Genomic DNA, 225352 nt, shown 5'->3' on the forward strand with positions numbered 1-225352 from the left:
GGAGCGTCTGCAGACAGTTTCGGCAGTAGGTGTAGCAGTGGTCGTTCGTCGTTCCACAGGCGCGGCACCTGACCGGTTGATCGATCCGCATGGAGGAACTCATCATTTCCGTTCCGGTTTCGAGGCCAATACCGGCCGCGCTGACGATTGCAAGCAGGCGGGGAACGACGGACTCGAGACTCCGATCGTCCGCCGGGTTTTCGACAGGTCTGATTCACAGCATGCGAGGGTATGCCCATCGGGAGCGTAGTTCTCGGAGAGGCGACCCCAATGTCACTCGTATCCCACCCATCCGAACCCCGATCGACCCCGAGTTCTACCGCCGATGCGGCGGAAAGCCGGTGGATGCTCCGCAAGGGACTCGGCCTCGCCGTCTCTTCGATCTTCGCCCTGCTCCTGTTGACGGTCGGCCTCGAGGTCCTGTCGGGTCTCGTCGTCGTTCCCTCGGACGCCGGGGCGCTCGCGCTCGGTTTCTGGGCCGTTGCGCTGGCGCTCGTGGCGATCCTGCTGGCGCTGCCGTCCGAGGACGACGAGCAGCGCGAAACGCAGCGATCGAACTGACGGCTTTTTCGAACCCGAACGCGACCTGAACCCGTCGCATTCGCCTTCGATGAGGGTACCGACGAGCAGCGGGCGACGACCGAGACGTGATACCGTGACAAAAGACCTATCGGCGTCCCAAACCATCCCTCGTCTATGGACGACGACGTTGCGGTCGACTTCGGCGAGGACGGACTCGTTCCCGCCGTCGCACAGGACGCCGAATCGGGCGAGGTGCTGATGCTGGCCTACGTCTCCCCGGAGGCGCTCGAGCGCACGCGCGAGACGGGCCGGGCCCACTACTACTCTCGGAGCCGGGAGGAACTCTGGGAGAAGGGAAAGACGAGCGGCCACACGCAGGCCGTCGAGGCGGTCCGCGTCGACTGCGACGCCGACACGCTCCTCTATCTCGTCGACCAAGAGGGCGGTGCCTGCCACACCGGCCATCGGTCGTGTTTCTACCGCACGATCGAGGGTGAGAACGTCGGCGAACGAGTGTTTGACCCCGACGCCGTCTACGACGACTGATCGCCCATGAGCGAACGCGTCCACCATTCCGGCACGGATGCGAGCCTCGACGAACAGACGCCGCTCGAGGCGCTCGAAGCGGCCCGCGACCGCTTTTCTCGGGCCGAGGAGCGAATCGAAGACCACGGCGGCGAGGCCGTCACCGACGCGGCCGAGGCGTATCGGGACGCGACGGACCTCCTCGAGGACTACGTCGACCGAGCGACCGGCACCGGTCGGGAGAACTTCCAGGCGTACATCGAACTCGAGGGGAAGTTCGATTCGCTGGTGACGAGTCTCCCCGACGATCTGAAGGGACGCGAGGCGTTCGAGGCGGCCCTCGACGCGATCGACAAGCGGCGACTCAGCGAGTCGGACTTCGAGCGCGCACACGAGGCCTTAGAGCCGGCGGCGCAGTACGCCGAACTGCTCGAGGAGCGCGAGACCGCCCGCGAGGCGATCGACGACGCGCGGACGGCGGCGGCCAAGCGCTACCGGGAACTCGACGACGAGATCGCGGACCACGAGCGACTGCTCGAACTCGCGAACGCGGATCTCGAGGCCCCCGTCGAGGAGCTTCGCGAGCCGATCGAGGCGTACAACGAGGCGATCGACGCGGCGTTTCAGGAGTTCCGACTCGAGGCGTCAGCTAGGGAGGTGTTCGCCCTGCTCGACCGGAGTCGCTGGTACCCCTTCGTCGACTACCAGCAGCCGCCGGACGATCTGGCGGCCTACGTCCGAGACGATCCGGCCGGCGAGTACACGATTCCCGAACTGCTCGAGTACGCGAACTACTCGCGCTCGAAACTCGACCACTACGTCGCGAGCGCGGACGAACTCAAGCGGCGGGTCGCGACCCAGCAGACGTTCCTCGACGGGATCGACGCCGAGCCGTTGACGATCGAGTGGCCGCCGGACGAGGCGGGGACTCTCCGACGACGAACGCGCGAAATGCGGCCGTTCGTCGCCCGCGTCGCGGACGAGGAGTGCGTCGCGGCTCTGCGCTCGATCCGTCGACTCGCGACCGACCCCGAATTCGACTACGACCGACTGCAGACGGCGGCGCAGGCGGTCGCCCAGCTCACCCCCGCCGAACGCGAGCGGCTGGCCGACGGCCGAGTCGCGGACGAACTCGAGGCGCTGCGTACCGAACGGGAACGACTCGAAGCGGCGCTCGAGATCGACGATCCCGTCTAGGGACTCACTCGAGACGATCATCGCGAAGCTGTTTGGGACGTTCCGGACCGCAGTAGCGATGGCGAGCGAGGCTTTTTCTTTCCTTGTCGTCTGTACTATACATGACCGAACGTCGGGATCAGCAACTCCAGGAGAGCGACCAGCAGTTCCGCTCGCTCGTCAATGCCGTCGAGGAGTATGCGATTTTCATGCTCGATCCCGAGGGCTACGTCGTCACGTGGAACGAGGGGGCCAGACAGATCAAGGGCTACGAGCGCGAGGAAATTTTGGGCGAACACTTCTCGCGGTTTTACACCGACGCGGATCGGAATGCGGGAGTTCCGGCGCGGAACCTCGAGACCGCCACCGAATCGGAGTCGGTCGAGGACGAGGGGTGGCGCGTCAGAAAGGACGGGACGGAGTTCTGGGCGAACGTCCGGATCACCACCGTCAGAGACGACGACGGATCGCTCCAGGGCTACGCGAAGGTCACGCGGGATATGACCGACCGTCGCGAACGCGAACGACAACTCCAGCGCGAACGCAATCTAACGGATCGAATCCTCGAGACCAGTCCCGTCGGCATTCAGGTGCTCGACACCGACGGCGAGGTTACCCGGATGAACGAACGGCTCAGAGATATTCTCGACGTTTCGAAGGAGGCGGCTGCCACGTACGAGCCGTCGGATAGCGTCGTCTACGACGAAGCCGGCAATCGACTCTCGGTCGACGACTACCCGTTCGCACACACGCTGGCGACGGGCGAACCGGTCTCCGACCGCGTGCTTCGAATCGAACGGTCCGACGGCGACGACCGGTGGCTCTCGACGAACACGGCGCCGTTGCGCTCCGAAGACGGCGAGATCGACCGCGTCGTTACCTCCGCGGAGGACGTTACCCATCTCAAAGAGCGCGAACGGCGACTCGAGCGCCGAACTGACGAGCTCTCGGCCGAGTTGAGCGAAGTGCACGGTCGGATCACGGACGGTCTCATCGCGCTCGACGAGGACTGGGTATTCACCCACGTCAACGAGCGAGCCGAGGAGATCCTCGAGACCGGGCGCGAAGACCTCCTCGGCGAGACGCTCTGGGAGACGTTCCCCGACCTGGCCGGGACGTCGTTCGAAACGTGCTACCGAGAGGCGATGGAGAGCCAGGAGTCGACCGCCATTACGGGGTACTACCCGGCGCTCGACACCTGGTTCAAAGACTACGTCTACCCGTCCGAAACGGGGCTCTCGATCTACTTTCGCGACGTCTCCGAGCAGAAGGCACGCGAGCGAGAGCGCGACCGCTACGAGACGCTCGTCGAGACGATCGACGACGGGGTGTACGCGCTCGACGCGGACCGGCGGTTCACATTGGTCAACGACGGCTTCCTCGCGATGACCGGCTTCGCTCGAGAGGAACTGCTCGGCGCGCACGCGTCCGCCGTCTTCGGCGACGAGTTCGACGCGATCGAAACGGAACGGTCGAGCGTCGACGAGGCCGACGCGAACCCGACCTTCGAGGAGTCGATCCGAACGGCGACGGGCGAGGAACTCACGATCGAGAGTCGATTCGCCGTCCTCGAGGACGAAGACGTCCGCGTCGGCGTCACCCGCGACATCACCGAGCGCAAGGAGCGCGAGCGGATCCTCGAGGAGTCCGAACAGCGCTACCGGACGCTGGTCGACTCCTTCCCCAACGGTCTCGTGACCCTGTTCGACCACGACCGCCGGTACACGCTGGCGGCGGGGCAGGGGTTCGATCGCATCCCCGTCGAACCCGACGATATCGAGGGAGAAACCGTCGTAGACGCCTGGCCCGACGACACGGCCGACGCGCTCGAGCCGATCTTTCGGGCCGCCCTCGAGGGCGAGGAAGCCGCGGCCGAAATGACGTACGCGGACCGCGAGTGGCGCGTGCGGGCGATCCCGATCACGGACGAGCGGGGCGACGTCTTCGCCGGGATGACGATGTCGCAGGATATCACGGAGCAGAAAGGCTACGAGCGGTATCTCGAGGACGCGAAAGCCCAGCTCGAGGCGGCGACCGAAGCCGGTGCGGTCGGCACCTGGGAGTGGCAGATCCAGGCGGACCGATTCGTCACCGGCGCGTCGTTCGCTCGGACCTTCGGCATCGATCCCGAGGCCGCTCGCGAGGGGGTCCCACTCGACCGGATCACGTCGTCGGTCCACGAGGCGGATCGCGAGCGCGTCGAAGCGGCGATCACCGACGCCGTCACGTCCTGCGGTGAGTACGAGGAGGAGTACCGCGTCTGGAACGCAGACGGGGAGTTGCGGTGGGTCGTCGCTCGCGGCTACGTCGAAACCGACGAGACGGGGATTCCCGAGACGTTCCCCGGTGCGATCACGGACATCACGGATCGAAAGCGCGCCGAAATCGCCCTCGAGAAGAGTCAGAAACAGCTCCAGACGCTGTTCGAACTCCTGCCCGTCGGCGTCGTGGTCGCGAACGCCGACGGCCAACTCGTCGAGGCCAACGACGCCGCCGAGGATATTTGGGGCGGAGACGTCTTCGACGCGGACTCGGTCGACGACTACGAGCGGTACTCCGCACGCTGGGCCGACACGGGTGAACCGGTCGAACCCGAGGAGTGGACGATGGCTCGCGTCCTCGGGGGGGAGGTCGTCACGGATCCGGACATCTTCGCGATCGACGCCGCCGACGGCGAGGAACGGATCGTCATGATCCACGGGATGCCGGTCCGCGACGCGAACGGCGAGATCAGTCGCGGCGTCGTCACCCAGACGGAGATCACCGAACGTCGGGAGTACCAGCGGAAACTCGAGGAGACGATTTCGAAACTCGAGACGTCGAACGAGCGCCTCGAGCACTTCGCCTACGCCGCCTCCCACGACTTACAGGAGCCGCTGCGGATGGTCTCGAGCTATCTCCAGCTCATCGACCGTCGGTACGCGGACGACCTCGACGCGGACGCGGAGGAGTTCCTCGCGTTCGCGATCGACGGCGCCGACCGCATGCGCGACATGATCGACGGACTGCTCGCCTACTCCCGGGTCGACACGCAGGGCGACCCGCTCGAGCCGACTGACCTCGAGACCGTCGTCGCGGACGCGCTCGAGGACCTCCAGTTCCGGATTAGCGAGGAACGGGCCGAGGTCACGGTCGAGTCGCTGCCGCGGGTTCGTGGCGACGCCAACCAGCTTCGGCAGGTGTTTCAGAACCTCCTCTCGAACGCACTCGAGTACAGCGGCGACGAGCCGCGAGTCCGCATCGAGAGCGAACGCGACGGCGGAATGTGGACCGTCTCGGTCACCGACGAGGGTATCGGCATCGATCCCGCTGAGATTCACCGCATCTTCGAGGTGTTCCAGCGCCTGCACAGCCGCGACGAACACCCGGGAACGGGAATCGGGCTCGCGCTCTGTCAGCGGATCCTCGAACGCCACGGCGGGGAGATCCGAGTCGACTCGACGCCCGGCGAGGGCTCGACGTTCTCCGTGTCGCTGCCGGCGGTGGATCGCCGGCTCGAGGACTGAGACGCCGGCTCGAGGACGCGAATCGGTCGCTCTCCCTCATCGGTCGGCATAACTGACTGTCCGAAAGATATTACTAAATTGACACCAATTTGTTCATATGCGTCGATATCCTATCGAGTGGCGATGAGTTACTGGAACCGCCTCCTCACCGTACTGGGCGTTCTTTTGCTTGCCAGTGCGGCCGGATCGATGCTGTACACGCTGATCGGTAACGGGGATCGTCCGGAGGTGGTTCTGGTGGAAGTGGTTATCGACGCCGTGCTGATCGGGTTCCCGGGTGCCGTAATGGTGTACACCGGCCTGTGGCTACCGACCACGACGATTCCCGCCGAACTCTACTCGCGGATCGTCACGTGGACCGGCGGCGGGATCGCCGTGATGGGGGTTGTCGTGGGCTTGCGCAGTCTGCATCCCGGTATCGAAGTCGATCTCACCGGCGGAACGCAGCTGGTCTTGCTGTCGATCGGATCGGTCACCGGACTGCTGGCCGGCGTCCAGAACGCACGCACCCTCACGCAGGCGAGAGCGCTCGAGCGGAAAAACGCCGAACTGGAACAAAAGCACGAACTCGAGCGACAGAACGAGCGGCTGCGGCGGACGGAACGGCGCCTCGAGGAGGCGGTTTCGGAGCTGGAATCCTCGAACGAGCGCTTAGAGGAGTTCGCGTACGCCGCCTCCCACGACTTACAGGAGCCGCTGCGGATGGTGACGAGCTACCTCGAACTCCTCGAGCGCCGGTACGGCAACGACCTCGATTCGGACGCCGAGGAGTTCATCGCGTACGCCGTCGACGGTGCCGATCGAATGCGCGCGATGATCGACGGACTCCTCGAGTACTCCCGGGTCGAAACGGAGGGGGGATCGTTCGACGCCGTCGATCTGGACGCCGTCCTCGACGACGTCTGCACCGACTTACAGCTCAAAATCGAGGAGACCGACGCCGAACTCACCCGCGACCCGTTACCTACCGTCGACGGCGACGAGAATCAGTTGCGACAGGTGTTCCAGAACCTCCTCTCGAACGCGATCGACTACAGCGGCGACGAACCGCCGCGAATTCACGTTTCGGCCGACCCGCCGCAAGACGACGGTGCAGCCCCAGCGCAGGGGCAATCCGAGTGGACGATCGCCGTCCGTGACGAGGGGATCGGTATCGATCCCGACGACCGCGACCGCATCTTCAACATCTTTCAGCGACTGCACTCGATCGACGAACGGAGCGGCTCGGGCATCGGGCTGGCGGTGTGCAAGCGGATCGTCGAGCGCCACGGCGTCCGGGCGAACGGCGCGAGACCGGGCTCGACGGACGAGCGAAGTGAGTCTGTCGGCGGCGAGATCTGGGTGGAGTCCGAGCCGGGCGTGGGGTCGACGTTTCGCTTCACGCTGCCCGAGCAGACTCGGGAACCAAAGAGTCGACAGTCGGGCGGAGGGCCGATCGGTAGTCTCCCCCGCGACGACTGATCCGACCGAGAGGCGTACTCGATAGTCATCAGTTAGAACAGCCGGGACGATGACTGAAGGCGACGGCCGTCCTACGGCCGGTATGACCAGACACCTGCTCGTTCCGATGGACGACTCCGAACCGGCTCGAGCGGCCCTCGAACACGCCGTCTCGCTCTTTCCGGACGACGAGGTGAGGGTGCTCCACGTGGTCGACGATCTCGAGGCGGGCTACGGAGGCGGTCGGCCGCCGGTGACGACCGGGGGCGAGAAGCGCGCGGACGATGACGAACCCGACTTTTTTGAGGACGTACGCTCGATCGCGGCCACACACGACCGGACGGTCGAGACGACCGTCATCGAGGGAACGTCGGCCGACGCGATCCTCGAGTACGCCCGCGAGCACGACGTCGATCAGATCGTGATGGGCAGCCAGGGTCGATCGGGCGTCTCGCGAATACTGCTCGGCAGCATCGCGGAGGCCGTGACGCGGAAGTCGTCGGTGCCAGTGACGATCGTTCCGTAGCCGTCGGTCCGAATAGCACGGTCATCCAGATGCGATCCAAACCCGGCTCGAGAAGTTGACAACCGTCGAATCATCGGGGTTTTTCGTATGAGGAACGTAGGGACGGCTATGGACGATCGGCTGGGAACGACGCTGCACACCGGTCTCCTCATCTCGACGACGGCCGCGATGGCGTGGCTATCCGGTCTCCCGCTGCTCTTTCCGAGTCTCGGCCCGTCCGCGTTCGTGCTCGCGCTGTTTCAGGACAGCGACGCGACCGCCCCGCGACGGGTGATCGGCGGCCACGCGATCGGCGTCGCGGCCGGTCTCTTTGCCTACCACCTGCTCGGGGCCAGCGTGTCGATGACGACCGTGGCCGATCCCGGGACGTTCGAGGGGCTTCGACTCGCTGCGAGTAGCGTGCTGGCGACAATGCTGACCGTGGCCGGCATGCTCTTCACCGATACGCGTCATCCACCGGCGTGTGCGACGACGCTGATCGTCTCGCTCGGGCTGCTGTCGACGCTCCTCGAGGGGACGTTGATCGTCGTTACCGTCGTGGTGCTCGTCGCCGCCCACCAACTCCTGCTCGCGACGGAGCGAGCGGGAGCGCGGTACGAACGGAAGTTTCGGTCGTAGCGACTCGAGTCGGGCTGTTTCTACCGGGCTACGAGCGCCCTCGTCGGTCGGGCTCGACCAGCAGTTTCGGCGGGAAAAACATGCGTCGCGATCAGTCGAAATCGAGCGCGATCAGGCGTTGGCTTTCGCGTCGGCGAGCGTTTCGTACATCTCCTCGGCCAGTTCGTTCGCGCGGTCGCCGTCGCGGGCTTCGGCGTAGATTCGGACGAGCGGTTCGGTGCCCGAGGGCCGTGCGAGCACCCACGCGTCGCCGTGATCCAGTCGGTAGCCGTCGCGCGTGTTGAGTTCGGCGTCGGAGGCCTGGGCGTGGTTCGCCGCGGCGTCGATCATCGCGTCGCGTTCGGCCGTCGACTCGTACTCGATGTTGTAGCGCACGTTCGCGTAGTCGTCGTAGGGCGCGACGATCTCGCTGACGGATCGCTCGGCGACGAGTTCGAGGAACCGGGCCGCGGTGAACGCGCCGTCGCGCGAGAGCCGGAAGGCGGGGAAGAAGATCCCGCCGTTGCCCTCGCCCGCGATCGGGACGCGTTTCCCCTTCTCCTCGAGTTCCTCGATTCGAGTGATGATGTTCGTCGAGCCGATTGGCGTCAGTTCGAGGTTCGCGCCGACGTCGCTGACGACGTCGACCAGTCGCTGGGAGACGTTGACGGCGGAGACGGTCGTATCGCCGGCCTCGAGTTCGGCCGCCGCGAGCGCGGCGAGCGTGGCGTCGCCCGAAACGTACTCGCCGTTCTCGTCGAAGAAGATGGCGCGGTCGGCGTCGCCGTCGTGGGCGATGCCGATGTCGGCGTCGGTGGCCCGGACGAGTTGGCCGAGGTCCGCTAAGTTGTCGGGCACTGGCTCGGGATCTCGGCCGGGAAAGTGGCCGTCCGGCTGGCCGTTGACGGTGACGACGCGGCAGCCGAGTTCGCGGAAGAACTCGGGGCTCGTGAGGGTCCCGGAGCCGTGGCCGGGATCGAGCGCGACCGTCAGCTCCGCGTCGGCGATGGTCTCCCGGTCGGAGGCGGCGAGCAGTTCCTCGACGTACTCTCGAGTGATCCCTTCGATCTCCCGAACGCGGCCGGTCTCGTCCCAGGGCGCGACGGTGGCCGACTCGGCGAGTAACACCTGTTCGATGTCCTCCAGATCCGAGACCGCGAGTTCGATCCCGTCGCGGCCGACGAGTTTGACACCGTTGTACTGCGGCGGGTTGTGCGAGGCCGTGATCACGATGACGGGGACCCCCTCCCGCTCGGCGTAAAACTGTGCGCCCGGCGTCGGCAGCACCCCGAGTCGATCGACGTCCGTTCCCGTGCTGGCGAGTCCGCTCGCGGCCGCGTCGGCCAGCATCCGCCCGGTGTAGCGCGTGTCCCGCGCGATAGCAACCCGCTCGGCTCCCCAGGCCGTCCCCGCCGCTTTCGCGACGCGGAGAACGAACGCGGGCGTCAGCTCCTCGTTGGCGACGCCGCGTGTCCCGCTCGATCCGAATACTTGCATGGGTCCTAGTCGGGGCGGACTCCCCAAAGGGATTCCGAAGCAGACAGAACGCTTTCGGCGCGCGACCACGACTGTCCACGTATGGATGCTATCGAGGAGAAGCGCGTCTACGGCGGCCGCGAGGGGGCCCTCGAGGTCTACGTCGCGAGTTCGATCGGCGTCGTGCGCGTCCGCGTCGCCGGCGACACCGTCGGCGAGTTCGGGCTCTGTGACCGCACTCCCGCTCGCGACATCGCCGCGACCGGCGAGACCGTTGCTATCGCGACCGACGAGGACGTACAGGTGCTCGGGCTCGAGCGCGGGGATCGGGAGGCCCGCGCGGCGGAAGTCGATTCGAATGAGTCCGACGAAACGTTCGTCGACACCGGCTTCGGTCCCGCTGTCGCCGTCGGCACCCACGGCTCGGATCTGATCGCCGCCAGTCCCGATGGCGATGTCGCTCGACTACCGGCCGAAGCGGATACCGATTCGGAACCCCGCGAGTGGGAGTTTCTCGAGCACAACGGCGTCGCGACGGTTCGTGCGATCGCCGGCGGTCTCGTCGGCACCGACAGCGGCGTCTACCGCGTCCACGACGGTGAACTCGATCACGCCGGCCTCTCGGACGTTCGAGACGTCTCCGCGGCCGGCGTTCCGCTCGCTGCGACCGCCGACGGGCTCTACAAGCTCGGCAACGGCTGGATGGAGGCCCTCGAGGGATCGTTTGAGATCGTCGCGGCGGACCCACAAACCGATCCGGGTCGTCTCGAGCGCGCTCACGCCGTCTCGGGAGAAGCCATCTACGCTTACAGCGCCGACGCGGAGACGTGGCGGGAGTACGACCGCTCGACGGAGTCGATTGCCGGGATTGGCTACGGGGAGACGGTCTACGCCGTTACGGAGCGTGGATCATTTCTCTCGGCGACGCCCGACGATAGTAGCGGCCCGTGGCGATCACAGACGATCGGTGTCGGGGACGTGACGGGACTCGCCGTTCCCCGAGACGAGTAACGACCCGCCGCCGGCTTCGGGATGGTCTCGTTCCCAACCCTCGTTCTCGACGAACGGATCGTCTGACGGAGATTTAACTATCTTCGATACTTTCCTCTTCCAATATGAGTGGGATATCACGCCGCCGATTACTGGGCGCGACCGGGGTTGGTCTCGCCGGCGCCATCGCGGGCTGCTCAGGCAGCGCCGACGACGAGAACGGGGACGACGACAGTACTGAAGACGAGGAGACGCCCGAGGAGGAAGAGACCGACAGCTCGACCGGCTCTTCGGGATCGGTCTCCGGGGCGATCATCGTCGATAACCTATCCGCTACCGACCAGCAGATCGACCTGCTGGTCCAGCTCGACGACGGAATCGCCGTCTGGGAGACGGAGACGATCGAGGCCGGCCGGACCGCCTCGATCGAGCGCGACTGGGCGGCCGACGCCGGCCAGTTCCGCGTCACGGCCCGGCTCAACGAGGGCGAACCGGTCGACATCACGCCGTCGAACTGGAACGCCGCCGACTGCCTCAGCATCTTCGTCCGGATCACGGGCGACGACAACATGACGTACTCGAGCAACGCCACCGACGGCAACTGCGGCGGAGCCGCGGATCGCGAGGACGACGGCGACGACGGCGATACGTAGCACCGCTTCGAACCTCGCTCGACCGCGTGATCGGCCGCATCGGTTCCGCCGAGCCGTCTTCCGTTTTCAGTCGCGGTGGGAACGCCGCCGAGTTCGAACGCTCGTGCCGCGGGAGAACGAAAACGGGTTTAGCCCCCGTCCTGTCCACTCGAGTATGACCACGATCGTCAGCGGATCCGCGTCGCAGACGCTGGCCGCTGCCCTCGCACGCGAACTCGAGGAACCGCTCGCTCCCGTCGAGTACGACCGCTTTCCGGACGGCGAACTGCTCGCTGGCGTCCCCGACTTCGACGACGACCGCGCTATCGTCGTCGCCTCGACGGTCTCGAGCGACGCCCACCTCGAACTCCTCCAGTTGCAAGACGCCGTTCGGGAGGCTGGCGTCGAGGAGGTCGTCACCGTCCTGCCGTACATGGGCTACGGCCGGCAGGACGCGGCCTTCGAGGCGGGCCACCCCGTCTCCGCTCGGGCGGTCGCCCGCGCCGTCTCGACCGGTGCCGATCGCGTGCTCACGGTCAACCCGCACGAAAAAGCGGTCTGTGAGTTCTTCGAGCCCACGGCGACGCCCATCGACGCGGCCGGCCGACTGTCCGACCCCCTCCCCGCGGACCTCGAGGACCCGGTCTTTCTCTCCCCCGACGCGGGCGCGATCGACCTCGCCGAGACGGTCCGGGACGCCTACGGCGACGGCGAGACGGACTACTTCGAGAAGACTCGCCACTCCGGGACGGAGGTCGAGATCACGCCCAGCGACGTCGACGTGGCCGGCCGCGACGTCGTCGTCACCGACGATATCATCGCGACGGGATCGACCATGAGCGAGGCCGTCGGCGTCCTCCGAAACCGCGGCGTCGGCCGCGTGTTCGTCACCTGCGTCCACCCGCTGCTCGCGCGCAACGCGGTGACGAAGCTCTCTCGAGCGGGGGTCGAAGCGATCTACGGCACCGACACGATCGAGCGCGGGGCGAGTGCGGTCTCGGTCGCACCGGCGCTCGCGGCGGAGCTGTAACGATTCGCGTTCGGCTCGGTCGTCGGTCACAAACCGATTCTCCGGCGGCTACCTGTTCGCATCGCTGAGTAAGGGTTAACTCGCATTATCGCACACGTTCGCGTAGCGATAGCTGGGGAAGACGACACCCAACGGGCAGCGGCGGTGTGCGATAACTGCGGAACTGCCCACGCGGTCCGTCTCGGTCCCGACGGGGAGATTCGCCCCATCGGAACCGGACAGGGGCCCGGCTGTACGTGCGGGGACGGCGAACTCCGCATTATGAGCGACGATACGGCCGTACTGGAAGACGTGGAGATGGAGGAATCGTAGTCCGACGCGAAGACGGACGAACCGCCGTCGATGTGGTGTGCAGAGTCTCCCACCTGCGACCGTACTATAACTGTTAAGTAGATACCATCCCGTGACTTAGCTAGTCGGAATTCGTACAGGTCGCGGGCGGTTCGCCCTCGACCGCGAGCCACCGAGTCACCACCCACCTCAGATGCACGGAATCGTTCACAAGACGCTCAAGGAGTACGTCGTCGACCGAACCGACGAGGAGACCTGGGAGACGATCCTCGACCGCGCCGACCTCGAGCCGGCGCTGTACCTCCCCGTCTCGACCTACGACGATCACGAGATCGACGCCATCCTTTCGACGCTGGCGTCGATGGCGACCCAGAACAGACGCCAGATCGAACGCGACTTCGGCCGGACGCTCGCGCCCGAACTCCTGTCGACGTTCAACGCGCACGTGCGCGAGAACGACCTATTCGCCCTCCTCGAGCGCCTCGAGACGATCGTCGATAACGTCGACGCGGCGACCGACGACACCGCGCTCCCGTCGGTCTCGGGCACCCGCGACGGGGACGACAGCGTGCGCGTGACGTATCGAACCCACCGGGAGCCGACCTACTGCGGACTAGCTCACGGGATTCTCGAGGGGATCGCGCGGACCTTCGACGCGGACGCGACCGTCGCGGAACGGACCTGTGTCGACGACGGCGAGGAGGCGTGCGTGTTTCTGGTGGAACAAGCGTGAAACGGTTCTTCTGCCGATAGCCTCGATGGGGGACGGCGTCACCGCCGCCGACCGAGCACCCCGATCGCGAGCACGACGGCCAGCGCGACGACCCCGGCGACGCCGCCGAAGCCAGCTATCGAATCGACGGCCGAGACGGCCCTCGAGAGACCGCCGCCGACGGTAACCGTCGTCGACTGCTCGCCGGCCGTCACCTCGTAGCGTCCGTCGTCGTCGAACGTCAGGTCGACCGTCGTGGTTCCCGTCTCACCGGGCGCAAGCGCGACCGGACCGGCAGTTACGACTCCGTTCGCGCTCTGGAACGGCAGCGTCCCCGCGGCGGGAAGTGTGCCACCCGCGGTGACCGTCGCGGTCGCCGTCACCGTCTCGCCGGGATCGACGCTGTCCGGCTCGACCCGCAGGTCGGTGACGGTCAGGCTCGGACTCGAGCGAACGAACACCGTCAGCCGATCGTCGCCGGCGCGGAGGTCGTAGATGCCGGGTTCCGCCGGCGTCCACGCGAGGCGCGTCGTCGCTCGCTCGCCGGGCCCGAGGTGGCGCTGCTCGATCGCGACGAGATCGCCGTTCGCCTCGAGGGTCGCGTCGGCGGGGCCGGCTCGGTTGTCCACGTTCGCCATCGTGACCGGAACGGTGACGGTCGTTCCAGCGGGGACGGCCATCACGTCTCCGCCGTCCGTGACGGCGTCGCTTTCGGTCTCGACGCCGTCCAGTTCGCTCGAGTCCCAGCGCTCCCAGGACTGGCCCGCGACCTCGATCGGCTCCGAGCCGAGTCCGTACTCGACGGTCGTCGAGGGCTGGTCGAACGCGTCCTCGTGTTCCCAGCGGGTCCACATCTCGGGCGTTTCGTCGGTCTGCGTGTACCGCTCGGCGACCGTTCGGAGCTCGCTCCCGCCGGCGTCCTCGAGCGCCGTCAGGAAGTCCGCCTCGCTCACCGCACCGTCTTGGGCGTTCAACTGTCGGAAGACGTCCTCGAGCGTCCGGTCGCCGTCGGTCGCCAGTCGAAGCTGTCGATCGATTTCGCCGTAGACGAGCGGCCCCTTCACGTAGTCGGTGTCGCTATCCGCCCAGGTCGAGGGGTCGTTGAGCGAACCGTCCGCGTACGGCGAGCGCTCGCCCCGTTCCAGGTGGTCGCCGAACTCGCCGAAGCGGATCGATCCCTCCTCGTAGCCCAGCAAGGCGGCGTAGTACTCCGCCTGAGCTTCGACGAGCCATCTGGCGTCGGTCGTCGTCTCGCCGTTGGCGAATCCCTGTCGGACGTGGATGTACTCGTGGAGCCAGATGTTCCCGGCAACCTCGAGTTCGATGTCGGCGGCGACCCACGCGTCCGCGTCGCCGTACTGGATACCCCGCGATCCCCAGTCGACGTCCGCCGGAACCGCGATGACGAACACCTCGTCGTTGCTCGAGCCGACGTCGAGTCGCTCGCTGCCAGCCGCGATCGACTCGAGGATATCGTCGGGCCTCTCCGCTAGGTCAGCCGCCTCGGGGACGACCAGCCTGATCGTCTCGCCGTCGACGGTTCGCTCGTACTCTTCGACCGGGCCAAAGAAGGCGATATTGTCGCCGGCCGCACCCTCGCCGTCGACGGTGACCGTCTCCTCGATACCCAGTGTGACGGATCGGGGCGTTCGAAGGGAGAGTCCGACGGAAGGGACCTGAACGACGCCCCACTCGCCGGTGTCGACGAACGTGTAGCCGTCTCGATCATCGTGGTCGTGGCGGACGTCACTCGTTCGGTCGCTCGGCATCTCGTATCGGATCGACGGCGCTGCGGTCGCCTCGTCCCAGCGGTACGTTCCGTCGCCGGTCGTCTCGAAGCCCTCGAGGGCTTCGACGGCCGCGTCGTCGTGGAGCGTGATCTCGAGTCCGCGCAGCGGTTCCGGCGGCTCGAAGGTCGTCTCGACCTCGAACTCGCCCGGCCGATCGGACAGGTGGCGAAGCTCGGTTCGCTGGTGGAGCACGTCGTTTTCGCCGGCTATCGAACTCGACGAGCCGACGTTCGGGCCGTTCACGATCGCTGGCTCGGACGCTCCCGACGTCTCGGGTGCGGACGAAAACCCCCCAGCGCCAGCGATGCCGGCCGGGAGGCTGCCGAGCAGGAGGAACACGACGACACAGACGGCGAACCGAGAGTTCACTAGCCCTCTCTGTCGAGTCTGCGACTAAGACTTTTGTGGCACGAATACTGTCGTCATATCGAGAATTACTGCAGAACGAGGACTCGAGGAGAATGCCTCGAATCGCTCAGTCGCACTCAGTCCGACGCCTCAGCGGCCGCCAGCGGTTCGGATCCCACCTTTTTCTCGTCGGGTTCGCTATCGCTCACCACTCCTCGAAAAATCTGGACCAAAAACGCCTCGCTCCGCTCGGCGGTGTTAATCCGACGCCTCAGCGGCCGCCAGCGGCTCGATCGCGATTTCCATCGTCACGCCTTCGACCTCCCACTCCTTTCGGTTGCCGTTGTCGACCTCGAGGTCGCCGATCTCGTCGGCGCGAACCTCCTCGCGGATGAGGTCCGTGCGCTCGTCGACCAGCGAGGCGACGCGGTCGTCGTCGATCTCGAGTTCGAGTGCGATCCGTTCTTCGACGTCGAGTTCGAGATCCTTTCGCATCTCCTGGACGCGGCGGATGACCTCGCGGGCGTAGCCCTCGCTCTCGATGTCGTCGGTCAGCGAGGCGTCGACGTAGGCGACGCCGCGGTCGTCGCCGTCGAGGGAGAAGGCGGTGCCGGCGACGCCGTCGGGCGTCTGGGTGACGAACGAGACCATCTCCTCGGTGATCTCCTCGTCCTCCTCGAGCACGTCCGCGACAGCTGCTTCGATCGCCTCGAGTCCCGGTTCCTCGATCCGGGCTTCGTTGAGCGCGTTCATGACCCGGCCGGCGCGATCGCCGAAGGCCGGCCCGAGCTCGCTCATGTCCGCCTCGGCGCTGTAGTTCAGTTCGCCCCAGCGGTCGTCGGGCGAGACGAGTTCGATATCGCGGGCGTTGAGTCGATCCTCGAGCAGTTCGGTGTGGCGCTCGACGGCCTCGACGACGCGTCCGTCGTCGGCCGCGACGACGACCCGCGGGACGGGCCAGCGGAGCTTGCGACCGGCCTGCTGGCGCGCGTTCGCGCCGGCTTCCTCGATCGCGCGCAGGATGGCGACGTCGTCCTCGAGCTGTTCGTCGGCCCAGTACTCCTCGACGGCGGGCCAGTCTTCCATGTGGACGGTGTCGTGGCCGGCGTCGCCGGTGAGCGTGCCGTAGATCTCCTCGCTGACGAACGGCGCGTAGGGGGCGAGCAGCGCGACGCTCTCGCGGAGGATGCGGTAGATCGTCGCGTACGCTGCGTCCTTGGACCCGCTGTCCGTCTCGTCCCACATCCGCTCGCGGACGGCCTGAATGTAGAACCGCGAGACGTCCTCGACGACGAACTCGATGAGCGCCTCGAGCGCGCGGTCCTGGCGGAACGCCTCGAGATGTTCGGTCATCTCGGCTTTCGTGGACTGCAGGCGGGCGAGGATCCACTCGTCGATCAGCTCGAGGTCCGAATCGACATCGTCCAGGGTCACTCCGGCGGTTTCACCGCCTCCGTCTCGTTGCGACTCCGTCGCAACGCCCGGCTCGAAGTCGTCCAGTCGCATGTACGGCAGCGGGAACCGGAAGACGTTCCACAGCGTCCGGAGGTGGTTTTCCATCGTTCCCATCTCGTCCCACGAGAAGCGCATGTCGTCGCCCTGCGGATTCGCCGAGAGCAGGAACATCCGCATCGCGTCGGAGCCGTGGCGCTCGATGGCCTCGTCGGGTTCGACGACGTTGCCGACCGATTTGGACATCTTGCGGCCGTCCTCGTCCAGCGCGTGGCCGTGCATCAGCACCGTGTCGTAGGGCACCTCGCCCATCGCGGCGGTCCCCATCCCCAGTTGGGACCAGAACCAGCCTCGGGTCTGGTCGTGGGCCTCGAGGATGAAGTCCGCGGGCCAGAGTTCGTCGAACCGGCTGTCGTCCGAGGGGAAGTCGAGGGTCCCCCACGAGGCGACGGAGGAGTCGAGCCAGACGTCGAAGACGTCGGGCACGCGCGTGTACGTCGTCCCGTCCTCGGTGATGGTGAGGTCGTCGACGGTGTCCTTGTGGAGGTCGACGTCTTCGGGGTCGACGTTCTGATCGACGCGCTCGGCGAGTTCCTCGCGGTCGCTGATGACGATCCGATCCTCGTCGTCGTCGCGATCCTCGGGGGTCCAGACGGGAAGCGGGATCCCCCAGTAGCGCTGTCGGGAGACGTTCCAGTCCGGGGCCTCCTCGACGAAGTCGCGGAAGCGGTTGTCGCGAGCCCAGCCGGGGTACCACTCGCTGTCCTCGATGTTGTCGAGCAACTCGTCTTTGACGTCCGTGATCGTAATGAACCACTGGTCGGTCACGATCTGGAGGATGCCGGTGTCACAGCGCCAACAGTGGCCGTAGCTGTGGTGGACGGTGCCCGACGCGAGGAGTGCGCCGTTGTCCTCGAGATCAGCCGTGATCTCCGGGTCGGCCTCCTTGACGAACTGGCCTTCGTATTTTCCGGCCTCGGCGGTGTAGACGCCGTCGCCGCCGACGGGACAGAAGATGGGGAAGCCGAGTTCGCGGCCGCGCTCGAAGTCGACCTCACCGTGGCCGGGCGCGGAGTGGACGAGACCGGTGCCGTCGCCGTGGGTGTCGACGTAGTCCGCGGCGTAGACCTCGAACGCGCCGTCGGCGTCGACGTGGTTCGGGACCTCGTCGGCGAGCGGGTGGTCGTACGACCAGCCGATCAGCTCCTCGCCGGTCAGTTCCTCGACGACCTCGTAGTCCTCGTAGCGCCCCTCTTTGAGGACTTCTTCGTGTTTCGCGTCGGCGAGGTACAGCAACTCTTCCTCGCCGTCTTTCGTCGCGCGCACGCCGACATAGTCGCCTTCCTCGTCGACGGCGGTGAACGTGTTCGCGGGGATCGTCCACGGCGTGGTCGTCCAGACGACGATCGAGCCCTCGCGGTCGGTAAGGTCGAATTTGACGTAGACCGAGGGGTCCTCGACGTCCTCGTACTCGACCTCGTTGTTCGCGATGGCGGTCTCACAGCGCGGACACTGCGAGATGGATCGGTGCCCTTTCTCGACGAGTCCGCGTTCGGCGGCCTTCGAAAAGCCCCACCAGGCGGCCTCCATATACTCGGGACTCACAGTTCGATAGGGGTTGTCCCAGTCCATCCAGACCCCGAAGGATTTGAAGTCATTCTGGAGCCCCTCGAGTTGCTCGTCGGCGTAGTCCTTACACTCCTGAATGAAGTTCTCCTCGCCGAACTCCTCGATGTCCTTCTTGTTCTCGAAGCCGAGTTTCTCCTCGACTTTCGTCTCGATGGGGAGCCCGTGCATGTCGTAGCCCGGGCGGTCGGTCACGTCGTACCCCTGCATTCGCATGAACCGGATGTAGACGTCCTTTAGGGACTTGTTCCAGGTGGTTCCCATGTGCGCCGACCCCGACGTGTACGGCGGGCCGTCGACGAAGAAGAACGATTCGCCGTCCTTGCGGTGCTCGACCGTCTGCTGGTAGGCGTCGACGTCGTCCCAGTAGTCGAACACCCGTTGCTCGAGGGCGTGGGGATCGTACTGGTCGTCGACCTCGCCGAACCTGCTCATGTGGGTCCAATCTCACTCCGAGAGTAAAGGGGAATCGGTATTGCGGACGCGAGCGTCGGCGTGCGGTGGGCCGGAGGACGACTGCGAGACGTGTTACTGACTGGCGACGAGCAGTCGCGCGAGCAGTTTCTTGTATGCGATGCCGTAGACGCCTGCATAGAGCATGACGCAGCCGATCGCGGCCAGCCACGCTGCGACCATCATCTCGCCCGAGCCGAGGTGTTGGATGCTCGCGTATTCGACGGCGAGACCGCCTGCGGTCAACACGCCGGCGAGGACGGTGTAGGCGACCAGCGGGAGCAGTTCTGCGAGGAGTTCCGGGGTTGCCGATCCCATTAGCAGTGGAAAACCACTCGACGAACGTAAACCTATCCCTCCCATCGGCTCGTGTCCGAGCGATCTAACTCCTTCGAGACCGACGTACGGCCGTGTCTCCGTCCCCCTCCGATTCCGGTTCGAGTCCGGCGACCGGCGACAGTTCCGACGCCGTAGTCGATTCGGATTCCGACACCGGTACCGACTCGACGCCGCCTCGAGACCCGGCCTCCCCGTCCACGCGAAACGTCGTCGAACCCGATTGCGAGCGCTGTCCGGCCCTCGTCGAGCACTGCGAGTGCATCTCGTGGGGCACTGGCCCACTGGACGCCTCGATCGTCGTCGTCGGCGAAGCCCCCGGTTACGGGAACCCCGACGCCGACCGCTGGCAGGGCGGCAACTGGACCGGGATGGCCTACACCTCGCGACACTCGGGACGACGGATCCGTCGGATGCTCGCGGAAATTGGCTACGGCGACGAAACGTACTACACAAATGCCGTCAAATGCTTTCCGGCGAGCGAGGAGCCACGCTCCTCGTAAGCGAGTAGCGCGGAACGAAGTTCCGCGGACAGTCGAGCGGCGAAGCCGCGAGATGACGGTGAAACCGCGAGCAGCGATCCGCAGAACCCGACGAGCAACCGCGAGCCGACGTCCGACGAGCGTGCGAACTGTCGCGGCCACCTCGTCACCGAGGTCGAGACGGTCGATCCCAACGTCGTTCTCGCGACCGGGAAACACGCGACGAAGTCGGTGCTCGCGGCGGAGGACCGCGAGATCGACGGGTTCATCGATACCGTCTTGACGCCCGTTCGGTGTGACCGCCTCGAGACGCGGCTCGTCCCGATCCTCCACCCGTCGTATCAGGACGTCTGGATCGGTCGGCTGGGCTACGAACCGGCGGAGTACCTCGAGGCGATTCGCGAGACGCTCGACGACTGCTGTTAGACTGCCGGTGCGTAACCGTTCGTCGCTGCCGGTACATCGGCGCCGGTGCGTAGCCGTCCGTCGCTGAGTGTCGTCTCCTGGCTGTCCGGTCGCGTCGACGATTTCGGCCTCGAGCGACCTACAGAACCGACGAAACGATGGTATAAACCGCTGAAAAGACCAGAAACCAGAAGACCGATCTCACAAGGAGTTTGCTGTGGCTCTCCTTGATCGGCGCCGTCTCGTGGAGTCGCCCCTCGGCGCGCAACAGTGCGCGGACGAGTCCGCCGTCGGGTCCTGAATCACTCATCGCTTCAATGGGGCTACTCAGTGACCCGTGTTAACCGTCTCGGCTCCGCGCCGGTCGCCTGGTCGCGACGTGACTCGAGTGAGCGTGCCGATGCTCGACGCTACTCGTCGGTTGAAACCCACCACCGACAGAAAATCGACGGTGGTGGAAATGGTGGTTGGTCAGGATACGTGACGTTGTGGTTCCGATACAGGTGCGATACGACACCGCGCCCAGGTGGGCAGTCGACTCGAGGCCGGCGTCGCTATTGAAGGGTCGTGACCGTCTCCCCCACTTATCCTGACTTTATCCCAGTTTAATCTGTGTCTCACGCGTGACGATCGCCAATTCGATACTGTTCTGATATTCCGTACCTTCGCCGTCCCGTTCCGCTCGAGCGGGTAAGCTTCTTACAGTGGGCCGACACACACTCGCGTATGAGTACGATCTTCAGCCAGATCGTGGAGGGAGAGATCCCGGCACGAGTCGTGTACGAAGACGAGACGACGATGGCCTTCCTGGACGCCAACCCGCTCGCCCCGGGCCACACGCTGGTCATCCCGAAAGACGAGTACGAACGGCTGAACGATATCCCCGACGACGTTGCAACGGATCTCTACGCGACGATCCACCGGCTGATTCCCGCCGTCGAGGAGAGCGTCGACGCCGACGCGACCACCGTCGCGTTCAACAACGGCGAAGAGGCCGGCCAGGAGGTCCCTCACGTCCACTGCCACATCGTCCCTCGCTTCGAGGGCGACGGCGGCGGCCCGATCCACGCCATCGCCGGCGACCGGCCGGAGCTCGGAGACGACGAACTTGACGACATCGCGGCCGATATCGAATCTCGAGCCTGAGTACTCTCGACCCCGTAGCCCGAGGTTTCGAGGTCGACCGACGATACGCCGTGACACTTTTCTCGCTCGCGCGTGAGCCTCGGGTATGCTCGCCGGTCTCGCCGCCCAGTTCCGGGCTCACCCGGTCGCCACGGTCCTCGAACTCGGCAGCGTCGTCGTCTGTCTCCTGCTGTTCGTCGGGACGCTCGCGCTGCTCTCGAGCGGGCCGCCGACCGGCCGGGGCGACCCGTGGCTCGTCCTCGTCGGAATCGGGGCCGCGTTCGTCGTGTTCTGGACGGCGCTGGTGCCGTTGTACGAACGATTTCTGTACACGTAGCGGACTGCATCGCTCGAGTCGGTTGCGAAATCAGCACGGAAGCGTACTCATTTGTGAGTCCGCTTCGAACTCAGGTTGTGAAGGTAACGATCATCGACTACGGGGTCGGAAACCTCCGGAGTCTCCGACGCGGACTCGAACGGGCGGACGCCACGGTGGAGATCTCGGACGACCCGGCGCAGATCGCCGACGCTGAGGCGCTCGTCCTCCCCGGCGTGGGCGCGTTCGGGGAGTGCGTTCGCAACTCCAGACCGTTCCACGACGTTCTCGTCGAGGCGGCCGAGGACACGCCGATTCTCGGCATCTGCGTGGGGCTTCAACTCATGTTCACCGAGAGCACCGAAGGCGTCCCGGACGGCGAAACGATCGACGGACTCGATCTCATTCCGGGGCGGGTCGAACGCCTCCCGACCACCGCGGTCAAAGTGCCGCACATGGGCTGGAATCAGCTCACGATCGAGCGGGAGCATCCGATCGTCGCGGGCATCGACGGCGCTGCGTCGGAGACGCGCCGAGCAGATAGATCGGTCGACGACGGCGCGTACGTGTACTTCGTCCACTCCTACGCGTCGGTCGTCGATAGTCACACCGTCGCGTCCTGTGACTACGGATTCGACTTCGCCGCTATCGCGACGAACGAGGCGGGCAACGTGATGGGAACGCAGTTCCACCCCGAAAAGAGCGGCCCGATCGGCCTCCAGCTCCTCGAGAACTTCGTCGCGTACGCCGAGGCGTATCACGGCGACCGAGTCTCCGTCCCCTAACGCGATCCGGCGACGAGACCGAACCGCGATTTTTCGAACTCCGTCTCAGACGAACGTTCCGACGAGCAGATCGCCGTAGATCAGCGCGATCGCCAGTCCGAGGAACACCGGCACGAGAAACGGCGTCCCCGGCGAGATCCAGACCGTCTCCTTCGAAGCGAGCACCTCGAGCCCCTCCCGTAACTCCTCGGGCGAGGTGCCGTAGGCCGTGCCGTCGATGTCCGCGAGGAACGCCTCCGCTCCCCATGGGTCGTCGTACTCGGGAACGGCGTCGGCTTCGGGTGTCGCTTCTGCATCGGTCTCGAGGCCGTCGTCGCCGTCGGCGTCGTCCTCAAGCGTCGTCCCGCCGTCGCTCCGAACCGCCGCCGTCACCGCGCCGTCGGTCGGCGGGTTCGGCTCCTCGGGGAGCGTCGCCGGATCGCGATACCGGTCGGGAGCGTCGCGAACGTCTGCCAGCGTGAGCCCCCGCCAGCGAAGGTACATCCGCAGGGCGTCAAGATCGAGACCGCCGCGGGAGCGCCCCTCGGGGGTCTCGAGGAGTCGGCCGTGCGTGTCGGGGATCCGGTTCCACGAGACGGGCCAGCCGATGACCATCACGCCGTTGATCCGGCCGGCGGCGGCGTTGCGAAGCGCGAGGACGACCGGGATGGCGACGCCGATGATGACGGCGTTCGTCAGGATCGTAAACGAGAACGTTCCGATCGGCGTGGTCGTCAGGGGAAACGTCGACGAGCCCACGGCGTACTGCGGGAAAGTCGGGAACAACAGCGCCAACACGAGCAGCGCCTTCGCGTCGGCGCCGCCGAAGCCGCCGAACCACCAGAACAGGTACGCGATGGGGACGACGAAGCCGATACTCACCGCCGCCGGGAGCAGGAACTCGTGGGTCCAGGCGTAGCCGTCGGCGTTCCAGGCGAGCCAGCCGTCCCAGACCAGCAGGACGGCACCGAGGAGAGAAAGGGGGATCCAGACGGTACTCGAGACGCGTCTGGTCTTGATGTCGCGAATCGCGACCCAGGCGAAGACGGGAACGGCGACGAGCCGCAGGAGGTCCGGGGTCGTCGCGACGGCACCAGCGAGTGTCACAGGGTTCCGTGCGAAGCGGGGGAGTGTTATCCTTTCGGCTCAGTTCGGATCGGTTGCTATCCGTCAGGCCCCGCGGTAGCGCTCGAGCGAGCGGTCGATTTCGATCGCCCTCGCGGATCGACCCGTTGTCGTATGCGGTATCGGTGGTGGCTCTCGACCCGGGTCAGCCGGCAGCGACGGTGCCGTGGCTCCGTTTCGGAGCGGAGGCTCTCCGTCGCTCTCGCGGCGACTGATGAAAATGCGGCCCCGAATTGGGGTGCATCCGTCGAACTGTGCGCTGTTGTTTAAATGACGCGGTTCTGCAGGTAGTCGAGGTGCTTTGCGTTGTAGACGATCTGCACCTCGTCGGTCTCCGCGGAGCCGATGCAGGTCAGACGGACGTTCTTGTCCTCGACTTCCTCGTCCGAGAGGATCTGCTGCATGTCCATCTCGATCTCGCCCTCGTAGACGATGGCCGCACAGTTCGCACAGGCGCCTGCACGGCAGGAGAAGGGCCAGTCGTAGCCCTGGGCCTCGGCGGCCTCGAGGATGTACTCGCCTTCGGCAACGTCGAGGGAGCCGTAATCCTCCTCGTCGAGACCGGCGTCGGCAGCCTGGTCGAAGAGGTCGTCGTCGTCCATCTCCCATCCCTGGTCGTCCAGCACTTCGTAGTTGAGGTATTCTACCGTGGGCATCGTATCACGGTTCACGTCCCGCACTGGTATAGCTTGCTGTTCAGTCCTAAATTGTCTTTCAATCGGAATTGACCAGTTCGAAGCAAAGAATATCGTCATCCGTCGAATAACGAATCGGAAAAGCGGGGTGAAAACGAACCATCGCAACCCTATCGTGGCCGACGGCGGGTGTCGAATTCTTGACCGTCTCGAGGACGGAGTATGCGTACGTGTCGATCGAATCCAGGCGCTGCGTTCGACGTCTCGGATCGGGGTCTCGAGCGCTCAGCGGTCGGTCGATCCGGAACTCGAGTCGGTCCCCGAAGTACCGTTCAGAAGCCGAAGATCGGGACGAACCGGAACGTGAGAAAGGCGCCGACCGTCGAGATCATGGGGACGACGTTCTGCATGAGGATGACTCGAGCCGTCGTGGAGGGGTTGAACAGGTCCGACGCCTTCGGGATGTCGCCGGGTTCCTCTTCGCCGATTTTTGGCGGGCGTTCGCCTTCCTCCTCGGCGGTCAGCGCGCCGACGGAAACGCGGGTTTCCTCCTCGCCGCGGGCAGCGTCCGAGAGTTTGGTCGTTCGGGTGGCTCGTCCCCAGCCGAGGCCGACGATGCTCATCGTCGCGATGACGACGAAGCTGGCGGGGATTCCGATCCACGAGAGCCCGATAACGATCCCCGAACTGATGACGGCGACGACGATGGCGGCCGTCAGCGGCAGGTTCGTGATGTCATTGCCGAGCGTGTCGAGGGTTCGGCGGGCGATCGTGAAACAGCCGATCGTGACGGCGGCCGAGCCGATCAGGATCAGCGGAATCATGTCAACATCGCCGGTACCGTAGATCGGGGCGATGGCGTTCGCGATATTACTCGTCCCCGAGGAGAAGGCCATGAGACAGCCGATAGCGACGACGACCAGCGCGCCGGTGATCTCCCGCCGATCGGCGTTCTCACCGAACTGGAGCCGCGGAATGAGTCCCGAACGATTCACCGATACCATCGGTTGGTCGCTGCTGCTCTCCTCGATGGCGACCCATGCGTTGATCTGTGGATAAAAGTATCGACCGACGACTCCAGCGACCCAAAAGCCGATGATCGGTGCGACGATCCACCAGACGACGATCTCACCGAGGACTGCAAAATTGAGTTCGCCGGTTGCGAAGCCGAGCGCGGCGATCGCCCCGACGGCGGTCATCGACGTCGAGGCGGGGACCCCGGCGTAGTTCCCGACGAACAGCGCGCCACCGATAAAGAAGAGGACGGCGACGTTCGATCGCATGGTGAAGACTCCGGGGTCGTGAACCAACTCTGTCCCCAGCGTGTCGACGACCTGCGGACCGATCGTGATCGCGCCGACGAAGAAGAAAATCGACATCAACGCGGCGGCCATGAGTTTCGTGATGACGTTCGCACCGACGGCCGGGCCGAACGCGGGACCGGTCGTCGCTCCACCGATGTTGTACCCGACGAACATTGCGACCAAGAGTCCCACGATAAGCAGTACTTCCGTCACAGGTAGTACTCACACGGGCGAGTCGTAAAAGCGCGTGTGTTTCGGTTCACGCGGGATACCTCGACGATCGGACGACGCCACTCGGCGATTGTGGTCCGGTTGCGTAATGAGTGGCTGTTTCGGCGGCATTCGTCTAGAGCCAAATGCCAAAGAACTTCGCCCGCCGGTCTCTATAATAGGCTAGCATGTCGATACGCACGTCCTCGAGTCGATGGAAGTACCGTCTCTGGAACGCCGGTGGGTTGTCGCAGCGTTCGCTAACCGACGTAGAGACCGCCTTCGACCACCGATGAGACCGGCTCGTGTCGACGCGATCACTGACTTCGCGTACGGAGCGTTGATCTTCATTTCGATCGGCTTGATTATGGTGCTTAACAGTCGGATCGGACTGGCCTTCGGGCTGGGAGTCTTTGCCTCGTACGTCGTCCACGTGGTCTGGAAGATGGCTCGGTTCGATCCCGACTGGATGACCAGGGCCGTCGAGGAGTCCGTCGAGAAGTCCGTCGAGAAGTCCGTCGAGGAGTCCGTCGAGAAGACGGTCGACGAGACGGTCGAGAAAACTGTTGGTGAGACGGTCGAGAAAACTGTCGGTGAGACGGTTGGCGAGACTGTCGAACAAACCGTGAGCGAAACGGTCGACGAGACGGTTGGTGAGACTGTCGAACAAACAGTCGAAGAGACGGTGAGTGAGACGGTCGATGAAACGGTAGGCGAAACGGTGGAGAAAACGGTCGAAGAGACGGTGGGTGAAACCGTCGACGAGACGGTAGGCGAAACGGTGGAGAAAACGGTCGAAGAGACGGTGGGCGAAACGGTCGAGGAGACAGTGAGCGAAACCGTCGACGAGACGGTCGAAGAAACGGTGAGCGAAACCGTCGAAGAGACCATCAGCGAGCAACTCGCCGAGATCCAAGAACAGGTCGAATCCGTCGAAGAGCGCGTCGACCGCCGGCCTCGAGAGGACGAAGTCGAGGAACTGGTCGAAAAATCGACCGCCGAGACGGAGACGGACGAGGCTGAGGACTGAGACGGGTTGCCGTAGCGATTCCTCGGTGCAACCGTCGGATGGTCAGGGTTGCATCGTAACTGACGGACGACGGTTCTATGAGCCGACCCGATCACCGAACGACAGTCACCGGAACCGGCGACCGACGGACGACCTTTTCGGCGACGTTTCCGACGAAGAGCCGTTCCGCCATCGTTCCGCCGTGGCTGCCGATCACGACCGTCTCGTAATCGTTAGCCCGGTTGATGATCGCTCGGACCGGGTGTCCCAACTGGACGTCGGTCTCGAGCGTCGCGTTGCCGTCGGCCGCGTCGACGATCTCGCGTGCGCGCTCGAACACGGGTTCCGCGTGTTCCGCCGCGTCGACCTCGAGATCGTCGGCGAGCGAGAGGGCCGTGGCTTCCCCCCACATCGGCGACGGACCGCCGACGACGTGTAACACGGTTATTTCGGCGTCTGGGTGGGCGTGAAGGGCGTACTCGAGTGCGTGTTCGCTCATCTCGGAGCCGTCCATCGGGACGAGGACGCGGGAAATCATACGCAAACTACGATAGCGACGTGAATAAACGCAGTGGACTGGCTCAGTTGACGAACGGAACGAGCGTGAAGAAGCCGTAGGCCAGCAGGGTCGACATCGACGGGCCGATGATCCACATCGAGACGTACTTCATGACCGCTCGCGGATTGAACAGATCGCTCGCCTGCAACGCCTCCTCGGACTCTTCTTCACCGATCTGCGAGACCGGATCTTCCGGCTCCGCCTTGAGTGCGCCCATCGAAATCTCCGTGTCAGTGTCTCCACGTATGGCTTCTCGAGCCGTGACGGGACGGGTCGCACGGCCCCACCCGAGACCGACGATCGTCATCACGGAGGCCATCACGAGGCTGATCGGAATGCCGATCCACGAGAGGGCAGTCGTAATCGTCGAGGCGGTAAGCATGACGATGAGGGCCGCGAGCAGCGGAATATCGCTGAGTTCGCTGCCGACCGATTCCATCGTTCGGCGAGCGATGGTGAAACCGCCAAGCCCGATCGCGACCGTTGCGATGATGATGGCGGGGTCGCGACCGAGCTCGCCACTGCTTACGAGCGGGGCGACGGCGTTAGGGACGTTGCTCGCACCGGCACTGAAAGCCATGTAACAGCCGATGGTGAGCACGACGACCGTCCCGACGAGTTCCTGGGAGGTCGTGTTCGGCCCGAGAGCCGGCTTCGGAACCGAACCGCTGCGATCGAGGGCGAGTAACGATCCCTCGGACGATTTGATCTCGAACCGACGGTTGAGTTCCGGATAGACGTATCGGCCGATCGTCGCACCGATCCAAAAGCCGATAATCGGCGTGACGACCCACCACGAGACGATCCAGCCGATCGTCTCGAAGTTGGTCGTTCCGGTCGCCAGCCCGAGTCCGACGATCGCACCGACCGTCGTCATCGACGTCGGGACGGGAACGCCGAATATATTCGCAATGAGGATTCCCAGACCGATGAAAAAGAGCACGGCGACACCGGCCGCGAGGGAGATCTCGATCGTGATGATATCGCCCGAGAGCGTATCCATTACGTTCCGGCCGACGGTCCACCCCCCGAGAAAGACGAATATCGTCATCAGCGCGGCTGCCGTGACTTTTCGGATGATTCCTGCCCCCACGGCGGGACCCCACGCGATCCCGGTCGACGAGCCGCCGATGTTGAAGCCGACGAAGATCGAGGCGGCGATCCCGACCAACAGCACTGTTTCGACCATCGACAGATGGTACCGGCGTTTTCGTGAAATAAGTATTGGGAGCAGGTCGTACCGTCCGCGAATTACGAGTCAACCTCATGATAAAAACACCGCGAAAACCGCTCGTTGTCGCTCGGTCCGAGTCGTGTCGTCATCGACCGGCTCCTCACACACCCCAGAAAAACGCGATCCCGAGCACGGTGGCGACCGACAGAATCAGCTGCAGCGGCGCGCCGACGCGGAAGTAGTCGCTGAACTTGTACCCGCCGGGGCCGTAGACGAACAGGTTGGTCTGGTAGCCGATCGGACCCAGAAACGCGGTGCTCGCCGCGAACATCACCGCGAAGACGAACGCGAGCGGGTTCGCACCGATCCCGGCTGCCGCGGCCGCGGCGACCGGGATCATGAGGACGACGCTGGCGTTGTTACTGATGACCTCCGTAATCAATCCCGTGACGATGTAGAACAGCCAGAGGACGACGAGCGTCGGCAAGAACCCGGCCGACTGGACGACCAGGAATGCGATGTACGCGGCCCCGCCGGATTGCTCGAGGGCGATTCCCAGCGGGATCACTCCCGCCAGCAGGAAGATGATGTCCCACTCGACGGCGTCGTACAGTTCGTTCGAGTCGAGCACGCCCGTGACGACCATCGCGACGACGCCGGCGAGCGCGGAGACGAGGATCGGGTAGACCTCGAGGGCCGCGACCGCGACGACGCCGATCATGATCGCGACGGCGATGGGGGCCTTGTCCGCCCGGTACTCGGGTCGGGGCGGTTCGCGCGCGACGATCACGTCGTTGCGCCGGGAGAGCCGATCGAGGGCGTCCGGCGGCGCCTGGACCAGGAGCGTGTCGCCGACGTCGAGTCGTCTCCCGACGAGTCGCTCGCCGACGAGCGTGCCGTGTCGCCGAAGCCCGAGGACGGCCGCGCCGAACTCCTCGCGGAAGGATTCGGGCTCGAGGCGTTCCCCCACCAGCCGTGAGTCGAGCGAGACGATCAGCTCTGTGACGATCCCCTCGCCGTCCTCGTTCGTTATCTCCGCGGTGGACTGGGGGTTGCCGACGAGTTCGACTCCCTCGACGTCCTCGAGCAGCGTGATCGCGTCCCGATCGGTGCGAACGACGAGGACGTCGCCCTCCCGCAGGCGGGTGTCTCGCCGGGGCGCAATCGACCGCTCTCTCCCGCGGACGACCTGCACGACGTCGATTTCGGGGCCGAACCCTTCGGTGGCGTCGTCGACCGTCGCCCCCGCGAGCGGCGAGTCGGGAACCACGGCGACGTCGACGACGTAATCGCCCACGTCGTACTCCTCTATGTAGTCCGCTCGCGGCGGGACCCGTTCGGGAATGAGGTAATGGCCGACGAAGATGAGGTACAGCGCGCCGACCACGACGACGATAGCCCCCAACTGCGTGAACTCGAACATCGAGAACGCGTGGAGTTCGGGGTAGTCGTCGCCGAGGCGAGCGCTGATGTCGCTCGCGAGGATGTTCGTCGAGGTGCCGATGAGAGTGAGCATCCCGCCGACCTGCGAGGCGTACGACAGCGGGATGAGCAGCTTCGACGGCGACGTGTTCCCCCGGTTTGCGACGTCGGTGACGATCGGGACCAACAGCGCGACGACGGGCGTGTTGTTCAGAAAGCCGGAGACGGGGCTGGTCGCGAGCACCGTCGCGAACAGCTGTTTTCGGAGACTGTCGCCCGCGAACGCCGCCATCCGCCGACCGATTTCTTGGACGAGCCCCGTGCGGGCGATGCCGCCGCTCAGGATGAGCATCGCGAGCACCGTGATCGTCGCGTCGTTCGCGAAGCCGGAAATGCCCGTACTCGGGTCGATCCCCGTCCACGGCTCTAAGACCACGAGCACCACGATCAGCAGGATCGCGGTCACGTCGATCGGCAGCCGTTCGGTGACGAACAGCACGAGTGCTAGCCCGACGACCCCGAAGACGACGAGCATGTCCGTCGTTAGTTCGGGTCGGGTGACGGGCTCCTGTGCGAGCGCGACGAGTGCCGACATTCGGATATCACGACCCACACCGGCTCGACCCGTAACGTCTCCCCACAGCAATCGAACTGTAACGAGTTCGAACCCGTTTCCAGCGCCGTTTCAGTGGAGCGGAACGTTCGACGACGCGCCTCGAGCGGACGAGCCGACTCGAATCCAACGCCGAAGTCGGTGGCTTTAGGCGCGCGCCCCGCCTGCGACCCGCTATGAGCGCCTTTCCCACGTTCGAAGTGATCCCAGCGGTCGATCTCCAGGACGGCGAAGTCGTCCAGCTCGTCCAGGGCGAGCGCGGCACCGAGAAGACCTACGGTGACCCCGTCGAGGCCGCCCAGCGCTGGATCGACGCCGGCGCGGAGTCGTTACACCTCGTCGACTTGGACGGCGCATTCGAGGGCGAGCGCAAGAACGGCGACGCGATCGACGCGGTGCTCGAGACCGTCGACGTTCCCACGCAACTGGGCGGCGGGATTCGGACCGCCGAGGACGCGATCGAACTGCTCGAGCGCGGCGTCGACCGCGTCATCCTCGGGACGGCGGCGGTCGAGAACCCCGAAATCGTCGCCGAAATCAGCGACGAACACCCCGATAGCGTGGTCGTCAGCCTCGACGCGAAAGACGGCGAGGTCGTCGTCGAGGGCTGGACTGAAGGGGCCGGCATCTCGCCGGTCGAGGCCGCCGAGCGGTACGCGGAACTGGGGGCTGCGGCGATTCTGTTTACGAACGTCGACGTGGAGGGGCGACTCGATGGCGTCGCAACTGAACCGGTTCGAGAACTGGTTGAGGCGACCGATATTCCGGTTGTGGCGAGTGGTGGGGTCGCGACCCTCGAAGACATACGGGACCTCGAGGCGGCCGGGGCCGCGGCTGTCGTGGTTGGGAGCGCGCTGTACGAGGGGAACTTCTCGCTCGAGGAGGCGCAGAACGCGGTCGGCGGAAGTTGAGCCACGTTGGTCTCGCTCTACGAACGCGGTAGGACTCGGTTTCGAGGGGTGTACCAATGGCTCGAGCTTGCTGCTCGTTCTGCCGACGGCGGTTTTTCACGTCAGCTCGGTCGATTCGCTCGTCACGTTCGTATTCCTCTCACTCTCAACCGATCAAAATACAATTATCTTCGGAGCGAGACGTGTCGAACGATGACCCGTGTGCGGGAGCTCACACCGGACGATGCCCGAAAGCTGACCGCTCTCTACGAGGACTACGAGTGGTGGGCCGATAGCGAAGTCGACGACGTACGGCGCGCACTCGGCGAGACGGAAGTCGCCATCGGTATCGAAGAAGATGGAAATCTCGTCGCCGCTGCGCGGGTTCTGACGGACTACACGTACTACGCGAACGTCTTCGATGTGATTGTCGCCGCTGATCGTCGCGGCGAAGGATTCGGTGAAACACTCATGCAGGCGGTGGTCGACCACCCAGATCTACAGGACGTAGCCGGCCTCTCGTTGCTCTGCCGTCGTGGCTTGATCCCCTACTACGAGACGGTCGGCTTCGAACTGTTCGACCCCGAGATAGAGATTCCTGAAGGCGGGACGGAAGAACTGGTCCGAATGACGTACGAGCAGAACGAATAACCCCTGAGTAGTCGCAGTGGCCGGGAGCGGGCTCCGAGCAACGCGAGGAGTCCGGGACTCGGGGGAGGGCAGGCAACTATTCGATACCGACCGCGAGCGACCGACGGGAGCGAGCGGGCCGACGACTGATGTGAAGTGAGCAACGCGAACAGAACGGAGGGAGGAGTGCTTTTGATCGAAATTTTATCGAGGGACATCGCGGTCGCGGCGCTTCGCGACCGCGATAGACCGCAGAATAAAATTTCGTTCCTTACGACTTCCAGAACGCCGGCGTCAGCAACACGAGCACCGGAATGATCTCGATACGGCCGATCCACATCATGACGACCATGACGGCGCGGGTAGTGGTTGGAAAGCCGGCGTAGTTGTCCATCGGGCCGAACTGACCGAACGCGGGACCGATGTTGAGGAAGATCGAGGCCGAGGCGGTGAGCGCTTCGAATTCGGTGACGTGCGGATCGGTGAAGCGGGCTGAGTCGACGACGACGACGACCGTCAGCAGGAAGAAGATGACGATGGCCAGGAGGACGTAGGCGTAGATGTCGCGGATCGTCTCCTCGTCGACGACGGTACTTCCGAGTCGGAGCGGACGCACCGCTTCCGGGTGAATCGACGTAAAGAGGTTGCGTCGGAACGCCTTGAGCGTCACTAACCAGCGCAGGGATTTGATCGAACAGGTCGTCGAGCCGGCCATTCCGCCGATGAACATGCACAGAAAGAGCATGTGCGCCGCACCGGCAGACCACTGGCCGAAGTCGGTTGAGGCGAAACCCGTCGTCGTCACCAGCGAGATCACGTTGAACAGTCCGTGTCTGATCGTTTCCTCGACGTTCTTGTCGATCGCGGGATCCATCCAGAGGATTGCAGCCACGATCGCGCTGAATCCTACCAGTACGCCGACGTAGAACCGGAACTCCTCGGACTCGAGGGGCTGGCGAACGTCGCCTTGCGTGACGTAGTAGAGCAGGACGAAGTTGGTCGCCCCGAGGATCATAAAGGGCATGATGGCCCACTGAACGACGGGTTCGAACGCGCCGACGCTCTCGGCCTCCGGGGAGAATCCGGCCGTCGCGACGCTGGTCAGCGCGTGGGAGACGGCGTTAAAGAGGTCCATGTTCGGTGCCATCCCGAGCAGGTGGAGCGCGTAGAGCGCCACGACGGCGAGCGCGGTCAAGCCGACGTACAGCCCCCAGATGAGTCGTGCGGTCTCGTCGATGTGCGGGCGGAGTTTCCGGACGTTTCTCGTCTGCGTTTCGGTCTCCATCAGCTGTGCGCCACCGACCATCAGGTTCGAGAGCAGGCCGATGGCGACGATCAGGATCCCGAGCCCGCCGAGCCACTGAATGAGCTGTCGCCAGAGGAGGATCGCGCGGGACTGGTTCTCGAAGTCCCAGCCGCTCATCACCGTCGCGCCGGTGGTGGTGAGGCCGCTCGTCCCCTCGAAGACGGCGTTGACGAGACCGTCCACCGATGGTGAAAACGCAGATTCCGCGGGCGCGCCGAGACCGACGAGCGCGAACGGGATCGAGCCGATCGCGCCGACGCTGAACCAGGTTAGCGCGACCATCAGGAACGCCTCGCGCTGTTCCAGATTCCGGTCGTCGCTCAACCGCTCGAGTGCGACGCCGACGACGATCGTCGCGAGGATTGCAGCGACGAACGCCAGCGAGTCGTCGCCGTCGAACACCGCCAGTACGAGTGGGACGGCGAGCGGAACGGCGAGCCACTTCAGCACCGTTCCGGTGAGACTACAACTTGACCGCCAGTCGACACGAATCCCCATCGAGTACTCGTCTCTGCGAACGGGAGGGCATTAATCAGTTCGGAACTGAACAACGCGTCGTCACCGCTCGCGCGAACCGACGGCGACTCGGGCGGAGAGAGGGTGCTCGAAGAAGCGATCGACGTACGGAATCGGAAGACAGTGATGTAGCCGCGGACTGTGCCACGGGATCACTGCTTGTAGCCGTGGCCGACGTAGAGCGCGAACACGTTGACGGCGAGTAGCGCAAGGAACGTGAGGGTAACCTGCGGATTGCCGAGTCCCTGTGCGACGAGGGGCAGGTGAATGAAGGGGAGGGCGATCGCGACCCAGAACGAGAGGAACTGGGCCGGTCCTTTGATCGATCGGAGGGACGTTCGGTCGGGCTGATCGTGTGATCGGTCCGGATCAGGGCTGGAGGGACCGAGCGATTCGTTCGACAGCGGGGAGTGGTTAGACATCGGTTCGAGTCACCGTCCTGTACGAACGACATTCAGCCAACACGTCATATAATGGGTCGAACCTTGCCGTCGTTTCGGTCCGTTTCAGGTCCGTTACTGTGTCCCAAATGACGTTTCGAAACGCCTCGAGAGAGGATTAGACGTTTTATAATCCACTCTGAAGCGGTAGTGGCGTTCTGGCTGGTCGGGGTGGTAGCAATCGCCGAATCGACGAGCGCGCTCGAGTGAGTTCGCTCGCACCGGCGGGTGCCGAGCGCAATTTCCTTGTACCGGCGGGGTCATCCCAACGGTATGAGCGAGCGAACGGCGACCGTCACGCGCGAGACCGCCGAGACGTCGATCGAGTGTACGCTGTCGATCGACGGCAGCGGCGACGCCGATGTGGACACCGGAGTCGGCTTTTTCGACCACATGCTGACGTCGTTCGCTAAACACGGGTTGTTCGACCTCGAGATCGACTGCGACGGCGACCTCGAGATCGACGATCACCACACGGTCGAGGACGTGGCGATCGTCCTCGGGGAGGCGTTCGACGAGGCGCTGGGCGATCGGTCGGGCATCGTCCGCTACGCGGATCGGAAGGTCCCGCTGGACGAGGCCGTCGCCGGCGCGGTCGTCGACGTGAGCGGTCGGCCGCGATTTTACTTCGACGGGACGTTCTCGCAGGCGCAGATCGGCGATTTCACGAGCGACATGGCTCGCCACTTCGGGGAGTCGTTGGCGATGAACGCCGGTCTCACCGTTCACTGCGAGGTTACCGGCGAGAACGCCCACCACGAGGTCGAGGCGCTGTTCAAGGCGCTTACGCGAGCGCTCGACGACGCGACGCGGGTCGACGAGCGACGGACGGGAACGCCGAGTACGAAGGGAACGCTTTAGGGTCGCTCGAGCAGATCACGGCTCTCGACGAACTCGCCTTCCTCGAGCGCGTGGTCGACGACCGCCTTGACCTCGTGTGACTCGAGGTCGTAGGCGCCAGCGGCCAGGTTCTCGACGGCGGCTCGTGGCATGGGGAACTCCCGATTTTGCAGCAGCCGGACGACCTTACCGTAGGCCTTCGGCGGTCGATTCGCGGACTGCTGGCTCGGTGATCCGTCAACCGTAGCGCTGCCCGCGTCGGGTTCGGTACCGCTCGCTGTGTCGGCCGTCGTCTCTTCATCAGTTGCGTCGCTCGACTCCGCCGGCGTGTCGCTTCGTTCGAAGGTGATCCCGCCCTCGAGCGTCGACTCGGTCGTCGACTCGTCCGCGTCGGCGTCGTTCGTCTCGCCCGTCTCATCCGTCCCATCCGTGTCGTTCGTCTCGTCTGTTTCGTTCGTCTCGTCCGTGTCAGATCCCGAAACGGTCGCGTTCGGACTCGAGGAACGCCCCCGTTTCTGCGTCGACTCGTTCGCCGAGTCGACGACGGTTCCGCCGTCGCCGTCGTCGTCGCCGTTCGAACCCGCGTTTGCCGCCGTCTCGTCCGCGTCGCCCGTCGGGCTCGCTTCGCTGCCGCCGGCACGGGCGAGCAACGGCTCGAGGAGGTCCTCGAGCTGCTCTCGACAGCCGGTACAGAGCACGATACGCCGCTGTTCGGTCTCAGTCGGCTCGAGTTCGGGCGGGAGGACCTCGAAGGTTCCGACGGCCTCGCCGTCACAGAAGTCACAGCTTCGGAGTGCGCGCATGGGGGTGGCTACTGGTTAGACCCTCAAAAATCGCCCGTCAGACGCCGTGTTCGGGCGCCCGTCGAGTCGGAATCGCCGCTCGAGCGGCCCGTTCACAACCGGACCGACGACACCGGCTGCGGTTCGCCGTCGATCGAGTCGCTCCAGCAGTCGATCACCGGACATTATACCCCAGCACGCATAGATACGCGAACGAATGTTCGACGAGATTATGGAGAAGTTCGAGGGATCCCCGAGCCAGCAGGCGGTTATTCGGCTCCTACTCGAGCGCGGGTTCTCCGTCAACGACGACGGTCGCGTCGTTTCGGGCGGCATCGAGATTCCGAACACGGGTATCGCCCGCGAGATCGGCGTCGATCGCCGCGTCGTCGACTCGACGACCGACGTTATCCTCGCCGATCCCGAACTGCGCCGCATCTTTCAAAACATTTCGCAGGTGCCGAGCCTGATGGATCTCGCGCCGGTGCTCGATCTGACGGTGTTGACGATCACGCCCGACGACGCCGACCAGAAGGGGATCGTCGCGGGGGTCACGGGGACCCTCGCCGAACACGGCATCTCGATCCGCCAGACGATCAGCGAGGATCCCGAGTTCACCGACGAGCCCCAACTCTATCTGATCACCGACCAGGAGCTCTCCGGCGAGGTCTTCACCGCGATTCGCGAACTCGAGTTCGTCCGGAAGATGGAGATCCAGTAGTCGAGGGCGTTCGGAAGCCGGTCTCACGCCGGTCGGTCACTCGCTCTCGGTCACTCGCTCTCGGTGTCGACGCCGTCGGTAAACTCCTCGAGGACCGACTCGAGCGCGCTCGTGAGCTCTTCGAACCGGTCCATCGACATGGAGTCGGTCGTCACCCAGACGCCGTGGGGACCGCGAATCACCCGCGAGAGGTAGCCGTTCTCGAACATCCGAATCGTCGCCTCGTACTCGCCGAGTTGCGTGTTTCGGTACGCCGACTGGGAGCGAAAGCCGAGTCGCTCGTGGTCCGCGAAGCCGACGAGGTCGGCCGTTTGATCGAGATCCGAGCGGAGATAGAGCTGTTCGACGTCGTCTTCGGTGAAGTAGGTAATACTCCGCAGTTCGTCGCCGACCGTCGTGCGACAGACGCTCTTGAGTTCGTCGGCGAAGGTGGGGTCGATGGTAGCATCGCTCATGCGTGTACACACCACGGTATGCGTTAAGAACGTAGGGTTTCAGGCAGCTAACTCGAGTTCGATGCCGTGACAGTACGCCGGAACAGGGGATCGAATACGGCCCCGCCGCATCCGGAACGGGACCGATGTGCTCTTTTCTTGGGCCGGTGTAGTGGCGCTATGGTCGAGCGGCAGCGGCGGACGCGTCGACGGTGGTGGGATCGTCAGTTGCGACGCGTGGGGGGTGATGGGCTGTGGGCCACACGTACCTGACGGTTGCCGAGCCTGCGACCGCCGAGTTCGTTGTCCAGGGATCGGAGTTCATCGGTCACGTTCGCCCCGCCGACTCCGTCGACGCCGCCGAGGCGTTCGTCGACGCCATCGGCGAGGAGTACGCCGACGCCACCCACAACGTGCCCGCGTATCGGGTGCGAGTCGGCGGTACCGGTTCGGGTGCGGGGACAGATACAGGGGCAGGAGCGGAGATGGATGACGTAGATGTGAGCGCCGACAGCGGTTTTCTCCGCGAGTACTCGAGCGACGACGGCGAGCCCTCCGGCTCCGCGGGAAAGCCGGCGCTGAACGTCCTCACCCAGCAGGAACTCGAGAACTGTGCGGTCGTCGTCACGCGCTACTACGGCGGGACCAATCTCGGTGTCGGCGGTCTCGTCCGCGCCTACTCTCGAGCGGTCAAAGAGGCCGTCGAGGAAGCCGGGATCGTCGAAGAGCGGCCCCACGAGACGGTTTCGATCGGCGTCGAGTACGACGATTCGGGGACGGTTCGGGGGATTCTCGAAAGCGAGGGCTACGAGTTCGAGGCCGACTACCAGGCGTCGGTCTCCTTCGAGGTTCGGGTGCCGCTCGCGGAGACCGACGCGTTTCGGGACCGGTTGCGGAGCGCGACGAGCGGGCGAGTGGATCTCGAGTGAGGTGCGTCACGCTGTATGACGTGGGTATGCAGAAGTACCTTTTTCCGCTTTGGGTTCGCTCGCTGCGCTCGGACCCACTCGGCGCAAAAATCTACGCTAAAAAGGCCGCTCGCTCCTGTTAGTCGCTCGCGGGTGCTGCGCTCGTGGCTCGACCGCAGCGGCAACGCCTCCGCCTGTACTGAACGGCAACTCCATGCGCGAACTGAGCGGTTGTCTTGCATCGATTACCTTTCAGTCATAATTATGTTACTCTACTGTAACCGTGTGATATGTCACGTTCGTCGTGGTGGTACGGAATCCTTCTGTTCCCCGTCGTGATTCTGACGTCGCTGACCTCTTATTTCGCGTCCCGTGCGTTCTTTGCCACGGCTCACTCTCCCGACGCAACTCTCGGTATGGACGTTGCATGGTTCATACTCCAGATGGTCACATTCTGGACGGGAATTCTCGTGGCAGTGGTCGTCCTCGTTTGTTTACTTGCGGATCTTCGGACGCTCAGTGGGGATAAAACGTGGTCACCGAGTATTTTGTGGGGACTTACAGGTGTCGTTCACCTCGGTGGTGCCGTATTCACAGAACTGCTGTTCATCTCGGTTCCAACGCTCTCCTATTATCTGTACCGACGCCGTGCTGACCGGTAACCGTCACCGCTACTTGCCGGACTTTCCACACCCGAAATGGTACCACGAAAATGGGGCCCGCTACTGGTATCGTGAGCCAGTCTCCGACAGCCGCCGATCGACCGCCTCGAGGACGGCCTCTGAATCCTCGAGTTCGTCGCGGTCGAATCGCACGTCGCGCAGGCCGTAATCGAGGACGAGTTCGTCGCCGCGTAGGCGGGTATGGTTGATATCGTCCCACGCGACGAACGACTTCGTGTAGGGTCGTCGTTTGACGAGCCCGTTTTCGTAGATCTGGATCTCGCAGCGATCCCGTCCCGGCCCGAACGTCCACCGTCCCTCCGCGAAACAGCTGCCGATCCAGACGACACCGAGGGCCAGCCACAGCGACGCTCCCTGCCAGTTTCCGTTGACGGCGTTGCCGACGCCGAGGAAGACGTACAGCGCGAAGAGCGCGATATCGAGTGGAACGGAACCGGGCGGATCCCACTGCCAGGTCTCTTCGGGATCGCCGGGCGTCACGCTGTCGACGTATCGATTTCCGGCCAGTTGCGAGAGGACGTAGCCCGTCACGAAGACGGCGATCACCGACCAGACGGCGACGATGTCGACGGCGGCCTCGAGCGGAGCGAGCCACAGGAGGGCGAAGAGGACGGCCGGAGAGACGAGCGTCAGTCGCCGAGCGAGCGACCGGCCGAGCCGCGTCGGGAGGTGGCGGTCCGTCCTCGCGAGGACGAGACCGCCGACGCAGCCGACCGCGAAGCCGGCCGCGTACGCGGTGGCGAGAGCGGCCGACGAGGCGGTAGCCATCGCACCGGCCGTCGCCGCGAGGCCCGCGAAGAGCACACCGGCGTACACGCTAATCGCAACCTGAAACGGTACATCCGACGCATCGGGGCCGCTCGTGCCGGCGGTACCGGTAGCGCTTCTGGCAGTCACTGACTGTGTCTATACGCTTCGTGTTGAAAACGTAACTGGATCGGACGGTTCGATCAGGCGTCTCCTGGCGCCGACGCTGCGACGTCGCTGCCCGTTTCCGGACCCTGTCCGAGCGATCGGTTCCGGTAGGACAGGCTGACGAGGAGGACCAGCCCGACGAACCGGAGCGAACCGGTGAGCGTGAAGATCGTCAGCGCGGCCGGGATCCCGAACAGTCCGAGTATCACCTCGACGAAGATCAGCGGAACCTCGGGAACCATCAACAGCATCGACGCGATCGCATATCCGGACCGCTCGACGCTCGACACCTTCGAGTACTGGTATCCGATGATCGTGACGCCCATGGCGTAGACGCCGAGGAACATCCCGACCACCGGAATCGCGACGTACGGGACGAAGAACCCGACGTCGGTGACGTCGGCGAGTCCGATGAGTTCCTCGCCGCGGTGAAGCAAGATTCCGGGCGAGAAGACGAACGCGAGCGGGACGAGGATCTTGTTTAACGAGAGCAAGAAGGCCGTCACCGCGGTCTTCAGTTCCTCGGCCTTGGCGACCCCGGCGGCGGCGAACGCGGCGACGGCGACCGGCGGAGTCACGTCGGCCATCAGGCCGAAGTAGAGGATGTAGAGCTGGGAGGCGATGAGCAGGATGCCGGCGTCGTCCATCGGACTGGTGAGCATCGCGGCCAGGATGATGTACATGGCGGTCGTCGGCATCCCCATCCCGAAGATGATCGCCGCGACGCCCGTCAGGACCAGCAGGAGCAACGTCGAGTCGCCGCTGACCGTGTTGATGAACGCGGCGAGATTCGGACCGAGCCCGGAGACGCTGATGACTCCCGGAACGATGCCGGCGGCGGCGACGGCGACGACGACCGTCGTGGCCGTTCGCGCGCCCGCGTCCATCGACTTCACGATGAACGATCCGAATCGGTAAGCGTTGTTCTGCGAGAGGCCCGACCGGCCGATCGCTTCCGCGCTTCGTTCGGCGGTTCCGTCGACTGAGTCGTGGAGGTCGAGCAACGGCGCATCTCTGTCCGGACGAACGAGTAAGAACGCCAGACTGACGAGGATCGCAATGGTTCCGAGGTCCGATACTGCCGCGAGCGTGGCCGCCCCGAGCGAGTACGGATCACCGGTCGCACCGAGTCCGACGGCGGCCCGCGCCGCGTCGACGATCCCGCCGCCGGCAGTCGCGTACGCGGTCGCCTGAAGGGCGAAGAGCGCGGCGATGCTTCCGAGCAGCGGGACGCGCGTCGCCTCGTTGTAGGCGGCGATAACGGCGATCAGGGCGACGATGGAGACGAGGGTGAACCAGCCGGCGCGGTTGATCGAGAAGCGAGCGATCACGAGGAAGTACAACAAGAGGACGATCGGGATCAGGTAGAACCAGCCGGTTCGAAGCGTCGAGCGGGGATTCGGAAGCTCCGCTCGCGGAAGTCCGCCGATGCCGCCCCGAATCGCCTCGAAGTGGACCATCACCCACATGCCGAAGAAGAATGCGATCGCGGGGAGGGTAGCGGCGGCGATGACGGTCGTGTACGGGATTCCCCACAGTTCGACGATGAGGAACGCCGCGGCTCCCATCACCGGCGGGAGCATCTGTCCGCCCGAGGAGGTCGACGACTCGACCGCGCCGGCGAACTCGGGGGTGTAGCCGGATCGCTTCATCAGCGGGATGGTGAACGCGCCCGTCGTCACGGTGTTCGCGACCGACGATCCCGAGATCATTCCCATGAAGCCGCTCGAGACGACGCTCGCCTTTGCGGGACCGCCCTTTTTCGTTCCGGTCAGCGAGTACGCCAGATCGATGAACCACTTGCCGGCGCCGCTCATCTCGAGGAACGCCCCGAAGAGGATGAAGATGTAGATGAAGCGAACGCTCGCGGAGACGGGAGCGCTCATGATTCCCGCCTGCGTGGTGTACCAGAGGTTGTAGACGATGTTCCCCCAGGTGTCGGGCTGAATCGCGAGCGTCCCGAGCATCGAATCGCGGGGAACGAGATAGCCCCAGCGCGCGTAGACGATGAACGACCCGACCAGCGACATCAGCAGGAATCCGAGCGCTCGTCGCGTCGCCTCAAGTACCAGCAAAATGCCGAGAACGCCCATCAGGTAGGCGTAGGAGACCTCGTCTATCGGAACGCCGAGCGCCGCGATGCCCATCACGAGCGGCTCGAGTACCGGGTACATCTCGTGTATCGGCCGGACGCCGTGTGCGCCGCGAAGCGCCATTCGCCGGAGTTCGTCCCACTGCGTGGCGGTGTAGTACGCGGGGAGGAGCGCGAGAAAGACGAGGACGACGTCGACCGGAGTGACCCGTCGCAGCGACGGATCGACGACCGCCCAGCGGACGCCGTCGCCGAGCCGTTCGACGGTCCGCGTCAGCGAACTGTCGGGACCGAACCGGCGGCGGACCGCGGGTTCGATCTTCGCGACCCGTCGCGCGATGAACCCGTCGCCCTTCGTCGCTGGAAACAGCAGAAACGCGAGGACCAGCGCGAACGTCACGTGTATCGTATTGACCTGGAGCGGCTGGAACGAGATGAGGTCGATCTCGCCGACGAGCGGAAGCGTTCCGCGGAAGGCGTTCCCGCGGGCGGCGATCCACATCTGAAACGCCGAGAACGCGATCGCGATCAGCGCGACGACGAGGGCCGCCGCCCCGCGGTGGGACCGACGGCGTTCGACTTCGTCCAACAGTTCTTCCTGTTCTTCTCCCGAAAGTTCGTCCGTGTCGCGTGTGTCTACGCTCATTTCGAATAATATCGTCTCGCGTCTGTTGACTACCGGTTCCGATCCCCAACCGAGCCGAAAATACCGTCGACGAGACCCCGATCCTCGATCGAGATGACGACCGATCTGTCCGCGGGTTCGACGAGGTCGTACCGCTCGTCGCCCACGACGAGTTCGTGTCCGGCGATCGAGCCCGGAGAGACGCGGAGTTCCTCGTACGTATCGTCGAGGTAGAGGACGAACCCCTCGTCGGTCTTCTCGATGTCCGCGTCCGACGGCAGTCCGGCCCCGTGTGAGTGGAAGATCATCCGATCCATCCGCAACTCGGCGTCGCCGACGACGTAGATGTCCTGAATGGGCGTCTTCTCGACGCTGTGCGTATACGAAAGCGTCACCTCGTCCCCTTCGTCGACCGGGATCTCGAGCAGTCGGTCGCCCGAGTTGGCGTCTTCGACGACGAGCGTCTTGTCGGGCGACGCGGCCGCGCCCGCGACGAGGAGCGCCGCGGCTACCAGCGCTGCCAGTAACACCACGACGAAGCGTCGGCGAGTAGCTCGATTCACGATAAGTTAGAGAGTAGCGCCGGGCTACTGCTCGTCGAAGTAGGCGGCTGCTCCCGGGTGCAGATCGATCGGCATGCCGTCCTGTGCCGACTCGACGTCGATGAAGTCCGACTTCTGGTTGATGCTGTCGGTGTTGTCGAAGATCGCGGTCGTGATCTCTTCGACGATCTCTTCGGAGACGCCGTCGTGCGTGGCGATCATCGCCTGTACGGACACCGTCTCGACGTCGTCGTCGTTGCCCTCGTAGGTACCGCCCGGAATCGTGTCTTCGGCGAACCACTCGGCGCTGTCCATGGCCGCTTCGCGAACGTCTCCGGACACTTCGACCAGCGAGATATCGGAAGTCGTCGCGAGTTCTTCGACGGAGCCGACGGGCCACCCGCCCACCACGAACGCCGCGTCGATGTCGCCGTCGCGGATCTGGTCGGTCGCCGTATCGAAGTCGCCGGTCTGGACGTCGAAGTCGTCCTCGCCGATGCCGGCGGCCTCGAGGATCTGCATGGCGTTGACTTCGGTCCCGCTGCCAGCGTCGCCGACGTTGACCGTCTGTCCCTCGAGGTCCTCGACGCTCTCGATGCCCGAGTCCGCTTGCGTGACGACGTGGATCGTCTCCGGGTACAGCGAGGCGACGCCGCGGATGTTCTCCATCGGCTCGCCCTCGAGGTCGTCGATCCCGGTGCCGTTGTACGCGAAGTAGGCGATGTCGTTCTGGATCAGCGCGAACTCCGAGTCCTCTCGGTGGAGCCTGCCGACGTTCTCGAGGCTCGCACCGGTCGACTGCACCTGCAGCCCGTGCGGGGTGTGTTCCTCCACGATGCTCTTGAAGTCACCCGACAGCGGGTAGTAGGTCCCACCCGTGCCGCCGGCGTCCCACGAGAGGATTTCGCCGCCTTCGTCCGGATCGGCGTCACCGAGATCCTCCTCGTCGTCGCCGTTTTCTTCGTCGTCTTCGACGGCGTCTTCCCCGATACAACCGGCGACGCTTACGATTCCAGCAGCACCACTGATGGTAATAAATTTTCGTCGGTTAATATGCCGCACCATACCAGAATTTCACTGCGGGATCTATTAATAGTTCTTCGATATTTGCCGGAAGCGAATATGTGATGTTGATAATTAAGAGTGTAATCTCGCAGATCATTTGTACTGTGTTGACCACTCTCGTTGAGCGGCTAACTGGACGACCACGACTCCTTTCGGATCGGGTTCGCCGTTCGACTCGAGCGGCGAACGATACCGCCGCACGATAGGACAACGGCCCAACAAAACTCATTTCACAGACTGTCGGGAATCTCTGGTCATGAATTCGATCGAAGCGGCCGACTACTACGACATCGTCCACGCCGACGATCCGCAGCTCTCACTCGACGACGAGCGCATCGCCTTCGTCCGTCGAACGCCCGATGACGACGAATCGTACACCGCGACGATCTACGTCGTTCCCATCGGCGGCGACGAACCGACGCAGTTCACCGCCAGCGACGGCGTCGACAGCCAGCCCCGATTCGGTCCGGATAGCGACTGGCTCGCGTTCGCCAGCACCCGCGGCGAGACCGACCGCCAACAGCTGTGGCTCGTCCCGACCGACGGCGGTGAAGCGCGGCGGCTGACGTCGGTCGTCGGCGGCATCGGCGACCTCGAGTGGAGTCCCGACGGCTCTCGACTACTCTTCACCCAGCAGGTCACCGCCGACGACCGCGACGCGGACCGCGACCTCGCGGTCGATCCGGACTACGAACCCGAGGAGCCGGATCCGCGCGTCATCGACCGGCTGGTCTACCGCGCCGGCACCGAGTACCTCGACGGCCGGCGGAGCCACGTCTACGCGCTCGACGTCGCGGCCGCACTCGAGTCCTCCGAAACCGACGACCGCGAGGGTGACGAGATCACGCGGCTCACCGGGACGGGCGACCAGCCCGTCGACCGGGACTACGTCGCGCCGGCGTGGGGCGACGGCAAGACGGTCTACTACGCCGCCAAGACCGGCGAGGTGCCGGACGACTCGCTCGTGTACGAGCTGTACGAACGAGATCTCGCCTCGGGAGCCGTCGACTCGTTCACGCGGACGACGGGGTGGGTCTCGTCGCTCGAGGCGACCGAAGACGGCCGGATCGCCTTCGAGTACACGCCCGAGGAGAACGCCTCGATGCGCCAGACCGAGATCCGGGTCCACGACCGCGAGACCGGCGAGGAACGAACGCCGACGGAGTCGCTGGATCGAACCGTCGGCCACAACTGTGGCTTCGAGTGGGCGCCCGACGGCGAGACGCTGTACCTCTCGACGCCCGACGAGGGGTCGCGGGTGCTGTGGTCGGTGCCTGGCGACGCGAACGAGGAGCCCGAGAAGGTGTACGGCGACGGCAGCGATATCTCCGCGTTCTCCGTCGGCGAGAACGCCGTCGCGTACGCGCTCAGCGAGTGGGATCACCCCGGCGACATCTTCGTCACCACGCGCGGGGGCAACGAGGTACACCGGCTGACGCGGGTCAACGCCGACTACCTCGCTGACAAGCCGGTCCGACAGCCCGAGGAGGTGTGGTTCGCGGTCGACGAGGAATCGAGTGGGAGCGAGGGGAGTCGGCGGATTCAGGGCTGGCTGCTCACGCCACCCGAGTTCGACGCCGACGCCACCGACGAACAGTATCCGCTCGTCGTTGATATTCACGGCGGCCCGCACGCCCAGTGGACGACCGCGGGGACGATGTGGCACGAGTTCCAGACGCTCGCGGCGCGGGGCTACGTCGTCTTCTGGTGTAATCCGCGGGGGTCGACGGGCTACGGCGAAGAGCACGCGACGGCCATCGAGCGCGACTGGGGCGAGGTCACCCTGACCGACGTACTCGCCGGGGTCGACGCGGTCTGCGAGCGCGAGTTCGTCGACGAAGACGAGCAGTTCGTCACCGGCGGGAGCTTCGGCGGCTTCATGACCGCGTGGGCGGTCACCCAGACCGACCGCTTCGAGGCGGCGGTCTCCCAGCGCGGCGTCTACGACCTGACGAGTTTCTACGGCTCGACGGACGCGTTCAAGCTGATCGAGGGTGACTTCGGGACGACGCCGTGGGAGGAGTCCGCGTTCCTCTGGGAGCAGTCGCCCGTCGCCCACGTTGGCGCGGTCGACACCCCGACGCTCGTGATGCATTCCGACCGCGACTACCGCACGCCCGCGAACACGGCCGAACTGTTCTACCTCGGCCTGCAAAAACACGGGGTCGACACGCGGCTGGTTCGCTACCCGCGAGAGGGTCACGAACTCTCCCGATCCGGCGAACCGGCTCACGTCGTCGACCGACTCGAGCGTATCGCCCGCTGGTTCGACGGCTACGCCGACTCGCAGGAAGCCGCGCCGGCGTTCGAGCGCGAGCGAACGGACGGGCTCTCGAGCGGGGACGAGGAGTCGGCGTCCAAGGAGTAACGGAACCGCGAATCGCGCGGGAATTCCGGATGACCGTTTCGCCTCGACCGACAGCCGTCGTACCCCGTCCGAACGGCTCCTGCGGTCGGTTCGACCGGAAACGAAGGGGTTGCGGGGAGACGCGAGGGTGTCACACCGTTTGCAAGGAAACCCCTACGGGCATTGCACTCGTTCCACCGCGTATGGATCGAAACGTCGGCGGATTCGATCGCATCTGGCGCATCGTGTTCGGCATCGTACTACTGGTGGTCGGCTACCGTAACCGGAATCGAACGGTCGGCACGCTCGCGTTCGTCGCTGGGAGCGACATTTTCGCGACCGCGATCATCCAGCGCTGTCCGATGAACGCGTTGCTTGGGATCGACACCTGTGGAACCGACGGGTAGCCACCTGCCGGATCCTCGAGAACGGTGCACGATCGCGACAGCTTCGGTTCTCGTCGCGGGTTCAGAACGGCCGTCGTCGAACCACAACCGGCCGGGAGGGCCGGTGGTAGACCGACGGTGAAACGGCACGCATTAGTATAACTGTTTGAGTACGTCCGTATGGCCGTCCCATTCGGAATACTGAACGCGTTCTTCCTGCTCGGGATCCTTGCGGCGGTACTCGCGGCGATCTACTTCGTCTTCCGCCGACTGCAGGACGATCACGCGACCGGCGAATACCACTTCACGTGGGCCGTTGGTATCGTCGTCTTGTTTTTGCTGGGGCTTGCGCCCGGATTCGTCGGCCTCGGGCTGTATCTGACGATCGAGAGGGAGTATCCGCTCTACTGGCTGGTTCTCTGTCTCCTCCTCGTGTTCGTGATACTAATCTTCGCCGGGTTCGGCCTCTACACCGGGACGGAAGTGGTCGTTACCGACGGCGAGGTCCCGCTCTCAGTTGCTCACGACTAACGCCGTGGGCTTTGCGTGCTACTCCTCGGGATCGTACGCGACGGCATCGCCGCTGACCGGCGGCGCACCGATCGCGAAGACCTCGATCGCTGCCTCGGCGTCCGCGGGGTTGTACGCTCGCTGTGGCGCTTCCGGCTGGACCGCGAACACCGATCCCGCCGGGACCTCGAACTCGCCGTCGGGCGTCTCGACGTGAAGCGTCCCCGAACGGACGATAAACGCCTCCTCCTGTTGCTCGTGGTAGTGGTAGGCCAGGGGCAACTGCTCGCCCGGTTCCGCTCGAAATCGGTTGATGGCGACGTTCTCGAGGCCGGCGGCCTCGCTCACCCGGCGGAGATCGCAGTCTCGGTCTTCGGTCGGCTCGAGTTCGTCCGGATCGACGACGCTGTAGTCCATGTCTTCGACTCACAGCCGATCCGCAAAAAGGCGATGGCAGCGCGAGTGACAGCTTAGGTCGGCGCGAGTGACAGCTTAGGTCGGCGCGAGTGACAGCTTAGGTCGGCGCGAGTGACGGCTCAGGTCGTGCGGAACGCACGGTCGCCGGCGTCACCCAGACCGGGGACGATGAAGCCGTCGTCGTCGAGGTAGTCGTCGATCGACACCGTCAGCAGGTCCGCCTGCGGACACTCCTCGTCGACGCGGAGCAGTCCTTCGGGGGCGGAGACCGCCGAGAGGACGATCAGGTTCTCCGGCTCCGGCGAGTTCTCGATGACGTGTTCGAGGACGGTACACATCGTACTCCCCGTCGCGAGCATCGGATCCGCGACGATCACGGTGTCATCCTCGGTGATCTCTGGCAGTTTCACGTAGTCGACCGAGATGGGGAACGCGCCGTCCTCGTCGCGGCCGGCTTCCTCGTCACGGCTCGCGCTGATAACTCCCTGTCGCGCGCGGGGGAACGCCTTCAGCAGCCCCTCCACGAACGGCGTCGCCGCGCGCAGGACGTTGATGATCACGACGTCGTCGAGCCCCCGGACCCGCTCGCCCATCGTGGGCTCGAGCGGGGTTTCGATCTCGACGTACTCGGTCTCCATCCGGCCGTCGATGATCTCGTAGCCGCAGATGCGCCCGAGTTTCACCAGCCCTTTCCGAAAGCTGACCTGCTCGGTTTCGACGTCGCGAAGCCGTGAGAGCGTGTCTTTCGCCAGTGCGTGAGTGATGAGATACGCGTTGTCCCGGTCTTCGATCGGCATATCTCTACAGGCTGTCGCCGGGTAGTTCATGGTATCGGTCCGCCGCGGACGCCGGGAGGGCGCGCCACGGTGATCGTTCTCACAGCCCGACCGTTTTCGATCGACCGCTGCCGTCGATGCGGTCGCGTGTCCCGATCCGGAATTACCGCCCCGAGTCGGTCGAAGCGACGGCGAGTCTCGAGCGACGAACGGTCCGAAAAGGCGGATTAGCGAGTGGAGACGATCGAAACGGTACGGCCGAGTTACTCGATGATTAGTTGGTGCTTCGACGGAATTAGCAACAGCATCCCCCCATCGCCGAGACGGCAGATGGAGGGGATTCGCGAACGGGACCGACACGGGCGGGGAATGAGCGGCCAGCCGACGGACGGCTCGGGGCTGACGGATCGACGGTACTGACGCCGGCGCTCGCCGGCACCATTTGCTCGCAGCAAGGAAGTTTATAGCGGTCCATCTCCTACCACCCGGCCAGCCGAATGGAAGAGAGTATCTCGGGATTCAAAGTCCGCGGTGACTGGGGCGACGTCGTCGAGCACGGCGAGCGCATCACACGCGCGCTTCGAGACGCCGGCGTCCACGACCCTGATGCAGACTACCACGCGAATTTCGCGCGCGCGTTCGAGGAGTGGGACGAGTGGCGCCCCAAGGCTCACGAGACCCTCGATACCGACGTCAGCGAGAAGACCTCCGAGCAGGCCAGTATCGAAGAGGGAAAAGGGGAGAAGGCCGGCAAGAACCCCGACGAGGACATCAAGACCGCCGGCGAGAAGCTCTCGGAATCGTACGAGCGACTCGAGGAGGACGACGCGGAAGCTGCGGTCGGCAACTGGAAGGAGTCGATCGACTACGTCGCGCGGGCGGCCGACTCCGCCAGCCGCAAGGCCTTCCGCCGGGTCGAGGATACGGTCTACCAGAACGTGATGACCCAACTCGCGCCGTACTACTTCGACAACGAACTCGTCAGCGCCAACATCCAGCAGTCGACGCGCAACGGCGGCAACGGCGAGCAGTTCGTCTTCGAGGTCAACGTCAACGACGACGCCCTCAAAGACGACGTCTCCGATCGCCTCGCCGAGTTCGACGAGGAGATCGACCGCTGGCACGTCGAAGTCGAGAAGGATACCGACGCCGCGGAAGCGATCGAGGGCGCTGAACCGCCGCCGGAGCCGGATGACAACTCGCGGTCGACGACGAACTGACCGGGCGACGGACCGACGAGACGGTCGACGACCGCTACGCGCTTTTCTTCGCCGTGTCTTCGCCTGCACCCTGCTGTCGACCCTCAGCCTGCCCCAGGCCGGGGACCGCGACGCGGCGTTCGACGTAGCTCATGACGTTCGTCGCCGAGAGGACGAGCCCGAGGTAGACCAGCCCGAGCAGGACGTAGATCGGCGTGTACTCGAACGTCGAGGAGGCGATCGAACTGGCACGGTAGTACAGCTCCGGCACCGTGATGAAGCCGGCCAGCGAGGAGTACTTGATCAGGTAGACGAGTTCGTTCGTCCACGCCGGAATCCCGTACCGCAGCGTCTGGGGTAAGACGACGTAGCGGATGCCCTCGAGTTTCGAGAGCCCGATCGCCCGCGCGGCCGTCAGTTGGCCCTCGTCGACGCTCTCGAGCGCCCCGCGGATGTACTCGGCCTGGTAGGCCGAGCCGTTGATCGTGAAGCCGACGATGGCGATCCAGAACGCGTACTCGGGGACGAATCCCCGGCCGACGAGGTCGACATCGCTGAGCGGGACCGCCAGGTAGGGCGTGTAGTAGAGCACGAACAGCTGCGCCAGCAGCGGCGTCCCCCGGATCAGTTCGGTGTAGGCGAGCGCGAGCCACCGTAACGGGCCGCCGTAGACGCGCAACACGGCGACCGGGACGGCGATGACGAGCCCAAGCGCGATGCTGACGGCCGTCAGAACGATCGTGTACCACGCGCCCGCCGCTAACGCGGGCGCGATATCGATCCCCAGCGCGGCGCCGTTCAAGAGGCTCGCGAGCCAGTCCATCGGGACGGCGATCCGGCCGAACTCCACCGACGTCCACGGAACGCTGAACGGACCGATCGCCGCCACTGTGTTCTCGAACGGCGCCGCCGCCGACTCGAGGGGCGCTGATGAGACGAACTGCTCCCCGGCGCCGGGGCCGACGCCCAGTCGGCTGATAACCCAGTCGTAGAGCCAGCGCGTGAGCAGCCAGCCCCAGAAGCAGACGCCGACGGCGATTGCGAGCCCACTCTCGAGGCCGTCGACCGAGCCGCGGAGCCGCTCGAACCCGGACGGCTTCGACGTGCTCATCGTACGATCGCCTCCGCTCGCGCCCGCGTTCGATGTCGAGCAGGCGGTGTCGCGCCCTCAGTCATGACGGATGCTTTCGAAGAACTCTGCGGTTCGATCGTGCGTCGGGTTCTCGAAGAGGACCTCGGGCGGGCCGCGCTCGACGAGTGTGCCGTCGGCGAGAAACGAGATGTCGGTCGCGCCGCCGCGGGCGAAGCGCATCTCGTGGGTGACGACGACCATCGTCATCCCCTCGCCGACGAGTTCGTGCATGACCTCGAGCACCTCGTTGCTCAGTTCGGGGTCGAGCGCGCTCGTCGGTTCGTCGAACAGCATGACTTCTGGATCCATCGCAAGCGCGCGAGCGATGCCGACGCGCTGTTTCTGTCCGCCCGAAAGCTGTGCCGGGTAGGAGTCGGCCTGATCGGACAGTCCCACCCGCGCCAGCTCGTCGTCGGCCCGCTCTCGAGCTTCCGCTTTAGTAAAATCCCGCACCTTGCGGAGTCCGAGCGTAATGTTTTTGCGCGCGGTGAGGTGGGCGAACAGGTTGATGTCTTGAAACACCATCCCGATCTGCTGGCGAACGGTGTCGGGGTTGGTGTCCGGCGCGGTCACCTCGAGATCGTCGAGATATATCTGACCGCTGTCGACATCGGTCAGGCGGTTGAGACACCGCAGCAGCGTCGACTTTCCGCTCCCGCTTGGGCCGACCAACACCTCGACGTCGCCGTGATCGATCTCGAGGTCGATTCCCTTGAGGACCTCCTCGTCGCCGTAGGATTTCCAGAGGTCTTCGATGCGAAGCAGCGGGCGGTCGGCCGTCTGCGTCGTTGCGTGGTCGATGCTGCTGCCAGCGCCGTCCGTTCGGTGGTCGGTCACGAGGATTCACCTGGGATTGCAAAGCGGTTGTTCACGTAATCGAGCGTCCGGTTCGTCGTGAAGGTCAACACGAAGTAGATGAGACTGATGAAGATGATGAGCTCGAGGATCGCCGTGGTCTGTTGTTGAAACAGGTCATTGCTTCGCTTGAGCAGTTCGCCGAGGCCGATCGCAAAGGCGATCGAGGTGTCCTTGAGAACGATCGTGAACTCGTTCTGAAAGCCCGGCACGCTCCGGCGCAGCGCCTGCGGGAGCATCACGTGTCGGATCGCCTCGAGTCGGCTCATCCCGATCGAGCGGGCGGCCTCCATCTGCCCCTCGTCGATGCTTCCGAGCGCGCCCCGGAAGATCTGTGACTGGTAGGCCGCGCTGCGAAAGCCCAGCGCGATCGTCGCCGCGACGAACGCGCCGGGAACGTCGACCGCCGCGGTGAACGGCGTCGGCCCGAGGACGAAGTCGAGCGTACCGAACACCCCTTCGACCGCGCCGTGGACGATTCCGTAGGGCAGGACGAAGAACGTGATGAGCATGATGACGAGAATCGGCGTCCCCCGCAACAGGACGCCGAACTTCCGGACGAACGCCCGCGAGTAGCCGCTCCCGTAGGTTTCGATCGCGCCGGCCGGAAAGCCCGCCAGAAAGCCGAGCACGATGCTGGTGAGCGTCAGGAGGACCGTGACGACCGCCCCCCACAGCAGGTAATCGCTGTTCTGGTAGACGAACTCCACATCCTCCACGAACTCCGCGACCGCCTCCTCGCTGATCACCAGGAGTTGTTCGGCCGGTAGCGTCGCCGCGGCGTCCGCCGCCTGTACTGCGAGATCCATTGCCGATCAGCTTACTCGTCGAACCACTCGCGCGTGATCTCTTCGTACTCGCCCGACTCCTCGACGGCCGCGATACCCTCGTTGAGCGCCTCCCGGAGGTCGTCGTCGTCCTGTCGAACGCCGAGGCCGTACTCCTCGCCGGTCTCGAACGTGAACGCGATTTCGACGTCGCGGTCGGACTCGAACGACTCGGCGACGGGCTGGTCGATGACGATGGCCTCGATCGTCCCTCGCTCTAACTCTTCGACGGCGTAGACGTAGTTATCGAACGAGCGGTAGTTCGGATCGTCGACTTCGTCCTCGATGATCCCCTCACCTGTCGTCCCCGACTGCGCGCCGAGGTCTCGCCCCGAGAGGTCGTCGAGCTCGGATGGCTGGAAGTCGCCGCCGGTCTGGACGAGCACCGACTGGTCGGCGCTGTAGTACGGATCGGTGAACGCGATCTGTTCTTCGCGTTCGTCGTTGATCGTCATCGCCGCCGCGATCACGTCGATCTCGCCGCTGTTGAGCGCCTGAATCAGCGTGTCGAACTCGAACTGCTCCCAGCCGGATAGTTCGTAGTCGGTCTCGTCGACGACCGCCTCGAGGTGGTCGACGTCGAAGCCGACCAGTTCGCCGTCTTCGACCATCTCGAACGGTCGGAACCCGGGCGCCGTGCCGGCGACGATTTCGGAGTCGGCTTCGCCGCCATTCTCGTCGCTGCTCCCGTTCTCGTCGTCGTCGCCGTTTCCGCTGTCCTCGAGACAGCCGGCGAGTCCGGTCATCGCGATTCCAGCGACCCCGGAAAGTTTCAGGTAGTCGCGTCTGTCAACCGCCTTGCCATTTTCCACCATTGCTGTTCGTAATACGCCGCTGAATCGGTTTAGGTGTTAAGGTTTTATTTCCCGTTTCTATCGATATTCGATTTCAATATACGAACGCGATTGCCAGTTGTAAACACGACTGTCCGTCCGAGAACGATCGGTCGAAGGTCGGCACACACTTGTAGGGCTAGCTGGTAAGCCGGGGTAGATGGTCGAGATCGTGACGATCGCGACGTTTCTGGTCGCCGCACTTGCCAGTCTTTTCATGGCCTGGGCGATCGGTGCCGGCTCGAGCGGGTCGACACCGTTCGCCCCGGCGGTCGGCGCGAACGCGATTTCGGTGATGCGAGCGGGGTTTCTCGTCGGTATTCTCGGTTTCGCCGGCGCCGTTTTGCAGGGCGCGAACGTCTCCGAGGCGGTCGGTGCCGATCTGATCGGGGGCGTGACGCTGTCGCCGATGGCGGCGACCGTCGCCCTGATTATCGCGGCCGGGCTGGTCGCGATCGGCGTCTTCGCGGGGTATCCGATAGCGACCGCGTTTACGGTGACCGGCGCAGTCGTCGGTGTCGGGCTCGCGATGGGGGGTGATCCCGCGTGGGCGAAGTACACCGAAATCGCCACGTTGTGGATCCTGACGCCCTTCGTCGGCGGCGGCCTCGCCTACGCGATCGCTCGAGTCCTGCGAAGCGAACCGATCGCCGAGGAGTCTCTGATAATCGGCCTGTCGGCGCTGGTCGGCGTCATCGTCGCCAACATCGAGTTTGCGATCCTCGGCTCGGGGGATGCCGGGGGCGAATCGATCGCACAGGCCTCGAGCGGCTGGGTTCCGGGACCGGAGCTCGTCGGTATCGTCGCCGCGACGGCCGTGATGGCGGCGCTCTGGGCGGGTGCGATCGCGATCGATCTTCGGAGCGATATCGAACAGGGCGAGCGCCACTTCCTGTTGATCCTCGGCGGACTGGTCGCGTTCTCCGCCGGCGGCAGTCAGGTCGGGCTGGCGGTCGGGCCGCTGATTCCGCTGTCGGGTGACGTCGGCCTGCCGCTGATCGCCCTGCTCGTCGGCGGCGGGTTCGGGCTCTTACTCGGGTCGTGGACCGGCGCGCCGCGGATGATCAAGGCGATCTCGCAGGACTACTCCTCGCTCGGTCCGCGACGGTCGATCGCCGCACTCATCCCGTCGTTCATTATCGCCCAGGTCGCCGTCCTCTACGGCATTCCCGTCTCGTTCAACGAGATCATCGTCAGCGCGATCATCGGGAGCGGCTACGCCGCGGCCGGCGCCGGCGGCGGCGTCAGTGCACGCAAGATGGGATTCACCGTTCTCGCGTGGATCGGTTCGCTGGCCGGTTCGATCATCATCTCTTATGTCGGCTTCGTCGTGATCGACGCGCTGCTGTTCTGACGGTCGCCCATACGGGCTGACCGACATCGAACAGGCTTTACAGGACGGGTTGTGAGTGCTGGTATGGACGAGGACGCTGCGGATCCGAACGATACCGAGACGATTCAGTGGCGACGCGACGCCTCGACGTCTCGAACCGTTCGCCTGCTGTGGTCGCTGGGCGTCGGGACGTTCTTCGCGGCGATCACTATCATCGTCTTCTGGCGACTGTACGATCTCGCCGCCCAGGGCGGCGCCGGCGCGATTATCATCGCGATGTTCGCTGCCATCATCGTGACGATCCTCGCGTTCGCCGTCACCAGCAACACCGAACGTCGGCTCGAGGCCCTGGCCAGCCGGCTTCCGATTACGACGCCGTCCGGGGCGGCCCTCGAGCGAGCGATGGACGCCGCGCTCGGAACGATCGCGATGATGGGCGTCATGGGCTCGCTGATGGCCGTCGGTCGGTACGTCTCCCAGCGAGAACTGCTGGAAGTCGGTGCCGGCCCGTTCACCGGGATGGCCGCGCTGTTGCTCCCGCTCGCGCTCGTCGCGCTCGTGCTCGCGTCGTTCCTACGCTCGATCGGCACGCTCGACCGCGAGAAGCGGACGATCTACCTCTACGATCCTGATCAGGCGATCGATCTCGAGCTCATTCGGGGCGTCTCGACGCGCCGACTCGGCGACGCGGCGATTCTGAAACTCGAGTACGCGGAACCCGACGGCCAGTACGTCGCGGGGCCGCGACGGATCGTCGTCCCGCCGGAGGTCGCCAGCGAACTGCAGGGACTCGTCGACGGACGAGCGGCGTAGCACGGGTCTCGAGCGTGCGATAGCTATTGACAGTTGATTGTTGGCGCGCTGGATCGCGGTGAGTCGACGACGAACCGCGAGACGATTCGCGAGGGATGAGCGAGCGACTGGAAGAAGCGAGTGAATCGGTTGGGGAGGACGTGGCAACCACTGTTGCCACGTATGCAGCAGTTTCGAGGTGGCTACCCGTCCAAGTCGGTTATCTGACAGTCCGCGCTTTCGATCGCACCTCACCGTCACTCGAGCGGCCCGTAGATCCAACCGAAATCATGCAGAACGCTCGAGAATCAGCACGTACCGCGTCAACGATCGATGCACGCGGCGTTCGAACGCGGCCTCGAGCTCCCAGCCCGCCGCCCGGGCCTCGCCGGCCCACGATCGATCCGCGACCACGACGGCCCGCGGGGCGACCCGGCAGGCTTCCGACAGCGCACCCGACACGAGGTCCTCGAGTCGGTGCGTCTCAATCTTCGACTGTCGGCCGTAAGGGGCGTCGAACACCACGCCGTCGACGGCGTCGTCCGGCAGCGGCAGCCGGGTCGCATCGCCGCGACCGACGTGCCACTTGCCTCGCTCCACCCCTACGGGCGACGGTTCGTCCGAATCGAGAAAGTGGCCCAGATTCTCCCGCGCACCCGCGACCATCTTCGCCTGGGCGTCCGTCCCAACGACGTCGGCACCGACCAGTCCGGCCTCGACGAGCACGCCGCCGGTGCCACACATCGGGTCCAGCACCGTCGCGCCGGGCCGGGCCCCCGCGACGTTCGCGACGGCGCGGGCGAGTAACGGATCCATGCTCCCGGGCTGGAAGAACGGTTTGTCCGTGGGCGCACGTGAGCCGAAATCGCGCACGCTCTCGGCGGCGAGCCAGCCGAGCGCACAGACCGAAACCGGCCCGTTGAGCGCTTCGATGTCCGGTTCGGACGCGAACAGGTCGCCGGTCGCCTCGTCAGCCTCGAGTCCCCCGCCGGCCTCGAGTGCCCCCTCCGAAAACGTCGCCCGGAGCACGTGGTCGGGATCGTCGAGGTCCACCGTAAACCCACGATCGACCAGGATTTGGCCGAGTTCACGTTCGACCCGCCCGGTATCGACGCCGCTCGAGCCGTGGACGTCGGTCGCACGAACTGCAACCGTTCCTTCGCGGTCGATCGACGCCGTCTCGAGCAGCGCGCGGGCGCTCGCCGGGTCGGCGTCGGTCCGGCCGAGCAGTTCGCTCGCACGGTGGGTGTATGCCAGCCCGCGGATTCGCTCGGGAGCGACGGCGTTCGCGACGGCGAGTCCGGGGGCGATACGACGGACGTCGGCGGCCCCGCTGGCCGCTTCGCGGGCCGCAAAAGCGTCGTCCTCGCCGCCGAGCTCGAGTAGATACACGCGTAGTCGTCGCCGCGGGGGAGCCATGAGCCTACCGTTTTTCGTGACGGTTCGCTCGAGATACGATCGAGCTAGGACCGTTTGTCAGACACTACTCGCCGTGAAATCGAGCGGTATTCGATCGACGCGGGCGCCCTATATACCGGACATATCAGGTGGCGGTACTAACCTTTATAAACCTTAAATACGTCTTTTTAAGCGACTTATGACGGATCCCAAGGACACCATCAACATCGAAAACGTGGTGGCGTCGACCGGTATCGGACAGGAGCTCGACCTGCAGAGCGTGGCCATGGACCTCGAGGGGGCCGACTACGACCCCGAACAGTTCCCCGGCCTCGTCTACCGCACGCAGAATCCCAAGTCCGCCGCACTGATCTTCCGCTCGGGGAAGATCGTTTGCACCGGCGCGAAATCGACCGACGACGTTCACGAGAGCCTGCGTATCGTCTTCGACAAGCTCCGTGAACTGCAGATTCAGGTCAACGAGGACCCCGAGATCGTCGTCCAGAATATCGTCACCAGCGCTGACCTGGGCCGCAACCTCAACCTGAACGCGATCGCGATCGGTCTCGGCCTCGAGAACATCGAGTACGAACCCGAACAGTTCCCCGGCCTGGTCTACCGCCTCGACGACCCCGAAGTGGTGGCTCTGCTCTTTGGCTCCGGGAAACTCGTCATCACCGGCGGAAAGAAGCCCGTCGACGCCGAACACGCCGTCGACAAGATCGTCTCCCGGCTCGAGGACCTCGGCCTGCTCGAGTAACGCCGCTCGGTTTCGGTTTTCGCAGTGATCGCCGACTCCCAGCGGCGCTTGCGCCGAATTGAGTCACGGAAACCGACAGTATCGATCGGTCGCGACTCTCGAACCACTCTCGACGACGGTCTCTCCCGCTCTCTCCCAGTTCTTCTGAAACCGTTCACCGGGATCGATCAGTCTCTTCGGCCGAATTAGTGACCGTTTACCACCCGTGAACGATCCATAGTGGAGTGAATCGTCTCTCATCGAGTGGAACGACCAGCGGCGTTTATTCGATCTTCCGCTGAGTTTCAGCTATCGATGACGATCCATCCAGACCGACTGGCGACCGCGCAGGATAGCCCCGCTCCCGGCAATGTTGGGCGATTTCAGGGAGCCCTCCCGCGTGCGGCAGTCCGTCGCGTGCTGGGCAACGACCGTCGACGCGAGGTGCTCCGCTGTCTCCTCGCCGAGGACGGCTCCCTCTCGGTGTCCACGCTCGTCGCACGGATCGCGGACGCCGAACACGACGCGACGGCCGTCACGTCGCTCCTCGAACTCCGCCAGCGCGTCCACGTCTCGCTCTGTCGGACCCACCTCCCGCTGCTCGAGGATCACCGCGCCCTCGCGTACGACCAGGTGCAGGGACTCGTCTCCCCCGGCGCGACGCTCCCGGCGTTCGAGCCGTTGCTCGACGGAGAGTCGCTCGAGGGACCGATCGACTCTCGACTGGAGCCGCGGTCGGAGTAGTCGGCAGCAAAGGGCGTCGACTCACCGTCGAGTAGCGGATCGATTCGCTCGAGCGGCGATTACTCGATCAACCGCTCGATCTCGGTCACCAGAATATCGCTCGCGCCGGCCTTTTTGACCTCCGTAATCGTCTCGAACACGTCCTGCTCGTCGACGACGACGTGGACGGCCACCTTCCCGTCGCCGTTCTCGTCCGCTCCGGCGATGTCCATCACCGTTGGCCCGCCCATCCCGGGGATGACGTCCCGGACGTCGTCCAGTTTCGTCGTCGGGACGTTCATCATCAGGTAGCGCTTGCCCTCGGCCTGCTTGACCGAGGAGAGCGCCGTTCGGACCTCTTCGACTTTCGGCTCGGAGAGGACATCCTCGCGGCCGAACAGCCGGACCGAACTCGAGAGCACCTCGTCGACGACGGCCAGGCGGTTCATCTTGAGCGTCGTCCCCGTGCTCGTGATGTCGACGATGGCGTCGGCCATCTCGACGTGGGGCGTCAGCTCCGTCGCCCCCGTCACCTCGACGATATCGGGCTCGACGCCGGTGTCCGCGAAGAAGTCGCGGGTGATGTTGGGGAACTCGGTGGCGACGGTCTTGCCCGCCAGATCGTCGACGGTCTCGATGTCGCCGTCCTCTGGCGCCGCCAGCACGAGTCGACAGCGGCCGAACTCGAGGTCGAGCAGCTCCGAGACGTCGTCGACGCGGGCCTCGTGGACCTGATCGAGTCCCGTGATCCCGAGGTCCGCCGCGCCGTCGGAGACGTACTCCGGGATGTCCGCCGCGCGGGCGAAGAGGACGGAGACGTCCGGATCGACGGTGTCAGCGTACAGTTTTCGGTCGGCACCGTTCTCGAGGTGGAGTCCGGCCCGCTCTAGGAGGTCGATCGTCGGCTCGTGCAGGCGGCCCTTGTTGGGAACGGCGATTCGCATTAGCTCCGTATTGGTGGCCGCGGGGGAATTGTCTTTTCATCCGGGCGAATCACGGTGTCCGTTCTTGGGATGCCATGCGGCGTTTACCGTGTGGCGTACACCAACAGGCTCATCGATGTGCCCGTACAACGACAGTACGTGTCGCGAAACCGTGGCGATTCCGGCCGATTCACCGACACTACCACGCTGGCCGACGTGCTCGACGTCTTCGATGCGGTGGCGGGTCCGGTCGTCACGTCGGGCGACGTCGCCGAGTCGCTCGACTGTTCCCGGGAAACCGCACGCCGGAAACTCCGGACGCTCGAGGACGGCGGACACGTCGAGAGCCGGAAGATTGCGGGGCGGGTCGTGTGGTGGCGCACGGATCCGACGGCGACTGCCCGCCAGTTCGAGGAGTACGACGATCAGAAGATATCGTTCGTAGACCACGCGACGAGCGACCTCGCCGACGAACGGGACGTCGACCACGTGTTCACCTTCGATAGCGACTTTCGGACGCTCGGGTTCACGCTCGTCCCCGAGGACACGGGGAAGCTGTAAGCGTCACCTCGAACTGAATTCCCAGTAGCGGCCCGGGATTAGCAACCGGATTCTCGTCGACGAAGCGCTATAGTATGACGTTCAGTGACTACTATCGAGGTGGAGTTACGTTCGCTAACATGGGAACTATTACTTACATGTCAGTACAGTCTCTAATATGGATCTCACACGTCTCTACTACGCGTCGACCATTCTCTGTGGCGTCGTCGTCGGAGCGATGGGACTCTCGAGTGTCGCCGCCGGAAACACCGGTCTCGCAGCCCTACTGATGGCGATCGGCGGCGTCGGAACGGTCTGCAGTGCGGTTTATGTACTGGGGTTCTCGGAGAACCCGTCTGCGTCCGTGCCAGCGGATCGGTGGGTCTGGATGATGACTCTCGGGGCGGTCCTTGTGCTTCTCGGAGGGGGAGGGCAGCTATTACTGTAGAACCGTTCTTGGGAACTCCCTCACACCGATAGATCCGCCCGCCGGAGCAACTGCGCGTTGATCGCGACGATCACCGTACTCGCGGACATGAGCACCGCGCCGACGGCCGGCGAGAGCAGGATGCCGATCGGTGCGAGGATTCCAGCGGCGAGCGGCAGGGCGAACACGTTGTAGCCGGCCGCCCAGGCGATGTTCTCCTGCATCTTCCGGTAGCTCTTCGCGCTCAGTCGAACGAGGCTGGCGACATCCCGCGGATCGTTCTCGACGAGCACCACGTCGGCGGACTCGACGGCCACATCGGTACCCGAGCCGATGGCGATTCCCACGTCGGCGCGGGTGAGCGCGGGCGCGTCGTTGACGCCATCGCCGACCATCGCGACGAGGTGGCCCCGATCCTGTAGCTCGAGGATCTTCTCGTCCTTGTCTTCGGGCAACACCTCCGCGAAGACGGTGTCGATGCCGAGTTCGTCGGCGACGCTGTGGGCCACGTCCGCGTCGTCGCCGGTCAGCATCGCCACCTCAACGCCCATCTCGTGGAGCGCGTCGATGGCCTCGACGCTCTCCTCGCGGATCACGTCTGCCAGCGCGACCGCGCCGACGATCTCCTCGTCGTGTAACACGTAGACGACGCCCTCGCCCCGAGCGCCGGCCTCGTCCGCGAAGCGCTCGAGGTCGGTGGACGGTTCGACCTCGAGATATCGGAGTAAGTTGGGACCGCCGACGGAGACGGTGTGACCGTCTTGGCCGCCGGAATCGGTTCCCTCCTCGGAATGACCCACACCGGGTGCAACGGCCGGCATCGCATCGCGTTCGATCGTCGCGCGAACGCCACGTCCCTCGAGCGCCTCGAACCCGCGGGCGTCGGGCACCGGGAGTTCACGCTCACCGGCCTCGTCACGAACGGCCTGGGCGATCATGTGCTCCGAATCACCCTCGGCGGCGGCCGCGAGCGTCAGGATGTCGTCCTCGCTCCAGTCCCCGACGGTCGCGATTTCGACGATCCCCTGTTCCCCCGCCGTCAGCGTCCCGGTCTTGTCGAAGACGACGGTGTCGAGGTTCCGTGCCTGCTCCATGGCGATCCGGTCGCGGACGAGCATCCCGTGCTGGGCGGCCATCGAGGTGTTGATCGCGACCACGAGCGGGACCGCGAGTCCGAGCGCGTGCGGACAGGCGATGACGAGGACGGTAACGACGCGTTCGACGACCGGGAGCCCGAAGCCGACGGCGACGGTCCAGGCGACGGCGGTGACCGCCGCGACGCCGAGTGCTGCATAAAAGAGCCAGCCCGCGGCCCGGTCGGCGAGGACTTGCGTCCGAGACCGGCTCTCCTGGGCCTCTTCCACTAGGCGCACGATGCCCGACAGCGTCGTCTCCTCTCCCGTCGCGGCGACGTGAACGCGCAGGCTGCCGTCGCGGTTGGTCGTCCCGCCGATGACCTCGTCGCCGGGTCCCTTCTTCACCGGCTTCGACTCGCCCGTGATCATCGCCTCGGTGACGTTCGACTCGCCCTCCTCGACGACGCCGTCGGCCGGCACGTTCGATCCGGGCCGGACGAGCACGAGGTCGTCCGCCTCGAGGTCGTCGATCGGCACCGTCTCGGTCTCCCCATCGGCAGTCACGCGCTCGGCCGTCTCGGGCAGCAATTCGGCGAGCTCGTCGAGCGCGCCCGAGGCGCGCCTGACGGAGCGCATCTCGATCCAGTGGCCCAGCAGGAAGATGACGATCAGCGTGACGAGTTCCCAGAAGAACGGTTCGCCGATGTCGAAGACGGCCGCGGCGACGCTGTAGACGAAGGCGACGGTGATCGCGAGCGAAATCAGCAACATCATGCCAGGCTCGCGGTTGCGCGCTTCGACCGCGCCCATTCGGAGGAACGGAATCCCACCGTAGGCGAAGACCGCGACGCCGAGGACGGGCCCGACGAACTCGCTGCCCGGGAACGTCACCGCGGTGAAGCCGAACCAGTCCTGGAGCATCGGACTGTAGTACAACACTGGCAGGGAGAGCACGAGGGAGACGAAAAACCGCTTTCGGAACAGGTCCTCGTGGTCCGAATGGTCGACGTGCGCGCCGTGGTCGTCGTGTCCGTCGCCACCGTGATCGTGACTGTCGTGTCTGTCATCACCGCGCTCGTCGCGTTTGCCTTTTCCGTCGTGTTCGTCGTGCTCGCCGCGTCGCTCGCCCGGTTTCTCGACGGTACCCGGCGCGTCCCGATAGCAGTTACAGACCCGACAACACGAACAGTAGCTATCGGTGGGTTTCTCTCCTCGAGCGGAGGGTTTCGCCGATTCGTGGGCCGAATCGCCGTGGTCCCGGCTCGAATCAGCCATCAGCGCCGCTCACCTCGTTCGAGTCGTCCCTGCAGTCCTGCATCCGTCGAGATCCGGATCGTCCGTCCGAAAGCGGTGGGCGACATCGGCGGCTAGTTCGAGATCGAACACCGTAGTTCTCACACCGTGCTCGGTCGGACAGCGAGCGGCCGCGGTTTACTTTCGAAACTCTATCACTGATACATTCTCACTTTCCAAGGCACAACCCGCTTGAACGTCTATCCCGTACAGCTATACATGAACACCAGGCGAGCGCACCTCGAGATCACCGGCATGTCCTGTTCGACCTGCTCGGGGACCGTCGAGGACGCGGTGGGCGACCTCGAGGGCGTCGAGTCGGCGAGTGCGAACTACGCGACCGACGAGGGGACGGTCGCGTACGTTCCCGAGGTCGTCTCGCTGGCCGAGATCTACGACGCCATCGACGACGCGGGTTACGAGGCCGCCTCGGAGACGGAGATCATCACGGTCATGGGGATGTCGTGTTCGACGTGTTCCGGCTCCGTCGCGGACGCGGTCACGGAACTACCGGGTGTGATTCGAGCGGACGTGAACTTCGCGTCCGACGAGGCCCGCGTCGAGTACAACCCGAACGACGTCTCGCTGGGCGAGATTTTCGCGGCTATCGAGGAGGCCGGCTACGAACCCGTCCGCGACGAGCGCGACGACGCCGAGGGGACGCAGGGCTCGAGCCAGCGCGAGCGCGCCGTCGAGAAGGAGCTTCGGCGCCAGCGCCGACTGGTGATCGGCGGGGGTATCCTCACGCTCCCGTTCGTGCCGATCATGCTCGCGATGCTCGGGCTCGTCGAGTTGCCCCACCTGGGCGATATCGGACTCGGCGTCGCGACCGTCTCCGTCATGGGGGTGCTCGAGTTCGCCCTCGCAACCGCGCTGATGGCCACGCTCGGGATGGAGTTCCTTCGCGGCGCTTGGCGGGCGTTCTCGCACAATCGGCGGGCCAATATGGACACGCTGGTAGCGATGGGGTCGTCGGCGGGCTACGTCTACAGTACGGCGGTCCTCTTCGGCGCTATCGCCGGTGCGGGCCTCTACTTCGAGGCCGTCGCCTTCATCCTCTGGTTCATCACGCTGGGCAACTGGCTCGAGGTCCGATCGAAGGCTCGGGCCGGCAACGCACTGCGCGAACTCCTGCAGATGGAGGCCGAGGAGGCAACCGTCGTAGAAGATGGCGACGAGCGGCAGGTTCCCCTCGAGAACGTCGCGGTCGGCAACGTGATGAAGGTCCGGCCGGGCGAGCGGATTCCGACGGACGGCGTGGTCGTCGACGGCCAGAGTGCCGTCGACGAGTCGATGCTCACCGGCGAGTCCGTCCCGGTCGAGAAAGGCGAGGGCGACGAAGTGGTCGGCTCGACGATCAACGAGAACGGCGTGCTCCTCGTGGAGGCGACGAAGGTCGGCTCAGAGACGGCGATCCAGCAGATCGTCGACCGGGTCAAGGAAGCCCAGTCGCGTCAGCCGGAGATCCAGCGGCTGGTCGACACCGTGAGCGCCTACTTCGTCCCAGCGGTGATCCTCAACGCGATTCTCTGGGCGACGCTCTGGTTCCTCTTTCCCGACGCGCTGTACGGCGTCTCGTCGGCGCTCGGGGGCTGGATTCCGATCCTCGAGCCCGTCGGCGGCGGCCCCGTCGTCGGCGGCGTGCCGGTCCTCGAGTTCTCGGTCGTCGTCCTCGCCTCGGCGCTGCTGATCGCCTGTCCCTGCGCGCTGGGGCTGGCGACGCCGGCCGCGACGATGGTCGGCTCCACTCTCTCCGCCACGAACGGCGTGCTGTTCAAGGGCGGCGACGTGCTCGAGCAGGTTCGGGGCATCGACACCGTCGTCTTCGACAAGACGGGGACCTTGACCCACGGCGAGATGGTGTTGACGGACGTCGAACTCATGGGCGAGCGAGTCGCCACCGACGGCGGCGATACTGCGGCGGACGGCGGACTTCTGACCGACCGCGAGGAGGACCTCGAGTCGCTCGTTCTCGGTGCCGCGGCGACAGCCGAATCCGGCTCCGAACACCCGATCGCCCGCGCGATCGTCGAGGGCTGTGAGGATCGAGGCATCGTAGTCGGCGAGGTCAGCGAGTTCGAGAACGTCCCCGGCCACGGTATCCGCGCCGAGACCGACCGCGGCAGCGTGCTGATCGGTCGCCGGAAACTGCTCGAGGACGCGGGAATCGACACCGAACCCGCCGAGGAGACGCTGACGCGGCTCGAGCGGGAGGGGAAGACGGCGATGCCGGTTGCGATTGATGGCGAACTGTTGGGCGTGCTCGCCGTCGCGGACGAGGTCCGCGAGAGCGCAAAAGAGACCGTCGCGGCCCTGCACGAACGGGGTACTGAGGTCGTGATGCTCACCGGCGACAACGAACGGACGGCCCGTGCGGTGGCCGAACAGGTCGGAATCGATCCCGACAACGTGCGTGCGGCGGTCCTTCCGGAGGACAAGGCGGACCACATCGAAGACCTACAGGAAGGTGGCGCGCGAGTCATGATGGTCGGCGACGGGGTCAACGACGCGCCCGCGCTCACGACCGCACAGGTCGGCGTCGCCATCGGCTCGGGCACCGACGTCGCCATCGAGTCAGCTGATGTGACGCTGATGCGCGACGACCCGGCGGACGTGCTCAAGGCCGTCAGAATCTCCGAGGCGACCATCTCGAAGGTGCGCCAGAACCTGTTCTGGGCCTTCGCCTACAACACGACGCTGATTCCCATCGCCTCGCTTGGTCTGCTGAACCCGGCGCTGGCCGGGCTGGCGATGGCCGCCTCGAGCGTGAGCGTGATGGCCAACAGCCTCTCGTTCGCGAAGTACGATCCCCACGAGGACTACCGGCCGGCGGTGTTGAAACCGCTCGAGTGGCTCCGTCGGTAGTCAGGCTCGAGTCAATCCTGTTCAATTCGCGCGTATTCCGGCTTTCCGTAGTGAGCGTAGTGAGTGAGGTTTGGACGGAGCGTGCTTCCCGCCCTGAACTGCCACTCGGGCCGCTATCCGGTCGCTTGTGGGAACAGCGCGTCCGCGATGAGAAACGTCACGTAGGCTTCGACTCACTCGAGCAGCCGTCGTAACTGCGTCCGGAGCTGTCGTCGACCGCGGGGCCCGCCAGAGCCGGCCCGCGTAGACGTAGAATACACCGGACCCGACGTAGTCGTTCGCCCGAATCTCGTCCCTCGAATCGGCGTAGGGACCGCATATACAATCGGATCCGTCTCGAGAGCACCGAGTGGATGGCGATGCCGGATCCGGTGTCTCTCGCGAACCGGACGCTTCGGGCCGCTCGTAGCGTCGGCTACCGGGGGTACTACCGGCTCGCCGCGGCGAACTACGACCGCGAACTCCTCGCGCGCCGCAATCGGACGCCGGCGGGGACGTTTCGCTGTTACGAGCCGCTCAACCGTCACGGGAACGACGCGATGCTCGCGGAACTGGCCGCCTGCTGTGGGCCGTCGGATGTCGTCTACGATATCGGCGCGAACGTGGGGATCTACGCGCTCGCGCTGACGAGCGGCGCGACCGACCGACACGTCGTCGCGTTCGAACCGTCGCCGGCCGCCGTCAAGCGATTGTGGCGGAACGTTCGCGCGAACGACCTCGAGCGCCGGATCGACGTATTGGCTTGCGGTATCGGCGACGACTCCGGCGAGCGCCCCTTCTACGTCTCGACGTACCCCGAACTGTCGGCGTTCGACCGCGCGAGCGCGACCCGCTGGGCGGCCGTCGTTGCCGACGTTCGGTCGGTTCCGATCCGTCGGCTGGACGATATCGTGCTCGAGGACGATCTCTTCCCGCCCGATCACCTCAAAATTGACGTCGAGGGCGCGGCTCCCGCCGTCCTCCGCGGTGCCCGAACGACGCTCGAGCGACACCGACCGATCGTTTTCGTCGAATCGCACGACGAGGGCCTCGCGGGGGACGTGCCGGGGGAAACGAGGGCGATACTCGAAGCCCTCGACTACGAAATTCACGAGCGCGAGCGCTACTGGCGATGCGAACCACGCTGACGCTTTTTCGACAGTATAAGGCCCTCGTGGGAGAAACCCAGAGCCATGACGACACTGGCGATCACCGGCGGGCAGGTGCTGTTGCCCGATATCACGGTCACGCGCACGGACGTACTGGTCGATCAGGACGGCGGCGAGATTCTCGAGGTCGGCGACGACCTCGCGGGCGAGGCCGACGAGACGCTCGACGCGACGGGCTCGCTGGTCACGCCCGGCTTCGTCAACGGCCACTGCCACGTCGCGATGACGCTCATGCGCGGCTACGCCGACGACAAGTCACTCGACGCGTGGCTCCAGGAAGATATCTGGCCGACCGAAGCCGAACTGACGCCCGACGACGTCTACCACGGCACGCGACTCGGCGCGCTCGAGATGATCACATCCGGGACGACCGCCTTCGCGGACATGTACTTCATGGTCCCGAACATCGCCGACGCGGTCGAGGAGGCCGGGCTCCGCGCCCGTCTCGGTCACGGGGTCGTCACCGTCGCGTCGAACGACGAGGAGGCCCGCGAGGACGCCCGAGAGGGGCTCGAAGTGGCCGAAGCACTCGACGGCCGCGCGGACGGCCGGATCTCGACGGCCTTTATGCCCCACTCGCTGACAACGATCGGGAGCGAGTATCTCGAGGAGTTCGTCCCGCAGGCTCGCGAGCTCGGCGTGCCGATCCACTACCACGCGAACGAGACGACGAACGAGGTGACGCCGATCGTCGAGGAACACGGCGTCCGACCGATGGCCTACGCCGCAGAGCACGGGATGGTCCAGGAGGGCGACTTCATCGCCCACGGCGTCCACCTCGACGAGAGCGAGATCGGCCTGCTCGCCGAAGCCGGGACGGGCGTGGTCCACTGTCCGGCCTCGAACATGAAACTGGCGAGCGGAATGGCTCCCGTCCAGCGCATGCTCGACGCGGGCGTGACGGTGGGAATCGGCACCGACGGCGCGGCCTCGAACAACGACCTCTCGATGTTAGACGAGGCCCGCGACGCCGCCATGATCGGCAAACTCGAGACCGGCGACGCGAGCGCGGTGCCCGCCGAGTCGGTGGTCGAGATGATGACCCAGGGCAGCGCCGAGGCTATCGGTCTCGATGTCGGTCGGCTCGAGGAAGGGGCGCCCGCCGACCTCGCCGTGATCGACCTCGAGTCCGCTCACTTGACCCCGCGTCACGACCTCGTGAGTCACCTCGCGTACGCCGCGGCGGCGTCCGACGTCCGCCACACGATCTGTGACGGACAAGTGCTCATGCGCGACCGCGACGTGCTGACGCTCGACGAGGAGGCGGTTCGAACGCAGGCCAGCGAGGCCGCCGAAGCGCTGGTCGATCGCGCCGAAAACTGACCGGAAGGTTCGGTTAGTAGACAGGGTCAGTGAACCGAACTGAACGTTCAGAATTAGTTATAAACTCTCAAACGTCCTCTACGGCCCTCATATCGTCCCGGAACCGTCGAGAACTGCCAAGGGGGTTTATTCACGATTCTCTGAATGTCGCGACCGATGAGTACTCGAAAACTATTCGCGGTGGCGTTGGCCGCCGTCATGTTGCTGTCCGTGTTCGCACTGCCAGGCGTCGCAGCCGCGAGCGCGACCGCAGAGGAACCGAACGCCTCGATATCGGACGAAGACATCGAGGAGCCCGAGGATGAGGAGCCCGAAGACGATGCTGACAACTCTACCGACGAGGAATCCGACGAAGCGGAGTCCGAAGATGACGAGGCTGACGGAAACGCCTCGATCGACGTAACCCAGGACGGTGCCGACGTGACCGCGACGCTCACCGCAGACGGTGACGGCGTCGCGAACACCAGCGTTACGGTCTCGACCGTCGACGAGAACGCCTCGTACGCGGATACGGGAACGCACGCGACGGACGAGAACGGAACGGTCGCCCTCGAGGCACCGACGGGTAACGAGAGCGTCGAGATCTCGCTCGAGGCGACCGTCGACGACGAATCGGTCGAGACGACGACGACACTCGAGCCAGTCGAGGAGGGGCCGGAGAACTTCGGGCAACTCCTCAACGACTTCAAGACTAACAATCTGACCGACGACGAGCCGCGGGGACTCCAGATCGCTTCCTTCGTCGTCGAGAACAACCCGGGTAACGCACCGGATCACGCGGGCCCGCCGAGCCACGCCGGCCCGCCGAGTGAGGACGACGAGGACCGACAGGGACCACCAGCACACGCCGGTGGTCCATCGGATGATGCCGACGATGGCGAGTCCAACGGTAACAATGGCCAGGGCGGCGGGCCGCCCGAGCATGCTGGCGGGTCGTCTGATTGATAACTGTTGAGGAGTTTGACGACTTCTGGCTCTTCAGGTGGCTGACGGGCCAAAAGCGGATGTCAGAGGACGGCTTTCCGATCGGGTTGTCAGAGGCACGATCCCGTCACTGACGTTCGAATCATCGCTCATATGGATTAGGTATAAATACGGCTGCAGAATAAGTGGGAATATGTCTGCAAGACAACAACAGAGTCGCCATATCCTACCGATGATGGCTGTGAAATCTGTACCAAAGTATTCACAATGAGGATCAGTAGTTAACTAATGAGTGTCTCCGTGAGGCTTCGTTCTCTTTCGAGTCTGTTGATCCGAGACCTCGCACTCGGACTGTTTCTCCTGGGAGGAACTCACCTGTTTGTCGTTGATGTCCGATCATTCGTATCAATCGGCGTGGTGCCGTCGATCGTGGTAGGCATCGTTGCTGGAGCGGTCGGTTCAGCCGTGCTCGACCACGTCGAACGTTCGAAGGCTGCAACGGCAGTTGTCGTTCTCGTTGCGGGTCTTGGATTTGCGATCAGCTGGAGTACCGCGGCCGTAGTTGTTGGATCGGATTCTGCGTCCGCTCGTATTCCAGCGTTCGCGCTCGCACTGCTCTGTGGGCATATCTGCATCCGACTCGCCGATAGCCTCAATCACCCAAACTGAGGTGAGCCTTCCGTGACTTCGGTAGCGTTTTCCCCGCCGTTCCCTTCGATTGAGGTATGACCGATACTGCGTATCCGCCGATCAGCGAGCAACTGGCGGATCTCGAGGCCGCACAGGAGGAAGGCCGCCGAAAGATGGACTGGGCGACCCAGCACATGCCCATCTTAGAGCACGTCCGCGAGGAGTTCGTCGCCAATCAGCCCTTCGAGGGCGAACGCATCGCGATGGCGATGCACGTCGAGGCGAAGACGGCGATCCTCGTCGAGACGCTCGCGGAGGGCGGCGCGGAAGTCGCCGTCACGGGCTGCAACCCGCTGTCGACTCACGACGACGTGAGCGCGGCGCTCGACACCCACGAGAACATCACGAGCTACGCCAAACGCGGCGTCGACGACGAGGAGTACTACGCCGCGATCGAGGCCGTCATCGCCCACGAACCGACAGTGACGGTGGACGACGGGATGGACCTCGTCGCCGCGATCCACGAGGACTACCCCGAACTGATCGACGGCATCGTCGGCGGGGCCGAGGAGACCACGACGGGTGTCCACCGCCTGCGCGCGATGGACGAAGACGGCGCGCTCGAGTACCCCGTCTTCGCGGTCAACGACACCCCGATGAAGCGCCTCTTCGACAACGTCCACGGCACCGGCGAGTCTTCCCTTGCATCTATCGCCATGACCACGAACCTCTCGTGGGCCGGCAAGAACGTCGTCGTCGCCGGCTTCGGCTACTGCGGCAAGGGCGTCGCTCGGAAGGCCTCTGGCCAGAACGCGAACGTCATCGTCACCGAAGTCGAGCCGCGCCGTGCGCTCGAGGCCCACATGGAAGGCTACGACGTCATGCCGATGGCCGACGCGGCCGAAGTGGGCGACGTCTTCCTGACGACGACGGGCAATCGGGACATCATCGTCGGGGAGCACTTCGAGTCGATGAACGACGGCGTCTTACTCGCCAACGCGGGCCACTTCGACATCGAGATCGATCTCGAGGCGCTCGACGACCTCGCGGTCGATCGCTACGAGGCCCGCGACGGCGTCGAAGCATACGAACTCGCGGACGGCCGCCGACTCAACGTCATCGCCGAGGGGCGACTCGTGAACCTCGCGGCGCCCATCTCGCTGGGCCACCCCGTCGAAGTGATGGACCAGAGCTTCGGCGTACAGGCCGTCTGCGTGCGCGAGATGCTCGAGAACAGCGACGAGTACGAGGCCGGCGTCCACGACGTTCCCGACGAACTCGACAAGGAGATCGCCGAGATCAAACTCGCGGCCGAAGGCGTCGACTTCGACTCGCTGACGGACACCCAGCGCGACTACATGGGGTCGTGGGACCACGGAACATAGGCAATTTCATCCGGAACAGTTCGGACGTAGCGACGACGAACGTCTCGACCCCGCTCGTGCTATTTTGCTGCGGTGGCGCGCACTGTCGACGACGCGCTCTCACGGCGTTCGAGCGCGTCGCCAGTGCGCGAGGGATGAGCGAGCGCCTCTGGCGTGAGCGAATCGGTTGGGGAGGACGTGGAAATCGTTGCCGCCAGCATGAGCAGAACGCTTGTCTGTACCAGCGGTCGCTACGAGAATAGCCTCGGTATCTCTCCTCTTAGTAACAACTGAAACGATTTACACACCGATCGCACAGCTCCCGGCTCGTCTCTCCCCGCTCGCTTTGCCGCGGTTCTTGCTCACTTCGTTCGCTCCGAACCGCGTACGCTCCGAACCGCGTACGCTCCGAACCGCGTACGCTCCGAACCGCGTACGCTCCGAACCGCGTACGCTCCGAACCGCGTACGCTCCGAACCGCGCTTCCCTCCTGCGATCGGGTGTACATTGACTTTCAGTGGCTACTATGGTAACTTCACAACTCGAGCACCGCGTCCGGTTACACGGCCTCGTTCTCACCACCGTCACGAGCCGGCGTGTCCACCCCGAACACGAGGCTCCCGTCCTCGAGTCCCCCGAGCCGAACCCTGACCTCGAACGGCTCGTCCGATCCACGCCGACCGGTACAGCTCCCGGTCCAGCGCCAGCCGTCCGTGACGGTCGGGATCGCGGTGGTCTCGAGGCGCTCGACGCTGTCGTCGGTGAATAGTGCCCGCCAGGCCGTCCCGCAGAGTGCGTCGCGGTCGGCGCCGAACTGCATCGCGAACGATCGGTTGACGAACTCGAGATCGCCGCCGGGTGCGGCGATCGCAATCGCGTCCTGAGCGAGTTCGACGCTGGCGAGCGATCGGTGGGAGAGCGCGGCGAGTCGGCGGTGTTCGACCAGCGTTTCGACGCGGTGGCGCAGTCGGTCGGGAAGCGTCGCTGTGTCGGGCTGGACGATGCAGTCGGCCCATCGGTGGCCGTGAATCGCGTCGACAGCGACCGACGACTCGTCGGTGCCGTTCACGAGGAAGACGATCGGCAGTGCGGGCGCTCGGTCAGTCACTCGGTCGAGCAGGTCGAGGCCGTCACCGTCCGCCAGCGCGTACTCGCTGACGAGACAGTCGACGTCCTCGAGTCGTGCTATCGCGTCCGTGATCGACTCGGCCGTCCGGATCGTGAACTTGTCCCCGGTGGTCGCCTCGAGGTGGTCTCCGTACCGGTGATCGTTGGCGACGACGAGCGCGGTGATCGAATCGGAAACCGGCGGACAGTCGCCGTCGCTCGTCGCGATCGACGGAATCATCTCCAGTGGGCCTCCGCTCGAGCGACCGACTCGAGCCCCGCGCTATCGATCGTCGGTAGCGAGCGTGTCGAACGGGTTGGCAGTAGCCACCGCTTACGCACGAACATGGACCGTTCCATCGATCAGGATGGTCCCGTCGCTTCGGACTTCGACGGCGTGATCGCCGTACGAGAACTGTACTCGGCCGTTGACCGTCGCGTTCCCCGTAAATAGCTGGTCGAGCGCTTCGGGATCGACGACGTGGTAGAGGGGCTCGAGTTCGGTCGGATCGGTTTCGGTCGCGTCGGCGAGGGCGTCGATGACGGTGAGGCTGATCGAATCGTTGTGGTAGTCGAGCGTCGCTTCGGGCATTATATCTGTCCGGACGCGAACGACGGCTATTCTCCTGTCCATTATACACGTAATCTCGGCGCGACTGAGACACTACGTGTATAGAAGGCGGGTCGAAACTGCCCGACTCCGTCCGGGTACTCCGACCGAACTCGTCGCGCTCTGAGTCACCCGTCCGTCCGCTTCTCGTCGAATACTTTTCACAATATTCGAGAAGATTAAATATATGGTCTTCAGGGAAGCACGAAACCACGAACGTCATCTGCGGGCGTTGCGTACGCGCTGTATGGCTATCCCTTCGTCTTGCAGGGGATCGTTCGTCTGTCTCACCGATCGAGAGACACGAGTGCTCGCTCTCGGCCTCCTCTCGCTCGCGTTCGGCGCGTGGATCGGGCTGCTGGTTGTCGCATCGAGCTCCGTCGGACCGACGGCATCGATGGATCCGCGTCCAATGGCGGAGCCGACGTCGGGCATTCCGGTCGTCCTGCCGCTGCTGTTCGGACTCGCCGCATCCGGCGATCCAGACCGAGACACCGCCCTCGAGCGACTCGCGACCGATCTCGAGTCGTTCGTCGCCGAGTTTGCAGCCGGCGGGTCGCTGCCGGCCTCGAGCCGGGACGAAGCCGGCCGGAACGGGAGGGCGGGAGACGGAACGAATCGGAACGGAGCCGCTGCAGACGCGACGGAACGGACCGAGACGGACCCAGCTGCACCGGTACCGGACGAACCAACCGCGAAGGCACCGGCCCCGAACGACCGAGCCGCGGACGCATCGTCGCGGGTCGACGCGAGCCGGGTCCGAGAGGCGGAGTCGACGTTCGACCTCGAGCGCGACGACGAACTGGGCCGGCTGTCCGCGGCTATCGAAACGCTCGCGACGACGGTTCGAGAACGCGACCGACAGTTCGAAGCGGTTTTCGACGATCCGAAGGCGCTCGCCGCCCTGCTCGATCCGGACGGGACGGTACGCCGAATCAACGAGACGGCCCTCGAGTACGTCGACAGCGATCGGGAGGAAGCGATCGGCGAGTCGTTCCCGGCGATGCCCTGGTGGTCGGAGACGCCGACGGCGGACGTACAAGCGTGGATCGATCGCGCCGAATCCGGCGCGTACGTCGAGTACGAAGCGCAGCTGAACGATTCGGACGGGAATCGGCGGTGGGTGAGCGGCACGTTTCGGCCGGTGACGAACGAGGCGGGGGATGTCGTCTCGATCGTCGTCTCCGGTCAGGACGACACGGCGCGGAAGGAACGCGAGCAGCGGCTAGAAACGACGGGCGCGCGACTCGAGACGCTGTTCGAGAGGGCGCCCGACATGATCGACGTTCTCGACGCCGACGGACGGATCGTCGACGCGAACCGACGGCTCCGTACCGAACTGGGGTACGAGGAGGACGAACTGGTCGGGACGGGAATCTGGACGTACGACCAACTGGTCGACGAAGCGGATGTCAAGTCGGTGCTCGAAGAGCTGTCGGTCGGTGACCGACGGACCTTCGAAGGGCGCTATCAGCGCCGTGACGGCTCGGTGTTCCCCGTCGAGATACAGCTGTTGCACCTCGATCTCCCGAACGCGAACCGGTTCGTGGCTATCAGTCGTGACATCACCGAGCAGAAGACCCGCGAACGGGAGCTACAGCGGTACACGGCATACACTGATGAGTTGCTCGACGCCGTCGACGACGTCTTCTACGTTATCGACGGGAACGGCGAGATTCAGCGGTGGAACGAGACGCTCTCGTCGGTGACCGGCTTCTCGACGGCCGAGATCGAGTCGATGAACGCCGCCGAGTTCTTTTCGCCCGCGGATCAACGATTGGTCGCCGGGGCGATCGACGAGGCGCTCGAGACGGGTTCCGCGCGAGTGGAGGTGTCGCTGCTCACCGCCGACGGCGAGTCGATTCCCTACGAGTTCGTCGGCTCCAGACTTGAGGATCTCGACGGGAACACCGTCGTCACGGGGATCGGTCGCGACATCTCCGAACGCAAAGAGCGCGAACGCCAGCTCTCGACGTTGATGAGCAACGTTCCGGGTATGGTGTACCGCTGTCGAAACGAGCCGGATTGGCCGTTCGACTTCGTCAGCGAGGGCTGTTTCGAACTCACCGGTTACGACCCCGACACGCTGGTGAACGGCGACGTAAGCTGGGCTTCGGATCTTATTCTCGACCGACACGACGAGCTGTGGGAGACGGTTCAGGAAGCCGTCGCGAATCGGGAACCGTTTCAGGTAACCTTCCCGATCGAGACGGCCGACGGCGACCGCCGTTGGGTCCGCGAACGCGGACGCGGCGTCTTCGACGAGAACGGCGACCTCGAGTCGCTGGAGGGCGTCATCACCGACGTCACCGCACAGCTCGAAAACGAACGACGGCTCGAACGGACGATGCGGCTTCTCGAGCAGTCCCAACGGCTGGCCAACATCGGGGCCTGGGAACTCGACGTGCAAGACGAGCCCTACGATCTCGAGTGGACCGACGAGGTCTCCCGGATTCACGGGCTATCGCGGAGCGAGGGAATCGACCTGGAACGGTCACTCGAATTCTATCATCCGGCGGATCAGACTGAGATCCGGACGGCAGTCGAGCGCGCCATCGAGGCGGGCGAACCGTACGATCTGGAACTCCGCCTGGTTACGAACGACGGCGACCAACGGTGGGTACGCACGATCGGTGAACCGGTCCGCGAAAACGGGACCGTCGTCAAGATTCAGGGCTCGATCCAGGACATCACCGACCGCAAACGACGCGAACGCGAACTCGAGCGCTACGAGACGATCATCCAGGCGGTCGGTGACCCGGTCTATACGCTCGACGAGTCGGGCGAGTTCCTGTTCGTCAACGACGCCATGGAGTCGCTCACGGGGTACGATCCCGAGCGGATTCTCGAGTGGGACGTCGCGGACGTCATGACGAGCGGCGACCTCGAGAGGGCCAGGGAGTTGGTGCGTGACCTGCTCCGCGAGGGCGAACCGTACCGGACCTTCGAAATGGGTCTCGAGACCGCGGACGGCGACGTGATCGAAGCGGAGAATCACGTCGCGTTGCTACCCATGGACGACGGCGAGTTCGCCGGCACGGCGGGCGTGATCCGCGACATCACCGAGCGCAAGGAGCGCGAACGCGAACTCGAGCGTACGACCGACCTGCTAGAGCGCGTCCAGCGCATCGCGAAAGTCGGTGGCTGGGAACTGGACGTCGACGCCGAGCCGCCGGAAGCGACCTGGACCGAAGAGTGCTATCACTTGCACGGCCTCTCTCGCGAGGTTACCCCGACGCTCGAGACGACCCTCGAGTGCTACCATCCGGACGATCGCCCGTCCGTTCGCATCCGACTCAGAAACGCGATGGACGCCGAACGGGGGTACGATTTCGAAGCTCGACTCCAACCCGACGAGGACGAGAGCAGGTGGGTACGAGCGACCGGCGAACCGATCTTCGACGCCGACGGCGACCTCCGCGCGTACCGCGGGTCGATCAAGGACATCTCCGAGCAGAAGGGGCGCGAACTCGCACTCGAGTCGCTTCACGAAACCGCACGCGACCTGCTCAACGCCGAGACGGAGACGGCGGTCGCGGAACTGGTCGTCGAGACGGCCGCGGACATCCTCGAATCTGGGAACGCGGGAGTCTACCTGTTGGATTCGACAACGAACCGGTTCGAGCCGACCGCGCTCACGGACGAGTTCGCCGATCGGACCGACGGCGCGCCGTCGATCGCGGTCGGTGACGCCGACTCCGTGCTCTGGAACACCTATCTGGCCGGCTCGCAGACGGTCGTCGACGACGCTGCGACCGGGGACCACTCGCCGCTGTTCGGCGGCGACGTTCCGGGCGGGTTGCTGGTCCCGATCGGCGACCACGGGGTGTTCGTCCTGATCGCTCCGCCCGCCACGATCGACGACGAGGCGCGACGACTGGTCGAGACCCTCGTCGCGACGACCGAAGCCGCGTTCGACCGCCTCGAGAGCGAGGCGAGCCTCCGGGAACGCGATGCGGAGCTCGAGGCCCAGAACCGGCGGCTCCGACGCCAGATTCAGATCACCGAGATCATCAGGGGGATCGACCGATCGCTCATCGGCACGAACAGCCGCGAGGAGATCGAACGAACCGTGCCGGAACAGCTCGTCGAAGGCGACACCGTCGCGTTCGCCTGGATCGGCGACGTCGACGCCGCCGGAACGACGCTCGAGCCGCGGAGCTGGGCGGGCGCCGAACCGGAGTATCTGGATGCGGTGTCGTTCGAACTCGATGCCGATACGGACGAGCCGGCCGTTCGGACCGTCCGATCGGGGGCGCCCTCGGTCGTCGAAAACGTCGTCGAGGGGCTCAAAGACGAGCCGTGGCGGACCAGTGCGCTCGACGCGGGCTTCCAGTCGGTGCTCTCCGTGCCGCTGTCGTTCGAGGAGTACAGCTACGGCGTGCTCACGGTGTACGCCGACGAGCCGGACGCCTTTACCGACCTCGAGCGGACGGTGTTCGCGGAACTCGGCGAGGGAATTGCGAACGCGACGAACGCAGCGAAGACCCAGGAGGCGCTCCACGCGGAGACGCTCGTCGAACTCACGCTCGCGCTCGAGGGCAGCGACGACGCGCTGTCCCAAATCGCGAGGAAGACCGGCGCGACCGTCGAGTACGAGGGCCTCGGCGTCGACTCCGGCTCGGAAACGGTGCTGTTCTTCGAGACGAACGGCGTCCCACCGGTCGCTGTCCGTACCGTCCTCGACGATCTCGTCTCCGTAACGGACGCCCGACTCGTCACCGAGTCGGACGAGCAGTGTCTGTTCGAGGCGACCGTCACGGGCGACGTCGTCGCTTCCCGACTGGTTCGTCACGGCGCCAGCCCGCGGTCGATCATCGCAGACGGCGACCGGACGACGATTACCGTCGACGTTCCCACGACCACGGACGTCAGGGAGTTCGTCGAGATGCTCGCCGAACAGTACGACAGCGTCGACCTCCAGTCGCGTCGCCACGTCAGGCGAACCTCCAACACGAGGCAGCTGACGTCGCTGTTCGACGAGCTGACCGATCGCCAACTCGAGGTGCTGCGGACGGCGTATCTGGCCGGCTTCTTCGAGTGGCCCCGCGAGAGCACCGGCGAGGAGATCGCCGAGATGCTCGAAGTGACCCAGCCGACAGTCAACCGGCATCTCCGGATCGGTCAGCAGCGACTGTTGGACCAGCTGTTCGAGAACGGCGCGCTCTCGTTCGGCGACGAGACGTAAGCCGGTCGTTCGACCGGTCGCTTCCGGTACTGTCTCGAGAAAGGAACACCCAAGGAGGCCGACGCCGTAGTCGTCCGCATGGAAACGCCCTCGCACTCGGAACAGCGTGACGGTGCGCCGCTCCGATCGACGTTCGTCGCGATCGGATTGACGGTCTTCGGTCTCCTCATGGCGGAGTTCGCGACGCTTCCCGCCTTCCTGGTCGATCCCTCCCTGCTCGATGCCGTCATGGGTGGCTCGCTGGGCGATGCCTCGATGGGCGGTCGGACGCTGCTCTTGATGTTGAACTTCATCGGGATGGCGCTGGCCGGCGTGATCTACCTGTTCGCCACCGGTCGCGGACTGTCGTGGATCGATCTCCGCGTCCCGACTCGAAACGACTGGAAGTACCTGATCGCCGGCAGCGTCGGCGTCATCGCGTTCCTCTATGCGGTGAGTATCCTCTTTATGCTGCTCGACGTCCCCGCCGCGGAGAGCCAGGTAATGGATATCATCGGCGAGAACCAGACGATGATCCTGATCATGATCTTCATCGTCTTCTTCTTCAACGCTCCCGCCGAGGAGTTCCTCTTCCGGAACGTCATCCAGAAACGCCTCTACGAGGGGTTCTCTCGGACGAACGCGATCTTGGTGACGAGTCTGATCTTCGCGGCCGTCCACCTTCCGATGTACCTCCTCGCTGAAACGCTCGTCGCGACGCTCGCGTCGCTCACGATCATGTTCGGCGGATCGCTGATCTTCGGCTACCTCTACGCGAAAACCGACAACCTGCTGGTGCCGACGATCGCCCACGCCGTGCTTAACGCCTTTCAGTTCACGATGCTCTACCTCGCGATCGAGTTCGGCCTCGACGAGGCCGGGACCGCGCCGTCGCTGGTACTCGAGGCGCTCGCGATGATTCCGCTGTAGTCGCCCGATCAGTTTCGACGCGTTCTCCCTCCCTTTATTAGGGACGGCGGGTGAGAGCGTGTATGTCTCAGGCGAAGGGTGACAGACGCGAACGGGAACTCGTCAACGCGCTCGACGAGGCCGGGTTCGCGGTCATGCGCGCACCCGCGAGCGGTTCCGCGACGGAACGCGAACTGCCGGACGTCCTCGCGGGCGACGGCGAGCAGTTCTACGCGATCGAAGCGAAGTCGAGTTCGGGTGACCCCATCTATCTCACCGGCGAGGAAGTGGAGGCGCTGATTTATTTCTCCCAAAACTTCGGCGCGAAACCCCGCATCGGCGTCCGATTCGACCGCGAGGACTGGTACTTCTTCCACCCCGGCGACCTCTACGTCACCGACGGCGGCAACTACCGCGTCAAGAAGGAGACGGCCATCGCCGACGGCACCGACTTCGCCGAGTTCGTCGGCGAGAGCGAGAAGGTGACGCTCGCGGAGGTCGGCGACGATGCCGACGACGGGCCGGACGAAGACGTCCTCCGCGTGCTCAACGCCGTCGAGCAGGGCGTGATGGGCGTCGAAGAGGCCGCCGAACTGCTCGAGTGAACGGACCGGTCGAGTCGGGCTACTCCGGTCGACTGCGCCGTCCGTAACCGACCGACTGCAGGTGGGCGAACCTATTTGACTGTGTGTGTCGTTCACACACCCGTATCGACGCCGGACGAACGACACCGTTCGAGGTCCCGACCTCGAGATGCGACGGAGGCGTACGAGATGACACTCCCACCAGCCGAGCCGATGTTGGCGTTCGCAGCGGGGGCTTCGGCACTCTACCTGGCGGTCTGGTGGTTCTGGTGGAACGTGCTCGTCGATAACGGAGTCGAACTGCAGTACACGGAGGACGGCTCCGAACTCGATTGACGATACCTCGATCAGCGGCGGGGACGCTCAGTCGTCCGCCGCCATCTGCTCCGAGAGCGTTTCCGGGTCGACCGGCGCGCCCCTGACGATCGGTTCGAACGCCTCGAGCGCAGATCGGTCGCCGCTCACGATCCCTCTCGCGTCGGGGGTCTCGAGTTCGTTCGCGACGAACCGCTGGGCCACGAGCGCCATCCTCCCGTTTCCGTCGTCGAGTTCCGTCTGGGCCTCCTCGAGCAGGAGCGCGCTGGTGAAGACGTCGAAGACGTAGTGAGCGAGCCGTTTGGCCGAGAGCTGTGCGTACTCGCCGTCCGCGCCGGCCAGCGTCGCGAGCGCCCCCGCGAGGTCGTGGTACTCCGCTTCGACCGTCTCGGCGGCGTCCGCAAGCGCGGGATGGGTAACGGTCTCGAGTCGACCCTCGATCGCTTCGAATAGCGGCTCGTGAGCGTCCTCGCGCTCGAGCGCCCGCAGCACGTCCAGCGAGAGGATGTTCTCGGTGCCCTCCCAGATCGGCAGCACCTGCGCGTCACGGAGCAGCCGGTTGGTGACGAAGTCGTTCACGTAGCCGTTGCCGCCGTGGATCTCCATCCCGTAGGAAGCGGTGTCGACGGCCATCCGTGCCGTTCGGGCCTTGGCGATCGGCACCAGGAGTCTCATTAGGCGGTAGGTGTCCTCGGCGTCTGTGGCGCTCTCCGCCGATTTTGCGCCGCGTTCGGCCCGCTCCCGTTCCGACAACAGCCGTGCCGCCTCGAACGTGTACGCCATCGCCGCCTCGTGGTCGACGGCCATGTCGACCAGATCCGCTTGCATCAGCGGGTACTGGTCGATCGTCTCGCCGAACGCCTCGCGGTTCGCGGCGTAGATCTTGCTCTCGAGCAGCACGCGGCCGATGATTCCACAGGAGGCGGCGGCGTTCGAGAGCCGCTCGAGATTGAGCATCTCGGTCATCTGTTTGAACCCGTTCTCTTCCTCGCCGACCAGATACGCTTTCGCGCCGGTGAACTCGACCTCGCCGGTCGGGACGGCGATCGTCCCGAGCTTGTTCTTCAGCCGCCGGTAGAGCTGGTCGTTCACCTCGTCGGGCGAGAGCGGACCGTTCTCGAGTCGGTCGCCCTTCGTGTAGGGACCGTCACCGGCCTCGTCGGGGTCGGCGTGGGGGACGAGAAACATCGAGAGGCCCTGCGTGCCTTCGGGTGCGTCTTCCGTGCGGGCGAGCGCGAGGGTTCCCTCGGCGTCGATATTGGAGCAAAACCACTTCTCGCCGTAGAGACGCCAACACTCCGCCTCTTTGTCGTATTCGGCGCGGGTCTCGTTTGCCCCGACGTCGCTGCCGCCCTGTTTCTCGGTGAGGAACATCGCGCCCTCGATCAGGTCCTCGTAGGTTCGGCTGGTCAGCCCCTCGTAGTACGCCCCGAGGTCGCCGTCGTCGAACTTCTCGAGGACGAGCGCCGCGCCCGCAGTCATCGCCACCGGGCAGTCGAATCCGGGGTCGGCGTAACACAGCAGGTACTGCATCGCGAGGGTGTGCGAGAGCGGCATCGGCTCCTCGCGGCCTAGCGGGGCTTCGAACGAGTCGGCGACGATCCCCATCTCGTAGGCCAGCCGCTCGTTCTCGAGCTGTTCGGCGGGGTAGCGAACGCGGTTCTGGATCTCGCCGTGTTTGTCGTAGGGCTCGAGTTCCGGGCCGTGATCGTCGATGTAGTCGGCGTTGTCCGCGATGGTGTGGCCGACGATCTCGCCGAACTCGGAGAGCCGGGACTCGGCCCACTCGAACTCCGAATCGGTGTAGATTCGGCGCAGTTCACGCTCGAGGGCGCGATCGAGCTTCCAGTAGTTGACATGGCGTCCCTCCGCGAACTGGCCGTAGTCGATCCCGTCGCTCATAGCCTGATAGTTGTTGGCGCGTGTCAATAAAACGGCCGTGAGTCAACGGCCGATTCGTTTCCGATCGTTTACCGAGATGAGTGTCGCGTCTCGTCGCGGGTATCCGTCTGACGGGTTCGAAACGGCGATCTACTGCTCGGCTGATGATCCATCCCACATATCGTGACGGGGAGACATCTTCGATGAGTGTGGCAAGGGGTAACGTTTTTGTCTCGGTCGAGACTGCCCGAGAACTGCGTGTCGATCGTGGTGTGCATGGCTCACGTAGCGTGGTTGCCGGAAGGGCCTCCTTTGTAACGGGAGTTAGTTACGATTTTATACGAGCTTAGTTAGATTTAATATATGATAAAGCAAGTATTCACGTAGCATGCGACGACGAAAATATCTCTCAGTGACTGGACTTGTGGCCGTACTTCCGGGCTGTATTTCCGATAGTAGTACTGTTGAATTCAAACTACATCGAATATTGGTTATGAACCGTTTAGCGGAGGATATCGGCGTTACCGTGACAATAGAAGAAGATGAAGCGGTTGTCTATGAAAAAGAGCATCAAATCGAAGCGGCTGATGGCTCTTCTACGTCATCAGTTGAGATCAAAGAGGAGACGATGACCAAAGTAGGAGATTACACCGTCACTATCCATGTCGGTGATAGCGATAGTGGAGGTAGTGCCACGTTCAGTAGTGATGGAATCGAGGACATAGACGGTAACAAAATAGAATTAATTAGCACTGTAGATAATTTCGATGACGTACGTTTGTACGTTCAAACTACGGGAAATTAGCATATTCCGGATTTGTCTATCAACGGTCTACCGGTATCCCAGATGAAACATACACGTTCGGCGACTGTCCGACTGAGCGTACGACATCGACCTGAAACTGCTGAAGCGAACGCTACGCCGCCTTCTCGAGTCGCGTTCGCGGGAAGACGTAGACCTTCAGCGAGCCGGGGATAACGCCGTTCGTCGCGACGGTCGCGTGGGGGTAGACGGCGCCGACGACGGGGACGTCGGGCTCGTAGTTCTCGTTCGTCGCGTAGTCGGCGACGGAGCAGTCGGCCGCACCGATCTGAACCGCGTCGGCCCGCAGATCGGAGACGTCGACGACGGTGAGTCGGTCGCCCGTCTCGCGGTCGCGGACCGCGCTGCCCGGCCAGATCGCGTGTTCGTCGCAGTAGGCGGGCGCGTCCGCCACGTCCTCGTCGACGAAGACGGCGGTTCCGCAGTCGTGGCAGGGGACTGCAACCTCGCCCGGCGGCGGCGTTCTGCCGTCGGTGATCTCGATGGCGACCCGGCGGATGTGCTTGCAGCGAGCCTCCCGGAAGATGTGGTCCGGACAGGTGCAGCGTCCGCCCTCGAGGTCGACAAGGTAGGTGTGGTCGCTGGCGGATTCGACCTCGTAGAGGCCGTCGCCCAGCGAGAGGACGGACATCGCTTCGGTGCGAGCGCGGCGCGCCCGCGCCTCGAGGCGGTTGCTCGGCGGTACTGGCAGTGGTGTTTTCGGTGACGCTGTTGTGTTCATAGGTGCGTCGGAGCGATGCGATCAAGACGTGCTGATCGGCTTTGTTGTAGTCGGCTGGCTATTCGGAGATTCTAGGTGTTCGAGCGATATAACACGTTTGCCGGCAATTGCTGGCAGCTGCTTTATACGGGGTTCGACGGTCAACCCCTTCAGTTCGAGTGGAGAGTGGCTACTGAACTTCAACTATTCAGCGGGTACTTCGTCGTGAAACACATGCTCGTTATACGTGCAGAAGTACCTTTTTCCGCTTTGGGTTCGCTCGCTGCGCTCGGACCCACTCAGCGCAAAAATCTACGCTAAAAAGGCCGCTCGCTCCTGTTGACCGCTCGGCGGACCGGTGGGTCTCCGGTCGCCGTCCGAACTGCGCCGGCGCGCCCTTCGAAGCGCTTTTGCCCGGTCCGCCGAAACCAATCCGGTAATGCTCGAGCGTGAGCGAATCATCGAAATCGTCATTGCCGTCATCGCCGTCCTCCTGATGCTCGGCGCCATGATCGGTATCGGCTCCGAATACGGTTCCAACGGCCAAACCATGTCGGCCGACGGCGGGGAGATGCTCGTGATGGCCATCGTCGGCTTCATCCTCCTGTTGACGGCCGTCGGCATCACCCTCGCGTTCCTGTTGAACGACCCCGAGGACGGCCTCGAGGCGGACGACGACCCGGACGCCCAGAACGCAGCCTGAGTTGGCCGTCCACGCTGACCGATGGGCTGAGTCGCTGAATCTTCGGCATCTTTTTCACACTCTCCGAAATGACAGTACATATGAAAACTCCTGACACCAGTTCGGAGTCGCGAGCGGGGTCGGGGCGTCGTCTTCGGCGTCTCGCCATCGTTGCCGTCTTTGTGCTTCTCGGCTCGTCGCTGCTCGTACGGATGACCTCCGTCGTCGACCCGGTGCTCGCCGGCGGCGTGCTGGCTGTTCTGGCCGTGCTCGGCGTCGTCGTGGTGCTGTCGTCGGTCGGATCGAGCGCAGAGACGCACGGCGGTGACGAGAGCGGGGACGCCGACGACGGCGAGTCCGACGTCTGGGACGCGATACCCTCCTGGCAGTACGGGGGCCGACACGTCGAATCGGGTGGTCTCGCTCGTGGCGAACAGGAGCAGGCGTTACGGGACATTCAGCAACAGGCCGACGACCTGTCCGAGGAGCCCGAAAAATAGTCGCGCGCTCGGTAGCGTCGGTTCGTCCCGACTAATCTCCGCTCGCTTCCTGCCCCTCGTCGCCCTCGTCACGCCAGTCTTCGACCTCGTCGTCGTCGGCGTCGTCGATCCGTTCCTCGTAGTAGGCCATCGGATGCGGAATTCGTTCGCAGAGATCGTCCTTGTTCACGCAGTCGCCGTAGGACTGCATCGTCGCACAGGAGGGCGCGGAGTACTCCGTCGGCGAGGAGTCGCCGCGGATGTGGTCGGTCTGGTAGCGAGTCATCTCCTCGCCGAACGACGAGTTGACGCGGTAGAGGTCGACGATCTCGTCGGTCGACATCCCGATGTTCGCTAGGAAGGCGGTGATCGCGAAGCGAGAGTGGTGTGGGAGGTGTTCGCCCTTCTGAATCTGATCGAGCAGGGCCTTCATACACGGCGGGAACAGGTCCGGAACGACGGTGTCGATCTCCCGCGTGAGTTCGAGGTCGGCGAGCACTTCCCGAATCTCGGCTTCCTCGTCCTCGAGCGCCGTCGCGATGACCTCGGGAACGTCGAAGGGAAGCCCGTCCTCGATCCGACTCCGGATGGCCTCCTGAAGCAAGACGAGGAGTTCGGCCTCCGAGACCGGCACCTCGCCGTCGGCCAGTGCGCGGTTGACGAGTCGCCACTCGTCGTCCCAGCAGTCCTCCGCCAGCGGCAGGTAGGTTCCGACATCGATTCGGTAGCCGTCGGACGTCTCCCGGACGTCGTCGTGGAGGTCGAACTCCGAGAGGAGCGTCTCGAGGTCGAGCCCCGTCGATTCGACGCTTTTGAGTTCGGTCGTCTCCTCGAGGTCGGCCGTAAAGCGGTCGTAGGCCGTCGCGGCCTCGGCGCGGGCGTACTTGCGCACGAGGATGTTTTCCTCGACCATCGAGACGAGCACGCGCGCGACCGGGTAGGAGAGCAACTCGACGCGGGCCTCCCGCCGCGGTTGGCCGGTTTCGCCGTCCTCGAGGGCCGCCACGACGCGCTCCCGAGCGCGGTCGACGACCGCCTCGTCCTGCTCGACGACGGTGGCCAGATCGACGGCCTCCGTCGCCACCGCGTCGCGGGCGGCCTCGAGGAACGGGTACCGGGCGTGCAGTCGCTGCATCGGTAATGGGATGTTACTGCGCGGGGTTAAACCCGCTGATTGTTCGTCGGATCGCGGGGGGTGGTAACCGGCGATTGGATCGCTCGATCGCCGGCCACTCCCGGTGCTGACGGCGCAAACGAGGGTCGATTTCAAGGGGATCCGATACGTCACTCCGAGTATGCCACGGGCGCTACGCGACGGTGTGTCGATCTACTACGAGCGCGAGGAGAGCGAGGACGGCGGGACGCCCGTCGTCTTCGTGCAGGGACTGGGGTACGGCCGGTGGATGTGGCGGTGGCAGCGCGAGGCCGTCCGCGACAGCTACGACATGATCGCGCCGGACAACCGCGGGACGGGCCAGTCCGACACCGGGCTGCCGCCGATCCTCCCGCGGCTCCCCCGCAAACTCCGCGCGCCGCTCATCTTCAAACTGGCCGGCTACTCTATCGGCGGGCTCGCGGCCGACCTCGAAGCCGTCCTCGAGGACGCGGGCATTCGGGAAGCCCACATCGTCGGGGCGAGCATGGGCGGGATGATCGCTCAGCGCTACGCGATCGAGTACACTCGCGCGAAGACGCTCACGCTCTGTTGTACGAGTCACGGCGGTCCGGACGCGGTCCCGGTTCCCGAGGAAACGCAGGAGTTCATCTTCGACGTGCCGAAGGGGGCCACCGAGCGGGAGAAACTCCGTCATCGCATGCGTCCCGCGTTCAACGAGCGATTCACGAACCGAAACCCGCACCTGATGGACCGGATTCTCGAGTGGCGACTCGAGCAGGACGCCGCGGACCCGGCTCGCGAGGCCCAGGCCGCCGCCGTCCTGAAATTCGACGTCAGCGACCGCCTCGACAGCATTCGGGTGCCGACGCTGGTTCTCCACGGGACCGACGATCAGGTCGTCCCCGCGGCGAACGGAACGCTGCTCGAGGAGGCGATTCCGAACGCCCGACTCGAGCGGTTCGAGGGCGGTTCGCACCTGTTTTTCATCGAGGACGCCGCGGACGTAAACGAGGAACTGCTGGCGTTTCTCGACGAGCACGAGTAACTGCGCTCTCGCGGGAGTTCCGTTCGGCTACTTGAGGTCGGTCACCTGGGTTCCACCGAGTCGAGGGCCGGCTACCTGCGCCCCATCGGCTCGAGGGTCGGTGACTCGAGTTACGGCTCGGCCGCGACGGGACCCCGTCGGATTCGAATCTCGCCGTTGCTCTGTACGCCGATGTCGAACCCCTCGTAGGTGAACCACAGCTGGTGGACGCCAGCGTCGTCGCTTCGGCGGGCGTGCCGGACGAGCGAGTCGAGCGAGTCGGGTTCGACGGCCTCGTAGAGCGGGCTGAGCTCTACTGTCGCGTCGCCGGTGAGCGCGGCGACGGCCGTCACGATGGCTTCACTCGCCCGCTCGCCGGCGTCGGGATCGAACGTCGCGACGTATCGGAGTTCGGCTGCCTCTGAGGCGTCCGTCGGATCGTCTGCGGAGGGCATACGACGTCTACTCTGGAGAGACTGGTAGGTCGTATCCTTACTATGTAGTATCATTAAATAACGGTGCGTACACATCAGTTTGATACGATAGTTACAACTGGTGTACTTTCCACACCGTTTGCGGTTCTCGCTCACTCCGTTCGCTCACGGGTCGCTTGTGCTCCCCGTTCGCTATCCGCGGTTCTCGCTCACTCCGTTCGCTCACGGGTCGCTTGTGCTCCCCGTTCGCTATCCGCGGTTCTCGCTCACTCCGTTCGCTCCGAACCGCGTACGCTCCGAACCGCGTACGCTCCGAACCGCGTACGCTCCGAACCGCGCTCCTATTCCGCGTTCGGGCGTCCATCGACGTCCAGGGCTCCTATTAGAGTCTGGGGCGCGGTGACTACTCGGCCGAAAACGACGTTTGGCGTCGAGCCACCTGTTCGTCGATTCCGAACAGACGGGCGAGCAGGTTCCGGTGCCCGCGACGGAGCCGTCCCGCGAGCGACTGTCGGGTGATTCCCAGCTCGGTCGCGAGGTCGTCGAGCGTCGCCCGTCTGGGATCGTCGAAGTAGCCCCGTTCGAACGCCAACTCGAGCGCCTCGAGCTGTGCCAGCGTCAGTTCGGTGTTCGTCTTGCGGGACTCGAGCGGCTGGAGTCGGCGAACGGAGAGCCGAACATCGTTCGTCCGACACCGGGTCTGGAACCGTTTGATCGCGTCGTGGTCGTCCGCTCGGAGTTTGAACCGCCACTGGCTCCGTTTGCCGACCGCCGAGAGGAGTGTGATGTCCGAGTCGACGATCGCGTTGACGATGCCGTTGCCCGTCGGATCCCACGCGGCTCGAACGAGGAACGTCCCGTCGTCCAGTTCATCGACCAGCGTGAACGTCTCCGCGGGCGGCGACGCCTCGAGTGCGGCCGTGACGTCGTGTCGGTCCGCGCCGCCGATCCAGAGATAGGGAAACACTGCCCCGTTCGTCGGAACGATTCGCTCGAGTTCGACCGCCGCCTCCGGAACCGCCGAGAACAGCGAGCCGAGCGGAAACTCGTCGGCGGAGACGGTGAACTCGACGAGGATTGCCATTGAGCCACGCTGACGTGACGGCGCTCAATAAATCCGGTGATACAAGTAACGAATAGAAACACTCCCGTCGTAAGAACGATTTTCCTGCAAAACGGTGCGCGATCAGTCGCTCTGAATGCGCGGTGCGAGCATGTACGTGACTTGTCCCTGTCCCTCCGCAAAGCCGAAGTAGATTTTGACGGGGAACTCCTCGCCGAGATGGAGGGTGACCTCGGTATCGGACGGAATCGCCTTGTTCATGTCCTTGAGGTAGTCGAGCGAGAACAGCGAGTGGGCTGGCCCGACCTGCAGATCGATCAGGTCCTCCTGGGTGAGTTCGAGGTGGACGTCGTCGGTGTCGCCCTCCGCGTCGACGTAGAAGTATTCGTCCGCCTCCTTGACGCCGAGTGCGATGTGGTCGCTCACCATGTCAGCGGCTTTCACCGAGCGGTTGACGTCTTTCCCCTCCAGGATGACCTCCGCGGGCAGGTCGAGGTCCGGAATGTCCGGCTCCTGTCGGATGGAGTCGGGGTCGATGAGCGCGAGGGTGTACTCGAGCCCGTCGATCTGGATGTGGAGTTTGCGCGTCTCTTCGTCGAGTTCGAGCTGGACGAGCTGGCCGGATTCGGCCATGCCTGCGATGTCCTCGAGTCGCGAGAGGTCGACACCGATCAGCCCGCCGTCGGCTTCGTAGGATTCGAACGCCGCCGCATCGAGCGAGAGGTCGACCATCCCGACGTTAGCGGGGTCGACGGCTCGAATTTCGAGACCGTCTTCCTCGAGGTGGATCTTACACTCGTCGACCAGCACGCTCACCGAATCGAGCGCGCTGGTGAGCGTTGCCGCGCTCACGATGGCCTTGAACATATAGCTCGGGGTACGGACGGTTGCCATAAAAAGCCACCCTTTACGCGCGAGCGCGACACGGGCAAAGCGGCGAGTACCGCCGCATTGAAACCTCGAGTTTGTCGCTGAAACGGAGGCTGGCGTTGGGGGTCGTTTCGGAGCGATCCCCCGCTGGGTCCGGTACGTCGATCGTTATCGTGTCGTAAGGTGACACAAACGAAATACTGGGATATCTCCCGTTCGGTATGAGTTTTCCTTCTGCGGTCGTCCTCGCGGCGGGTGAGGGGACCCGGCTCAGGCCGTTGACTCGGAATCGACCCAAACCGATGCTCCCGGCGGGAACGAGGCCCATCCTCGAGCACGTCTTCGATCAGTTGATCGAGGCTGGAATCGACTCGATCACGGTCGTCGTCGGCTACCGTGGCGACCGAATTCGGTCCTACTTCGGCTCGAGCTATCGGGAGGCCGAACTCACATACGTTCGGCAGGATCGACAGCTCGGAACCGGCCACGCCCTCCGCACCGTGTCGTCGGTCGTCGACGGGACGACCCTCGTCGTCAATGGCGACCAGCTCGTGGACAGCCGACTTATCGACGACGTTATCGCTACGCACGACGGCGACGCCGCCGCAACGATCGGTCTCGTCAGGCGACAGGAGATCGGCGAGTACGGCGGCGCGATCCTCGAGGACGACGACACCGTCTCGGAGCTGGTCGAAAAGCCACAGGACAAGCGGGCGTACAAACTCAACGCCGGTGTCTACGCCGTCGAGCCGTCGATCTTCGACGCGATCCGTCGAACGGAGCCGACCGACGGCGAATCGTCGCTGGTCGACGCGGTCACGACGCTGATCGAAGACGGCGAGACGGTTCGCGGCACCGTCTCGGACAGCTACTGGCTCGACGCGACCTACCCGTGGGATCTGCTCGATCTCTCGAATGTGCTGTTCGACACCGGCGTGATCGGTGACGAGGTCGCCCCGTCCGCGACCGTCCACGACTCGGCGACGATCCGCTCGCCGGTGGTGATCGACCGCGACTGCGAGGTCGGTCCCGGGGCGGTCGTCGGCCCACACACCTGCCTCGGCGAGAACGCGACCGTCGGCTCGAACGCCGTCGTCGAGCGGAGCGTGATCGACGCCGACAGCCGTCTCGGCGACAACGCGACGGTCGTCGACTGCGTGACCGGCATCGGTGTCAACGTCGGCCACGCGTCCGTCGTTCCGGGCGGTCCTGGGGACGTTCGCGTCGGCGACCGGTTCTTCGAGGACGTGCCGATCGGGGTCTTACTCGCCGATCGGGTCACCGACCGCGGCGGCGTGACGTACGTCCCGGGGACCATCGTCGGGGCCACCGCGACGATCGCCGCCGGTACGACGGTCCGTGGTCGGATCGAGGACGAAACCGAGGTGCGTTCCTGATGTGCGGAATCATCGGCTACGCCGGCGGTGAGTCGGACGACACCGTCCTCGAGCGACTCCTTCACGGCTTATCGAACCTCGAGTACCGCGGCTACGACTCGGCCGGCATCGCGGTGGCGAACGCGCCGCTCGCGGTCGAAAAACGCCAGGGTGAGCTCTCGGAACTCGAGCGGGCGCTCGTCGACGACGATACGGGGTCCGACGAGAGCGCGGGTTCGGAGAGCTGGATCGGGAGCAACGCCGTCGACGCCGTCGACGGCTTCGACGGCCCGACCGGAATCGGCCACACGCGCTGGAGCACGCACGGTCCGCCGTCGGACGTCAACGCCCACCCGCACACGAGTCCCAACGGTTCGGTCGCCGTCGTTCACAACGGGATCATCGAGAACTACCGCGAACTCCGCGAGGAGCTGTCGGCGGTCGGCTACGAGTTCCGGAGCGATACCGACACCGAGGTCGTTCCCCACCTCATCGATCGAGAGCGCTCAGAGGGAGCCGACCGGTTTGCGGCGTTTCGCGCGGCGATCGCCCAACTCGAGGGAAGCTACGCGATCGCGGCGGTGTTTCCCGGCTGCGAGACGATCTTCGTCGCCCGACACGAGTCGCCGCTCGTTCTGGGGCTCGGCGAAGACGGCAACTTCCTCGCGAGCGACGTTCCCGCGTTCATCGAGTACACGAACAAGGTCCTCTACCTCGAGGACGGCGAGTTCGCCGCGGTCTCGCCCTCGTCGGTGACGGTTTCCGACGCGTCGGGCACCGTCGTCGAGAAGTCGATCGAGACGATCGACTGGGATCCGGAGGATGCCGGCAAGAGCGGCTACAACCACTACATGCGAAAGGAGATCACCGAACAGCCCCGAGCCATCCGGGACTGCCTGCGCGGTCGCATCGAAGAGCTGGGCGCTACCGTCTCGTTGCCCGAACTCGAGGGGACCGAGACGCCCTCTGCGGTCCAGTTCGTCGCCTGTGGAACGTCCTACCACGCGGGACTGTTCGGCGAGCGCTTGCTCCAGCGTCGCGGAATTCCCGCCCAGACGTTCGTCGCGAGCGAGTACGACGCCGCCGAGCTGCCCGTCGGCGAGGAGACGCTCGTCGTCGGCGTCACCCAGAGCGGCGAGACGGCCGACACGATGCGCGCGCTCCGCGGCGCGAACCGCGCCGGTGCCACGACGCTCGCGCTGACCAACGTCGTCGCCAGCTCCGCGGCGCGGGAGTGCGACCACGTGCTCTACATCCGCGCGGGCCCGGAGATCAGCGTCGCCGCGACGAAGTCGTTCGCCTCCCAGCAGGTCACCCTCTCGCTGCTCGCGACCGCGCTGGCCGAGACCGCCGATCCCTCCATTTCCGCGTCGCGAGAACACCTTCGCGAACTCCGTCGGCTCCCCGATCACATTCAGTCCGTACTCGACGATTCGAACGCCCAATCCGTCGCCGAGGAATTCCTCGAGTCCGACGCCTACTTCTTCATCGGTCGGGGGTACAACGCACCGGTCGCGCTCGAGGGGGCGTTGAAGCTCAAAGAGATCACGTACCGACACGCCGAGGGGTTCCCGGCTGGCGAGTTGAAACACGGGCCGCTGGCGCTGGTTACGGAGGCGACGCCGGTGTTCGCGATCGTCTCGGGCCGGGAGAAGACGGCGGCGACGATCGGAAACGTGACGGAGGTACAGGCCCGCGGGGCGCCGGTCGTCGCGGTGACCGATTCGCCGGAGACGGTCGGCAGCCACGCCGACTACGTCCTCGAGGTTCCCGAGACGCATCCGGCGGTGATGCCGATCGTCGCGAACGTTCAGCTCCAACTGGTCGCCTACTGGCTGGCCGACGCGCTGGATCGACCGATCGACAAGCCGCGGAACTTGGCAAAGAGCGTCACCGTCCTGTGATCGTACCGGTCGTGATCCGCGGCGATACCGATCGGACGGAGCGCTGTTCGTCAGTTCCGGCACAGTCGGAGGGCGGTCACGTTGTACCGGTACATCGGTACAGCAGACCGTCTCAGTCGGACTCGACGCCGGTGATCTCGAACCGGGCACCGCCCGTCGATCCCTCGCCGATCGAGACGTCCCAGCCGTGGGCGTCGACGATATCCTTGACGATTCGCAAGCCGAGACCGGTTCCCTCGCCGGTCGTATACCCCGGCTCGAAGATCACGTCCCGGTCCGTCGCCGGAACCCCGGAACCGTCGTCTTCGACGAAGAACCCGTCCTCGAGCGTCCCGACGGTCACGGTTACCGTCGGTTTCTCACCGTCGCGCCCCCCGGTCGTTCCGTGAACGAGCGAGTTCCCGAAGAGGTTCTCGAGCAGTTGGACGAGACGGGTTTCGTCGGCGCGGAGCGTCGTCCGCTCGTCGACCTCGATCTCGAGGGTTGAATCGACGTGTGAACTCGTGTTCCAGGCGGTGTCGGCGATCGCAGCCAGCGAGACGGATGCAGTTTCGGTGGCGACGGTCCCCGCTCGGGCCAGCGACAGCATGTCGTCGATCAACGTCCCCATCCGCTCGTGGGCCGCTTGGACGTCATCGAGATACGGAACGTCGTCGTCGATCTGTTCCCGGACTAGCTCGAGGTAGCCGGTCGCAATGACGAGCGGTCCGCGGAGATCGTGAGAGACGGTGCTCGCGAACTCGTTAAGCAGATCGTTCTGCCGATTGAGTCGCTCTTCGGCAAGCTTTCGACGCGTCACGTCCGTCTGGAAGCCGACGAAGTGCAGGCCTGACTCCCCGTTGCCACCGATCGGTGCGATCGTCACCTCGTTCCAGAACATCGTCCCGTCGCGCCGGTAGTTCCGGACGTCGACGGAAACCGGTTTCCGGGCGTCGATCGCCGCCCGCATCTCGTCGACGGGTTCCTGTCGCGTCCGCTCTCCCTGCAGAAACCGACAGTTGCGGCCGATGATAGCCGACTGCGTGTACCCGGTTAACTCGGTGAACGTTCGGTTCGCGTAGACGATCGGATTGTCCGCCTTCGAGGGATCGGTGATCGTGATTCCGACCGGGGCCTCGTCCATCGCCGAGTTCTTGCACTCGAGTTCCCGGTGGTTCCGGTACCCCGAGACGGCGTTCGTGATCTGGTTCGCGAGGAGTTCGTACTGGTTCGTTCCGCCCCCCTTCCTGAGGTAGTCGGTTACGCCCGCCGTAATTGCCTCGCTCGCGACCGCCTCGGAGCCGGAGCCGGTAAACAGGATCACCGGGAGGTTTTCGTCGAGTTCGCGGACGGCCTCTAACAGTTCGATGCCGTTCATCGTCGGCATCTCGTAGTCCGTCACGATACAGTCGTACCGCTGATCGTGAATCCGCTCGAGGGCGCTTTCGGGCACCTCCTCGGTGTCGACGACTAGTGAGTCAGTCGTCTTCTCGAGAACCGCGGCCGTAAGCCCGAGCAAGGCGGCGTCGTCGTCCACGCAGAGGACGCGGATCGGGCGGCCGGTCGGTACTGCCATACGATTCGTACGGTGCCAGCACGCTTGAACGTATGGTGCGAAAGCGGAATCGAATCGGTGGAGAGTCGTCGGCGGACGACGACCGATCGAGTGTCCGTTCGGCCCTGAGACGGAGACCGCGCGTTATCGTCCCCGTTTCGGGGTGGTGATTTATACGATCGGGCGGTGTTACTATGGCCATCTGTGACTTCCGAACCGACCGACGCCGAGGCGGCGTTTCAGTACGAACTCCGCCGCAGACTGGCCGTGGTTCACGCGACCGCTGAAACCATGCTCGAAGACCCCGAGGACTCGTTGACAGCCGACCAGCGTGAGTCCGTCGAGACGATCCTCGCCGCGTCGAACGAACTCTCGTCGCTCGTCGCCCACGATCCGGAGACCGTCGAACCGACGCTGGAGCCCGACGCGGACGGCGACGTGGCTGCACCCACGCCGAGCGTCGATGACCCCGACCGATCGGCGTCGATCGACCTCGTCCTCGAGTCGGGCTCGTTCGCCGACGTCCTCGTCGACCAACTCGAGCAGTCGGGATATGTTCCGACGGTCGTCTCGAGCGTCGACGACGTTCGATCGTCGGCCGACGGGGCCGACGCTGCCCGACACGTCGTCCTCGACTGGCACGCCTTACCGGAGCCGTCGATCGAGAGCCTCGCAGCCCTGTTCGACCGACTCGAGGCAGAGACGTCGATCGCGTTGCTCTCGGTCGTCGACGACGAGTCGATTCCGGCGCCGGTTCTCGGCGTCTCGGGACTGCTCTCGCCGCGGGCGTCGACGGAGACGGTCGCCGACGTCCTCGCGTCGATCCACCTTGATCCGGACGACGAGCCTCGGGTCGTCGTCGCGACGGTGGACGACGACGCGGCCGAGCGCCGTTCGATGGCGGAGACGCTCGAGGCGGTCGGCTGTACGGTCGACACCGTGTCGGTCTCGGAACTCCGGTCGTACGCCGATCGGGACGGGATCGATTGTGTCTTCCTCTCCGCCGACGGCGTCGACGCGATCGACGACGCGACGCTGCGTTCGTTGCGGACGCCCGAGACGTCGCTTCCGCTCCCCGTCGTCGTCGGTCCGACGCCGAAGGCCGACGATTGGCTGCCGGTCTGTGGCTCCCAGCGCTTCGTTCGTCGGCCGATCACCGCCCTCGAACTGGCCGGCGAGCTCCTCCTCGCGATCGATCCGGAGGCCGAATCATGAGCGGACACGTACTCGTCGTCGAGGACGACGAACAGATCTCGGAGATCCTCTCCTACCGGCTCGAAATCGCGGAATACGGGGTCACCGTGATCGACGACGGCGACGACTGTTGGTCGTATCTCGAGGAGACCGACGAGCTTCCGGACGCGATGTTGCTCGACGTCATGCTCCCCGGCACCGACGGGTTCGGCGTGCTCCGTCGACTCCAACGAGCGGAGCGGTACGACGGGCTGCCGGTGATCCTCATCACTGGCCGAGGGCTCGAGGACGACGTCATCCAGGGGTTCGAACTCGGGGCCGACGACTACATCGTGAAACCGTTCAGCCCCTCGGAAGTGGTCGCCAGACTCAACCGACTCCTCTGATGGTGTCGCCACTGCTCGTCGCGGCCGCCGCCGTCGCCGCCATCTGTCTCTTCGTCGCCGCGGTCACCCTTTTCCTCTCGGTGATCCGCTTCTGGCTCGACCAGCGCCGCGAGGCGATTCGTGCGGAACTGATGCCGGAACTGTTCGCCCGTCTCGAGCAACCCGACCCCGACTGGGCTGGCTGGTACGAGAGTCACTCCCGACTCGAGCGGTTCGTTATCCGGGACGTGGTCTCCCAGTACCTCCGCCGGCTTCGCGGCCACGAACGCCAGCAATTGCTGTCGCTCGCGACCGCGGTGGGCATCGACGACCGGGCGGATCGCTCGCTCGATTCGTGGCGACTCACGCGGCGACTCCGCGGGCTCATCTGGTTGAGCCTGCTCGAGCGACCGGTGTCGACCGATCGGCTGCGTGCGACCTGTCTCGACCACTCCACGACGCGTGCGGCCGCTGCACGGCTGCTCCTCGTTTGCGAGGGCGAGACCGCCGCGGACGACGGGACGTCGCTGCTCTGCTTTCGTAACGACGAGCGGCTGTCAGTGTTCGGTCTCGATACACTGTACCGACTCAATCGGGTCGACGCCTCGGCGCTGACGTCGAAGCTCATCATCGACGGCGAGTGGTGGGACGAGGAACTGCTGTTGCAGTCGCTGCTCGTGCTCGCACACTGCCGCCTCGAGCGCCGATCCGACCTCCTCGAGTGGCTCGGAGAACTGCTCGAACACGACTCACCGCAGGTTCGGGCCGCCGCGCTCGCCGCGTTCGAACGACAGGGCTGGAGTCCGGAGATTCGCGCCCGCGTCGACGTCGAAGGGGCGCTCTCGGACTCCGATCCGGGGGTTCGGACGGCGTGTTACGACCTGCTCGGGCGGTGGGGTGATCGCTCCTCGATCGAGTGGCTCCAGTACGCCGTCGTGACGGATCCGAACGAGCGCTGTCGGCTGACCGCGGCGCGGACGCTCACCAAAGCCGGTGCGGCGCTGCCGTCGGCGATCGACATCAACCCCGAAACCGAATCGGCCGAGGACGCGGCCGCGGCGATCGAGTGGGCGCGAGCCGAGTACAATCCACCACGGAGGGCCGCCGTCGGATGGTCGTAGCCGACCTGTTGTGGCTGGTCAGCCTCTTTTTCGTGGGCTACTTCGCCCTCGTTAACGGCAGCTATCTCTTCATCCATCTCGTCTCGTTCGTCGTCCTCCGGTGGAACATCCGTAACTGGCTGTTCAAGCCCACGTACGATCCGTACAGTTCCCCGTTCCTGCCGGGCATCGCCATCGTCGTCCCGGCGTACAACGAGGACGCGGTCATCGTCGAATCCGTTCGCTCGCTGCTCAACATCGAGTACCCTAACGTCGAGGTGATCGTTGTCAACGACGGTTCGAAAGACGGCACGCTCGAGGCGGTCACGAACGATTTCGATCTCGACCGCGTCGATGCTTCGGTCCCGTTTGATCTCCCCTGCGAGACGGTTCGCGACGTCTATCAGTCGACCGATCGCAACCTCTTCGTGATCGACAAAGAAAACGGGGGGAAAGCAGACGCGCTCAACGCCGGCATCTTCTTCACCGACCAGCCGCTGTTTTGCGCCATCGACGCCGACAGCATGGTCGAACGAACCGCGCTGCTCGAGGTCGCCGAACCGTTCCTCCAACACCCGACGAAAACGCTTGCGACGGGCGGAGCGGTCCGCGTCGTCAACGGCTGCGAGACCTCTCGAGGCATCATTACCGACGTCGGACTCTCGAAGAATCGGCTGGCAAACATTCAGGTCATCGAGTACCTCCGCGCGTTCCTCTCCGGTCGCATCGGACTCTCCGGCCTCGGGGGCCTGCTGATCATCTCCGGGGCGTTCGGACTCTTCCGAACGAGCGCCGTCCGCGAGATCGGCGGCTACTCGACGGAGACGATCACCGAGGATATGGAGCTCATCGTCCGACTCCACCGCCATTACGCCGATACCGACTACCGAATCGAGTTCGTCCCCTACCCCGTCGTCTGGACCGAAGTTCCCACGTCGCGGCAGGTCCTCGGCGCCCAGCGGATGCGCTGGTTCCAGGGGCTGCTCGAGACGCTGTGGCTCCACCGGTCGATGATCGGGCGCCGGGAGTACGGCATGATCGGGCTGTTTGCCCTGCCCTTTTTTCTGCTCGTCGAGGCGATCGGGCCGCTCATCGAGGGGGTCGGGTACGTCATCGTCCCGATCGCGTTCATCCTCGGCGTGTTGAACGCCCCCTTCTTCGTGCTCTTTCTGGCGATCGCGATCGGGATCGGGACGCTGCTCTCCTGGCTGAGCGTGCTGAACGAGGTGATCAGTTTCCGACGGTATCGGAATCCCAGAGACATCGCCGCCCTGCTCGGCTACGCCTTGCTCGAGCACTTCCCGTATCGACAGTGGAAATCCCTGATCTCGTGGATCGCGCTCGTCCGGTACCTGCGCGGCAACGCCGAGTGGGGCGAGATGGTTCGGATCGGATTCGATTGATCGCCTGGATCATACGGGCTGCTGTACCGGTTTATCGGTGCGACCGCGGGGATGATGGCGGTTGCACCGAAAATGACGTACAGTAGTCCGTATCACGTCGGGGCTCGAAGGTGCACTCGAATGGTGGTTCCCGACTCGCCGTCTCCCCCTTCCTCGATCTCCAGACGACCGTCGTAGCGGTCGACGAACGTTCGCACGAGATAGAGTCCGATGTCGGAGCCGTTTCCGGCGTGGCCGCGGTCGGCGACCCGTTCGCGACCGGCCGGCGGGAGTTCGGCGTCGGTGTCGGACACCGCCAGTTCGACGGCCCGGTCCGCGTCGCGGTCGAACCGAACGAAAACCTGGATTTCGCCGTCCGCTCCGTCGTCGGGGGCGACCGCACTCTGCAGCAAGTTCCGGACGACGATATTGAGGAACCGATCGGCCCGAACCGGGCTCTCACCGTCAGGCCGGTCGAGCGTCACCTCGTACTCGTTCCGGCTCTCGAGTCGCTCGATCTCTTCCTCGAGGACGAAGTTGAGGTCCACCGCCGTCAGCGCCGGCTGTGACTCCTCGAGGGCCTGTACCGTCGCGCCGACGGACTCGGTGAGTTCGACGATTCGTTCGCCCGCCTCGACGATTCGCGAGACGGTTCGCTCCTCCTCGGGGCCGGACGGCTCGAGCTCTGCCGCCCACCCGAGGACGATGGTCGCGTCGTCTCTGATCTCCTGGCGGACCAGCCAGTGTAACACCGCGAGCTCCCGGCGCTGACGCTCGAGTTCACCGGTTCGACTGCGCCGTTCGATGGCGTACGCGACGGTCTGGGACAGCAACCGGGGCGTGACGTGCTCTTTCATCAGATAGTCCTGTGCCCCGCGTTCGACCGCTTCCCGGCCGATCGTGGCGTCGTTCATGCCGGTCAGCACGACGACCGGCGTCTCTGTGACGACCTCGAGGACCGCGTTCAGCGTCTCGAGTCCGCTCGAATCCGGCAGGTTCAGATCGAGCAACACGAGGGCGAACGGTTCGGACGCCTCCTTGAGCGCCGTTCGACCGCCTTCGAGCGTTTCGGCAGTCTCGATGGTGACGGCCGGCTCGTCCGATCCGTCGGACGGGCTCTCGCCCCAGTAGTCGGTGTGCTGGCGGAGCATCGTTCGGTACAGCCGCGCCTGCAGATCGTCGTCCTCGACGAGCAACACCCGCCGACCGTCGACCGCTCTCGTCGTCATAGCATCCCCACCACGTGGAGTCTCAAAAACAGCTTGGCTCCGTGTCGGCGGCAGAGACCGCTGGTCCCGCTCCAAGCGTCGACTACTGACCGAAATCGAACGCTACTGCATGTTTTCCTCAGCAGTTCAGGCCTGGGTGACCACTAGTTCCGGTCGTCGTCCGTCGTCGACTCCGATTCGTCCTCGCGCTCGAGGAGGCGTCGCCACGGCTCACGAGCCGCCGTCGCCGCCGCCCGTTGGGTCTCGAGCGCGTCTAGTTCCGCTCTGGCCCGTCGATACGGCTCGGTCGATTTAGCGGCCGAGCCGAGATGCGTCTCGAGGAACGCGAGCCGATGGGCGCGCGCCTCGACGTCACGGGCGACCGGCGCGACGGTGTTGAGCCGGTTCAGTTCCTCGATCACGTCGATCAGCTCCGCTTTCGCGATCGGCTTTCGTAACAGCCGATCGGCCGGAATGGAGACGTCGTCCGGCGATACCTGTTTCGAGGTCAGAATTGCGACCGGCGTTCGCTGGCCGGCGTTCGCGACGGAAGCCACGATTTCCTCGCCGGAGAGCCCCGGCATCGCCCGGTCGAGGATCGCGACGTCGACGGACTCGTCGAGCAGGGCCAGCGCCTCGCGACCGTCGGCGGCCGTCACGACGTCGTAGTCGGCCGCGAGCCACACCGAGTAGAGCTCGAGCAGTCGCCGTTCATCGTCGGCCAGCAACACCGTCGGCGCCCCGGTTCCCACGACGTGGGTCGCGTCCCAGTCGGCCATCGACTCGAGGATCGTGTACAGCTCTCGGCCGGCGGCGGTAAGCTCGTACTCGACGCGACGGGGCTGTTCCTGCACGACGTCCCGCGAGACGACGCCGTGTTCCCGCAGGTCCTCGAGGTTGTCCGAGAGCACTTTGTTCGAGATTCCCTCGAGCTTACGCTTGCACTCCCCGAACCCCAGCCGGCCCTCGGTGGCGAGCGCGACGATCAACCGTGGTTTCCACTTCGTGCCGAGGATCGAGCCCGCGATCGTCTGTGCCGGATTCGGTGTCTGTGTCATGTTTCTTCTGCTCTCTCGCTCGTGCTGTCGTGTCCATACTAGCGCCGCGAGGATAAACGGGACGCTCCGATGGGTCTCGAGGTGCTGGTAACCTCGAGGTAACGCGCCCCAGCCACTTTCAGATAACTGTCAGTACTGATGGTCACCGCTCCCCCAGTAGGTAATGACTGACGAACCCCCGACTCCCTGTCCGCACTGTGGCTCGCGGTCGTTCGCCGACGATCGGATCGTCGAACACGACTGCGGGCATGTCGCCTCACTCGAGGCGTTTTCCGACGGCTGTAAGAAGTGCGGTCGGTCGGCGGCTGGCGGGGAGTTGTCGCCGCTCCAGACGATCGATCGCTGTCTCGACTGTGGCCACCGGTCATCCGCGTCCGACGCGGAATCCACTGGCTCGTTACCGACGGTCACGTTCCCGACGCTTCCGTCGTCCGAGGACCATCTGAACTGGGTGCCAGCGCGGTTGGTCCCCGAATCTCAGCGGGTGCGACAGCTTTTCAGCACCGTTCTCGTGGTGATGGTGCTCGTCGCCGGTATCACCGGCGCGGTGTCGGTGACGCCGATGCTCGAAGGCGAACCTGCCGAACCGGCGTCAGTCGACCGCTCCTGGGAGGAGTACGACTCGATCGTCGTCTTCAGGAACGACGACATTCAGCCGTGGTACAACCAGGACGAACTGCGCGCGGTCAACCAGGTGTTCCTCGACGAGGAGGTGCCGGTCACGCTCGGGATCATCCCCGACACGGCCGGTGAGGCGACGCTCACCGACGATCCCGAGCTCTGTCCGTACCTGCGGTCGCTCGAGGCGGACGCGCCCGGTCAGTTCGAGATGGCTCTCCACGGCTACACCCACGAGCAGGAAACCGACTTCTACGACGGGAGCGAGTTTGGCGACCTCTCCCGCGATGAGCAACGCGAGCGACTGGCCGACGGCGAGGCGCTGCTGGCCGACTGCGTCGAGTCGCCGTCCTCGACGTTCATCCCGCCGATGAACACCTACGACACGACGACGGTCGAGGTGCTCGCCGAGTCGAACTACACGACTGTCTCCGGCGGCCAGTGGTTTACCGACCAGTACTACGACACCCCCGAGTCGGCCGTCTTTGAGGCGGGCGGTCTCACTCACGTCTCCGAAACGCAGGCGTTCGAGGACTGGAGCGCGTACGGTGAGTCGGGCGACGACGAGGACGAGGTCCCCTTCCACGACCTCGAGACGCTGACCGACTCGTTCGACGAATCCCACGCGAACGGCGATATTCACGTCGTCATGCTCCACTACCAGTACTTCACGACCGAGGAACGACTCGACCAACTCCAGTCGCTGATCCAGCACATGAACGACGAGGACGACGTCGCCTTCATGACGATCGAACAGCTTTCAGTCGGCCTCGAGACCGGCGCGATCGAGGAGACCGACGACGGCTGGCGCGTCCTCGAGCCGATCGCCGAGGTGAGCCGATGAACGTCGGGCAGTCGGTCTCGGCCACGGTTGCGGTCGCGGTCACATTTTGGCGGATGATCGGGCGCGGCGTTCGGGCCGTCAAGTGGCGGTCGGTCGCCCTATTTCTCTCGGCGCTGGTGCCGTTCGGGCTGCTCGTCGATGTCATGTCCGTCGGGACGCTCTACGCGCTCGCGCTTCTGGGCGGCCTGCTGGCCGTCTATCTCGGCTGGTCGTACTACGTCGTCGAGCGCGCACCACAGTACGGCGGCCTGTTCGGCGCGCGAGCGCTGGCGGTCGGCCTGGTCGGCTACGTCGCCGTCATCGTGTCTCTGGGCTGGCTCGTCCCATCACCGATCGCGCTGGTTCACCTGGGAGCCGTCGTGTTGATCTTCATCTACTACTGGTTCATCGCGTTCATCGCGCTCTTCCACGACCAGATCGGCCGCTCGAAGTACGAGCCCGAACCGCCGTACCCGAGCGTCACCGTCCTGATCCCCGCGTACAACGAGGAAGGCTACGTCGGGCGGACGATCCAGTCGCTGTTGAACACCGACTACCCGACCGACTTACTCGAGATCGTCGCGATCGACGACGGGAGCACTGACGACACGTTCGCGGAGGCGAACGCGTACGCTGGGGCGTACGAGCGGGTCTCGGTCGTCACCAAGGCGAACGGCGGCAAGTACTCCGCGCTGAACTACGGCCTGCTGTTCGCCAGCGGTGACGTGATCGTCACCGTCGACGCGGACAGCATCGTCGACCGCGACGCACTGAAGCATATCGTCGCGCCGTTCGGCGCCGACGAGGGGATCGGCGCCGTCGCGAGCAACGTCACGATCTGGAACCGCGACTCGCTGGTCACGCGCTGTCAACAACTCGAGTACACCATCGGCGTCAACATCTACCGCCGGGCGCTGGACTATTTCGGGATCGTGATGGTCGTCCCCGGCTGTCTGGGTGCCTACCGTCGCGAGGTCTTAGAAGAGGTCTTTGCCTACGATCCGGATACCCTCACCGAGGACTTCGACGTCACGATGAAAGTGCTCCGGACGGGTCACCGCGTCTCGGTCAGCGACGCTCGCGTCTACACGGAGGCGCCGGCGACCTGGCGCGACCTCTACAGCCAGCGACTGCGCTGGTACCGCGGGAACTACATGACCGTCATCAAACACTGGTCGGTCGTCACCGATCCGTCCTACGGCTACCTGAACCGGATCGCGCTCCCGTTCCGGCTGATCGAGATGTTCTTCCTCCCGCTCGCGAGCTTCGTGGTTCTCGCGTACATCGGCTGGCTCGTGGCCTCGGGCCACGTTCTCACCGTCCTCGCGGTGTTCGTCTTCTTTACGAGCATCGTCTTCCTGATCGCCGCACTGGGGATCCAGATCGAGGGCGAGGACTGGCGGCTACTGGTCTACGCGCCGCTGCTCGTCGTCGGATACAAGCAGTTCCACGACGCGCTCAACATCAAGTGCCTGTTCGACGTCCTTACCGACCGCGATCTCGGCTGGACGCGGGCCGACCGAATCGAACAACAGCCGACCGCGACCCAGGAGCCGGAGCCGTCAGCCGACTGATCGCCTCGTCAGCCGTGACGACACGTCCTGCGGTCGATCGTCCACACCTCGGCGGGAACACTGCCGGCCCGGCGTTCCAACCGACTGGAGTCGGATCGCTCGAACACAACCTGAACGATGAGTCTCCTTCTCACGACTCGATTTTCTCGACGATCTCGAGGGCCTGTTCCTCGGGCCTTCGCTTCGCCGACGTGCTCGTCGATCAGCACGCTGGTCACCTCCCAGTCGTCCTCGCCCTCGAGCCTGCCGGGTCGGACCTCGCTCCCCTCGGAGACGGACTCGGCCGGTTCCTTCGCCCAGTCGGGCGTTCGGATCTCGTCGTAGCGATCGGGGTCGCGAAACCGAACGTGGATGTAGTCGTCTTCCGTCTCGACCAGTTCGACGTCGGGGCTGTCGGTCATGGCTACTCGGACTCCCACCGTCCGCCTAAGGGTAGCCCCTGAATACGCCTCCCTCGAGCGAAGCCGTCCAGCGGTCACGCGCGTCGCGTTCGACCGACACCGTCAGTCCGACGCCAGCGGCTCGACCGCCAACTCCGACTCGGCAGTGTCGACGTATCGCTGGAGGATGTCCGCGATCCGACGGCTGGCCTTCCCGTCGCCGTACGGTTCGGGCGTCTCCTCGGGCGTCCGATCGCCCCGCAGCGCCTCGCGAATGGCGTCTCCGTCAGCCCCGACGAGTTCGTTCCAGCCGGCGTCGACGGTTTCCGTCCACTCCGTCTCCTCCCGCATGGTCACGCAGGGCGTCTCGAGGAAGAAAGCCTCCTTCTGCACCCCGCCGGAGTCCGTCGCGATGCGCTCGGCGGTGTCGAGCAGGCGGACGAAGTCGAGGTAGCCTAGCGGTTCGATGATCTCGAGTGCGTCTTCCGCTCGCTCCCGAAGGCCGTACTCCTCGAGTCGGTCGATCGTTCGGGGATGGGCCGGGAAGACGACCGGCAACGGCGCGTCCGACAGGGCGTCGAGGATCGACTCGAGGTTCGCCCGGTGGTCCGTATTGTGCTGGCGGTGGACCGTCGAGAGGATGAACTCGCCCGCCTCGAGTCCGAGGTCGTCGAGGACGTCCGATCGGTCCGCGACCCGCTCGCGGACCTCGAGAATGCTGTCGTACATCACGTCGCCGGTCCAGTAGACGCTCTCGGTGATCCCCTCGTTCGTGAGCGCGTCGACGGCCCGTTCGCTCGGCGCGAAACAGAGATCGGAGGCGTGGTCCGTCAACACGCGGTTGATCTCTTCGGGCATCTCCCGGTTGTGACTGCGCAGCCCTGCTTCGACGTGAGCGACGACGACATCGCACTTCGAGCCGACGATGGCTCCCGCGAGCGTCGAGTTCGTGTCGCCGTAGAGCAGGATGACGTCCGGCTCGGTCTCCTCGACGACGGGTTCGATCTCGGCGATCATCTTCGCCGTCTGGCGGCCGTGGGTGTCCGATTTCACGCCGAGATTGAAGTCAGGCTCCGGAATGCCGAGTTCGTCGAAGAAGACGTCCGACATCTCCTCGTCGTAGTGTTGGCCGGTGTGGACTAACACCTCCTCGCCGACGGCCCGTAGCTCCCGCGAGACGACCGCGGCCTTGATGAACTGGGGTCGAGCGCCGACGATCGAACAGACCCGCATCAGCTCACCTCCGTGACCGTTCTGGCCGGCTGCGTCGGCTGCGTGTCGCCGTAGGAGGTCGCGATGTTACAGATCAGCTCCGTCAGGTTGTCCATGTCCGCGACGTACTCGTCCCGCCGTCGTTCCCAGCGGTCGGTCGTCGAGTCGTCTGCGAGCAGTTCCTGTGACTGCTCTAAGACCGCGTCGAACGACTCGAGGTTCCTGATCAGGCCCGCGTCCTCGAGTTCGATGAAGTTCCCCATGTCCGCCTCGCCGACGAACGAGTTCGAGCGGATCGCGGGCGTGCCGAGCAGCGCGGCCTCGGTGACCATCGTCTGGGTGTCCGCAACCAGCAGATCGGCCGCCGCGAGCGCGTCGTGCATTTTCGCGGGATGGAGATCGAACCGCCGCGCCGGGAGGTCGTCGAAGTCGAGCTTGCCGCCCTCGTCGGAGACGAAGATGGTCGCGTGTTCGGAGAGCTCCGAGAGGAGTCGTCGTCGCTGCTCGAGCGAGAACCCCTTCTTCCCGACGTCGTGGTGGCCGTTGAACGCGTTGAACCGAACGATAGCGTAGGGTTCGTCCGGCCCGACGCCGAGATCGTCCCGAATCGACGGGTTCGGTTCGAAGACGTCGGGGTGGAGGTAGGCCGACTCCGCGACGCCCGAAAACTTGTAGTGTTTGCTCCCGAGGTCCTTTCGGAAGGCGGTCGGCGTCAGAATCGCCCGAACGAACGGCCGGGCGATCACGTGATCGAACGACGTCTCGGAATCCAGCACGGCGATCGCCGGCGTACGGGATAGCATGCCGGCGGCCGCCGCGTACGGCCCCTTGCCGAAGATGACGTCCGGATCGAATTTCCGGACGCGACGGGCGATGTTGTACAGGTGCGTCGGGATTTCCCAGGCAAGCGACTGCAGTGACTCGCTTCGTTTGCCGTAGGTTTCGTACGGGAGATCGTGATACGAAAGGAGCGCTTCGGTAAATTCGTCGCTTCTGGCGAAGACGAGGACGTCGTGACCGCGGTCCTCGAGTCGCTGGACGGCGTGTTTGTATTGATGGACGTGAGCCGGTGTGTTATTGAAGATCAAACATTTCATTGATACTCACCGCTAGTGGCACTTGCATACCTTCTTCCGTGACACCTTGTTATGGCTATTGTAAGGTGTGAATGTATCCAAAATGAGAGTTATGTGCGGCGGAGAAATACATCGAAACTGGGTGGATATCTATCGAACCAGATAGTGTCTCTTACCGCTTTTTTCGGGCCTATTCTGGGGGGATAGTGCATATTAGCTTCGACACTGCTTTGGAACGTCCTGGCGAAATCCGGCTGAAAAGCCGATTCATCTCGAAATATCAGTTCCCTATCTGACATACAAAAATGTCGAATTTGATTATTTTATTATCAGCTTTAATACCATAGTTCGAACGTCGGAACCCGTAGACGGCTCCCTGTATTGTGCCACTAAACGGAACGACGATGGGGGGAGTGGACGGTTGCCTGCTGTCAACGAACGGTACATCCCATTACGGCGGCGGATGCCGGTGGCTGATGCCGTCGGGAACGGGCGGCGACCGTCTCGAAAACCATGCGAATTTATTTCACGGCTACCGATATCGGCGTCCGTTCGGCCCTGCTGTAGCGTGCCGTGTGCGATAGAATGCGCTCGATCGACCGGGTTTCGTCCACGCTCGAGACGCCCTCGACGTACGGGTGTGGCCCGCTGTCGGCCGACGCAAACCGACTCGATAGCTCGGCGTTCGGCGACCGAAGCCGAGCGCTCACCATCGGAGACGCTATCCGATGTGCCTTTCCGGGTCGACCCCGTCTTCGCTCGTATGAACGCGAATTCGCCAGCGGTGTGCGGCCAACGCGGACCGGGAACGTCGGTGAGCGAGAGATGACCCGAAAGGACGACTACTACAACCGAGCGAAACAGCAGGGATACCGCAGTCGAGCCGCGTACAAGCTCAAACAGCTCGACGACCTCGAGAACGTCATCGAGGGCCGAGACACGGTCGTCGACCTCGGCGCCGCACCCGGCGGCTGGCTGCAGGTCGCCGCCGAAAAGGTCGGCCCGCAGGGGACCGTCATCGGGGTCGACCTCCAGCGGATCAAGGAGTTGGAGGATCCGGCCCTGGTCGATCAGGTCGAAACCCTCCGCGGGGACATGACCGAGGAGAAAACCCGCGAGCGGGTCGTCGAAGCCGCGGGCGGCAAAGTCGACGCCGTCGTCTCGGACATGGCGCCTAACATGTCCGGCGAGTATTCGCTCGACCAGGCTCGGTCGCTGTACCTCGCGCGACAGGCGTTCGAGACCGCCCTCGAACTGCTCGACACCGGCGGCAACTTCGTCGTCAAGGTTTTCGAGGGGCCGGACGTCGACGAGTTCCGGGCGGACGTCGAGGACGAGTTCCAGTACGTTCGCGTCACGTCGCCGAAAGCCAGCCGCGAGGAGTCCTCCGAGGTCTTCTTCATCGCGAAGGGGCGACTCACCGCCCCGGTCGCGACGGGCGACGAACTCGAGGTCGAGATCGTCGACGTCGGCAGCGAGGGCGACGGCATTGCGAGCGTCGAGGGCTACCGACTGTTCGTCCCGTCGACCGAGAAGGGCGACGTCGTCACCGTTCGCGTCGAGGACGTCAAACCGAACTTCGGGTTCGCGGAGCCGCTCGAGGACGACTGAGTCGGTCTGCTGTATCGGTTTGTCGGAGAACTACAGGGACGGGTCGCGGTCGCTCCGAAACTGACGTGCAGTCGTCCGTGCGAGCGCCGAGCGGTCGGATCGGAGCCCCGATCTACTTCTGTTCTCGTCGCTCCGCGCGTTCGTACGTGAGTTCGAACTGCGAGAGCGCCTCGTCTCCCGTCGCGACGTAGAGCGCCTCGAGGTGGGCGAACAGGTTGTCGGGCAGATCACTGTCGCCGTCCTCGCACTCCTCGTGACTGATCGCGAGCTCGTCGTAGCAGTGGCCGATCGCCTCGTGGAGCGCGCGCTGTGTGGTCGTCGTGAGCGGAACCTCGACGGTCTGGCTGTCGGAGTCGCCCACTCGTTCGATTGCCGGTGAGGTCATGGCTCTACAGTCGCGTACCATCATATAATAGCTTCCGCCAATGGTAATTTCTAGTCGCGTTCGTCGTCCTCGAGTCGATCGTGGCGTTCGTCGATCTCGTCCAAGATGTCGAGCGTCTTCCGGATCGAGGCGCGGATCGCGTCGCTGCGGTTGACGAACTTGCCGTCGTCGCCGACGTGGCCGTCGAGATCGTCGAGGAGTTCCTGGGGAACTTCGACGCTGATCTTTGGCATACGCCTTATCGTTGGGAACAGGGGTTCTTAAGGGTCCGTGGCTGGGACACCGCTCGCAAGGAGTGTCGGTGCGATCCGTCCGAACGCGAATTTCCGACCGATCTCGAGTCGGAATCGCTTCGCAGCCCTCGGCTGTGGCCCGTCGTCACTCCGCCGTGCCGGCGTCCGGCTCCGGTTCGGGGGCGCTCTTGCCGCCGCCACCGCCGAACAGCCGGCCGCCGCCGGTGAGCACGTAGAGGACGGCCAGTCCCAGCATGTAGGTCAGGGCGATCGGAATCGCGACCAGCAACATCGTGAGGATGCCCTTCGGGCTGAGGAAGGCGGCAGCCGTAAAGATGCCGACGACGATCGGTCGCCAGCGATCGAGCATCGTCCGGTAGCTGACGATGCCGCCGATGTGGAACAGCGCCATCGTGACGATGATGTTGAACAGGAAGCCGACGCCGAGGGTGGTGTAGATCACCAGCCAGGAGAAGCTGTTGATCCGGTAGGTGACGACCATCCCGTTCTGGACGGCGTCCGTGATGAGATACGAGATGACCATCGGGGCGATCCAGTAGAAGCCGAGGAACAGCCCGACGCCGAAGCCGGCGAAGAGCGCGCCGCCCCAGACGAGGAACACCCGCGGGTCGCCGCGGACGAGACCGCGCTCTCTGGCCGCCGGCCAGCCCCAGTACATGACCAGCGGGGCGATGGCGATGAAGGCGAGAATCGTGCTCACCTTCACCATGAAGATCAGCACCTCGACGGGGTGTAAGGCGATGACTAATCCGAGTTCGCCGATCAGCTCCGGCGTCACCTCGCCCGTCGCAGTCGTTCCGTCGGTGACCTCCTCTAACACCTCCGGCGGGACGCGGTCGACGAACTGGGCGAGGATGATACCGAACCCGCCCTGGTACAGCGCGAGGAACGTGCCGCCGAGGACGGCCATGAAGACGCCCACGATGTAGATCGTCTTCGAGGTCAGGCTGTCGACGATGAACGCGAGGTCGTAGGCGTAGCCGCCGATATCCTCCTCGGTCGTCTCGTCTTCCGTAAAGGGATCGAGCATCCCGGCGGCCGTACTCGAGAACACGCTCCCTTCTTCCTCGCCGGCGGATGCGGTTCCGCCACCGCTCGTTGCCCCTGGCGCACCACTCGCGTCGCTGGCTCCGTCGGCGTCCGCCTGCCGTTGTTCCTCGAGCCCGTCGTACCGATCGAGGATGGCCTGCGCCTTGTCCCGGTTGTCGTCGTACATCGCCTGCCGGGAGTACTCGAGGGCCGTCTCCTCGTCCATCGCGAGGAAGACCTGCGTCGGGACCTCCTCGATGTCCTCGGCCGCGAGGGTCTCGAAGTCGATATCGTCGTGATCCTCTGCGCTCCTGATATCGTCCTCTCGCGGGTACACTGGCGCCTGAAGCACCCGTACGGTGTAGATAACGAGACAGAGGAAGGCGATGCCGAGGGCCAGCAGGGCGCCGGCAGCGACGTCACCGAGCAGGCCGTATTCGGCCGCGAACGACTCGATGCCGAGCGTTCCCTCCGGTCTGAAGCCCGACGGAAGGAGCGGGTAGACCGACTCCTCGAGGTAGCCAAAGCCGTCCTGATTGAGGAAGGCGGCCATCGCCACGGTGACGGCCGTCAGCGCGCCGACGAGTTGGAGCACTCGCCGTTTCATCAGCGCAGTGCCGGTGTCGAGTTCGGCCGCGCCGCGCCGACGGATGTTGGCGACGACCTTCGCGAGTCCGAGGCTGAACGCGTAGAGGGCGACGAGAGGGACCGCCCACATGATCAGGGTGAACGGGTCCGGCGGGGAGAACATCGCGCCGAAAATCGTGATCGCGACGATCGCGTGACGCCACTTGTCGCGGAACGTCTCGTACGGGATGATTTCGGTGTACGAAAGGACGCTCATCAACAGCGGCAGCTGCGCCGCGAGGCCGAACGAAATCGTCAGCAGGGCCATGAACTCGGTGAACTCGGTGATCCCCCAACTGGGGTTGACACCGGCGTCGTGGGCGACGGTCCCGAGGAAGTCGAACGCGTAGGGGAAGAAGATCGCGTAGGCGTAGAAGACGCCGATGCAGAACAGCACGAACGAGGTCAGCGCGAAGCCGGCCATGTACGTCTTCGAAATCGGAACGACGGAATCGATACCGCGCTCACGGAGCGCTTCCCGGGAGAAGTACAGCAGCGCCGGAATCGAGATGATGATCCCGACGAGCATGCCGATCTTCGCCTGTAACAGGATGACCTCGAACGGCGTCCGAGTAATGATCTGCGTCGCCTCCGCGACGGTTTCGTTCATCTCCGCTTTCGCCGTCGCCTCGAGAAAGCCCCAGATCCATATTCGGAGCGCGTAGAAGGAGCCGACGAAGCCGATGGTGAAGACGATGAACACCTTCTGCAGATGCGTCTGCGCGCCAGACAACACTGCGCCGATCGTCTCACGGCCAGTGTTGATCGCTTTGGCCGTATCCTCTCCGACGGCAGAACTCATTTACTGCCTGTGGCTAACTGATATCCGGTTATCAACCTTTCGAGTGCTGAAACGATAACTGCCGGTTTCGAGACCTTGTCCCTCTCGTGCAGTGTTCGTAAGAAAAAGGCCTATAACCGGTGGCCGTCTGATATTCCGATAGATGTCGGACGAGCCGGTGGACGACAGGGATGGCGTGGACCCCGTCGACGAAGCCGCGGAGCCACGGGAGACGGATAACGAGCAACCGCCTTCCGAGAGCGACCGCGATGGAGGCTCCGATCTGCCGGTCGAAACCGACGGCGAGGGTATCGTCGATCGTCCGGACAGCATCGACGAACCCACCTACCCCGATCCGGACGACGACGTTGGCGGCATCTCGACGCCGCCGGACGACGAGGAGATGCCGCTGGCCGACCACATCGAGGAGATGGTGCTTCGGTTCGCGGTCGTCTTACTCGTCGGCGCGGCCGGGACCTCGATCGGGCTGCTGTTCGCCTCGGACGCGATCAGCTACGTCTGGACGGATATCTTCCCGTACGCGGCCGAAGAGGTGCCGCCGCCGCACGTCTACCACCCGCTCGAGCTGTGGCTGACCCGGATTAAGTTCTCGGCGCTGCTCGGGATCATGGTGGCGCTCCCGGTGTTCGTCTACCAGTGTTACCTGTTCATGCGACCGGGGCTCTACCCCCACGAGCGCAAGTACTACCTCGCGGCGGTGCCGATGAGCGTCGTCCTCGCCGCGCTCGGAATGCTGTTTTCCTACGTGCTCGTGTTGCCGGTGCTCTTCCAGTACTTCACGTTCTACGCCGAGGGCAGCGCGGACATCGCGTACGCGCTCGGCGAGACGTTCAACCTGGTCATCACGCTGACGGGCTTCCTCGCGATCGTCTTCCAGATTCCGCTGTTCATCATGCTCGCGATCATGATGGGCGTGACGACCCGCCGCTGGCTGGCCCAGAAACGGCTGTACTTCTGGGCGGCCTTCTTCGGGCTCTCGATTATGTTCACCATGGATCCGACGATGATGGCTCCCATCCTCGTCGCGCTCACCATGATCCTGCTGTTCGAGGGGACGCTGTTGGTCCTGAAGTGGGTCGGACGGGAGTGACGGTTCGATCTCTCGTCGCGTCGCATTCGACGCTCGATCGTGAGCCGTCGGTCCGGTTGTCTCGCTCGACTCGAGCGGACGGGTTCTGACGCCAGCTATCGGTTCCCCCCGACCGACGAACCGTCTCGTGAGGCGTGGACGCTCGTTCGGTCGACCGTCACCGTCCGATACGTCTACGTCCTTATATTCCTCCTATCCATCCGTAGATTGCTGGTATTCTCGCTTTATCGACTCAAAATGTGTGGTTTGTAAACGATCACCGTTTAGTAGTTGTATACGTTTTCTATTTCCGTGAACGAGTGCATGATGTTGAGTCAAATTTTTGCTGCTGGGTGTGTTTGTAAATCGCACACCGCGCGGTTCGAGGTCGGGAGGTGTCGTCCGTGACGGAGCTCGTCCCGACGACGTGTATGCGCTGTGCGGTCGGCTGCGGACACGTTCAGCGAGCCGTCGAGCAGGGGTACGGCCTCGACGTCGTCCGCGGCGACGCCGCCCATCCGACCAACAACGGGCTCGCCTGCCAGCGCGGCATCAGCGAGACCGTCGACCCAGGCGGCGAGTGGCTAACGCGGCCGCTCGTCCGGCGGGACGGCGAACTGGTTCCGACGACCTGGGAGACCGCACTCGAGCGCGCCGCGGAAGGGCTCGATGGGGCGCTCGAGGACGGCCCGGACAGCGTTGCCGTGCTCGGCAGCGGCCAGCAGACTAACGAAGCGGCCTACGCACTCGGCAAACTCGCCCGCGGCGGCTTCGGCACGCGGTACTACGACGCCAACACGACGCTGTGTATGGCGTCGGCCGTCACCGCCTACTACGACGCCTTCGGGAGCGACGCGCCGCCGCCGACCTACGACGATATCCCCGAAGCGAACACGCACCTCGTCTGGGGAGCCAACCCCGCGGCCGCCCATCCGGTCATGTTTCGGTGGATAAATCACTCGGCCCAACAGGACGACTCCGAACTGATCGTGGTCGACCCCGTCGCGAGCGAGACCAGCGAGGTCGCCGACCACCACGTCCCCGTCGAACCCGGCGGTGACCTCGACCTCGCCCGCGCGGTCCTCGCCCGCATCGTCGAAACCGACCGCGTCGACGAGGCGTTCGTCGCCGAGGCGACGGACGGCTTCGACGAACTGTGCGACCAGCTCCCCGACGGCGAGACGGCCGCCGAAGCCGCCGGCGTCTCCCTCACGGACGTCGACCGGATCGCCGACGCGCTCGAGGATCCCACGCTCATCTACTGGGGAATGGGGATCAACCAGAGCGTCAACGGGACGGCAGCCTCGGGCGCGCTGATCGATTGCTGTCTCGCAACGGGCAACCTCCGCCCCGGCTCCGGCCCGTTCTCGCTGACCGGGCAGGCGAACTCGATGGGCACCCGCGTCTGTTCGTCGAAGGGGAGTTGGCCCGGCCAGCGGCCCTTTACCGATCCCGACCACCGCGAGGAGGTCGCGGACACCTGGGACGTCCCCGTCTCGCGACTCCCGGACGACACTGGCCCCGGTCCGGTCGGCATCGTCGACGCGATCGGCGACGACGTCTCTGCCGTCTACGCGGTCGCGACCAACCCCGTCGCCGGCATGCCCGATACGACGCAGGTCCGCGACCAGCTTGAAGACGCCTTCCTCGTCGTCCAGGACGCGTTCCGGAGCGAGACGGTCGAACTCGCCGACGTCGTTCTCCCGGCGGCAACGTGGGGCGAGTCCGAGGGGACGACGACCAACATGGAACGAACCGTCTCTCGCGTGCGTGCCGCGACGGACACCCCCTCGGGAATCAAGACTGACCTCGAGTTGATCGGCCAGCTTGCCGACCGGCTCGTCCCCGACCTGTTCGAGGCCCCGCTCGAGCCGAAAGCGACGTTCGAGGAACTGGCGGCGCTGACCGCGGGAACGCCCGCCGATCTCTCGGGGATCGGCTACGAACGTCTCGAGGCCGAAGTCGGAGTTCGGTGGCCCGCTCCCGAACCCGACGTTTCGGGCGGCTACCGCTACTACGAGGGACCGCTGGCCGACGAGGATGCGGAGACGGAGGACGCTGGCACCGGTGCGTCCGAGGCCGACGAATCGTGGTCGTTCCCCACGCCGTCCGGCCGCGCGCAGTTCTCGACGGGTGAGGCTCGGCCGCTGCCGGAGCCGACCGACGAGCAGTTCCCGCTGACGTTGACGACGGGGCGGCGTCCGGACGCGTACAACACGGGCGTCCGCACCCGCGACGACGAACCACCGATCGCACGCGTCAGCCCCGCGACCGCCGCGGCGCTCGCCGACGAACTCGTCGAGGGGGAGATGGCCACGGATGCGGACGGCGTCGCCGACGCCGCGGAGTACACGCAGGTCGTCTCCCGCCGGGCCTCGGTCACGGCCCGCGTCGAGGCCGACGAGTCGATCCCCGACGGCGTCGTCTGGCTCCCGATTCACCACCCCGCGGTCAACGACCTCACCCTGCCGGACGTCGATCCGCGCTCGAAGGAACCGAACTTCAAACAGTGTGCAGTGCGACTCGAGGCACCTCGCGAGCGGGAAACCAGAGCCGTCGCCGAAGTCAGCGCGTGACGCTCGTACCGAGCGCGACCTTCCTTCGTTCTTCTCTATCAATTCCTGTCTCCGATTCTTGTTCGGTCTTTCATCGAACGAACACATCGACTCGTCTTCCCCCGTTCCCGATCTGATTCGGCAACTACCGTCTACCGCGGGAAGGATGTCACCGCTTCCTGGTTACGATTCGTTCACGCTGTTTGGAATCATCCATTCGATCCGTGCTCGCGTTCGCCGACGCCCGTGGGGTCATAATTACGATTTGATCGGTGGCTGCTCACATACATCCTAGTACAGAATATATTTCATTGTACATTCTGCGTCTGATCCTAAAACGCCACTGCAATTGTTCATTTGTAAACGATTAGGGTTATATGCGTTAGGTACGTGATGCATAAACGTGAATTGCGAAATGTTTGGAGAGAAAATGCGCAAATCTGCGCCGGTTCGTTCGTTCGGAGACGGGGTGAGTGTCTGATGGTTCACAAGAAAGAAGAACAGAAGGCGGACTGTTACGGCGACGAGGTTCGCGAGCACATCCTCGAGTTCGCCGAAAACGGCGGCTACGAGGCGGTTCCGGAGGACGAACGCGAGACGTGGTTCACCCGGTTCAAATTCTGGGGGCTGTTCCACCAGCGCAGCGGACAGGAGTCGTACTTCATGATGCGGTTGACCAACGCCAGCGGCATCCTAGAGCCGGGACAGCTGCGCGTCATCGGCGAGGTCGCCCGCGACTACGCTAAGGGCCCCGTCGCGAACCCCGAGTTCGGCAACGGCTGGATCGATCTGACGACCCGTCAGTCCGTCCAACTCCACTGGCTCAAACTCGAGGATGTCCCCGAAATCTGGGACACACTCGAGGCCGAGGGCGTCCACTCGCGCTCGTCGGGCGGCGACACGATGCGGAACATCTCGGGGTCGGCGCTCCACGGGAAGGTCGAGGAGTACGTCGAGTCCGGACCGCTGCTCGAGCGGTTCGAGGAGGAGCTTCGCGGCGACGACGCGCTCGCGAACATGCCCCGGAAGTTCAACATCAGCGTGACCGGCTCGAAATCCGGCTGCGCGCAGGACTCGCTCAACGACATCGGCTTCGAGCCTGCCCGGAAAGAAATCGAAGGCGAGACGATCAAAGGATTCAACGTTCGCATCGGTGGCGGCCTCGGCGGTCGCCAGCCCCGCGCCGCGACGCCGCTCGACGTCTTCGTTCGTCCCGAGAACGCCTACGAGGTCGGCCGCGCGTTCGTCGAACTCTACCACGATGAGGGCGGTCGCACGAACCGTTCGAAGAACCGCGGCCGGTTCTTCGCCGAGGACTGGGGAATGGAGAAAATCCGCGAGACGATGCAGGCGGAGTACGTCGACTTCGAGATGCACCGCGCGGGCGAGGACTTCCGCGACGAGTACACGTACAACGCCGGCCGCCCTACCCACGAGGGCAAACACGACCACGTCGGCGTCTACGACCAGAAACAGGACGGGCTCAACTACGTCGGGCTGAGCGTGCCCGTCGGTCGTCTCCCCGCCGAAGACGCGATCGCACTCGCCGACCTGGCCGACGAGTACGGCTCCGGCGAACTCCGACTCACCCGCCGACAGAACCCTGTTATCGTCGACGTCCACGACGACGATCTCGAGGATCTGCTCGCCGAGCCGCTCCTCTCCGAGTACCCGCCCGAACCGAGCGCGTTCGAGCGCGGGGCGATGGCCTGTACCGGCACGGAGTTCTGCTCGATTGCACTCACGGAAACGAAAGGCCGGATGGCCCGAATGCTGCGCTGGTTCAACACGAACGTCGAACTGCCGGACGATGTCGGCAAAATCAAGATGCACTACTCCGGCTGTACCGCCGACTGCGGGCAGGCGATGACCGCGGACATCGGTCTGCAGGGCATGCGCGCCCGGAAGGACGGCGAGATGGTCGAAGCCTTCGACATCGGCGTCGGCGGCGGCGTCGGCGAGAACCCCTCGTTCGTCGAGTGGATCCAACAGCGTGTCCCCGCCGACGAGGCCCCCGGTGCGATCCGCAACCTGCTTCAGGCGTTCGCGGCCCACCGAGAGGACGGAGAGACGTTCCGCCAGTGGGTCGAGTCGGTCGGCACCGAACAGCTTGTCGAGTTCTGTGAACCCGAGGAAACCGACTTCGAGGCGCCGTATATGGCCGACGCCAAGCAGTCGTGGTACCCCTTCGCGGAGAGCGAGTCCGCGGCCGCCGCGATAGGCGAGGAGTCCGCCGCGCCGTCCGACGATTAGCTGGCAGTATTTTCCGAACGATTCGTGTCGTCGCTGTCGCTCTACTGCGGTGATTCCAGCGCTGTTGCTCGCTGATTCAGTACGTCCGATACGGCGGTCGCTGTGCCCTGCGGTTAGCGTCGCGTTCTCCGCTGAAAGTGTGGCGTTCTCGTCTCCGGTTCGTCACTACCAGCGCCGTCTCGGGTTATCGCGAGAGTTTGCTGGCGAGTCGCTCGAGGGCGCTCGTGAACCCGAGCGTCGGGGTTCCGGGCATGTAGACCGGGACGTCTGATTCTTCGGTTAGTTCGGCGACCGTCGGTTCGGTTGGATCTCTCGTGCTCATACACCTCCTTGGCGCCGGAGGCATTTACGTTCTTGCAAATTTACTTTCCGAACCAGCAATCATCAATCGTTAATGAGTAATATTCGCACGGTATCCGGTACATTGGTACGCTGACACGCGGTCGCTTCGAACCGATGACGACGACTGATCGCTCTCGTCGTGGGACGGTCTATCGCCCGCTCGAGGCGGGCGGAAACGAACGACGACCGACCGCGCTTGCTTGTTACCGGTGCTCGCGCGTTCGCTGGTGGGCGTACTCGAGGGCGTCCTCGAGCGATCCCGGGCCGTCGTAACTGGCCGAAAAGAGGTCCATGAACTGGGCTGCGATCCGATCGCAGCGATTGAAGGTGAGTACGGTTCTGACACGGATCGTTTCGGAGAGGTCGAGACCGGGGTAGGTCGTCACCGTCAGTGCGTAGCCGGGGTGGTCCTCCCCGTCGAGCGACGCCGGTGCGACCTTCAGCCGCAGGTCACCCGATTCGTGACGATAGGTCCGATACTGCATTTCCCGGTCGGTGTCGGCCGGGGTATACGTCCGACACTCTTCCGTGTTCCACTCGAGCGGCACGTCAGCGTCCATCATCCAATGGTACCCAGCCTAGTGCCACGTCCGTATCGAAATGCGCAATATTCCCGGACGTTAGTGGGAAAATCCACTACTGATGGGTTCTCCGCGGAAAAGACGGTTATATTTTGGAAAACTGTTGGTCGAAAGCGCGCCATTCCGTACGATATCGAAATCCCACCCGGGATCGGCGACGGAATCGGGGCCGAACGCTCACGGGTACGGACAGATCTGCAGGTGAGAAACCGGGCGACTCGAGAGCCCGGTCAGTCGTCCGTTTGTGACTTCGCGGCGAAGACGTCGTCGACGAGCGGCTCGTCCGTCGCGGATTCGTCCTCGCCGTCGGCCGCCGGACTCACGCTCCCGGTCCGGTAGCCGTGGAGGTCCAGCGTGACGTGGTCGAATCCGTGGCCTTCGAGTTCGTCGCGAACCGTTTCGACGAACTCCACTTGGAGCGCCCGCTCGAGTTCGTCGGGGGCGACCTCGATGCGCGCGAGGCCGTCGTGGTCGCGGACGCGGAACTGATCGAAGCCCCACTGACGCAGCAACGCTTCGGCGCGCTCGACGCGGGTAAGTCGCTCCTCGGTGACCTCGAGCCCCGTCGGAATGCGCGAGGAGAGACAGGCCATCGAAGGCTTGTCCGCGACGGAGAGCCCGTACTGCTCGGCGATCGCGCGCACCTCTCCCTTTGAGATGTCGTGTGCCAGCAGCGGCGAGTGAACCTCGAGTTCGTCGACCGCCTGCAGTCCGGGTCGGTGGCCCGCGCCGGGGTCGTCCGCGTTCGTCCCGTCGCAGACGGTCTCGATGTCGAACTCGCGGGCCGTCTCGAGCATCTCGCCGAGGCGCATCGTCCGGCAGTGATAGCAGCGATCGTCGTCGTTTGCGACGAAGGCGTCGCTCTCGAGTTCGGAGAAGGCGACGATCTCGTGACGGATGCCGATCTCCTCGGCGACCCGCCTGGCGTCCTCGAGTTCGGCCTCGGGGAGCGTCTCGCTCCTCGCAGTACAGGCGACCGCGTTCTCGCCGAGGGCGTCGTGGGCGAGTGCGGCCACGACGCTCGAGTCGACTCCGCCGGAGAAGGCGACGAGTACCCCGTCCCGATCCGCGAGGTCCTCGCGGGCGGCCTCGAGTTTCGCCTCGACCGTTGTCATGGCCCGTGGTTCGCACTGGACGGGCAAAAGCGCGTTGTCGTCGCGGCGTCGAAACGGCCACGCGCCTCAGACGTCCTGTTCGTGGACCCGATCGAGAAGTCCGGACTCCGGAACGTCGACGACGCCGGCGTCGTCGAGCACCGCCTGAAACTCGGCCGACTCGAAGTACTCGAGGGCCTCCTCGAGACGGTCGTCCTCGATCTCCTGGATGACGAGCAGCGTCGTCGGATCGGCCCGCTTTCGGAACACCTGGGTCCCACACGAGCCGTGGGCCGCACGCGCGTCGGCGTTCTCCTCGTGGTGGGTCTCCCACGTCTCGTAGTCCTCGATCACGTGTTCGGCGTAGAGGTAGACCATCGATTCCAGTACCGTGACGGCGCACAATAACGGTGGGCCCCGGGTCGTGCTCTTCTCAGATCCCGATGGGGCGTCCCGACTCCCCGCTCTCTGTCAGCGCGTCGACCACTCGCATGTTCGCGACCGCCTCGTCACCGTCGGTTCGGGGCGCTCGTGCCGTCTCGACGCTCGAGACGAACGCCTCGACCTCGAGTCGGTACTGATCGACCGGCTCGAACGTCTTGACGCCGCGCCGTCCGTCGATTCGGTACTCCAGCTCGAGCGGCTCGCCGTCCGGCGGATTGAAGGCGTTTTCGACCTCGATCCAGCCGTTCGCGGCCTCGACGCGGTAGCGCTGGATCTCCCGGGTGTCGAAGCCGGAGGCGACGCGTGCGGACGCCCCGTCGCCGTACTCCAGAATCCCGGCCAGTTCCGTGTCGACGCCGGCTCCGCGCGAGTCGTGCGTGTGGGCGTACGCTCGCTCGGGCTCGCCGAGGAACTGTCGGACGACCGAAACGGGGTAACAGCCGACGTCCATCAGGCTCCCGCCGACGAGTGCTTCGGACAGTCGGATATCGTCCGGCCGACCGAACAGCGGGAACTTGAACGCGGCCGTCACGGAGCGGACGTCCTCGAGTTCGTCGCGCGCCAGTTCGATCGCCCGCTCGGTCCGCGGGTGGTATCGGTACATGAACCCCTCCATCAGCGTCACGTCGCGGTCGGCGCAGTGGTCGACGACCTCGCGGGCTTCGTCGGCGTCGACCGCCAACGGCTTCTCACAGAGGACGTCGATGCCGGCGTCGGCCGCCCGCTTCGTCCACTCGGCGTGCAGGGCGTTGGGGAGCGGAACGTACACCGCGTCGACGTCCGCGCGCTCGAGCAGGGCCGCGTACCCGTCATAGCAGTCGTCGATCGCGTACTCGTCCGCGAGCGCCCGCGCCGACTCGAGGTCCCGAGAGGCGATGGCGGTCACGTCGTGGTCGGTGGCTTCGACGGCCGGGAGAAACGCCTTTCGTGCGATACCCGCCGTACTGAGGACGCCGAAATGCATACGTCGTGTTGCTCGAGCGCACACTAATACTCTGTCGAACGTCCCGATTCACACGGCATTCTCGCTGCGGAAGAGCGGTCGTGCTGCGTCGTCGGCTGTAGACGGTGTCCGTCTCAACGTCCGTACGATGATCCGGACCGATCGACGGCCGTTCGCATCGCGTCGCGGGCGTCCGCGGGGACCTCGTCGGCGGCCATTCGTTCGTCGAGTCGCCAGCGGCGCTCGAGGACGACCGCGCCGTCGGTTTCGCGGTAGCCGTCGAACCGTTCCCAGGGGCAAAAGGAGGTGGCCACGGTGCCCGACTCGATGTATCGCAGGCCGTGCTCGCAGGCCTCGTACGTTCGATGTCGACGGACGCTGATCTGTAGGATGACGATCCCCGCGACGGCACCACTCAGGAAAAACGAGGGAACGCCGTGGTGCGTCGCGGCGAACGCGCCGACGCTGCCGACCGCGAGTCCGACCGTCCCGACGTGCATCCACCGTCGTCGCCGCGGGTCCCGGTTCGCGACCCAGCGCGCGCGGACGTCCCCCGCGGCTCGCTCCGCGTAGACCCTGTTTCCGAGGATCCAGAGCGCGAGCCCGACCCCCATTAGTCCGATCAGCGGGAACAGCACGGACAGCGAGACGTCGACGGCGCCGAGGGTCTCGTCGAGAAGTATCAGTCCGACTCCCGGGACCATCGCGGCGAACACCGGCACCGCGAGCAGTCGACGACGCCCGAACGCGACCCACAGGTCCGGACGACCGCCGAGCGAGAGCGCGACGGCTACCGCGAGGAGCCAGAAGCCGACGGAGAGTCCGGTTCCGTCGACACCCGCGACCGTTCCGGCGAGGTATCCGAGGAGGCCGACGTAGACGCCGGCCGCCATCGACGGTCCGTCGACGTATGACTGACCGTCGGGCGAGGACATTGTTACGACGTCTGAACAGTTCTTTCGGTAAACATGCTTTGGTTGGGTCGTCTCGAGTCAGTCTCTCCTCGAGCGACCCGTCCACTGCACGCCGGACTGTTAAGTCATCGTTCGTGGTAGAACGCCGCCCGAGAACACCATGTCGCTATCAAATCGATTACGACGGTTGCGGTCGACGAGCGAGTCCAAGGAGGGCCCCAGAGCGATGGCCGAGCAGTCGCGAGCGGAGCACGCCGCCTACGCGGCGATTCGCGGCCTGCAGGCGGGGTTCGTCGCGACCATCATCATGACGGCCTTCCGGCTGCCGATCCTGCGGTCGCTGCCCCCGTCGGCGAACTTCTACTCGCAGTACGTCTCCGGCGGCGACCCGGAGGACCATCCGGTCGCCGGACTGCTCTTGCACTTCGTCTACGGCATTCAGGCGGGGGCCCTCTTCGGCGCGCTGTTCGCGCTCCAGGACGCCGAGCGCTCGATCGAACCCGAACAGCGCGGCATCGTCTGGGGATCGATCTACGGGATGGCCCTCTCCGCGTTCGGCTCGCAGATCATGCTGAAGGAGGTACTGGACATTCAGCTCGACGCCGACGAACTCGCGCTGTTCCACGCTGGCCACCTCGTCTACGGACTGTCGCTCGGCGCGTGGGTCGGCTCCCGCACCGAGGGCGTCGAGGATCCGGAGGAGGAGTACGAGTACGACGACGGTAACTGAGTTCACAACTTCCCGCTTCGATTCGTGGCGTTTCTAGCATCTCTCTGTCCCGTCTTACCAACGATTAGCAGTCGTATTACGATGGACCGATTCGGGTCATAACAACCTGTAAACCCCGCAGGCGATGGGGTTTGGATATGGAGATCGGAGTTGTTCTCGGCGTCATCGCGATCGGGTTCATCCACGGGGTGTTGCCGGATCACGGCTGGCCGATCGCGGCGACGTACGCGCTCAACAAACAGCGTCGCTGGCTCTACGGCTTCCTCGCGGCGCTGATCCTCGGGGTCGGTCACCTCGTCAGTAGCGTTGTCCTCGTGTTGGCGTACTTCTGGTTCAGTTCCTTCGCTGACTTCGCGGACGGCCCGTGGCTCGGCGTCGTCGCCGGGGCCCTGTTGATCCTGCTCGGCATTCACGAGTACCGCCACGGCGGGCACGGATTGGACGAGCACGCACACGACGGAAACGGACACGACGACCACGAGCACGAACACTCACACGAAGCGAGCGAACAGAACGAACACAGCCACCACGAACACGGTCCCCACGAGCACAGCCATCACACCGACGGCGGGAGCGAGGCGCACTCGGACCACGAGCACGCACCCAGTGCTCACGACAGCCACGGACACCACGATCACGACGACGACCGCGGCCTCCTCGAGCGCATCCGAAACGCCCTCCCGGGCGGTGGCGGCCACCAGCATCTCACGGAGGAACACGCTGAGCGCGGACTGCTCGCGCTCGGAACGACGGCGCTTCTGCTCGGCTTCGCCCACGAAGAGCCGATTCAGATTCTGGCGATCTGTAGCGGCGCCGGGACGGAGCTCTGCCTCGAGTTGATGCTGATCTACTCGCTGGCAGTCATCGTCGCGATCATCCTCCCGACGCTGCTGTTGATCGCGGGGTACGAACACCACCGCGAGCGCATCGAGCGGTACACGCCCTACCTGCCGACGATCACGGCCGTCGTGCTGATCGGGATGGGGATGGCCTTTATGTTCGGGTTCATCTGACGGTTCTCCCCCCGCTCGACGTGACTCCTACTCAGTCGTCGGTAACTCGACTACGGTTCGAATCAAGGACAAGACACCGTTTCAGTCGTCCAGTCTATATGCCCACGTACCTTTTTCTCGTCGGGTTCGCTCGCGTTGCTCGCTCACCGCTCCTCCAAAAATCTACGCTAAAAAGGCCACTCGCTCCCGTTGGTCGCTCGCGGGTGCTGTGCTTGTGCTCCGACCGCAGCGGTAACGCCTCCGCCTACACTGATCGCAATGGTCACGACTACCCCAAACAGCAAAGTCGCACTCCTGTCCCGTTAGGCCTCGAGCGACTGCACGAGACGGTCGACGTCCTCCTCGAGCAGACTCGCGTACTCTAATCGCAGGTCGCGGGCGTCGCTCTTGGGGACGAACTGTCGACCGTCGATCCGCGTCGAAATGGGATGGTAGTCGGCGACGGAAAAGCCCATGCGATCGAGGTATCTCGTGACCTCGGTCGAGTCGAGCCCGTCGTGCATCGCGGCTTCGGAGAGGTCGCAGGCGGTGTCGAACTCGGGGAGGCAGATCCCGTCGCTCGTGACGTGACCGGTGTTTCTGGGGTCGCTATCCCGTTCGATCTCGACGGTCGTGTGGTGGAGTTGTTCCATGACGGACCGGAGTTCGTCGGTCAGTCGAAGGAGCTGACTCGGCAGCGCCGCGTCCGGCGAGCGCCACTCGACTGTCGGCATCGCCTCGCGCAGGCGAACCGGCGTCCAAACGACGTCGTCGGGCGAGAAGTGTTCCTCGACTGCGCGTTCGTCGATGCCTTCCTCGAGCGCCGCCTGCTTGAACTCGTCGTAGCGACGCTCGAGGCGACGGTGCCACTCGCCGACGCTCTCGACGTAGTGCCAGAGCTGGCCGTGTTTGGGGAACTCCTCGTAGCTCTTCTTCCGGTAGCAGTAGGCGCGAGCGCTGCTGGCGATCCGTTCGCCTTGATAGTACGGCGAGGAGTTGACCAGCGCGAGCGCGGCGTCCAGCGCGATGAGCGCGTTGAGCTGGTCGGTGACGTTTCGCTTCTCGACGTGGATGTGCGTGCCGGCGCAGTACTTCGCATAGTCGAAGTTCTCGCCGACGACCTCTTTTTGGATCCGGCCGCGTTCGTCGGGTCGTCGCTCGATTTCGTCGCTGTTGATCGGCGTCCCCAACGGGACGAGTCGTTTGTCGACTCGCCGCGCTCTCGAGAGGACGTCGTCGAGTTCCTCGACGAACGTCCGCTGGAGTTCGTCGACCGTCTCACAGGGGGGCGTTTTCAGCTCGAACAGCGGCTCGACGAACTCGCGTTCGGTCTGGTCGGAGGTTTCCGCCAGCGCGCCAGGGGACGTGAGTTCGCCGTCGGCGTCGATCACCCAGTATTCGACTTCGATGCTCGTATTCATACTCGAGATGGAAGCTGATCGGCTATCACGGTGTCGTAGCGGCTGCTCTCGTCGCGGGTTAGTTGTACCCTTCTGTCGTCGTATCGCGCGTCGCTATCGTCGGGTTTCGAGATAGTTGCACGCGTTTCGTTGAAGTGACGGTGCCTGCAGCCGCCTGCCGTTTCTCCCAGTCGGGACGTCGAGCTATCGATTCGGTCCGCGAGCCGTCTCGGCTGTCAGCTACTGCCCGCCGTCGCTACGTCTCGTCGGCGGCGACCAGTTCCAGCGCGGAGCGCTCGGCTTCGAGGTCTTCGAGCGCGTCGAGGGTGGCTCGCTCCTCTTCGAGAATCGCCTCGAGCGGCTCGACGACGTCCTCGGCGTAGGCAAGCCGTCCGGCGAGGGTGAGCAGCGACTCATAGGCCCTGATCTCGAGTCGCTCCGATAGGAGGGCAATCTCGAGGGCGCTCGGGACCGTCTCCAGCGACTCCTCGTGCTGTCGCCACGATTTCGCCACCCCGTCGGCGGTTCGCGTTCGACTCGCGTGTGGCTGTCGGCCGAGCGCCTCGAAGAGGCCTTCGAGCCGGACGACGTGGTCCTCGGTCTGCTCGCGGTGGGTCGCGAGCCGGTCCGCGAGGCCCTCGTCCGACGTGCTCGCCGCCATTTCGGTCAGCAGTTCGACCTGCGTCCGTTCGACGTAGTACGCGCGCTGGAGCTGATAGCCGAACAGATCCTCGAGCGTTTCGACGTTCATGGGTTGGGGTTTCGGATTACGGTTGTTCTCGCCGAGAGCGGTCGAGCGATTCCCGCGAGGCCTCGTCCACCGGGTGCGCCTCGAGCAGCGTTTCCACGGCCTCGCCGTCGAGCAGCGACTCGATTTCGGTTCGCACCCGTCGCTCGTCGTCGTAGCTGTCCTGCAGCGCGTCGACGACCGCGGCGGCGGCGCCGGGCGCTTCGTCGTCGGTCGCTTCGTCGTCGGTTCGAGACGTCTCCGACGCGTCGCCGGCCTCGAGTTCGGTCGCCAGTGCCACCGTCGTCTCGTAGGCCGTACACTCGATCGTCTCGAGTTGCAGGACCGTCTGAATGTAGTACAGCGGCCGAATCGCGTCGTTCAGCACGACGTTGTTGAACGCCTCCTTGTCGGCGAGCAGGCCGTCGAGTTCGGGGACGCGGCGCGTATCGGGGGCCACGCCGAGCGCGTCGAAGGCCCGTTCGATCCGCTCGAGGTGGCGTTCGCTCTCCTCGCGGTGGTCGTCGACCACGTACTGGAGCTGTTCGCGACACTCCAGCGCGCGCAGGTCGTCGAGCGAGTCGATCGAGACGTCGGTCGAGAGGGTTCGGAGCGCGGACTGTAACGTCTGCTCGATGTAGTACAGCCGCTCTAACTGTGCCGTGAGCGCGTCACGCGGGGTCGTCGTTGCGGTGCTCATGATGCGTGGTGTGTCGACGATCGGCTTTCAGAACGACTGTTGCATCCGCACGTCATCAGTATCGTGGGGGCTGTCCCCCCGATCGCTGTAGCGCGGTCGACCGACGGCGTCGCGCCGGACGCCGTTCAGGATCGCCAACTCGAGTTCGTTTCGGCTCTCGTAGGTCTCGTGGCCGGAGGTCTCGAGGACCGTCTGTAGCGTATCCGACTGGTTGGGGTACGTGATCTCGACGTCGGCAAACTCCGCCAGCACCTCGTCCGTCGTCAGCGGGAACGTCGTATCGTCGAACAGTCGGCTGACGGCCCGGACCTCGATTGATCTCCCCTCGTCGCCGGTGTCGTCGATATGGCTCATCGACGTGTCCCTATCAGGATCGGTGGTAAAATCCCACAGCCTGCAATCGACTGTGCGACCCCGGCCGGCAGACCGGTTGGCGAGACTAACTATTAGCCGGAACGGATAACAGATGCGAGTGCGAGTGGGTACTATGCATCGGGCCGCGAACGGCAGTTTCGCCGACCGTGATCGGATTCCCCAGTACGTGATCGGATCCGGCGCGCTGTTGACTCTCGCGCTGATCCTCGAAATCGCGGTGCTCTTCGCGATCGGTTCGCCGGTCGTCTTCGACGGCGGGTTTCTGGTAGGTGTCGCCACCACCGTCCCGTTTCTCGCAGGGATCGTGTTCGGCGGCTACTGGCTCGAGCGATCGGAGCTCTCGCCGGAACGCTATCCGCGGGCCGTCGGCTGGTGTCTCGCGGGAACGGCCGTCTTCCTCGCCATCAATCTCGCGCTCATCGTCGCCATGCCGACCGAGTCGTGGGTGGTGATCGGTTCGTGGATTCGGTGGGCCGTCGTTCTCGGCGCCAGCGTCGGCTTACTCATCGGTTGTCTCGAGGGCCGCGCCATCGAGCGCGCTCTGACCGCCGAACGGGCCTCCCTGCAGGCGGCCTACCTCGAGGACCAGCGGGAGTATCTCGATTATCTCAACTGCATCCTCCGACACGAGGTGTTGAACACGGCGACGGTCATCAACGGCTACGCGTCGCTGCTCGAGGCCGAGGCCACGGGGCTGACCGAGCAACAGCGCGAGTGGGCGCGGATCGTGATCGACGAGTCCGAGGAGCTGTCGACGGTGATCGACGACGTCCGTGTGCTGTTACAGGCGACCGAGAGGGCGAATCGACTCGAGCCCGTAAACGTCTCCCGAGTACTGGCGGACGAACTCAGCAAACTCGACCGGCGGTTCGAGTCGGTCGACGTCGCGACTTCGATACCGGACGTCGCGTTCGTCCGGGCCGACGACCTGCTCGCTCGCGTTTTCGCGAACCTCCTCTCGAACGCCGTCGAACACAACGATTCGGAGACGCCCACCGTGGCGGTCACGGTCGACGCGACGCCGGAAACCGTCAGCATCGAAATCGCGGACAACGGTCCCGGTATCCCCGACTCGGAACGGGAGACGCTGTTCGAGCGCGTCGAGAGTCACGGCAGTACGCACGGACTGGGTCTCTATCTGGTCTCGCAGCTGGTAGGGCGCTACGACGGGTCGGTCGAGTTGACCGAGACGGGTCACGTCGGGAGCGCGTTCACCGTCGAGCTTCCGGCCCTGTCGGACGATCAGGCCAGAGTGGGGCTCGAGCGCGAGACGGATCGGTCGCTCGTGATGGAGTGAGCGAACCGCGTCCGGACTGTACGGCCGTCTCTGGATGACTCGAGGCTGTGGTCGATTTCGACTTCGTATCGATCGCGTCCGTCGTTTTCGTTTCTCACGAGCGGCCGTCGTTCTCGCTTCTTACGACATCCCCATCTCCCGCCGTCGTCGGGTGAGATAGTAGCCCGCGACGAGGGGCTGCAACGGCGGGACGAACAGGCTGAGAAATGCGACCCCGAGGTAGTATCCCGGGTTCGGTCGCCACGAGTCGCCGTCGGTACAGACGTAGGCCGCGTCCTGATGGATCGCGATCGGGAACGCGCCGAACGCGATCGTCCCCGCGAGAGCGATCGCGGCCGCGAGCAGCCCCGGTATCGTGAACACGATCGCGATCGTCGCGGCGACAATTCCGAACAGCGTCGTCGCGAGCGAGACCGCCACGACGAGCCACCAGCCCGACCAGCCCGACCGCGTTCCGAACCGCCTGTGCCGACGCGCGAGATAGACGACGCCCGCGAGCGGTGCCGAGACGAGCGCCAAGGAGGCGTTGAGCCACGGGTTCGGATGCCAGTTCCCGCTGGCCCGCGGCAGCCGTCGGATCCGCCGCGCGTCGAAGAAAATCGCCACGAGGAGCCCGAGCGTCAGGAACGTGTAGCCGAAGGCACTGACGAGGAACAACGCGAACTGAAGGCCGGGAACGCCGGGTTCGGCGTCCTGGAGGACGCCGACGATCCCGACCCCGATCACCGGCGGGAACAGATACAGCAGCCGCTCGATGAACCGCGCCCAGTCGATCTCGTCGACGTGCGTTCTCATCTCGAGAGCGATCCGCTACTGACAGGTGCGTGGCCGATCGGTACGCCGGTGTGCGTGGCCGATCGTCACGGGGATGCATCCCGTAATCTCTGTCATACTCCTCCGTCACTGTCCGTCGACTCGCCGTCGACTCGCCCGGCTCACAGCGCCTGCTTGTACGCCTCGAGGGTCTCCTCGACGTCGGCTTCGGTGTGGCCGTAGCTGACGAACTGGCACTCGAACTGGTTCTGGGAGAGGAAGACGTTCTGTGCCTTCATCTTCCCCCAGAAGACCCGCCGCCAGCGCTCGGTTTCGGCGTTTTTGACGTCGGCGGCGTTCTTCGGACAGTAGTCGTAGCGCGGACAGGTGGGGTTCTGCCGGCAGCCAGCGCCGCACTGTTCCTCGAGCGAGTCCCGTCCTGGTCCGTCGCGCGTGAAGATCACCTTGAACATACTCGCGGTGCCCGTCACCGTATAGCTCGGGGCCTGATCGGCGAGGATCTCGGTCAGTCCGCCGCGGAGTTGCTCGCCGAGGCCGTCGACGTGGTCGTAGACGTCGTTCTCGGCGGCGAACTGCAGGGTCTCGAGGCCGGCGGCCATCGTCACCGGGTGACCGGAGAAGGTGCCCGCCTGGAAGACGTCGCCCGACGGGGCGAAGTGCTCGATGATCTCGGCGCGACCGCCGACGGCACCGACGGAGAAGCCGCCGCCGATGATTTTGCCGAACGTCGTCAGGTCGGGCGTGACGCCGAACTCGCTCTGGGCACAGCCCAGGCCGCCGACGCGGAAGCCCGTAATCACTTCGTCGAAGATCAGCAGGGAGCCGTGCTCCTCCGTAATATCGCGGAGGAACTCGTGGTAGCCCTCTTCGGGGTAGACGATGCCGTAGTTGCCCAGAATGGGTTCGGTGAGGACGGCCGCGATGTCGTCGCCGTGTTCGTCGAACACCTCGCGGATCGCTTCCCCGTCGTTAAACGGCACCGGGAGGGTGTGTTCGGCGAACGACTGCGGGATGCCCGCCGAAGAGGGTCGGGGGTTCTCGGCGTCGCCTTCGACCAGCGTCGACTCCTGGGCGCCGTGGTAGCCGCCCTGCATGACGACGATCTTGTTTCGACCGGTGTAGCCGCGAGCGAGTCGCACGGCCGACGTCGTCGCTTCGGTTCCCGAGTTCACGAACCGGATCTTCTCGACGCTCGGGACGTGACGGACGACGAACTCCGCGAGGTCGACTTCGACCTCCGTCGGCGTCCCGTACATCGGCCCTTCGCTGGCTTTCTGCTGGATTCCGGCCTGGACCGGTTCCGGCAGGTCGTGGCCCAGCAACAGAGGGCCGAGTCCCATCACCCAGTCGACGTAGCGGTTGCCGTCGGCGTCGATAACGTGTCCACCGTCGCCCTTCTGGACGAAGAACGGATAGGGCTCGATCGCCGCACGAACCGCCGAGTTCACCCCGCCGGGCATGACCGATAGCGCCCGGTCGTACAGATCGCGTGAGTTGTCGTCGTTCATAGCCGAGCCTTGGCCACGGGACGGGAAAGTAGTACCGAGGTTCGGTCGGGCCCCCGAGTCGATGATCGCGAATCCGTTCGTCGTCCGATCGCCACGAATCCACCGGGCGACCACGGCATCTGTTTCGACGGGTTGGACGAACCGACGGACCGTGTGGGTCTCGAGACCTGCCCTCAGACGGCGTCCTGTCCGGTGTTTCCGGTCCGGACCTGGTAGGCGTCGTCGACGGGGAGGACGAAGATCTTGCCGTCGCCGGGCTCGCCGGTGTTCGCAGCCTCGCCGATCGCTTCGACGACGTCTTCGGCGGGGATGTCGGCGACGACGCACTCGATTTTGACCTTCTGGTGGAGGTCGACCGTGTACTCCTCGCCGCGCCACTGTCCTTTCTTCGCGGGCTGGGAGCCGCGTCCGGAGACGTTCGTAACGGTCAGCGACGGGGCCCCGACTTTGGCGAGCGCTTCCTTGGCCGCGCCGAGCCGGTCGGGACGGATGATCGCGGTGATCAGCTTGAGCTCGCCGTCGTTGGGTTCGCTCACCTCGAGATCCCTCCACTCGTCGTCACGCTGCCGTACACTGTGGGAAAGCTGTCCATACGACGCCGTTGCTTGGCTCGAGTTGTCTGTACAGTCATATATAAGTCCGACGGCCCATTCCCACGTAAGGGTTCGCGTCGACGGTCGGCTGCGACGCCGATGACTCGGCGCAAACGGTCGATGCTCGCCGGATTACCGTCCGCATCAGACGCCAGTTCATTTCTTTCGCAATCGTTGACGTTCGGCCCCTGTTCTCATTCCGTGGACGCCCGGTAGCAGGGGAAACGCTGTCGCGCACAGCCCGTCTCGGTAGTCACTACGGGGTCTGTGATGCCGAAAAAGGGTGACTGCAAAAGAAACGCCTCTCTGACGACCGCGTAGCCCTCTTCAGACGGCGTCCGGTCCGGTGTTTCCGGTCCGGACCTGGTAGGCGTCATCGACGGGCATCACGAAGATTTTGCCGTCGCCCGGCTCGCCGGTGTTGGCGGATTCGCCGATGGCCTCGACGACCTCTTCGGCGGGGATGTCGGCGACGACGCACTCGATCTTGACTTTCTGGTGGAGATCGACCGTGTACTCCTCGCCGCGCCACTGCCCTTTCTTTGCGGGCTGGGAGCCGCGTCCAGAGACGTTCGTAACGGTCAGCGATGGCGCGCCGGTTTCCGCGAGCGCCTTCTTGACTGCACCGAGGCGGTCGGGACGGATGATCGCGGTGATCATCTTGAGTTCGCCGTCGTTTGGCTCGCCGCCGTCAGAGCGAAGCTCCGACGAGGATCGCGATTCTTCGAATCGCTCGCCACCATCGGTACGGATAATCTTATCTTTGCCACCGTCAGTCGCGATGTCGGGACCACCGAACTCGGGGTAGGTGTCGACGCCGTGTTCGGAGACGTCGAGTCCGTCACGTTCGTGCTCGGGAGTGACGCGAGCCTGTCCGGCGGCTTTGAACGCGTACCAGATGATGGCGGTCGCACCGACCGTCCAAGCGGAGATGACGACGACACCGATGACCTGAGCGACGAACGCGTCGACGACGCTGTCGACGACTCCCGGTGCGGCAACGAACGGGAACAGCAGCGTTCCGAGGATCCCGGCGGAACCGTGGACCGGGAAGACTGCACAGACGTCGTCGATCTTCAGTCGCTGCTCGACGAATCCGAAGACGATCGGTAGCTGTGCGCCGGCGAGACCGCCGACAACGAATGCGCCCCACCACGCGGTGGTGTGTGGGATCGCGGTGATGCCGACCAGACCGGCCAGCAGGCCGTTTGCAACGAACAGCGTGTCGACCTTACCGGTCTTGAGCCACGCGACGAGTCCGGCACCCATCGCACCGCAGGCCATCGAAATCGTCGTCGTCGCGGCGACGCGACCGAGCTGGTCGCCGACGAACGCTCCGTCGCTGAAGATCGCCGAAGTACCGACGTTGAAGCCGTACCAGCCGAACGCGAGGATGAGCGTCCCGAGGACGGCGAAGGTCAGCGAATGACCGGGAATGACGTTGACGCTTCCGTCGTCGTTGTAGCGATCCATGCGCGGACCGAGCACCCACGCGGCGGTAAGACCGGCAATTCCGCCCATTCCGTGGACGATCATCCCACCCGCGAAGTCCTCGAACAGCACGCCGCCGAACTCGAGGTACTCACCGGCCCACGTGAGCCCGGTGACGACCGGGTAGATGACTGCTGCCAGCAGGAACGTGTAGCCGACGTACGCGCGGAGTTTCGCGCGACCGGCGACGGCTCCCGAAACGATGGTCGCCGCAGTCATGGCGAAGACGGCTCCGTACAACCAGTCGATCCAGCTCGTGGCGTCTCCCACGAACGCCGGTTCGAACCCGCCTCCGGCGACGGCACTCTCGACGCCGACACCGATGAGGAAGAACACTGTCACGCCGACGCTCCACGTCAGCAGGTTCTTCGTCAGCTGGTTCGCGACGTTCTTCGAACGCACCTGCCCCGCCTCGAGCATGGCGAAGCCGGCGTGCATGAAGAAGATGAGGAACGTGACGAGCAGAATCCACGTGTAGTTGATCGACTCCATCAATACCTCGGCTTCGGTTTGCAGGATCGTCGGTTCCATTATTCGTCCACCTCCGCTACTTCCGTTTTGCTAGCGGTGCGTTGTAGACGTATGTTCACGTGTGGGCTGTTCTGGCTCATGGTTGTCTTCTGAATCACGTCTGATGCGGATGGACCAACTCCATATAATGGTTAGCGTTGATGTTCGACTACTTATCTGGGCGTAATAGGGGCATGCGGACAAATCTAAAGGTGGTTTAATGTGTATAAGGCAATACGATTTGGCGGTTTTTCCGAACCGTGGTTATATATTCGATCTTTGTAAACTGTGAAAAACCCGTGGTTGCTGCCAGGTCGTCGATGCCGATACGATACGGGCCTTCGTGAGGAAAATTCCGCTCGCGCGCGGCAGATGTTGCCACGTACTCGACCGGGCTTTGATGGGTTGGACGTTCGTCAGAATACTGGCTGAGACGACGGTGATCGGCCCGACTACTGGCGTCTTCGATCCACGTTTCCGGCTCCTCATCCCGCTAACGGGTTCGGTTCGGACTGCCGACGACGTGTCCGTCGGATCCGAGAGATCGGTAGTCGACCGACGGTTGCTACCGATTCCTCGACAACCCCTGAGCGACGTCCTCCGCGAAGTACGTCAAAATCAGGTCCGCGCCGGCCCGTTTGATCGACAGCAGCGACTCGAGCGCCACCTCCTCGAGATCCAGCCACCCCTTCTCGGCGGCGGCGTGGAGCATAGCGTACTCGCCGGAGACGTTGTAGGCGGCGACGGGGTGGTCGAACTCCCGCCGAATGTCCGAAACGATGTCCAGATACGGCAGCGCGGGTTTGACCATCAGGACGTCCGCGCCCTGTTCGGCGTCGAGGCGAACCTCGCGCATGGCCTCGCGCGCGTTCGCGGGATCCATCTGGTAGTGCCGGCGATTACCGAAGGAGGGCGCGCCGTCTGCGGCGTCACGGAACGGGCCGTAGAACGCGCTCTCGTACTTCGCGGCGTAGCTCATAATCGGCACGCGTTCGAACCCTTCGCGGTCGAGTCCTGCCCGAATCGCAGCGACCATCCCGTCCATCATCCCGCTCGGCGCGATCATGTCCGCCCCCGCCGCCGCGTGGGAGACGGCGATCCGGTCGAGCGACTCGAGCGTCGCGTCGTTGTCGACCGTCAGCGTTGCGCCGTGGGCGTGTGCGCAGCGCTCGCCGCGGCCGCGGCCCTCGCTGCGGAGTTCCTCCTCGAGCGGGCCGCAGTGGCCGTGGTCCGTGTACTCACAGAGACAGACGTCGGTGATGACGTACGCGTCGGTTTCGGCGGCGATCCGTCGCGTCGCCTCCTGAATCACGCCGTCCTCGGCCCAGGCGCGGGTCCCCTCGGCGTCTTTCGACTCCGGAATCCCGAAGAGCATGACGGCTTCGACGCCGGTCTCGAGCACCTCTTCGACGCGAGCGACGCTCTCCTCGACCGGGACGCGCTCGTGGCCGGGCATCGAATCGATAGGGAGTCGCTCGTCGGTCGTCGCGTCGACGAAGATGGGGGCGATGAGGTCGGACGGCTCGAGGCTCGTCTCGCTGACGAGGCCGCGAACCCTGTCCTGGCGAAGCCGCCGAGGACGGTGTGTGAGATCCATACGCGAGTATTCGTCGGTGGCTGCAAAAGCGATGCGCTCGACGGCGGAGACGGATCGGCGGGTCGACGGTTCCCGACGGACCGTCGTGTAGATGCCTGCAGGCCGACCGAATCACGCGACCGAATCGACGTCCTCGAACGCAATCCGAACCCGTTCGGTCGGGTTCGTCGTCTCGTCGTCAGTCATCGATACCGCAAGCGCGGCCCTGACTCTTGCTTTCCAGGCGGGGAGGTCCCCACCTTCGACCGCGCCCGCCTCGAGCAGCGTCTTCGCACCGCCGGGGCCGCCGTACAGCCCGGCGGTCGTCCCGGCGTAACAGCGCGAGGTGAGCACGACGGGCACGCCGCGGTCGAGAGCATCCTCGAGCGCCGCGCCGAGTTCGCCGGTCGTGTTTCCGAGTCCGGTTCCCGCGACGACGATCGCATCGACGTTCGTATCGGACTCGAGTACGCGTTCGATCTGTCGGCCGTCGACGCCCATCGCGTTCGTCACGAGTTCGACGCGAACTTCGGGATCGACGCGCGCGCCCGGCATGGGTTTCGAGTAACGACCCGGTTCGCGGAGAAAGCGGATGCCGTTCGGGGTGTCTTCCGCGACCGGTCCTATGCTCGGCGAGTCGAACGTCTCGAGTTTGCTCGTGTGTCCCTTGGCGACCCACCGAGCGGCGTGGACGCTGTCGTTGAACGCGAGATAGCTTCCGCCCGCCTCCCGAAACCGGTCGTGCGCCGCGGCCCGAACGGCCGTCAGCAGGTTCGTTGGTCCGTCCGTGCCCAACTGGTCGAACGGTCGCTGTGCGCCCGTGAAGACGACCGGAATTCCGGCGTCGACGGCCACGTCGGCGTAGTAGGCGGACTCGGCCATCGTATCGGTTCCGTGGGTGACGACGACGCCGACGGCGCCCTCGCTCGCGGCCCGTTCGACCGCGTCGACGATCTCCCGCGCGTTCTCGAACGTCACCTGGAATCCCGAAACCTGGCAGACGTCGTCGACGTCGATCGAGGCGTGATCGGCGATCTCCGGGACGGCGTCGACCAGGTCGTCGCCGGATACCGAGGGCGTCTTTCCGACGTCGTCCTCGCTCGAGGTGCTCGCGATCGTTCCGCCGGTGCTGACGATCCGGACGTGTGGCTGCATACTCGTTCGTGAACGCGACCGAAGAAGTGTCTGTCCGGTTCGACCGACCGCTGGTCGCGCGTGACCCGTGTAACGGACGGGTGGAAGGTGCCGTCGAGCTCGAGGCGGCCGCTGCCGGAAGCAGTACGCTCATTGACCGCGACCGGCGACGAGTAGACGAGTACAGTGAGCTGTTATACTGTCGGCTGTAACTGTTTGCGGGATTCGCCGTGGCCGTCCTGCGAATCCACCACACTGACTTACAGCCGACAGTATAGGTGGCGCTGACAACGATGGTGAGCGAACTCGACTGATGCGCTGGCGATACCGAGACACCGTGCTGGCACTGTGTACGCTCGCGTTCTTCGCGACGATGGTCGGCCGACTGGCGATCAGTCCCGTCGTTCCGATCATCACCGCGGAGTTCGCCGTCTCGAACTCGGTAGTCGGGGTCGCACTCACGGGGATGTGGATGGCCTACTTCGCCTCGCAGTTTCCCAGCGGGATCCTCGCCGATCGGTTCGGCGAGCGTCCCATCATCCTCGTCGCCATCGGCGGCACGGCCGTCGCGAGCGTGTTCCTCGCGCTCGCACCGGTATTCGCCCTCTTTGTGGTTGGGACCGTCGTCCTCGGCGGCGTCGCCGGGCTCCACTACAGCGTCGCGACGACGTTACTGACTCGCACGTACGACGAGATCGGTACCGCGATCGGCGTTCACAACAGCGGTGGTCCTGCGGCCGGGTTGATCGCCCCGCCGATCGCGGCGTGGATCGGCGTCCGGTACGGCTGGCGACCCGCCGTCGCCATCGGGGCCGCGATGGCCGTCCCGGTGTTCGTCCTCTTCGCGTGGCGCGTCCGCCCGACGGAACCGCGCCGTCCCGACCAGCCGATGGCCGAACGGTTCCAACTCGAGGCCGTGCTCGAACTCCTCTCGCGGCCGCGGATCGCCTTCCCCATCTGTCTGGCCATCGCGGGGGCGTTCGTCTGGCAGGCGACGGCCTCGTTCCTGCCGTCGTTTCTCGTCGAACACCGCGGGCAGTCGACCGAACTCGCCGGACTGGTCTTCGGGGGCTACTTCGTGGTCCAGGCGATCACGCAGGTCGGCGTCGGTGCGGCGTCCGACCGGTACGGACGCGACGTCGCCACGGCGAGCTGTATGGTCCTCGCGGCGGCCGGCTTCGCGCTCCTGATCGCCGTTCCCGGAACCGTCGCCATCGTCGCCGCCGTGATACTGGTCGGCACCGGTCTCGGCTGGGGTGCGGCGCTGTTGCCCCGATTCATGGACGTCCTCTCGGAGACCGAACGCGGGGCGGGCTTCGGCCTGATCAGGACCGTCTACGGCTTCGTCGGCGCGCTCGGCTCCGTCGCGACCGGACTCCTCGCCGACCTCTTCGGCTGGGGGTTCGCCTTCGGCGTTCTCGGCGGATTGCTCGTGCTGGTGTTCGTCGCGCTCGCGGCGAACTGGGCGCTCTCGCTCGGCTACTGACTCGCGTTCGGGTCCTCGAGGAGGGGTTTGACCCGGACTGTTGTTACAGTCGGAGCACGTCTCCGCCCACTTCACGCGAACTCACAATCTGCTTATACGATCCGGCGGAGTAACTCGGGCGATGACAGCACAGTCACGGCGGAAGGGCGCGGCGCGATGTGAACGCTGTGGCAGGGCGTTGGCGGTCTGGCTCGTCTCGGGCGACGTTCGACCGATCGGGAGCGTCGACGGCTGTCCCTGCGGCGGCTCCTCGTTCACCGTTTTCGACTGATCTCTCGGGGGACACGGCGGAAGAAAGCCGCGCCTTTTCCCGAGCCCTCGTCGTATCTCGACCGTGTCAGACGCCGAGGAAGCGGTCAAGACGCTCGCCGAACTCGGATTGACGGAGTACGAGGCTCGCTGTTTCGTGGCGCTTACCCGTCTCTCGACGGGGACCGCAAAGGAGATCAGCCAGGTCGCGGACGTTCCTCGCTCGCGGGTGTACGATACGATCGAACGGCTCGAGAAGAAGGGACTCGTCGACGTCCAGCAGACCGAGCCGCGCGAGTACAAGGCCGTCTCGGTCGAGACGGCGTGTCGGCGCATTCGCGAAGACTACGACTCTCGAATCAACGCGGCCGAGAACGCGCTCGGCCAACTCGAGGAGCCGGACTCGCCGGACGACGAGGGGATGTGGGCGATTTCTCAGAAAGAACACGTCAGCCAGCGGGTCGTTACGTTCCTCGAGGACGCCGAGGAGACGGTCCACTACATCCTCCCGGCGACCGAAGTGGCCGATCGATCGATTCGCGATAGCCTGCAAGCCGCCGTCGATCGCGGTGTGTCCGTCTACGTCGAAGTCCCGACCGAAGCCGATCGGGAGGCGTTCGTCCAGCGGATTCCGAGTGCGGACATCGTCGTGGCCGAGGACCTGCAGTCGACGAACGAGGTGTACGCCGAGTGGCCCGGACAGCTCCTCATGGTCGATCAACAGGCCGTCGTCGCCAGCGGGATCAAGGAGAGCGATCTTCCCGACGTGATCAACGAGATGGCCGTCTGGACGTACGGCCGCGATCACGGGCTAGCGGTCTGGATGCGCGAACTGCTCGACGACCGACTCGCGGGACGCGACGAGAGCCGGGTGCCGGACGACTGACGTGGACGCGTCCGGCGAGCGGACGGTCGCGCGTTCGTCGAAAGCCGTTCGCCGGGGCGTGCTCCCGCGGCACCGAACGCCCGCCGTCGATGCAGCCCGCCGTTCTCGCCGCCGAGCAGGTGTATACTTTTAAGTGTGAGCCGCCCGTTTCAGTCTGCTAGCAATGGCCATAGACCCACAGTTCACCGAGAATCGCGATAAGGTCGACGAACACAACGGGCACGCCGTCTGGGGTCCCGTCGACGAACCGGAGGAACTCGGCATCCACGGCACCCACGTTGCCGTCGATTTCGACCTCTGTATCGCCGACGGCGCCTGTCTCGAGGACTGTCCCGTCGACGTCTTCGAGTGGGTCGACACCCCGGGTCACCCCGAGAGCGAGGAGAAAGCGGATCCCGCGAAGGAGGCCCAGTGTATCGATTGTATGCTCTGCGTGGACGTCTGTCCGGTCGACGCGATCGACGTCGACGCCGGTCGAACGGCCTGAGTCGACCGCGTCGACCGGTTCGGCGAAATACTGCGACCCGTCTGTGAGCGGAGGGTGCGTTACTCGGCTCGATCGACGTCGACTTTCTCCTTCAACGTCTCCAGCCCGTCGGCTTCGGCGAGCTCCTGGAGGCGCTCGCGGAAGTGTTCCTCACAGAGACCGACCTTGAGACCTTCAGACTCGGCGGCGAAGGCGGCCTCGCGGTCACAGTAGTGGCAGTTCATACTCGCGCCTTGGCACCACGATGCATTGAACCCTCCGCTATCGGCCAAGATTGTGTCGTCGTTACGATAACTCTAACCGCTCGTATTCGCGCCGCGAGAGACCGGCGATCCCGAGTTCGCGGTCGTGTGCGTCGGTTCCGCCGGTCACCAGCAGATCGTTGCCCTCGACCGCTCGCTCGACGAGACGCCGATCGACGTCGGCGTGCCCGTAGGGGTAGCGTAACTCGACGGCCTCGAGGTCGGGATCGGCCGTCAACGCGAGCGCGGCCTCGGGGTCGCGATAGCGCAGCGGATGGGCCAGCGAGACGAGCCGACACGACGCGGTGAGCGCCGCCAACCCCTGCTCGAAGGTGGGCACGTCCCGCGGCACGAAACAGGGGTCGCCGTAGCCGATGAGCCGATCGAACGCGTCCTCGTAGCCGTACTCGACATCGGGATGGTCGTCGATCGCCCGCGCGACGTGCGGTCGTCCGAACCCGTCACCGACGGTGACGCCGAGATCAACGCCGAGTCGCGTCTCGACGCAGTCGACGATCGCCTGCCCGCGCTCGACCCGATTCGTCTGGATTCGGTCTACTACTCCCTCGAGATCGCCGGTCGACTCGACGCCGTACCCCAGCAGGTCGACGCGCTCGCCGTGGGGCGTCTCGACGCGGAGTTCGATCCCGCTGACGAGGGTCACGCCCTCGCGCTCGACCACCGGCTCGTCGAACGGCTGCACCCGATCGTGGTCCGTCACCGCGACGACGTCTACGCCCGCTCGGTCGGCGGCGGCCGGTACCTCCGCGAGTTCGAGGCTCCCGTCCGAGCGCGTCGTGTGGACGTGTAAATCGGCGTACGGCATATCACTCGAGTCGACGGCCGGTGCTCGTAAAGTCGTTTCTTCCGACTATCTTCGAGAGACGGTAACACACGATCTATAATGAACATCTAGGACCTCTAGGTCTACAGTGGGGCTAGAGAACGTATATGGACAATGTTTATAATTATCGTTCACAGTAGTTAGCGTGTAATGCTGCTCAATGGCACCGGCGACGTCATCGACGACCACGAGTATCCCGCCACGACCGAGGAGATGATCGACAACTACGGCGATCGAACCCTCGAACTGCCGAACGGGTCCGAGACGGTCGCGGATGTACTCGCCCGCCTCGAGTCCGAAACCTTCGAGTCCCCGGAGGAGGCCCGATTCGCCGTCTACGGCGCCGTGAGCGACAAGGCCGTCGGCCGCGTCGGCTACAGCGACCGCGACCCGACCCCGGTCGGCAGCCCGTACGCGCCCGACGCCGTTTCGTTCTAACGACCGACGATTTTTCGCACCGGCTTCTCGCTCTCGTCGCTCGCTCAGCCCTGACTCCCCGTGACGATCTCAAAATGGAGAGCCCTACCGCCCTCGTGCGATAGGGGTACGTTTCGCGTGCGACCGTTCGATCGAGAACCGGCGAACTGCACGGCTTCCGACGACCTCGCCCGTCTCGTGCACGCGTCGGCGAACTCCGACGGTTCGAACGGTCGTTTCAGAGCACGAGCTCCTTGTTCGCGTCGTCGATCTCCTCCCAGGAGACCGCCTCCTCCTCGACGATTCGTTCGGGCTCGAGCGCCGGGTCGCCGAGGACGGTCAGTGCAGCGCCGACCGGCGGTCGGAGTTCGGGACCCTCCTCCTCCGCGTCGTCCGGTGGTCCCGCGTCGTCCTCGCCCGGCTCCGCTCCGTCTCCGTTCGGCCCGTTCCCGTGGTCGTGGCCGTCGTCGTGTGGTCCGTTCTCACGGTCGTGCGGGTCGTCTTCACGATTGTCGCCGTGTTCGTGGGGCCCATTGCCGTCGTTTGGCATCTCCACATCGTCACCGTCCGGTTCGGCCATCATCTCGGGCTCCGGAACCGGCTCCGCACCAGGGCCCGTCGCCTCGCCCGCGACGACTCTGATCACGTGGCCGAAGATCTCGTGTGGACCGCAGTGCATGTCGTACACGCCCGGTTGCTCGAACGTGTAGAGCCAGTAGGCGTTCACCGGCAACACGGGCGAGGAAAACGGCGGGACGTCGTCCGGAACTCGCGGCAATTGTCCCTGTGCGGGGTGGTACGCGGTCACGGTGTGATGCGGCGTGACGAGTCTGAACTGAACGGTGTCGCCCGGTTCGACGTACAGCCCCGTCGGCTCGAAGAAGAACTCCGGAATCTCGCGGTCCTCGCGGGGTCGGATCTGTGCGTCGACGACGTGATCCGGCTCGACCGGCGGATCGACGTCCATCGCGAGCGCCGCGAAGCCGAAAACGGGGTGGATTCCCTCGCCGGACTGGTCCGGTGGACCCGTCTCGTGTTCCGGTGTGAAACCGGCAGCGACCGCGCTCGGTCCCAGCGTCAGTGCTGTACCCACACCCAGTATCTGCAACAGCCGTCGGCGATCGAGTCCCGGCGTAATCGGCGCTGAATCGGCGTCTCTGGAGTCGTATTCACCCTTCATGGGGAGTGTTACTTCGCCGACTATAGAGATAAACGTGCTACTCGGTACCACGTGACTATCAGAAACGGAGATAACTGCGGCCGTCCCGACCGTCGGTCCCCGTCGAACGGGGCGTCGTCGGCCGCTCAGAAATCGTCGATGACCGGGATACCGACCGTCCCGTAGTCGGTCATCGCGGCGAGTTTGTCGCTGACGTCCTCGAGTCCGATCGTTTCCGAGACGACCTTCTCGGGCTCGAGTTTCCCCGTCGAGACCATCCGGAAGATCTCGTCGTAGCGCGTCGGCGGCATGCCCAGCGAGCCGATGAACTCGATCTCTTGCATCGTCATCGCGTCGGTCGGCAGGTGTACCATCCCCTGTTCGTCCTGTGTCGTGAGTCCGACCTGGACGTGCTGGCCGTGGGCGTCGAGGCTGAGCACGGAGTTCTGGCAGGTCGTCGCGATGCCGAGCGCGTCCATCGAAACCTGCGCGCCGCCGTCCGTGATCGACTGCACTTCCCCGGGCACGTCCTCGACGTCGTCGGCGTTGACGCCCTCGACGGCGCCGAGTTCGCGGGCTTTCTCGAGTTTGTCGTCCGTCAGATCAACGGCGACGACGTTCGCGCCGAGCGCGTCGGCGATGTGGACCGCCGAGAGGCCGACGCCGCCGCAGCCGTGGATCGAGACCCAGTCGCCGGCCCCGATATCCGCGCGGTGGGCCAGCGCGTGGAACGAGGTCATGAACCGGCAGCCCAGCCCGGCCATATCGACCGACGAAACGCCGTCCGGCAGTTCGACGAGATTGTGGTCCGCGGTAGGGACGTGGAGCTGTTCGGCGAACGCCCCCTGTGCTTGCTCGACGAACCCAAGCGGCATCACGTTCTCACAGATATTGGAGTGGCCGCGCTGACACCGCGGACAGACGCCGTCGCCGAGATTGAACGGGACCGCGACGTGATCGCCCTCGCTCACGCTCTCGACCTCGTCGCCGACGGCGACGACGCGGCCGGCGGGTTCGTGGCCGAGAATCTGTCCCGGCTGCGTTTCGAGATCGAGCCATCCCCAGTCACCCTGCCAGCCGTGCCAGTCGCTCCGGCAGACGCCGCAAGCTTCGACTTCGACGACTGCTCCTTCGGGATCCGGATCCGGAGCGTCGACGTCTTCGATCGAGAGCGGTTCGCCGTGTTCCTCGAGTACTGCGGCTCGCATATCATGAATATTGATACCATACACCAAATACGTGTCTCTACACTCACAGATCGATGAGACTCGTACTCGAGAGAATGCGTCGAGGGCGGTACCGTCTCTCGCGTCAGTTCAGCAGGTCGATCGCGTCCTCGAGGTCGAGTGGGACCGATCCCTTCTGGTAGCCTTCGACGTGGCCGTTCGGGCGGGCGCGATAGACGACGGCGGGGCGGTGTCGGACGTCGGGTTGCTCGCCGCGGACGGCGTTCCAGGCGTCGTCGCGAAAACTCGAGCAGTCGACGAAGAGGACCGCGCCGCCGCCGTGTTCGGCGAGTTGGCCGTTGGTCTTGGTCTCGGCGGTGTCGCGAACGGCGGCGACGGGGCCCGACGCCGCCCGGTTCGCCGGCGGTTGCGGTCGGGTCACTTCGACGAGGACGTTGGTCGTTTCGTCTTCGGCCCGGAAATCCAGCGAGTGCCCGGTCGTGACCTCGATCTCGGGAACCACGTCGTAGCCGGCGTCGCTGAGGATCTTCGCGGCGATGAACTCGCCCATCGAGGCGCTCATGCGAACGAGATCCACGTGATCGCTGGTCCCTAACTTGCCGGACATGACGTGTCGGTACTCGTCGAGCACGCCGGTCTTGAAGAAGTCCTCGAAGAACCGCGTCGTCTCGCGCCGTCCGGCGTCGGGGAAGCCGGCGGCGTGCTCGCGGAAGAAGGCTCGCGTCGACTCGCGGCCGTCTTTCGACATGAAGACGGGCAGGAAGTACCACGAAAGGTGCGGGTAGTCGGCGAGCCACGGGTCCTCCTCGTGGAGCGTTGCGAGCAGTTCGCGCTGGGCCCATCGAGCGACGTGGTAGGGAACCTCCCGCCAGCCGAACTTGTCGGTTCGCCACAGCGAGGAGGGCGTTTCGGTGTTCCCCATCCAGTAGGCCTCAGTGTCGTTTCGCGCGAAGAGGGCGACGTCGCCGTTTTGCATCTCGAAGCGATGCGTCTCCCAGTCGGCGCCGATCTCGAATCGCGGTGGGACTGCACGCGCTCCGATGTTCGATCGAAGCGGCTGCAGAATCTTCTGTCGAACGTTCTGTTCGCTCCACGCCGCGGGCGAATACCGAAAGCGAAGCGGCCGTGCCACACCCTCGCTTCGGAGTGAGAGTGCATACGTGTTACGTGTCCGCTTGGAACTCGAGCGGGGACCGTCAACTGGGAGAAGGAGGTGAGGGACCGTTACATTAATGTATGCCAGCCACCAACATGTGTGTACTTACCATGTCAATGGGTGCCTATGACGAAGAAGAACACGAGCGCCGCGAGCAGCAAGCCTCGAAGGTCGACACCGATTTCGACGACGAGCGGACGATCTATCACGGCAAAGTCGAGTACGATTCCGGCGATTCGGCTGAGGAACTGCTCGATCAGTTCGAACGGATGAAGTCGGACTGACGCCGCAGCGCTCGTTTTCCCGTTCTCATCGCTGCGAGCGACGGCCATCCCGCAGTTATCGCACAAGCCGGTCGCGGGGAGTCGAGTGCCGCACTCCGGCTCCGCCGCATCACTCGAGCGCGTCCCAGCCCGGCGTCGTCGGCGCTCCGCGAGCCTCCTCGACGTCGGCGGCGATAGCCGGGTCGGGGACCGTCTCCCCTGCGGTTAGACGTCGCCGTTCCCACTCCCGGATCGCCGACCCGACCCACGATTCGTCACGGATGTCGTCGGATCCGTCGGCCGAATTGCGCTCGTCGTCGGATTCGTCGACCGAATTGCCGTCAGCATCTGCTGTCTCGAGCGCCCGTTCTTTTCCCCACTCGTAGTGATAGTCGGAGGTCACGAGCGTGCCGGGGCTCGAGGCCGCGGCGACGGCGAGACACTCCGCGCGATCCTCGCTCGTTAGCGCTCCGGCGGCCGTCCGATCGATGACGCCTTCGAGCGCCGCGGGTCGGGGGTGGGCGAAGAGCTTCGCGCCGAGGGCCTGCGTGCCGAGCAAGAGTCCGTCGAGGTCATCGGGCGCGCTGTCCTCGAGCAGCCGCCGGCCCCCGAAGGCGGCTTCGACGCGCTCGCACTCGGTCTCCTGCTCGAGCGCGAGGTTGTGCGCCGGATAGGAGCCGCACTCGTCGGGGAACCGGTCGTCGCCGTGGATGCGACACTGCAGCGTCTCGGGGTCGAGGAAGACGCAGGCCGGGAGCCACGTCGGACGCTCGCGGTCGAAGGGAGCGACCGGCTTCGGCGGTTTCCGCAGGCCGACGAAGAAGACCGGACGGCCGGCGACGGCGGCGACGGTGCGTCCATCGATCTCGACGCCTTCGGCCGCGTCTCGAGCGCGCCAGAACCGCGGCGTCAGCGCGGGAGCCATCCCCGCCTCGAGAAACGATCGGACCTCGTCTCGAGTCAACGCGACGAAGTTCGTGTCGTCGTCGAGGGGGACTCGAGCTCCCGCTGCGTCGGCGGCTCCTTCGCCCTCGGTATCCGTATCGATCCGCGCGCGTCGGTGTCGACGGGCCGTCCCGTCCGTCTCGGTGTCGTAAAACGGTCGCCAGTTCAGACAACAGCCGGCACAGCCCTCGCAGTTCACCTCCATGTTCGACGGTAACACGACGCGACGTATATACTGTTCACCGGCGGGAGACCGGTCCGGGGGAACGACTTTCACCGTTCGGTACCCAGCGGCGGGTATGGCACGGGATTCCTGTGACGGCTGCGGCCGAACGGTCACGGTCACCGGTGGCATCGCCAACGTCTGGACGTTCGGCGACGGCAGCGACGGGACCGCGATAACGCTCGAGCTCGCGGACGGGTCGGAACACCTGCTCTGTTACCCCTGCATCGAGGCGATACCCGACGATCCGACCGCCGAGAGCGTCGCCCGACTCGAGCAGGTCGACGAGGAGACCTCGCGGCTTCGTGCCGCGTAGTTGTGACTACGGTCGGGAGTCGGCCCAAAAAATCGTGTGGAGTCGCGGCCGGCCGGCGCTGGTACGTGAGTATGAGCGCGACGCAGTAGCTCGACGGAGAGCCGTTCGCCGGCTGACCGCACCTGTCGCGTGAGCTACGACCGCCCTCACTGCGGCACCGATTGCCGCGAGCGGAAGGGGTGGGATTCGAACGCCACGAGGCACGTTGCCGCCGCGGGCCGGATGGCACCGCGGTGCTCTACCGCTAAGCGACCCTTCCGTGCTTAGGTTCGACGGCCGAGTTCGTCTTTGTAATCGGGCGACTACCCTCGATCGATCGGCCCTAACCCGGACGTAGCATCGGTTTCGAACCCGATACTATTCGGTCACTGTGACCGCATCCGGCCCGGTAGACGAGGGCTACAGGCGTTAGGACTTCCAAGAACAGGGGGCTATGTCAGCCGTCGACTCGACTACCGAGAACCCCTCACCGACGACGAGTCTGTCGAACTGGAAGGACTCGCCCAGCCGCGAGTCGATGGTCTCCTTGCGCCCGCGGTCGTCCGATACCACACACCCGTAGCGTCCCAGCACGTCCGAAACGGCGACCGTCTCGCGCTCACCGGCATCGAGCGTGAGCGTCTCGTCGACCACGGCCTCGCCGTCGGCAACGCGGTCGATAGTGATCGCTATCGTCCGCCGGTCGTCCGTCGCGTTTTCGACTCGCAGTCCGTGGACGCGTCGCCGAGTGAGTCGCTCCCGTTCGACCAGAAAGAGCGTCCGTTCGTCGGTTTCGTCGGACTCGGAGACGCTCGCTTCGTACGTCGCGTCGTCCCGGCGAACGTAGGCATGTTCGACGTCCATCGCGTCCTCGAGCAGGAAGCGACCGGTCGCGGTGTAACCGTCGGCCTCGAGTGCGGCGTCGATCTCACACTGTACGGGGCTGGGGAACGAGCCGTAGGAAATGCGCAACCGGCCACACCTCTCGTAGCTCTCTGTTGCATCACAGGCCGTGTCCGAGGTTCCGACGGCGGCCTCGGTATCGTCGCGCGAGTTCCCGGGAGCGATTTCGTCGCTGCTACCGAGACAGCCGGCCGACACGACCGTCCCGAACCGACGGCGGCGAGGAGCGTGCGTCGTTTCATAACTGGATATCGACAAGTCGGGATATGTGTCTTGAGGTAGGTCAAAGCCTGATTTCAGCTTCCGGCGACCCGCTCCGTGAGTCTGTCGTCCGTTCGAGCGGCGACGATACACGATTTCGTACCGAAACGACCGAACACGACGGCCGCGGGATCGGCCGCTCGAGAGAGGATTCGCGCGTTCGGGATCTCATCTCGAGCGACGGTTCGTAGCCTTTAGGACGCGGCCGGTCCGTGAGTCGAACGGTGAATCCCGAGCGGATCTTCGAGGAGTTCCCCGCGCCGAGCTATCGCGGGACTCAGGAGCAAGCCCTCCGAGACGTTCGCGACGCGTTCGCGGCCGGCAACGACGTCGTGTTGGTGCGCGCGCCGACGGGCAGCGGCAAGTCCCTACTAGCCCGCGCCGTCGCCGGCTGTGCGCGTCGGATCGACGACGCCGATCCGAGCGACGCGACGGGGGCGTACTACACGACGCCGCAGGTCTCGCAGTTAGACGATGTCGCGGCCGATGATCTGCTATCGGATCTGAACGTCATCCGCGGGAAATCGAACTACAGCTGTATCCTGCCGGACGAGCGCAACACGCCGGTCAATCAGGCCCCCTGCGTCCGCGAGCGGGGCTACGACTGTTCGGTCAAACACCGCTGTCCGTACTTTTCGGATCGAGCGATCGCCTCCAATCGGTCGATCGCAGCGATGACGCTCGCCTACTTCATGCAAACCGCGGGGAGCGAGGTGTTTCGAACGCGCGACGTCGTGGTCATCGACGAGGCCCACGGACTCGCCCAGTGGGCCGAGATGTACGCGACCATCCAGCTGGGGCCGCGAACCGTGCCATTCTGGGACGACCTCCGCGTCCCCGAGATAGACTCCCTCGACCGCGCAGTGAGCTACGCGGAGAACCTCGCTCAGATCTGCGGGCGTCGGAAGGACGACCTGCTCTCCCAGGACTCGCTGTCGCCCGCGGAGGTGCGCGAGCGCGACCGCCTCCAGGAACTCATCGGCGAACTCGACTGGTTCGTCTCCGACTACCGCGATCCGGAGAGTCCGACGACGTGGCTGGTCGACCAGTCCGAGCCCTCGAGCGCCCGCGTCGAGAGCCGCGGCGACGACGACGAGCCCGCGGGCGGTCCCCTCACGATCAAGCCGATGAGCCCGGAGAAGTACCTCAAACACACGGTCTGGGACCGGGGCAACAAGTTCGCGCTGCTGTCGGCGACGATTCTGAACAAGAACGCCTTCTGCCGACAGGTCGGATTGAATCCGGAGAACGTCGCGCTGGTCGACGTCGAGCACACGTTCCCGGTCGAGAACCGGCCACTGTACGACGTCACGCAGGGGAAGATGACTTACGAGCACCGGTCGGAGACGACGCCGAAGATCGCCCGCACGATCGTTCGGCTCATGCAACACCACCCCGACGAGAAGGGACTGATCCACGCCCACTCCTACGACATTCAGGAGCGACTCGCCGACATGCTCTCCGACTTCGGCGTCGGCGACCGCGTCCGGACCCACGACCGCGACGGCCGCGACGCCGCGCTGGACGCCTGGAAGGCCAGCGACGACCCCGACGTCTTCCTCTCGGTGAAGATGGAGGAGGCGCTCGACCTCAAGGGCGACCTCTGTCGGTGGCAGGTCCTCTGTAAGGCTCCATTCCTCAATACGGGCGACTCGCGGGTCGCCCACCGGCTCGAGGAGGGTCAGTGGGCCTGGTACTACCGAACCGCCTTACGAACCATTATCCAGGGCTGTGGCCGCGTCGTCCGCGCGCCCGACGACTACGGCGCGACGTATCTCGCGGACTCGAGCCTGCTCGACTTGTTCGAGCGCGCACGCACGGACATGCCCGACTGGTTCGAAGAACAGGTCGATCGACTGTCGGAACCCGATCTTCCCGAGTTCCAGCCGCGGGCGGCGCTCCCCGACAGTGGCGGTGCTGGCGGGGGTAGCGCAACGTCGACGACGAACGAGAACGGCACGTCGACGGCGGACGAACGCTCGCGGAACCGCTCGCGCTCCCGACGGTCGGGACGGTCGTCCGGCTCGAGTCCCCTGGCCGACGTCTGGGATACGGACAGCTAGAATAGGCGTTCATCGCTCGAGAACTGAGCGTCGTTTCGAGTTGTCACCCTCCCCCCGAGCGGGCGGGAGGCGACGCGACGGACTCAGAGTGCGGCGAGTGCGCCCCACGCGATCATCGAGGAGATCATGAGGAACGCGAAGCCGAGCGCGATGAACTGGTTCTTGTCCATACGTTATTCGATTCTCCCCGTCGTTATGAATGTCACGCCCCCGCGTCGCCGAGAAGGGGTTTGAACTCGAGGAGAGGGTGGATAGGCGATTTAGCGACGGTGCTGACGGACGGTTACGACTAGCACAGCGAGCACCGTTCCGATCGTGAGGGCGAGACCGAAGCCCGGCAGTCCGTCACTATCGTCGGCGTCGTCTGCGCCGCCTGCGCCGTTTTCGTCGTCTGTGCTCTCTCCGTCGTCCGCGTTGGTCTCGTCGTCGCTGTTGTCGTCACTGCTGTCCGTGTCGTCGTTCGTGCCGTCGGTGTCGTCATCCGCGCCGTCTCCATCGTCGGTGTCTGTCTCACCGTCTCCAGCGGCATCGTCGACACCGTTTTCGTCACCGTCCGCTGTGTCATTCCCCGCAGTTTCGGTCGTATTCGTGTGACCGTCGGCTCCGTCGCCGAAACCACCGCTTCCGCCGCCACTTGGGACCGTCCCACCCGTTGATGACTCGTCGGTTTCGCCGATGACTTCGCCGGCACTGTCCGTGACCAGCGAATCGCCGTCGACGAACTCGAGTCCCGATACCCCGTCGTCGCCGACGATCATCGTCACCGTCGCGAGCGTCGGTTCGTCGACGCTTGCCGAGCCGACGTTCGACTGGGTCAGGAATACGTGCCCGGTGTCGGGGTCGTGACTGTGATAACTGACACCACCCAACTCTTCGAACTCGACGCTCTCGACGCTCGCGTCGGTCGGTGTGTAGCTCAGGTTCGCCTGAAAGCCGGCGCTGTCCGCGGCGGTCGACGACACCGTGACGGTGACTGTGTCGTCGCTCGAGTCGGTCACCGCGAGCGCCAGCGTTCCGTCCGCGTCGGTCGTCATCAGTTCGCCGTGTGAGTCGCCGTCGGCGGTCGTTGCGTGTGCGCCAGCCGCCATCGCCGTCGTCGCGAGGACGACCACCATGGCGAGGACGACTAGTTGCTTCAGTGATCTCGTATCTGTCATTATGTTGGTTTGGTGTGCAAATCGGTTCCGTTCGATACTCTTCAGGACAAAAATCGCCTCGCGGCGATGGGAGAGTGCCTTGCTCGTTATGCCTCGAGTGCGTCTGCGCCGTGAGCAGCGACGATTTCCTCGAGGATGAGCGTGACGTCACCGGCATCGACCTGTCCGTTTCCGTTCATATCGGCGATCGATTCGTGGAACGTATCGGTCGGTTCGTCACCCGCGAGATACTGCTGGGTGAGCGTCACGTCGTAGGCGTTGACTGCCCCGTCGGCGTTGACGTCGCCGGGCCAGGCCGTCGAAATCGTGCCGTTGACTGGCAGGATGTCGAGTTCGCCGTGTTCGTCGTTGAGGTAGGTGTTCGCCTCGTCGAACGCCAGCGTGGACTGGCCGTCGCTCTCGTTGACGAATTCGAACTCGACTTCGGCGAGCGTCGGGGCCGATTCGTCGCTGGCTTGTGCCTGTGCGATCGAGAACGTCCCGTTGTCGTTGTCGACGTTCGTCACGGGGTCTGCGAAGTCGACGCCCTCGATATCGGTGACCTGTACGATATCCGGATCGAACTGCACCTGCGTCTCGTATCCGGCGACGGCATCGGCGGACGTGTTGATATCGACGGTCGTCGTGTCGCCGACGGTCCCGATGTGATCTCCGTCACCGAACGTCAGCAGGCCGTCCGGCTGTTCGATGATCGTCACGTCGCGAGAGGCGGCGTCGTCATCGCTTGCAACCGTAACGGGAGCCGTTCCGGCGTCGCCGATGTCGGTTTCCCACGTCAGCGAGATCGCCGCCGTTTCACTTTCGTTGAGTTCGACCGTCGTACTGTCGACCTCGTTGCCCTCGAAGTCGGAGAGCGTCACGGTTTGCGTGTCGTTCTCGGCGTCGACGTTACTCACGGTGGCATCGACGACCAGTTCGTCGCCTTCGATCACCGGCTCGTTGGTCTCCGTGATGTCGACCTGGAAGCCGGTTCCGAGGTCTTCAACGAGGTATTCGATCGAGTTCGCCAGAATCGTATCGGCGTCGTCGGTGTAGTCGCCGTCACCGACGAACGTGGTGTATCCCAGGTTCGATGCCAGAATCGTGGCACGCTGCTCGTCGACGGCGAACCCGTCGCCGACCGTCGTGTCAGTTTCGGGTACGGCGGTCTCCGCCAGCACGTCGAACTCGGTGTCGTCGAACCAGGTGTGGTCGCCGAACGCCGCACTGTGGAGGTCGACGCTGTCGCCCTCCTCGCCGACACCGTCGAAGATGTCGTGCGTCGCCGTTAGTTCGTAGCCAACCGGCGGCGTGACGAAGTCGTCCTGGAACGTCGCGCCCGGCTCACCCGTGACCTCGGAGTGAACCGGAATCGCGTTGCTCTCCTCGCCCCACTGGTCGAGGTAGACGACGCCGGTAGCCGCGTCGTCGGTGGCGTCGATGAACGCTTCCGCGTTCGACTCGTCTATCTGCTGGACGACGATCGCGTCGTAGCCGTTCGTCGCCTCCTCGGCGTCGACGACGGTTGGAGCGTACATCGGCGGCAGCGACTCCTCCAGGGTCGCTGCGACGTCGGCACCGTGCGTGTTGCTGTCGTCGACGACGGCGACGGGAACGTACTCCTCGAACACCGTCGTCGGACCGGTGGTGACGACTGCCTCGTCGTCGAGTCCCGTGACGGTGTGCTCGAGCGAGAACTCGCCGTCGGTATCCGCGGTCGTTTCGACGGTGATCGTCAGTTCGTCGGTAGCGGGACCGTCGAGGTCGACCGACTCGCCGAACTCGACTTCCTCGCCCTCGACGAACAGGGTCGCGTCGTCGGCTTCGTACTCGCCGTTGATGTCGACGGTTACCGTTTCGCCGTTCGCGATATCGAGGGTCACGTCGACCGCGTCACCGCCTTCGATGCCGTCGGGCTGTCCGTCGATCAGTTCGACGTCGAGTCCGTCGGCGAGTTCGAACTCCTGAACGGTGACTTCCTCCGCTTCGACCGTCACGTCGGTACTCGTACTCTCGTAGCCGAACGCGTCGGCGGTCACGGTGTACTCGCCTTCGGCGGCGACCAGGTGATACTGGCCGTCTGCGTCGGTCGTGGTGCTCCCGGCGTCGTCGAGGTCGACGGTTGCACCCTCGATCGGAACGCCGTCGTCGTCGGTGACGGTGCCGTTGACGCCGCTATCGAGTGCGACCAGGTCGGTCGCGGCGGCGACGTCGATGATCCCGTGTCCGTACTCGGTGTTCGGATCCTCGTCGGGAGCGTGATCCGGTTGCCAGGCGGTCTCTTCCATCGCATCGTACAGCAGTTCGCGGTCGGCATCACCGCCGGAGGCGGCGACCATCAGCGCGAAGGCCCCGGCCTTGTGCGGTGCGGACATCGAGGTTCCGTTGTAGGTTCCGTCGTAGCCACCGCCGGGGATCGCGCTCAGCACCTCGACACCGGGTGCCGCTGCGTCCGGCACGACGTACTCGTCGGGCCAGTAGTCCGGCGCGTCCGGATACGCGCTCTCAGTCTCGACGAGTTCGCCGCTGGAGAAGTACGCGACCTGTGCGTCTTCGTCGACGGCACCGCTCGCGAAGTTGGGGTAGATGTTTCCGGGGGCTCCGCTGACTCCCTGGCCGCTGTTTCCGATCGACGAAACCAGGACAACGCCGGCATCTCGAGCGTTTTCGGAGGGTTCGACCATCTCGTCGTCGTAGCCGTCCACGCCGAGACTCATCGTGACGACGTCGGCGTCGGTGTCGGCGACGGCCCACTCCATCCCGGCGATGATCTGCGCGAACGTTCCGCCACCGGCGTCGTCGAGAACCTTCCCGTGGTAGAGTTCGGCACCGGGAGCGACACCGTAGGCGGGAACGTCACCCTCGGGATCGTCCGGTCCGACGACGGTTCCGCTCACGTGCGTTCCGTGGCCGTTTCCGTCGTTGGGGTCGCTGTCGATCGGCTCGCCGCTCCCGTCGAATTCGATCCAGTTTCCGTCGTCGATCACGAGGTCGGGATGGTCGGCGTCGACGCCCGTATCGAGGACCGCGACACCGGCGCCCTCACCCTGGGTCCCGTGTTGGTCCCAGACCTCGGTCGCGTTGATCATGTCAAGTCCGTACGTGACGCTTTCGTTCGTCGGCTCTACCGCCGGTTCGTCCGCCGACTCGGCGTCCGTACTGGCGTCGCTATCGTCCCGCTCACCCATTGTTTCCACGTCGAAGTTTGCGTGGACCGACTCGCCACCGGTGTACCGCAGCACTTCCTCGGGCGACACTTGCGTGGTATCGACCTCGAGGAGGACCGCGTTCGCGATCCAGAACCGGTTGACGTAATCGACACCGTCCGTCTCCGCGGCCCACCGGACCGTGTCGGTCTGCGTTGCCTGTGCGTGTTGTTGCAACTCGCCGATGGCGTCCGCCGTACTCGCCGAGGCGGCGACGTCGGCGCTCTCGAACCGAACCACCACCTCCGTGGTTCCCTCTGCCTCGTGCAGCGCCTCGTCGATTCGGTCTCCCGCCAGTTCGACATCGTCGAGCCTGTCGTCGGCTGCCGATGTCTCGTCGAGCGTCCCGGCTCCCGCCATTGCCGGGAGTGACGTGACCAGTAATAGCGCAAATACTACAACTATGCTCCGTCGGAGCGTCGATTTCGATCGTTGTCTACTCATGTCTTAGTCGGTGACTCTGTCGTTGTCTGTGACAGGCCACGATCTTAATCCGAACCTGAATTTAATAAGTAAAAGCTACTGTTGTCTACTGGAGAATAACGGCACAAGATTAATTACAACATTATAATACAGTTGAACTTAGAAGCACAGCTGAGCTGATTACGGTCGAACGCTGCCTCGAGTACGGCTGGTCGATCGTCGGCGGTCGCTCTCGAGGCAGATCACACCCCGTCAAAACGCCGTTCAAAGCTAGCTTAGATGTCGATTATCGCTATTCGATCCGAACGTCGAGGACGACGTGTTCGACCCCCGCACTGTGGCTCTTCACGCGCCGTCGGTCGAGTACATCAAACGTTCGTCCGGCGTCGGCGACCGCCGCCTCGAGGCGCTCTATTGGACGGTCCCACAGTCGCGCGGTCGGCGTCGCCTCGTGGTAGTGGACGATGCCGCTGGGGACGAGCGCCTCGAGCGCCGTCGGGAGGAACTCGTGGGCTTCGTCGGTTCGCGTCCCGCGGTCGTCGCCGTTGGCGTCCGCGACAGTTGCGTCGGCATCGGTGTTTGCGATAGCCGTGTCGTCGGCACGGCCGTAGTATCCCATCACGACGCGCTCGGCGTCGAGTTCGCTCGCGAGGTCCCGGCAGTCGGTCATGTAGGCATCGACCCGGTCGCCGACGTCGTTTAGGACGGCGTTCTCGAGCAGGTAGCGAAACGCGGTCGGATTGATCTCGGTCGCCGTCACCCGCGCCCCGGAACGGGCCATCGGGAGGGTGAAGTAGCCGATGCCGGCGAACATGTCGAAGACGCGCTCGTCGTCCTCGACGATGTTCCCCATTCGGGCGCGCTCAGCTTGATTTCCGGGCGAGAACATCACCGTCGCGGGGTCGAGTCCGTACCTGGTCCCGTGCTCGGTGTGGATCGTCTCGGTGTCGCGTGCGCCCGCGAGCAGGCGCGTCCGCGGCTCGCGGTGGGTGCCCGCCTCGCCGTCGTTCGCGATTCCCTCGTCGGCCAGCACACTGTCGGCCTCGCCGTGGAGTTCGAGCAGCGCCTCGCCCAGCGCCCTCTCGTCGGGACAGTTCGCCGGAACCGTCACGAGGATCACCGAGCCGATCACGGCCCACGAGCCCGGCACCGTCTCGAGGTCCGAATCGCTCCAGCCGCGGTCGGCGAGCAGATCCTCGAGGTCCCGATTGCGGGGCTCGGGCTCGAGCTGGCGGACGATCTCGAGCACATCGGTCTCCGTCGGCGGCGCGGTAATGGGGAGTGCAACTCTCTCCGGGCCATCTTCGCGCACGCGCCTCGAGTCGTCGTAGACTCCCTCGGCTCGAAGCGACTCGATGGCGGTTTCGGCGCGGGGTTTTTGCACGATGGCGGCGAGGGGTGCGTCAGCTTGCGCCCGCTCGAGGACGTCGTCGACGGTCGTCGAATCCTCGCCGGGCGTCGGATCGTCCTCAGGCATTGCTCTCGTAGGGATCGTACGCCCCGTCGCGTTCGATCTCGGAATCGCCGTCCGGATCGGGAAGGATGTGCAGTCCGGCGCGGCTCTTCAACACGGGGACGGTCTCCGTGTCGGGATCGAAGTAGTTCGGTCGGGCGACGGTCTTCGCCTGGTAGGTCTCGGGATCGAGCACCTGCACGGCGTTCTCGTCCTCGACGGTGACGACCGTGGTCTCGACGGCGTCCTCGAGGTCGCCGAGCCTGCGCGCGTCGGGGGAGTTCCCCTCTTCGTAGCTCGCTTCGTAGCGGTCGCCGGTCGCGGCACGGATGCCCTTGAGGTTGCCCCGGGCGCTGCGGACGATCACCGGTCCCCCGTCGTCGTCCGCGAGTTCGATGACCTCGCCGGGTCTGTACGGCGGCAGTCGGACGGCGAACGTGACTCGATAGACCTCGTTGCCGTCGGAGTCTTCGGTGACGAGCGTTTCGGCGTCGTTGACGGTGCCGCCGAACTCTTCGACCATTTTGTTCGAGATCTTCTTCCCGATCTTGTTGGTCGAGACCTTGATGTTCAGGCCGTCGTCGGTCTCGCTCGTCTCCGTGACGAAGGCGTTGCGGTCCCCCGTCGCCTCCATGTCGGCCACGATCTGATTCGCGATCTCTTTCGCTCGTTCGATCTCCTCGCTCGTCGGCGTTCGGTCCTCGGCGCGAATCTGGACGATGCTGGCGTAGTAGTCGCCGGCGATGCGCCCGCAGCGAGTACACGTCTGGCGGGCGATTCTGACCGGGACCGTCACCTGCTCGTCGACCGGGGTCCCGCGCACGACGCCAGTGAAGTAACAGTGCATCCGGATCGTGTTCGGATCGATCTGTTCGGGTTCGACCTGCCAAGCGACGTCGTCGACGTCGACGTGAACGGAGAGGGCCTCGCTGACCTCCTCGATGGCGACGTCGGTGTAATCCTGTGCGCCAACGTCGACCCACCGGTTCCCGCGGTAGACGGCGCCACAGGTGGCACAGACGCGGACGTCGATCCGATCCGGTACGTCCACGAAGTCGAAATCGTCGAAGTAACAGGCGTCACAGAGCTCTACCTCCGCACCCGGCCGAAGCGGATCCGCGGCGTCGGTCTCGCCGTCCGCGTCGCTCGCCGACCGCTCGGGCACCGGATCCCCACAGCGGGGACAGAACGCGCGAGAATCACTCATTATCCCCGATTGGTGGCTGAGAGAGTTAAACGACGCGCTCTGTGCGTTGCGCTCGCTTGAGCGATGTCGGACGGGAGACGACGGTCGCATGAGGAGAGACTGGTGGATCCAACCGACGGCGTCAGCGACGCTGCGGGTTACTCCGCCGCGTCGTCCGCGCTCCCGCTCCGCCTCCGGAGCCACTCGAGCGGTGCCGTTCGAGCGCCGGCGGCGGCTGCGACGCCGGTCGAGAGCAGGCCGCCCATCGTCGTGAGACCGGTGTACTTCAGGACGTCTCGTCTGTTGTGTTCGACCATGACGGCGAGACCTTGGGCGCGAGGTGTCTTGGCTATCGTTTCGATAGCATCGTTACGACCGCACTCCCGCTGCGTACAACCGTTTCGGAAATGATGATTGTCTATAGTTCGCGAGATGAACGATCCGACGCCAGAAGCCGAAATCGCTGGTTCACCGTTTCTCACAGGTTAGGAGCTCTACACGAAACGAGGGGGTTGCCGGCTGCGCGACCCGCCCTTTCCTCGTCGAACGGCGAGTACCGCTACCTGGGTTTCGTTCCCGGTTCGACACCCCCGAGCGCCCGACTCACTATCCGGACGAGCCGGGCCAAGCCCCGTTTCGTCTCTGCCAACAAACTCGTCAGACGCTCGTCAGACGATCGGCTCTTCGGCCCCGTCAGACGTGACCACGTCACGGGGTCTCCATGCGAAACGAGGGGGTTCGCCCAACGGTCACGAAAAACATCACTTCTCCGGGAAATCCGGTCGCTCGAGGACGGTAATCGATCCCTCGATCGAGGGAGTCGTCACGGCACTTATTGTGTCGGACCCCTTCAGTGTAGGTATGAACTGGCAGGCGGACTGGGGGCTTCGGTTTCGGATGTTCCTGACGATGTTTTTGCTCTTCGCGCTGTACATCGTCTTCGCGGGCGTGATGACCGCATACATTACGGGGGGTGCGAACCTGCTCGTCTTCGCGATGCTGTTTGGCGGGATGTCGCTGGTTCAGTACTACTACAGCGACACGCTCACCCTCCGCAGCATGGGCGCGAAGACGGTTTCGGCCGAGGAGTACCCGCAACTCCACGGCTCCGTCGAACGCCTCTCCCAGCAGGCCGATCTCCCGAAACCGAAGGTCGCGGTGATGGACTCGAACGTGCCCAACGCCTTCGCGACCGGGCGCAACCAGAAGAACGCCGCCGTCGCGGTGACGACGGGACTCATGCGAACGCTCGATCAGGACGAACTCGACGGCGTCATCGCCCACGAACTCGCCCACGTCAAGAACAGGGATATGATGGTGATGACGTTCGCGTCGCTGCTCGCGACCATCGCGTTCATGATCGTTCGCTGGGGGGCCTTCTTCGGCGGCGGCCAGAGTCGCGGCGGCAAGGGCGGTGGTGGCATTATGGTCGCCATCCTCGTCTCCCTGATCGTCTGGATCATCAGCTACCTGCTCATCCGCGCGCTCTCGCGCTACCGCGAGTATTCCGCCGACCGCGGCGCGGCCGCGATCACGGGCAACCCCTCCGCGCTCGCCTCCGCGCTCATGAAAATCTCCGGCCAGATGGACAAGGTTCCCAAGGAGGACATGCGCGAGGAGGCCGAGATGAACGCGTTCTTCATCATCCCGATCAAGTCCGGCATCGTCGGTCGCCTGTTCAGCACGCACCCGCCGACGGAGCGACGGATCGAGCAACTGCGGACTCTCGAGCGCGAAATGCAGACCTTCTAAGGGGTGGCCCTCGCTACTCGAGATATGGGACTTCTGGACGGACTCCGCGCCGTGCTCGGACTGCGCGCCGAGACGGACGCCAGACGCGACGCCGACCCCGACGACCTCTTCGGGATGAGCACCGCTTACCTCACGATGGAAGCCGACCTCGGCTACGACTCGCTCGACGTCGGCGCGCTCTGTTTCTCCGGGGTCGACTCGAGTAGCTTTCGCGACGCCGTCGACGAAGTCGAGGCGATCTTAGAGGCCGGTCGCGAGGACACCGGCACCGACTTCGCGGTCACCAGCGACGACCACGGCTACCACTGGGTCGTCCTCGAGGACTCGAACCCCGAGGACCTGATCACGAGCATGCACTTCGCCGCGGACACGTTCATCGAACACGGCTACGGGTCGCGGCTGCTCGCGGCCATCTTCGCGTACGAAAACCTCGGCGGGACGGCCTACTGGATCTACTCCTTTCGCCGCGGTGCGTTCTACCCCTTCGCGCCTCGCTCCGGCCGGGAGCGCGACTCGAGCGCGGAGTTCAAACTCGAGGCGAGCCTGGACGGCGAACTCGAGATCGAACGCGAGAAGGAGTACTGGTACCCGCTGTGGCCCAGTGAGGGCGGGACTCATCCCTGGGAATGACTGGTTAGGAGTCCGGTTTCTTGATTCGGAGCCATTCATCGATACCCAATTGAGAATACCTTCCTCAGTTTCTAGTATGAAGACTATACTCAAACACTCATAGAAGAGTACTATAAAAAACATTTACATATATAAAATAAAAGCTTTAAGAGCCATTAGAAAGAAAATCTATACATGGTTGACATCAACCGACGAAAATTACTTAAAACCAGTGGCTCTGTTGCAGGACTGTCCGCTATTCCGGGTGCAGCCGCAGCAAACGGTGGCAATAAGGACGATACCGAGGACGGGTTGTCCATCAATGATAGGACAATCATCGAGGAAGACAAAAGCGAAGCGGTGGTCGCTGTTGACATCACCAATACTGATGAAAGCCTAACTGAAAACGGATCGCCGGAAAGAAAGCGGTTCGTTGCAATTGTCGACAAGGAGTCTGGTTCGGTTTCGATGCGTGAAGTCACCTCTCAGCAGTACGATAGAGCTAGCAACACTAACAGGATGAGTGCATTGAGTACCGAAATAACTCCCACCGCTGATGATGATGTCGTCGAGCGATCAGAGGCATACTCACACAAGAAAGAGGAGTGTGATGTCTATGATGATTACAATCACACTTGGGCAGCAATCACCGCCGAGTTTACTGATGAAGTGGGTACTCTTGGCTGGACCACGGTCTCAGCTGCTCTCATTTCCCTTATCGGGTCGTCGTCCATTACCGGTGGTGCTGCTGCGGTTTTGGTTGCAGCGGTTACGCTCGCTGGTGGTCTCGCTGCAATCGTGACGGACACTTATGAATTGACGTTCGGCGCATCGGAATGGGATCAATCTCTCATAATCCGTGATCAGGCTATGTATTCAGCAAGGGCATCAACTGGATATCGTAAAGAGTACGGCGAATTAACTACGATATCGGCCACTAATGGCCATCCCGCTCGATAATAGAACTATTTAGAGGGTAAAATTCTCGCACATAATACCGCAAAATCATCACAAATATAATGAAAGTAGTTCATTTAAATATTTTCACCAGTATAATCCTCGGGACGGCTGGCATAGCAGTTGCAGTTGCAACCGGTACCACCCTCGAGTCATTTTCCATATTCGTGCTCGGGCTTGGTGGTGTGTTCGGCCTCGCAGCCGGTATTGCAGACGAGATTGATCCACTCCGATGGTTGTTCAATCGAGGTCAGTGGGTAATCTCTGTCATAGCAATATTCTTTCTATTCTGGATCGTTTTCAGCCCGGAGGAAACAGCCGGACCGATCGTGATTGGATTTGCACTTGCTTTCAGTAGTGGTGTTCTCTTGGGAACGATCGGAATAATCGCCAGAAACACGGTCTAACTTCTCGATGCTTATACACAATCCACCTTCGGCTGGTACGCGTGCGATTTTATCAGACAACTGCTACCACTTCAACTGACCGTTCGAGATCGTCACCGGCCATCCGAGGTCGGCCCGTTACATTGATTATACTGGTTACATAGAATCACTACTCGGTGATCGACTATAGTAGCCACTGAACGTCAATGCGCACTTGATCGCGTGACGGCTGTGCAATCAGTGTCCGAATCGTTTCAGTTGTTACTATAGCAGTAGTTCAACGACGAAGCACTCTGGGTATCGCCATGACTCTGAGACTGGATTACGTAACCGGTACTTAGACGACAACTACGAAGACCTGACCATGAGCGTGCACTTCGCCGCGGACACGTTTACCGAACACGGCTAGCGCTTGCGGCCGTTTTTGCGTACGAAGATCGAGAAGATAACCCGCCTATTGAATCTCCCCCTTTCGCGCCCCGTTCCGGCCGGGAGCGCGACTCGAGTGCGGAGTTCAAACTCGAGGCGAGCCTGGACGGCGAACTCGAGATCGAACGCGAGAAGGAGTACTGGTACCCGCTGTGGCCGAGTTCGAGCGGCACGCACCCCTGGGAGTGAGTCGAGCAGCGCCGATCGCACCGCCCCATCGATCCGCCGACGCGTCGATACCAAACGATGTTGGCATCACCGATATTACCCTGGCACCCCTCCATCAAAGTACGGCAGGAACCTACCGCCACATCATCACCAACTGCGCCATACACCAGTTGTTGCCCCTTTTCCTGCCGCCCTTTCATGACCGCTCAGCTGCGGCTCGGTCGATGCGACGAGCGACGATCGAATGGCAGAGTTCCTCGTCGATCGGTGTCGCATCCATTATGTCGGATCGCTCGGTATCCCCAGGCAGTGACCGACTGGAATCAGTTCAAGGGAGACCCGCGACACGCCGGGGTTCGGCGCGACTTCGAGGGGCCGGAGCGCGTAACGGAGGCCTGGACGGCCGACCTCGCCGGCCCCGTCGGATCGCCGGTACTCGACCGCGACACCGTCTTCGTCGGGACGAGCGAGGGGAACTGTTACGCCCTCGAGCGCGAGCACGGCCGCGAACGCTGGCGGTTCGAGACGACCGGCGCGACCGCAGCGGCCGACGCGGCGCTGGCCGTCACCCGCGAGTTGCTGTATTTCGGTGCCGGCGACGTCGTCTACGCACTCGATCCCGCGACTGGTGAGCAGGTCTGGCTATCGGAGCTGCCGGACGCGACCGAGCCCTCGCTGGCGCTCGCCGGCGGCGTGCTGTTCGTCGGACATGCCGCGGGCGTCTCGGCGCTCGAGGCCGACACTGGCGAACTCGTCTGGACTCACGAGACCGACGCGGCAGTCGTCGGCGCGCCGGCGGTCGACAGCGCACGGGATCGGACCAGCAAGCAGGGCTGGGGACAGGGGCCGGACGAGGAGGAGCTGGATCTGTTGTCGCTCGAGGACGCGCAAATGGCGGACGACGACGCACAACCTCACGACCAGGACCGTGTCTACGTCGGGACCGACGACGAGACGGTGCTCGCGCTCGAGGCCGAAACGGGCGAGGAGCTCTGGGATGCCCCGACCGACGGCGTGATCGTCGACGGACCGACGGTCGTCGACGAGCGCGTCTACGTCGCCGACGAGAGCGGCACGCTCGTCGCGTTGCACGCCGACAGCGGCCAGTCGTGGTTCACCTACCAGATTCAGGAGTCGTTCACCTCCACGCCGACGGTCCTTCCCGAGCTCGATACGACGTTTGTCGGCGCGTCGGACGGCTACCTCCACGTCACCGATACGACGTTTGGCCGGCGCAAACTCCGCGGCTGGCTGTTCGCGAAGAAGGGGGTCGCACTCGACGGCGAGGTCTCCTCGAGTCCCGTCGTCGCCGGCGACATCTGCTGTGTCGGCGACTCCACCGGCTCGCTGTACGGCGTCGACCTCTCCGACGACTGCGACCTCTGCTGGCACTTCGGTCTCGAGGGACCGATCACGGCGACACCCGCACTCGCCGAGAACCGGCTGTTCGTCGGCGGCGACGATCGGCTCTACTGCCTCGAATGGGATCCCAACGAACGGAACCCGTGATCGCGGTCGGACTTCCACACTCGAGTAATCCGGTGCTCTTCCACTCGCTTGGCTAACCCCGTCCGGTTCGCCTTTCCACTCGCTCGGCTGACTCCGTTCGGTTCGCCTTTTCGGATAAATCTGCTGCCACGACAGTATTTCGTCCCGGCGCCGCCTGGCACTTTCACTTTCACTTCCCTGTTAACGAGGGTTTATGAGGGGTCCGGCACAAGCAGGGAGTATGCCAACAGCAGATCTCGAAACGCTCCCCGGCGTCGGACCGGCAACCGCAGACAAACTCAACGAAGCTGGATTCGAGTCCTTCCAGAGTCTCGCCGTCGCTTCTCCCTCCGAACTCTCTAACACGGCCGACGTTGGCGAGTCCACGGCCGCGGACATCGTTCGCGCCGCGCGTGACGCAGCCGACATCGGTGGCTTCGAGACCGGGACCACCGTCCTGGAACGACGGAACGAAATCGGCAAACTGAGCTGGCACATCGACGAGATCGACGACCTGCTCGGTGGCGGCATCGAAACCCAGTCGATCACCGAAGTCTACGGTGAGTTCGGCTCCGGGAAATCGCAGGTCACCCACCAGATGGCCGTCAACGTCCAGCTCCCGAAGGAAGTCGGCGGACTTCACGGCTCCTGTATCTTCGTGGACAGCGAGGACACGTTCCGACCCGAGCGGATCGACGACATGGTTCGCGGGCTCCCGGACGAGGCGATCAACGCGGCGCTCGAGGATCGAGAGATCGAAGGCTCGGCGGACAACAAGGACGCCGTCGACGAACTGATCGACGATGTCCTCGACAAGATCCACGTCGCGAAGGCGTTCAACTCCAACCACCAGATGCTGCTGGCCGAGAAGGCCAAGGAACTGGCCAGCGAGCACGAGGACTCGGAGTACCCCGTTCGCCTGCTGGCGGTCGACTCCCTGACGGCCCACTTCCGCGCGGAGTACGTCGGTCGTGGTCAGCTCGCGGACCGACAGCAGAAACTCAACAAGCACCTCCACGACCTCGACAAGGTCGGAAACCTCTACAACGCTGCCGTGATCGTTACGAACCAGGTCGCCTCGAACCCCGACTCGTTCTTCGGCGACCCGACCCAGCCGATCGGTGGCAACATTCTCGGCCACAAGTCCACGTTCCGGATCTACCTCCGCAAGTCCAAAGGCGACAAGCGGATCGTCAAACTGGTCGACGCGCCGAACCTCGCCGACGGCGAAGGTGTCATGCGCGTCCGGGGCGACGGACTGAAGCCGGAGTAAGCGACGTCGCTTCGGCGTCGACGGATCGCAGTTTCTACACGACTGGTTCTACCGAGACCGCCACTGTCGCTTCGGCAGTACTGTCGACGGTGATCTCGTACCCTACGTAAACGAAGCTTACGCGACCCGTACGCGGCTGTCCTCCACGTGTCGGTTCGAACAACGCGTCTAACGCTTCCGGATCGATTACGTTCCACAGCGGCGGCAGCGTCAGTGGATCACAGTCCTCGGCCTCGCTGACGGCGTCGACGATCGTTTCGGTAACGGAGGGTGGTGCGGGTCGGTCTTCGGACAGTGAGTGGACAATCATCGAAATCCCTACGCCGTGATATAGTAAATAACTATCCGTGGTCGGTACCTTGCTGGAGAATTCGAAATGCTGACAGGCCACGGATGCTTCTGGAGACCATCAGTTATCGGCCACTGGCTCCCGTCGTTGCGAAGCGAATCAGCTCGAACGAGCGAGACGAAGATGCGACGCTATCATGTGGGAACTGGACGAATGCCGCAACCGGATTATTCGGTCGAATCCCGGCTCTTGGGACCGCGGAATCAGTCCTCGGTCGTCGTCTTCTCGACGTCGAGTTCGCCCTGATAGATCTCCGCGCCGTCCTGGGCGACCTTCTCGGCGAGGACGGCACACTTGATCCGCATCGGCGAGATGTCGACGCCGAGCATGTCGATGACGTCGTCGCGATCCATCTCGAGTAACTCCTCGATCGTCGTGCCTGGGAGTTTCGTCGAGAGCATGCTCGCGGAGGCCTGACTGATCGCACAGCCGTCGCCGGAGAACGCGACGCGTTTGATCGTCTCCTCGTCGTCCTCGAGAACGACGTCCATGCGAATCTCGTCGCCGCACATCGGGTTCTCGCCGATGTGCGTAAACGTCGGATCCTCGATCTCCCCGTAGTTACGGGGGTTCTTGTAGTGGTCGAGGATCTGCTGTCTGTACATATCGGAGCCCAGTCCCATTGTTGTGTACGGGTAGACGCGAGAGTTGTAAAAGAGTTCCGGGGCTGCGGACGACAGCCCGTCGGAATTCGGGTCGCGAGACCGCCTGCGCGTACGTGACCGGCGTGAAAACGGTTGCTGGTCGATGGGCCTCTAGTAGCAACTGAAACGATGTACACACCGATCGGTGGGTGCGATCGGGTGTGCAGTACGTTCAGTGGCTACGACGAGTCCTGATCGACCGGCGGGTTCCAGTAGCAGGCGTCGACGACGACGGTCGCGCCGACGACTGCGGCGACGAGCATCGCCTGGACGTGCGAAACGCTCGAGACGCTCGCCGCGACCAGTGCAACCGCGAACGCAACCGGAACGACCAGCAACAGGATATCGTACCGGTCGGCCGCGGCGAGAGCGCCGATCAGGGTCTCGACCGGGTCCCGTTCGGGACGGCAAATCGTGCTCTCGTACATCGTTCTCACCTCGGCACCGGCTCGTACGACCGCCCGCCGGAAAAATTCTTGGTGGGTTTGTTGTTTAGACGAGGGGTCGCTGACGGTCTCGAGCCGGCAATTCCCGGCCGCCCGCGGCTCACCGCGTGTCGCTCACTGCTCACCGCTGGCCGGCGAGTTCCGCGTCGAACTGTGCGACGTACTCGCGAACGAACGCCGCGCGTTCGTCGGCGATCCGGCTACCGACGGTGGTGTACATGCGCTCGGGCAGGTCGAGAATCTTCTTGTGGAGGTGGTTGTACTGGGCCCTGCCATCGGGCGTCTCGTCGTCGTCGACCGGCACGCCGGAATCGTAAATCGGCGAGCCGACCTCGCCGCCGTAGGCGAAGACGCGAGCGATGCCGAGCGCACCGAGGGCGTCGAGGTTGTCCGCGTCGCTGAGGATCTTTGCCTCGAGCGTTTCGGGTTCGATCGCGTTCGAGTACCGATGCGCGCGAACGCAGTGCTGGACGCGCTCGATCGTCGCCGCGTCGGCACCGACGTCCTCGAGAATTCGACCGGCTTCCGCGGCCCCCCACGTCGCGTGGTCGTCAATCTCGCCCTTATCTTCTCGTTCTCGCCCGATATCGTGGAGGAGAACGGCGAGGCTCACGATTCGGTCATCGATCGACGCCGGCTCCGGGTGGCGGTCGATCAGCGTCTCCGCGAGCGTCTCGACCCGCTGGACGTGGTGCCAGTCGTGGGCCGGCGGGGCGTCCTCGAAGTACGGGCGGGCGCGGGTTCGGACTGTCTCGAGCATGCCGTCCGTGTTTCGACGAGGCGGGGATAAACGTACAGATCTCGAACGGTTTCGATCGTGCTCCGTCGGGCGGTCACGGCAACGAGTCGCCGGCGCCGACACCGTATCGCAGTTCGACCAGTCCGTCGGCCGACGAGGGAGACTCGAGCAGCGTCAGCTCCCGTTCGACCCCGCCGTCGTCGAACAGCGGAATACCGCGCCCGAGAAGCACCGGAACGACCGTCAGCCGAATTTCGTCGATCAGGTGCCGACGAAGAAACGCCTGCGAAAGCGCTGCGCCGCCGACCAGCCAGCTGCGATCGTAGCGGGCCGTGAGGTCGTCGACCAGTTCGCGTAGGTCGCCGGCGAACAGTTCGACGCGGTCGGTCGCGAGCGGGAGGTCCCGATGCGTGACGACGAACGTGGGTTTCTCGCCGTAGGGCCACTCGCCGAACGTCAGCACCTGCTCGTACGTTCGAGCACCCATCACCAGACAGTCGACGCTGGCGAAAAAGTCCTCGTAGCTTCCGCCGGAATCGTCGCTCCCGCCGGCGTCCCGTTCGTTCTGATACGCCTCGAGCCACTCGACGCCGCCGTCTTCGGTTGCGATAAATCCGTCCAGACTGGCGGCAATGTACAGCGTGACGGTCCCGTCGTCCATACCGCGTACGACGTCGGCCGCGCGGTTATCTCGAGCGGTTGCGCGACCGTATTCGGCCACCGAATTCGTTGCGAACGCGTCCCACTTCGACGACTCGTCGAGCGGTTCGACGCAGTCGACGGAGACTGCAGGTCTTCGGTCGATTCCGTCACCACTGGTCCGGGAGCTGTTTTCGCATACACGTCGCCGACGCGGGGCAGAGTTCGTCGAACTGGTTCGTCTCCCGTATCGGGGCCGGGGCGTCGGCCCGCTCGAGTTCCGCGTAGCCGCGATCCCCGAAGAAGTCGGCGGCGGTCGTCGTGAGCAGGTAGAGCGTCTCGACGCCGTCGGCTCGAACCCGCCGTTCTAGCGCGTCGCAGAGCGCCGCTCCGAACCCGTTTCCGCGGGCCGACTGCTCGACGACGACGGATCGGAGCAGCCCGTCGGTTCCGTAGCGCTCGAGCCCTCCGACGCCGACCCGTTCGTCTCCGTCGTAGCCGACGTAAAACCGGGCGGGTGCGGTCCGAACGTCCGCCGCCGGCAACCCGTTCGCGTCCAGCAGGGTTTCGACGTAGGACAGGTCTCCGTCGTCGGCCCGCCGGAGCGTGAGTGTCGCACCGCTCATAGCAGTTACGACGGCACAACGGAACTAATAGCTTCGGCGAATCCGGTGCCGTGTGCGTTCGCCTACGCGAACAGTTGCCGCGTCTGGCGAGAACTTCGTTCTCGCTGGCCTTCGCTTACTACGTTCGCGAAGACGTTCCTCGCACGTCAGCTAAAGAGCTGCCGCGCGTCGTCTAACGCCGCGATCATCTTGTCGACTTCCTCCCGCGTGTTGTAAACGTAAAAGGACGCTCGAGTCGACGCCGCCACACCGAGCTTGTCGTGCAGCGGCTGGGTACAGTGGTCGCCGGCCCGGACCGCGACCGTGTGGTCGTTCATGATCGAGGCGAGGTCGTGGGCGTGGACGCCCTCGATGTTGAAGCTGACCAGCCCGCCGCGGTCGGGGCCGCCTTCGGGGCCGTAGATCTCGACGTCGCCCTCGGCCTCGAGTCGGTCGTAGGCGTAGGCGGCGAGCTCCTCCTCGTGGGCCCGAATGCGGTCCATGCCGATATCCTCGAGCCAGTCGACGGCTGCGTGGAGGCCGACGGCCTCGGCGATCGGCGGCGTGCCGGGTTCGAACTTCCAGGGGAGGTCGCCCCAGGTGGAGTCCTCGAAGGTGACCTTGCGGATCATGCCGCCGCCGTAGAGGTAGGGCTGAAGCTCCTCGAGCAACTCCTGTTTCCCGTAGAGGACGCCGATGCCGGTGGGGCCCGCCATCTTGTGGCCCGAGAAGGCGTAGAAGTCGGCGTCGATCTCTGCGACGTCGACAGGGCGGTTCGGGACCGCTTGGGCGCCGTCGATAAAGGAGAGGGCGCCGTGCTCGTGGGCGAGATCGGTGAGTTCGGAGACCGGGTTGACCGTGCCCAGCGTGTTCGAGACGTGGACCGCCGAGACGATGGCCGCGTCGTCGTCGATCAGTTCCCGGGCGTGGTCCATATCGAGACGACCGGTGTCGTCGACGCGGATGTACTCGACGTCGGCGCCGGTCCGGTGGGCGATCTGTTGCCAGGTGACCAGCGAGGCGTGGTGTTCCATCTCCGTGAGGACGACCCGATCGCCGGGCTCGAGTTCGTTCAGCCCCCACGAGTAAGCGAGCAGGTTCTCGCTCTCGGTCGTGTTCTTGGTGAAGATGATCTCCTCGCGGCCGTCGGCGTTGATGAACTCCGCGACGCGGTCGTGGGCCTCCTCGTAGCGGATCGAGGCCTCCTGGCTGAGGTGGTGGATCCCGCGGTGGACGTTGGCGTTGGACTCTCGGTAGTAGTCGCTCATCGCGTCGACGACCGCGTCGGGGGTCTGGGTCGTCGCCGCGTTATCGAGGTAGACGACCTGCCGGCCGTCGAACTCCCGCTCGAGGATGGGGAACTCCTCGCGGATGGCCTCGACGTCGAGCGCCTCGAGATTCTGCTGACTCATTGGTTGCTAGCAGGAACCCCAGACAAAACACTCCTTCGGTCCGACGGCACTCGCACCGGTCGAACCGGGTTCGAACGTCCCTGTTTCGCCGGATCTGGACCGTTCGAATCCAACGGTTTCACCGGACGACTACGGGGGCGACGAGTACGTACGGAGTCGGCGAACGGAGGCCGCGACGAGACCGCAAGAGGGGAACAGGACGGATGGTTGGTGGGTGGGTGCCTCGGCAGGGAACGTGGGCTGGTCGGTCAGGTGGTCCAGTATCGGTGCCCCGCCGGTTACACTGTCCCCTGTCGACCGACATATCAGTACCTCCAAACTGGTTTGGGACCGCGAGACCGTCGATGGGGTGTCCGAGTCGAGAAAACCTGCCTGCGCTCGAGTCCGCGCGAGTTCTCCCCCTGAAATCGCGCCCCGGCAATTAAATACTCGTCGTGTGTGTTCCCCAACAAAATGGCTGCGATCGAAACGGACGGACTGACGAAGGAGTACGGTGAGCTTACCGCCGTCGACGATCTCGATCTCGCGATCGAGGAGGGCGAGGTGTTTGGATTTTTGGGGCCGAACGGCGCGGGTAAGTCAACGACGATCAACATGCTGCTCGATTTCACCCGTCCGAGCGCGGGGTCGGCGACGGTGCTCGGCTACGACGCACAGGACGAAGCCGACGCGATCAGTCCCCGCGTCGGCGTCTTGCCGGAGGGGTTCGACATCTACCCCCGCCTCGCGGGACGTCGACACATCGAGTTCGCGATCGAGACGAAAGACGCGGCTGACGACCCCGATGACGTCCTCGAGCGCGTGGGGCTCTCGGCCGAGGACGCTGCTCGACCTGCTGGCGACTACTCGAAGGGAATGCGCCAGCGACTCGCGACCGGGATGGCGCTGGTCGGCGATCCCGACCTGCTCATCATGGACGAACCCTCGAGCGGGCTCGACCCCCACGGTATCCGCGAGATGCAAGAGCTCGTCCGCTCGGAAGCTGAGATGGGGACGACCGTCTTCTTCTCGAGTCACATCTTGGAACACGTCGAGGCCGTCTGCGACCGCATCGGCGTGTTGAACGAGGGCGAGCTCGTCGCCGTCGACACCATCGAGGGGCTCCGCGAGTCGGTCGGCGACGGCGGGACGATGGAACTGGTGCTCGCCGAGTCCGCCGGCGACTTCCGCGACGCTGTCACCGCCGTGGACGGAATCGCCGACGCCACCGCTTCGGGCCGCACCCTCGAGTGCTCGATCACCGATCCGGCGGCGAAAGCCGGCGCCGTGATCGCGCTCGACGACGCTGGGACGACGGTCCGGGATATGCGGATCGAGGACGTCTCGCTCGAGTCGCTGTTCACGACGCTGACGAACGGCGGTGGCAGTGATGACGAGCCGCGGTCCACCGACGAACCGGCGAGCCCAGCGGCCGCGACGTCGGAGGTAGCCGAATGACCGAACACATCACCACCGTCGCGCGAAAGGAGTTCGAAGACGCCGGCCGCTCGAAGCTGCTCTGGGCGCTGACCGCCCTGCTCGTCGGCCTCGTCACCGTCGGCTACGTCGCGATCTGGTACACGGTCGACGACGTTACGGCGGCCGAAGTGCTCGGCTTCATCGCGCTCCCGCTCCAGACGATCATCCCGATCGCCGCGCTCATCGTCGGCTACATGGCCGTCGTCGGGGAGCGCCGGTCGGGCAGCATCAAACTCCTGCTTGGCTTGCCGCCCAACCGGACCGATATCGTCTTCGGGAAACTGCTCGGTCGGATGGCGGTCGTCGCGACGGCCGTCTCCCTCGCGTTCGTCGTCGCGCTGGTCTTGGGGGCAGTGTTGTTCGGCTCGGTTCCGTTCTTCGACTGGCTCGCATTCGGCGCCATCTCGATACTGTTCGGCGTTTCGTTCGCCGGGCTGGCCGTCGGCGTTTCCGCCGGCGTCTCGACCCGAGGGAAGTCGATGGCGATCGTCGTCGGGCTCTACATGCTCGTCCTCGCGCTGTGGGAGCTCGTCACGGCCGGCCCGTACTACCTCGTCTACGGCGAGGGGCCGCCGGTCGAGGCCGAAACGTGGTACCTGTTCGTCGATCAGTTCAACCCGATCACCACCTACACCACGCTGGTGGGCAACGTCGTCGAGGGTGAGGTCTTCCCCTTTATGTTCCAGTACGGGCTCGAGGACTTCGAAGCGTCCGGAATGACGCCCGCCGAACGGTACGCGGGCGACGCGCCGTTCTACCTGCAGGACTGGTTCGGCCTCGTCGTCCTGCTGTGCTGGCTTGTCGTGCCCGTCGCGATCGGCTACTATCGGTTCCAGAAGGCGGATCTGTAGGCCCCGCTGGGTGCCTACATGCTTACATCCGGAGCAACTGCGCGTGCAGCGTCGAACCAACCTCGAGGACGTTCGCCTCGTCGATAAAGCCCTTCTCGATAGCGAGTTCGACGGCCTCTCGACCGACGATGTTAGCGACGTCCGCTCGAGCAAGACTGTCGACGACGGCTCCCTCGTCGGCCCCGTCGCCGCCGTAGAACTCCTCCGTGACGGTCAGCGAGATCTCGTCGGTCTCGAAGGTCTCGCCGAGGACGTCCTCGTCGCAGACGGCGACCAACAGCCCCTCCGGCGTCTGTCGTTCGTTGACGATCATGCGTTACTCGAGTCGCCACTCCTCGTCGTCTCGGTCGGAGGCGCGGCCGGGGTCGGTGATGTCGGTCCCGGTCCCGTCTCGAGGACCCTGCTGCCCCGAGCGCCCGTCTGGAACGCCCGCCGAATCGGGCGTGTGGCCCTGTGTCTCTCTGCGCTCGTCCACCATCTCCTGTTCGGCACGTTCGAGCATCTCGTTGGCCTCCTCGGCGATCTCTTCGGCCTCGTCGTACTCGCCCAGATCCTCGAGGATCTCGGCCTTTTCCTCGAGCACCTTCGCGTTGCGCAGGCCCAGTCTGATCGCGTTGTCGATGCAGTGTAAGGCTTCCTCGGCCAGCCCGCGCTCCGAGAGGAAGAAGGCGCGGTTGAACCAGCCCTCGGCGAAGCGCTCGTCGACTTCGACGGCGCGTTCGGCGTGCTCTAAGGCCTGTGCCGTCTCGCCGAACTCCCAGAGCGCGTAGGCGAGGTTCGTCTCGGCGGTCGCGGCGTGTTCGCTCTCCCCGTCGATCCGGAGCGCCTCTCGGTGGGAACCGATGGCCTCGTCGTACTCCTCGAGTTCGGCGTGGGCGACGCCCTTGTTGACCCAGGCTTCCTGTGTCGTGCGGTCGTCGTCGGCGAACTGGGCGGCCCGCTCGAAGGCGTCGGTCGCCTGCTCGTAGCGGTTGATCTGCATGTAGTTCAGCCCGACGTCGAGCAACTCGTCCGCGTCGACGTCGTCGTTACCGATGTTGTGTTTGTCGAGCGTGTCGGTGACGACCCGCGAGTCCACGGGGTCGACCTTCGAGGGGTCGACGCCCAGCTCCGGCGGGTCCAGATCGAACTCGTCGTAGGCGTCGCTGAACCCCTCACCCTCGGAGAAGCGGTGATCTCGATCGTCGTCGCCCTCTCGGTCAGTCATTGCCGTAGCTGTGGCGGCGACGACTGTTAAGGGCTGCGACACGGCTACCGATCGCCTCGCGCCGTCGGTCGAGACGCCCGCTCAGAGCCGCTTGCTGAGACGTCTGGTCGCCGTCCGGATCGACTGCGTCGCCGCCGCGGGGTGGGGCAGACCGAGTCGGTAACGAATCCGATCCTGGCGTTTGAACGGGTCGAACACCCCCGGCTCCTCGAGTTCCCAGCACTGCGGTCTCGAGCCGCGATACCGGGCCCGATCGAGGATCGCGGTCGCCGCGCGTCGGCCGGCCTCGTCGGCCGACTCCATCGAGGCGAGATCGGCGTTCGTTCGCACGTAGTCGCCGGCCAGCGTGAGATTTCGGACGGCCGTATCCGCCGCCGGCCGGTTTCGGAGCGAGCCGACGGTGTTGATCAGCAGGGGGGAGCGGTTCGCGACGCCGTCGTCCGTCTCGACGATCGCCGGATCGAGAAACCAGTCGACCAGTAGCTCGTCCGTGAGTCGCGTCTCGGCTCCGCCCAGCGGGTTATCGGGGGCGTTCAGGTGCGCTTTCAGCTGCGCCCAAATCTCCTCGGCGATCTCCTCGCGCGTGCACGCTCTGGCGGGCTTCTCGTGGACGATTCCGGGGGTCTCCCAGTCGGAGGCGATCACCGAGAGGACGCCCTCGACCGCGTCGGGCCCGCGACGTTCGAAGTCGTAGTCGGTCCAGAACTGTCGCTGGGAGATCGACGTCAGCGCCCACGGGGCGTCGGCGTACACCTGGTGGCCCCGCGTCAGTTCGACGTCCTCGCTCAGATAGAACTGGATGCCGTTCATCCATGCCGTCTCGAGTCGCTCGATGCGGCCCAACTCCGGCGCGGCCCGTCGCAGTTCGGGCGTGACGAACGTCGGTGCGGCGTCGACCGGCACGGCCAGGACGTACTCGTCGGCCGTGACCGTCCGGCCATCGGCCATCGCGACGCCGGTGATTCGCCGCCCGTCGAACTCGAGGCCGCGCGCCGGCGCGTTTCGCTGCAGGTCGACGCCGAGCGTCTCGAGGTACCGAACCCACGGATCGATCCAGGCCTCGTTCGTCGGCGCGTTCAGGATGCGCTCGGTCGGCCGGCTCGCGTCGAGCTGTCCGAACAGGAGCTGGAGGTAGATGGTCCCGATCGTCCGGGCGCTGCCGACCTCCGGGCGGAGCGCCACCAGCGACTGCGTCGCGTACGCGAGTCGGTCGCGAAACTCCTGCGAGCGGTTCTCGGCGTCGATGAACGTCCACCAGGAGACGTCGTCGAGTTCACCCTCGCGCCGATCGTCGCAGGCGGTCAGCAGGTACAGCAACCGCTCGAGCAGGAACCGAACGTCGTCGGCGGGGAGGTCTTCGACGAACGCCGGGCGCAGCGCCTCGAGCCACTCGCGAAGCGAGTCGGGAGCGCTGGTGGACGCGATCCGATCCGCCTCGTCCACCCCTGCGATGAGCGTCGCTTCGGTTCCGACGAGATTGTCAGCGACGGTCCCGTTTCCGTCGGGAATCCGCTCCATTGTGTCGATAACGTGGCGGTAGAACGCCGGGAAGAATCGGAAGCCGTGCTCGCCGTGGAGCGGCGCCGGGCCGTCCGCGATCGGCATCGATCGGGCCTTCCCGCCGAATCGGTCGTTCGCCTCGAGGACGGTTACGTCGAACCCGCGCTCGGCGAGTTCGTGGGCCGTCGTGAGTCCCCCGATTCCGCCACCGACGACGGCGATTGCTGTCATTGCTCTTCGTACGGTTTCCACGGAAATAGTCCGCGTCCCTAACAACGTCAGTCGGCGACGAGACGGTCTCGCAGGCTGTCGTCGCTCGATCAGGTCGTCCTCATCCGGCCCCGCCATCGCGACCCGGCCCCAAGTTCAATAGTCGCCCGATCGAACGCTTCCGTGAGCATGCGACTCTTCGTTAGCGTCGACCTGCCCGACGAACTCGCGGAACCGGTCGCCGACCTGCAGGCCGAGTTCGTCGACGCGAGCGGCCTGAACGTCACGGATCCCGAGCAGGCCCACCTCACGATGACGTTCCTCGGCGAGGTCGACGAGGATCGACTCCCGTCGCTTCGAGGGGAACTCGAGGCCGCCGTCGAGGACGCCGGCGTCGATCCCTTTACCGCCCGATTCGGCGGCCTGGGGGTCTTCCCGACTCTCGACTACATCAACGTCGTCTGGCTCGGCGTCGAACGCGGTGGCTCGGAACTGACCCGACTCCACGAGGCGATCGAGGAGCGAACGACCGCGATGGGGTTCGAGCCCGAGTCCCACGACTTCACGCCCCACGTCACGCTCGCGCGGATGGAACACGCGGGCGGGAAAGAACTCGTCCAGGAACTGGTTCGGGAGCGCGATCCGACGGTCGGCGAAATGACGGTCGACGAACTTCGGCTGACCGAGAGCACGCTCACCGATGCGGGGCCGGTGTACTCGACGCTCGAGTCGTTCCCGCTCGCGTAGCACTCTCGTCCGGCTTCGAGTAGCACCGCTCGTCCGACTCGCGTAGTACCGCTCGTCCGACTCGAACGTGTCGCGTATCGATGACTTACGCGTGCCTAGGCCGTTCGTACCCCGATCCGGCTGAACAATGCAAGACCCTCGCTCATAACACCGACCGGTGTAGCGATCCGTAGACGATGGTGGCTCCCTCCGCCGGTGACCGGCCCTGACTCCGTCGCCCCCCTCGTCCGCGCTCGCGGCGAGTCGCGCGGACGGCCGACTCGTCTCGAGACGGGAGCTACTGGTCTCGCTCGGCGGGGCGGCCGCCGTCTCGAGCGTCCGCGCCGATCCGACGGCCGGACTCGCCAGCGACGACGACGCGTCGCTACACGTCCGCGTCTACCCTCGGCCGGTGCCGCTGTGGGCCTGGACCCGCTACGGCTTCGACGGCGTTCGAGAGGACTGGCCGCCGCCGTTCCGGGACGCGCTCTCGGCCATCGAGGACGCGTTCGAACAAGTCCTCGCGTACGCCCACGAGCGCTCGCGACTCGAGGGGCTGGAGGCGGTCGTCGAACGCGGCGACCTCGTTCGGCTGCCGCTTCCGCCGATGTCGCGCCCGTCCGAGGCGGTGGTTCCCTCGCTCGAGACGGTACTCGAGGGCTTTCGGACGCGACTCGACGAGCGCGACGTGCTGACGGGATCAACCTGTCATGCCATGCTGTGCTGGGCGCCGCTCAATCATCGCGTGGGCTACGGCGGGACGCTCTCTCCGAACGCGTGGACGGGCAACGTGACGGGGCAACCGACCGACACCGGCGACTCTCAGACCGTCGCGAACCTCGGCGCGACGGAGCTCTGGGACTCGCGGGCGGTCACGCGGAACATGGCGATCCACGAGGTCTTGCACACGTTTCTCTCGACCGATGTTGTCAAAGCCGTCGGCGGCTCGAATTGCGATCACGACCTCGGAACCGCGGTGCGAGTCGACGACGAGACGATGCGGGTCTCCCCGATGGCGACCGCCTACGCGGGGCCGGACGAGATCGGCGGCGGCACCCGCTTTCACGGCACGGGCTGTCACGACCACGGCGAGTTCCACCGCCACGACGGCTACGAGGGCGTCGAGAACTGGACGTACACGACCGAACTCAGCGAGGCGACGCTCGAGGCCGTGACGCGCTACCTCGAGACGCGTATCAACCGATAACCGGATCGAACGCCCCGCTGAGCACTCGTCCTCGAGATGGACAAGATTTTATGCCAGCGTAGGCTACCTGTGGCTACTATGGGTAAGAAAACGAAGGGCAAGAAAAAGCGTCTTGCCAAACTCGAGAACCAGAACAGCCGCGTTCCGGCCTGGGTCATGATGAAGACCGACATGGAAGTGCAGCGAAACCCGAAGCGACGCAACTGGCGGCGCAACGACACTGACGAGTAACGATGAGTGCAAGTGATTTCGAGGAACGCGTCGTTACCGTTCCACTGCGCGACGTCAAGAAGGGCGCCAACCACGAGGCCGCCGACTACGCGATGCGACTCGTTCGGGAACACCTCGCGAAACACTTCGCGGTCGACGAGGACGCCATCCGTCTGGATCCCTCCATTAACGAGGAGATCTGGTCGAACGGTCGTTCCAACCCGCCGCGAAAGCTCCGCGTCCGCGCGGCCCGCTTCGACGAAGAGGGTGCGGCCGTCGTCGAGGCCGAGGTCGCCGAGTAAATTTGCAACGACTCGCCTTCGTCGGGTCGGCGTACGTCGGGGTCTTCGCCCGGGCAACCGACTCGTGCGTGCTCGTTCGCCCGGACGTCGACGACGACGTCATCGCCGATCTCACTGACGAACTCGAGGTGCCCGCGGTCCCGACGACCGTCGGCGGCTCCTCGACGGTCGGCGCGTTAGCGATGGGTAACGAGAACGGACTCCTCGTCAGTTCGCGCGTCCTCGAGTACGAACGCGAACGGCTCGAGGAGGAGGTCGATCTCCCCGTCGCGGAACTGCCGGGGAACATCAACGCCGCGGGGAACGTCGTGCTCGCCAACGACTACGGCGCGTACGTCCACCCGGACCTCCCGCGGGAGACGGTTCAGATCGTCAACGATACCCTCGAGGTGCCCGTCGAACGCGGCGACCTCGCGGGCGTTCGCACCGTCGGAACCGCCGCGGTCGCGACGAACAAGGGGGTGCTCTGTCACCCGAAAGCGACCGACGAGGAACTGGACACGCTCGAGGAGGTCCTCGACGTCCGGGCCGACGTCGGCACCGTCAACTACGGCGCGCCGCTGCTCGGCTCGGGGCTGCTCGCCAACGAGTCCGGCTACGTCGTCGGACAGGATACGACCGGACCCGAACTCGGCCGGATCGAGGACGCGCTGGGCTATCTGGACTAGCGTTCTCGTACGGACTGCGTTTTCACTCTTCGCGGTCGTTCACTCGAGACGGTCGTCACCGCGTTTTGCTCTCACTCTCTTCTCGAAGAGACAGTCGCTGTACGATGAGCCGCCCTCGGCCGATCAGTCGTCGCCGGACTGCGGCTTGAACCGATGACGAACGATCTCGCTGTCGTCGTCCCACTCGAAGTTCTCGTGGGCACGCTCGAGCAGCCTCCGATACCCCTCGAGATCGTCCATCCCTTCGGCTTGTGCGTCCTCGTCGGTCAGCTCCCCGAGCGTACGATCGGTGACGTCGGTCACCTCGAACGCGGTGTCCTCGATCGTGAAGGTGTCGCCCGCCTCGGCGTACTGGTGGCCGCGGTGGATCTGAGTCACGTCGCCCTCGAGGGCCTGCGTTTGCATCCGTTCGCTGGGCAGCAGCTCGCTGGGATCGAGTTCGCTCATGTGACTCCGTTCGGCGGCCGCGGTAAAACCGTTTGGCATCGCTCATGCGGCCGTATCATTGCGCTGCTCTATCGCGAATATTTATATTGGATGACGGACACGATCCGCATATGGTCCTCCAATCAGTGTTCGCCCGGTTTCGAACCGGGTTTGAGATCGCGAAAGCGTCGTTCGGCGTGCTCCGACGCGAGAAGTGGTTGCTCGTGTTTCCCCTACTGTACGGTCTCACTTGGGCGGCGGGACTGGCCCTCCTCCTCGCCGGACTGTTCGTCGCCTTGATCGGCGTCGGGTTCGGGTTGGGTGCCGTAGACCAGGTCGCGTCGGTCTCGGACGGCACGGTCGACGGCGTCGCACAAGTGGCGATGCTCGCACTCTCCTTCCTCGTGATGTTCGTCGCGACGGCCGTCGCGACCTTCTTCAGCGCCGCGTTAGTTCACTCGGTCGGCAGCCTGTTTCACGGTGAGTCGACGAGCATTCGGGACGGTCTCGCTGGTGCCTGGGAATCCAGGCGGACGATTCTCGCGTGGGGCGTCGTGGGTGCGGTCGTCGGCCTCATTTTCCAGGCCCTCGAGAGTCAGGACGGCTGGGGCGCCCAGATCGTCAGAGCGATCGCCGGCGCAGCTTGGTTCATGATGACGTTCTTCATCGTCCCCGTTATCGTCTTCCAGGGCGGCGGCGTCCGGGAGTCGTTACGCGACAGCGTCAGCCTGTTCCGCGAGACCTGGGGCGAAGCCGGCGGAATCAGTCTCGGCGTCGGACTCGTGACGGTGACGCTCGGGCTGCTCGTCGTTGCTGCCGGAATCGGTGCGCCGCTGTTGCTGGTCGCGAACCCGGGCCCGGTGCTCGTTTACACGGTCGTCCCGACTGTGCTGTTGCTCGGCGCGCTCGCCGTCGTCCACATCGCCGCGACGGCCATCGCGAAGACCGCGCTCTACCAGTACGCGACCGACGGCGAACTGCCGCCGGAGTTCGAGGGGATCGATCCCGACGCGATCGTGCGGCGAAACCGCGACTCGAGCGGACTGACCGGCGCGAGTTCGGGACAACAGCCCGGACAGATCTGAACGACGCCGCGTAATCCGGTTCCGTCGGCCGGTCGCTGACTCCGACGGAAGGGAAGATTCTTCCGACTGCCTGCCGGAGTGGTAGCCATGAGTCAATTTACGGTCACCGGTCGGTTCAAGAACCGCGACGGATTCGCGGAGTTCGAAACGACGATCGACGCCCAGAACGAAAACGTCGCTCGCGAACACGCACTCTCCCAGCTCGGGAGCCAGCACCGACTCAAGCGGACCGAGATCGACCTCGAGGAGGTCGTCGAACAATGAGTCAGCAGCAACTCCAGCAGCTCTCCCAGGAGCTCCAGGAGATCGAACAGGAGATCGAAGCGCTCGAGGAGAGCGTCGAAGCGATCCAGCAGCAGAAGACCGAAGCCGACGAAGCGATCGAGGCCCTCGAGAGCCTCGATACCGACTCAACGGTGCAGGTGCCGATCGGCGGCGGCGCGTACCTCCGCGCGAGCATCCAGGACATCGACGAAGTGATCGTCGAACTGGGCGCGGACTACGCGGCCGAGTTCGAACAGGACGGTGCCGTCGACGCCCTCGAGAACAAACAGGAGAACCTCGACGATCGAATCGAGGAGGTCAACTCGGAGATCGCCGAACTCGAGTCCGAGAGCAGCGAACTCGAGCAGCAGGCCCAGCAGATCCAACAGCAGGCGATGCAACAGCAGATGCAGCAAATGCAGGGCCAGCAGGGCCAGGGCCCCGACGAATAACGTCGGGAGGTCCGTACCATGTTCGACAACCTGAAGAAGAAACTCGGGAGCTTCCGCAAAGACGCCGAAGCGGCCGCTGAAGAGAACGTCGAGGAGGTCGACGAAGAGGATCTCGAGGACGCGGAACTCGAGGCGGCCGAATCCGCCGAAGCGGAGAGCGCTGCGGCCGATACCGCTGACGCCGAGAGCGCTGCATCCGAACCCGCCGAAGCGGAGAGTACCGAGTCGGCACTCGAGGACCACGAACTCGGGGACGCTGCCCATTCGGAAGCCGAAACCGAGTCGTCCGAAGCCGAGGCTGACACTGACGACGCGACACTCGAGACGGAGACGTCGGAAGTCCCAGATACCACCGATGAGACGATCGACGACGTCGCCGAACCTGACGACGCTGATCGCGAACTTGAGGCAGAGACCGAACCGCCGACCGAGTCGGCGGTCGGCGGCGTCGAGTCGGACTCTGCTTCGACCGCCGAAACGAGCGATAGTCAGGAATCGTCCGAATCGTCTGAATCGGTCGAGTCGTGGGTGACGCAACCGGTTCCGGACGCAGACGAGTCGTCCGACGGCGATTTCGCGGGCGACACCGAGCGGGAGTCGGTAGCGATAGACGCGAGCGTCGCCACGGACGCGGACGACGACGCATCTACGGCCGACGACGCCGATATCGAGGACGACTCGACCGGATTCGGGAGCAAGGCACGCTCGCTCGTCAAGGGAAAATTCGTCATCGAGGAGGAAGACCTCGAGGGCCCGCTGCACGAACTCGAGATGGCGTTGCTCTCGAGCGACGTTGAGATGGGCGTTGCCGAAGAGATCCTCGACAACATCCGCGACGAACTGGTCGGCGAGACGCGAACGTTTACGACCTCGACGGGCGACGTCGTCGAGGAGGCGCTGAGCGACGCGATCTACGACGTGATCAGCGTCGGGCAGTTCGACTTCGACGAGCGGATCGCCGTCGAAGACAAGCCCGTGACGCTCGTCTTCACCGGCGTCAACGGCGTCGGAAAGACGACATCGATCGCCAAACTCAGCCGGTACTTCGAGGAGCGAGGGTACTCGACGGTGATGGCCAACGGCGACACCTACCGTGCCGGCGCGAACGAGCAGATTCAGGAGCACGCCGACGCACTCGGTACGAATCTCATCAGCCACCAGCAGGGCGGCGACCCCGCTGCGGTGCTGTACGACGCCGTCGAGTACGCCGAGGCGAACGACATCGATGTCGTGCTCGGCGACACGGCGGGTCGACTCCACACCGACGAAGGGCTGATGGACCAACTCGAGAAAATCGACCGCGTCGTCGATCCGGATATGACGCTGTTCGTCGACGAAGCGGTGGCCGGTCAGGACGCGGTCAACCGCGCCCGCGAGTTCAACGAGGCCGCGGCGATCGACGGTGCGATCCTGACGAAAGCCGATGCCGACTCCAACGGCGGGGCGGCGATTTCGATCGCCCACGTCACCGGCAAGCCGATTCTATTCCTCGGCGTCGGGCAGGGATACGACGATCTCGTGCGGTTCGATCCCGACGACATGATCGATCGACTGCTCGGCGGCGAGGAGTCGTAGCCGCCGATCGGGGTCGTCCCTGTCGAAAATTCAGCCCGAGCGATCTTCGACGATACCGATTACCGCTTGCGAAAATCCCACACGATATCCAGGGGTTCAAGACGAAACATACATATAATGTATCGCTGACATCTATGTATGCGCACACCCCGCTCCCGGCGTGCCCTCCTCTCGGCGGTGCTGCCGTTTACGATGACACTCGCGGGTTGCTTCGAGGAACGACTCACGAGCGCAGACGACCCCGAGTCGGAGTTCGTCTCCGAAGACGAGTACGACTGCGCCGATATCGACCGTCCGGAACCCGACGATTCAGCTCACAACCACGGTCTCGAGCCGATGCCGTATCCGTCGCCGTCGGATCCGTTGACCGACGCCGAGGCGTTCGCTCGCGAGTTCGAGGAAGCGTATCGGCACAACGGCTTTCTCGAGGCGTACGGGTCGGCAACACGAATGTTCGATTTCACGGTTGGGGACAGCGAACTGGACCCCATCGAATCGGAACATGAGTCGGAATCCGAGATGGAGGCCGTGCTGGTCTCGATCGTCTACGATCTCTCGACGAAGACCCAACGAGGGGCGCCGACGAACGAGCGCGGCTCCCGCGTCTCCTACTACATCGACGAGCACGTCGCACTCCGCTCGCGGTATCAGCACGGAATCGCGAGCGAACCCGATCCGTTCGACCCTGACCCTCGGGATGCGGGTACTGCCGTCGTCTGCTTCGGCTGATCTGACCCGTCTCGGAATCTGGTAGCGGCGACCGCGGTTGGTTCGCACGTCAGGTGGTGGTTGATCTTCGGTACGCTTCGAGCACTACGCCCACCTATCGGAGAATATTGCTGCTACCAGTGACGTATTCTGATACGAGTGTTCGCGTGTGACCGGTTCCCGTCCTTGCGGCGTCGGATTCCGTTCCGACTGTCGTTCTACCGCGATCGAACGTGGCAATAGTTGCTGGTGAAAACGACCGTCGTCATGATTCGCCCCTTTACAGGCTGGTATACCGATTGGGTGAGACTACCCGCTAAACGATGGTCTTTCGATATAGCGTGACCCCGCTGCTGGCCACCGGAGTCACCCGCCAGCGGTGGTACAAATGAATCACGAAACCGCGAGCGTTTTCGAACTCACACGAACCATCGAGACGGCGTCGCCGTCTCGAACTTCGCTTCACTTCGTTCAGCGAAACACGGGGTGGTTCGCGTGAACACGACGGAGCAGTACAAGCAGAACAAACATCCGCTCGACGTAATCGACGATGTCTACGACTACGCCGCCGACGAACTCTCCTTCGAGGAGATCGAAGAGCGCGCCGGCGGCGGCGAGTGGGAGCGCTTGAAGTGGGCCGGCATGTACGCCCAGAAGCAGGAGGGCTACTTCATGATCCGGACGAAGGTGCCGGGCGGAAAACTCACTCCCGAACAGGCCGAGGTCATCGGCCAAGTGACCGACGACCTCGCCGTTGCACCCGAAGAGTACGGCGGCGAAGCCCAGAACGAACTCTGGGGCGACGCCTACCTCGACATCACGACCCGACAGGACATCCAGAAACACTGGATTCGCGTCGAGGACGTCCCGGAGATGTGGGACCGCTACGACGAGGTCGGCCTGACGACGGTCCAGGGCTGTGGTGACTCCGCCCGGAACGTGCTCGGCTGCCCCGCTGCGGGACTCGACGAGCACGAGTGTTTCAACGCCCAGCCGGTCATCGAGGCCGTCTCCGACTTCTTTACGAACAACCGCGAGTACGCCAATCTCCCGCGGAAGTTCAAGATGACCATCACGGGCTGTAAACACGACTGTGCGCAGTCCCAGATCAACGACATCGGGCTCGTTCCCGCAAAGAAGGAGATCGACGTCTCCGGCGAAGCCGGTGGCTCGTCGGACTCGTCCGACGGTGGCAAGTACCTCTACGGCTTCCACGCCCGCGTCGGCGGCGGCCTTTCCGACGGCCCGCGAATGGGTTCGGAACTGGACGTCTTCATTCCGCCGGAGGACGCCGTGGAGTTCTGCCGCGCCGTCGCCCAGACGTTCAAGGAGATCGGCGACCGCAACAACCGCGGCGTCTGCCGCATGCGCTATCTCGTCGAGCAGTTGGGCCCCGAGAAGTTCGAGGAAGCCATCCGCGACCGCTGTACGATCGACCTGCCGACCGGCGGCGAGAACCTGACCGTCGGCTACCAGGGAGACCACGTCGGCGTCCACGACCAGAAACAGGACGGCCTGCAGTACGTCGGCTTCAACGTCGTCGCCGGACGGATGGGCGGCGACGAGTTCGCCGAGGCCGCTCGAGCGGCGAAAAAGTACGGAAGCGAGGACGCCTCCGTGCGCCTCGCGACCGACCAGAACTTCCTCATCACGCACATCCCCGAGGAGAACGTCGACGACCTTCTCGCGGAGCCGTTCGCCGCGGACTACCAGCCGAATCCCGGCGCGTTCTCCCGCGGCGCCGTCGGCTGTACGGGCAGCGAGTTCTGTAACTACGCGATCATCGAGACGAAAAAGCGGACCAAGCGCTGGGCCCGCGAACTCGACGAGCGCATCGACGTCCCCGACGATATCGAAGCGATTCGGATGCACATGTCCGGCTGTTCCGCGTCGTGCGCCCAGCCCCAGATCGCGGACATCGGCTTCCGCGGGGAGACCGTCAAGCTGGATGAAGATAGTGGATCCGACATCGTCGAAGGGATGGACTTCGGCCTCGGCGGCTCGCTCGGCGCGGACAACGAGTTCTTAGATTGGATCGAGAACGCCGTCCCCGCCGATTCCGTGATTCCGGCGCTCGAGCAATTGTTCGACGCCTACAACGACGACCGTCACGACGGCGAGCAGTTCTACGAGTGGTGCCGCCGCGTCGACAACGGAGAGCTTCGGACGATCATGCAAGGGGCCGAGGCCCCAGTTTCTGGGGGTGTCGCTCATGGGGACTGACCGTAACTTCCCTGGCGTCCCGGAGTCGGACGACGATGACGACGCCGTCCAGTTCCCCGATGCCGGCAGCGCCGCGCCGCGCTCTCGAGCGGACACGGACCACGCCCGAGACGGCGCTATCCAAGCCAGCGACAGTGAGGGCGACAGCTGCTCGCCCGACACCTGCACTTGCGGCGAGAAGACGGCTGCGTCCGAGTCCGCCGAGAAGCGGATCGCAACGGACGGCGCGGGTGCGGCCAACGTCGACGAGATGGGCGAACTCGGCGACCTCGAGTTCACCGAACCCGCCGAAGGCGTCAGCCAGGACGTCGATAACGGCGCGCCGGACGTTCGCGTCGGGGTTCCGGACGGTGCCGATCTCGATACCCCCGAGTACTCGATCCGTGCGGAGATGAACGACATCGAGACGCCGGACGAGAAGACCTGGTTCATGGAACTGGACGAGGCCGTCATCGACGAGGGTCGCTGTATCCAGTGTGGGACCTGCGTTGCGGCCTGTCCCTCCGACTCGATCGGCGTCGGTGAGGATGACCTGCCGGAACTGGTCAAGATGTGTACCGGTTGTTCGCTCTGTTGGGACTTCTGTCCCCGCGGCGGGATGCGCTACGAGCGCCAGTGGAAGATCACCGGCGGCGACGATAACGTCAAAGGCGCCGGCGACCCGATCACGGAGTTCTCCGCGAAGGTCGAAGACGACTGGACCGACGGTGCCCAGGACGGCGGCGTCGTCACCGGCGTCCTCGCGACGCTGCTCGAGGCGGGCGAGATCGACGGCGCGCTCATTGCGACCGAGAGCGAGGAGGAAGCCTGGAAGGCCGAGAGTTTCCTCGCCACGACCGAAGAGGAACTCATCGAGAACGCTGGCACCGTCTACAACCAGACGCTCGCACTGGGCAACCTCGACCTGGCCCAGTGGGAGCACAAGCTCCCCGACAAGGACTGGGACGATCTCTCGCTCGCGATCGTCGGCACGCCGTGTGAAATCGAAGGTATCCGCGCCCTGCAGGACTTCGACTGGGACTATCAGGCCCAGAACGAGGGGATCCGTGCGGTGGACTACACCATCTCGCTGATGTGTACGAAGAACTTCAACTACTACAGCCTCATGGGCGAGCAGTTGGAGGAAAAACGCGACATCTCGCCGGATCAGATCGGCAAGATGGACGTCCTCAACGGCAAGATGATGGTCTACGACCACGACGGCAACATGATCGTCGAGGAAGACGTCGCGAACTTCCACGACGCCGCGCTCAAGGGCTGTGACGAGTGTGCGGACTTCACCGGCTTCTGTTCGGACATCACCGTCGGCTCCGTCGGCTCCTCTGATGAGTACTCGAGCGTCATCATCCGCACCGAGCGGGGAATGAAGGCGTGGGAGCTCACCGAGCCGAAACTCGACTACCACGATCTCGAAGACAAGTCGGCGGTCGGCAAGCTCCAGGGCTGGGACAAGAAGAAGGCCTTCGAGAGCTTAGAGCGCCCGTTCGACCCCGACGCGCCCCGCTTTATCGACTACACCGACCACGCCGAGAACTACGGCACGGCGCTGAATCCGCACGATCAGGGTCACTGAATCGGCGTCGCGTCGATCCCGCTTCTCGTTTTCGTTCGGTTCCAACTCGCATCCGCCTCGATACCGCTCGAGGACGCTACAGGTCGATCGTGTACGTCGTGATCTCGTCCGTTTCGGTGACGGTAACCTCGACGTCGGCGGACTGCCCGTCAGGCCGCACGATATCGCGGACCGCCGCCTCCGGTCTGGGGGCGATTCCCGTCGGGAAGACGAGTTCGACGTCGCCGTCGACGTCGACCCCGTGACGTTCGGCGGTCGCCTGCGCGACCGCGTCCGAGTCGCCCTCGAAGTGGAACGTGACCGCGACAGCCGGTCTGGAACCGGCACCGGCGGTCGACTCGAACGAGACGGCTCGCGCGCCGTCACCTCGCTCGAACGCCCGCAGGTTCTCCGTCGGAACCGCCTCGTCGTACTCCGCAGCGAGGTGGGACTCGAGTTGATCGTAGTACTCCGATTGTCGGGCCTCGCTCGCAAGCGCGACCGTCTCCGCCTCGTCCAGCCCCGTCAGTCGCTGGTGATCGTCCATATCCGTCGCCAGACCGACTGGACCGAAAAGCGTTGGCGTCAGTATCGCCCTCTGCGAGGAGCGACTGCGCTGATTTGTGTTCTCCTCGGACAGTTCGAGTCCGCGTTCGCACAGGCTCCGTTATTTAAGTACTTCTGGTCACAAAGTAGAGCTATGACGGGAGGTCGTCCGTCTCGGACGGCCAGCGATTCGGGACGTTCTTCGTGTCGTCACCTCGCACTCAGCCGCCGGTGTGTCACGTTCCGCTCACGGTTCGAACTGGTCGCCGTACTCGCTATGTGATGACATACGGCTGCCACGAAGGAAACGGGTTCATACTATCCGCTGTCAGTCAGTTTCGGTGGGACCGCGACCGTCCTGCGTACATCGGTACAGCAAACCGTATCAGTCAAATATCGAGTGCCTCGGTTGCACCGCAGACGGACCCGGCCGAGAGGACCGTCACACGTTCTCGGGCCTGCATCTTCCGGCGACTCGAGCCGATATCCATTAGTGACCCGTCACCATAGAAACCGGTATGTCCAGAGGAATCGGTGAGTTCGAACCGATACAGGAGGTCATCCCCGAATGGGCGGCGATCCTGGTCGCCCTCGTCACCCAGTTGGGTGACGTCTGGTTCCTCGCGCTCGTCGTCGGCGGTATCTACTGGTTCTACAGCACTAAACGCGAGGACGCCGCCGTCATCATCGGACTGACGATGGCCGGTCTCTCGCTCATCACCGGCCTCAAACACGTCTTTGGCCTGCCCCGGCCGGGCCAGCCCCTCGTCGCGCTCGAGTCGCTGCCCGGCCTGCTCCAGCCGCTGTACGAGGCGACGGGTATGGCCAGCGGCTACGGCTTCCCGAGCGGTCACGCGCTGATGACAACCGTCGTCTACTTCAGCCTCGCCAGACGGCTCTCGATCGGCACGCCCCGGCGACGGTTCGCCGGGGCCGCGACCGTCGTCACGCTCGTTGGCCTCTCTCGAGTCGCGCTGGGTCTCCACTACCTCGTCGACATCGTCGCCGGCGTCGCCGTCGGCTTGACGTTCCTGTTCGTCGCGGAGCGCCTGCTGGCTCGCTATCCGGCCGAACAGGGAACGGTCGCGTTCTCGCTCGCAGTCGTCTCGAGTACGTTCGCGCTCGCCGCGAGTAACCTCGAGCCGGACGCCGTCCTCCTGCTCGGTGCCTCGCTCGGTACGTTCGGCGGCTGGCAACTCATCAGGCTTGGCCAGGACGTTTTTGCGGTCGATCGTCCCTCGGAAGCGGTCCGACCGGTCGCGTTCAGAGTCGCACTCGCGAGTGCGGCGTTCGCGCCGCTGGTCGCCGCCCTCGAGTACTTTCGACTGCTGTCGCTGCCCGCAGCGGGCGGCGCACTCGGCCTCGTGTTGGCCGTGTTCGTCACGATTCCCGTGTTGACCCACTCCGAACGCGCCAGCAGGGTCTGGACGGCACTGGTCTTCTGGCTCGCGATGGCGGTGCTGGGGATCCGCTACGTGCTTCGGCCGTCCACTTGGCGACGCGGCTACGCCGGCGGTCGGCGGGTCGCGGGTCGACTCCGGCAGTGGATTCGAACGCGGATGTCCAGCTAACCCGCTGATCGCTCCGGACGACCCAAAACGACCGGATCGGCACGCGAGTCCGCGCGCTTATCACCGTCCGCTGGAATCCTCCGATATGAACTCCGAACCTCGCATTCGGATCGCGCGACCGTCGGACGCGAGCGCGGTTCGCGACATCTACGCCCCTTTCTGTGAATCGTCGGCGGTCACGTTCGAGGAGACTCCACCTATCGAATCCGAGATGGCCGATCGTATCGAGTCCACTCTCGAGACGTACCCGTGGCTCGTTTGCGAGTGTGACGGTTCTATCGCCGGATACGCCTATGCAGGTCGCCTCCGAAAGCGCCGCGCCTACCAGTGGGCCGTCGAACTCTCGGTCTACGTCGCGGCCGACGCCCGCGGGGCCGGCGTCGGTCGAGCGCTCTACGAGTCGCTGTTCGCAATCCTCGAGCGTCAGGGTGTCTGCGACGCCTACGCCGTCACGACGGTGCCGAACCCGGAGACCGAACGGTTTCACGAACGGCTCGGCTTCGAGCGACTGGTCGACTTCCCCGCGATGGGCTACACGGAAGGCGACTGGCAGGACGTCGCCTGGTGGCGGTACTCGATCGCCGAGAAGTCGGCCGATCCGGAGCCGGTTGCGCCGCTGTCCGACATCCGTGGCGGTTCCGACTGGGAGTCGCTGGTTCGAGCCGGCGACGAGTGTGTCGAGTGAGTTCCGAACTGACGGTCCGTTCGATCGTTCGAGTCTCCATACCGGCAGTTCTGGTGTCCGTAGCGGCTAGTAGATGATTGCCTTCTGAAAATCTGTGTAATTGGATAATATTTTGTGAAACACCTCAATTCGCATCATACGTGTTCTAATCGAGGCAATAGGGACACGACCGAAGAAAAATATAGGTGTCTAGCGGACGTTTGCACAGCTAATGCCGATCATTCCGAAACAGCAACGAGAGACGCGCCGTGATCGACCCACCACTACAGTCGGTGTCAGGAGTCGACCTGATCGACGAGCACCGCTCGCTCCGGGACGCGATTCGGTCAGGAAAACGAGGGCTAGCTGAGGATGGCGAAGCGTCACGTAACGCTCCCCGAAGCGGCACAGGAGCCGATCGACGACGCGATTGCGGATATCGACCGGCGACTCTCTTCGGCGACGGACCCCGCGGAGGTCGTTCGGGAACTGCTCGTCGACCTGTTCGGCGACCGAGCGGCTTACGAACGCTCCCGGGCCGGGGAGTCGCTGTCACCGATGTCGCGGGTACGACTCCAGAGCTACGATCCGCGGAACGTTTTGACCGAGACCGAACACTGGGCGGAACAGGATCGGTCGGTAATCCGTGAATCGAAGTGTTTGCTGTACCTCTGGCGGGGGTTCGACTGTTCGCCGCTCTCGAACAATCTGGCGTTTGCCTTACCGTTCCGACAGCTGCTCGCGACCCACCTCTTTGCCGAAGCGGGTGAGGGCCTTCGGTTGTTCGGCGGGATCAAGATTCAGGGCGGCCACAATATCGAAATGGGCGACAACGTCGTGGTGCACAACGACGTCTTGCTGGACGATCGCGGGGAACTGGTGATCGGTGACCGCGTTTCGATCGCCGATCGGAGCCACCTCCACACCCACAGCCACGACACCGTCGACCGGTCCGACGTGACGAGCTACCGGACCGTCCTCGAGGACGACGTGCGACTCGGCTACGATACGATGATCGATGCGGGCTGTCGGATCGGGCGGAACTCGATGGTCGGCGCGTCCTCGATCGTCAGAGGTGACGTTCCGGCCCATCACATCGCCGTCGGCTCGCCCGCGAAAACGGTCAAAATCAAGCCCGGCTGGGAACCCGTCACGGAGCATCCGGGCCCACTGTCCGACAACAGGGAGGAGCGTCGGTTGCACCGCGAACTGCCCGAGGAGTTCGCGGAGTTCGACGAGTTCGGTCGCAATCTCTCGCCACCGGGAGAAGTGAATCGCGCCTGATCGACCCGGCTCAGGAGTGTCGAACGATCGACACCGCTTAGTGGCTCAGAATCACGAGTTCGGCTATGGATCCCTCGAGCTACGGAACCTACCTCGTCACTCAGCAGTCGATCTCGGAGGGGCGCTCGACGACCGACGTCGTCCGCGCGGCGATCGACGGCGGCGTCGACGTCGTCCAGCTCCGCGAGAAGGAGACCGAGGCCCGGTTTCGGTACGATCTCGGCCTCGAACTTCGCGAACTGACCGCCGACGCGGGCGTCGACCTGATCGTGAACGACCGAATCGATATCGCGCAGGCGATCGACGCCGACGGCGTCCACGTCGGGCAGTCGGACCTTCCGGTCGCCGTCGCGCGCGATCTGCTCGGCCCCGACGCGGTCGTCGGCTGTTCGACGTCGACGGTCGAGGAGGCGCTCGAGGCGGAAGCCGCGGGCGCGGACTACCTCGGTATCGGCGCCGTCTACGGCACGTCCTCGAAGGACGTCTCGGCCGAGGAGGACGCCGTCGGCCCCGAGCGAATCGCGGCCATCGCCGAGGCGGTCTCGATCCCAGTTGTCGGGATCGGGGGCATTACGGCCGACAACGCCGGCCCGGTCGTCGAGTCGGGGGCGGTCGGCGTAGCCGTCATCTCCGAGATCACGGCGGCCGACGATCCGCAGGCTGCGGCCGCGGCGCTCGCGGAAACCGTCGAAACTGCGAAGGGGGTGGCGAACGGATCGACACCCGATGAGTGAGTTACTACCCACTGATACCACCGGCGACGACCTCGCGACTTCCCTGCAAGCGATCGCCGACGGATCGCCGCTCGTCCAACACCTGACCAACGAAGTGACGATGAACGACGTTGCGAACCTTACGCTCCACTGGGACGCGCTCCCAGTCATGGCCGACTCGCCGGGCGACGCCGGGGAGATGGCCAACGGGGCGTCCGCGATCTTGCTCAACACCGGACAGGTTCCGGCGGGGAAAGTCGAGGCTATGCACGAGGCCGCCGACACCGCGGCCGAGCGCGACGTCCCCGTCGTGCTCGATCCCGTCGGCGTCGGCGCGACGCCGACTCGAGAGGCAGTCGCCGAGGAGTTGCTCGAGACGGTCGATTTTTCGGTCATCAAGGGCAACTACGGCGAGATCAGCGCGCTCGCGGGCGTCGAAGCCGAGGTGAAAGGCGTCGAATCCGTCGGCGAGTACGAGGCAATCGAGGACGCGGCCCGGTCGCTCGCCGAGTCGACCGGTGCGACGGTCGTCGCGAGCGGCGTCGAGGACGTGGTCGCGACCGCGGACGGCGCGGTTCGACTCTCCGTCGGTCACGAGATGCTCGGCGAGGTCGTCGGCACCGGCTGTATGCTCGGCGCGACCATCGCCTCGTTTCACGGCGCACTCGAGGACTCCGCGACGGCCGCCGTCCACGGCACGCTCGCGTTCGGCATCGCGGGCGAACTCGCGGCCGAGATGCCCCACGAGGGACCGGCGAGCTACCGGACGAACTTCCACGACGCCGTGGCCGGCTTCTCGGCCGCACAGGCGGCGGAACTGGACCTCGCGGAGCGGATCGAGCGCATCGCCTAACGCGTCCGCACGCAGCTACCGTTTTCCGCACAGTCGGAACGAGTGAAACGGTTTTTATCGGCCGCCGGCGAATCACGACGTGTGACCCGACCTGAACTCGAGAACACCGCTGCAACGCTCCAGGACGCCGCCGAGTCCGCGTCGGACGACGAGACCCGGGACCGGCTGGAAAATCAGGCACGACAGTTCGAGACGCTGGCCGAGGCTGACCGCGGACCTGACCACGGTAAACTCGCGCGTCACGAACACGTCCTCTCCGAAATCGCGGACGACGAGGGCGGCGCGGTCGCCAACCTCGTCACGGAGGCGCTCGAGTCGATCAGCGCCTACCGGGAGACGGTCGACGGCGTGTAGCGCCGTCGATTTCGCTTCTTCAGCCGGTCAGCAGACCGGCTTCGGATTCGCGCCCATCGCCTCGAGATTCTCGACGTACTCGCCGTAGGCGGCCTCGATCGCTCCGGTCGCGGCCTCCCGTGCGCGCTCGCGGTCCTCGTCGCTCTCGCAGACGTCCTCGAGCAGTTCCTCGGCGCGCTCGAGTTGTGCGTCTAGATCGTCGCCGAACTCGCGGAAGACGCCGGCGGTCTGGGGGTCGGCGTCGCCGACGAAGTAGCCGACGACCTGTTCTTTCGAGCGCTTGCTCGCGAGAATTCGGCCGAGGAAGCCGCCGACGCGCTCGATCGTCGACTCGAGACCGCGCAGGTACTCGTGAAGCGCGGGGATCTCGCGCGGTTCGTACGCGTCGTCCCCGAGGTGGTCGAGGACGGTCTCGTAGTGGTCTTGCTCCTCTGCGGCGGTCGCTTCGAACGCCTCGCGCGCTTTCTCGTGAGCCTCGCTGTCGGCCCACTCGAGGAACGTCTCCCAGGCGGCGTGTTCGGCGTTGGCGGTCGCGCGGAGGACGGGTTCGGTGTCGATGTCGCCGCCGGTGTCGGCGTACAGGGACTTCGAGGAACCGAGCCGGGAGAGCGCGGTCTGGTTGTCTTCGCGGACGGCCTCGATGACGGATTCGGAATCGGTCATAGTCGGACGTTCGACCGGACTTGAGTTAGTAGTGTCGTGATCTGCAGCCGTCTGCCGAACCGACATCAGGTCGGGGTCGGCGGCGAGTAGCGGGTCTCTTCGAGCCGATAGGCACCGACTACTCACGGGTTCTGAACACTAACGTAGCCATAACAATCACCCACAAGCGACTGTCTTCGATCGTAATGAAACGACGAACGTATCTCGCAACCGCGACTGCTGCGGCGGCTACGGTCGCCGGCTGTTCCGCCCTCACCGGGTCGGAAACCAGTGACGACGAAAACGGCGACGACGACGGCAACGGGTCGTCGGATCCGGTCAACGAGGATCCCGGCTCGTTCGACGAGTTCGAGGATCTCTCGAAGTGGACGGTCATCGAAGGATCGCTCACCGCGGACGAAGACCGCGTCTACGCGGGGACACAGTCCGCACGGATGGACGCCGACGGCTCGACCGAACGCATCATGATCAAGCGGGACTTCGAGACTCCGCGCGACCTCTCCGACGAACTTCCCGCGCTGGCGTTCGCGAGCGATCACGACGTCAACCCGACGGTCCAGCTCACTGACACCGACGGCGATCGGCTGCTGCTCCGGTGTGCCGTTCGCGAAGACGGCCCGTTCGCCCACCACGATCTGGGCATCCTCGACACCGCCGGCGATCCGGACCTGAGCTCGATCTCACACACCAAGGTCTCCGTCTGGGCCGGCGACCGCGAGCTGTCCCTCTGGTGTGACGACTACCACTTCGTCGGACGACCCGAGACCGGGAAGGTGCTGTTGCAGTTCCCCGAGAGCACTCCCGACGTCGCCAACGGGGCCGGACCGCTCCTCGCGGAGTACGACGTCCCCGGAACGGCCTTCGTTAGCACCGACTACGTCGGCTCCTCCGGCTACCTCTCCCAGTCCGACCTCGAGTCCCTCCAGGACGACGGCTGGACCGTCGCCAGCGGCGGCGCCACGGGGACCGACCTCACCCAGCACGGCGAGAGCCGGCAGGAAGCGGAGTTCAGCCGCGCCGCGGAATGGCTCGATGACAACGGCTTCGACAGCGCCTACTTCTCCTACGGGCTCAACCGCTACGACGAGTCGTCGTTCGAACTCGCGAAAGAGTACTCCGATATCGCGTTCGTCGGCGGCTACGCAGGCCACGGCGACCTCAGCAACCCGCACCTCGCCCCCCGTACGACCAACCCCGACCCCGCTGACGCTGCGCAACTCCTCGAGTGGACCGCCGACTACCGGCTTGTCACGACGCTCTCCTACCGGAACGTCGGCGAGTCGCTCGACGAACTCGAGGCCGTCCTCTCGGCGCTCGACGACCTCGACGTCGACGTCGTCACGCCGGACGCCCTCCACTGATCACGCCGTTCGCTCACCGCTTGCCGTGGACCGTTTTTTGGCCGTCCTCGAGGTCGATAGCCGTCGGCTCGTGGGCCGTCTATCCGGATCGATCGGCGTTCGAGTGACGACTGCTCGAGCGATCGCAGAAAAAACGAATCGTAGTTCGAACCAGTCGGCAGCTTCGCTTGTTCCGCGGTTCGCCTCCCGGCTCACCGCTTCATTTCGAGGCCTCGTTTCACCCGGCCTCGTCCTGCTCCGCGGGTCGGCTACGCCTCCCCGCTCCACTACGAGGCGGAGTTCGCTACGCTCACTCAGCTTCGCCTTTCTCAATAGGCGCGTTGACGAGATTCCCCCACTCGGTCCAGGAGCCGTCGTAGTTGACGGTGTCCTCGTAGCCGAGCAGTTCGTGCAGGGCGAACCACGCCACCGACGAGCGCTCGCCGATGCGGCAGTAGGCGACGGTCGTCTCGTCGCCGTCGATGTCCTCGTCGGCGTAGAGTTCCTCGAGTTCGTCGTAGTCCTTGAACGTCCCGTCGTCGTTCGTGACGGCGGCCCACGAGATGTTCTTCGCGCCGGGGATGTGGCCGCCGCGCTGGGCGGTCTCCTGGAGGCCTGGCGGGGCGAGAATCTCGCCGCTGAACTCCTCGGGGGAGCGAACGTCGACGAGCGGAACGCCGCGCTCGATCGCGTTCTCGACGTCCTCGCGGTAGGCACGGATGCTCTCGCGCGGGCCGGCGGCGTCGTACTCGACGGCCGAGAAGTCGGGCTCCTCGTCCGTCGTCGGGTAGTCGTTCTCGAGCCAGTACTCGCGACCGCCGTCTAACAGATAGACCTCGTCGTGACCGTAGTACTTGAACTGCCAGTAGGTGTAGGCGGCGAACCAGTTGGAGTTGTCGCCGTAGAGAACCACGGTGGAGTCCTCGCTGATGCCGTGGGAGCCGAGGAGGTCCTCGAAGTCCGCTTTCGTGAGGACGTCTCGAGTCGTCTGGTCCTGCAGTTCGGTTTCCCAGTTGAACCCGATCGCGCCGGGCGCGTGGGCCTCCTCGTAGGCTTCCGTGTCGACGTCGACCTCCACGAGCCGAAGGTCGTCGTCGTCGCTCTGGAAGTCGTCGAGTCGCTCTTCGACCCAGTCGGCCGTGACGAGCACGTCGTTGGCGTAGTCTGTTGCCATACCCGAACTAACGGCTGGGAGGGTCATAGTGGCTCTCGAAGCGGATAATTCGGACGACGGTCGACTGTGTCGGTGATTGTTGCCGATATCTTGGACGGCCGAAAACTCGTCGATTCGGTGCTCGAGTCCACTGCTACTGGTTTATAATAGGGGCTGACATGCGACGGGGTTCATCGACTCGATAACTCGGCACCCGCCGGAGATACTTGCCGGAAGCTCGGTACCCAGGGGAGTGGTGCCGGGATCGGTGTGTTCTCGGGGGTGACCCGACAACTCCCGGTCAATGGACGAATCCGTCGTCGTCACTCCGGACTGGCTCGCAGCACATCTCGAGGACCCGCAGGTACGCGTCGTCGACGTCCGCGATCCGTGGGAGTACGACGGGATCGGTCACGTTCCCGGCGCCGTCAGTATCCCCTTCGACAGCTACCGCGACGAGACCGACGTCGACCGCGGGACGCTGCCGGGTGCCGAGGCCTTCGCCGAACTGCTCTCCGAGGCCGGTATCAGTCCCGACGACACGATCATCGCCTACGACGACACCCATGGCGTCTTCGCCGCGCGGTTCGTGCTCACCGCCCTCGAGTACGGCCACGACGACGTGCGCCTGCTCGACGGCGACTACAGCGCTTGGAACCGCGACTACGAGACGACGAGCGAGGTACCGGAACTCGAGGCGACGACCTACGAACCGGATCCCCTCGCGCACGACGAGAGCCCGCTAGTGGGTTTCGAGGCCGTCGAGGCGGCTCTCGAGCGCGACGCGGTCTTCGTCGACACGCGCGAGGTCGACGAGTTCGAGGAGGGTCGCCTCCCGGGTGCGATCCGGTTCGACTGGCGCGAGGTCGTCGACGACGAGACGCGGCGGCTGAAGCCGAGAGACGAACTCGAGGCCCTGCTCGAGTCGTACGGAATCACGCCGGACCGCGAGATCGTCCTCTACTGTAACACCGCGCGACGGATCAGCCACACCTACGTCGTCCTTCGGGCGCTCGGCTACGAGAACGTCGCATTCTACGAAGGCAGCCTCACGGAGTGGCTCGCGAACGACGGCGAAGTGGCGACGGGTCCGGTCTCGGCCGCCGAAGACGGCTGACCGCGAGCGATCGATCCGTACCGAATCAGAAATCTATATAGATTCGTCCCCGAACCCGATCCAGTTGCCGTCTACGTCCACCGAAACGTCGAAGTTACTCTCCGCTTGTCTCTACGAAAACCGCTTTCTGGGCCGATTGTACGCGGATATTGATTTTCTTCTGTCGCCGTGCATCGACGACTCGACCGATGTGCTGTACGTTTCGATTACCACTCAGTACGATAGTCATTACAAGGAAGGTATCCGCCGCTCGATAGCTCATGTGCGGCATCGTCGGTGCATATGGCTGGACTAATGACGAAACACTGTCCTCGATGCTCGATTGGATCGAGCACCGCGGCCCGGACGAGGAGGGATCGTATCTCGACCGCGACGCGGGGCTGATGATGGGCGCGCGGCGGCTCTCGATCGTCGACCTCGAGGGCGGCTCACAGCCGAAGTGGAACGAAGACGAGTCGGTAGGCGTCGTCTTCAACGGCGAGATCTACAACCACGCTGCGTTGCGCGAGTCGCTGTCTCGGCGGGGCCACCGGTTCGAAAGCGAGTGCGATACCGAGGTGCTCGTCCACCTCTGGGAGGAGTACGGCGAGGAGATGGTGTCCCGTCTCGAGGGAATGTTCGCGTTCTCGATCTGGGACCGCGATGCGGAGACCGTCTTCCTCGCTCGCGACCGCTTCGGCATCAAGCCGCTCTACTACGGGGAGACCGACCGAGGGTTCGTCTGGGGCAGCGAACTCCCGGCGCTCCTGATCGGCGGCGTCGATCGAACCATCGATCCGTCGGCCGTCTACAATCACTTCTCGCTCGAGTACACGCCGGCGCCACAGACCCTGCTGGAAGACGTCCGGAAGGTCGAACCGGGACAGACGGTCACGATCGGACCCGAGGGCGTCGAGACGCGAACGTACTGGACCCTCCGCGATATCGAGACCGGGAGCGCCACGGGGTCGTTCTCGAGTCTGTCCGATCGGCTGCGGACCCTGCTCGAACGCTCGGTCGAGAACCGCCTCATGGCGGACGTTCCGGTCGGCGCCTTTCTCTCCGGCGGGCTCGACTCCTCTGCGGTCGTCGGGATCGCCTCGGAGCTGAAGGACGACCCGCTCAAGACCTACTCCGTCTCCTTTACCGACGACGAACTCGACGAGAGCCGGGAGGCTCGACTCGTCGCGGACCACTTCGGCACCGATCACCACGAGGTCAACATCGACCTCTCGTCGATGGACCTCTTCGGCGACATGATCCGGTATCTCGGGGAGCCGACCGGTCACCTCCAGATGCTGCCGATGTACGCGCTCTCCGAACGGGCGAGTCAGGACGTCAAAGTCGCGCTCGCGGGCGAGGGGTCCGACGAACTGTTCGCGGGCTATCCGTGGTACCAACACGTCCCCGAACACAAGCGAAAGGTCGACTTCATGCCGGAGTTCACCCACGACGTCGCCGGCGCCGTCGCCCAGGTGTCGCCCGTCGGCAACAAACACCTCCGCTACTACTCGGGGCTGAAGAACAACGAGGAGATGCTGTTGAGCCACGTCTGCGGCTTTACGACCTTCCGACCCGAACCCGACGAGTTCCTCCGAACGGCGGAGACCGCCGAGTCGTCGGGGCTGCAGTCGAACGTCGGCGAGATCACCGAACAGGTCGGGGACCCGTCGCTCGTGCAGCACATGTCGGCCTACGAGACGAGTTACACGCTGCCGGACTACCACCTCTATAAGGCGGATCATATGAGTATGGCCCAGTCGCTCGAGCTTCGGGTCCCGTTCCTTTCGACCGAGATCGTCGAGTTCGCTCACTCGCTGCCGGTCCAGCACAAAGTGACGCAGGACGACGTCAAGCGCGTGCTCAAGGACGCCGTCGGCGACCTGTTGCCGGACGAAATCATCGAGCGCAAGAAGATGGGAATGCGACCGCCCGTCGAGGACTGGTTCCAGAACGACCACGACGCGATCGAGACCTGGTTCACGCGCGAGAAACTGCGGCAGACGCCGTACGTCGACGCCGATAGAGCGACGGCGTTGCGGGAGGCCCACCGGCGCGGCGAGCAGTCGGTCGGCCGAACGCTCTGGATGATCCTCACGTACGTCGCGTGGTACCACACGATCGTCGACGAACACCACGGCGTCGTTTGATAAAGATACGAGCGCATACCCCCGTCTTTAGGCGGGGGTCAAGCGGACAATAGCCTACACACCCACCGACGACCCCACGGCATGATTTCACACTTATCTATCAATAGTATTAACACGACGACGACGGACCATATCGACGTACAACGCGGGCGAACTTCACGACGACCACCCTGTCCGCTTCACGAACGAAGGGCTACGGCTTGACCACCAGCCCGAGAACGCCATCGAGTGGTACGTCAAAATCCCGCACCACGAGGACTACCACCTCTGGATGCCCGCCCAACCGAATCCCGAACAGCGGGACTGGTTGGAAGCGTTGAACGCTGGTGACGCCGAGATGGGTGAGAGTCGGCTATTCGAGCGGGACGGGACGTGGTATCTCCACGTTACCGCCACCCGCGACGTAGAGGAACGCTCCGAGGTGTCCGCCGAAGAACGGACGCCCATCGGAGTGGACATCGGGGAAGCGTCACTCGTCACGGTGTGTCACCGCGACGACCACGGTTCTCCGACCGTGCCCGAACTGTGGGCCGATGAAGGCAAGACCGTCCGTCGGCTCCGCAAGACCTACTTCACCGCTACGCGCCGACTCCAGACGCGCGGAAGCGAACGTATTACGGAGTCTTTCGGGGACGATATGTGGACCCAGATAGACTACGTGTTCCATCGCGTCACCCGCGAGGTCGTGGAGTACGCCGAGTCCGTCGAGAACCCGGTTCTCGTTCTGGAAGACCTGACGTACATACGGGAGTCGATGGACTACGGAGACTTCATGAACCGGCGTCTCCACGGATGGGGATTCGCCAAACTCCACGCGCAGATACGCTACAAGGCCGTCGAGAAGGGGATCCCCGTCGAGACGGTGAACCCGCGCAACACGTCGAAGGAGTGCCATGCGTGCGGTGAAGTAGGGTATCGGCCGCGACAGGCGACGTTCAAGTGTACGAACGACGCTTGTTGGATGGGCGAGTACCAAGCGGACGTGAACGGCGCGATAAACATCGCAGACCGCTACCTCAGCGGAGAGAGCCATTCAAGAGAACACACGGATGGCAATGACTCGGCTGAGGATGGGGGGCGTTTGACCGCCCCGCAAGACACCCAAGCCGATGCTACCCAACAAGAGACGCTTGGGACGTATGCGTCTTGAAACCATAGGGCCACGCTCGGCCTGAAATCCCGTGGTGGGATTCCCGCGTTAACGAGACCTTCGGTCTCGTTCGCACACTAGAACGCGTAGCGTTCTGGGGACGTCTTCAGGCGCGGGAGGAGGTCAAGCGTTCGTACACCGTCGACGCTGCCTCACCGTCGCGCGGGTTGGATCGCTCCGATCCCTCGGTCATTGGAGACAGTTGCTGTACGTCGCCCGATAAGCTATCTGCCAACATCACTCCAGTCCGGGGCCGTCGAATACTCGCTCGAGGACAACTCGTCGAACGCCGCATACACCACCTCAGAAAGCGCCGGATGCACGTGCACCGGATCGGTGACGTCCTCGACGGTGCCCGATCCGCTCTCCATCGCGACGACGACCTCCTGAATCAGCGTCGAGGCCTGCGGACCGACGATATGGCAGCCCAGGATCTCGCCGTCGGGCCTCGCGAGCACCTTCACGAACCCGTCGTCGGCCTCGAGGATCATCCCCAGCGGCGCGGCGTCGAAGGGAACCGTCGCGGACTCGTACTCGGTGCCCACCTCCTCGAGTTCACCTTCCGTCCGCCCGACGCTCGCGACCTGCGGGCTGGTGAAGATTGCGTGGGGCATTGCGCCGTAGTCGACCTCGCGCTCGGCGTCGTCGAGTACGTTTGCCGTAACGATTTGTGTCTCGTAGTCGGCCGCGTGTTTGAACGGCTGCTCGCCGACGATATCGCCGAGGGCCCAGACGTCGTCGCAAGTCGTCTCGAGCCGATCATCGACGACGACGTACTCGGAATCGTCCGTCTCGACGCCAGTCGCCTCGAGGCTCAGCGTATCCGTATTCGGCCGTCGTCCGGTCGCGAGCAGGAGGGCGTCGGCCTCGAGTTCGATTGGTGCTTCGCCGCCGACGTCGCTGTCGTCTCCGTCGCTCGGCTCGGCCGTGATTCCGACGCCAGCGTGGCGCTCCTCGACCGACTCCGCCTCGTACCCGGCGTAGATATCGCAGTACCGCTCGAGAGAGTCCGTCACGACCTCGCTCACGTCGTCGTCCTCGCGCGGGACGAGCGTCTCGCTGCGCCCGATCATCGTCACCTCGGTTCCCAACGCACCGAAGAAGTAGCCCAGTTCGGCCCCGATGTAGCCGCCGCCGACGATCACGAGCGAGTCGGGTTGGTCGTCCAGAAAGAGCGCGTCGTCGCTCGTGAGGAAGTCGACGTCCTCGAGGCCGTCGATCGGCGGGACCATCGGTCGACCCCCGACCGCGAGAACGACGGTCTCACCGCGGATCTCGACGCTGTCGGCGTCGCGGTCGTTCGAGTCAACCTCGAGCGTGCGCTCGTCGACGAACCGGCCCTCGCCGCGGTAGAGCGTGAGGCTCTCGCTCTCCTCGAGACTTGACTCCTGGTTCTCCGCCTTCTCGTAGACCGTATCGTGAATCGAGGACGTGATCTCGCCGTAGTCGACGTCCTCGAGTTCGGCCGTGATACCGAACTCCGGTGCGCGCCGGATCTCCTCGAGTACGTCGGCCCGGTGGATCAGCGCCTTCGAGGGAATACAGCCCCGCGTGATGCAGGCCCCGCCGAGCGGACCGCGTTCGATCACGGCGGCCTCGAGACCCCGTTCGGCGGCCGCAGTCGCGACCTGGCTGCCGGAGCCGCCGCCGACGACGATGATGTCGTACTCGTCCATGGAGCCTCCCCACCACGAACGGGGCCGTAAAACCGGCGCGTGCGCTGGCCGGTGTCACCGTACCGGTCGGTCTCCTCGGGCCTAGAGCCAGTCGTCGCCCGGATCGTCGTCCGTCGCTTCCCTGTACGACTTGACAGCTTCCGCGAGGTTCTCGAGGGCCGCCTCAGGCGTTTGACCCTGACTCGAGACGCCCGTCACCTCGTCGTCGGCGATGTGAAGGCCGTGTTCGTTCTCGCGCATGGTCACGTCGGCGTCCTCGAGGCCCTCGTAGTCGGCGGGGTCTACGTCTGCATCCGAACTCATACGCGTTCGTTGTTCGGGTCGGCGGAAATACGCATCGACGCCGCTCGACTTTCAGTTGTCGAACGGTGGATGAGTATTGGGAAGTAATATTGACAAACCATAGATAAAAACAGAAAGCGTCCTGCTACGCTGGCAACGAGGATATCCACGCCCTCCCCAACCGATTCACTCGCTCACTGCGCTCGCTCGTTCATCCCTCGCGATTTCGAGTCGCGGTTCGTTCGTACTCACCGCGACTCAACCGGCCAGTGTCCAGAATTACCGACATGCAACCGCAGAGACGAACACATAATCCTCCCATCTACGCTCCGCGAACGCTGGTGAACTGTAGAAAAAGCCTTTAACACCGTCGCCCCGTAGTCGAAGCAAATGGTACTCGACGATCTCGGCAGTTCTCTGCGGGGAACTTTAGACAAACTCCGCGGGAAGTCACGACTCAGCGAGGAGGACATCGAGGAGATCGTCAAGGAGATTCAGCGCTCCTTGCTTTCGGCCGACGTCGACGTCTCGCTCGTGATGGAGCTGTCGGACAACATCAAAGAGCGATCGCTCGAAGAAGAGCCCCCAGCCGGCACCCCGGCGCGGGACTTCGTCCTTCGCATCGTCTACGAGGAACTGGTCGACCTGATCGGCGAGTCGACGGAGCTTCCGCTCGAGGAACAGACGATTCTCCTCGCCGGGCTGCAGGGGTCCGGTAAAACGACCTCCGCCGCGAAGATGGCCTGGTGGTTCTCCACGAAGGGGCTTCGTCCGGCCGTGATCCAGACCGACACCTTCCGGCCCGGCGCCTACGAGCAGGCCCAGGAGATGGCCGGCCGCGCCGAGGTCGACTATTACGGCAACCCGGACAGCGAGGACCCCGTCGAAATCGCCCGGAAGGGACTCGAGGAGACCAGCGAGGCCGACGTCCACATCGTGGACACGGCGGGTCGTCACGCGCTCGAGGAGGACCTGATCGACGAGATCGAGCAGATCGAGGGTGTCGTCGACCCCGATACCTCCCTGCTCGTCCTCGACGCCGCGATCGGGCAAGGGGCGAAAGATCAGGCCCAGCAGTTCGACGAGTCGATCGGCATCGACGGCGTCGTCATCACGAAGCTCGACGGTACCGCGAAGGGTGGTGGCGCCCTGACTGCCGTGGATCAGACCGACTCCTCGATCGCCTTCCTCGGGACCGGCGAGGAGGTTCAGGATATCGAGCGCTTCGAGCCCGACGGCTTCATCTCCCGACTGCTCGGCATGGGCGACCTCGGCCAGCTCGCCGAACGCGTCGAGCGCGCGATGGAGCAGACCGAGATGGAAGAGGACGACTGGGACCCCGAAGACATGCTGTCGGGCCAGTTCACGCTGAACGACATGCAAAAGCAGATGGAGGCGATGAACAATATGGGGCCGCTCGACCAGGTGATGGACATGATCCCCGGCTTCGGCGGCGGGATCAAGGATCAGCTTCCCGACGACGCGATGGACGTCACCCAAGAGCGGATGCACACCTTCAGCGTCATCATGGACTCGATGACCGACGCCGAAAAGGAGTACCCGAAGGCCATCGGAGCGAGCCAGATCGAACGTATCGCCCGCGGCTCGGGAACTGAGGAGGAGAACGTCCGAGAACTGCTCCAGCAGTACAAGATGATGGAGAAGACCATCAAGCAGTTCCAGGGCATGGGGTCGGAAAAGGAGATGCAGCGGATGATGAAACAGATGCAACAGGGCGGCGGCGGTGGCGGCGGCATGGGCGGCATGGGGCCGTTCGGATAGCCGTTTCAATGGTCGCCGAGCCGTAGGCAGGTGTTTTTTGTCGCCAACCCGCTCCCGTTTACGTTGACGCGATTGCCACCACGTTCATATCTCTCTAGACGAATCCTCGAGCAACAATGAACCGTCGACAGTATCTCACTCGGGCCGGAGCGGGCGTCGGTATACTGGCCGCACTCGCCGGCTGTCTCGACGATCTCTCCCGCAGCGAGTCGACCACCAGCGCCGCGGACCGAACCGGCGAACGCGAACTCAGCCGAGCGGCTGGAACCCTGAACGAAGCCGCGCTCGCGCTGGACATCGAGGACGGCGGGGTGGACGACACCGAGGACGTCGAGTTCGACGCGGCCGACCCCGCCGAGTTGATCGACGACGCTCGAGGCCACCTCGAGACCGCTGCGGCCGAACTGAGCGACGACCGCGACCCCGACATCGAGACGCTGGAAACGTACGCGGACATCCTCGAGGCGCTGGTCGCCGTCACCGAGACGATCACCGACGAGGAACTCGAGTCGGACGCCGACGCGGTCTTCGACGCGAACGGCGAGGAGCGGACTCTCGAGGACGCCACCGAAATCGTCGACCGATGGATGGACGAACTCGACTCGGCCGAGGCGCGCCACGGCGGGGCCGTCAGCGACTACGAGGCGCTCGACGACGATCGATTCGAGAATCTGGCGCGGATCGACCCCACCGACCTCGAGACCGGTATCGCCTCCCTCGGCGACGTCCTCGGCTCGCTCGTGGCGCTCGTCGACGGCTTCGATTCGATGCTCGACGGGTACGCGGCGCTCGAGGACGGGCGGGAGTACATCGAGAACGACGAGTACGAGCGGGCGGAGGCCGCGTTCGGCGACGCGGAGGCGGCCTTCGAAACGGCGCGGGAGACGTTCGACGGGGAGGAAGACTCGCCGGTCGGACTGGCCGATCACTTCGAGACGGCGCGCTGTCAGAGCGGTCACCTGACGGCTGCAGCCGAGGCGTTCGGGGAGGCAGCGGCCGCGGCGGAGTCCGGTGATCTCCTTACGGTGAATCAGCGCGAGCGGGAGGCCGAACGGTCGCTCGAGGCCGCCGACGAGTGTGCGGAGTAGCCGACCGAAACGCTCTCACCAGCAGTCTCTCCGTTGTCAGTCGGCAGTCGCCGCGCCGCCCTCGAGTGCGGGGTCCGGCGGCAGCTCGTCGATGAGGACGACGGCATCGCCCTCGAGCACCGTCGTGTCGTCGCCGTCGGAGACGGTCGTCTCGATCCGGTACTTGTCGTTGCCGAGGTCGTCGACGATTTCGCAGGTGGCCGTCACCTGTTCGCCGATCGACAGCGGGGCGAGGAAGCTACTTTCCTGGGAGAGATAGATCGTCAGTCCGGGCAGGCGGGCGAGTGCCGCGCTGATCAGGCCGTTCGCGAGGATTCCGTGGACGATCCGCTCGCCGAATCGGGTTTCGGCGGCGTAGCCCGCGTCGAGGTGGACGCGGTTCGTGTCGCCGGTGATCTCGGCGAACGCCTCGACGTCGTCGTCGGAAATCGCCTTCGAGAAGCGGGCGACGTCGCCGACGGAGACGGTGGACTCGTCCTCGCCGTGGTACTCGAACGTCCAGTCGTCGCGCTCGTACAGGGTGTCGGTTCGGACCTGTCGCCTCGGGGGATGGTGCTCGCGATCACTCGTTCGACGGGCCAGATGCGGGACGTAGTAGGATAACTCCGTCGTCGTGAGGATGCCGACGAGCGTGCCGGGCCCGTCGCTGTCGTCGCTTTCGTCACCCACATCGACACGTTCGACGACGGGCAGGTGCTCGAGTCCGTTGCCACGCAGGACAGCCACGGCGTCGACGATGGCGGTGTCGGGTGCGATCGTCTCGAGCGGGGACGCCATCACGGTTTCGAGGTCGACGCCGCTGAGGTCGGCCCGTTCACAGAGGTGGCTCGCGAAGTCGCCCTCGGTGACGATCCCCACGGGCGCGCCGTCGCGGACGACGACGACCGAACTGACGTGTTCGTCTTGCATCAGGGTCGCAGCGTGGCTCGCGCTCGCGTCGGGCGGAGCGGTGACGACGTCGGTGACCATGATCTCGGAAACGGCGATCGTATCGTGCATCCCGTCGACGTACGTGTCGCTTCCCTTTCACTGCTGGCCCGTCGATCGCTACTTCTCGCTCCGTTCCAACGCAATCTATATATGAAATACAGCCAACTAATTCGGCATGTCGATTCGATCCGCGACCGCGAACTCGGTCGATTGGCGAGGCCCAGTCGTGCTCGTGCTTGGCGCACTGTTCGTCCTCACGCTGGTCCCGCTCTCGAACGCGGTTCGAACCGGTGCGTTCGCGGAGCTATCGATGAGTCTCGGGGTTTGTTACGCGATCGGTGTCGCGGCGGTCGGCGTGAGCCGTGGCCTGATCGGGAGCGACGTGATCGGGTTCGCGTTCTCCGGCGGACTCACAGCGTTTGCGACGATCTCGTCCGCATTCGCTCCGTCGTCACGGTATGCGATTTTCGCCGCCGCGTTCGGGGCGTGTTCGCTGTACTATTGCTGGCGACTCGTCGACGGGCCATAGCGGACGTACAATAGAACCGTTCGGCTCGAGTACGCCGTTCGATCACTCCTCGATCGGCCGCCCGTCTTCCGTCGGCGGCGCGACGTGGTCGACGTACTCCTCGAGCGTCGGCGCTTCGACGCGGACCCGAACGGCAATCTCGCCGAGTTCGTCGGGTTCGCCGACCGAGAAGTTGACGCGGTCTTCGAAGGCCGCCTGTTTCTTGAGCGCGAAGCTGAAGGTGTCACCCTCGCGGTTCGCGAAGAACTCGCCGCGGGCGGTGTCCAGAATCTCCTGTCGGTGAAGCAGTTCAGAGAAGTGGTCCATCGCGTGCGCTTCGGCCCTGATCTCGCCGAACTCCTCCTCGAGGTCGGCGTTCGGGAAAATGTTCGCGACGGCGTCGGCGACGCGGCTGGTAACCTCGGTGTCGTAGACCGGCGCCGTGATCTCGACGTCGACGCGGTAGATATCGGTCATGGTTGGTGAACCTCCGTGTTGGTCTCCGTAGTCGCTTCGGAATCGGTCGTCCCCCGCTCGATGATCGACTGGATTCGGTCGTGAAACGCCTCGAGCGTGGCCGCGTTCTCGACGACGACGTCGGCTCGCTCCATCGCGTCGTCCATCCCGAACCCGCGTTCGCGTTCGTCGCGGGCGGCGAGTCCCTCGCCGCCCTCGTCCTCGCCGACGTCGCGGCCGCGGTCGTCGATTCGCTCGGCTCTGACCTCGAACGGTGCTTCGATACTGACCAGCGTGAAGGCGCTCTCGAAGCGCTCCTCGAAGGCGTCGACCTCGGTGCCGGAGCGAATGCCGTCGACGAGGACGGTGTCGTGGTCCTCGAGTCGGTCCTCGATCATCGGCAGCGAGCGCTCGGCGATCGCCGCCGGCCCGTTCTCGTCGCGCAGCGCCTGGGCGACCTTGCCGTGATCTTTCGCCGGGTCGAGCCCGCGGTCGGTGGTCTCCTGGCGGACGACGTCGCCCATCGTCACGACCGGGATTCCGTTCTCGCGTGCGACGGTGGCAGCCTCGCCCTTCCCGCTGCCGGGGAGTCCCACCGTTCCGATGACGTGCATCGAGGGGAGATACAGGCGAGGCTCGCATAAGGGCTGTGTTCGTCGGTCGGCGAGACTCGCCGCATCACCCTATCCGATGTTCTCAGTTGCAGTTACCGAAACGCCGGGCGCTTCCGGCGTGTCGCCTCGAGTCCTCGAGTCGACGATACCGGGCCGTTGTGGTCGGTTCCGTCGCGAATAATCCCCGGGTTACTCTCGGCGTAGCGTTCGTCCGCCGGTCCGTTGTACGACTCGAAACAGCGGCGACGGCTGCAACCGTTTCCTGTCGAGACGGTAAAAATCGCCAATCCATTTGAATTCGAGACTATCCCTCTCAACGGACTCTCCCCATTATTTGCTGGTCGGACATCGGCTCAGATGCGCGCTATGAAAGCACCAACCCTCGACAGACGACGATTCACACAGGCACTCGGCGTCGGTATAGTCGCCGCCGTGGCCGGCTGTTCGGACGAAGAAGCGGACCCCGAGAACGGTGGCGACATGGACGACGGGCTCGACGACGAAGACGAGAACGGACTCGAGGACAACGAGGACGAAAACGGCCTTGACGATGAAGATGAAAACGATGACGGCCCCGACGATGACAACGATAGTCCCGACGACGAGGGCGATGACCCCGAAGACGACGACGCGGATACCGGCGACGAAGACAATTTGAGCGACGAAGACAATCTGAGCGACGAAGACGACGATCTGGAAGACAACGATACGGACGCGGAGGACGACGAAAACGCGTAACCACGGCGTCCGACGATCCGGCCTATCGCCCGTTCTTTTTCGAACGTGCTATCGGACTCGAGAGTCGCTTCGCCTGCGAAAGCTTTGCTGTAGCCTTCCCCGGGTCAATTGCACCGAAGATGACGGGGGACGCGTGCAATTCGCTCATCAAGAGTCGGTAGCGACGATCGGTGCGGTTATCTCCCCGTCCGACCCACTGTGGACCGTGACGCAGCGATCCATCTTCGTACGGGCGATCTGGTTTCTGGTCATCGGCTGGTGGGCGACGCCGATCGTGGTCAACGTCGCGTGGTTCCTGAACGTGACCGTCGTGCTGGCACCGATCGGAATCAAGGTGATCAACCTCGTGCCGACCGTTCTGACGCTGGCCGAACCGCGGTCGTTTACGAATCCCCAGCTGGCTCGCGGCCAGCACTCGCTGGTGGTACGTGCGCTCTACTTCGTCTTCGTCGGCTGGTGGCTCAGCTTTCTCTGGGCCAACCTCGCCGCGTTTCTGGCGGTAACGATCATCGGGCTTCCGATCGCGATCTGGCTGGCCAACCGGCTGCCGTTCGTTACGTCGCTGTATCGGTTTCACGGCTGATACGGTCTGCTGTAACTGTTTGCCGGAGCGACCGCAAAACGGCCCGCTGTCGCTCCGGAAGTGACTTACAGTGGACGGTATGTGGGAAGCAGAAATCCACACTGCTTATACCAGTCGGTCGTGGATTCGTACTCGAGGGCGCGTAGCTCAGTCCGGAAAGAGCGTCGGACTTCTAATCCGACGGTCGTGGGTTCAAATCCCATCGCGCCCGTGCAACGAGTCGCGCAGTGACGAGTGAACCGGCACGTGGGATTTGAACCAGATGGTGGCGAGCGGTGCGCGGTTCGGAACGAAGTGAGAACCGCGATGCGAGCGGTGAAACCGTGAGCGAAGCGAGCCGATGGCGTGGTTCAAATTCCATCGCGAGCGCCACTGTTGCCGCTGTGGCGGCGACATCCGCGGTGACAAGACGATGTGTCCCCACTGTGGGTCGATCCGCGGAATACGGGTTACTGGATAGCGATCGGGATCGGCTGGTTCCTCTTCCGGTAACTGTGTTACTACGAATAATACGAACAGTCCGGCGGAAGAGTCTTCAATTACGGCCAGTATGAATCAACTCGAATTTTCGTTCCGGGGAAACAATAAAGCAACTCCGTCGGGTCCGTCCCGTGTGGTATGTTGGACACACAGACGCAGGTCTGATGGCGTTGAACGGCTGGCCGTTCGTACACCACTGACCATGATCAGACGACGATTCACTGAACGGGTCGACGGAGGTGGTAGATATGGTAGATGACAGCAAGCCAGGGGGCGATCGGTTAACTGATGGCTGGTTCAAGGCGGATACTGAGGTGGAACCGGGCGATACGAACATACAGGTGGCCGGGCTGGATGTCCAGCCTCACGTCTTTTTCATCTCGATCGGCGTCATCATCGCGTTTGTTCTGGTGACGTTGTTCTACCCGGGTGAGCTGATAGCAAACGCCTTCGGCGAGACGTTTGCCTCTGCAGAGGGGGCCTTTGGCTGGATACAGGGCGGTATCGTTGGACACTTTAGCTGGCTTTACATTCTCGCAGTAAACCTGTTTATTATCGTGGTACTGTTCTTTGCGCTCAGCAGGTTTGGAAAGATTAGACTCGGCGGCGTCGGCGCGGAAAAGGAATTCAGCGATCTCTCATGGGTTGCCATGCTGTTTAGCGCAGGGATGGGGATCGGACTCATGTTCTGGAGCGTCGGCGAACCGCTGTTTCACTTCGCCGATCCGTTGTTCGGGGCTGAAGGCGAGACGGCCGCTGGAGCCGAAGTCGGCATGGCCACCACCTACTTCCACTGGGGATTTCACCCGTGGGCGATCTACGGACTGGTCGGGCTCGGTCTCGCCTTTTTCTCGTTCAACCGTGGGCTCCCGCTGACGTTCCGGTCGGTGTTCTGGCCGATTCTGGGCGATCGGATCTACGGTTGGCCGGGCCACGTAATCGACATCCTGACCGTCTTCGCGACGCTGTTCGGGATCGCAACATCGCTCGGGCTCGGCGCGCTCCAGATCTCGGCTGGGCTCTCGTTTATGGGCAACGAGGTCGTCGGGACAGCAGTCCCCACGGGGACGGGGATGCAAGTCGGTATCATCGCAGTTATTACGGCGATCGCACTCGTGTCAGTTGGCGCCGGACTGGACAAAGGCATTCGCCGACTCAGTACTCTCAACGTCGGCCTGATGCTCGCAATCATGGTTACGGTTCTGCTCGTCGGGCCAACAGTGTTCGTCCTCGGACTGTTCCCCCAAGCGCTGGGAACATATCTGTCGAACTTTCCTGAGTTGGCACTGTGGTCTGACAGCTTCGATAACGCTCCGTACGCGGGCTGGATGAACGACTGGACCATCTTCTACTGGGGCTGGTGGATCGCGTGGTCGCCGTTTGTCGGTCTGTTTATCGCCCGCATTTCCCGTGGCCGAACTGTCCGTGAGTTCATCGGCGGCGTCCTGATTATCCCAGCAGTCTTCTCTTTTTTCTGGATGTCAGTCTTCGGCGGCACGGCACTGCATTTCGAACTGTTCACCGAGCAGGGCATTATGGAAACGGTCTTTGACGCCGGTGAGGAAGTCGCTATGTTCGAACTGTTTACCCTGCTACCGTTTACGATTCTCCTCTCCACACTGGCGATCATCCTGGTAACGACGTTCTTCGTGACGTCGTCTGACTCCGGTTCGCTGGTCCTTGGGCACCTGTCCTCGGGCGGGAAACACGACGCCCCCCGAAAACAGCGGATCGCCTGGGCACTCACCGAGGGAATCGTCGCATCCGTGCTCCTGATCGGTGGCGGTCTCGGTGCGTTACAGACGGCGGTGATCACGGCCGGGCTCCCGTTCGTACTTGTCCTCGTTTTCCTGTGTTATAGCCTCTATCTGGGGCTCTCGACGGAGTATCGGACGCTCGAATCCGACGAGTTCGCCGAGTGGATCGAGGAGATCGAGGACGAACAAGATGTCGTCGTCAAAAAATCCGGTTCTGGCGTGGTAACGAACATTCGAGATACCGGGAGCAAACGGGGTGGGGCCGCCGAAGACGACTAGTAACGTCCCATGCCTGTACTGACGCGTCGAACCGGTTTGCGGGTGTCGGTTCGACGGAACGGATCGTTGTGTTCGATTACCGTTCGATCGGCTCGTTTTCACGGTGACGCGTCGTCGTCACCGGCACGTTCGCCGTCCGAACGACTTTTTCGGTCGTACTCCCGACGAGATAGTCGTCGATCCCGCTCCGTCCCTGTGCACCCATGACGATACCGTCGATGTCGTTGTCGTCTGCATAGCTGACGATCTCCTGTGCGACGCTACCGGTCCTTACTGCTCCCTCGCCGTCGAGCCCCTTCTCGACGGCCTTGTCGACGACGCGTTTGACGAGGTCCTCGCCGTAGGTGCGGTACTCATCCATCTCCCCGGGATCGTGTCCCGCAGCTGTGAAAACGTAGTGGGCTTTGGTCTCGATCACGTAGAGAGCGTGGACGGTCGCATCGAACGCGGTAGCGAGTTCGATGCCGTGGTCGACAGCCTTCCGCGCCGGCGTGCTCCCGTCAGTTGGAATGAGAATTGTCTCGTACATCCTCGGTCTCAGAACGGGTATTCGCCTGACAACCGCAAGTAATTTATTACATTTCACGGTTATTTCCAGTTCTTCTGACGATCCGTGACCACGTTCATGCTTCTCTGAAATACAGATTGAAGTTCACGAACAGAAAACTCGTCCCCACGAGCATGTATCGGTCCGTCGCAAATGCCCAGAGCGCGACGATTGCCAGCCCGCAGGCGATGGCCAGCGCGATCACGCCAGTTCCCGGCAGTGACGCTCACGATGGTGGCTCACGGCGTCGTTTGAGCTGCCGATCGACGTACCGAAAACAGTGTCTGAGACGGACTGTTGGCCGTCGGTACCGCTGATCGCCCCAGGCAGTTACCGATCCGTTCGGTCGGATCGCCGATCGGCTCGAATCCCGCCTCGGCGGCGAAAGAGCGAGGCGAGGGTCTTCCCAATTCGACCGAGCTGTTTGGCTGTCGGGGCTGTTGCTGGTAGGTAGAAATCTGGGATATGTGGGTCGTCGGTCTTCGATCGGTCCGAGCTCATATCGTGTGGTTGTCCCTCGATAGCATAAAAATCCCGGCATGGGGACGTATGGTATAAGAACTATCAGTACAATCATGACTACGAACGTCTGCGATCGCTCATACAACCCAGTCCTGTCGAGTCACTCCCCATCGTCGTCGAGAAGAACGTCCTCGATGAATCGAGCGGAGCCGCGTCTGAGTTGGCCGCCGACTGCCGTTGGCGAGAGATCGAGCAGCGATGCCAGTTCCGCCATGGACATCTCGCGTGGCTCGTCGTACAGTAATTCAGGCCGACTTCAGATAACGGTCGTGGGTGAGCCGACGCAGTCGGCGAATTACGCTGCGGTTCTGAAATTTTGGTTCAGATTCTCAAATCGTGGTTCAAATCCAATCGCGCCCCTCATTCTGCGATGACTGAACGTGAGATGTAAATCCGTCCCGCTTCCCAACATTGTTCGCTCCGGTAACGTAATGATCATTGACACCGTTATAGCATATGTCGGCAGAGCCGGTCGACGGCATCACATTGGGGATAGGGGGGAATCACAAATCGATCATCGCGACACGCGACGATCACCATCCCCGCTGCCGACGTGCGTACACCCTTTCGAAACTAGTATTCGGCCGTTGACCATATTGAACACAGCTGAACGCAAGCATACAAAGATTCATACGCTCCAACAAATCATCTGAATGTATGGTTGCAATCGGAATCGGGGCTCCGATCTACGTAATTATCCAAGCAGTTATCGCGCGCTTCGTCTACCGTGAAGCTTCGGCTCACAATCGATGATCACCGCTTGTAGTTGCCGTAAGCGTATTCGTCCTCAGCATTATGGCGGTGTTCGTCATCCATATCCTTCTTATTTTGCTCGCCCAATCAGTCGTTATCGCACTGTACCGACTTGGTACCTCACGGAACCAGCCAGCGCCTCAATAGCCCACTTCTGAACAGGTGTTCCACTAGTGTCAGCTGTCGACTGTTGTCAACTTCCACAGCATACCTTTTCAGGCCGACGATACAACCCCCTCGAGTCCAACGTCCCTCCATGGACGATACAGCCGTCGACACGACCGCCTACACCGATCTCGTCGCCGGGTCTACTAGTTTTCCCGAGCAGGCACGCCGCCGCGCCGAGACCGAACGCGAGGTCGTCGAGTGGGCGATCGACGAACTCGAGTCGATCGTCGACGAGCAGGGGGGTGACTTGGAGCCGCTGCTCGAATACGCCCGCCGGAGCCGCGAGAGTCTCCCCGAGCGCCACCTGCGCGCCTACGAAGCGATGGCCGAGACGTTCGACGTCGATCCGGAGGTCTACGACGTCTACGTCTTCGCCTATTCGGAACTCTGCGAGGAGTTGGCTGATGGAGCGGGGCGCTCCGAGAAGAACCCGAAGGGATGTACGAACGCGCTCGTAGCCCCGCCGAAAGTCAAGTCTGACGCCGGCTTCGATGCCGGGTGCGGCGAGACGACTGCCGACACGGGGGCCAGCGATGCCGGGCCGCTCGTGCTCAAAAATCGGGATATCGCGGGCCGCGGAACGCGCCCGAAGTCGATCATCGAGCAGCCGCCGATCGACGACTACTACGGCTTTCTGACGGTCGACACCTGCGGGACGATTTCGACGTTCAAGGGCGTCAACGATCAGGGGCTGGTCGCGGCCAACACCTACATCGACAGCACACGAGACGACGTCGATCCGGAGGACCAACTTCGAAACGGCACCGTTATCCGGATGATTCTCGAGGAGTGTGCCACCGTCGACGAGGCTCGCGAACTGCTCGAGTCTCACCCGACGCGTCACCTCTGTGGCCAAACGCTGTTTCTCGCGGATGCGACCGACGCCGCCCTGCTCGAGGTCGATCCGGTGGCCGAACGGATCGTCGTCGACGACGACCCCGTCGTGACCAGGACGAACCACTTCGTGAACGGCGAGTCGACACAGACCGAGAGTTCGACGGACCGACGCGAACGGTCGCTCGAGTTGCTCGAGGGCGCGAATCGACTCGACCGCGACGATCTGTGGACGTTCGCGCAGGATCACGCGAACGGGCCCGGCGACGACTCGATCTGTCGGCATCCGGAGCCCGAGACGGACGAACCGCACGCGTTCGGTCAGTTGACGACGGCGAGCACGGCGATCTTCGAGGGTGGCTCGCCGGTGATCGAGGTCGGGATGGGAAACCCCTGCGAGACGGAACGAACGCGGTGTGCGTTCGGCGACGAGATCCCGACCGACCTCCGGACCGGACAGCGGTGGCTCGATCGGCTGCACTGACGCTCGATCGCGGACTCTCGATCGCTCGAGTGGCGTCGCGGCGCTACGCGTTCCTCTCGAGCGAAGCGATCGACGCGCGGACGATCGCACCGCCGACCAGCAGTGTCGACCCGAAGATGAGGACGACACTAACGGTAGCGAGCGCCTCGATACCGTACGCGCCACCTACTTGTTCGCTCGCGGTGGCGACGCTCCCGGCGAGTAGCACGACCGCGAAGTACCCTCTAATGTCAGTCTCGTCTACGAGACGCGTTGCACCGACGCCGACGCGTGCTCCGAGCGCGCTCCCGACGAGCATCGCGGCGACGACGGGGTCGTCGACGGCGTTCGACAGGGCGTAGACGAACGTCCCGAACGCACCCGAAACCGCGATCTGAAGGAGACTGGTTCCGGCGGCGACCGCAGCGGGAACGCCGAACCCGTAGATCATGACGGGAAGAAGGAGGAATCCGCCGCCGACGCCGAGGCATCCCGAGAGGGTGCCGATCCCAAGACCGACGGCGAGGACGATCCACCCCGAGACGGTCGCACCGCCGGACACCGTCATCGTAGGCGGGAGGTCGACGGCTTGCACCGCGGTGGCGATTCCGATCGGTTCGACGAGGGTGCCGTCAGTACGGGCGTCCCGGAGTACGAACAGTCCGGCCGCGCCGAGGAGACCGGCGTAGACCAGGCCGACGGCGACATCGGCGCGACCGAGTTCGTCGAGCAGGAACACGATTCGCCTGCCCACCTCGATACCGAGCGTCAGTCCGGGGATCAACACGGCCGCCAGCTTGTAGTCGATCTGACCGTGAGCGCGGTGTCTGAGCGAACCGATAACGCTCGTCCCGAAGACGAACGCGAGGCCGCTTCCGACGGCGACCGTCGCCGGATAGCCGAGCACCAGCAACACCGGCGTCACGAGGAACGATCCTCCCATTCCGAAGAATCCGAAGAGGACACCGATCAGTAGGCCGAACCCGACGAAGAAGGCGATCGTCACAACACCGAGTCCGAGGAGCTCCACGGTCAGCGACTCACGAGCCGTTCGCGGATGGCGGGGTCGGCTGCTCGAGCGAGCGCACCGTAGCCGACGTACAGCGCGATCGCTTCGGCCGAGACGATTCCGACCGTGACGGCAGCCCGTCCGGGCTCGCCGAGTGAGGGTTCGAGGGGACTCCCCAGCGCAACCACTATCATCACGCTCACCAGTGTGACCTGCACCGTCGACGCCCGCCACGAGACTGCCGCCGGTTCGCCCTCGCGATCACTCACGGTCCGGCCCCCCGTCGTTTCGGGCGCTATGGCGCGGCTCGTCGTCGTTCCGAGCGCCACCGGACGGAGCGACGTTCCGGTTCCGGCCGAAGACGTTCGTCGGATCGTACTCGTCCTTCAACGCGACCAACCGCTCGTACGCCGGCCCGAACGCGGTTTCCATCATGGCGTCCCCTTCCTCGAAGAAGCCGGGGAAGTTCAGGTAGACCGTCCCGTCCGAGAACTGGCGCATATCGTCGAGACAGTCGCGTACCCACTCGAGGTTGGCGTCGTCCGCTTCGGGGCGTTCCCAGTTCGCCTCCACGCCGAGGAGGAACGGCGCGTGTCGTCCCGCGAACGCACTGTCCTCGGTGTCGACCAGATCGATTGCGCCCCCCAGCTGCCAGATATCGACGGTCGATCGCGGCGAGGGTGCAACGTCGGCCCAGGAGTCGATCCGATCGATGGCGGCGTTCGGGAGTCCGTCGAGGTACTGCGATTTCCAGTAGTACCGCATTCCGTCGGGGTACTCCTCGTCGAAGAGCTGCTGGAGTTCCGCGTACGGCATCGTCCCGCTAACGTCGGCGATCGGCTCGTCGAGTTCCCGCAGGGGCGCCAGCGCGCGTTCGCCGTCTTCGATCGAGCCGGCATAACAGCCGATAATGCCGATCTTGCGTTCGTTCACCGCGTCCGCCGGGAACAGCTCCTCGTCCGGTATCACGCCTGCTGACGCGAGGGTAGTGACTTCTTCGGGCGCCGACGCGACGTACTCGCGGTACGCTCGCAGACACTCGGCCGACCGGTCGCCCGAATAAAACACCACGCAGGTCGCCACGTCGGGACCGACCGGGTGGAGGTCGAACTCGAAGGTCGTGACGACTCCGAAGTTGCCGCCGCCACCGCGAAGCCCCCAGAAGAGGTCCTCGTTCTCGTCTGCGCTAGCGGTCAGGAACTCGCCGTCTGCCGTCACAAATTCGACCGATGTGAGGTTGTCACAGGTCAGGCCGTGCTTGCGGCGGAGGTGGCCGATCCCGCCGCCGAGAGTGAGTCCAGCGACGCCGGTCGCCGAGACGACCCCGCCGGGCGTCGCGAGACCGAACGCCTGCGTTTCTCGATCAACGTCCGCCCAGGTGGCGCCGGCCTGGACGCGCGCCGTCCGGGCGTCGGGGTCTACCCACACACCTCGCATCTCCGAGAGGTCCACGACGAGCCCGTCGTCGCAGACGGCGGTCCCGGCGACGTTGTGGCCACCGCCGCGAACCGATACCGGAAGCTCGAGGGTGCGGGCGAACGTCACCGCATCGACGACGTCGGCGACGCCGCGACACCGTGCCACGAGCGCGGGGTACCTGTCGATCAGTCCGTTCCAGACGGCGCGGGCGTCGTCGTACGCAGCGTCGTCGGGCCGGATCAGGGTTCCGTGAAACGTCGTCTCGAACTGTGCTAACTGCTCGTGAGTGATCGTCCGTCGTCCCATGACGAATCGGACGACGCGGCGAACGTTGGCCTCACCTCTCGAGCAGCGTTCGGCCTCGAGTGCACCGTTACGGGGGGTGAGACGAATCTCGTGGTGAGTACGTGGATAGAGTTACTACTCTAGATAGCCATTCTCTAGCAAGTGAGTTCAATGGACTCCGATCGAGACGAACAACTGGCAGAGGATCGACGCCTGCCGCCCGGTTCTCCGGTCTTCGAGGCTATCCTGGAGAACGAACGGAACCGTCGCTATCTCGGCGAGCGGTTGAACACCGCGGACGACCGCGTCGACACGGACCTGCTCGTCGACATCGTCCGGCATGGTCCGGTCCTCGAGGCGCTGCTTTCGAACCCGCTCGATCGCCGGGAGATCGAGTCGCGTCTCGACGTGTCGCGGGCGACGAGCCATCGGTACACGCGGTGGCTCGACGAGCGGGATTTCGTCGAGAAAGTCGACAGTCGATATCGGTTGACCTGGCGCGGCGAGGTCATCGCGGAAGAGTTGCTCCGGTTCGAGGCGAACGTCCGAACCGCGCACAGACTGACCCCGCTTCTCGATTCGATCTGTGCGGACCACCGGGAGTTCGTCGTCGAACCGTTCGTGGACGCGACGGTTACCGTCGCCGAACCCGACGATCCGTACGGACCGGTCGAACGGTTTGTTTCGCTCGTCGACGGGTCGGAGACCTTTCGGGGGTTCAACACGACCCACATGGTCCCGCTGGTCCTCGGCGAGTTCCACCAGCGAGTGTTCGACGAAACCGATACCGAGATCGTCTATCTCCCGCACGTCGTGGAGAAACTGTTCGAGACCTACCCCGATCGGGCCACCGACGCGATCGAGTGCGGACACTTGACGCTCCGGACGCGCGGCGACCTCCCGTACGGACTCGCGCTTTTCGACGGCCGCGTCGGAATCGGTGGCTACGACGAGGCCACGGGCCTGATGCAGGTGTTCGTCGATACCGACTCGCCGATCGCCCGCGAGTGGGCCGAACGCGTCTACGCGTCCGTCAGGTCGGATTCCGAACCGGTCGACGAACGGCGTCCGCCGACCCGGTGACGGCCGCCTTCCACGTTCGGTCTCGGAACGGGTTCGCCGCCGAAAACACGAAACCCGGACTCAGGCGCGCGCAGGCCGGGTCGCGAGGTCGGCTTCGAGCCGTCTCGCCGCCTCGAGCCGCAGCCGTTTCGCCTGGCGCTTCGTGAGCCGCGCGTCGGGGAGTCGATTCGCGATCGGATCGTACGTCGACGGCGTGAATCCGAGTCGCTGCAGGTAGGCGCGGACGCTCGAGTCGCCGAGGCCGTCGAAGATCGCGGCGTCGGTGATCTCCTGGACCGTCTCGAAGGCGGGAAGTGGCACTTCGCCGCCCGCGTTCGCCACGTCGTCCTCCCCGACGACGGTGCCGCGAGCGTCGGCGTGCGTGACGATCGAGCGGACCTCCTCGGCGAGGTGGAGGATCTGACTCGGGAGCGCCGCGTCGGGCGAGCGCCACTCGACGGTTGGCATCGCCTTGCGCAATCGGACGGGGGTCCAGACCGCGTCGTAGGGATCGAACTCGTCGTCGAAGTCGGCCGGATCGACGCCGCGCTCGAGTGCGCGCTCGCGGAAGCCGTCGTAGGCGTTTTCGAGGGTGGTTTCCCACTCCTCGACGCTGTCGACGTAGGGCCAGAGCTGTCCCTGTTCGGGACAGGCCTCGTAACACGAGCGTCGGTAGAGGAACGGGCGTGCACACTCGAGGAGGCGCTCGCCGCGGTAGTGTGAGGAACTGTTGGCGAGCGCGAATGCGGGATCGAGCGCCGTCAGCGTGTTCAGCTGGTCGACGACGTTCGACTGTTCGAAGTGGATGTGCGTGCCGGCACAGACGCGGGCGTCCTCGAACGCCGGGCCGACGATTCGTCGCTGGAGGTCGGTCCCCTGCTTGTCGCGGTAGGGAACGTCTTCCGGGCCGGCGTGTAACGGGGTCGACAGCGGGACGAGCCGTTTACCCCGTTCGCGTGCCGCGTCGACGGTGGTACTGATGAGGTCGCGAAACTCCGCGCGGAGTTCGGCCATCGACTGGCACGGGGTGGTCTTGATCTCGAGCATCGGCTCGACGAACTCGGGGTCGATCTGTTTCGAAACGTCGAGCAGTGATTCGGGTGGGACCAGGTCGCCGTCGTTGTCGATGACCCAGTACTCCACCTCGAGGCTGGTTTTCATGGATGGCTCCGTTGGGGGATGTAGTGGTGCTGTGGCCCTCGAGCGAGCCGTCACCGGGCCAGCACGTGGACGGGCCGTCGAACCCAAACGCGACGCGCGAGTTCGTCCCCGTCCTGCGATTCTCTCCTGTAACCAACTTGGTAGGCCGGTACTACGTGAAGGGGTTGAGCCTGCGTGCGCAGGGGATAGATCGTCGGCGCAAAACCGCTCCGCTCCCGGCGAACCGTGCGGTAAGGTACCCATACACAGTATCAAACGGCGAACCGCGTGAACCGTGTCGCTCGAAACGACTCCACTAACACGAGTGTTACGTGGTTGCTCTCGCGTCTCTGGTGGGTTCATAGCCGTGCAGTAACATTGTGTAACTAGATGAGCAACGAAACGACCGGAGACGACAGCGGAATTGGCGCGTCGGTACTCGTCGTCGGCGGCGGCGCCGCCGGACTGAGTGCGGCGTTGTTTACGGCGAAAAACGGCCTCGAGACTACGGTGTTCGACACGGACGAGACGTGGATGCACAAGGCCCACCTGTTCAACTACCTCGGCATCGGCTCGGTTGGCGGCAGCGAGTTTCTGGCGACCGCCCGCCAGCAAGTCGATGATTTCGGTGCCGACCGTCATCAGGACGAACCCGTAACTGCGGTCACCGAGACCGACGACGGCTTCGCGGTCGAAACCGACGATGGCCACTACGAAGCCGACTACGTCGTCCTCGCGACGGGCGCCAACCGTGACCTCGCCGAGGAGGCCGGCTGCGAGTTCACCGACGCGGACGTCGTCGACGTCGGCGTCGAGATGGAGACGAGCGTACCGGGACTGTACGCGACGGGTGCGATGGTTCGCCCGGAAGAGTGGCAGGCCGCCATCGCGGTCGGTGACGGCGCCGCCGCCGCACTCAACATCCTCTCGAGCGTCAAAGGCGAACACTACCACGACTTCGACGTTCCCGCCGACGCGGCGCGCGTCTTCGGCGAGCAGCTCGCTGAATAACCCACCCGAACGTATTCACACCACATGTCCAACGAGACCCAGAACCCAGTCACGCCCGAGCTACCCGACAGCCCCGTCCACATGACGGGCACCGACCACATCACCATCTGGGGGAGCAACGAGGCCGATACCGTCGAGTTCTACCGCGACCTCCTCGGGATGCCCCTCGTCCTCCGCCAGCCCAACCTCGACGACCCCTCCCAGACCCACCTGTTCTTCGACACGGGCGACGGTCGCATCCTCACCTTCTTCGTCAGCGACGACCGCCCGTCGAACCGGCAGGGCCAGCGCGGCGGCGTTGGCGCCGTCCACCACCTCTGTTTCAGCGTCGACCCCGACGAGTACGAGGAGACGATGCAGGCGCTCGAGGACGCGGGCCACCGCTACAATATCTTCGACCGGGGCATCTTCCACTCGATCTACACCACGGACAACAACGGCCTGGTCATCGAACTCTCGGCGGATAAGTACGAGATCCCCAACGATCGCCGCGGCGAGATTCTCGCGAAGGCCCAGGAACTCCGCGAGGAAGACGGTGCCGACTACGCCAAAGACGAGCACCTCCGCGGCGCGATCGAGGCGCTCGGCCTCGAGGTCGTCGAACACGACCTCCCTGACGCCAGCGCCGGTACCGGTGGTCTCTGATGGCCGCCGAGGACGATGTCGACGGCCCGCACCAGGGCCAGTCGCTCGTCACCGGCGGGACGGCCCTCGAGGACGCCGAGGCTGTGATCGTACTCACCCACGGCCGCGGCGCGACCGCGCGGAGCATCGTCCAGATGGGCGAAGAGATCCATCGGGACGGCGTCGCGCTCCTCGCGCCCCAGGCCGCGCGCAACACCTGGTACCCGAACTCGTTTCTCGCCCCCGTCGAGCGAAACGAGCCGGGGCGAACGTCGGGTCTGCGTGCCATCGCGGACGCGATCGAGCGGGCGAACGACGCCGGCATTCCGACCGAGCGCATCATGCTCGTCGGTTTCTCGCAGGGGGCCTGTCTCGCCAGCGAGTTCGTCGCCCGCAACCCGCGCCGTTACGGCGGGCTCGCCGCCCTGAGCGGCGGTCTCATCGGCGAGTCGGTCGACCCCGACGACTACGCGACCGACGGCGCTGACCTCGAAGAAACCCCCGCGTTCCTCGGCTGTAGCGACGTCGACCCGCACATTCCCGAGGAACGCGTCCACGAGACGGCCGACGTGCTCGCGGCGATGAACGCCGACGTCACGAAGCGGCTCTACGAGGGGATGGGCCACGGCGTCAACGAGGACGAACTCGAGTTCGTCTCCGGGATGGTCGCGAATCTGGCGGACTGAACTCGCGGACTTCGGCTGTAGCCAACTATCTCTACGTGACGACCGTTCGCCTCGAGTGAACTGCGACTTATTCCGCTCACGCGCGTAGTACCGACAATGGCTCCCTACGAAACGGATCGCCGGAGGCTCCTCCTGGGAGTGGGCGGGGCCCTCGCAGCGGTCTCCATCGCCGGTTGCCTGGGGGTGGACTCGAGTGACGACGACGGGAACGAGGAACCCGAACCCGTCGTGGACGAGGCCGAGTTCGTCGAGGGCGACACCGATCCGGACGCGTGGCGGGACGTCGAGGCGATCCGATTCGACGGCTACGTCGGCGGCTGGGTCGGCGTCGAACCGGTCGCCATCGACCGTGTCGAGAACCCGACGCTCGTGCTCGAGGCGGGCCGGGAGTACGAACTCACCTGGGAGAACATGGACGGCGTCCACCACAACATCGCGTTCTGGGACGACGACCGCGAGGTCGTCGACGGCTACTCGACCGACGGCAACGAGGTCGTCGGCGAGCAGGAGACGCTCGCGTTCGAGGCAAGCCCCGAGATGGCGACCTACCGCTGTGAGTACCAGCCGGAGGGACAGGTCGGTGACGTCGAGATCGTCACGAACGGGAACTGAGAGTGGAACTCGCCGATGTCGCCGCGACCGAGTCGGGTTGCATCACGACGGTGGTCCCCGCCTGAGATGCGCTGTTCCGGCGACGCTGATACACCTTCTTCGATGAGGACGGAACCGAGTCGCAGTACTCGACAGCCGGCGCTCCGCGATCCGCTCATCGGATGACGGTGACCGAGACGGGCGCCCGACGAACGACCTGCTCCGCGACGCTTCCGAGTAAGACTCGAGAGACACCCGATCGACCGTGGCTGCCGACGATAATGTGGTCGATGTCGTGGTCCTCCGCGTACTCGACGACCGCTCGAGCGGGATTCCCCACGGCGGTTTCCATCCGGAAGTCGACGTCGTCGGTGTTGTCGAGGTCCGTGACGTCCTCGCGTAGCTCCTTCGAGGCCGATTTCTTGCGGTCCCTGATCGTGTCCTGAAGCATGTTGATACCCGCCTCGGTGAAGCTATCGGCTAGCTCGACGACACGCAACAGGACGATCTCCTCGTCCGCGTGGGTGTCGAACGCGTGTTTTGCTGCCTTCCGTGCCGGTTCCGAACCGTCGTAGGCGACGAGGATTGCCATATTCTGTCGGTACGAGTGCTGGAGTCATAAATCCGGTCAAAGAGTTTTGGACGGCAGGTATTCGGCTTGGAGAAGCATCCTCGAGTGGCGCTGCCAACGCAAAATCTGGACCGGATGGTTCGCTTACTCTTCGAAGCCGTCTTCGAAGGTAAACGTCCCGTCGCGCTGCACCACTTCTCCGTCGACTTCGATGAACGAGTCGTCGCTCATGTCGACGATCATGTCGACGTGGACCGCGGAGTCGTTGGCTTCGTTGTCATCGCCGACGGTGTCGTCGTAGGCGCGACCGACGGCCATGTGGACCGTATCGCCCATCTTCTCGTCGAACAGCATGTTGTAGGTGAACCGGTCGATGTCGCGGTTCATCCCGATGCCGAGTTCGCCCAGTCGGCGAGCGCCGTCGTCGGTGTTGAGCACTTCTGTCAGGACCTCCTCGTTTTTCGCCGCCGAGTGGTCGACGACCTCGCCGCCTTCGAACTCGAGGTAGACGTCCGTGATCTCCCGGCCCTGGTGATAGAGCGGCATGTCGAACAGCACTTCGCCCTCGACGCTGTCGGGCTGGGGGGCGGTGAAGACCTCGCCGCCGGGCAGGTTGTGCTCGCCGTAATCGTTGAGCGTCGGATTGCCGTCGATCGACATCGTGACGTCGGTCGTCTCGCCGCTCTTGATGCGGATCTCCGAGGCGGGATCCATGAGCTCGACCATGTTCGCCTGGTGCTCGCGCTGCTCGTCCCAGTCCTTGTTGACGGCGTCCCAGACGAAGCCCTCGTAGCCCTCCGTCGACATCTCCGCGAGCTGGGCGTTCGCCGGCGCGGGGTACTGCGTGAGACACCAGCGCGTCGAGAGTCGTTCCTCGAGAATGGGCCGATGAGCCTGCTGGTAGGCCGCGCTGGTCTCGGGATCGACGTCCGCGGTCTGGGTGACGTTGTCGCCGGCCCGAATCGCGATGTAGACGTCCGTATTCTGGATGAGCGCGAGTTCGTGCTCGGGGGTGTCGTACTCGTCGTTACCGGCCCGCAAAAAGGCGCGCCGCTGGCGGGCGCCCGTTCGCTGACTCACTGTCATCGGGTTCGCGCCGGCGTCGCCGATCACTTCGTGAAGGGCGACGACCAGGTCCTCGGCGACGGGGTGGGCGTCGACGACGACGTTGTCTCCTTCCTGCAGATCGACCGAGTGATTCGCGATGATTTCGGCGTGTTCGCGGATACGCGGGTCCATGTGCCAGACGTCTCCCGACGCCGGGATACCGTTTTCGAATCGAAATGGGACGAATCTCAGTCTCGGTTCGCCAGGAAGATCCCGAGGTAGATCGACGCCAGCGCGCAGGCGACGCCGGCGCCGAACGCGAGGGTAAAGGGCGACTCGAGGCTCACCTCGCCGCCGTCGTCGAGCACCCAGCCGGAAAAGCCGAGTGCGAGCAGCCCGAACGCCGCCAGCCGGAGCGCCGAAACGAGGTGGGTGCCGGGACCGGGTGGTTCGCCCATACGATGGGTGCCGTTCGAGACCGTAGAAAACGTTGGGGTTTCGATGTGTTCGACACCGTCGCGGAGTCGACATGCCGTCGACTATTTCTGCCCGCACTGCACACCTCGAGTCATGATCGATCTGCGCTCGGATACGGTGACGAAACCGGACGATGTGATGCGGGAAGCGGCCCACAACGCCGACGTCGGCGACGACGTTTACGGCGAGGATTCGACGGTCAACGACCTCGAGGCCCGCGCGGCCGAACTGGTCGGAACGGAGGCCGCGCTCTACGTTCCCTCGGGGACGATGGGCAACCAGATCGCGGCGCGGGTCCACACCGACCGCGGACAGGAGGTGCTCGCGGACCGCAAGAGCCACGTCGTGAAGTACGAACTCGGCGGGTTCGCCCAGCACGCCGAGCTGCAGGTCAGGATGCTCGAGACCGACCGCGGCGTGCCCTCGTCCGACCAGATCGCCGACGAATACGTCGCGGAGGACCTCCACCGGCCCGGCACCGGTCTCGTTTGTCTCGAGAACACCCACAACGCTCGCGGCGGACTCGCCATCGCGCCCGGGCGGATCGCGGCCGCGGCCGACGCGGCCCGCGAGCGCGACGTGCCGGTGCATCTCGACGGGGCGCGACTGTTCAACGCGGCGACGGCGCGTTCCGTCCCCGTCACCGAGATCACGGATCCGGTCGACTCGGTCATGTTCTGTCTCTCGAAGGGGCTCGGCGCACCTGTTGGTTCGATGCTGGCGGGTAGCGAGGAATTCGTCGAGCGGGCCCGCCGCACCCGCAAACTGCTCGGCGGTGGGATGCGCCAGGTCGGGATCATCGCTGCGCCCGGCTTACAGGCGCTCGAGAACGTCACAGACCTCGAGACCGACCACGAACACGCTCGACTGCTGGCCGACGGACTGGCCGAGATTTCGGGGTTCGACGTCCAAGAGCCGGAGACGAACATCGTGCTCGTGGACGTTGCGGGAACGGGTCTCGAGACGGAGACGGTGCTCGAGGAACTCGAAGAACGAAACGTGCTGGCGACGCCGTTCGGGCCGACGACGATCCGTTTTTGCACTCACCGAGACGCCTCGAAAGAGGATATCGTGACGGCGCTCGAGGCCGTCAGAGACGCGTTCGACGCGAGCTGAGTCCCGATCAGCGACCCATTCCCTCGCGGAACTCGAGGATGGTCTTGCGCAGGAGCAGGTACGAGAAGAAGACCAGCGACAGGAGGATCAACACGATCACGATGATAACGGGATCGTCGGGGAGGAAGCCCAGCATACGAGAGCGTTACCGCGTCGGAGTGCAAAACCGTTTCGACCTCGTTCAATTATCCGCCGATTGCCACGATACGATCGCAAAACGACGGACGGCTGGTCGTAGGACGGCCCGTACGACGCTCGTACAGTAACTAAAACGGTATTTTCACCTTACGCTGGGTATATGCGCTCGGCTCGCGTAGCTATCGATGCGTCTCGATCGCTGGCCCTCCACGAAGTGATCGAGACCACCCGTCCGTTCGATCACCCTCACACCAGCCTCCGTCGACTTCCGACCGCCAGTTCGGACCGAACGGGCGATTTTCGGGTCGGGACGGCCGGCCCGAGCGTTCCCGCTTCACTCGCACACCGAGCGTGTTCTCGGCGCCGCGACACCCCGCTGACGCCTGGTTCCCCTGACGCACCGGATCCCGTACGTCGATATCTCTCCCGCCGATCACTCCCGTCGAGCGTCCGCTCTCCGCACCGTTACCTCGAACGACGTTACTCCCGTCCCGTCGGGTTCGCGGATTTCGCCCTCGAGCGTCCGCCGTTCGCCGTTCGCCTCCGCACCCTGTTTTTCGGCCGCGTCGGCGTCCGTTCGCGGCTCGAGGACGGCGAACCCCGGCCGATTTCCGCGCGGATCGGCGTGGCTGCCGGGGTTCAACAGGAGGACGTCCTCGGTCTCGACGACCGTTGGTCGGTGGCTGTGTCCCGAGACGACGACGTCGGCGTCTCGCGAGCGGCCGAACATCGCCAGTCCCGTCTCTCCGCCGTCCCGTCGATGCGTCACGGCGAACCGGACGCCGGCTTCCTCGACGACGCGGGCCGTCGGCAGCCGCTCGCGGACGGCCGCGCTGTCGGCGTTGCCGTGGACTGGGAAGAACACCTCACACTCTCTCTGGAACGCTTCGAGTGCGGCCTCGCTCGTGAAATCGCCGGCGTGGATCACGACGTCGGCCTCGCGGGCCGCTCGCAGGGCCGCCCCCTCGAGTTCGTGTCCACTGGCGCTGTGCGTATCCGAGAAAATCGCGATCATACCGGTGGTACAGGCTACGGGGTGACGTTCCTTTCGCCATCGCCGTCTTCGAGCGAACAGCGCCGTCGGTCGATCGGCTACTGTGGTTCGTCGCTCCCGCCTTCGACTACTGTCCCTCGCCACCGTCGTCGCTGTCGTCGTAGCCCGCCACGACGGTCGATCCCGCCGGTCGGTCGTTCAGGGTCGCCGTCACCGTCGTCTCCTCGAGATCGACCGTCGACTCGAGGGCCTCCCAGCCGTCCTCGCCGTCGACGGCGACGGCGACGTCGGTCGGACTCGCGCCGGGCGGCAGTTTCGAGGGGTCATAGACGAGCGCGATTCGGACCGCCTCGATCGCCTTCAGTTCCTCGCAACCGACGAGTTCGATAGGGTTCGCGAGCGCGTCCACCGGCGGATCGCGGCCGCTCTTCTCGAGGCCGAACTCGTCGGGGACGACGCCCGCGACGACCGCGACGCGGGCGCCCGCGTGCTCGAGCGTGAACTCTGCGACGTTGCTGGAATCGTACCCGGGAATGGCCATACTCGTGACGACGGCCCAGAGACATATGGCCCTGTAGCGTGCGTTCGCCGGCCGGCGGTTACGCACTTTGCCGGACGGCCGGCCACCGGTCACCGTTCACCGTCGGTCGCGTTTACGTTCGTCCGTCGAACCGAGACGAACGCTTTTATCGCAGCGGGAACCAATCATTGACCGTGTCCGAGACAGCCGGGTACATGCGCTTTTTCCCGTACGACCAGCCGTACGAGAACCAGCGCGAGGCGATGGACCGCATCCACAACTCGCTCCAGCGAGGCCAGGACGTGCTCTTCGAGGGCGCCTGCGGGACCGGCAAGACGCTCTCGTCGCTCGTCCCCGCCCTCGAGGTGGCCCGCGAGCACGACAAGACGGTCGTCATTACGACCAACGTCCACCAGCAGATGCGCCAGTTCGTCGCCGAGGCCCGGGCGATCACCCGCGAGGAAGACATTCGAGCGGTCGTTTTCAAAGGAAAATCGTCGATGTGTCACATCGACGTCGGCTACGAGGAGTGTCAGGCCCTGCGGGACAACACCCGCGCGGTCGTCGACACCGAACGCGACAAGCGGCAACTCGAGCGCCGCCAGCGCGAACTCTTAGCGGAGAGTCAGGAGGGCGACGGCGGCGCGGCGGACGCCCGCAGCGCCGTCATGGACGAACTCGAGAACATAGCGGACCGACTCGAGGATCTCGAAGAGCAGAACGTCTGTGACTACTACCGGAACAACCTGACCGAGAGCACGGACGACTTCTTCGCGTGGCTCTTCGAGGACGTCCGCACCCCCGACGAGATTTACGAGCACGCGGAGGCCCAGGAGTTCTGTGGCTACGAACTGCTCAAAGAGGGGATCGAGGGCGTCGATCTAGTCGTCTGTAACTACCACCACCTGCTCGATTCCACGATTCGAGAACAGTTCTTCCGCTGGCTGGGCCGAGAGCCCGAGGACGTCATCGCGGTCTTCGACGAGGCTCACAACGTCGAGGACGCCGCCCGCGAGCACGCCACGCGAACGTGTTCCGAGCGGACCTTCGACTCCGCGCTCGACGAACTGGCCGACTCCGACGACCCGCGCTCGGAGGACGCCGCGAACGCCCTCTCGGCGTTCCACCGCGCGCTCGTCGAGACCTACGAGGACTCCTTCGGCTTCGGCGACCGCGAGGCGATCGACGAGAACTGGACGGACGTCTCCATCGCGAACGAGAACCGAAAGGACGACCTCACGCTCGAGTTCCTCCAGCGCTACTCGGGCCGGGGAATCCAGGACGATCTCGAGGCCGCGATGAAACTGGGACAGGAGTTAGACGAGCAGTACGAGGAGGCCTACCGCGAGGGCGAGACGGCCACCCGGACGGAGTGTCAGACCTTGCAGGCCGCCGCGTTCGTCAGCGCGTGGATGAGCGAGGGCTCGAAGGAAGGGCTCTACCCCGTCGTCGCCGTCACCCGCGACGCCGGCACCGACGAGGTCTACGGCCGCGCGGAACTGTACTCCTGTCTGCCGCGACAGGTGACCGGTCGCCTGTTCGAGGAGGTGTACGCGACCGTGCTGATGAGCGCGACGCTCCAGCCGTTCGACGTCACCGAGAACGTGTTGGGGCTCGAGGACCCGGTGACGATGGCCTACGGGCTGCAGTTCCCCG

At 64.5% G+C, this 225352-nt stretch carries 214 protein-coding genes, 2 tRNA genes and 5 pseudogenes (2 of these 221 cut by a window edge); 115 read left to right on the forward strand and 106 right to left on the reverse strand.

From position 1 onward, the window contains the following. A protein-coding gene (locus tag ACSFC5_RS17685; protein ID WP_440766564.1) for a DUF7577 domain-containing protein crosses the window boundary here: on the reverse strand, positions 1-106 show its 5' portion. Its footprint begins 14 nt before the window's first position; 106 of the gene's 120 nt are visible here — the first part of the coding sequence; it begins with the start codon at positions 104-106; its stop codon lies beyond the left edge, outside the window. A 164-nt stretch (positions 107-270) separates the two neighbouring features. Here ACSFC5_RS17685 and ACSFC5_RS17690 point away from each other — a divergent pair, with 164 nt between their 5' ends. The 7 genes from ACSFC5_RS17690 to ACSFC5_RS17720 all read left to right on the forward strand — a co-directional run bounded on the left by ACSFC5_RS17690 (position 271) and on the right by ACSFC5_RS17720 (position 8313). Next, positions 271-561 (forward strand): hypothetical protein, encoded by a 291-nt coding sequence (locus tag ACSFC5_RS17690; RefSeq protein ID WP_440766565.1) that lies wholly within the window; start codon positions 271-273, stop codon positions 559-561. A 135-nt stretch (positions 562-696) separates the two neighbouring features. Beyond that, on the forward strand, positions 697-1068 hold the full coding sequence (gene hisI / locus ACSFC5_RS17695; RefSeq protein WP_440766566.1) for a phosphoribosyl-AMP cyclohydrolase: 372 nt from the start codon (positions 697-699) through the stop codon (positions 1066-1068). 6 nt (positions 1069-1074) lie between these two features. Continuing rightward, the gene (locus tag ACSFC5_RS17700; protein ID WP_440766567.1) at positions 1075-2244 is read left to right on the forward strand and encodes a DUF7118 family protein; all 1170 of its coding nucleotides are present in this window, start codon (positions 1075-1077) and stop codon (positions 2242-2244) included. 101 nt (positions 2245-2345) lie between these two features. Next, positions 2346-5729, forward strand: coding sequence for a PAS domain-containing sensor histidine kinase (locus ACSFC5_RS17705; RefSeq protein WP_440766568.1), 3384 nt, complete (start codon positions 2346-2348; stop codon positions 5727-5729). Between the two features lie 123 nt (positions 5730-5852). Beyond that, positions 5853-7190: a sensor histidine kinase gene (locus ACSFC5_RS17710; protein WP_440766569.1), complete on the forward strand. Its 1338-nt coding sequence runs from the start codon at positions 5853-5855 to the stop codon at positions 7188-7190. Positions 7191-7272: 82 nt separating this feature from the next. Then, positions 7273-7695 carry a universal stress protein gene (locus ACSFC5_RS17715; protein WP_440766570.1) on the forward strand — a complete coding sequence of 141 codons (423 nt, stop codon included), beginning with the start codon at positions 7273-7275 and terminating at the stop codon, positions 7693-7695. Between the two features lie 108 nt (positions 7696-7803). After that, entirely contained in the window at positions 7804-8313 is a 510-nt protein-coding gene (locus tag ACSFC5_RS17720; protein ID WP_440766571.1) for an HPP family protein, read from the forward strand. 111 nt (positions 8314-8424) lie between these two features. On the opposite strand, the gene glmM is transcribed toward ACSFC5_RS17720, so the two are convergent. Then, entirely contained in the window at positions 8425-9789 is a 1365-nt protein-coding gene (glmM, locus tag ACSFC5_RS17725; protein ID WP_440766572.1) for a phosphoglucosamine mutase, read from the reverse strand. A gap of 81 nt (positions 9790-9870) precedes the next feature. Between glmM and ACSFC5_RS17730 the strand changes: the two genes are divergently transcribed. The 5 genes from ACSFC5_RS17730 to ACSFC5_RS17750 all read left to right on the forward strand — a co-directional run bounded on the left by ACSFC5_RS17730 (position 9871) and on the right by ACSFC5_RS17750 (position 13444). Then, complete coding sequence (locus tag ACSFC5_RS17730; RefSeq protein WP_440766573.1) at positions 9871-10779, forward strand: HVO_0234 family beta-propeller protein; 909 nt, start codon at positions 9871-9873, stop codon at positions 10777-10779. A 104-nt stretch (positions 10780-10883) separates the two neighbouring features. Then, positions 10884-11411 carry a hypothetical protein gene (locus ACSFC5_RS17735; RefSeq protein WP_440766574.1) on the forward strand — a complete coding sequence of 176 codons (528 nt, stop codon included), beginning with the start codon at positions 10884-10886 and terminating at the stop codon, positions 11409-11411. Between the two features lie 154 nt (positions 11412-11565). Next, entirely contained in the window at positions 11566-12420 is an 855-nt protein-coding gene (locus ACSFC5_RS17740; protein ID WP_440766575.1) for a ribose-phosphate diphosphokinase, read from the forward strand. A gap of 144 nt (positions 12421-12564) precedes the next feature. Then, positions 12565-12732, forward strand: coding sequence for a hypothetical protein (locus ACSFC5_RS17745; protein ID WP_440766576.1), 168 nt, complete (start codon positions 12565-12567; stop codon positions 12730-12732). Between the two features lie 172 nt (positions 12733-12904). Further along, positions 12905-13444 carry a heme NO-binding domain-containing protein gene (locus ACSFC5_RS17750; protein ID WP_440766577.1) on the forward strand — a complete coding sequence of 180 codons (540 nt, stop codon included), beginning with the start codon at positions 12905-12907 and terminating at the stop codon, positions 13442-13444. Between the two features lie 38 nt (positions 13445-13482). On the opposite strand, the gene ACSFC5_RS17755 is transcribed toward ACSFC5_RS17750, so the two are convergent. The 3 genes from ACSFC5_RS17755 to ACSFC5_RS17765 all read right to left on the reverse strand — a co-directional run bounded on the left by ACSFC5_RS17755 (position 13483) and on the right by ACSFC5_RS17765 (position 19410). After that, positions 13483-15582, reverse strand: a complete 2100-nt coding sequence (locus tag ACSFC5_RS17755) for a M1 aminopeptidase family protein (protein WP_440766578.1) — start codon at positions 15580-15582, stop codon at positions 13483-13485. Positions 15583-15819: 237 nt separating this feature from the next. Next, positions 15820-19074, reverse strand: a complete 3255-nt coding sequence (gene ileS, locus ACSFC5_RS17760; RefSeq protein WP_440766579.1) for an isoleucine--tRNA ligase — start codon at positions 19072-19074, stop codon at positions 15820-15822. A gap of 93 nt (positions 19075-19167) precedes the next feature. Continuing rightward, on the reverse strand, positions 19168-19410 hold the full coding sequence (locus ACSFC5_RS17765; protein ID WP_440766580.1) for a DUF8151 family protein: 243 nt from the start codon (positions 19408-19410) through the stop codon (positions 19168-19170). Positions 19411-19502: 92 nt separating this feature from the next. Between ACSFC5_RS17765 and ACSFC5_RS17770 the strand changes: the two are divergent. Then, a pseudogene (locus ACSFC5_RS17770) lies at positions 19503-20336 on the forward strand (uracil-DNA glycosylase). A 118-nt stretch (positions 20337-20454) separates the two neighbouring features. Here the strand turns inward: ACSFC5_RS17770 and ACSFC5_RS17775 are convergent. Further along, positions 20455-20625 (reverse strand): hypothetical protein, encoded by a 171-nt coding sequence (locus ACSFC5_RS17775; RefSeq protein ID WP_440766581.1) that lies wholly within the window; start codon positions 20623-20625, stop codon positions 20455-20457. A 416-nt stretch (positions 20626-21041) separates the two neighbouring features. Here ACSFC5_RS17775 and ACSFC5_RS17780 point away from each other — a divergent pair, with 416 nt between their 5' ends. The 3 genes from ACSFC5_RS17780 to hisH all read left to right on the forward strand — a co-directional run bounded on the left by ACSFC5_RS17780 (position 21042) and on the right by hisH (position 22541). Then, a complete protein-coding gene (locus ACSFC5_RS17780) occupies positions 21042-21461 on the forward strand; it encodes an HIT family protein (protein WP_440766582.1) in 420 nt (139 codons plus the stop codon). Between the two features lie 85 nt (positions 21462-21546). Continuing rightward, positions 21547-21777, forward strand: coding sequence for a hypothetical protein (locus ACSFC5_RS17785; protein ID WP_440766583.1), 231 nt, complete (start codon positions 21547-21549; stop codon positions 21775-21777). A gap of 77 nt (positions 21778-21854) precedes the next feature. Beyond that, complete coding sequence (hisH, locus tag ACSFC5_RS17790) at positions 21855-22541, forward strand: imidazole glycerol phosphate synthase subunit HisH (protein ID WP_440766584.1); 687 nt, start codon at positions 21855-21857, stop codon at positions 22539-22541. 45 nt (positions 22542-22586) lie between these two features. On the opposite strand, the gene ACSFC5_RS17795 is transcribed toward hisH, so the two are convergent. The 3 genes from ACSFC5_RS17795 to ACSFC5_RS17805 all read right to left on the reverse strand — a co-directional run bounded on the left by ACSFC5_RS17795 (position 22587) and on the right by ACSFC5_RS17805 (position 25797). Further along, entirely contained in the window at positions 22587-23627 is a 1041-nt protein-coding gene (locus ACSFC5_RS17795) for an A24 family peptidase C-terminal domain-containing protein (RefSeq protein WP_440766585.1), read from the reverse strand. A gap of 284 nt (positions 23628-23911) precedes the next feature. Further along, positions 23912-24301 (reverse strand): ferredoxin Fer, encoded by a 390-nt coding sequence (gene fer / locus ACSFC5_RS17800; RefSeq protein WP_440766586.1) that lies wholly within the window; start codon positions 24299-24301, stop codon positions 23912-23914. Between the two features lie 311 nt (positions 24302-24612). Further along, complete coding sequence (locus ACSFC5_RS17805) at positions 24613-25797, reverse strand: inorganic phosphate transporter (protein ID WP_440766587.1); 1185 nt, start codon at positions 25795-25797, stop codon at positions 24613-24615. Between the two features lie 289 nt (positions 25798-26086). Here ACSFC5_RS17805 and ACSFC5_RS17810 point away from each other — a divergent pair, with 289 nt between their 5' ends. Further along, complete coding sequence (locus ACSFC5_RS17810; protein ID WP_440766588.1) at positions 26087-26824, forward strand: hypothetical protein; 738 nt, start codon at positions 26087-26089, stop codon at positions 26822-26824. A gap of 91 nt (positions 26825-26915) precedes the next feature. Here the strand turns inward: ACSFC5_RS17810 and ACSFC5_RS17815 are convergent, their stop codons facing one another. From ACSFC5_RS17815 to ACSFC5_RS17825, 3 genes are all read right to left on the reverse strand, one after another. Next, on the reverse strand, positions 26916-27341 hold the full coding sequence (locus tag ACSFC5_RS17815) for a universal stress protein (protein WP_440766589.1): 426 nt from the start codon (positions 27339-27341) through the stop codon (positions 26916-26918). Between the two features lie 43 nt (positions 27342-27384). Then, on the reverse strand, positions 27385-28551 hold the full coding sequence (locus ACSFC5_RS17820; RefSeq protein WP_440766590.1) for an inorganic phosphate transporter: 1167 nt from the start codon (positions 28549-28551) through the stop codon (positions 27385-27387). Between the two features lie 145 nt (positions 28552-28696). Then, positions 28697-30553, reverse strand: coding sequence for an SLC13 family permease (locus ACSFC5_RS17825; RefSeq protein WP_440766591.1), 1857 nt, complete (start codon positions 30551-30553; stop codon positions 28697-28699). 194 nt (positions 30554-30747) lie between these two features. Between ACSFC5_RS17825 and hisA the strand changes: the two genes are divergently transcribed. After that, positions 30748-31482 carry a 1-(5-phosphoribosyl)-5-[(5-phosphoribosylamino)methylideneamino]imidazole-4-carboxamide isomerase gene (hisA, locus tag ACSFC5_RS17830; protein WP_440766592.1) on the forward strand — a complete coding sequence of 245 codons (735 nt, stop codon included), beginning with the start codon at positions 30748-30750 and terminating at the stop codon, positions 31480-31482. Between the two features lie 192 nt (positions 31483-31674). Further along, entirely contained in the window at positions 31675-32112 is a 438-nt protein-coding gene (locus ACSFC5_RS17835; RefSeq protein WP_440766593.1) for a GNAT family N-acetyltransferase, read from the forward strand. Between the two features lie 250 nt (positions 32113-32362). On the opposite strand, the gene ACSFC5_RS17840 is transcribed toward ACSFC5_RS17835, so the two are convergent. Both ACSFC5_RS17840 and ACSFC5_RS17845 read right to left on the reverse strand, forming a co-directional pair. Further along, a complete protein-coding gene (locus ACSFC5_RS17840; protein ID WP_440766594.1) occupies positions 32363-33895 on the reverse strand; it encodes a TrkH family potassium uptake protein in 1533 nt (510 codons plus the stop codon). A gap of 170 nt (positions 33896-34065) precedes the next feature. Next, on the reverse strand, positions 34066-34335 hold the full coding sequence (locus tag ACSFC5_RS17845; RefSeq protein ID WP_440766595.1) for a DUF8028 family protein: 270 nt from the start codon (positions 34333-34335) through the stop codon (positions 34066-34068). Positions 34336-34626: 291 nt separating this feature from the next. Here ACSFC5_RS17845 and hisB point away from each other — a divergent pair, with 291 nt between their 5' ends. Beyond that, positions 34627-35214: an imidazoleglycerol-phosphate dehydratase HisB gene (hisB, locus tag ACSFC5_RS17850; RefSeq protein ID WP_440766596.1), complete on the forward strand. Its 588-nt coding sequence runs from the start codon at positions 34627-34629 to the stop codon at positions 35212-35214. Here hisB and ACSFC5_RS17855 read toward each other — a convergent pair. Next, positions 35211-35996, reverse strand: coding sequence for a DUF8528 domain-containing protein (locus ACSFC5_RS17855; RefSeq protein ID WP_440766597.1), 786 nt, complete (start codon positions 35994-35996; stop codon positions 35211-35213). The two genes, hisB and ACSFC5_RS17855, sit on opposite strands and share 4 nt — an antisense overlap. A 196-nt stretch (positions 35997-36192) precedes the next feature. Here ACSFC5_RS17855 and trpY point away from each other — a divergent pair, with 196 nt between their 5' ends. Next, entirely contained in the window at positions 36193-36696 is a 504-nt protein-coding gene (trpY, locus tag ACSFC5_RS17860; RefSeq protein WP_440766598.1) for a TrpY family transcription regulator, read from the forward strand. Between the two features lie 50 nt (positions 36697-36746). On the opposite strand, the gene ACSFC5_RS17865 is transcribed toward trpY, so the two are convergent. Then, complete coding sequence (locus tag ACSFC5_RS17865; protein ID WP_440766599.1) at positions 36747-37151, reverse strand: DUF7522 family protein; 405 nt, start codon at positions 37149-37151, stop codon at positions 36747-36749. Positions 37152-37384: 233 nt separating this feature from the next. On the opposite strand from ACSFC5_RS17865, the gene ACSFC5_RS17870 reads away from it, so the two are divergent. Next, positions 37385-38059, forward strand: a complete 675-nt coding sequence (locus ACSFC5_RS17870) for an IMPACT family protein (protein ID WP_440766600.1) — start codon at positions 37385-37387, stop codon at positions 38057-38059. Between the two features lie 701 nt (positions 38060-38760). Here ACSFC5_RS17870 and ACSFC5_RS17875 read toward each other — a convergent pair. Genes ACSFC5_RS17875 through ACSFC5_RS17890 form a run of 4 tightly spaced genes read right to left on the reverse strand, consistent with a single transcriptional unit; the run spans position 38761 to position 43960 of the window. Continuing rightward, entirely contained in the window at positions 38761-39618 is an 858-nt protein-coding gene (locus tag ACSFC5_RS17875) for a hypothetical protein (protein ID WP_440766601.1), read from the reverse strand. Positions 39619-39671: 53 nt separating this feature from the next. After that, complete coding sequence (locus tag ACSFC5_RS17880) at positions 39672-42374, reverse strand: TRAP transporter permease (protein WP_440766602.1); 2703 nt, start codon at positions 42372-42374, stop codon at positions 39672-39674. A 29-nt stretch (positions 42375-42403) separates the two neighbouring features. After that, entirely contained in the window at positions 42404-42886 is a 483-nt protein-coding gene (locus ACSFC5_RS17885) for a DUF1850 domain-containing protein (RefSeq protein ID WP_440766603.1), read from the reverse strand. 54 nt (positions 42887-42940) lie between these two features. After that, positions 42941-43960 (reverse strand): TAXI family TRAP transporter solute-binding subunit, encoded by a 1020-nt coding sequence (locus ACSFC5_RS17890; RefSeq protein WP_440766604.1) that lies wholly within the window; start codon positions 43958-43960, stop codon positions 42941-42943. 256 nt (positions 43961-44216) lie between these two features. On the opposite strand from ACSFC5_RS17890, the gene ACSFC5_RS17895 reads away from it, so the two are divergent. The 3 genes from ACSFC5_RS17895 (at position 44217) to ACSFC5_RS17905 (ending at position 47224) form a co-directional block, all read left to right on the forward strand. Continuing rightward, positions 44217-46328 carry a S9 family peptidase gene (locus ACSFC5_RS17895; RefSeq protein ID WP_440766605.1) on the forward strand — a complete coding sequence of 704 codons (2112 nt, stop codon included), beginning with the start codon at positions 44217-44219 and terminating at the stop codon, positions 46326-46328. 182 nt (positions 46329-46510) lie between these two features. Beyond that, on the forward strand, positions 46511-46714 hold the full coding sequence (locus ACSFC5_RS17900) for a YgaP family membrane protein (protein ID WP_440766606.1): 204 nt from the start codon (positions 46511-46513) through the stop codon (positions 46712-46714). A gap of 159 nt (positions 46715-46873) precedes the next feature. Continuing rightward, a complete protein-coding gene (locus ACSFC5_RS17905) occupies positions 46874-47224 on the forward strand; it encodes a hypothetical protein (RefSeq protein WP_440766607.1) in 351 nt (116 codons plus the stop codon). 18 nt (positions 47225-47242) lie between these two features. Here the strand turns inward: ACSFC5_RS17905 and ACSFC5_RS17910 are convergent, their stop codons facing one another. Beyond that, complete coding sequence (locus ACSFC5_RS17910; protein ID WP_440766608.1) at positions 47243-47620, reverse strand: cupin domain-containing protein; 378 nt, start codon at positions 47618-47620, stop codon at positions 47243-47245. Positions 47621-47739: 119 nt separating this feature from the next. Next, complete coding sequence (upp, locus tag ACSFC5_RS17915; RefSeq protein WP_440766609.1) at positions 47740-48417, reverse strand: uracil phosphoribosyltransferase; 678 nt, start codon at positions 48415-48417, stop codon at positions 47740-47742. Between the two features lie 476 nt (positions 48418-48893). Here upp and ACSFC5_RS17920 point away from each other — a divergent pair, with 476 nt between their 5' ends. After that, positions 48894-49616 (forward strand): DUF5828 family protein, encoded by a 723-nt coding sequence (locus ACSFC5_RS17920; protein ID WP_440766610.1) that lies wholly within the window; start codon positions 48894-48896, stop codon positions 49614-49616. 34 nt (positions 49617-49650) lie between these two features. Here ACSFC5_RS17920 and ACSFC5_RS17925 read toward each other — a convergent pair whose 3' ends face one another. From ACSFC5_RS17925 to ACSFC5_RS17940, 4 genes are read right to left on the reverse strand one after another with little or no spacing between them, the layout of a single operon-like run. Beyond that, positions 49651-50706, reverse strand: coding sequence for an amino acid ABC transporter permease (locus tag ACSFC5_RS17925; protein WP_440766611.1), 1056 nt, complete (start codon positions 50704-50706; stop codon positions 49651-49653). A 57-nt stretch (positions 50707-50763) separates the two neighbouring features. Continuing rightward, on the reverse strand, positions 50764-51528 hold the full coding sequence (locus ACSFC5_RS17930) for an amino acid ABC transporter ATP-binding protein (protein WP_440766984.1): 765 nt from the start codon (positions 51526-51528) through the stop codon (positions 50764-50766). A 32-nt stretch (positions 51529-51560) separates the two neighbouring features. Continuing rightward, positions 51561-52391 (reverse strand): amino acid ABC transporter permease, encoded by an 831-nt coding sequence (locus ACSFC5_RS17935; protein ID WP_440766612.1) that lies wholly within the window; start codon positions 52389-52391, stop codon positions 51561-51563. A gap of 11 nt (positions 52392-52402) precedes the next feature. Further along, positions 52403-53224 carry a basic amino acid ABC transporter substrate-binding protein gene (locus ACSFC5_RS17940; RefSeq protein ID WP_440766613.1) on the reverse strand — a complete coding sequence of 274 codons (822 nt, stop codon included), beginning with the start codon at positions 53222-53224 and terminating at the stop codon, positions 52403-52405. 178 nt (positions 53225-53402) lie between these two features. Here ACSFC5_RS17940 and ACSFC5_RS17945 point away from each other — a divergent pair, with 178 nt between their 5' ends. Next, on the forward strand, positions 53403-54596 hold the full coding sequence (locus ACSFC5_RS17945) for an inorganic phosphate transporter (RefSeq protein WP_440766614.1): 1194 nt from the start codon (positions 53403-53405) through the stop codon (positions 54594-54596). A 63-nt stretch (positions 54597-54659) separates the two neighbouring features. After that, entirely contained in the window at positions 54660-55388 is a 729-nt protein-coding gene (locus ACSFC5_RS17950) for a hypothetical protein (RefSeq protein WP_440766615.1), read from the forward strand. A 267-nt stretch (positions 55389-55655) separates the two neighbouring features. Here the strand turns inward: ACSFC5_RS17950 and ACSFC5_RS17955 are convergent, their stop codons facing one another. Further along, the gene (locus ACSFC5_RS17955; protein WP_440766616.1) at positions 55656-56759 is read right to left on the reverse strand and encodes a methyltransferase domain-containing protein; all 1104 of its coding nucleotides are present in this window, start codon (positions 56757-56759) and stop codon (positions 55656-55658) included. A gap of 205 nt (positions 56760-56964) precedes the next feature. Here ACSFC5_RS17955 and ACSFC5_RS17960 point away from each other — a divergent pair, with 205 nt between their 5' ends. Then, positions 56965-57525 carry a TATA-box-binding protein gene (locus ACSFC5_RS17960; protein WP_006092636.1) on the forward strand — a complete coding sequence of 187 codons (561 nt, stop codon included), beginning with the start codon at positions 56965-56967 and terminating at the stop codon, positions 57523-57525. A 294-nt stretch (positions 57526-57819) separates the two neighbouring features. Next, the gene (locus ACSFC5_RS17965) at positions 57820-58248 is read left to right on the forward strand and encodes a DUF7344 domain-containing protein (RefSeq protein ID WP_440766617.1); all 429 of its coding nucleotides are present in this window, start codon (positions 57820-57822) and stop codon (positions 58246-58248) included. Between the two features lie 59 nt (positions 58249-58307). On the opposite strand, the gene hisG is transcribed toward ACSFC5_RS17965, so the two are convergent. Beyond that, positions 58308-59171, reverse strand: coding sequence for an ATP phosphoribosyltransferase (hisG, locus tag ACSFC5_RS17970; RefSeq protein ID WP_440766618.1), 864 nt, complete (start codon positions 59169-59171; stop codon positions 58308-58310). Positions 59172-59309: 138 nt separating this feature from the next. Between hisG and ACSFC5_RS17975 the strand changes: the two genes are divergently transcribed. Next, positions 59310-59711: a hypothetical protein gene (locus ACSFC5_RS17975; RefSeq protein ID WP_440766619.1), complete on the forward strand. Its 402-nt coding sequence runs from the start codon at positions 59310-59312 to the stop codon at positions 59709-59711. Positions 59712-59868: 157 nt separating this feature from the next. Beyond that, positions 59869-60138 (forward strand): hypothetical protein, encoded by a 270-nt coding sequence (locus ACSFC5_RS17980; protein WP_440766620.1) that lies wholly within the window; start codon positions 59869-59871, stop codon positions 60136-60138. 20 nt (positions 60139-60158) lie between these two features. Here the strand turns inward: ACSFC5_RS17980 and ACSFC5_RS17985 are convergent, their stop codons facing one another. Further along, positions 60159-62468, reverse strand: a complete 2310-nt coding sequence (locus tag ACSFC5_RS17985; protein WP_440766621.1) for a heavy metal translocating P-type ATPase — start codon at positions 62466-62468, stop codon at positions 60159-60161. 237 nt (positions 62469-62705) lie between these two features. Here ACSFC5_RS17985 and ACSFC5_RS17990 point away from each other — a divergent pair, with 237 nt between their 5' ends. The 6 genes from ACSFC5_RS17990 to ACSFC5_RS18015 all read left to right on the forward strand — a co-directional run bounded on the left by ACSFC5_RS17990 (position 62706) and on the right by ACSFC5_RS18015 (position 70761). After that, positions 62706-65351: a heavy metal translocating P-type ATPase gene (locus ACSFC5_RS17990; protein ID WP_440766622.1), complete on the forward strand. Its 2646-nt coding sequence runs from the start codon at positions 62706-62708 to the stop codon at positions 65349-65351. A 353-nt stretch (positions 65352-65704) separates the two neighbouring features. After that, on the forward strand, positions 65705-66478 hold the full coding sequence (locus ACSFC5_RS17995) for an FkbM family methyltransferase (protein ID WP_440766623.1): 774 nt from the start codon (positions 65705-65707) through the stop codon (positions 66476-66478). A 45-nt stretch (positions 66479-66523) separates the two neighbouring features. Further along, the gene (locus ACSFC5_RS18000; RefSeq protein ID WP_440766624.1) at positions 66524-67822 is read left to right on the forward strand and encodes an amidohydrolase; all 1299 of its coding nucleotides are present in this window, start codon (positions 66524-66526) and stop codon (positions 67820-67822) included. 156 nt (positions 67823-67978) lie between these two features. Further along, positions 67979-68767: a hypothetical protein gene (locus ACSFC5_RS18005; protein WP_440766625.1), complete on the forward strand. Its 789-nt coding sequence runs from the start codon at positions 67979-67981 to the stop codon at positions 68765-68767. Positions 68768-69034: 267 nt separating this feature from the next. Further along, positions 69035-69415: a hypothetical protein gene (locus tag ACSFC5_RS18010; protein ID WP_440766626.1), complete on the forward strand. Its 381-nt coding sequence runs from the start codon at positions 69035-69037 to the stop codon at positions 69413-69415. Between the two features lie 56 nt (positions 69416-69471). Next, entirely contained in the window at positions 69472-70761 is a 1290-nt protein-coding gene (locus ACSFC5_RS18015; RefSeq protein WP_440766627.1) for an adenosylhomocysteinase, read from the forward strand. A gap of 538 nt (positions 70762-71299) precedes the next feature. Here ACSFC5_RS18015 and ACSFC5_RS18020 read toward each other — a convergent pair. Together ACSFC5_RS18020 and ddfA (ACSFC5_RS18025) are read right to left on the reverse strand one after the other, a co-directional pair. Next, positions 71300-72088: a PAS domain-containing protein gene (locus ACSFC5_RS18020; protein ID WP_440766628.1), complete on the reverse strand. Its 789-nt coding sequence runs from the start codon at positions 72086-72088 to the stop codon at positions 71300-71302. 93 nt (positions 72089-72181) lie between these two features. After that, the gene (ddfA, locus tag ACSFC5_RS18025; RefSeq protein ID WP_090307884.1) at positions 72182-72439 is read right to left on the reverse strand and encodes a DdfA family disk-determining factor; all 258 of its coding nucleotides are present in this window, start codon (positions 72437-72439) and stop codon (positions 72182-72184) included. Positions 72440-72704: 265 nt separating this feature from the next. On the opposite strand from ddfA (ACSFC5_RS18025), the gene ACSFC5_RS18030 reads away from it, so the two are divergent. From ACSFC5_RS18030 to ACSFC5_RS18045, 4 genes are all read left to right on the forward strand, one after another. Continuing rightward, positions 72705-77645 (forward strand): PAS domain S-box protein, encoded by a 4941-nt coding sequence (locus tag ACSFC5_RS18030; protein ID WP_440766629.1) that lies wholly within the window; start codon positions 72705-72707, stop codon positions 77643-77645. 78 nt (positions 77646-77723) lie between these two features. Next, complete coding sequence (locus ACSFC5_RS18035; protein ID WP_440766630.1) at positions 77724-78554, forward strand: CPBP family intramembrane glutamic endopeptidase; 831 nt, start codon at positions 77724-77726, stop codon at positions 78552-78554. A 62-nt stretch (positions 78555-78616) separates the two neighbouring features. Then, positions 78617-79138, forward strand: coding sequence for a Holliday junction resolvase Hjc (gene hjc / locus ACSFC5_RS18040; protein WP_440766631.1), 522 nt, complete (start codon positions 78617-78619; stop codon positions 79136-79138). Between the two features lie 168 nt (positions 79139-79306). Continuing rightward, positions 79307-79453 carry a hypothetical protein gene (locus ACSFC5_RS18045; RefSeq protein ID WP_440766632.1) on the forward strand — a complete coding sequence of 49 codons (147 nt, stop codon included), beginning with the start codon at positions 79307-79309 and terminating at the stop codon, positions 79451-79453. A 27-nt stretch (positions 79454-79480) separates the two neighbouring features. Here ACSFC5_RS18045 and ACSFC5_RS18050 read toward each other — a convergent pair whose 3' ends face one another. Continuing rightward, a complete protein-coding gene (locus tag ACSFC5_RS18050; RefSeq protein WP_440766633.1) occupies positions 79481-81334 on the reverse strand; it encodes an acyl-CoA dehydrogenase family protein in 1854 nt (617 codons plus the stop codon). A 367-nt stretch (positions 81335-81701) separates the two neighbouring features. On the opposite strand from ACSFC5_RS18050, the gene ACSFC5_RS18055 reads away from it, so the two are divergent. Beyond that, a complete protein-coding gene (locus ACSFC5_RS18055) occupies positions 81702-82118 on the forward strand; it encodes a hypothetical protein (RefSeq protein ID WP_440766634.1) in 417 nt (138 codons plus the stop codon). Between the two features lie 112 nt (positions 82119-82230). Here the strand turns inward: ACSFC5_RS18055 and ACSFC5_RS18060 are convergent, their stop codons facing one another. Next, positions 82231-82857 (reverse strand): SWIM zinc finger family protein, encoded by a 627-nt coding sequence (locus tag ACSFC5_RS18060; protein ID WP_440766635.1) that lies wholly within the window; start codon positions 82855-82857, stop codon positions 82231-82233. Between the two features lie 418 nt (positions 82858-83275). Here ACSFC5_RS18060 and ACSFC5_RS18065 point away from each other — a divergent pair, with 418 nt between their 5' ends. After that, positions 83276-83539, forward strand: coding sequence for a DUF7472 family protein (locus tag ACSFC5_RS18065; RefSeq protein WP_440766636.1), 264 nt, complete (start codon positions 83276-83278; stop codon positions 83537-83539). 80 nt (positions 83540-83619) lie between these two features. Beyond that, the gene (locus ACSFC5_RS18070; protein ID WP_440766637.1) at positions 83620-84018 is read left to right on the forward strand and encodes a hypothetical protein; all 399 of its coding nucleotides are present in this window, start codon (positions 83620-83622) and stop codon (positions 84016-84018) included. Between the two features lie 31 nt (positions 84019-84049). Here the strand turns inward: ACSFC5_RS18070 and priL are convergent, their stop codons facing one another. Continuing rightward, on the reverse strand, positions 84050-85132 hold the full coding sequence (gene priL, locus ACSFC5_RS18075) for a DNA primase regulatory subunit PriL (protein WP_440766638.1): 1083 nt from the start codon (positions 85130-85132) through the stop codon (positions 84050-84052). 160 nt (positions 85133-85292) lie between these two features. On the opposite strand from priL, the gene ACSFC5_RS18080 reads away from it, so the two are divergent. Further along, positions 85293-86159 carry an alpha/beta fold hydrolase gene (locus tag ACSFC5_RS18080; protein ID WP_440766639.1) on the forward strand — a complete coding sequence of 289 codons (867 nt, stop codon included), beginning with the start codon at positions 85293-85295 and terminating at the stop codon, positions 86157-86159. 110 nt (positions 86160-86269) lie between these two features. Here the strand turns inward: ACSFC5_RS18080 and ACSFC5_RS18085 are convergent, their stop codons facing one another. The 3 genes from ACSFC5_RS18085 to ACSFC5_RS18095 form a co-directional block, all read right to left on the reverse strand. Beyond that, positions 86270-86593 carry a HalOD1 output domain-containing protein gene (locus ACSFC5_RS18085; protein ID WP_440766640.1) on the reverse strand — a complete coding sequence of 108 codons (324 nt, stop codon included), beginning with the start codon at positions 86591-86593 and terminating at the stop codon, positions 86270-86272. 382 nt (positions 86594-86975) lie between these two features. Further along, the gene (locus ACSFC5_RS18090) at positions 86976-87656 is read right to left on the reverse strand and encodes a helix-turn-helix domain-containing protein (protein WP_440766641.1); all 681 of its coding nucleotides are present in this window, start codon (positions 87654-87656) and stop codon (positions 86976-86978) included. Between the two features lie 102 nt (positions 87657-87758). After that, complete coding sequence (locus ACSFC5_RS18095) at positions 87759-88502, reverse strand: DNA polymerase sliding clamp (RefSeq protein WP_090307936.1); 744 nt, start codon at positions 88500-88502, stop codon at positions 87759-87761. Between the two features lie 224 nt (positions 88503-88726). On the opposite strand from ACSFC5_RS18095, the gene ACSFC5_RS18100 reads away from it, so the two are divergent. Then, positions 88727-89902 (forward strand): sugar phosphate nucleotidyltransferase, encoded by a 1176-nt coding sequence (locus ACSFC5_RS18100; RefSeq protein ID WP_440766642.1) that lies wholly within the window; start codon positions 88727-88729, stop codon positions 89900-89902. Next, on the forward strand, positions 89902-91785 hold the full coding sequence (gene glmS / locus ACSFC5_RS18105; RefSeq protein ID WP_440766643.1) for a glutamine--fructose-6-phosphate transaminase (isomerizing): 1884 nt from the start codon (positions 89902-89904) through the stop codon (positions 91783-91785). Before ACSFC5_RS18100 ends, glmS begins: the two co-directional genes overlap by 1 nt. 112 nt (positions 91786-91897) lie before the next feature. On the opposite strand, the gene ACSFC5_RS18110 is transcribed toward glmS, so the two are convergent. Continuing rightward, the gene (locus ACSFC5_RS18110) at positions 91898-93340 is read right to left on the reverse strand and encodes a response regulator (RefSeq protein WP_440766644.1); all 1443 of its coding nucleotides are present in this window, start codon (positions 93338-93340) and stop codon (positions 91898-91900) included. Positions 93341-93523: 183 nt separating this feature from the next. Here ACSFC5_RS18110 and ACSFC5_RS18115 point away from each other — a divergent pair, with 183 nt between their 5' ends. The 4 genes from ACSFC5_RS18115 to ACSFC5_RS18130 are packed head-to-tail and all read left to right on the forward strand — an operon-like array spanning position 93524 to position 97381. After that, positions 93524-94534, forward strand: a complete 1011-nt coding sequence (locus ACSFC5_RS18115) for a hypothetical protein (RefSeq protein ID WP_440766645.1) — start codon at positions 93524-93526, stop codon at positions 94532-94534. After that, a complete protein-coding gene (locus ACSFC5_RS18120; protein ID WP_440766646.1) occupies positions 94531-94899 on the forward strand; it encodes a response regulator transcription factor in 369 nt (122 codons plus the stop codon). Before ACSFC5_RS18115 ends, ACSFC5_RS18120 begins: the two co-directional genes overlap by 4 nt. Beyond that, on the forward strand, positions 94899-95999 hold the full coding sequence (locus ACSFC5_RS18125) for a HEAT repeat domain-containing protein (protein ID WP_440766647.1): 1101 nt from the start codon (positions 94899-94901) through the stop codon (positions 95997-95999). The genes ACSFC5_RS18120 and ACSFC5_RS18125 overlap by 1 nt, the downstream gene beginning before the upstream one ends. After that, positions 95990-97381, forward strand: a complete 1392-nt coding sequence (locus ACSFC5_RS18130; RefSeq protein ID WP_440766648.1) for a glycosyltransferase family 2 protein — start codon at positions 95990-95992, stop codon at positions 97379-97381. The genes ACSFC5_RS18125 and ACSFC5_RS18130 overlap by 10 nt, the downstream gene beginning before the upstream one ends. A gap of 92 nt (positions 97382-97473) precedes the next feature. Here ACSFC5_RS18130 and ACSFC5_RS18135 read toward each other — a convergent pair whose 3' ends face one another. Together ACSFC5_RS18135 and ACSFC5_RS18140 are read right to left on the reverse strand one after the other, a co-directional pair. Next, positions 97474-98589: an ATP-binding response regulator gene (locus ACSFC5_RS18135; protein WP_440766649.1), complete on the reverse strand. Its 1116-nt coding sequence runs from the start codon at positions 98587-98589 to the stop codon at positions 97474-97476. A gap of 143 nt (positions 98590-98732) precedes the next feature. Beyond that, the gene (locus ACSFC5_RS18140; protein WP_440766650.1) at positions 98733-99626 is read right to left on the reverse strand and encodes a winged helix-turn-helix transcriptional regulator; all 894 of its coding nucleotides are present in this window, start codon (positions 99624-99626) and stop codon (positions 98733-98735) included. 163 nt (positions 99627-99789) lie between these two features. Here ACSFC5_RS18140 and ACSFC5_RS18145 point away from each other — a divergent pair, with 163 nt between their 5' ends. Then, positions 99790-101088, forward strand: coding sequence for a DUF2334 domain-containing protein (locus tag ACSFC5_RS18145; protein WP_440766651.1), 1299 nt, complete (start codon positions 99790-99792; stop codon positions 101086-101088). 53 nt (positions 101089-101141) lie between these two features. Then, positions 101142-102641, forward strand: a complete 1500-nt coding sequence (locus tag ACSFC5_RS18150) for a glycosyltransferase family 2 protein (protein WP_440766985.1) — start codon at positions 101142-101144, stop codon at positions 102639-102641. A gap of 130 nt (positions 102642-102771) precedes the next feature. On the opposite strand, the pseudogene ACSFC5_RS18155 reads toward ACSFC5_RS18150, so the two are convergent. The 3 genes and pseudogenes from ACSFC5_RS18155 to ACSFC5_RS18165 form a co-directional block, all read right to left on the reverse strand. Then, positions 102772-103042 (reverse strand): annotated as a pseudogene (locus tag ACSFC5_RS18155) (hypothetical protein). Positions 103043-103144: 102 nt separating this feature from the next. Beyond that, entirely contained in the window at positions 103145-104254 is a 1110-nt protein-coding gene (gene wecB / locus ACSFC5_RS18160; RefSeq protein WP_440766652.1) for a non-hydrolyzing UDP-N-acetylglucosamine 2-epimerase, read from the reverse strand. After that, the gene (locus ACSFC5_RS18165; protein ID WP_440766653.1) at positions 104254-105330 is read right to left on the reverse strand and encodes a DUF354 domain-containing protein; all 1077 of its coding nucleotides are present in this window, start codon (positions 105328-105330) and stop codon (positions 104254-104256) included. Before ACSFC5_RS18165 ends, wecB begins: the two co-directional genes overlap by 1 nt. Before the next feature lie 804 nt (positions 105331-106134). On the opposite strand from ACSFC5_RS18165, the gene ACSFC5_RS18170 reads away from it, so the two are divergent. Further along, positions 106135-106920 (forward strand): 23S rRNA (uridine(2552)-2'-O)-methyltransferase, encoded by a 786-nt coding sequence (locus tag ACSFC5_RS18170; RefSeq protein ID WP_440766654.1) that lies wholly within the window; start codon positions 106135-106137, stop codon positions 106918-106920. Between the two features lie 112 nt (positions 106921-107032). On the opposite strand, the gene ACSFC5_RS18175 is transcribed toward ACSFC5_RS18170, so the two are convergent. The 3 genes from ACSFC5_RS18175 to ACSFC5_RS18185 form a co-directional block, all read right to left on the reverse strand. Next, positions 107033-107305, reverse strand: coding sequence for a hypothetical protein (locus ACSFC5_RS18175; RefSeq protein ID WP_440766655.1), 273 nt, complete (start codon positions 107303-107305; stop codon positions 107033-107035). Positions 107306-107355: 50 nt separating this feature from the next. Further along, positions 107356-107538, reverse strand: a complete 183-nt coding sequence (locus ACSFC5_RS18180; RefSeq protein ID WP_440766656.1) for a ribbon-helix-helix domain-containing protein — start codon at positions 107536-107538, stop codon at positions 107356-107358. A gap of 145 nt (positions 107539-107683) precedes the next feature. Next, positions 107684-110017, reverse strand: coding sequence for a twin-arginine translocase subunit TatC (locus ACSFC5_RS18185; protein ID WP_440766657.1), 2334 nt, complete (start codon positions 110015-110017; stop codon positions 107684-107686). A gap of 142 nt (positions 110018-110159) precedes the next feature. On the opposite strand from ACSFC5_RS18185, the gene tatC reads away from it, so the two are divergent. The 3 genes from tatC to ACSFC5_RS18200 all read left to right on the forward strand — a co-directional run bounded on the left by tatC (position 110160) and on the right by ACSFC5_RS18200 (position 115894). Further along, a complete protein-coding gene (gene tatC / locus ACSFC5_RS18190; RefSeq protein ID WP_440766658.1) occupies positions 110160-111107 on the forward strand; it encodes a twin-arginine translocase subunit TatC in 948 nt (315 codons plus the stop codon). Positions 111108-111490: 383 nt separating this feature from the next. After that, positions 111491-113662, forward strand: coding sequence for an assimilatory nitrate reductase NasA (gene nasA, locus ACSFC5_RS18195; protein WP_440766659.1), 2172 nt, complete (start codon positions 111491-111493; stop codon positions 113660-113662). 459 nt (positions 113663-114121) lie between these two features. Continuing rightward, the gene (locus tag ACSFC5_RS18200; RefSeq protein WP_440766660.1) at positions 114122-115894 is read left to right on the forward strand and encodes a nitrite/sulfite reductase; all 1773 of its coding nucleotides are present in this window, start codon (positions 114122-114124) and stop codon (positions 115892-115894) included. Positions 115895-116078: 184 nt separating this feature from the next. On the opposite strand, the gene ACSFC5_RS18205 is transcribed toward ACSFC5_RS18200, so the two are convergent. The 6 genes from ACSFC5_RS18205 to ACSFC5_RS18230 all read right to left on the reverse strand — a co-directional run bounded on the left by ACSFC5_RS18205 (position 116079) and on the right by ACSFC5_RS18230 (position 120233). Beyond that, positions 116079-116216 (reverse strand): hypothetical protein, encoded by a 138-nt coding sequence (locus ACSFC5_RS18205; RefSeq protein ID WP_440766661.1) that lies wholly within the window; start codon positions 116214-116216, stop codon positions 116079-116081. A 223-nt stretch (positions 116217-116439) separates the two neighbouring features. Continuing rightward, on the reverse strand, positions 116440-116796 hold the full coding sequence (locus tag ACSFC5_RS18210) for a hypothetical protein (RefSeq protein WP_440766986.1): 357 nt from the start codon (positions 116794-116796) through the stop codon (positions 116440-116442). A 251-nt stretch (positions 116797-117047) separates the two neighbouring features. Next, entirely contained in the window at positions 117048-117932 is an 885-nt protein-coding gene (gene larE, locus ACSFC5_RS18215) for an ATP-dependent sacrificial sulfur transferase LarE (RefSeq protein ID WP_440766662.1), read from the reverse strand. A gap of 66 nt (positions 117933-117998) precedes the next feature. Next, complete coding sequence (locus ACSFC5_RS18220; RefSeq protein WP_440766663.1) at positions 117999-118289, reverse strand: cyclase; 291 nt, start codon at positions 118287-118289, stop codon at positions 117999-118001. Positions 118290-118344: 55 nt separating this feature from the next. After that, positions 118345-119319, reverse strand: a complete 975-nt coding sequence (locus ACSFC5_RS18225) for a Gfo/Idh/MocA family protein (protein WP_440766664.1) — start codon at positions 119317-119319, stop codon at positions 118345-118347. A 113-nt stretch (positions 119320-119432) separates the two neighbouring features. Continuing rightward, positions 119433-120233, reverse strand: coding sequence for a hypothetical protein (locus ACSFC5_RS18230; protein ID WP_440766665.1), 801 nt, complete (start codon positions 120231-120233; stop codon positions 119433-119435). Between the two features lie 139 nt (positions 120234-120372). Here ACSFC5_RS18230 and ACSFC5_RS18235 point away from each other — a divergent pair, with 139 nt between their 5' ends. Both ACSFC5_RS18235 and ACSFC5_RS18240 read left to right on the forward strand, forming a co-directional pair. Then, a complete protein-coding gene (locus ACSFC5_RS18235) occupies positions 120373-120942 on the forward strand; it encodes a DUF6789 family protein (RefSeq protein WP_440766666.1) in 570 nt (189 codons plus the stop codon). Between the two features lie 137 nt (positions 120943-121079). Continuing rightward, a complete protein-coding gene (locus tag ACSFC5_RS18240; protein ID WP_440766667.1) occupies positions 121080-121955 on the forward strand; it encodes an ABC transporter permease in 876 nt (291 codons plus the stop codon). A 302-nt stretch (positions 121956-122257) separates the two neighbouring features. On the opposite strand, the gene ACSFC5_RS18245 is transcribed toward ACSFC5_RS18240, so the two are convergent. The 4 genes from ACSFC5_RS18245 to ACSFC5_RS18260 form a co-directional block, all read right to left on the reverse strand. Then, entirely contained in the window at positions 122258-123355 is a 1098-nt protein-coding gene (locus ACSFC5_RS18245; protein ID WP_440766668.1) for a glutamate-cysteine ligase family protein, read from the reverse strand. Positions 123356-123590: 235 nt separating this feature from the next. Further along, positions 123591-124085, reverse strand: a complete 495-nt coding sequence (locus tag ACSFC5_RS18250) for a YciE/YciF ferroxidase family protein (RefSeq protein ID WP_440766669.1) — start codon at positions 124083-124085, stop codon at positions 123591-123593. 16 nt (positions 124086-124101) lie between these two features. Beyond that, positions 124102-124761 (reverse strand): YciE/YciF ferroxidase family protein, encoded by a 660-nt coding sequence (locus ACSFC5_RS18255; protein WP_440766670.1) that lies wholly within the window; start codon positions 124759-124761, stop codon positions 124102-124104. Between the two features lie 27 nt (positions 124762-124788). Then, positions 124789-125115: a DUF5789 family protein gene (locus ACSFC5_RS18260; protein ID WP_440766671.1), complete on the reverse strand. Its 327-nt coding sequence runs from the start codon at positions 125113-125115 to the stop codon at positions 124789-124791. A 133-nt stretch (positions 125116-125248) separates the two neighbouring features. Here ACSFC5_RS18260 and ACSFC5_RS18265 point away from each other — a divergent pair, with 133 nt between their 5' ends. After that, on the forward strand, positions 125249-126433 hold the full coding sequence (locus tag ACSFC5_RS18265) for an ATP-binding protein (protein ID WP_440766672.1): 1185 nt from the start codon (positions 125249-125251) through the stop codon (positions 126431-126433). A 120-nt stretch (positions 126434-126553) separates the two neighbouring features. Here ACSFC5_RS18265 and ACSFC5_RS18270 read toward each other — a convergent pair whose 3' ends face one another. From ACSFC5_RS18270 to ACSFC5_RS18295, 6 genes and pseudogenes are all read right to left on the reverse strand, one after another. Then, positions 126554-127228, reverse strand: a complete 675-nt coding sequence (locus tag ACSFC5_RS18270; RefSeq protein ID WP_440766673.1) for a hypothetical protein — start codon at positions 127226-127228, stop codon at positions 126554-126556. A gap of 140 nt (positions 127229-127368) precedes the next feature. Beyond that, positions 127369-128715 (reverse strand): glutamate-1-semialdehyde 2,1-aminomutase, encoded by a 1347-nt coding sequence (gene hemL / locus ACSFC5_RS18275; protein ID WP_440766674.1) that lies wholly within the window; start codon positions 128713-128715, stop codon positions 127369-127371. A 173-nt stretch (positions 128716-128888) separates the two neighbouring features. Continuing rightward, positions 128889-129245: pseudogene (gene glnK1, locus ACSFC5_RS18280) on the reverse strand (nitrogen regulatory protein GlnK1); the annotation flags it as partial. A 390-nt stretch (positions 129246-129635) separates the two neighbouring features. Further along, positions 129636-131330: an ammonium transporter gene (locus ACSFC5_RS18285; protein WP_440766675.1), complete on the reverse strand. Its 1695-nt coding sequence runs from the start codon at positions 131328-131330 to the stop codon at positions 129636-129638. Between the two features lie 544 nt (positions 131331-131874). Further along, positions 131875-132906 carry a porphobilinogen synthase gene (gene hemB, locus ACSFC5_RS18290; RefSeq protein ID WP_440766676.1) on the reverse strand — a complete coding sequence of 344 codons (1032 nt, stop codon included), beginning with the start codon at positions 132904-132906 and terminating at the stop codon, positions 131875-131877. A gap of 111 nt (positions 132907-133017) precedes the next feature. Further along, entirely contained in the window at positions 133018-134040 is a 1023-nt protein-coding gene (locus tag ACSFC5_RS18295; RefSeq protein WP_440766677.1) for an asparaginase, read from the reverse strand. Between the two features lie 292 nt (positions 134041-134332). On the opposite strand from ACSFC5_RS18295, the gene ACSFC5_RS18300 reads away from it, so the two are divergent. From ACSFC5_RS18300 to ACSFC5_RS18315, 4 genes are all read left to right on the forward strand, one after another. Then, entirely contained in the window at positions 134333-135505 is a 1173-nt protein-coding gene (locus ACSFC5_RS18300) for an MFS transporter (RefSeq protein WP_440766678.1), read from the forward strand. A 121-nt stretch (positions 135506-135626) separates the two neighbouring features. Continuing rightward, complete coding sequence (locus ACSFC5_RS18305) at positions 135627-135776, forward strand: hypothetical protein (RefSeq protein ID WP_440766679.1); 150 nt, start codon at positions 135627-135629, stop codon at positions 135774-135776. 63 nt (positions 135777-135839) lie between these two features. After that, positions 135840-136640, forward strand: a complete 801-nt coding sequence (locus tag ACSFC5_RS18310; protein WP_440766680.1) for a TrmB family transcriptional regulator — start codon at positions 135840-135842, stop codon at positions 136638-136640. Between the two features lie 163 nt (positions 136641-136803). Then, positions 136804-137127 carry a 4Fe-4S dicluster domain-containing protein gene (locus ACSFC5_RS18315; protein ID WP_006092579.1) on the forward strand — a complete coding sequence of 108 codons (324 nt, stop codon included), beginning with the start codon at positions 136804-136806 and terminating at the stop codon, positions 137125-137127. Positions 137128-137186: 59 nt separating this feature from the next. On the opposite strand, the gene ACSFC5_RS18320 is transcribed toward ACSFC5_RS18315, so the two are convergent. Together ACSFC5_RS18320 and ACSFC5_RS18325 are read right to left on the reverse strand one after the other, a co-directional pair. Beyond that, positions 137187-137351: a DUF6757 family protein gene (locus ACSFC5_RS18320; RefSeq protein ID WP_006066091.1), complete on the reverse strand. Its 165-nt coding sequence runs from the start codon at positions 137349-137351 to the stop codon at positions 137187-137189. 61 nt (positions 137352-137412) lie between these two features. Further along, positions 137413-138195 (reverse strand): PHP domain-containing protein, encoded by a 783-nt coding sequence (locus ACSFC5_RS18325; protein WP_440766681.1) that lies wholly within the window; start codon positions 138193-138195, stop codon positions 137413-137415. Positions 138196-138363: 168 nt separating this feature from the next. Here ACSFC5_RS18325 and ACSFC5_RS18330 point away from each other — a divergent pair, with 168 nt between their 5' ends. After that, the gene (locus ACSFC5_RS18330; RefSeq protein ID WP_440766682.1) at positions 138364-138651 is read left to right on the forward strand and encodes a DUF5789 family protein; all 288 of its coding nucleotides are present in this window, start codon (positions 138364-138366) and stop codon (positions 138649-138651) included. A 217-nt stretch (positions 138652-138868) separates the two neighbouring features. On the opposite strand, the gene ACSFC5_RS18335 is transcribed toward ACSFC5_RS18330, so the two are convergent. From ACSFC5_RS18335 to ACSFC5_RS18345, 3 genes are all read right to left on the reverse strand, one after another. Beyond that, positions 138869-139810, reverse strand: a complete 942-nt coding sequence (locus ACSFC5_RS18335) for a cupredoxin domain-containing protein (RefSeq protein WP_440766683.1) — start codon at positions 139808-139810, stop codon at positions 138869-138871. Positions 139811-139935: 125 nt separating this feature from the next. Beyond that, positions 139936-140997 (reverse strand): zinc-dependent alcohol dehydrogenase family protein, encoded by a 1062-nt coding sequence (locus tag ACSFC5_RS18340; protein ID WP_440766684.1) that lies wholly within the window; start codon positions 140995-140997, stop codon positions 139936-139938. A 103-nt stretch (positions 140998-141100) separates the two neighbouring features. Then, a complete protein-coding gene (locus ACSFC5_RS18345) occupies positions 141101-142108 on the reverse strand; it encodes a DUF5784 family protein (RefSeq protein ID WP_440766685.1) in 1008 nt (335 codons plus the stop codon). 134 nt (positions 142109-142242) lie between these two features. Here ACSFC5_RS18345 and ACSFC5_RS18350 point away from each other — a divergent pair, with 134 nt between their 5' ends. After that, positions 142243-142416 (forward strand): DUF5786 family protein, encoded by a 174-nt coding sequence (locus ACSFC5_RS18350; protein ID WP_440766686.1) that lies wholly within the window; start codon positions 142243-142245, stop codon positions 142414-142416. 109 nt (positions 142417-142525) lie between these two features. Here the strand turns inward: ACSFC5_RS18350 and ACSFC5_RS18355 are convergent, their stop codons facing one another. Beyond that, entirely contained in the window at positions 142526-143545 is a 1020-nt protein-coding gene (locus tag ACSFC5_RS18355) for a YkgJ family cysteine cluster protein (RefSeq protein ID WP_440766687.1), read from the reverse strand. 94 nt (positions 143546-143639) lie between these two features. Here ACSFC5_RS18355 and ACSFC5_RS18360 point away from each other — a divergent pair, with 94 nt between their 5' ends. Next, positions 143640-143879 (forward strand): DUF7561 family protein, encoded by a 240-nt coding sequence (locus tag ACSFC5_RS18360; RefSeq protein ID WP_440766688.1) that lies wholly within the window; start codon positions 143640-143642, stop codon positions 143877-143879. A 171-nt stretch (positions 143880-144050) separates the two neighbouring features. On the opposite strand, the gene ACSFC5_RS18365 is transcribed toward ACSFC5_RS18360, so the two are convergent. Next, a tRNA-Gly gene (locus ACSFC5_RS18365) sits at positions 144051-144138 on the reverse strand. Positions 144139-144287: 149 nt separating this feature from the next. Then, complete coding sequence (locus ACSFC5_RS18370) at positions 144288-144959, reverse strand: hypothetical protein (RefSeq protein ID WP_440766689.1); 672 nt, start codon at positions 144957-144959, stop codon at positions 144288-144290. Between the two features lie 287 nt (positions 144960-145246). On the opposite strand from ACSFC5_RS18370, the gene ACSFC5_RS18375 reads away from it, so the two are divergent. Further along, a complete protein-coding gene (locus tag ACSFC5_RS18375) occupies positions 145247-147085 on the forward strand; it encodes a helicase C-terminal domain-containing protein (RefSeq protein WP_440766987.1) in 1839 nt (612 codons plus the stop codon). Positions 147086-147345: 260 nt separating this feature from the next. Here ACSFC5_RS18375 and ACSFC5_RS18380 read toward each other — a convergent pair whose 3' ends face one another. The 5 genes from ACSFC5_RS18380 to ACSFC5_RS18400 all read right to left on the reverse strand — a co-directional run bounded on the left by ACSFC5_RS18380 (position 147346) and on the right by ACSFC5_RS18400 (position 154806). Continuing rightward, on the reverse strand, positions 147346-148242 hold the full coding sequence (locus ACSFC5_RS18380; protein ID WP_440766690.1) for a hypothetical protein: 897 nt from the start codon (positions 148240-148242) through the stop codon (positions 147346-147348). An 86-nt stretch (positions 148243-148328) separates the two neighbouring features. Continuing rightward, positions 148329-151787, reverse strand: coding sequence for a S8 family serine peptidase (locus ACSFC5_RS18385; RefSeq protein WP_440766691.1), 3459 nt, complete (start codon positions 151785-151787; stop codon positions 148329-148331). Positions 151788-152142: 355 nt separating this feature from the next. After that, entirely contained in the window at positions 152143-153327 is a 1185-nt protein-coding gene (locus ACSFC5_RS18390) for a class I SAM-dependent methyltransferase (RefSeq protein WP_440766692.1), read from the reverse strand. After that, positions 153320-154510 carry a 60S ribosomal export protein NMD3 gene (locus tag ACSFC5_RS18395; protein WP_440766693.1) on the reverse strand — a complete coding sequence of 397 codons (1191 nt, stop codon included), beginning with the start codon at positions 154508-154510 and terminating at the stop codon, positions 153320-153322. Before ACSFC5_RS18395 ends, ACSFC5_RS18390 begins: the two co-directional genes overlap by 8 nt. Positions 154511-154647: 137 nt before the next feature. Then, positions 154648-154806 (reverse strand): hypothetical protein, encoded by a 159-nt coding sequence (locus ACSFC5_RS18400; protein WP_440766694.1) that lies wholly within the window; start codon positions 154804-154806, stop codon positions 154648-154650. A 544-nt stretch (positions 154807-155350) separates the two neighbouring features. Between ACSFC5_RS18400 and htpX the strand changes: the two genes are divergently transcribed. From htpX to radA, 7 genes and pseudogenes are all read left to right on the forward strand, one after another. Beyond that, positions 155351-156241: a zinc metalloprotease HtpX gene (htpX, locus tag ACSFC5_RS18405; protein WP_440766695.1), complete on the forward strand. Its 891-nt coding sequence runs from the start codon at positions 155351-155353 to the stop codon at positions 156239-156241. Between the two features lie 24 nt (positions 156242-156265). Beyond that, positions 156266-156871 carry a PspA-associated protein PspAB gene (gene pspAB, locus ACSFC5_RS18410; RefSeq protein ID WP_440766696.1) on the forward strand — a complete coding sequence of 202 codons (606 nt, stop codon included), beginning with the start codon at positions 156266-156268 and terminating at the stop codon, positions 156869-156871. A 174-nt stretch (positions 156872-157045) separates the two neighbouring features. Further along, positions 157046-157810, forward strand: a complete 765-nt coding sequence (locus ACSFC5_RS18415; protein ID WP_440766697.1) for a hypothetical protein — start codon at positions 157046-157048, stop codon at positions 157808-157810. 59 nt (positions 157811-157869) lie between these two features. Then, positions 157870-158214 (forward strand): hypothetical protein, encoded by a 345-nt coding sequence (locus tag ACSFC5_RS18420; protein ID WP_440766698.1) that lies wholly within the window; start codon positions 157870-157872, stop codon positions 158212-158214. A gap of 319 nt (positions 158215-158533) precedes the next feature. Continuing rightward, positions 158534-158811, forward strand: a pseudogene (gene pspAB / locus ACSFC5_RS18425) (PspA-associated protein PspAB); the annotation flags it as partial. A 288-nt stretch (positions 158812-159099) separates the two neighbouring features. Continuing rightward, positions 159100-160299: an outer membrane protein assembly factor BamB family protein gene (locus ACSFC5_RS18430; protein WP_440766699.1), complete on the forward strand. Its 1200-nt coding sequence runs from the start codon at positions 159100-159102 to the stop codon at positions 160297-160299. A 220-nt stretch (positions 160300-160519) separates the two neighbouring features. Beyond that, on the forward strand, positions 160520-161551 hold the full coding sequence (radA, locus tag ACSFC5_RS18435; RefSeq protein ID WP_440766700.1) for a DNA repair and recombination protein RadA: 1032 nt from the start codon (positions 160520-160522) through the stop codon (positions 161549-161551). A 34-nt stretch (positions 161552-161585) separates the two neighbouring features. On the opposite strand, the gene ddfA (ACSFC5_RS18440) is transcribed toward radA, so the two are convergent. The 7 genes from ddfA (ACSFC5_RS18440) to ACSFC5_RS18470 all read right to left on the reverse strand — a co-directional run bounded on the left by ddfA (ACSFC5_RS18440) (position 161586) and on the right by ACSFC5_RS18470 (position 166385). Next, a complete protein-coding gene (gene ddfA / locus ACSFC5_RS18440; protein WP_440766701.1) occupies positions 161586-161861 on the reverse strand; it encodes a DdfA family disk-determining factor in 276 nt (91 codons plus the stop codon). Between the two features lie 242 nt (positions 161862-162103). Then, the gene (gene sufU / locus ACSFC5_RS18445; RefSeq protein WP_440766702.1) at positions 162104-162523 is read right to left on the reverse strand and encodes a Fe-S cluster assembly sulfur transfer protein SufU; all 420 of its coding nucleotides are present in this window, start codon (positions 162521-162523) and stop codon (positions 162104-162106) included. A 200-nt stretch (positions 162524-162723) separates the two neighbouring features. Then, positions 162724-162972: a DUF8015 family protein gene (locus ACSFC5_RS18450; RefSeq protein ID WP_440766703.1), complete on the reverse strand. Its 249-nt coding sequence runs from the start codon at positions 162970-162972 to the stop codon at positions 162724-162726. Positions 162973-163111: 139 nt separating this feature from the next. Beyond that, entirely contained in the window at positions 163112-163750 is a 639-nt protein-coding gene (locus ACSFC5_RS18455; RefSeq protein ID WP_440766704.1) for an HD domain-containing protein, read from the reverse strand. Between the two features lie 73 nt (positions 163751-163823). Continuing rightward, on the reverse strand, positions 163824-164390 hold the full coding sequence (locus ACSFC5_RS18460) for a dihydrofolate reductase family protein (RefSeq protein ID WP_440766705.1): 567 nt from the start codon (positions 164388-164390) through the stop codon (positions 163824-163826). A 148-nt stretch (positions 164391-164538) separates the two neighbouring features. Next, entirely contained in the window at positions 164539-164994 is a 456-nt protein-coding gene (gene arsN2, locus ACSFC5_RS18465; RefSeq protein ID WP_440766706.1) for an arsenic resistance N-acetyltransferase ArsN2, read from the reverse strand. Between the two features lie 146 nt (positions 164995-165140). Next, the gene (locus ACSFC5_RS18470) at positions 165141-166385 is read right to left on the reverse strand and encodes an aminotransferase class V-fold PLP-dependent enzyme (protein ID WP_440766707.1); all 1245 of its coding nucleotides are present in this window, start codon (positions 166383-166385) and stop codon (positions 165141-165143) included. A 453-nt stretch (positions 166386-166838) separates the two neighbouring features. Here ACSFC5_RS18470 and ACSFC5_RS18475 point away from each other — a divergent pair, with 453 nt between their 5' ends. Beyond that, on the forward strand, positions 166839-167822 hold the full coding sequence (locus ACSFC5_RS18475; RefSeq protein WP_440766708.1) for an ABC transporter ATP-binding protein: 984 nt from the start codon (positions 166839-166841) through the stop codon (positions 167820-167822). Next, positions 167819-168694 carry an ABC transporter permease subunit gene (locus ACSFC5_RS18480; protein WP_440766709.1) on the forward strand — a complete coding sequence of 292 codons (876 nt, stop codon included), beginning with the start codon at positions 167819-167821 and terminating at the stop codon, positions 168692-168694. Before ACSFC5_RS18475 ends, ACSFC5_RS18480 begins: the two co-directional genes overlap by 4 nt. A 22-nt stretch (positions 168695-168716) precedes the next feature. Here ACSFC5_RS18480 and ACSFC5_RS18485 read toward each other — a convergent pair whose 3' ends face one another. The 3 genes from ACSFC5_RS18485 to ACSFC5_RS18495 form a co-directional block, all read right to left on the reverse strand. After that, entirely contained in the window at positions 168717-169007 is a 291-nt protein-coding gene (locus ACSFC5_RS18485; RefSeq protein ID WP_440766710.1) for a DUF424 domain-containing protein, read from the reverse strand. A 3-nt stretch (positions 169008-169010) separates the two neighbouring features. After that, positions 169011-169901, reverse strand: a complete 891-nt coding sequence (locus ACSFC5_RS18490) for a tetratricopeptide repeat protein (RefSeq protein ID WP_440766711.1) — start codon at positions 169899-169901, stop codon at positions 169011-169013. Between the two features lie 81 nt (positions 169902-169982). Next, on the reverse strand, positions 169983-171632 hold the full coding sequence (locus ACSFC5_RS18495; RefSeq protein WP_440766712.1) for a hydroxysqualene dehydroxylase: 1650 nt from the start codon (positions 171630-171632) through the stop codon (positions 169983-169985). 168 nt (positions 171633-171800) lie between these two features. Here ACSFC5_RS18495 and thpR point away from each other — a divergent pair, with 168 nt between their 5' ends. The 5 genes from thpR to ACSFC5_RS18520 all read left to right on the forward strand — a co-directional run bounded on the left by thpR (position 171801) and on the right by ACSFC5_RS18520 (position 174724). Then, positions 171801-172358 carry an RNA 2',3'-cyclic phosphodiesterase gene (gene thpR / locus ACSFC5_RS18500; protein ID WP_440766713.1) on the forward strand — a complete coding sequence of 186 codons (558 nt, stop codon included), beginning with the start codon at positions 171801-171803 and terminating at the stop codon, positions 172356-172358. Positions 172359-172638: 280 nt separating this feature from the next. Further along, positions 172639-173544, forward strand: a complete 906-nt coding sequence (locus tag ACSFC5_RS18505; protein WP_440766988.1) for a hypothetical protein — start codon at positions 172639-172641, stop codon at positions 173542-173544. 78 nt (positions 173545-173622) lie between these two features. Then, positions 173623-173775 carry a 50S ribosomal protein L39e gene (locus tag ACSFC5_RS18510; protein WP_006092547.1) on the forward strand — a complete coding sequence of 51 codons (153 nt, stop codon included), beginning with the start codon at positions 173623-173625 and terminating at the stop codon, positions 173773-173775. 2 nt (positions 173776-173777) lie between these two features. Then, positions 173778-174056 (forward strand): 50S ribosomal protein L31e, encoded by a 279-nt coding sequence (locus ACSFC5_RS18515; RefSeq protein ID WP_440766714.1) that lies wholly within the window; start codon positions 173778-173780, stop codon positions 174054-174056. A 2-nt stretch (positions 174057-174058) separates the two neighbouring features. After that, complete coding sequence (locus ACSFC5_RS18520; RefSeq protein ID WP_440766715.1) at positions 174059-174724, forward strand: translation initiation factor IF-6; 666 nt, start codon at positions 174059-174061, stop codon at positions 174722-174724. Between the two features lie 123 nt (positions 174725-174847). Here the strand turns inward: ACSFC5_RS18520 and ACSFC5_RS18525 are convergent, their stop codons facing one another. Next, positions 174848-175171 (reverse strand): ASCH domain-containing protein, encoded by a 324-nt coding sequence (locus ACSFC5_RS18525; RefSeq protein WP_440766716.1) that lies wholly within the window; start codon positions 175169-175171, stop codon positions 174848-174850. 110 nt (positions 175172-175281) lie between these two features. Between ACSFC5_RS18525 and ACSFC5_RS18530 the strand changes: the two genes are divergently transcribed. From ACSFC5_RS18530 to ACSFC5_RS18560, 7 genes are all read left to right on the forward strand, one after another. Further along, positions 175282-176235: a DUF6159 family protein gene (locus tag ACSFC5_RS18530; protein ID WP_440766717.1), complete on the forward strand. Its 954-nt coding sequence runs from the start codon at positions 175282-175284 to the stop codon at positions 176233-176235. Positions 176236-176322: 87 nt separating this feature from the next. After that, entirely contained in the window at positions 176323-176499 is a 177-nt protein-coding gene (rpl18a, locus tag ACSFC5_RS18535) for a 50S ribosomal protein L18Ae (RefSeq protein WP_006092542.1), read from the forward strand. Then, a complete protein-coding gene (gene pfdA, locus ACSFC5_RS18540) occupies positions 176496-176951 on the forward strand; it encodes a prefoldin subunit alpha (protein ID WP_440766718.1) in 456 nt (151 codons plus the stop codon). The genes rpl18a and pfdA overlap by 4 nt, the downstream gene beginning before the upstream one ends. 18 nt (positions 176952-176969) lie before the next feature. Continuing rightward, entirely contained in the window at positions 176970-178526 is a 1557-nt protein-coding gene (gene ftsY, locus ACSFC5_RS18545) for a signal recognition particle-docking protein FtsY (RefSeq protein ID WP_440766719.1), read from the forward strand. A gap of 138 nt (positions 178527-178664) precedes the next feature. After that, entirely contained in the window at positions 178665-179255 is a 591-nt protein-coding gene (locus ACSFC5_RS18550; protein ID WP_440766720.1) for a hypothetical protein, read from the forward strand. A 474-nt stretch (positions 179256-179729) separates the two neighbouring features. After that, on the forward strand, positions 179730-181457 hold the full coding sequence (locus tag ACSFC5_RS18555; RefSeq protein WP_440766721.1) for a nitrite/sulfite reductase: 1728 nt from the start codon (positions 179730-179732) through the stop codon (positions 181455-181457). Next, a complete protein-coding gene (locus ACSFC5_RS18560) occupies positions 181447-183030 on the forward strand; it encodes a Coenzyme F420 hydrogenase/dehydrogenase, beta subunit C-terminal domain (RefSeq protein ID WP_440766722.1) in 1584 nt (527 codons plus the stop codon). The genes ACSFC5_RS18555 and ACSFC5_RS18560 overlap by 11 nt, the downstream gene beginning before the upstream one ends. Before the next feature lie 76 nt (positions 183031-183106). Here the strand turns inward: ACSFC5_RS18560 and ACSFC5_RS18565 are convergent, their stop codons facing one another. Then, complete coding sequence (locus ACSFC5_RS18565) at positions 183107-183556, reverse strand: hypothetical protein (protein WP_440766723.1); 450 nt, start codon at positions 183554-183556, stop codon at positions 183107-183109. 517 nt (positions 183557-184073) lie between these two features. On the opposite strand from ACSFC5_RS18565, the gene ACSFC5_RS18570 reads away from it, so the two are divergent. The 6 genes from ACSFC5_RS18570 (at position 184074) to ACSFC5_RS18595 (ending at position 188994) form a co-directional block, all read left to right on the forward strand. Further along, positions 184074-185126, forward strand: coding sequence for a phosphatase PAP2 family protein (locus tag ACSFC5_RS18570; protein ID WP_440766724.1), 1053 nt, complete (start codon positions 184074-184076; stop codon positions 185124-185126). An 85-nt stretch (positions 185127-185211) separates the two neighbouring features. Beyond that, complete coding sequence (locus ACSFC5_RS18575) at positions 185212-185811, forward strand: GNAT family N-acetyltransferase (protein WP_440766725.1); 600 nt, start codon at positions 185212-185214, stop codon at positions 185809-185811. Positions 185812-186162: 351 nt separating this feature from the next. Next, a complete protein-coding gene (locus ACSFC5_RS18580) occupies positions 186163-187074 on the forward strand; it encodes an acyltransferase (protein ID WP_440766726.1) in 912 nt (303 codons plus the stop codon). A gap of 65 nt (positions 187075-187139) precedes the next feature. Continuing rightward, positions 187140-187808 (forward strand): thiamine phosphate synthase, encoded by a 669-nt coding sequence (gene thiE / locus ACSFC5_RS18585; protein ID WP_440766727.1) that lies wholly within the window; start codon positions 187140-187142, stop codon positions 187806-187808. Next, positions 187801-188640 (forward strand): hydroxyethylthiazole kinase, encoded by an 840-nt coding sequence (gene thiM, locus ACSFC5_RS18590; protein WP_440766728.1) that lies wholly within the window; start codon positions 187801-187803, stop codon positions 188638-188640. The genes thiE and thiM overlap by 8 nt, the downstream gene beginning before the upstream one ends. 81 nt (positions 188641-188721) lie before the next feature. Next, positions 188722-188994: a DUF7553 family protein gene (locus ACSFC5_RS18595; protein ID WP_440766729.1), complete on the forward strand. Its 273-nt coding sequence runs from the start codon at positions 188722-188724 to the stop codon at positions 188992-188994. A 27-nt stretch (positions 188995-189021) separates the two neighbouring features. Here the strand turns inward: ACSFC5_RS18595 and ACSFC5_RS18600 are convergent, their stop codons facing one another. Then, on the reverse strand, positions 189022-189657 hold the full coding sequence (locus ACSFC5_RS18600; protein WP_440766730.1) for a rubrerythrin family protein: 636 nt from the start codon (positions 189655-189657) through the stop codon (positions 189022-189024). 185 nt (positions 189658-189842) lie between these two features. On the opposite strand from ACSFC5_RS18600, the gene ACSFC5_RS18605 reads away from it, so the two are divergent. Continuing rightward, the gene (locus ACSFC5_RS18605) at positions 189843-191018 is read left to right on the forward strand and encodes a polysaccharide deacetylase family protein (RefSeq protein WP_440766731.1); all 1176 of its coding nucleotides are present in this window, start codon (positions 189843-189845) and stop codon (positions 191016-191018) included. A 289-nt stretch (positions 191019-191307) separates the two neighbouring features. On the opposite strand, the gene ACSFC5_RS18610 is transcribed toward ACSFC5_RS18605, so the two are convergent. Then, on the reverse strand, positions 191308-192171 hold the full coding sequence (locus ACSFC5_RS18610; RefSeq protein ID WP_440766732.1) for a sulfurtransferase: 864 nt from the start codon (positions 192169-192171) through the stop codon (positions 191308-191310). Between the two features lie 283 nt (positions 192172-192454). Here ACSFC5_RS18610 and ACSFC5_RS18615 point away from each other — a divergent pair, with 283 nt between their 5' ends. From ACSFC5_RS18615 to ACSFC5_RS18625, 3 genes and pseudogenes are all read left to right on the forward strand, one after another. After that, positions 192455-193267 carry a sulfurtransferase gene (locus tag ACSFC5_RS18615; protein WP_440766733.1) on the forward strand — a complete coding sequence of 271 codons (813 nt, stop codon included), beginning with the start codon at positions 192455-192457 and terminating at the stop codon, positions 193265-193267. Positions 193268-193527: 260 nt separating this feature from the next. Beyond that, positions 193528-195396 (forward strand): asparagine synthase (glutamine-hydrolyzing), encoded by a 1869-nt coding sequence (gene asnB, locus ACSFC5_RS18620; RefSeq protein WP_440766734.1) that lies wholly within the window; start codon positions 193528-193530, stop codon positions 195394-195396. 133 nt (positions 195397-195529) lie between these two features. Then, positions 195530-196546, forward strand: a pseudogene (locus tag ACSFC5_RS18625) (RNA-guided endonuclease InsQ/TnpB family protein); the annotation flags it as partial. A gap of 224 nt (positions 196547-196770) precedes the next feature. Here ACSFC5_RS18625 and ACSFC5_RS18630 read toward each other — a convergent pair. Together ACSFC5_RS18630 and ACSFC5_RS18635 are read right to left on the reverse strand one after the other, a co-directional pair. Next, positions 196771-198222, reverse strand: coding sequence for a dihydrolipoyl dehydrogenase (locus ACSFC5_RS18630; RefSeq protein WP_440766735.1), 1452 nt, complete (start codon positions 198220-198222; stop codon positions 196771-196773). Between the two features lie 81 nt (positions 198223-198303). After that, on the reverse strand, positions 198304-198525 hold the full coding sequence (locus ACSFC5_RS18635) for a type II toxin-antitoxin system HicB family antitoxin (protein WP_440766736.1): 222 nt from the start codon (positions 198523-198525) through the stop codon (positions 198304-198306). Between the two features lie 369 nt (positions 198526-198894). Here ACSFC5_RS18635 and ACSFC5_RS18640 point away from each other — a divergent pair, with 369 nt between their 5' ends. Beyond that, a complete protein-coding gene (locus tag ACSFC5_RS18640; protein ID WP_440766737.1) occupies positions 198895-200286 on the forward strand; it encodes a signal recognition particle protein Srp54 in 1392 nt (463 codons plus the stop codon). A gap of 116 nt (positions 200287-200402) precedes the next feature. Next, a complete protein-coding gene (locus tag ACSFC5_RS18645) occupies positions 200403-201374 on the forward strand; it encodes a hypothetical protein (RefSeq protein WP_440766738.1) in 972 nt (323 codons plus the stop codon). 36 nt (positions 201375-201410) lie between these two features. Here ACSFC5_RS18645 and ACSFC5_RS18650 read toward each other — a convergent pair whose 3' ends face one another. Continuing rightward, complete coding sequence (locus ACSFC5_RS18650; protein ID WP_440766739.1) at positions 201411-202373, reverse strand: CBS domain-containing protein; 963 nt, start codon at positions 202371-202373, stop codon at positions 201411-201413. Between the two features lie 106 nt (positions 202374-202479). Between ACSFC5_RS18650 and ACSFC5_RS18655 the strand changes: the two genes are divergently transcribed. Continuing rightward, positions 202480-202833 carry a hypothetical protein gene (locus ACSFC5_RS18655; protein ID WP_440766740.1) on the forward strand — a complete coding sequence of 118 codons (354 nt, stop codon included), beginning with the start codon at positions 202480-202482 and terminating at the stop codon, positions 202831-202833. 42 nt (positions 202834-202875) lie between these two features. Here ACSFC5_RS18655 and ACSFC5_RS18660 read toward each other — a convergent pair whose 3' ends face one another. Together ACSFC5_RS18660 and ACSFC5_RS18665 are read right to left on the reverse strand one after the other, a co-directional pair. Then, positions 202876-203289 carry an RNA-binding domain-containing protein gene (locus tag ACSFC5_RS18660; protein ID WP_440766741.1) on the reverse strand — a complete coding sequence of 138 codons (414 nt, stop codon included), beginning with the start codon at positions 203287-203289 and terminating at the stop codon, positions 202876-202878. Next, positions 203286-203882, reverse strand: coding sequence for an AAA family ATPase (locus ACSFC5_RS18665; protein WP_440766742.1), 597 nt, complete (start codon positions 203880-203882; stop codon positions 203286-203288). The genes ACSFC5_RS18660 and ACSFC5_RS18665 overlap by 4 nt, the downstream gene beginning before the upstream one ends. Before the next feature lie 366 nt (positions 203883-204248). Between ACSFC5_RS18665 and ACSFC5_RS18670 the strand changes: the two genes are divergently transcribed. The 4 genes from ACSFC5_RS18670 (at position 204249) to ACSFC5_RS18685 (ending at position 207719) form a co-directional block, all read left to right on the forward strand. Next, positions 204249-204620, forward strand: coding sequence for a hypothetical protein (locus ACSFC5_RS18670; RefSeq protein WP_440766743.1), 372 nt, complete (start codon positions 204249-204251; stop codon positions 204618-204620). A gap of 205 nt (positions 204621-204825) precedes the next feature. Further along, positions 204826-205203 carry a YccF domain-containing protein gene (locus ACSFC5_RS18675; RefSeq protein ID WP_440766744.1) on the forward strand — a complete coding sequence of 126 codons (378 nt, stop codon included), beginning with the start codon at positions 204826-204828 and terminating at the stop codon, positions 205201-205203. Between the two features lie 136 nt (positions 205204-205339). After that, positions 205340-205414: transfer RNA gene (locus ACSFC5_RS18680), tRNA-Arg, on the forward strand. 517 nt (positions 205415-205931) lie between these two features. After that, positions 205932-207719 carry a BCCT family transporter gene (locus ACSFC5_RS18685; protein ID WP_440766745.1) on the forward strand — a complete coding sequence of 596 codons (1788 nt, stop codon included), beginning with the start codon at positions 205932-205934 and terminating at the stop codon, positions 207717-207719. Between the two features lie 76 nt (positions 207720-207795). On the opposite strand, the gene ACSFC5_RS18690 is transcribed toward ACSFC5_RS18685, so the two are convergent. Together ACSFC5_RS18690 and ACSFC5_RS18695 are read right to left on the reverse strand one after the other, a co-directional pair. After that, on the reverse strand, positions 207796-208248 hold the full coding sequence (locus ACSFC5_RS18690; RefSeq protein ID WP_440766746.1) for a universal stress protein: 453 nt from the start codon (positions 208246-208248) through the stop codon (positions 207796-207798). 640 nt (positions 208249-208888) lie between these two features. Continuing rightward, positions 208889-209002 carry a transcriptional regulator gene (locus ACSFC5_RS18695; RefSeq protein ID WP_440766747.1) on the reverse strand — a complete coding sequence of 38 codons (114 nt, stop codon included), beginning with the start codon at positions 209000-209002 and terminating at the stop codon, positions 208889-208891. Positions 209003-209797: 795 nt separating this feature from the next. On the opposite strand from ACSFC5_RS18695, the gene ACSFC5_RS18700 reads away from it, so the two are divergent. Then, on the forward strand, positions 209798-211027 hold the full coding sequence (locus ACSFC5_RS18700) for a C45 family autoproteolytic acyltransferase/hydrolase (RefSeq protein WP_440766748.1): 1230 nt from the start codon (positions 209798-209800) through the stop codon (positions 211025-211027). A gap of 43 nt (positions 211028-211070) precedes the next feature. On the opposite strand, the gene ACSFC5_RS18705 is transcribed toward ACSFC5_RS18700, so the two are convergent. The 3 genes from ACSFC5_RS18705 to ACSFC5_RS18715 are packed head-to-tail and all read right to left on the reverse strand — an operon-like array spanning position 211071 to position 213740. Continuing rightward, complete coding sequence (locus ACSFC5_RS18705) at positions 211071-212036, reverse strand: sulfite exporter TauE/SafE family protein (RefSeq protein WP_440766749.1); 966 nt, start codon at positions 212034-212036, stop codon at positions 211071-211073. Between the two features lie 2 nt (positions 212037-212038). Next, positions 212039-212284, reverse strand: a complete 246-nt coding sequence (locus ACSFC5_RS18710) for a DUF7512 family protein (protein ID WP_440766750.1) — start codon at positions 212282-212284, stop codon at positions 212039-212041. Further along, on the reverse strand, positions 212277-213740 hold the full coding sequence (locus ACSFC5_RS18715) for an FAD-binding oxidoreductase (RefSeq protein ID WP_440766751.1): 1464 nt from the start codon (positions 213738-213740) through the stop codon (positions 212277-212279). The genes ACSFC5_RS18710 and ACSFC5_RS18715 overlap by 8 nt, the downstream gene beginning before the upstream one ends. Positions 213741-213890: 150 nt before the next feature. Between ACSFC5_RS18715 and ACSFC5_RS18720 the strand changes: the two genes are divergently transcribed. Then, positions 213891-214802, forward strand: coding sequence for a helix-turn-helix transcriptional regulator (locus ACSFC5_RS18720; RefSeq protein ID WP_440766752.1), 912 nt, complete (start codon positions 213891-213893; stop codon positions 214800-214802). A gap of 60 nt (positions 214803-214862) precedes the next feature. Here ACSFC5_RS18720 and ACSFC5_RS18725 read toward each other — a convergent pair whose 3' ends face one another. Then, entirely contained in the window at positions 214863-215942 is a 1080-nt protein-coding gene (locus ACSFC5_RS18725; protein ID WP_440766753.1) for a glutamate-cysteine ligase family protein, read from the reverse strand. Positions 215943-216311: 369 nt separating this feature from the next. Here ACSFC5_RS18725 and ACSFC5_RS18730 point away from each other — a divergent pair, with 369 nt between their 5' ends. The 4 genes from ACSFC5_RS18730 to ACSFC5_RS18745 all read left to right on the forward strand — a co-directional run bounded on the left by ACSFC5_RS18730 (position 216312) and on the right by ACSFC5_RS18745 (position 218854). Continuing rightward, entirely contained in the window at positions 216312-216932 is a 621-nt protein-coding gene (locus ACSFC5_RS18730) for an FAD-dependent oxidoreductase (protein ID WP_440766754.1), read from the forward strand. Positions 216933-216956: 24 nt separating this feature from the next. Further along, positions 216957-217577, forward strand: a complete 621-nt coding sequence (locus tag ACSFC5_RS18735) for a VOC family protein (RefSeq protein WP_440766755.1) — start codon at positions 216957-216959, stop codon at positions 217575-217577. Then, positions 217577-218242, forward strand: coding sequence for an alpha/beta hydrolase (locus tag ACSFC5_RS18740; RefSeq protein WP_440766756.1), 666 nt, complete (start codon positions 217577-217579; stop codon positions 218240-218242). Before ACSFC5_RS18735 ends, ACSFC5_RS18740 begins: the two co-directional genes overlap by 1 nt. A gap of 96 nt (positions 218243-218338) precedes the next feature. Beyond that, positions 218339-218854 (forward strand): hypothetical protein, encoded by a 516-nt coding sequence (locus tag ACSFC5_RS18745; RefSeq protein WP_440766757.1) that lies wholly within the window; start codon positions 218339-218341, stop codon positions 218852-218854. 154 nt (positions 218855-219008) lie between these two features. Here ACSFC5_RS18745 and ACSFC5_RS18750 read toward each other — a convergent pair whose 3' ends face one another. From ACSFC5_RS18750 to ACSFC5_RS18760, 3 genes are all read right to left on the reverse strand, one after another. Continuing rightward, positions 219009-219425, reverse strand: a complete 417-nt coding sequence (locus ACSFC5_RS18750) for a universal stress protein (RefSeq protein ID WP_440766758.1) — start codon at positions 219423-219425, stop codon at positions 219009-219011. A gap of 123 nt (positions 219426-219548) precedes the next feature. After that, positions 219549-220643, reverse strand: a complete 1095-nt coding sequence (locus tag ACSFC5_RS18755) for an aminopeptidase (protein WP_440766759.1) — start codon at positions 220641-220643, stop codon at positions 219549-219551. A 56-nt stretch (positions 220644-220699) separates the two neighbouring features. After that, entirely contained in the window at positions 220700-220909 is a 210-nt protein-coding gene (locus ACSFC5_RS18760) for a hypothetical protein (protein WP_440766760.1), read from the reverse strand. A gap of 112 nt (positions 220910-221021) precedes the next feature. On the opposite strand from ACSFC5_RS18760, the gene ACSFC5_RS18765 reads away from it, so the two are divergent. Then, on the forward strand, positions 221022-222044 hold the full coding sequence (locus ACSFC5_RS18765; RefSeq protein ID WP_440766761.1) for a threonine aldolase family protein: 1023 nt from the start codon (positions 221022-221024) through the stop codon (positions 222042-222044). Between the two features lie 7 nt (positions 222045-222051). Here the strand turns inward: ACSFC5_RS18765 and ACSFC5_RS18770 are convergent, their stop codons facing one another. The 3 genes from ACSFC5_RS18770 to ACSFC5_RS18780 all read right to left on the reverse strand — a co-directional run bounded on the left by ACSFC5_RS18770 (position 222052) and on the right by ACSFC5_RS18780 (position 223717). Next, positions 222052-222180: a DUF7859 family protein gene (locus tag ACSFC5_RS18770; RefSeq protein WP_006092488.1), complete on the reverse strand. Its 129-nt coding sequence runs from the start codon at positions 222178-222180 to the stop codon at positions 222052-222054. Between the two features lie 435 nt (positions 222181-222615). Next, a complete protein-coding gene (locus ACSFC5_RS18775) occupies positions 222616-223197 on the reverse strand; it encodes a metallophosphoesterase (protein WP_440766762.1) in 582 nt (193 codons plus the stop codon). A gap of 106 nt (positions 223198-223303) precedes the next feature. Beyond that, positions 223304-223717, reverse strand: coding sequence for a hypothetical protein (locus tag ACSFC5_RS18780; RefSeq protein WP_440766763.1), 414 nt, complete (start codon positions 223715-223717; stop codon positions 223304-223306). Between the two features lie 173 nt (positions 223718-223890). Here ACSFC5_RS18780 and ACSFC5_RS18785 point away from each other — a divergent pair, with 173 nt between their 5' ends. Then, positions 223891-225352 carry the 5' portion of an ATP-dependent DNA helicase gene (locus ACSFC5_RS18785; RefSeq protein WP_440766764.1) on the forward strand. Its footprint extends 710 nt past the window's final position, so 1462 of the gene's 2172 nt are visible here — the first part of the coding sequence; the start codon lies at positions 223891-223893; its stop codon lies beyond the right edge, outside the window.

The sequence above is a fragment of the Natronorubrum marinum genome, assembly GCF_052040125.1.
Taxonomy (GTDB): domain Archaea; phylum Halobacteriota; class Halobacteria; order Halobacteriales; family Natrialbaceae; genus Natronorubrum.

Excerpts from the sequence above, each read along its gene's own strand:
- asnB (WP_440766734.1), top strand. The coding sequence starts at position 193,528 with ATGTGCGGCATCGTCGGTGCATATGGCTGGACTAATGACGAAACACTG.
- ACSFC5_RS18230 (WP_440766665.1), bottom strand. The coding sequence starts at position 120,233 with ATGTCCTCGCCCGACGGTCAGTCATACGTCGACGGACCGTCGATGGCG.
- ACSFC5_RS18645 (WP_440766738.1), top strand. The coding sequence starts at position 200,403 with ATGAACCGTCGACAGTATCTCACTCGGGCCGGAGCGGGCGTCGGTATA.
- ACSFC5_RS18495 (WP_440766712.1), bottom strand. The coding sequence starts at position 171,632 with ATGACAGCAATCGCCGTCGTCGGTGGCGGAATCGGGGGACTCACGACG.
- upp (WP_440766609.1), bottom strand. The coding sequence starts at position 48,417 with ATGCCGATCGAAGACCGGGACAACGCGTATCTCATCACTCACGCACTG.
- ACSFC5_RS18295 (WP_440766677.1), bottom strand. The coding sequence starts at position 134,040 with ATGCAGCCACACGTCCGGATCGTCAGCACCGGCGGAACGATCGCGAGC.
- ACSFC5_RS17750 (WP_440766577.1), top strand. The coding sequence starts at position 12,905 with ATGCACGGAATCGTTCACAAGACGCTCAAGGAGTACGTCGTCGACCGA.
- ACSFC5_RS18390 (WP_440766692.1), bottom strand. The coding sequence starts at position 153,327 with ATGCCTGAGGACGATCCGACGCCCGGCGAGGATTCGACGACCGTCGAC.
- hisI (WP_440766566.1), top strand. The coding sequence starts at position 697 with ATGGACGACGACGTTGCGGTCGACTTCGGCGAGGACGGACTCGTTCCC.
- ACSFC5_RS18325 (WP_440766681.1), bottom strand. The coding sequence starts at position 138,195 with ATGCCGTACGCCGATTTACACGTCCACACGACGCGCTCGGACGGGAGC.
- ACSFC5_RS17995 (WP_440766623.1), top strand. The coding sequence starts at position 65,705 with ATGGCGATGCCGGATCCGGTGTCTCTCGCGAACCGGACGCTTCGGGCC.
- ACSFC5_RS18470 (WP_440766707.1), bottom strand. The coding sequence starts at position 166,385 with ATGAGTCAGCAGAATCTCGAGGCGCTCGACGTCGAGGCCATCCGCGAG.
- hemB (WP_440766676.1), bottom strand. The coding sequence starts at position 132,906 with ATGGATCTCACACACCGTCCTCGGCGGCTTCGCCAGGACAGGGTTCGC.
- ACSFC5_RS18300 (WP_440766678.1), top strand. The coding sequence starts at position 134,333 with ATGCGCTGGCGATACCGAGACACCGTGCTGGCACTGTGTACGCTCGCG.
- ACSFC5_RS18125 (WP_440766647.1), top strand. The coding sequence starts at position 94,899 with ATGGTGTCGCCACTGCTCGTCGCGGCCGCCGCCGTCGCCGCCATCTGT.
- ACSFC5_RS18695 (WP_440766747.1), bottom strand. The coding sequence starts at position 209,002 with ATGGCGGAACTGGCATCGCTGCTCGATCTCTCGCCAACGGCAGTCGGC.
- ACSFC5_RS18100 (WP_440766642.1), top strand. The coding sequence starts at position 88,727 with ATGAGTTTTCCTTCTGCGGTCGTCCTCGCGGCGGGTGAGGGGACCCGG.
- ACSFC5_RS18335 (WP_440766683.1), bottom strand. The coding sequence starts at position 139,810 with ATGAAGGGTGAATACGACTCCAGAGACGCCGATTCAGCGCCGATTACG.
- thiE (WP_440766727.1), top strand. The coding sequence starts at position 187,140 with ATGGATCCCTCGAGCTACGGAACCTACCTCGTCACTCAGCAGTCGATC.
- ACSFC5_RS17985 (WP_440766621.1), bottom strand. The coding sequence starts at position 62,468 with ATGGCTGATTCGAGCCGGGACCACGGCGATTCGGCCCACGAATCGGCG.
- ACSFC5_RS18665 (WP_440766742.1), bottom strand. The coding sequence starts at position 203,882 with ATGCACGTCATCGGAACGGTGGGACTCCCCGGCAGCGGGAAGGGCGAG.
- ACSFC5_RS18035 (WP_440766630.1), top strand. The coding sequence starts at position 77,724 with ATGGAAACGCCCTCGCACTCGGAACAGCGTGACGGTGCGCCGCTCCGA.
- ddfA (WP_090307884.1), bottom strand. The coding sequence starts at position 72,439 with ATGCCCGAAGCGACGCTCGACTACCACAACGATTCGATCAGCCTCACC.
- ACSFC5_RS18550 (WP_440766720.1), top strand. The coding sequence starts at position 178,665 with ATGCGCACACCCCGCTCCCGGCGTGCCCTCCTCTCGGCGGTGCTGCCG.
- ftsY (WP_440766719.1), top strand. The coding sequence starts at position 176,970 with ATGTTCGACAACCTGAAGAAGAAACTCGGGAGCTTCCGCAAAGACGCC.
- ACSFC5_RS18515 (WP_440766714.1), top strand. The coding sequence starts at position 173,778 with ATGAGTGCAAGTGATTTCGAGGAACGCGTCGTTACCGTTCCACTGCGC.
- ACSFC5_RS18775 (WP_440766762.1), bottom strand. The coding sequence starts at position 223,197 with ATGATCGCGATTTTCTCGGATACGCACAGCGCCAGTGGACACGAACTC.
- ACSFC5_RS18235 (WP_440766666.1), top strand. The coding sequence starts at position 120,373 with ATGTCGCTATCAAATCGATTACGACGGTTGCGGTCGACGAGCGAGTCC.
- ACSFC5_RS18605 (WP_440766731.1), top strand. The coding sequence starts at position 189,843 with ATGAAACGACGAACGTATCTCGCAACCGCGACTGCTGCGGCGGCTACG.
- ACSFC5_RS17710 (WP_440766569.1), top strand. The coding sequence starts at position 5,853 with ATGAGTTACTGGAACCGCCTCCTCACCGTACTGGGCGTTCTTTTGCTT.
- ACSFC5_RS18735 (WP_440766755.1), top strand. The coding sequence starts at position 216,957 with ATGTCCAACGAGACCCAGAACCCAGTCACGCCCGAGCTACCCGACAGC.
- ACSFC5_RS18000 (WP_440766624.1), top strand. The coding sequence starts at position 66,524 with ATGACGACACTGGCGATCACCGGCGGGCAGGTGCTGTTGCCCGATATC.
- ACSFC5_RS18285 (WP_440766675.1), bottom strand. The coding sequence starts at position 131,330 with ATGGAACCGACGATCCTGCAAACCGAAGCCGAGGTATTGATGGAGTCG.
- ACSFC5_RS18760 (WP_440766760.1), bottom strand. The coding sequence starts at position 220,909 with ATGGGCGAACCACCCGGTCCCGGCACCCACCTCGTTTCGGCGCTCCGG.
- ACSFC5_RS18090 (WP_440766641.1), bottom strand. The coding sequence starts at position 87,656 with ATGGCAATCCTCGTCGAGTTCACCGTCTCCGCCGACGAGTTTCCGCTC.
- ACSFC5_RS17825 (WP_440766591.1), bottom strand. The coding sequence starts at position 30,553 with ATGTCGGCACTCGTCGCGCTCGCACAGGAGCCCGTCACCCGACCCGAA.
- ACSFC5_RS18725 (WP_440766753.1), bottom strand. The coding sequence starts at position 215,942 with ATGAAAACCAGCCTCGAGGTGGAGTACTGGGTCATCGACAACGACGGC.
- ACSFC5_RS18400 (WP_440766694.1), bottom strand. The coding sequence starts at position 154,806 with ATGGTCGAACACAACAGACGAGACGTCCTGAAGTACACCGGTCTCACG.
- ACSFC5_RS18080 (WP_440766639.1), top strand. The coding sequence starts at position 85,293 with ATGCCACGGGCGCTACGCGACGGTGTGTCGATCTACTACGAGCGCGAG.
- ACSFC5_RS18005 (WP_440766625.1), top strand. The coding sequence starts at position 67,979 with ATGAGTACTCGAAAACTATTCGCGGTGGCGTTGGCCGCCGTCATGTTG.
- ACSFC5_RS17735 (WP_440766574.1), top strand. The coding sequence starts at position 10,884 with ATGAGTGGGATATCACGCCGCCGATTACTGGGCGCGACCGGGGTTGGT.
- ACSFC5_RS18150 (WP_440766985.1), top strand. The coding sequence starts at position 101,142 with ATGATCGGGCGCGGCGTTCGGGCCGTCAAGTGGCGGTCGGTCGCCCTA.
- ACSFC5_RS18685 (WP_440766745.1), top strand. The coding sequence starts at position 205,932 with ATGGTAGATGACAGCAAGCCAGGGGGCGATCGGTTAACTGATGGCTGG.
- ACSFC5_RS18245 (WP_440766668.1), bottom strand. The coding sequence starts at position 123,355 with ATGAATACGAGCATCGAAGTCGAATACTGGGTGATCGACGCCGACGGC.
- ACSFC5_RS18460 (WP_440766705.1), bottom strand. The coding sequence starts at position 164,390 with ATGGACGACGGGACCGTCACGCTGTACATTGCCGCCAGTCTGGACGGA.
- larE (WP_440766662.1), bottom strand. The coding sequence starts at position 117,932 with ATGACAACGGTCGAGGCGAAACTCGAGGCCGCCCGCGAGGACCTCGCG.
- ACSFC5_RS18740 (WP_440766756.1), top strand. The coding sequence starts at position 217,577 with ATGGCCGCCGAGGACGATGTCGACGGCCCGCACCAGGGCCAGTCGCTC.
- hisG (WP_440766618.1), bottom strand. The coding sequence starts at position 59,171 with ATGCGAATCGCCGTTCCCAACAAGGGCCGCCTGCACGAGCCGACGATC.
- ACSFC5_RS17815 (WP_440766589.1), bottom strand. The coding sequence starts at position 27,341 with ATGATTTCCCGCGTCCTCGTCCCGATGGACGGCTCCGAGATGAGCGAA.
- ACSFC5_RS18060 (WP_440766635.1), bottom strand. The coding sequence starts at position 82,857 with ATGAACACAACAGCGTCACCGAAAACACCACTGCCAGTACCGCCGAGC.
- ACSFC5_RS18770 (WP_006092488.1), bottom strand. The coding sequence starts at position 222,180 with ATGCTGGGCTTCCTCCCCGACGATCCCGTTATCATCGTGATCGTGTTG.
- ACSFC5_RS18455 (WP_440766704.1), bottom strand. The coding sequence starts at position 163,750 with ATGCTCGAGACAGTCCGAACCCGCGCCCGCCCGTACTTCGAGGACGCC.
- ACSFC5_RS18580 (WP_440766726.1), top strand. The coding sequence starts at position 186,163 with ATGGCGAAGCGTCACGTAACGCTCCCCGAAGCGGCACAGGAGCCGATC.
- ACSFC5_RS18070 (WP_440766637.1), top strand. The coding sequence starts at position 83,620 with ATGAAAACTCCTGACACCAGTTCGGAGTCGCGAGCGGGGTCGGGGCGT.
- ACSFC5_RS18020 (WP_440766628.1), bottom strand. The coding sequence starts at position 72,088 with ATGATTCCGTCGATCGCGACGAGCGACGGCGACTGTCCGCCGGTTTCC.
- ACSFC5_RS18135 (WP_440766649.1), bottom strand. The coding sequence starts at position 98,589 with ATGACGACGAGAGCGGTCGACGGTCGGCGGGTGTTGCTCGTCGAGGAC.
- ACSFC5_RS18745 (WP_440766757.1), top strand. The coding sequence starts at position 218,339 with ATGGCTCCCTACGAAACGGATCGCCGGAGGCTCCTCCTGGGAGTGGGC.
- ACSFC5_RS18640 (WP_440766737.1), top strand. The coding sequence starts at position 198,895 with ATGGTACTCGACGATCTCGGCAGTTCTCTGCGGGGAACTTTAGACAAA.
- ACSFC5_RS18490 (WP_440766711.1), bottom strand. The coding sequence starts at position 169,901 with ATGACTGACCGAGAGGGCGACGACGATCGAGATCACCGCTTCTCCGAG.
- ACSFC5_RS18180 (WP_440766656.1), bottom strand. The coding sequence starts at position 107,538 with ATGCCAAAGATCAGCGTCGAAGTTCCCCAGGAACTCCTCGACGATCTC.
- ACSFC5_RS18655 (WP_440766740.1), top strand. The coding sequence starts at position 202,480 with ATGTCGATTCGATCCGCGACCGCGAACTCGGTCGATTGGCGAGGCCCA.
- ACSFC5_RS18225 (WP_440766664.1), bottom strand. The coding sequence starts at position 119,319 with ATGCATTTCGGCGTCCTCAGTACGGCGGGTATCGCACGAAAGGCGTTT.
- ACSFC5_RS18715 (WP_440766751.1), bottom strand. The coding sequence starts at position 213,740 with ATGGGACGACGGACGATCACTCACGAGCAGTTAGCACAGTTCGAGACG.
- ACSFC5_RS17775 (WP_440766581.1), bottom strand. The coding sequence starts at position 20,625 with ATGAGTGATTCAGGACCCGACGGCGGACTCGTCCGCGCACTGTTGCGC.
- ACSFC5_RS17920 (WP_440766610.1), top strand. The coding sequence starts at position 48,894 with ATGGAAGAGAGTATCTCGGGATTCAAAGTCCGCGGTGACTGGGGCGAC.
- glmM (WP_440766572.1), bottom strand. The coding sequence starts at position 9,789 with ATGCAAGTATTCGGATCGAGCGGGACACGCGGCGTCGCCAACGAGGAG.
- ACSFC5_RS18250 (WP_440766669.1), bottom strand. The coding sequence starts at position 124,085 with ATGAACGTCGAAACGCTCGAGGATCTGTTCGGCTATCAGCTCCAGCGC.
- ACSFC5_RS18065 (WP_440766636.1), top strand. The coding sequence starts at position 83,276 with ATGCTCGAGCGTGAGCGAATCATCGAAATCGTCATTGCCGTCATCGCC.
- htpX (WP_440766695.1), top strand. The coding sequence starts at position 155,351 with ATGAACTGGCAGGCGGACTGGGGGCTTCGGTTTCGGATGTTCCTGACG.
- radA (WP_440766700.1), top strand. The coding sequence starts at position 160,520 with ATGCCAACAGCAGATCTCGAAACGCTCCCCGGCGTCGGACCGGCAACC.
- ACSFC5_RS17865 (WP_440766599.1), bottom strand. The coding sequence starts at position 37,151 with ATGAGCGATGCTACCATCGACCCCACCTTCGCCGACGAACTCAAGAGC.
- ACSFC5_RS18330 (WP_440766682.1), top strand. The coding sequence starts at position 138,364 with ATGCTGCTCAATGGCACCGGCGACGTCATCGACGACCACGAGTATCCC.
- ACSFC5_RS18185 (WP_440766657.1), bottom strand. The coding sequence starts at position 110,017 with ATGAGTTCTGCCGTCGGAGAGGATACGGCCAAAGCGATCAACACTGGC.
- hemL (WP_440766674.1), bottom strand. The coding sequence starts at position 128,715 with ATGAACGACGACAACTCACGCGATCTGTACGACCGGGCGCTATCGGTC.
- ACSFC5_RS18730 (WP_440766754.1), top strand. The coding sequence starts at position 216,312 with ATGAGCAACGAAACGACCGGAGACGACAGCGGAATTGGCGCGTCGGTA.
- tatC (WP_440766658.1), top strand. The coding sequence starts at position 110,160 with ATGTCGGACGAGCCGGTGGACGACAGGGATGGCGTGGACCCCGTCGAC.
- ACSFC5_RS17810 (WP_440766588.1), top strand. The coding sequence starts at position 26,087 with ATGAGACCGGCTCGTGTCGACGCGATCACTGACTTCGCGTACGGAGCG.
- ACSFC5_RS18385 (WP_440766691.1), bottom strand. The coding sequence starts at position 151,787 with ATGGCGGGAGCCGGGACGCTCGACGAGACATCGGCAGCCGACGACAGG.
- ACSFC5_RS18255 (WP_440766670.1), bottom strand. The coding sequence starts at position 124,761 with ATGAGCACCGCAACGACGACCCCGCGTGACGCGCTCACGGCACAGTTA.
- ACSFC5_RS18720 (WP_440766752.1), top strand. The coding sequence starts at position 213,891 with ATGGACTCCGATCGAGACGAACAACTGGCAGAGGATCGACGCCTGCCG.
- ACSFC5_RS18120 (WP_440766646.1), top strand. The coding sequence starts at position 94,531 with ATGAGCGGACACGTACTCGTCGTCGAGGACGACGAACAGATCTCGGAG.
- ACSFC5_RS18450 (WP_440766703.1), bottom strand. The coding sequence starts at position 162,972 with ATGTACGAGAGCACGATTTGCCGTCCCGAACGGGACCCGGTCGAGACC.
- ACSFC5_RS18265 (WP_440766672.1), top strand. The coding sequence starts at position 125,249 with ATGCATCGGGCCGCGAACGGCAGTTTCGCCGACCGTGATCGGATTCCC.
- ACSFC5_RS18660 (WP_440766741.1), bottom strand. The coding sequence starts at position 203,289 with ATGACCGATATCTACCGCGTCGACGTCGAGATCACGGCGCCGGTCTAC.
- ACSFC5_RS17895 (WP_440766605.1), top strand. The coding sequence starts at position 44,217 with ATGAATTCGATCGAAGCGGCCGACTACTACGACATCGTCCACGCCGAC.
- ACSFC5_RS18305 (WP_440766679.1), top strand. The coding sequence starts at position 135,627 with ATGACAGCACAGTCACGGCGGAAGGGCGCGGCGCGATGTGAACGCTGT.
- ACSFC5_RS17765 (WP_440766580.1), bottom strand. The coding sequence starts at position 19,410 with ATGGGATCGGCAACCCCGGAACTCCTCGCAGAACTGCTCCCGCTGGTC.
- ACSFC5_RS18210 (WP_440766986.1), bottom strand. The coding sequence starts at position 116,796 with ATGGACGCTGACGTGCCGCTCGAGTGGAACACGGAAGAGTGTCGGACG.
- ACSFC5_RS18380 (WP_440766690.1), bottom strand. The coding sequence starts at position 148,242 with ATGACAGATACGAGATCACTGAAGCAACTAGTCGTCCTCGCCATGGTG.
- ACSFC5_RS17880 (WP_440766602.1), bottom strand. The coding sequence starts at position 42,374 with ATGAGCGTAGACACACGCGACACGGACGAACTTTCGGGAGAAGAACAG.
- ACSFC5_RS18050 (WP_440766633.1), bottom strand. The coding sequence starts at position 81,334 with ATGAGCGACGGGATCGACTACGGCCAGTTCGCGGAGGGACGCCATGTC.
- ACSFC5_RS18415 (WP_440766697.1), top strand. The coding sequence starts at position 157,046 with ATGGTTGACATCAACCGACGAAAATTACTTAAAACCAGTGGCTCTGTT.
- ACSFC5_RS17705 (WP_440766568.1), top strand. The coding sequence starts at position 2,346 with ATGACCGAACGTCGGGATCAGCAACTCCAGGAGAGCGACCAGCAGTTC.
- ACSFC5_RS18755 (WP_440766759.1), bottom strand. The coding sequence starts at position 220,643 with ATGGACCCGCGTATCCGCGAACACGCCGAAATCATCGCGAATCACTCG.
- ACSFC5_RS18220 (WP_440766663.1), bottom strand. The coding sequence starts at position 118,289 with ATGGTCTACCTCTACGCCGAACACGTGATCGAGGACTACGAGACGTGG.
- ACSFC5_RS18525 (WP_440766716.1), bottom strand. The coding sequence starts at position 175,171 with ATGAGCGAACTCGATCCCAGCGAGCTGCTGCCCAGCGAACGGATGCAA.
- rpl18a (WP_006092542.1), top strand. The coding sequence starts at position 176,323 with ATGAGTCAATTTACGGTCACCGGTCGGTTCAAGAACCGCGACGGATTC.
- pspAB (WP_440766696.1), top strand. The coding sequence starts at position 156,266 with ATGGGACTTCTGGACGGACTCCGCGCCGTGCTCGGACTGCGCGCCGAG.
- ACSFC5_RS18085 (WP_440766640.1), bottom strand. The coding sequence starts at position 86,593 with ATGCCCTCCGCAGACGATCCGACGGACGCCTCAGAGGCAGCCGAACTC.
- ACSFC5_RS17900 (WP_440766606.1), top strand. The coding sequence starts at position 46,511 with ATGGATCGAAACGTCGGCGGATTCGATCGCATCTGGCGCATCGTGTTC.
- ACSFC5_RS18030 (WP_440766629.1), top strand. The coding sequence starts at position 72,705 with ATGGCTATCCCTTCGTCTTGCAGGGGATCGTTCGTCTGTCTCACCGAT.
- ACSFC5_RS18510 (WP_006092547.1), top strand. The coding sequence starts at position 173,623 with ATGGGTAAGAAAACGAAGGGCAAGAAAAAGCGTCTTGCCAAACTCGAG.
- wecB (WP_440766652.1), bottom strand. The coding sequence starts at position 104,254 with ATGCGGGTCTGTTCGATCGTCGGCGCTCGACCCCAGTTCATCAAGGCC.
- ACSFC5_RS17950 (WP_440766615.1), top strand. The coding sequence starts at position 54,660 with ATGGACGAGGACGCTGCGGATCCGAACGATACCGAGACGATTCAGTGG.
- ACSFC5_RS18110 (WP_440766644.1), bottom strand. The coding sequence starts at position 93,340 with ATGGCAGTACCGACCGGCCGCCCGATCCGCGTCCTCTGCGTGGACGAC.
- ACSFC5_RS18360 (WP_440766688.1), top strand. The coding sequence starts at position 143,640 with ATGGCACGGGATTCCTGTGACGGCTGCGGCCGAACGGTCACGGTCACC.
- ddfA (WP_440766701.1), bottom strand. The coding sequence starts at position 161,861 with ATGATTGTCCACTCACTGTCCGAAGACCGACCCGCACCACCCTCCGTT.
- priL (WP_440766638.1), bottom strand. The coding sequence starts at position 85,132 with ATGCAGCGACTGCACGCCCGGTACCCGTTCCTCGAGGCCGCCCGCGAC.
- ACSFC5_RS18575 (WP_440766725.1), top strand. The coding sequence starts at position 185,212 with ATGAACTCCGAACCTCGCATTCGGATCGCGCGACCGTCGGACGCGAGC.
- fer (WP_440766586.1), bottom strand. The coding sequence starts at position 24,301 with ATGCCCACGGTAGAATACCTCAACTACGAAGTGCTGGACGACCAGGGA.
- ACSFC5_RS18270 (WP_440766673.1), bottom strand. The coding sequence starts at position 127,228 with ATGAGAACGCACGTCGACGAGATCGACTGGGCGCGGTTCATCGAGCGG.
- ACSFC5_RS17910 (WP_440766608.1), bottom strand. The coding sequence starts at position 47,620 with ATGGACTACAGCGTCGTCGATCCGGACGAACTCGAGCCGACCGAAGAC.
- ACSFC5_RS18170 (WP_440766654.1), top strand. The coding sequence starts at position 106,135 with ATGACCCGAAAGGACGACTACTACAACCGAGCGAAACAGCAGGGATAC.
- ACSFC5_RS18240 (WP_440766667.1), top strand. The coding sequence starts at position 121,080 with ATGGAGATCGGAGTTGTTCTCGGCGTCATCGCGATCGGGTTCATCCAC.
- ACSFC5_RS17935 (WP_440766612.1), bottom strand. The coding sequence starts at position 52,391 with ATGGATCTCGCAGTACAGGCGGCGGACGCCGCGGCGACGCTACCGGCC.
- ACSFC5_RS18095 (WP_090307936.1), bottom strand. The coding sequence starts at position 88,502 with ATGTTCAAGGCCATCGTGAGCGCGGCAACGCTCACCAGCGCGCTCGAT.
- glmS (WP_440766643.1), top strand. The coding sequence starts at position 89,902 with ATGTGCGGAATCATCGGCTACGCCGGCGGTGAGTCGGACGACACCGTC.
- ACSFC5_RS18260 (WP_440766671.1), bottom strand. The coding sequence starts at position 125,115 with ATGAGCCATATCGACGACACCGGCGACGAGGGGAGATCAATCGAGGTC.
- ACSFC5_RS17700 (WP_440766567.1), top strand. The coding sequence starts at position 1,075 with ATGAGCGAACGCGTCCACCATTCCGGCACGGATGCGAGCCTCGACGAA.
- ACSFC5_RS17855 (WP_440766597.1), bottom strand. The coding sequence starts at position 35,996 with ATGCGCGCACTCCGAAGCTGTGACTTCTGTGACGGCGAGGCCGTCGGA.
- ACSFC5_RS18205 (WP_440766661.1), bottom strand. The coding sequence starts at position 116,216 with ATGAGCACGAGAGATCCAACCGAACCGACGGTCGCCGAACTAACCGAA.
- ACSFC5_RS18615 (WP_440766733.1), top strand. The coding sequence starts at position 192,455 with ATGGACGAATCCGTCGTCGTCACTCCGGACTGGCTCGCAGCACATCTC.
- ACSFC5_RS17980 (WP_440766620.1), top strand. The coding sequence starts at position 59,869 with ATGGATCTCACACGTCTCTACTACGCGTCGACCATTCTCTGTGGCGTC.
- hisA (WP_440766592.1), top strand. The coding sequence starts at position 30,748 with ATGAGCGCCTTTCCCACGTTCGAAGTGATCCCAGCGGTCGATCTCCAG.
- ACSFC5_RS18175 (WP_440766655.1), bottom strand. The coding sequence starts at position 107,305 with ATGACCTCACCGGCAATCGAACGAGTGGGCGACTCCGACAGCCAGACC.
- thiM (WP_440766728.1), top strand. The coding sequence starts at position 187,801 with ATGAGTGAGTTACTACCCACTGATACCACCGGCGACGACCTCGCGACT.
- ACSFC5_RS18670 (WP_440766743.1), top strand. The coding sequence starts at position 204,249 with ATGAAAGCACCAACCCTCGACAGACGACGATTCACACAGGCACTCGGC.
- ACSFC5_RS17835 (WP_440766593.1), top strand. The coding sequence starts at position 31,675 with ATGACCCGTGTGCGGGAGCTCACACCGGACGATGCCCGAAAGCTGACC.
- ACSFC5_RS17715 (WP_440766570.1), top strand. The coding sequence starts at position 7,273 with ATGACCAGACACCTGCTCGTTCCGATGGACGACTCCGAACCGGCTCGA.
- ACSFC5_RS17690 (WP_440766565.1), top strand. The coding sequence starts at position 271 with ATGTCACTCGTATCCCACCCATCCGAACCCCGATCGACCCCGAGTTCT.
- ACSFC5_RS18475 (WP_440766708.1), top strand. The coding sequence starts at position 166,839 with ATGGCTGCGATCGAAACGGACGGACTGACGAAGGAGTACGGTGAGCTT.
- ACSFC5_RS18765 (WP_440766761.1), top strand. The coding sequence starts at position 221,022 with ATGATCGATCTGCGCTCGGATACGGTGACGAAACCGGACGATGTGATG.
- ACSFC5_RS18350 (WP_440766686.1), top strand. The coding sequence starts at position 142,243 with ATGTCAATGGGTGCCTATGACGAAGAAGAACACGAGCGCCGCGAGCAG.
- ACSFC5_RS17845 (WP_440766595.1), bottom strand. The coding sequence starts at position 34,335 with ATGTCTAACCACTCCCCGCTGTCGAACGAATCGCTCGGTCCCTCCAGC.
- ACSFC5_RS18010 (WP_440766626.1), top strand. The coding sequence starts at position 69,035 with ATGAGTGTCTCCGTGAGGCTTCGTTCTCTTTCGAGTCTGTTGATCCGA.
- ACSFC5_RS17960 (WP_006092636.1), top strand. The coding sequence starts at position 56,965 with ATGACGGATCCCAAGGACACCATCAACATCGAAAACGTGGTGGCGTCG.
- ACSFC5_RS17925 (WP_440766611.1), bottom strand. The coding sequence starts at position 50,706 with ATGAGCACGTCGAAGCCGTCCGGGTTCGAGCGGCTCCGCGGCTCGGTC.
- trpY (WP_440766598.1), top strand. The coding sequence starts at position 36,193 with ATGTTCGACGAGATTATGGAGAAGTTCGAGGGATCCCCGAGCCAGCAG.
- ACSFC5_RS18055 (WP_440766634.1), top strand. The coding sequence starts at position 81,702 with ATGCGACGACGAAAATATCTCTCAGTGACTGGACTTGTGGCCGTACTT.
- ACSFC5_RS17945 (WP_440766614.1), top strand. The coding sequence starts at position 53,403 with ATGGTCGAGATCGTGACGATCGCGACGTTTCTGGTCGCCGCACTTGCC.
- ACSFC5_RS18700 (WP_440766748.1), top strand. The coding sequence starts at position 209,798 with ATGGACGATACAGCCGTCGACACGACCGCCTACACCGATCTCGTCGCC.
- ACSFC5_RS18355 (WP_440766687.1), bottom strand. The coding sequence starts at position 143,545 with ATGGAGGTGAACTGCGAGGGCTGTGCCGGCTGTTGTCTGAACTGGCGA.
- ACSFC5_RS18145 (WP_440766651.1), top strand. The coding sequence starts at position 99,790 with ATGACTGACGAACCCCCGACTCCCTGTCCGCACTGTGGCTCGCGGTCG.
- sufU (WP_440766702.1), bottom strand. The coding sequence starts at position 162,523 with ATGGGACTGGGCTCCGATATGTACAGACAGCAGATCCTCGACCACTAC.
- ACSFC5_RS18140 (WP_440766650.1), bottom strand. The coding sequence starts at position 99,626 with ATGACACAGACACCGAATCCGGCACAGACGATCGCGGGCTCGATCCTC.
- ACSFC5_RS17785 (WP_440766583.1), top strand. The coding sequence starts at position 21,547 with ATGCTCGCCGGTCTCGCCGCCCAGTTCCGGGCTCACCCGGTCGCCACG.
- ACSFC5_RS18015 (WP_440766627.1), top strand. The coding sequence starts at position 69,472 with ATGACCGATACTGCGTATCCGCCGATCAGCGAGCAACTGGCGGATCTC.
- arsN2 (WP_440766706.1), bottom strand. The coding sequence starts at position 164,994 with ATGAGCGGTGCGACACTCACGCTCCGGCGGGCCGACGACGGAGACCTG.
- ACSFC5_RS18315 (WP_006092579.1), top strand. The coding sequence starts at position 136,804 with ATGGCCATAGACCCACAGTTCACCGAGAATCGCGATAAGGTCGACGAA.
- ACSFC5_RS17940 (WP_440766613.1), bottom strand. The coding sequence starts at position 53,224 with ATGGTGGAAAATGGCAAGGCGGTTGACAGACGCGACTACCTGAAACTT.
- ACSFC5_RS18610 (WP_440766732.1), bottom strand. The coding sequence starts at position 192,171 with ATGGCAACAGACTACGCCAACGACGTGCTCGTCACGGCCGACTGGGTC.
- ACSFC5_RS18200 (WP_440766660.1), top strand. The coding sequence starts at position 114,122 with ATGGTTCACAAGAAAGAAGAACAGAAGGCGGACTGTTACGGCGACGAG.
- ACSFC5_RS18340 (WP_440766684.1), bottom strand. The coding sequence starts at position 140,997 with ATGCGAGCCGCAGTACTCGAGGAACACGGCGAACCGCTCTCGATCGAA.
- ACSFC5_RS18480 (WP_440766709.1), top strand. The coding sequence starts at position 167,819 with ATGACCGAACACATCACCACCGTCGCGCGAAAGGAGTTCGAAGACGCC.
- ACSFC5_RS18750 (WP_440766758.1), bottom strand. The coding sequence starts at position 219,425 with ATGGCAATCCTCGTCGCCTACGACGGTTCGGAACCGGCACGGAAGGCA.
- ACSFC5_RS18565 (WP_440766723.1), bottom strand. The coding sequence starts at position 183,556 with ATGGACGATCACCAGCGACTGACGGGGCTGGACGAGGCGGAGACGGTC.
- ACSFC5_RS17890 (WP_440766604.1), bottom strand. The coding sequence starts at position 43,960 with ATGGTGCGGCATATTAACCGACGAAAATTTATTACCATCAGTGGTGCT.
- ACSFC5_RS18560 (WP_440766722.1), top strand. The coding sequence starts at position 181,447 with ATGGGGACTGACCGTAACTTCCCTGGCGTCCCGGAGTCGGACGACGAT.
- ACSFC5_RS17990 (WP_440766622.1), top strand. The coding sequence starts at position 62,706 with ATGAACACCAGGCGAGCGCACCTCGAGATCACCGGCATGTCCTGTTCG.
- ACSFC5_RS18320 (WP_006066091.1), bottom strand. The coding sequence starts at position 137,351 with ATGAACTGCCACTACTGTGACCGCGAGGCCGCCTTCGCCGCCGAGTCT.
- ACSFC5_RS18165 (WP_440766653.1), bottom strand. The coding sequence starts at position 105,330 with ATGAAATGTTTGATCTTCAATAACACACCGGCTCACGTCCATCAATAC.
- ACSFC5_RS18530 (WP_440766717.1), top strand. The coding sequence starts at position 175,282 with ATGGTCCTCCAATCAGTGTTCGCCCGGTTTCGAACCGGGTTTGAGATC.
- ACSFC5_RS18045 (WP_440766632.1), top strand. The coding sequence starts at position 79,307 with ATGACACTCCCACCAGCCGAGCCGATGTTGGCGTTCGCAGCGGGGGCT.
- ACSFC5_RS18650 (WP_440766739.1), bottom strand. The coding sequence starts at position 202,373 with ATGCACGATACGATCGCCGTTTCCGAGATCATGGTCACCGACGTCGTC.
- thpR (WP_440766713.1), top strand. The coding sequence starts at position 171,801 with ATGCGACTCTTCGTTAGCGTCGACCTGCCCGACGAACTCGCGGAACCG.
- ACSFC5_RS17740 (WP_440766575.1), top strand. The coding sequence starts at position 11,566 with ATGACCACGATCGTCAGCGGATCCGCGTCGCAGACGCTGGCCGCTGCC.
- ACSFC5_RS18600 (WP_440766730.1), bottom strand. The coding sequence starts at position 189,657 with ATGACCGATTCCGAATCCGTCATCGAGGCCGTCCGCGAAGACAACCAG.
- ileS (WP_440766579.1), bottom strand. The coding sequence starts at position 19,074 with ATGAGCAGGTTCGGCGAGGTCGACGACCAGTACGATCCCCACGCCCTC.
- ACSFC5_RS17730 (WP_440766573.1), top strand. The coding sequence starts at position 9,871 with ATGGATGCTATCGAGGAGAAGCGCGTCTACGGCGGCCGCGAGGGGGCC.
- ACSFC5_RS18635 (WP_440766736.1), bottom strand. The coding sequence starts at position 198,525 with ATGAGTTCGGATGCAGACGTAGACCCCGCCGACTACGAGGGCCTCGAG.
- ACSFC5_RS18485 (WP_440766710.1), bottom strand. The coding sequence starts at position 169,007 with ATGATCGTCAACGAACGACAGACGCCGGAGGGGCTGTTGGTCGCCGTC.
- hjc (WP_440766631.1), top strand. The coding sequence starts at position 78,617 with ATGTCTCAGGCGAAGGGTGACAGACGCGAACGGGAACTCGTCAACGCG.
- ACSFC5_RS18130 (WP_440766648.1), top strand. The coding sequence starts at position 95,990 with ATGGTCGTAGCCGACCTGTTGTGGCTGGTCAGCCTCTTTTTCGTGGGC.
- hisB (WP_440766596.1), top strand. The coding sequence starts at position 34,627 with ATGAGCGAGCGAACGGCGACCGTCACGCGCGAGACCGCCGAGACGTCG.
- ACSFC5_RS18780 (WP_440766763.1), bottom strand. The coding sequence starts at position 223,717 with ATGGCCATTCCCGGGTACGATTCCAGCAACGTCGCAGAGTTCACGCTC.
- pfdA (WP_440766718.1), top strand. The coding sequence starts at position 176,496 with ATGAGTCAGCAGCAACTCCAGCAGCTCTCCCAGGAGCTCCAGGAGATC.
- ACSFC5_RS17720 (WP_440766571.1), top strand. The coding sequence starts at position 7,804 with ATGGACGATCGGCTGGGAACGACGCTGCACACCGGTCTCCTCATCTCG.
- ACSFC5_RS17840 (WP_440766594.1), bottom strand. The coding sequence starts at position 33,895 with ATGGGGATTCGTGTCGACTGGCGGTCAAGTTGTAGTCTCACCGGAACG.
- ACSFC5_RS18420 (WP_440766698.1), top strand. The coding sequence starts at position 157,870 with ATGAAAGTAGTTCATTTAAATATTTTCACCAGTATAATCCTCGGGACG.
- ACSFC5_RS18690 (WP_440766746.1), bottom strand. The coding sequence starts at position 208,248 with ATGTACGAGACAATTCTCATTCCAACTGACGGGAGCACGCCGGCGCGG.
- ACSFC5_RS18570 (WP_440766724.1), top strand. The coding sequence starts at position 184,074 with ATGTCCAGAGGAATCGGTGAGTTCGAACCGATACAGGAGGTCATCCCC.
- ACSFC5_RS17780 (WP_440766582.1), top strand. The coding sequence starts at position 21,042 with ATGAGTACGATCTTCAGCCAGATCGTGGAGGGAGAGATCCCGGCACGA.
- ACSFC5_RS17820 (WP_440766590.1), bottom strand. The coding sequence starts at position 28,551 with ATGGTCGAAACAGTGCTGTTGGTCGGGATCGCCGCCTCGATCTTCGTC.
- ACSFC5_RS17965 (WP_440766617.1), top strand. The coding sequence starts at position 57,820 with ATGACGATCCATCCAGACCGACTGGCGACCGCGCAGGATAGCCCCGCT.
- ACSFC5_RS18395 (WP_440766693.1), bottom strand. The coding sequence starts at position 154,510 with ATGAGTGATTCTCGCGCGTTCTGTCCCCGCTGTGGGGATCCGGTGCCC.
- ACSFC5_RS18630 (WP_440766735.1), bottom strand. The coding sequence starts at position 198,222 with ATGGACGAGTACGACATCATCGTCGTCGGCGGCGGCTCCGGCAGCCAG.
- ACSFC5_RS17905 (WP_440766607.1), top strand. The coding sequence starts at position 46,874 with ATGGCCGTCCCATTCGGAATACTGAACGCGTTCTTCCTGCTCGGGATC.